Genomic DNA, 228396 nt, shown 5'->3' on the forward strand with positions numbered 1-228396 from the left:
CGGCCACCGAGACCGCCAAGGCCTTCGGTGACGGCTTCTGGAGCCTGATTCCCTTCACCATGCAGATGGCCTTCGTGGTCATTGGTGGCTATGTAGTTGCCAGTTCTGGCCCAGCCTCCCGTCTCATCGACCTATTCGCCCGCGTGCCGAAGAATGGCCGTTCGGCAGTTGCCTGGGTCGCGGTCATTTCCATGGTCGCCTCGCTGCTCAACTGGGGCCTGTCCCTGGTGTTCGGCGGCCTGCTGGTACGCGCCCTGGCGCGCCGCGAAGACCTGAAGATGGACTACCGCGCCGCCGGAGCCGCCGCTTACCTGGGCCTGGGCGCCGTGTGGGCGCTGGGCCTGTCGTCGTCGGCCGCGCAGTTGCAGGCCAACCCCGCCAGCCTGCCGCCGTCGATCCTGGCGATCACCGGCGTCATCCCGTTCACCGAGACCATTTTCCTCTGGCAGTCCGGCGTCATGTTGCTGGCTCTGGTGCTGGTGTCGCTGGTCATTGCCTACATGACTGCCCCCGGCGCGGCCAGTGCCCGTGACGCCAAGGCTTGCGGCGTGGACGTCAGCTTCACTCCGCCCAGCGCACCGAAGGCGACCCGCCCCGGCGAATGGCTGGAACACAGCCCGCTGCTTATCCTGATGCTGGTGGCGCTGGCCGCTGGCTGGCTGTTCCACGAGTTCAGCACCAAGCCGGCGATCACCGCGATCTCCGGGCTGAACACCTACAACCTGCTGTTCATCATGGTGGGCGCGCTGCTGCACTGGCGTCCGCGCAACTTCCTCGATGCCGTGGCCCGTGCCGTGCCGACCACCACCGGGGTACTGATCCAGTTCCCGCTGTACGGCTCCATCGCAGCGATCCTGACCACCGTGAAGGGCGGTGACGGTTCCACCATCGCTCACCACATCTCCACTTTCTTCGTGCAGATCGCCTCCCACGATACCTATGCGCTGCTGATGGGCGTGTACTCGGCGGTGCTGGGCTTCTTCATTCCTTCCGGTGGCGGCAAGTGGATCATCGAGGCGCCCTACGTGATGCAGGTGGCCAACGAGCTGCAATACCACCTGGGTTGGGCGGTGCAGATTTACAACGCCGCCGAGGCGCTGCCGAACCTGATCAACCCGTTCTACATGCTGCCGCTGCTGGGTGTGCTGGGCCTGAAGGCGCGCGACCTGATCGGCTTCAGCTTCGTCCAGCTGCTCGTCCACGTACCCCTGGTGCTGTTCCTGCTCTGGGCGCTGGGCACCACCCTGCAGTACCTGCCGCCAGTCCAGCCGTAACCACGCATTCGGCACCGATGGCAGCGAGCCCGGATATCGCAGGATATCCGGGCTTTTTCAGGCTCAGCCCCGGCTGATCTCCACCGGCCCCAGCACCCGTGCATCCAGATGCTCGCCGCTGAGCTGGGCGGCATCCTGGTCAAAGACCTCGCGCAACCAGTCGCTGACTGCCTGGAAGCGTCCGATACGGCCGGCATCGCGATGGCTGAGCAGCCAGATTTCACGAGCGACCACCGGCCCGGAGAGCCGCACCAGCCCCTCGCGATCGCCGAGGATGCAGGGCAGCAGCGCCATGCCCAGGCCGCTCTGGCAGGCGTGGATCAGCGTCGTCACGCTGCTCGCGCGCAGGGCCAGGTTTGCCTTGGGAGCGAAGCCACGCACCCAGGCCATCTCCGGGGTATCGTCGAGCTCCTCGCCATAGCCGAGCCAGGCCTGCTGTGGCCAGAGTTCCACCGGCACGCGGGAGAAGGAGGTCGCGGCGTACACCGCAAAACCGATGTCGGCCACCTTGCGCATGACCAGTGCGGCGTCCTCCGCCGGGCGCGCCAGGCGCAGGGCGAAGTCGGCCTCGCGGCGGGTGAAGGACAGCGAACGGTTCGCCGGAATCAGTTGCAGCTGCAGGGCCGGGTACGTTCGCGCCAGGTGGGGCATGTGCTGCACCAGCCAGTGGCTGAAGAGGAAATCCACCGCCGTGATGCGCACGCTGCCGCTGATGGCGCTGGCTTCGTCGCGGGTCTCCAGCAACATGCTCTGCACATCGCCGAGAATGCGCTCGGCATGGCTGAGGAAGGCCTCGCCGGCATCGGTGGCCTTGTAGCCGGCGTTGTCGCGGATGAACAGGCGCGTCTGCAGCGCGGTCTCAGCTGCCACCAGACGCCGGCTCATGGTCGAGGGATCGACGCCCAGCGCGCGGCCGGCGGCGCTCATGCTGCCGTGGCGGGCGAGGGCGAGCAGGATCGGGATATCGTTCCAGTCGAAGTTCATGGTGCCTCTCAGAAGCGCACGTCGGCAGCCGCGACAACCTTGGCGCGCGGACCGAAGCTGCTGATGCTGCCCAGCACGGCGTTGTGGTGCGCGCTGATCTGCGCGGCGCTGAGCACGACGTTATCGACGGTGGAGTGGGCATCGCCCACCAGTGTCACGCCGTAACCCTGGGCCAGGGCGCGGCGGGTGGTGGTGTCGACGCAGTAATCGCTCTGCAGGCCGCAGATCACCAGGTGATCGATGCCGCGCGATTGCAGCAGGTCGGTAAGCTCGGTGCGCAGGAAGGAATCTGGGGTGGTCTTGCGCACCTTGAGGTCCGTGCTGTCGGTGAGCAGGCGCGGTTCCAGCTGCCAGCCGGCGCTGCCATACTGCAGGTCGTCGTCCTCGTGCTGCACCAGCACCACCGGCACGCCGGCCTCTCGCGCCGCGCGACTCATGCCGTTGATGCGCTGCAGCACGTTGTCGATGTCGAAACAGGCGTAGTCGCCGGTACACAGGTCGGACTGGACGTCGATGATCAGCAGGGCGGTGCTCATGACCAGCGTGCTCCTTTCAAGGGAAAACCGTGGGTGGAGTGGAGGCGGAAATGGTAGCGGGCATGCCGCCATAGGCCAATGCCGGGCTGCGCTTGCTGCCAAAGCCGTATTTCCCTTTGCCGCGCCTTCGACGATGGTGACAGCCTTGAACCGGACCGGATGCCGATGAACAGCCTTCCCGCCAAGTCCCTGACCTTCGCCAACGGCCTGCGCGCCACCGTCATCCATGCCCCCGGTGCCAGCCGCGCCGCCGCGCTATTGCGGATCGCCCGTGGCAGCCACGATGAGCCGGAAGCCTTCCCCGGCCTTGCCCACTTCATCGAGCACCTGCTGTTCCTTTGCGGCGAGCGCTTCGTCGAAGGTGAACGCCTCATGCCCTGGGTGCAGGCACGAGGCGGACGGGTGAATGCCAGCACCCGCGCGCGACAGACCGATTACTTCTTCGAAGTGCCGGCCGACGCCCTGAGTGACGGGCTGGCACGGTTGGTGGACATGCTGGCGCGGCCGGTGCTGGACGAGGCCGTACAGGTCGCCGAACGCGAAGTGCTGGAGGCCGAGTTCCTCGCCCGCGGCCGCGACCCTGACACCCTGATCGATGCCGCCCTGGCGCTGGCTGTGGCGCCGGGGCACCCGCTGGGGCGCTTCGTGGCCGGCCGCCGCGACAGCCTCAAGGTGGAAAGCGCCGAGTTCCAGAAGGCGCTGCGTGACTTCATCCGCTCCTGCCAGGTTGGCGGGGCGCTGGAGCTCTGGCTGCAGGGGCCGCAGTCGCTGGAAGAACTGGCGGCATTGGCCGAGCGCGAAGCCGCGGTGTTCTCGTCTGGCGCGTTGGCCGACTCCGCCAGCGACGAGTCCCTCCTGCCGTTGGCCGGTCACGAACTGAAGCTGCGCCTGACCGGCGCGCCGCGACTGGTCCTGGCCTTCGCACTGGAGGGTGTGGTGGGCGAGGGGTGCGCGTTGCTGGAGCAGTTGCAGGGCTGGTTGGCCGACGAGGCGCCCGGATCGTTGCTGGCCTGCCTGGGACAGAACGGACTGGCCGACACTGCTCGTATGCGCCTGAGTCGCTTCGCCAACGGCCAGGCCATGCTGCGTTTCGATTTCGAACTGGCCGAAGCCTCCACCGCCGATCTGGTGGAGTCGGCCTTCCGCTCCTGGCTGGAGGCGCTGCGCAAGTTGCCGGCGGATGTTCTCGCCGCCGCACCTGTCGATAAGCCGACCGGCGTTCTGGAGCAGCTGCAGCGCCGCGCGGGAAGTGCTACTCCAGTGGTATGGCTCGACCAACTGGTGACGTCGCGGCTGATCCGCCTGCTTGCCTGTGAGTCGGTCATCGGCGAGTCGCTGACCTCGGCCGGTTTCGCCCTCGATGTCACGCGTAGCCCGCAGCGCAGTATCGAGCCGCTGCGTGGCGAGCCGTGGACCTTCACACCGACGCAAGCGGTCACGCAAGCCGAGCCCGCGGCCCTTTACCTGCGCTGGCGTTTTGCGCAGGCACCGGGCCGGATCGCATTCCTTTGCGCCCGCCAGGCGCTGCGCCCCTTGGCTGGCGCGGCGCGTCACGAGGGCGCTAGCCTGCGCCTGGAGGCCATGGAAAGGGACTGGACGCTGATGCTGTCGGGGGCGAAGAACCACCTTGCCGAGCTGGCCGAGGGTGCGATTCAGGCTCTTCAGCATCCCGCTGCCGCGGTGCTGGGGCAGGGGGAGCGTCTGTTCGCTGCCGAACGCCGCCGCCGCGAAGGGGAAATGCCGATCCGCCAGTTGCTCGATCTGCTGCCCCAGGTGCTGGCCGGAGACGGTGACGCTTCACCGGACTGGTCCGCCGCCCATTGGGACGACCTGGTCATGGGCCTCGAGCTGCCGGACACCCTGGCCGGCTACTCGACCACCAGCGCGTTGCCGCCGCGAGATGGCCCAGCCGGCCGGCATCGCCAGGTGCTGGAGCTGCCGGGCGAGGCGGCGCTGTTGCTGTTCTGCCCGCTGGGGTCCCGCTCGGCGTCGGACGAAGCCGCCTGGCGCTTGCTGGCCCGCGTGCTGGAACCGGCCTTCTTCCACTGGCTGCGCGGCGAGCGGCAGCTGGCCTATGCGCTGTACTGCGGTTTCCGTCAGGTGGGTATGCGCCGCGGCATCCTCTTCGCCGTGCAGTCGCCCTTGCTGTCGGCCGTAGAGCTGCAGGCCGAGGTCGACAGCTTCCTCTATCGCCAGGGAGAAGCCCTGCTGCGCATCGACCCGCAACGTGTCGACAGCCTGCGTGCTCCGCTGGCCACCGAACTGGCACGTGCGCCGAGCGATTTCGCCGAGCGCCTGCAGCAGGCCTGGAGCGACCAGGTGGTCGGTGTCGGGCCGTTGCACCGCGAGGCCATGGTCCAGGCGCTCGGCAATCTCTGCGCCACCGAGCTGCGCGCCGCACATTCGGCGCTGAGCTCCGCCCAGGGCGGTCACTGGCTGCTGCTCAGCCGCTCCTGACTCTCCTCCTTCCGGCTGAGGGTACTGTCCGCAAGGCGGTGCCCAGGGCGACTTTTGCCTTACGCCTGGCGGCTTGGCCCAAGGTAGCTGGCCGGCGGTCGCGAGTACCCGCGACCATCGCCGCGCACCCCAGGTAGCGGTAGTCGCAGAGCCTTGCGCCGTGCTCCCGCAAGACGCTCTCAAGACCTGTGCATCCAGCGCCAAAGCAGCGTATGGCGTGGCTTGCGGCGTTTCGATAATCGCCTCCGACACGACTGACTCGCAGTCGATCCATCCACCCGGAGAGCGCCATGAACAAGAACAAGATCGCCGTCCGCCGCCAGCTGCTGCCGCTGGCACTGGCCACCCTGGCCCTGTCTTCAGTGTCGAGCGGGGCTCGCGCCGACATCATGCTGTACGACAAGGACGACACCACCTTTTCCACCGACGGCTACTTCAACGCCTTCTATGTGAACAGCGACGTCGACCGTAACGGCGACACCTACGACCGCCGCCAGTCGCGGGTGAAAATGGGCTTCCTGCCCAACTACATCGGCTTCAACTTCGGCAAGAAGATCGACGACCTGACCCTCACCGGACGCTCCTCGTTCTGGGTGACCATCAACGACAGCGAGCAGGACGGCACCGACACCGCCATCGACGTCCGCCAGTTCTACGGCAACGTCGCTGGCGACTGGGGCGAGGTGCTGATCGGCAAGGACTTCGGGCTGTTCTCGCGTTCGAACATCTTCCTCGACGAACTGCTCGCCGGCTTCGGCAACGCCAGCGATACCCTCGGCCTGGTGGACGGCAAGGGCGTGTCCTTCGGCAACATCGGCACCGGCTACCCGTACCCGTTCCCGACCTCGCAGATCACCTACCGCAACAACAACCTGGTGGACGGCCTGCGCGTCGCCGTCGGCATCATGGATCCGATCGACACCAACCAGATCGACAAGGACGCCAGCGACGGCCTCGACGACAAGGCCTACCAGGACAACCCGCGCTACGAGAGCGAGATCAGCTACCAGTTCGACCTCGGCGGCGCGCAGATCTACAGCTGGGTCAACGGCGCCTACCAGACCTCGAAGAACACCAACGACGAAGTCGACAGCGTGACCTCCAAGGGCCTCGGGTACGGCATCCAGGCGAAGATGGGCGGCTTCTCGCTGACCGGTTCCGGTTTCACCGCCAAGGGCATTAACCCGTTCTTCACCAACAATGCCGGCGAAGCCGCGCTGCGTGAAGTAGACAGCCATGGCGTACTGCTGCAGGGCTCTTACAGCTGGGGCAAGAACCGCGTGGCGCTGTCCACTGGCGAGACCCGCGACGACGGCAACGGCCTGGGCAGCGCGGCGGACTATTCCACCCAGGGCATCGCCTATTTCCGCACCATCAACGACAACCTGAAGCTGGTGGCCGAGTACAACGTCTACGAGATCGACGGCCGCAAAGGCTCCACTGTCAGCGAGGACACCGACACCTTCGCGGTAGGTGCCGTCCTCAACTGGTAAGTCCCCAACTCCTTTGGCTCCATTTCGGCGGGTCGGCACTGCGTGTCGCCCGCCTTTTTCTTCATCTCAAGGAAGGTTTGTCATGATCGGATTGTGGAGCGCGCACGCGCAGAGTTACCTGCTGGTTCTGTCCCTCGCCACCACCCTGGTGTTCGCCTTGCCCATCTTCCTGGCGCCGCTGCTGTGGGCGCGGGTCATGCAGTGGACGCTGCCGGAGCACACCGATCTGGCGGTGTATTTCGGGCGCTGCCTGGGGGCGTTCATACTCATCGTCGAAGCACTCATGCTGCGCGCGGCGCTGACCGGCGAGGCGCTGGTGACCACTTTCGAAGTACTGGCGGCGGTGGCGGGGTTCATGGTGGTGGTGCACATCTACGGCGCGCTGCGGCGCATCCAGCCGTGGACGGAGACGCTGGAGACCGGGTTCTACGCCGGGATGCTGGTGCTGACGTTGCTGTTCTGGCCGGTTGCCTGATGCGGACCTGATGGCGTATCAGCGCCGTAGGAGCGGACCTTGTCCGCGAAACCCATCGCGGCGGAAGCTGCGCGGACAGGTTGATTCCGGTGTGTGGCCAGCCTGTTGGAGCGAGCTTGCTCGCGAACCCGCTTGCCGACGGATCGCGGAGAAGCTCCGCTCCTACAAGGTATCCCGCTACTTTCGGATAGACCCGCCGCGACCCAAGTAGCATGGGGCGCGCCCTGGCTGCTTCGTAGAATGCCCACGTCGATATCCTGACTGGGCGTACGCCATGCACGAAACACAAGGAGTCGTTCGCGGCATGTCCAACGCCCGCGACGTCGAGGCGGTCGCCCAGGACCTGGCGCGCCAGCTCATCCACCCCAACCTCGGCTTTGTGCTGTTCTTCTGTTCGGCCGAGTACGACCTGCCGGCACTGGCCGCCGCGCTGGAGCAGTACTTCGGCGGCATCGACCTGGCCGGCTGCACCACCGCCGGCGAGATCACCCCGCAGGGCTACGGCCGTGGCTGCGTCACCGCCGTGGGCTTCGACCTGCGCAACTTCGCCATCTCCTGCGCGCTGGTGGACGAGATGGAGCGCTTCAGCCTGATCGACGCGCAGCAGATGGTCGAGTCGCTGGTGGCGGACTGCCGCAGCGCCGGCCTGGCGCCGATCAAGGACCACAGTTTCGCCCTGACTCTGCTCGACGGCCTTTCCAGCCGCGAAGAGGTGGTGCTCGCCGCGCTCAGCGCCGCGCTGGGCGCCATTCCGCATTTCGGCGGCTCGGCCGGCGACGACAACCACCTGACCCATACCCACGTCTACTACCAGGGGCAGTTCCACACGGGCGCGGCGGTAGTGGTGCTGTTCAACACCTGGCTGGACTTCGAGGTGTTCACCACCCACCACGTGTTGCCCAGCGAGGAGAAGCTGGTGGTCACCCGCGCCGACAGCGACAGCCGCCGCGTGCTGGAGCTCAACGCCGAGCCGGCCGCGCTGGAGTTTGCCCGGCTGGTCGGGGTGCCGCTGGAACAGCTGGACTTCTCGCTGTTCCCGGCACATCCGCTGGCGGTTCGGGTGCGCGACCAGTACTACGTACGCTCGATCCAGCAGATCAACGACGACCTCAGCCTGACCTTCTACTGCGCGGTGGAGAACGGCATCGTCCTCACCGCCATGAGCACCGGACCGCTGTTGCCGGGGCTCCAGGCGCAGTTCCAGCGCCTGCACGAACGCCTCGGCCCGCCATTGCTGACCATCGGCTGCGACTGCTTCCTGCGGCGTCTGGAGCTGGAGGTGGCCGGCGATACCGAGCCCACCGCCGAGTTTCTCCGCAGCCAGCAGGTGATCGGCTTCAACACCTACGGGGAACAATTCAATGGCATGCATATCAACCAGACCTTCACCGGTGTCGCCATTGGCCGTCCTCGGGGCAACGCCGGATGCTGAGCTGCGCGCGCGCATCGATGAGCTGGAGCGCGACAACCGCAAGCTGCAGCGGATCAATGCGGCGCTGATCGAGCGGGTCGAGTCGGCTACCTCGCGGGGCGACAACGCCTACGGTGCCTTCCAGCATTCGGTGGTGCTGGCCGAGCAGGTGCGCGAACGCACCGATGCGCTAAGCGAGGCAATGGTCGAGCTGAAATCCAGCAACCAGCTGCTCAGCGATGCCCGCCTGCGCGCCGAGACCGCGCACCAGCACCTGCTGGACGCCATCGAGAGCATCTCCGATGCCTTCGTGCTGTTCGACCCGCAGCAGCGCATCGTCCTGTACAACGAGCGCTTCCGTGCGTTCTGGGCGCAGACCCGCGCCCGTGTCGGTGCAGGAACGCGGCTCGCCGAAGTGCGCCGGCTGGCGCAGAGCAGCGGGCTGATCGTCGAGGAGCAGCGCAGCAGCGACGACGAACACACCCTCTATCGCTTGCGCAACGACCGCTGGGTGCGCGTCACCGAGCGACCGACCCGCGACGGTGGACTGGTCGTGCTCTACAGCGACATCACCGAGATCAAGCAGAATGAAATGGCCCGCCGCGAACAGGCGGTGGCGCAGAAGTCGCACTTGCTGCAGCGCGCCGTGGACAACCTGTCCCAGGGCGTCGCCATGGTCGGCGCCGATGGCTCGCTGGAGCTGTGGAACCGGCGCTTCCTGGAACTTTGCGGGCTGGCGCCTATTGGCGCGCACCGGCCCTTCGCCGAGGTCATGGCCGACAGCGAACTGCCGCTGCTGACCCCGCGTAGCCGCCCGCGCAAGGGGGAGGCGGAGGGCGTGATCGAGCAACGGCTGTTCGACGGGCGCATGCTGGAAATCCGCACCCACGCGCTGCCCACCGGCGGCTTCGTCAACACCTTCACCGATATCACCGAGCGCTATCGCCATGCCGAGGCGCTGCGCGAGAGCGAACGCTGGATTCGCCTGATCACCGACCAGGTGCCGGCACTGATCGCCTACCTGACTGCCGACCTCGACTACGACTTCACCAACAAGGTCTACGAGGAGTGGTACCGCTGGCCCAGTGGTTCGATGCTCGGACGCAACCTGCGCGAGGTGCACAGCGCCGAACACTGCCAGCGCCTGGAACCGTACTTCGAACGCGCGCTGTCGGGCGAGAGTGTGACCTTCGAGATCGCCGAGACCAATCTGGCCGGGCAGGAGCGCTACATGCAGCGCTCCTACGTGCCCAACCGCCAGGCCGACGGCACTGTGAGCGGGCTGTTCGTGCTGATCCGCGATATCACCGAGCGCCGCCGCACCGCCGAGGCGCTGCACCAGGCCTACCAGAACCTCGAGCAGCGGGTGCGTGAGCGCACCGCCGAGCTGACCAGCCTGAACGACCAGCTCAAGCGCGAGATCGACGAGCGCAGCCAGGTCGAGGGCCGCCTGCGCGAAGCCAAGCGCGAGGCCGAGCAGGCCAACCTGTCGAAGACCAAGTTCCTCGCCGCCGTCAGCCACGACCTGCTGCAGCCGCTGAACGCCGCGCGCCTGTTTACCAGCGCGCTCCAGGAGCGCAGTGACGAGGCGCTGGTACGCAACATCAGCCAGTCGCTGGAGGACGTGGAGACCCTGCTCGGCACCCTGGTGGACATCTCCAAGCTGGATGCCGGGGTGATAAAGCCGGACATTGCCTCGTTCGATGTCAGCGAGCTGCTCGGCAACCTCGCCGCCGAGTACCGCCAGGTAGCGGCCAGCGAGGGACTGGCGCTGGACTTCGTGCCTTGCGGCGCACAGGTGCGCAGCGATATCCAGCTGCTGGCGCGGATCCTGCGCAACCTGCTGACCAATGCCATTCGCTATACGCCTTCCGGCCGTGTGCTGCTGGGTTGCCGGCGACGTCGGCACAGCCTGTGGGTCGAGGTCTGGGATACTGGCGTGGGCATTGCCGCCGACAAGCTGGGCGAGATATTCCAGGAGTTCAAGCGCGGCGATGTGCAGCGTTTCCACCAGGATCGCGGTCTGGGCCTGGGCCTGGCCATCGTCGAGAAGATCGCGCGCATGCTCGGCCATCGCATCCAGGTGGAGTCGGTACCGGGCAAGGGCTCGTGCTTCGCCATCGAAGTCCCGCTGGCGCGCCGCGTGGCGCGCACTGCACCGGAACCGGAGCGGACCACCGACGGCCTGCTGGAGCGCCTGCGTGGCTCCCGCGTGTGGGTGTTGGACAACGACGCCTCGATCTGCGCCGGCATGCGCACGCTGCTGGAAGCCTGGGGCTGCCAGGTGGTGACGGCGTTGTCGGAAGAGGACCTGGCGCGCCAGGTGGACAATTTCCACGCCGAGTCAGACCTGCTGATCGTCGACTACCACCTCGACGACGGGTTGAACGGCGTCGATGCGGTGGCCTCGATCAACGCGCGCCGTGGCACGCCGCTACCAGCGTTGATGATCACCGCCAACTACAGCAACGAGCTCAAGCAACAGGTTCGCGAGCTGGGGCACACCCTGATGCACAAGCCGGTGCGGCCGATGAAGCTGAAGACGGCGCTGTGCCATCTGATCGATAACGCTCGCTAGCGGCTCCGGCCCCGGGTTAATCGAGGCAGACTGCAGCGTCTCTCCTGCAGGAGCGCGCCATGCCCGCGATCGCGCGCGTGGCGCGCTCCTACAGGGATACTCCGTCGCCAGATGGACCTGTAGGAGCGAGCTTGCTCGCGAACGATGTTTCCGCGTTGGGCGGTTCGCGAGCAAGCTCGCTCCTACGAAAAGCTCTCGTTCAGGCACGCTGGGCGGCGGGCGCACGCACCTTGGCCAGCAGGATCAGCGCGATTCCACCCAGCACTGCCAGTGACACCAGCGCCAGGCGCAGGCTGATCGCTTCGCCCAGCAGCGCGGCGCCGGAAAGGGCCGCCAGGACCGGGACGCTCAGTTGCACCGAGGCGCCCTGGATGGCCGACAGGCCCGGTAGCGCGCTGTACCAGATCGCATAGCCGATCCCCGAGGCGACTGCGCCGGAGAGCACGGCATAGACGATGCCCAGCGTGTCGATGCGCAGGTCGGCGTGGAAGAACACCGCCAGCAACGCCGCAAAGGCAATGGCGCGCACGAAATTGCCCGTCGTGATCGCCAGCGGATCGCTGCCCTTGCGCCCGAGCAGCGAGTACAGCCCCCAGGCCACGCCGGACAGCAGCATCAGCAGCGCACCCGCGAGCGGTGGAGCGCTGGCGCTGGGCAGCAGCTGGACCAGCAGCCCACCCAGGGCCAGCAGGAAGCCCACCAGCGCCTGCCCGCGCAGGCTTTCTCCGCGCAGCAGGCCGACGAGGATCATGGTCACCTGCACCGCGCCGAACAGCAGCAGGGCGCCGGTACCGGCATCCAGTTGTACGTAAGCGTAAGAGAAGGCTGCGGCGTAGACGAACAGCGCCGCCGCCGCGCGCCAGTTGCCGCCTTCGCTGGCGACCCGGTGGCGCAGTTGCAGCAGCAGGGCGAGCACCAGGGCGCCCGAGAAGATACGGATGCCGGTGAAGCTCACCGCGTCGATGCTGGTGGCCTTCAGGGCCAGGCGGCAGAGGATGGAGTTGCCGGCGAAGGCGATCATCGCCAGGCCGGTGAGGCTCAGGGTGCGGGTGGAGGGCATCGAGTGGTTCCCGGTAGCGGTCGCAACGGCACTTTATGAATCGGCGGGCCTCGCTTCAACGACGAAGGTAGGCGGCGAAGTCGATATCGCCCGCACAGAGGATGGCCTGCACGCGGTTATGCACCTTCAGCTTGCGCAGGATCGCGGAGACGTGGGCCTTCACGGTAGTTTCTGCGATCTCCAGGTTGTAGGCGATCTGCTTGTTCGACTCGCCCTTGGTCATCCGCTCCAGCACCAGCAACTGCTTGCGGGTCAGCGCCTGCAGCAGTTCCGGCGGAATGCTGTGATCCTCCTGGCCACTGCGGCGTGGCGAGGATTTCTGCGTGCGGATGATGTCCGACGGCAGGTAGACGTTGCCGTTGAGGATCTGCTCGATGGCCTCGGTCATCTGCACGCGCGGCGACGACTTGGTGATAAAGCCCACCGCGCCGTAGGTGATAGCTTGCAGCACCACCTGCTTGTCCTGCTCGGCGGAGACGATCACCACCGGTATGGTCGGTGCCTCGTTGCGCAGACTCATCAGGCCGTTCAGGCCATGCATGCCGGGCATGTTCAGGTCGAGCAGGATGAGGTCGAGATCGTCGTGTTCCTGGGTCAGGTCCAGGGCGCTGTCGAGGTCGGCGGTCTCCATCACTTCGCTGCCGGGGAAGCCGTCGGCGATGACGTTGTGGATGGCCTCGCGGAACAGCGGGTGATCGTCGGCGATCAGGATCTTGTACATGGCCTACACCTCGTTGTTGTCGTTATGGGTGGCGAGCGGCTTGCGGTCGCAGGCTACTACAGGTGTCACAGAAGCAAGTGTCACGGAAACGGTTGCGGTTGGGCGTCCTGCAGGGGCAGTCCTGCCTGTTCCCAGGCATCGATACCATCACGGTACCAGTAGAGGCTGGCATAGCCCAGCGCATGCGCGCGGCGGATGGCATTCCAGCTCATCCAGCAGTCGGAACGGCAGTAGAACACCAGCGGGCGTTTGGCATCGCCCTCCGTGAGGCGGGAGAGATTCTGCTCCAGGTAGGCCTGCCACTGCGGCTCCAGGGTGCCGGTGCCGACGTTGGCCAGCCACAGGCTGCCGGGCAGGTTGCGGTGCTTTTCGTCCTCGACGAATTGGCCGTTGAGAAAGGTGCGACGGTAGACGTCTACCAGCCGAGTCTGCGGCTCGCGCTTGAGCAGCGCCTGCAGGGCGCGGGTGTCGAGCGTGGTGGCGTGGTCGGCGGAAGGCGGCGTGGGGCTGCGGTACTGGGCCTGGCGGTAGCCGTCGGCGGAAAACAGTGGCGCGTCCTCGGCCTGCGCGGTCGGCAGCGCGAGGGCAAGGCTGAGCAGGCACGCGGCGAGGCAGCCGCTCACATGGCCGTAGGGGGCAGGAGCAAGGCGAGGCATGGCGGTATCTCTGGTCGTTCTTCTTGTAGTGGCCATTAGATGCCGCTTGTGAGGCTTTGGAAATTCGACGTCAGGAGGGGCGAACCGGTACCAAAGTAGTAGGTTTCACCCCTTGCGCAGGGCGGCGTGCTGCGGGTTGAAGGTCAGCACGGCGAGGCCGGCGAAGAGCAGCGTCAGGCCCAGGCAGACGCCCGTGGCGAGCAGGTTGAAGCGCTCGTACAGCGCGAAGCGCACCAGCTCCACCGCATGGCTGAACGGGTTCAGCGCGCACAGCCAGTAGAGCCACTGGCTGGCTTCGCGCATCTTCCACAACGGGTAGAGCGCGGAGGAGAGGAAGAACAGCGGGAAGATGACGAAATTCATCACCCCGGCGAAGTTCTCCAGCTGGCGAATACCGTTGGATAGCAGCAGCCCTAGCGTCCCCAGCAACAGGGCGGCCAGCAGCAACGCCGGCAGCGCCGCCACCAGCCCCATAGCCGGTGGTTGCACCCCATACAGCCAGGCAATCAGCAGGAAGGCGTAGACCTGCAGCAGCGACACCAGCGCAGTCGCCAGCAGCTTGCTGGCCAGCAGGAAAGCGCGTGGCAGCGGGCTGGTCAGCAGCACGCGCATGCTGCCCATCTCGCGGTCGTAGACCATCGACAGCGAACCCTGCATGCCGTTGAACAGCAGGATCATGCAGCACAGCCCCGGCACGATGTAGGTCTCGTAGGTGACGTAGGTGTCGTACGGCTCGATGATCGAGATGCCCAGCGCGGCGCGGAAACCGGCAGCGAACACCAGCAGCCAGAGCAGAGGACGTACCAGCGCGCTGAGGAAGCGCGAGCGTTGCAGGACGAAGCGCAACCATTCGCGCACGACGATGCCGCGCAGGCATTGCCAATAGGCGGCAGGGCCGAAGCGGAGGCTTTCCACGGCACTCATGCGCAGGCCTCCAGACGGGTCAGACGCTCGAAGGTGCGCTCCAGGTTGCCGGCATCGGGTGCGCAGATGTCCCGCGCTTCGCCTCGGGCGACCAGGCGGCCTCGATCCAGCACCAGCAACGCGTCTTCGCTGCGCACCTCGTCCAGCAGATGGGTAGTCCAGAGCACCGCCAGGCCGTCCTCGCGGCACAGCCGGCGTGCGTGTTCGTTGAGCGCCTGGCGCGCCGCCGGGTCGAGGCCGACGCTGGCTTCGTCGAGCAGCAGGAGGCGAGGGCGATGCAGCAGCGCACGGGCTATCTCCACCCGGCGTCGGTGACCACCGTTGAGCGCGCGGACCTTGTCGTGGCGGCGTTCCAGTAACTGCTGGCGGGCCAGCTCGGCATCAATCCGTTCGTTCGCCACGCTGCGCGGCAGGCCGTGCAGGGCTGCGTGGTAGCGCAGGTTCTGCTCCACGCTCAGGTCCAGGTCCAGGGTGCTCTGCTGGAACACCACGCCCAGTTCGCGCAGTGCCAGGCGCGGCTGGCGGCGCAGGCTGCAGCCGAGCACGTCGATCTCGCCCTGCTGCAGGTCGTAGAGGCGGGTGAGCAGGGCGACCAGGGTTGACTTGCCGGCGCCGTTGGGCCCCAGCAAGGCGGTGAAGCGCCCGACAGGCAGCTCGAACGCGAGGCCGTCGAGGGCACGGCGCGGGCCGTAGGAGAAACCGAGGTCGCGGACCGCCAGCGCATTCATGCTGAGTGCGTTCATGGTGGGCGCGTTCATGGCGTCACCACCACACCCCACGGATAACGGCCCACCTTGATCGACTTGGTGACCTTTCGCGAGTCGACGTCGATCACCGAGACGTCGCCACTGACACCGTTGGTGGCCAGCAGGGTCTTCTCGTCCGGGGTAAAGGCCAGGTGCCAGACGCGGCGGCCCACCAGCAGGTAGTCGAGCACCTCGAACGTCTTCGCATCCACCACCGCGACATGGTTGGCCGGGCCGAGGGCGACGAAGGCCAGCTTGCCGTCGGCGGTCAGCTGCACGCCAACCGGCTGCACCTTGTCCGGGTGTACGCCCTGGATGGTGAAACGCAGGGTCTTGAGAATCTTGCGGCTGGAGGTATCGACCACGCTGACGGTGCCGCCGATCTCCGCCGAGACCCAGACTTGCGAGCCGTCATGGGTGAACTCGGCATGGCGCGGGCGCTGGTCCACCAGGGTGCTGTCCACCAGTTTCTGGGTCGATGTGTCGATCCAGTGCAGCATGTTGGTGGTCTCGCTGGTGTTCACCGCCCATTTGCCGTCCGGGCTCACCGCCATGCCCTCGGGTTCGACGCCGACGTCGATCTGCCCGAGCACCTGGGCGGTGTGGGTGTCGACCACGGTGACCAGCGCATCGTCCTCGTTGGAGACGTAAAGCCAGCGGTCATTGGGGTGCAGGGCGAACTGCTCGGGGTCGGCGCCCGAAGGCAGTTGCTTGACGATCTTGCGGGTGGCGAGGTCGATCACCTGCACGGTGTCCGAGTCACTGGCGCAGACGTACAGCAGCTTGTTGTCGTGGGACAGCGCCAGGCCGCGCGGGCGCTTGCCGGTGTCGATGCTGCCGGTGACGGTCAGCGTGTCCAGGTCGATGACGCTGAGGTTGTTGTCCTTCTCGTTGGAGACGTAAGCGGTGGCGGCGAAGGCCGTGGGTACGAGGCCGAGCGCGAGGCTCAGGCAGGAGAGGGCAAGCAGGCGGGGCATGGCGGATTCCTCAAGGTGATTCTTGTTATGGCTTTGCGTCGGCGAGGTGGCACTGGCTTTCCGGAGCGTCGAGGCCGAGGCTGTCGAGTTCGCTGGTGGGGTGCAGGAAACCTTCCTGCGGCGAGGTGCTGACCAGTGCGCGCGGCTGTACCAGCGGGATCGGCTGGCGCAGTTGGCCGTCCCAGGGGCGGAAGCCGAGCTTGTAGCCCTTGAATCCGTCCAGCGGCAGGTCGGGGGACAGCGACAGCGTGCGGATCGTCATGGGGTCGGTGTTGCGCAAGCGGGTGACGGCGCTGGCGATGCTGCGCACGGCGATCCAGGCGGCGAAGTCGCGGTCGTTCATCCAGCGTCCGGCGTGTTCTTCGAAGCGCTTCTGCAATTGCGCGGCGCCGTAGGTTTCCACGGTCTTGTGCCAACCGGTGGCAACCAGCCCCTGGGTGCCGGCCACGGGGCGTGGCAGCCAGGTGTTGTAGGGCACGTACTCGCCGAAATCGCCGTGTTCGTCGGCCACCAGCACGGCGTCGTAGTCCTCGCTGGACTGGGTGAACAGTGCCATGTCGGCCTGGGCGCTGCGGCGCTGGTCGTTGTCGAAGGTGAAGGGTTTTTCTTCGACTATCTTCGCGCCGAAGCGCTTGGCCGAGCGCCGCAAGGCGGCAGCGTAGGCGGCGTCCTCGGGACGCTGGCCAACGATCAGTAGCCAGCGCGTCCACTTGCGCAGCACCAGGAACTGAGTGAGGGCGTCGCTGAGCATGAGTCGGCTGGGCAGGGTGTGCAGCACGTTTACCGGGCACTGGCTGGCGCGCAGCTCGTCATCGGCGGCACCGGCGTTGAACAGCAGGCTGTCCGGCAAAGCGGCAGCCAGTTGGCGCAGGGAGTCGGCCGGGGCGTTGACCACGAACAGGCGCAGGCCGGCATCGTGCAGGCGCCTGGCTTCGGCCAGCAGCTTTTCAGGGGTGTCGGTGCTGGCGACCTCCAGGCTGTAGTGGTGCTTTAGGAAGCGCCCGGTACTGTTGCTGTCGGTGATCGCCAGCTCTGCGCCGCGCAGGCCGGCGTCGGTGGGCTCGGGGATGACGTTGGACAGCAGCGGGCCGGGATCGGGCGTGTAGCCCAGGTAGCCGATGCGGATGTCCAGCTCGGGGGCATCCTCCGCACGCGCGTCGATGCTGAAGACAGCGGCGCAGGCAACCGCGAGCAGATAGGCCACGCCGTGCAGGACGAACTGGCGCATGGAGCGACTCCTTTTCCGGGTCGACAAGTTCTTGTGCGGCCAGCATAGGAAGCGCCAGGGGTGCGGCAAATATGCAGAAAGTACCGGTTGGGGCAGTACCAAGGTAGTAGGTTGCGCGTCGCCCCCACGGCCTAGGATGGCGCTACAAGAACCAGAAGAGGAGCGTCGCCATGCGTATCGCCGTCACTCTCGTCCTGCCGATCCTGCTGATGCTCAGCCTGTTCGGCTTCGATTTTCTCTATACCCGTAACGGCTATCTGCCGGCAGCGGAACTGCGGGCACCCGTGGCGCCGGTCGGGTGTATCACGACCTGTCGCAGCGTTCCGTAGATGTCGGCGCTGTGGCGAATCAACCTGCTGGTCGGGCTGTTCTTCGGCCTGCTAGCTGCCGTGTGCCTGGTCGTTCTGCTGCACCAGGGCAACGACGACGTACGCCGCGAGATGGACGCCGCCCGGGGCGTGCTCGACTACCTGCGCGAAGCGGCGCAACGCGACCCCGCCAGCCTTGATCCGGACCTCACCTCCGGACTGCGCCATGTACGCGTGCACTGGCTGGACACTGCTGCGCCCGCGCCGCACTCGGGGCTGGACGATTGGCTGGTGACGCGCCTGTACCCGGACCTGCCGGCGCCAACCCTGCTGACCCTGGCGGATGGCCGGCGCGTGCAGTTGAGCCTCGATCCGCTCGATGAAATCGACGAGGTGCGCGATTCGCTGGTGCAGCTGTTGGTGCTGTTCGGCGTTGCGCTGCTGGCCAGCCTGCTGGCGATCCGCTGGGCGGTGCGCGGTGGCTTGCGGGTAGTGGAGCAACTGCATGGCGCGCTGGGGGATGTCTCCCGCGGTCAGTTCCAGGTGCGTCTGCCGGATCACTCGCTACCCGAGGCGCAACGCCTGGCCAGCGGTTTCAACGGTATGGCGGCGGCGCTGGAGCATGCCTGCGTGGAGAACGCCGAGCTGACCCGTGCGCTGCTCGCGGTGCAGGAGCGCGAACGCCTGCAACTCGCCCAGGCGCTGCACGACGACATCGGTCAATACCTTGCCGGAATTCGTGCGCAGGTGTTCCTGCTGCGTAGCCTGGAGCGCCAGGACGGTATCGGCGTCGTCACGCTCGACCGCCTGGAGCAGCATTGCCAGGGACTCAACGAAAGCTTCCGCGCGCTGGTGCGCGATCTCTATCCGGTGGTGCTGGAGCGGGTCAGCCTGGAAGAGGCGCTGCGCCTGCACATCGAACAATGGCAAGCCAGCCAGGGCGTGGCCTGCCGGCTTCGTCTGGACGAGCTGCCCGCCCTGCCTGCCATTGCCAAGGCCCACCTGTATCGCCTGTTGCAGGAGGCACTGACCAACGTGGCCCGTCACGCGGGCGCTCGCCATGTGCGTGTGGTTCTGCGGAGACGCGAGGGGCGGTTGTTCCTCTGGGTGCGTGACGACGGCCGGGGCTGTCAGGGGCTGCCGCGCGCGGGAATCGGCATGCGCTCCATGCGCGAACGCGCACGTTGCCTGGGAGGCGAGCTGCACCTGCGCCGCCGTCCGGGCGGCGGTCTGGCGTTGCGCTTGTGGATGCCGCTGACGGAAAGCGTGATGGAAGGAGAGAGGATGTGAAGATTCTGCTGGTGGACGACCATTTCGTCGTCCGCGATGGCATTGCCACGCTGTTGCGTGGCCTGTTCCCCGAGGTCGAGGTGATCGAGGCCGCCGATGGCGAAGCCGCACTGGAGGCAGTGCAGCGCAGCGTCCCCAGTCTGGTGATCCTGGATATCGGCCTGCCCGGTATCAGTGGCCTGGAAGTCACCCGCCGGCTGCGCCAGCGCTTGCCGCAACTGCGGGTGTTGTTCTTCAGCATGCACGACGAACTGCCCCTGGTACGCCAGGCGCTGGACGCCGGTGCGTCGGGCTACATCACCAAGGGGGCGTCACCGGCGGTGCTGGTGGAGGCGGTCAGGCGCATCCTGGCCGGCCATGCCTACATCGAGCAGCCGCTGGCCACTCAGCTGGCGCGGCAGCCCCAGGGTGCCGATGGCCAGGACCCACGGCTGCAGGGCATGACCCAGCGCGAATTCGAGATCTTCGTGATGCTCGCCCGTGGCCTGCCGGTGCGCCAGGTGGCGGAGCACCTGTGCATCAGCGCAAAGACCGTGTCGAACCACGTCACTCTGCTCAAGCAGAAGCTGCAGGTGGTGTCCCACGCCGAGCTGGTGCACCTGGCCATCGACACTGGCGTGCTGAGGCTCGGTGGCGAGGCGCTGGCCGGCTAGCGTCAGCGCTTGTAGAGGATCACCGCCGCGCGCAGCTTGCTGCGGCCGAAGCGGCTCATCTGCTCGAACTCCCCATGGCTCACCGGGATGTGCTGGCAGTCCAGCGGCTCGCGGTGCTGGCTGTGGTCGACATCGGGATCGTGCAGGTAGACGAAGTCCTCGTCGCAATCGGTGACGGTCACCCAGTGCGGCGCCTTGGAGCGGGTCAGGCGGTAGCTGCTGATCAGCACCATTGGCTGACCGCCAGCCTCCAGTGCGCTGTCAATGTCCAACTGGCTGAGCAGCAGTTGTTCCACGTCGCTGCGAGCCAGTTCGGCGGCGAAGTCCTCGTGGACCAGGCGCATGACTTCGCGCTTTTCCTCGCTGCGCACGCCATCGAGGAACAACGGGCCATCCTCCGACAACTGCAATTGCACGCGGAATCCCCGGCGGTGTGCCGCCAGCGCCAGCCCCTGGGGGCTGCACCCTCCGTGGCCGGCGGTCATGTAGATGGTGGTCGCCTCGCGCCACAGGCGCAGTTCCTCGCGACGCTCCAGGTGGCGCTCGGGTTCCAGTGCGCCCATGGCCATCAGTAGCGCCGAGGGGCCGCAGGTGAACTCGGTGGTCTGCCGGTAGTAGGGCACATGGCGGTGGGTGCGCTCGTTGATGTGACGGATTCGCTTCTCGAAGCGCAGGGCCTCGCTATGGTCTTCGTAGTAGTCGCGCACCGTGGCGAACGGGCGGTAGCCATTACGTTCGTAGAGGGCGATAGCTCCGCGATTGTCCGGGCGCACTTCCAGGCGCAGGTAGGCGCAGTCGTTCTGCAGCGCTTCGGCCTCGGCCCGATCCAGCAGCTTCTGGCCCAGGCCGATGCCGCGGGCGCGTTCGTCCACGGCGATGGAGTACAGGCGTGCCAGCGATGTTCCCTGGTGGAACAGCACCAACGCGTAGCCCAGCAACTGACCGTCGGATTCGGCGACAGTCAGGCTGGCGTGGGCGCGGGTGATCATCCACTGGAAGTTGCGGCGGGACAGGCGGTCGTGTTCGAAACAGCGGTTTTCCATGTCGACCAGGGCTTGCAGGTCGTCGGCGGTGGCAGCGCGGAACTGGAGTTTCATAGAGTAAGCATTCGTTAATCTGCGGGGCGCACCTTGTCCGGTGCTGGCTGCGAACGGGCATTGCGTCTTGCGGTCGAAGCTCAACCAGTATTGTCCCAGGGGCAGGGCGCGGCAAGCGCGCCAGCCAGCTTCGGAGGTGTCGTGAGCAAGCTGTTCATCATCGTGGAACGCAAGGAAGACTGGGCTTCGTACTACCCCAGCGAAGACGTGGTCACCGCCCAGGAGTACCTGGAGATGCCCATCGACGACGACAATGGCAAGCGCGTGCAGGTGATCAACCTGTGCCGCAACTACAAGTACCTGGGCCACGGCTATTACTGCTCGCTGCTGGCCGAAGCGCGCGGGCACAAGGTGATCCCGTCGGTGCGCAGCATCAGCGAACTGGCGAAGAAGTCGCTCTACAGCCTGGCGCTGGAGGACCTGGAGAAGACCCTCGACAAGGCGCTGGCCGATCATCCCTATGGCAGCACCGATGGTTTCACCCTGACGCTGTACTTCGGCCGCACCGATATCGAACCGTTGCAGGACCTGGCGCGCCAGCTGTTCGAAGCCTTGCCGTGCCCGATGCTGCTGGTGGAGTTCCGCAAGAACCGGGGCTGGCACATCGAAGGGGTGAAACCGGGCAACATCCACAAGCTGCGCGAGGACCAGGAGGACCAGTTCGCCGCCGCGCTGGAGGGCTTCAGCCGGCAGATCTGGCGCAAGCCGCGTTCACGCAAGCAGTACCGCTATGACCTGGCGATCCTGCACGACCCGGAAGAAGCCTTCCCGCCGTCTGACCGCAAGGCGCTGAAGAACTTCATCCGCATCGGCCGCAGCCTCGGCATAGACGTCGAGCTGATCGAAAAGAAGGACTACTCGCGCCTGGCCGAGTACGACGCACTGCTGATCCGCGAGACCACCAGCGTCAGTGACCACACCTACCGCTTCGCCAAGAAGGCCGAGAGCGAGGGCATGGTGGTGATGGACGACCCGGTGTCGATCCTGCGCTGCACCAACAAGGTCTACCTCGCCGACCTGCTGCGCAGCCACAAGCTGGGCATGCCGGCCACCGAGATCCTCTACAAGGACAACCCGGCGGAGCTGGAGAAGGTCGGCGAGCGCCTGGGTTTCCCGCTGGTGCTGAAGATTCCCGACGGCAGTTTCTCCCGCGGGGTGATCAAGGTGGGCAACCAGGAGGAGTTGCTCAAGGCCAGCGCGGAGCTGTTCGAGCGCTCGGTGCTGCTGCTCGCCCAGGAGTTCTTCTATACCGAATACGACTGGCGGATCGGCGTCTTGAACCAGAAACCCATATTCGCTTGCCAGTACTTCATGTCCAAGGGGCACTGGCAGATCTACGACCACAGCCCGGACGCCCAGGAAGTGAGCGGCGATTTCCGCACGATGGCCGTCCACGAGGCGCCGCGCAAGGTCGTGGAACTGGCGGTGAAAACCGCCAACCTGATCGGCGACGGGCTCTACGGCGTGGATTTGAAGCAGGCGGGGGACCGGGTGGTGGTCATCGAGGTGAACGACAACCCGAACATCGATTGTGGGGTGGAGGACGTCTACCTGGGAGACGACCTTTACAAGCTGGTGCTCGAGGAGTTCGTTCGGCGTCTGGAAGTCAAGCGGCGCGGTCGCGGGTGGTGAGATCGATTCGGTATTGACCTTATAGGAAAACGGTCGATGTGCGGCGTCAAGATATTGCTAGCGTTACAAATTGGAGCGCCAACCAACTGTTTTTTAAAGTTTTTCAAAATAATGGCGCCAAGGAAGGGAGCATGCTCGAGGCAGCCGCGAATACTCGTCGCCTGCTGGTTGTCGATCCGTGCGACGACTGCCGCAGGTTATTACCCGGATTACGGGCAGCAGGGTGGGAGGTAGACAGTTGCGAGCTGGACGGTGCCAGCAATCGCGGCTGTGACGTCGGCCTGCTGCGCTTGCAACCCCGGCATCTCGAACGCCGGGAGTCCGTCAAGGAACTCATCAGCCGCAGCGGCACGGAGTGGATAGCCGTGCTCAGCCCGGACGTATTGCCTCTCAATGAGGTGGGCGATTTCGTCAGCGAGTGGTTCTTCGATTTCCATACCTTGCCCTTCGATGTAGCGCGCGTGCAGGTCACCCTCGGTCGGGCGTTCGGCATGGCGCGTCTGCGCGGGCGTGGCAGTGTGCACAGTGACGATCACCAGCACGAGTTGCTGGGCGAGAGCCGCGATGTGCGTGAACTACGCAAGTTGTTGGCGAAGTTCGCGCCGACCGAGTCGCCCGTGCTGATCCGCGGCGAGAGCGGCACCGGCAAGGAACTGGTGGCGCGTACCCTGCACCGCCAGTCGAGGCGGGCGGTCCGGCCGTTCGTGGCGATCAACTGTGGGGCAATGCCCGAGGCGCTCATCCAGTCCGAGCTGTTCGGCCACGAGAAGGGCGCGTTCACCGGGGCGCACCAGCGCAAGATCGGCCGCTTCGAACAGGCCAACGGCGGCACGCTGTTCCTCGACGAGGTGGGTGACCTGCCGTTGGAGTTGCAGGCCAACCTGCTGCGCGTCTTGCAGGAGAAGCAGATCGAACGCGTCGGCGGCAGCCAGCCGATCGATGTCGATGTGCGGGTGCTGGCGGCGACCCACGTCGACCTGGAGCAGGCAATGCGCGCGGGGCTGTTCCGTGAGGACCTTTACTACCGGCTCAACGTCCTGCAGGTATCCACTTCGCCGTTGCGTGAGCGCAATGGCGACCTGGCGCTGCTGGCCAATCACTTCGCGCACCTTTATAGCGTCGAGACCGGCCGCCGCCCGCGGCGCTTCTCGGACGATGCGTTGGCGGCCATGGCCGAGCACAGCTGGCCGGGCAACGTGCGCGAACTGGCCAACCGGGTGCGGCGTGGCCTGGTGTTGGCCGAGGGACGGCAGATCGAGTCCCGCGACCTGGGTCTGGAGCGGGAGAAGGGCCGCTCGGCGCACCTGCCGCTGGTGACCCTGGAAGAATACAAGCTCGGTGCCGAGCGCCAGGCCATGTGCGATGCGCTGGCCCGGCACGGCGATAACCTCAGTGTGGCGGCGCGGATGCTGGGTATCTCGCGGCCGACCTTCTATCGCTTGTTGCACAAGCATCAGTTGCGCTAGGGCGGGGAAACCGGTCGGGGCGGGAACGGACGTGGAGCCGTTACCCGCCGCGATGCGGTGCAACCGCAGGCGATCACGTGGTTTCACCCTGCCACCAGGCGGTGCCCGCAATCGTGCGTCGGGTGCGCTCCTGCGGGTGCAATCCGCTGCCGGGTTGTAGGGCGAATAACCCGGAACGGGTTATCCGCCAGCCCCCTGCGGCGGATAACGCTGGCGCGTTATGCGCCCTACGGATGCCGCGCCGGGGCGAGTCGTAGGATGGGTGGAGCCTAGGCGATACCCATCCTACGAGAGCGGCTCAGGCATGAAGGTGGTTTTCCATCAACCCTACGGCGTCGCGCCAGCGCAGCCACAGGTTGCCTTGCCAATCCATGACCGGAAGTAATTCGCCCAGCAGCTCTTGCATGCGCCGGCGTGGCAGGCGCGTGTCGAGGTTGCAGCGGTCGCGCAGGGCGGGCACCACTTCGTTGCTCAGCCACTGGCGCAGGCTGCGGTTTTCCGGGTGGTAGCAGTAGACCAGCAGCAGGGCGTACAGACCGCTTTCGCTGACCAGCAGCTCGGGCTCAGGCTTGCCGGCGAGTCGCTCGTGACGAAGCTGGTCGCTGTCCAGGCGGGTCAGGAAGGGCGCGCCGATCTTGTAGCTGAGCAGCTTGCCCAAATCGCTGGCGACAAACCACGCCTGCTGCTCGATCAGCAGGGCGCGCAATGGGCGGTTGTAACGAATGAAAGGGGTCGGGATCAGGCCGTCGTCGGCCGGGGCGATCGAAAGGTTCATGCTGGAGCTCCTTGTACGTTCAAGAAGCCGCCGCCCGAAACTGCCGAAATGGGGAGGCGGACCGTGCAAGGGTGGAAAACCGGTTGAGCCTAACCAAACCCGGCCGGACCGAAGTCCGCCTCACACGGTCCGCCATAGGCAGCAAAGCGACCCGGCATCGAGGTGATGCCGGATTGCTCCCGCTATTGCATTGGTTAGGTCAATACAGGTTTCCACACCTGGCCACGATGACGCTGTGGCAGGGCGAAACGCTAAGCAGGAGGCTCGTAGGACCGCAACGCCGGCGCAGTGTAGGGGCGTTCCCAAGCGTGCAGCAGCCGAAGCGCGTACCTGGCGCGGTGGCTTGCGGGAACTGAGAGCTTGTCGGGAGATTCCGCGCGAAAACCCTTGCGCCGGTGTCCGACTGTAGGATGGTGTGGAGCGCAGCGACACCCATCGCTCTCCTGCACAGGCAGCATGGGTATCGCTGCGCTCCACCCATCCTACGGCGATCCGGCTAATCCGCCCCCACGAGCTGACACCGGGCTCGACCTGCAGGTGCACGCCACACGCGATCCTCGGTCATGACCCGAGCCGGCAGGGACGCGGCGATGGAGAATGCCAAAGGCCCCCGGAAGGGGGCCTTTGTGTTTGGACTGCCGTACCGTCAGAAGTAATACGGGAATTTCACGCTGAAGCTGAAATCCGGCGCATCCGGCGAGATGCCGATGGACAGGTTCGGCACGATGGTCAGGTTGGGGCTCCACGCGTAGGTCAGACCCCAGTTGAAGTACGCCGCGTTGGCGTCGCTGCCGGTGACGGTGGTCCAGTCGCCGCCGTCGGCCTTGATCTTGCTCTTCTTGGCGATCAGGTCGGAGAAGGAGAACGACATGCTGGTCTTCTCGTTGAGGGCGAAGGCCACGCCCGCACCGATCTGGAACCAGTCGCCGAGATCGACCTTGCCTTTCTGCTTCACGCCCTGGGTGGGGCTGATGTCGTCGAAGGATTCCTCGAAGTTGTAGGTGTAGGAGAGGCTGCCGAACAGCACAGCCGGGTCGACGGTCTTGACCAGCGAGATGCCGGGGGTGACCGACCATACGCCGTTGCCGGTAGGCAGGGACTCGGGCACGTTGAGGTTGTCGTTGTCCGAGGCGCGCTTGAGCTTGATGCCGTAGGGTTCCTTGCCGGTGGGCGCCTTGACCCGCAGGCTGACCACCGCGTCGGGGCGCGACTCGGTTTCGTCCATGAACTTGTAGGCGATGCCGACGTTGACATCGCCCAGTGTCGGGTCGCGGGTGACCTTCTCGTCGGTGGACTGCGCCGTGGAGTTGCCGGCGCCGGCCGATTCGAAGGTGCTTTCGCGGTAGACCACGGGGGCGTTTATGTCGAACTGCCAGCGGTTGTTCCAGTTGTAGCGGCCGGTGAGGTCCAGGGTCCAGTTGTCGGCGTTGATGTTGTCCACGCCGATGTTGCCCAGGAAGATCGTGTCCAACGCCAGGAAGCCATTGAGGATCAGCTGCTTGGTGTCGTAGTGGGTGTAGGTAATGCCCGTCTCGAAACTGAACGCGCCATTGCCGAAGAAGCCGCTGGCCTCGTCGTAGAGGTTCTCAACGCTCTTGGGTGGGCTGGCGTCATCCTTGAGCGACTCGCCGTAGGAGCTGCCGCTGGAGGCAACGGTGTTGCCGGTTCCGGGCGGTGTCGGCTTGCCGGTGGAGGTGACCAGGCGCTTGGGCTGGGCGGGCGTGGCCGGAGCTTCCTCGACCTGCCTGACCCGTTGCTCGAGCACCATCAGGGCCTTCTGCTGGGCCTCGTAGCGCTGCTTCAGCTCAAGCAGCTCCTGCTTCAACGTCTCCACCTCGGCTTCCGTCGCCGCAGCGGCGAAGGTCGAGGGGAGTAATGCGGATACACAGATTGCAGTTCCTAGCGATAGCGATCGGTGCATGGCGCGCTGTCCTTCTTATAGGTTGGACCTCACAGTCGCACTGGAGCGTAGATCACATACCCATAGTGCGAAGCCCTTTGAGTTGGTCGAGATTGCAGTCGAGCGCTCCAGACGACGGAAGGTTGTTTTTCAGCACCACGCTGAGCTGTGCCAGGTTATTGACGGCATTATTCCCACCCACCATCTGCGCGGCCTGGAGCAGCCCGCCGGCAGCCAGTTGCTGCATGGCGGCACCCTGGCCGTTGGCATTGATGGCGAGCTGGATGCTGCCATTGCCCGGCGTGACGCTGACGTCACCGGCGCCGTTGCTGGCGGTAATCGGAGTGCTGTTCAGCGGTGTGCCCTGCTGGGCCACGGCGGGCGGCGGCTGGTCGGCCTCCTTCACGTCGATGCTGACGGTGTTGGCGGCCGTGTTGTAGTCGCCTGCTGCGCGAACGCTCTGAGTGACACCCTGGGACTGGCTGAGGCCCGCTCCGCCGGTGACCGTGCCGGTACCCGCCGCGGGCGGAGCCGGGTTGCCGGTGGCCGGTTCATCGATAGTGGTCACGTAGAACTGCGGTTTGATGGTCGACTCCTGGACCTGCATGCTGACCCTGGCGCCGATGTTGTCGCCCACGGCGTTCTTCCAGGTGCTGCTCATGACGATGCCGAAGCTGATGACCCGGCCAGGCATCACGTACTTGCCGCGAAGTTGGGCCAGCTCCTGATCCTTCAGCTCGATCGGCTTGAAGACGCTTTCTGCCTGGACCGGCAGGCAGGCCACTATGCAGGTGGCGGCAAGCAATGGGATCACTTTCATTGGGGTTCTCCCCGGAAGGATTCCTGCCTTCCGTTCTTGTGCGGTCTTAGAGGAAGTCGCTCTGGATAAAACCGAATTCCATGAGCTCCGCATCCTTGACCGGGCTGAACGCATTGATTCGGTCCCTGGCCGTCAGTGGGTCGGGCGGGTTCATCAGGGCATTGGCCTGTTCGTAGCCCGGACCGATGACGGCGAAGATGATGCCGTTCCAGCCTTTGAGAAAATCTTCCTGGGTAAAGCGCTTGTGGCCCAGCACCGGGTCGCCGATATAGACGTAGCCCTTGTAGGCACGCTGCATCACGACGAAGTGTTTGTAGCCACGGATATCCATCAGCACTATCACCGGGATCGTCAGCTTCTCCAGAGACGCCGGCGGGATTCGGTACCCGCGTGCGCGCATGCCGATGCCTTCGAGGTACGTCTTCATGTCGAGCATCGAAAAGCCCTGCGTGCGCACCAGGTCCGGGTCGGCCCGGACCAGCATCCCCTTGATCACGAATTCCTCGTCCACGTCCAGCGCGTAGGCCTGGCGGAGGATCGTTGCCAGCGCGGCGGCGCCGCAGCTGAAATCGGTCTTCTGCTGGACCAGATTGCTGAACTTGCGCTCACGGATGCTCTCGACTGGCTTGTAGGCCACCGCCCCACCGGGAAGAACGGCGAAGGGGAGCTGCGCGGCCTGTGCCGTGAGCGAGAGAAGGGCGAGCAAAAGCAGGGCGGACGTACGCATGATCGTGACGCCTTGGGGTGGCTCAGGAGAAGGAGGCTCCGTTGCCGGAGCCTCCAGGTGCTACGCCGTTTCGCTTACAGGCAGGATTTGCAGCCTGCGGCGATGGACAGCGAGTTGCTCTGCTGGTTGCCTACACCAGCCGCAACGTTCGCGCCGAGGTTGCCCGACACATTGTTGAGCGAGTTGTTGATGGAGGCATCGTTGCGCACCGGGTCTTTCCAGCCGGTGGGGATCAGCACCTGATAGGTGGCCTGGCCTCTGAGATCAACAGTGCCAGCTTCGACGAAGAACAGCGGATCCTTGTCGGTTTTGCTGCCACCGCTGTTGCGGCTATCGTCATGACCGCCACGGCCCGACTCGTCGACCACGTAGCCTGCACCTGCTCCCTTGTAGGTGCCATGGGCGCTGAAGGTGGACCGCAAGGTTTCCTTCTCGTAAGTCAGGAAGGCTACGTTGCCCACGGTGTTGCCACTGGAGGTCTGGGTGGCGCCACTGTAGGAGTCAGCACTACGACCACCGGACACGGCGGCTGCCATGTCGTTTTTCTGCTGGTTGTAGTTGCCCGACGCGATGTTGATGCCGATGTTCCCGGAGGAGTTGCTGCCGGAGTTGTTCAGCGAAGCCTTGTTGGTGGTGGAGAAGTTCCAGGCCTGGTTGTCCGTGTTGTTCTGGGTCACTTCAGTCGACGCATAGGCGGTACCGAAGATGAACTTCTCATCGGCAGTCGCCAGGGCGGCGGCGTTGGCCTGTTGGTTCATATCGCCGGCGGCGACGTTGACGCCTACGTTCCCGGATGCGTTCCCCAACGATCCGTCGACTGTCGCGGTGTTCTTGGTGCCCATGTTCACCACGGTGTTGTCGCTGCTTTCCTGGGTGTCTTCCACCGTTGCACTGGCGCCTGCCTCGATCCGTGGGTCCTTGTAGGGATCGTACGGGGTCTTGGGTTGATGTTGTTCATGACCGTGGCCATTGTCGTGGCCGTGACCATGCCCGTTGTTGTTACGGTTATCCGCGTGCACTGCTACAGCCATGACCGCTGCAACAGCGAAAACCAGAGGCTTCAGAGCCATTCTTGGTTTCATGGTGTATCTCCTTTGCTTTGTTTGGCGTGTTTAGTGTTATTGGAGTTGGCTTGGGTCAATCCGCGACCCGGATGCTCAGGGTGTTGGCAATGCGATTGCCGACCCCGGCGCTCTGGCTCATCTGCACGACACCCCGGCTGCCGGCAAAGGCCTGGTCGCTGGTAACGACCTGCCGGCTACCCGTGGTGGCGTCCATCGAGCCTGAGTTCACTGGCAGCGCGACGTTCTGCTGGGAAAGCACGCTGTCATCGACGCTCTGCGGAATCGCGCTGACGCTGATCCGCATGGCGTTCACTTGCTGGTTGGCGGCCCCGGCTGCCTGGTTCACGCCCAGGGCTCCGTTACCGTTGGTGAAAGCGTTGCCGGTGATGCTGGCGGACGCGGCCTGGCTGGGGTCGACGAAGGCGTTGACCGTTTGCCGGAACTGGGTGGTGGCCTGGGCGTTGCTGCCGATGGCAATGGCTCGGCCGTTAGCCTGTTGCTGTGCATCCCCGGCGGCCTGGTTCACGCTGGCGACGCCGCGGTAATTGCGTACGGCGCTGTCGATGCTGGCGTTGTTGACCGTCGAAGGATCAGCAGCCAGGGCCGTGACGCTGCAGAGCAGGAGAGGGAGAGCGAGCAGGCGGGTGTTCATCTCAGCGGTCCCCCGTCAGCATGCGCAGGGGCGAAAGCCCTTGCTGGACGGTGCGGTTCACCGAGTTGGAGATGCCGGCGCCGCCACCGGCCGCACCCGCGCCCATGCTGTTGCCGTTGAGGGTCTGGTTGGCGCCGTTGTCCATGCCGACCAGCTGGCCTCCGGGCAGGATGTGCCGTTGCAGGCTGGAGCCACTGGTGACACCGGCGAAGTCGCTGTCGCTCAGCTCCGCGTTTCCGGTCTGGCGCACGATCTGCTCGGAAATGTTCGGGTTGACGGTGATCGGGTTTGGGTCGGGAATGTCGGTCGGCCGGGTGGCGACGCGTGGCTGCACCTGGCGTTGCAGGACGATGGTGCCGTCGCCGGCTTGTGCAACCGGGCACAGCGGGACGCTGGCCGCGCCGCAAGCGAGCGTGACGAGAATGCCGACTATCCGTGAGTCGATGTTCCCCATGATGGCGGTTCCTTCTTGGTGCGCTGAGCCCTAACCAGCGGTACCAAGGAGGAGCAGTTGCTGTGCCGCTTTTAAACTGTCATTGAGAATCAATGACATGGCGCGAGGCCATGTGAGCCATTGGGGGGCGAGTGTTTCCACGCTGATACAGAACTGCCGTGCCAAAGCGCTTCGCAGGCCCTAGAACGGGGCCTTTATCACGGGTGAAGCGGATTCTGTTTCGTCGGTGATACACAACTTTGGGTGGGGAAGGGCGAGGCCCGATCCGCAGGCCTTTGCGGGGATTCGAGTGTTTCGTGGTGCTAACAGAAACGAAGAATTTGTAGGTTTTTTGGTACTTGAGTACTGCAGTCTTTTCAATGAATTAGGCATTTTGCATGATGGCGCGAACCCGCCCGGATCGCGGTTGTCTGCATCTTCCTGGCGACGGAGGCAGAGTCAATTTTGCCGAAGTGCCAACGCATGCTCTGCTTGCGCTGCGCAGGAGAAATTTTTGTGAATTTCGTAGCGATCTGCAGGCAATGCATTAGCATGCCGACGCCGCTGTGGCGCTTGGGCGCCAGGAGCAGACAGCGGGGAATAACCATTAGAAATGAGCGAGCCAGCGTGCCTCGCGGGGGACAGTAGTATGGATTTGTGGAGCGCCTTTCAGGCCTTCATCCTGGGCGTGGTCGAGGGGCTTACCGAGTTCCTGCCGATCTCCAGCACCGGCCACCAGATCATCGTGGCGGACCTCATCGGCTTTGGCGGCGAGCGGGCCGAAGCCTTCAACATCATCATCCAGCTGGCCGCCATCCTGGCGGTAGTCTGGGAGTTTCGCCGCAAGATTCTCGACATTGTCTGTGGCCTGCCCACCCAGCCCAAGGCACAGCGTTTCACCGTCAACCTGTTGATCGCCTTCTTCCCGGCGGTGGTGCTGGGCGTGGCGTTCGCCGACTACATTCACCACTACCTGTTCAACCCGATCACCGTGGCCGTGGCCCTGGTGGTGGGCGGCGTGATCATGCTCTGGGCGGAGAAGCGCCAGCACGTGATCCACGCCGAAACCGTGGACGACATGACCTGGAAGGAAGCCCTGAAGGTCGGCTGTTGCCAGTGCCTGGCCCTGATCCCGGGCACCTCGCGCTCCGGTGCGACCATCATCGGCGGCCTGCTGTTCGGCCTGTCGCGCAAGGCAGCCACCGAGTTCTCCTTCTTCCTGGCGATGCCCACCATGGTCGGTGCTGCGGTCTACTCCGGCTACAAGTATCGCGATGTCTTTCAGCCTGCGGACTTGCCGGTGTTTGCCGTCGGCTTCATCACCTCTTTCATCTTCGCGATGATTGCCGTACGCGGCCTGCTCAAGTTCATCGCCAACCACAGCTATGCGGCCTTTGCCTGGTACCGTATCGTGTTCGGCCTGCTGATCCTGGCGACCTGGCAGTTCGCCTTGATCGACTGGAGCAGCGCCAAACCCTGATCCGATTGCGAGTGAACGTGGAAAAGAACGGCACCATCAGCCGCTGGGACGATGACAAGGGCTTCGGCTTCATCCGTCCCCAGGCCGGCGGCAAGGAAGTCTTCCTGCATATCTCCGACTTTCGTGGCGACCGCCGCCCGGCAGCGGGCGACCAGGTCTGTTACGTCGAAGGCGCCGGCAAGGACGGCCGCCCCCGCGCCGATCATGCCCGTCTGGCGGGACTGGCCATCGATACTCCGGCCATTCGCCGCAGACCCGCCGCGACAGCCACCCGCGAGCGCGTTCGCAGTGGCCGCGAAGTAGCCTTCCCCAGTGCACCGAAACGCTCGCTCGGGCGCGCCTTGGTCGCCCTCGCAGTGCTGCTGGCGCTGCCCGTCATCGGCTCGGTGCTCTGGCTGAAGGAGGCTTACTTCGTCTGGTTCCTGCTGCTCTATCCGGTCTTCAGCATCCTGGCTTTCTTCGCTTACTGGCGTGACAAGCGCAGTGCCGAGCGCAACGACTGGCGTACTCCGGAACAGAGCCTGCATCTGCTGGAGTTGCTCGGCGGTTGGCCGGGCGCTTTCCTCGCGCAGCAGGTGTTCCGTCACAAGACCCGCAAGTTGTCCTTCCAGCTGGTGTTCTGGGCCATCGTCGTGCTGCACCAGCTGTTCTGGATCGACTGGCTCAGCGGTGGCCGGTTGCTGGGCTGGATTGGCGCACTGCTTGGGCTGGGCGCCGCCCCGACCTGATCGATCCAGTCAGACGGGCCAGTCGTCCTTCGAGAAGCCTTCCTCCAGGTAGTCGAGCAACGCCCGCACCGCCGGCAGGATGCCGCGCCGGTGCGGGTAGACTGCCTGCAGGTAGGCCTCAGGCTCGCTCCAGGCGGGCAGTACACGCACCAGGCGACCGTCCTCCAGTTCCCCTGTGCAGTAATGCAGCGGCAGAATGGTCACGCCCAGTCCCGCCAGTGCCACGTTCTTGCGCAGGTTGAAGTCCTCCACCGCCAGTCGCGCCTCCAGCGCCACTTCCTTCACCTCACCTTGCGGGCCGGTCAGCTTCATGTGCACGCGGCGATCATTGTCGATGGCACCGAGGACGGGCAGGGTGGCCAGGTCTTCCGGCGTGCGCAACTTGACGCCCTTGAGCAGCGAGGGCGCGGCCACCAGGGCGGTCTTCGCCCGGCGCAGACGCCGCGAGATCAGCGACAGGTCCTCATCCCCCGGCGAGCGCACGCGCAGGGCGACATCGATACTCTCGTTGAGCAGGTCGACGCGGCGGTTGGTCAGCATCAGCTCCAGGTTCACCTGCGGATAGGCCGCGAGGAATCCGGGCAGCATCTCGTTCAACGAGGTTTCCGCCAGCGCCACCGGACACGACAAGCGCACCCGTCCGCGCGGTTCGGCGCTCAGTTGCGCGGCGACTTCGTCCGCCATCTCGGCTTCCACGAGCATTGCCTGGCAATGCCGGTAATAGCGCTCGCCCAGGTCCGTGAGGGCCAGTTTGCGGGTGGTGCGCTGCAGCAGGCGCACATTCAGGCGCGCTTCCAGTTCCGCTACGCGCCGCGACAGGCGGGACTTCGGCAGGCCCAGCAGGCGTCCGGCGGCGGCGAAGCCTCCAGCTTCCACCACCTTGGCGAAATAGAAGAGATCATTGAGGTCCTGCATGGGATTGTCCTGCTGGTGAGACGAATCATTGCATTTTTGCCGACTTATCGAAGATTGGCTACATGCGTAGTCTTGCCTCCAACGACGAATTCCTCCGCCAACTCACTTGGCGTCATCGACTGGAGAAGACTCATGAAACTGCTGCACATTGATTCGAGCATCCTTGGCGACAACTCCACTTCCCGCCAGCTGAGCGCTGAACTGGTCGCTGCCTGGGCCGCCGCCGAGCCCGGCGTCGAAGTGACCTACCGTGACCTGGCCGCCGACGCCATCAGCCACCTGTCTTCTGCCAGTCTGGTTGCTGCCGGGACCCCGGCCGAACTGCGCGACGCAGCGCAGAAGCACGAAGCCGATCTGGGCGAGAAGAGCATTGAGGAATTCCTCAGCGCCGACGCCATCGTCATTGGCGCGCCGATGTACAACTTCTCCATCCCCAGTCAGTTGAAGGCCTGGATCGACCGTATCGCCGTCGCCGGCAAGACCTTCCGCTACACCGAGAGCGGTCCGGAAGGCCTGGCCGGTGGCAAGAAAGTGATCATTGTGTCCACTGCCGGTGGTATCCATGCCGGCCAGCCCAGCGGTGTCGCCCACGAGAACTACCTGGAGCTGGTGCTTAACTTCCTCGGGATCACCGATATCGAGGTGGTGCGTGCCGAAGGTCTGGCCTACGGTGACGAGCCGCGCCGCAACGCCATCGCCGGCGCCCAGGCGAGCATCGCCAGCCAGTTCGCCGCCGCCTGATCGCTGCCGTGAGCAGAAAAAGCCCCGCCCATGCGGGGCTTTTTGCGCCTGGGCACTGCCGTCTGTCTGCGGGCACGGAGCCAGTCCCGCTGGCGCGTACTATGCAGAGGTTCTCTCCAGGCGGCGCCCGGCGGTCTCTGCATTCACCAACAAGCCTCGTGGCGCCTGATCTGGAGACAAATCGGAGCGAACTGCACCATGGCGAGGCGCCTGTTCTGGTTCCTGTTGCTCGTTACCTTCAGTACCGCGAGTTGGGCGGCGCAGGGCTGGAATGTGGGTTTTCACCGCCTGCAGGTGAGCGACCCGCTGGACCAGCAACCGATGAAGGCCATCGCCTTCTATCCCACGCGCGCATCCGAACAGCCCCTGCACCTGGGTAATTTCATCCTCGATGTCGCCTATGAAGGGCAGACTGCCAACGGTCGCTTCCCGCTGCTGGTGATGTCCCATGGCAACTACGGCACACCGCTGGCCCATCGTGACCTGATCGAGGCGCTGGTGCGCAAAGGCTTCGTGGTGGTGACCCTGCTGCATCCCGGCGATAACCTGCATGACCACAGCCGCCTGGGCGCGATGAGCAACCTTTACGGGCGGCCGCTGCAGGTGTCGGAAACCATCAGCGCCGCCTTGCTCGATCCCAAGGTTGCGGCCATTGCCGATCCGCGCAAGGTCGGGGTGATCGGCTATTCCGCCGGTGGTGAGACTGCGCTGATCCTGGCCGGCGCCCAGCCACGCCTGGAACGGTTGATCAAATATTGCCAGGAGCGCCCGGACGACCGCGATGCCTGCAGCGAGAAGGGCCAGGTGCGCGCCGATCGCAATGATCTGGTGCCGATGGCCGATCCGCGCATCGGCGCGTTGCTGTTGCTGGCGCCGCTGAGCCTGATGTATGGCGTCCATGAGCTGGAAGACGTGCAGGTACCGGTGCTGCTCTATACCGGCAACGATGACAAGATTCTCGACTGGAAGAAAAATGCCGGCGCGCTGGCGCGCAAGCTGCCGCAGCAGGCGGACCTGCGAGTGCTGGATGGGGCAGGGCACTTTGTCTTCATGTCGCCCTGTTCGGAGGAGGAGAAGGAAGCTACGCCGGATCTCTGCACTGACACCCAGGGATTGGACCGGCAGGCCATCCACCGTGACCTGGCGGCCTCGGCGGCGGAATTCTTCGATGTCAGTCTCGGTAGCGCGACGATGCAGACGTCGGGGCGTTGATCCGGGGCTGAGCAAAAAGGTGCCCCTTGTAGGAGCGAGCTTGCTCGCGAATAGGTTTCCCGGCTGCACTGGTGTCAGACAGGTTCGCGAGCAAGCTCGCTCCTACGAAGATCAAGGAGCAAGAAAAAGCCCCGCACTGGGCGGGGCTTTTTCATTGCAGCTTGGCGTTGATCAGACGATCACGCCCTGGCTGCGCAGGTAGTCATCGTAGCTGCCGCTGAAGTCGGTCACGCCGTTTTCCGACAGTTCGATGATGCGGGTGGCCAGGGAGGACACGAACTCGCGGTCATGGCTGACGAAGATCAGGGTGCCCGGATAGTTCTCCAGCGCGAGGTTGAGCGACTCGATGGATTCCATGTCCAGGTGGTTGGTCGGCTCGTCCATCACCAGCACGTTGGGGCGCTTGAGGATCAGCTTGCCGAACAGCATGCGGCCCTGTTCACCACCGGAGATCACCTTCACCGACTTCTTGATGTCGTCGTTGGAGAACAGCATGCGGCCGAGGGTGCCGCGCACCAGTTGCTCGCCGCCCTGGGTCCACTGGGCCATCCAGTCGAACAGGTTGTAGTCGTCCTCGAAGTCCTCGGCGTGGTCCTGGGCGAAGTAGCCCACGTCCGCGCTGTCGGTCCACTTCACTTCGCCGGCGGTGGGCGACATGTCGCCCACCAGGGTGCGCAGCAGGGTGGTCTTGCCGATGCCGTTCGGACCGATGATCGCGATGCGCTCGCCGGCTTCCACCTGCATGCTCAGGTTCTTGAACAGCGAGGTGCCGTCGAAGCCCTGGCTGACCTTCTCCAGGGTCACTGCCTGGCGGTGCAGCTTCTTGTGCTGCTCGAAGCGGATGAACGGGCTGACGCGGCTGGACGGCTTGACCTCTTCCAGCTGGATCTTGTCGATCTGGCGTGCACGGCTGGTGGCCTGCTTGGCCTTGGAGGCGTTGGCCGAGAAGCGGCTGACGAAGGTCTGCAGCTCGGCGATCTGGGCTTTCTTCTTGGCGTTGTCCGACAGCAGGCGCTCGCGGGCCTGTTCGGCTGCGGTCATGTACTCGTCGTAGTTGCCCGGGAACAGGCGCAGCTCGCCGTAGTCCAGGTCCGCCATGTGGGTGCAGACGCTGTTCAGGAAGTGACGATCGTGGGAAATGATGATCATGGTGCTGTTACGCGCCGTGATGACGTTTTCCAGCCAGCGGATGGTGTTGATGTCCAGGTGGTTGGTCGGTTCATCGAGCAGCAGCAGGTCCGGGTCGGAGAACAGCGCCTGGGCCAGCAGCACGCGCAGCTTCCAGCCCGGAGCGACGGCGCTCATCGGGCCGAAGTGCTGGTCCAGTGGAATGCCCAGGCCCAGCAGCAGTTCACCGGCGCGGGATTCGGCGGTATAGCCGTCGAACTCGGCGAACTGGACCTCCAGCTCGGCCACGGCCATGCCATCTTCCTCGCTCATCTCCGGCAGGGAGTAGATGCGGTCGCGCTCGGCCTTGACCTTCCACAATTCCTCGTGGCCCATGATCACGGTGTCGATCACGCTGAAGTCTTCGTAGGCGAACTGGTCCTGGCGCAGTTTGCCCAGGCGCACGCCGTTTTCCAGCATCACCTGGCCGCCGGAAGGCTCCAGCTCACCGCCGAGGATCTTCATGAAGGTGGATTTGCCGCAACCGTTGGCGCCGATCAGGCCGTAGCGGTTGCCGTTGCCGAACTTGACGGAAACGTTTTCGAACAGCGGCTTGGCGCCAAACTGCATGGTGATATTGGCGGTGGAAATCAACTGACTGACCCTTGGCTGGACATGGTGCGCGCCGGGCGCGGACGGCGCGGGCGGGCAGGGAAGGCATGCGCTGTCGAACGAGGCTGACAGGCGCCTGGCAAAGCCGCTCATTATGCCACAGCCAGGCCTGCGCTGCATGCTTTGCCGCTACAGCTCCCGTTCTGCGGGCGTGTGGCAGTATCAGACAGTTGAAACCCCCCATAGTCCTGCATCAGAATTCGGTGTTCAGAATTCCGGTGGGGGCTGTATGAAAATCCTAAACGCTCAACATTCGCTCAGGCACTACCTGGAGCAGGTCAGCGACAAGCTGATCACCGTGGTCTCGGCCTCCGCCAGTGAAACCGAGTCACTGATCGAAACCCTGGTGGAAAAGGGCAATCGCCTGGACCTGCTGGTGGGCACCATCAACTCGTTCAGCTCGCCGGACTTCATCGATTTCTGCGTCCGCGATGCCGGCGCCAACGTCACCCTCCACGTCGACTTCCGCGCGCAGAACAGCGTGCATTGGAAGCTGCTCCTGATCGAGCCGGATGTGGTCGTGCTGGGCAGCGCCAACTTCACCGAAATCGGCCTGAGCCTCACTCGTGACACCTGCACCGTGATCCAGGACGCAGCGCTGTATGCCGAGTACCTGGCGCGCGTGAGCGAGATCAAGGGCATGGAAGGCGTGGTGCTGGGCCAGGACTCGCCGGCCTTCGACGAGCAGCTGGAGGAGTACCGCCAGAGCCATCGCCGCGTTCAGGCCAGCCTGGCACGCAGCGCGCAGTACCTGGACGGCGAGAGCTGGCTGGGTGACGAGACCAACCAGAGCATCCCGCTGTTCATCTGGTACAGCGACCACTCCGACGAGTCCGAAGAGCAGGCCGAAGCCTTTTTGCACGCCAGCAGCGATGGCGTGGACTGGGACGACGTGCGCGAGTTCTTCACCTACGAGTGCGCCGAGGGCGTGCTGCCCTACGAAGAGGGCGACATGGTGCTGACCGCGCGCTGCAATGGCACGCACATCGGCTTCTACACCTTCGACCGAATCCTCTACCGTAACGGCACCTACTTCATCTACTCCTACCGCAAGAAGCGCTACACCCAGCCGTTCAAGCTGGAAGATGCCAAGGAGCGCCTGAAGGACGTGATCCCGGAGTGGTACGAAGAAATGCGTACTTCGCTCAATCGCCACGACATCAATAGCGTGGTGCGCTGAGCAGCAGCCATTCATCGGCGCACAGCCTGCGACCCGACGGTTGCGCGCTGTGCGACTTGGCATTCTGCACGATGATGGCTAGCATCCTGCCAATATCTCGACGTCGCATGCCGCAGTTGCGTGAGCCCGTCAGAAACCTGTCAGGAGGCAATGGATCATGCCGCAACTTCCCCCCGATGAAGTCCCCGTCCGCCGCCGCATGCGCTGGCATTGGCGGTTGTTGACGCTGAAGATCTACATTCTCTCGGTGTTCCTGCTGGCCTGCATGCTGGGCGGCAGCGCGATGCTGTTCCTCAATGTGCTCAATGACACGCTCGAACCGGCCCAGCGCCTCGGCTCCTTCCTGGCTGGCGCGCTCATCCTGCTGCTGTGCTTCTACATCCTGCGCATGGCGCTGCCGCCGATGCCCTGGTTGCCCAGGCGACGCAGCCTGGAGTAGGCGGCCTGGAAGAAGCAAGTCAGAACGAAAAACGCCCCGTGGCATCGCTGCCACGGGGCGTTTTCCTTCGAGCCTGATCAGGTCATCAGAAGATGTTGACCGGGTACTCGACGAAGACACGCACTTCGTTGCCGTCATCGTTGTAGGAGCGGGCGTCGTTGGACACGCGCAGCCAGGAACCACGCAGCTTGACCGACAGGTCCTTGGCCGGGCCGCTCGGTACGACGTACTTCAGCTGGTTGAAGATTTCGCGCTCTTTGCCGTTGCTGGTCTCGGCGGTCTTGATGTTGTCGCCATAGACGTAGGCCACGGTGTAGCTCAGGCCCGGCACGCCGTACTCGGAGAAGTCCAGGCTGTAGCTGCCCTGCCAGGAACGCTCGTCTTCACCGTTGAAGTCCGACCAGTAGGAGTTGGCCAGCCAGATGGTGGTGCCGCCGTCGCCCAGGCCACCCTGATTCTGGTACCACCCGTAGTTATAGCCGGAATCACCGTTGTTGCGCTGGTGCGCGATCATGAAGGTGTGGACGCCGATGTTGTAGGCGGCCGACAGGCTCCAGATGGTGTTCTTGGTGCCGTCGATGCCGTTGTCGGAAGCGAAGTCTTCGTTCACGCGGGTGCGGTAGCCGTTGAAGTCCAGGGTCAGGGACTGCTTGTCGGCCACCGGGATGACGTAGTTCAGGTTCATGTACTGCTTGCGGGCGACGTCTTCGCTCTCGTAGCCGTACAGCGAGCCACTGAAGTTGTCGGTGAACTTGTAGCTGCCACCGAACACATCGATGCGCTTCAGGCCACCGCTGTCACGCCCTTCGGCGCTCTTGCGGGTTTCCGAAGTGAAGCGGCCGACGTTCAGCTCCAGGCCTTCGATCTCCTTGGAGGTGATCAGGGTGCCGGTGAAGCTTTCCGGCAGCAGGCGGGAGTTGTCGTAGCTGAGGATCGGCAGGGCCGGCATCTGGTCACCGTACTTGATCACGGTGTTGGAGAAGCGAGCCTTCACTGCGCCACCGGCGCGGGCCAGGTCATTGGCGGCTTCGCCGCTGTCGCCCTGCTTGAAGAAGTCGATGCCGGCGGCGCCGCTCTTGCCCTGGCCACCGTCCAGGCGCAGGGCGTACATGCCGAACGCGTCAACGCCGAAGCCCACGGTGCCCTGGGTGAAACCGGAGGTGAAGGTGGCGGTGGCGGCCTGGCCCCACTCTGCCTTGTCGTCGCGGCCGTGCTTGTAGTCACGGTTCATGTAGGCGTTGCGGAAGAACAGGTCCAGGTGGCTGTCTTCGGTGAAGCCTTTGGCGGTGGACTGGTCATCGGCCATTGCAGCGGTCGACGCGAGGATCCCCAGTGCGAGCAGACTGATCCGGTGGTTCAGCATCTTGATTTCCTTAATGGTGCAGCGCCAGCGAACAGAAAGAAAAAGCTCTCCGCCCCGAAGTGCGTGATCGGGGTAGGTGGAGTCCTGTGCTGGCATATTCTTTTGGTTGTATTCGGGGCGTGGTCGCCCCGGCGCCGCGGGATAATAGCAGAGGTTCGAACTTTTTCGTCCAGCCTCTGTCACGCGCCCGTCATGATTACCTGATCAGCGGTTTTGGCTACCGGATCACGCCGGCTCGCGGGGGATGGGCGAAGTCGCGGCAGGTTGCCGCGACGCCACGGTCAGCGGGAGAACGAGTGCTGGAACAGCCAGAGGCTGAGAATCAGCCCGCTGAATGCCGCAAGTGCGGCGCAGAGGAAGATCGAGCCGAAGCCGAAGCCGTTGGCGACGGCGCCCATCAGCGGCCCGGTGATGCCGAGGGACACATCGATGAACAGCGAATAGGCGCCCAGGGCGGCGCCACGATTGGAGGCAGGCACCAGGCCCACCGCTTCCACGCCCAGTGCAGGGAAAACCAGGGAGAAGCCGAAGCCGGTCAGCGCCGCGCCAGCCAGGGCAATCCAGGGCGTCGGGGCACTCCACAGCAGGAGGAGGCCGAGGCTTTCTACCGACAGGCAGGCAATCGCGACGCGGAAGCCTCCGTGGCGGTTGATCGCATTGGCGAACAGCAGGCGTGCACCGATGAAGCAGCCGCCAAAGGCGGTCAGGCAGTAGACCGCGTCCTTCCAGCCAAGGCTGGCGTAATAGAGCGTGATGAAGGTCGCGATGGTGCCGAAGCCGATGCCACCCAGCGCCAGGCCCATGCCATGGGGGAATACCCGCCCGAGCACGTGGTGGAAGGGCATCCGCTCGCCATGCACCAGGGCTGCCGCGCGTTTGGGCCAGGCCAGGGCGAAACCCAGCATGGCTAGCAGGACCACGCTGCCGCCCAGACTGGACAGCCCAAGCTGTCCGACCATCAGGACGCCCAGCGGCGCGCCGATGGCCAGAGCGCCATAGCTGGCGATGCCGTTCCAGGAGATGACTTTTGCGGTGTTCGCCGCGCCGACACGGTCAATGCCCCAGGCAATGGACGCACTACCGACCAGGCTTTCCGAAGTGCCCAGCACCAGGCGCGCGACCATCAGCAGGCCGAGGCTGATCCACGGCAGGCCTTGCATCGCCCAGGAACCGAGCATCAGTGCACCGCTAGCGGCGCAGCCGACCATGCCGTAGAGCACGGCGCGCTTGGGCCCGAGGGTGTCGATCACTTTGCCGGCGTAGGGGCGGGTCAGCAGAGTGGCCAGGTACTGGATGCTGATGACCAGGCCAGCCATTACCGAGCCGAAGCCCAGGTCGCTGTGCACGTAGCCGGGCAGCACGGCCAGCGGGATGCCAATGGTCAGGTAGGCGATGAAGGTGAAAAGGACGACGGACACCACTTGCAGGGTGGTGGACGAGGACGAGCGGGAATCGGCGGACATGTGCTGCGGTTCGGTACGGCGAGTGGTCCTACATGATGGACCGCGTCTGGCGTGTAGGAAAGCTAGCTAACGAACTACCTGCAAGTCAGTGCCGAGTTGCAGGAGCGAGCTTGCTCGCGAACCGTTTGACACGGAGCCGGCCGGACGAATCGTTCGCGAGCAAGCTCGCTCCTACGAAAAGCGGCTCAGGCGCGGCGAAAGAGGGTGGGGTAATCGATGACCAGGCCGTCGTCATCCACGCTCAGCAGCGCCTGGAATTGCGTGCCTTCGAGGTTCTCGTAGCGATAGTGGTGGGCGTCGATCCGCGTGTAGCCCTGGCGCATCCGCACGGGCTTGAGGGCCGGCGCTTCCAGATAGACGACGGCCAGCTCCCGGCGCTCACCATGGGCCAGGTGCAGGCGGCGAATGGGGAAGGTGTTGGTGAAAGGCGACGGCCAGATGTCGATGTCCAGGCAGCCGCCCAGGTCCTCCAGCGAGTCGCCTTCGGCGTTCTGCCAGTGGCCATCGCCATCGGTCAGCAGGTGCAGCTGATGCGTGCCGCGGGCGCTTTCCACACTGAAATGCGCTTCCCGCAGACGCCATTGATCATCCCATTCCAACTGGTAGTCGAGCTGGTACGAGGGCCCGCCTGCTTCATCGATGGCGCGGAGCTGGCTCTCGGCGCGACGCTCGTCCAGCTGCAGCGACTCCCAGCTGGCCGTCGGCGCGTGCCAGATGCCTTCCCAGTCCAGCGTACGCATCAGGGCGTCTCCAGCACCAGGCCCAGGCGTTGGCGCTTCGGCAAGCGGGCGACCACCAATTGGTGCGAGCGGGTCAGCGCTTCGCGCAATTCGGCGTCGCCCATGGGGTAGGGGCGCTGCATGGCAATCCAGAAGGCCCGTGCCAGATAGGGCGCGGGGCGGATGCCGGGGCGGTCGACGTAGCCCAGGAACAGCTCCGGGCCGACCTTGAAGGCCAGGCCGCCGTTGCCGCTGTCAAGAAAATCGAGGATGGCGAACATCTTGTTGCCGGCCACCGAGAACACCCGGTTGCTACCCCACTTGATGTCTTCACGGGCGCCGGGGAGTTCCAGGCAGAAGCGGGCGATCTGTTGCGGTGTCATGTGTCGCGGTTCCCTCAGTCCCGGAAATAGACCTCGACCAGATGGTAGCCGAACTGGCTTTTAACCGGCCCCTGAACCACGCCGACCGGTTTCTTGAAGATCACCTGGTCGATGCTACGGACCATCTGGCCCGGGCGCACCTCGCCCAGGTCGCCACCGCGCTTGCCGGAAGCGCAGGTGGAATGCTTGCGCGCCAGGGCGGCAAAGTCCTCACCCTTGGCTAGGCGCTGCTTGATCTGCTCGGCTTCGGCGGCGGTCTTGACCAGGATGTGGCGGGCCATGGCGACGGGCATTGGTTTGTGTCCTTGAATGAAAGCGTTTGCGGGGCATTGTACGGCAGCAGTGATGCAGGTCGCATTTCGCGATGGGTTGCATTGTCTGGCACTGGAGTGCTCCATAGAGTCAATCAGCCAATTCTTATTCTTAGGACGCTGCTGATAGACAGCGTCTGCCGCCACCTTGCGTACGGATGCAGTTCAATGGATATCCAAGCGATGCTCAAGATCCTGGCCACCCAGGATGGTTCGGATCTTTACCTCTCCACCGGTGCTCCGCCTTGTGCCAAGTTCAACGGGGTACTCAAACCCCTGACCAACGAACCGATGAAGGCCGGCGACGTCGCCCGCATTGGCTACGGGCTGATGGATGAGGAGCAGCGCGCGGAGTTTGACCGTGAACTGGAAATGAACCTGGCGATTTCCGTCGCGGGCGTCGGCCGCTTCCGTATCAACCTGTTCAAGCAGCGTAACGAAGTGTCCATCGTGGCGCGGAACATCAAGCTGGATATCCCGCTGTTCGCCGATCTGAATCTGCCCGAAGTGCTGCTCAAGGTGGTGATGGAGAAGCGTGGCCTGGTGCTCTTCGTCGGCGGCACCGGATCGGGCAAGTCCACCTCCCTGGCGGCGCTGATCGACCACCGCAATCGCAACAGCGGCGGCCACATCATCACCATCGAAGACCCCATCGAATACGTGCACCGGCACCGCAAGTCGATCATCAACCAGCGCGAAGTGGGGGTGGACACCCGCAGCTTCCATGCCGCGCTGAAGAACACCCTGCGCCAGGCGCCGGACGTGATCCTGATTGGCGAGATCCGCGACCGCGAGACCATGGAGCACGCCTTGGCCTTCGCCGACACCGGCCACCTGGCGATCTCCACGCTTCACGCGAACAACGCCAACCAGGCGCTGGACCGCATCATCAACTTCTTCCCCGAGGAGCGCCGGCCGCAGTTGCTCAATGACCTGGGCAACAACCTCAAGGCCTTCGTCTCCCAGCGCCTGGTGCGTACCCAGGACGGCAAGCGCCGCGCAGCGGTAGAAGTTCTGCTGGGCACCGCGACCATCAGCGATATCATCAAGCGCGGCGACTTCAGCTCGATCAAGGAAATCATGGACAAGTCCCGCGCCCTCGGCATGCAGACCTTCGACCAGGCGCTGTTCGACCTGGCAGTGGAGGGCGCAATCACCGAGGAAGAAGCGGTGAAGAACGCCGACTCGGCGAACAACCTGCGTCTGAAGCTCAAGCTGTACAAGGACAACCCGGGTAGCGTCGGCAGCGCTGCCACGCCCGCAGCGGCCAAGCCTGCCGCGCCGGCTCCGGCGCCCGTCGCTCCCCCGGCCGCCGCCCAGCCGGTGGAAGCTTCCAGCTGGGGGCTGGAACTCGCGCTGGAAGAGATCGAGGCGGAAGACGCGGAGAAGCCGGTCGGCCAGTAAGCCGCCCGCTGCACACAAAAAGCCCCGGCATGCCGGGGCTTTTTCATGGATTGCAGGAGCTGCATCAAAGCAGCGAGAGGGGATAGCTGATGATCAGCCGGTTCTCGTCGAAGCTGTTGGTGCTGCCCCAGTCGCGCCGCATGCTGGAGTTGCGCCACTTGAGGTTCAGCGTCCTGAAGGTGCCGCTTTGCACCGTGTACGCCAGTTCGCTTTCGCGGCCCCATTCGCGGCCGTCGTCGGTGCTGGTGTTGTGCACGTTGCGGCCCTGGATGTAGCGATTCATCAGGGTCAGGCCGGGCACGCCGAAAGCGGCGAAATCGTAGTCATGACGCAACTGCCAGGAGCGCTCCTTGGCACTCTCATAGCTGGCGTTGTAGCTGTCGTTGGCCAGGATACCGCCGCTGGTGCCATTGACGCGGAACCACTCGTCCTCGCCCATGACCTTCTGCAGGCCGAGATAGAAGGTGCTCGCGCCGTACTTTGCCGAGAAAAGTCCAGAGAAGGTGCGGTTGTCCAGGTCACCGGCACGGGCGCTGCCGTCCTCCTTACCCCAGAAGTAGCCGATATTCGCACCGAGCACCCAGTTGCCCAGCGGTTGGCTGTGCTGCAGTTGCAGGTACTGCTGCTGGTAGATGTCCTTCAGCTGCGCATTCCACAGGCCGACCAGGGTACGGTCGCCGTTGAAGCGGTACTCGCCGCCGGCGAAGTTGAAGCGGTCGGAGGTGTAGGCCGGGCGATTGAACAGCGACATGTCTTCCATGCTGGCGTCATTGCGCGGGCTGTTCTGGCGGAACTGGCCGCCGTAGAGGGTCAGGCCGTCGATTTCCTTCGAGGTGACCTGTGCGCCCTGGAAGGTCTGCGGCAGCGAGCGGCCGTCATCCGAGCGCAGGATCGGCAGTACCACCATCCATTCACCGGCCTTGAATTCGGTTTTCGACACCTTGGCCTTGCCGGCCACCGCCAGGCGGCCGAAGTCGTCGGCGGGGCGGCCGTCGTCGTGGGTCGGCAACAACTGGGTGCCGGCCGTGCCTTTGCCGCCGTCTAGCTTCAGGCTGTACAGCCCGAGCACGTCCAGGCCTAGCCCGATGGTGCCCTGGGTGTAGCCGGAGCGGGCGTCGAGGATGAAGCTCTGTGTCCATTCTTCCGCCTTGCCCTGGCGGGCTTCGCCGACATAGTTGCGGTTCATGTAGAAGTTGCGCAGCAGCACGCTGGCCTTGGCTTCCTCAAGGAAACCGGCTTCCTCGGCGCTGGCCAGGACGGGCAGGGCGGGTAGCAGGCAGGCGCTGATGGTGAGGTGGGGCAGGTGGCGGAGCATGGGGGTTCCCTCGGCATTCTTGTCGTTGTTCGGGGCGAACGAGGCCCTCCGCGCGGCTCTGTCAGGAGCGGCGGATGGAGGTTGAAAACGGTCAGCGACTGCGGATCAGGCGATCAGCCGGGCGCGAGGGGCGTGCAAGCAAGCGTGCGAAGACAGACGGCGGGGGCGATGCACGCGCGCGGGCGTGCCAGGGAGAGCGTGAGCATGTGAACGGGCCTTTCTTATTAGTAGTTGTTGGCGGCGCATCGAGGCGGCGACTGGGGCCATAGTGGTGCTCCGCGAAGCGCCTTCGCAATTCGCCCGAGGCGTAAGCGTTCGCTGTTCGAACGGCAATTAACCAAATGGAACATTCATCCGCCGGCACTACGCGTAGGATGGCCGACACAATGCTGCGCGGGACTTGTATCGTGCGGCCTTTCAGCGGACCCGCGAGGTGCTCCCGGCTTGGCGTGACGGATTCTTTCTCCGGCGCGCCCTGCTAGGCTGTCCTGCTCTTCCTGTTGGCCTCGCGCCCGCCGCATCTGCCTAGTGAATCCGTGAGTCGATGAGTACCAGTCAATCGCCGTTGTCCGGCGTCCACCAACCCTTCAAGGGCATCCTGCTCATCGTCCTGGCGACCTTCCTGTTCTCCAGCCACGACGCGCTGTCCAAGTACCTGGCGAGCATCTATCCCATCGTCATGGTGGTGTGGGCGCGCTATGTGGTGCACACGCTGTTGATGGCGGGCATCTTCCTGCCGCGCGCCGGCCTTGCCGTGCTGCGCACCCGTCATCCCTTCCTGCAGACGATCCGCGCGCTGTGCCTGCTGGGCACCAGCTTCCTGTTCACCACCGGCCTGCAGTACATCCCGCTGGCCGAGGCGACCTCGGTGAACTTCCTCGCACCGCTGCTGGTGACGGCGCTGTCGGTACCGTTGCTGGGCGAGCGGGTCAGTGCCGGGCAGTGGGCGGCGGTGCTGGTGGGATTTGCTGGTGTGCTGATCATCGTCCACCCCGGTGGCGACCTGTTCACCCCGGCGGTGCTGTTGCCGTTTGGCTCGGCGCTGTGCTTCAGTTTTTACCAGTTGCTGACGCGCAAGCTCAGCCAGGTGGACAGCCCGACCACCAGCAACTTCTTCGCCGGGCTGTGCAACACCCTGATCGTCAGCGCACTGGTGCCGTTCTTCTGGCAATGGCCGGGGTTGGTGCATGGCCTGATGATGCTGGCCCTGGGTACCTGCGGGATGACCGCACACCTGTTCCTGACCCAGGCTTTCAAGCATGCGGCGCCAGCGCTGCTGGCACCGTTCAGCTATTGCCAGATCGTCTTCGCCGGGCTGCTGGGCTTCGTGATCTTCGGCCATACGCCGGAACCGTCGGCGCTGCTGGGTATCGCGGTGATCTGTGGCAGCGGCGTGGTTGCAGAGCCGCAAGCGGTAGACACGTTGCTCTTCCTGTAGGAGCGAGGGGGACGCCCAGTCCTTGCTCGCGAACGGATTTGCCGGCGGCTCGGGAGCTGGGCGGGTTCGCGAGCATGCTCGCTCCTATAATGTTCTGCCCGTCATTCGATCTCGAACAGGCCATGGCGGATCGGCCCGACCTGCAGGCGCTGACGCACGTCGTCGTCGATGCGCGGGTCGTCCGGCTGGTACAGCTTCACCTGGCGATAGGCGCTGATGCGGTTGATCTCCGGGCCCAGGTATTCCCAGACCACGCGAGTGCACGCCGGGGTGCGCCGGTCGCCGCTGGAAACGCCGGTCTTCAGGCCGTTGAGGCGGGTGATGCGGCTCTTGAAGCTGGGGATGAGGATCGTCTGGCTCATCTCGTTGACGGTGAGCGACTCGTAGTCCATCAGGAACACCCGGTCCTGCAGCTGGAAGGCTGCACCCAGGTAGCGGCAGCGCACCCAGTCCTCGGCCTGCACATCGGTACTGCTGGATCGCTCCTGGCGCTCCTGGCGCTCGAAGAGGAAGTTGCCGTCCTCTTCATACAGGTGCACCAGCGACAAGAGGATCGAGCCCGGCACTGACATGCAGTTGGAATACTCGAAGTAGTAGCCGCAATAGCGCGACAGGTTGCCCGCGTGCTCGCGCAAGGGACGGAGCATTTCGAGCAGCGGATCATGACGCTGACTATTCGCCGGCGAGGCACCCCGTGCGCCAATCAGTCGGGCGAACTGTTCAGGGGGCAATTGCAGCTCGTAATCCTCGACACCGAAGAAATCTCCAATCCGTTTGAGGTTGTAGGCCGTGGGTTGGCTCTGCCCACCCAGGTACTTGTTGAACTGCGCGCGGTTGATCGCAAGCTTCCGGCAAACCTCCGAAATAGAGCGGTAGTGGGCGCACAGCAGCTTGAGATTGGGGCCGAGGTTTTCGGACATTCGTGCCAGGTCCAGGTGATGCGACTGGCGCAATAATAGCGCCAAGTGGCGTCAATTCGTAGCAAGCCGCGAAATTGTTTCGCAAGGCTTCGGGCGCAACCATGCGCCCCCAGTGAGCGGGCCAGCCCCAGGTCCGTGCTCCCACAATAACAATCGAGGCCCCAGCACATGCTCGACGCGATCAACGATTTCCTCTCCGGGAAAGTCCTCATCGTCCTCATCGTAGGACTCGGTGCGTACTTCACCATCCGTTCCCGTTTCGTCCAGTTCCGCCACTTCGGCCACATGTTTGGTGTGTTCAAGGAGTCGATCCGCGGCCAGTCCGGCCAGCTGAGTTCGTTCCAGGCCCTGATGCTGAGCCTCGCCGGCCGCGTGGGCGCCGGTAACATCGCCGGTGTCGGTATTGCTGTGACCCTGGGTGGCCCCGGCGCCGTGTTCTGGATGTGGGTGACCGCGCTGGTGGGCATGTCCAGCAGCTTCTTCGAATGCACCCTGGCCCAGGTCTACAAGCGCAGCGACGGCGACGGCCTGTATCGCGGCGGCCCGGCCTACTACATCCAGCACGGCCTGAAGCTGCGCTGGATGGCGCTGACCTTCGCGGTCCTGCTGCTGGTCACCTATGGCTTTGCCTTCAACGGCCTGCAAGCCTTCACTGTGACCCACTCGCTGCAGAACGCCTTCGACATCCCGGTGCTGTACTCGGGCATCGCCCTGGCCGTGCTGCTGGCGATCGTGTTCTTCGGCGGCATCCAGCGCATTGCGGCGGTCTCCGACCTGCTGGTGCCGGTCAAGACCCTGGCCTACATCGCCGTGACCCTCTACGTGATCGTCACCCAGATCGAACTGGTGCCGGGCATGCTGACCACCATCGTGAAGAGCGCCTTCGGCCTGGAACCGGCCTTCGCCGGCCTGCTGGGTAGCGCCATCGTGATGGGCGTGAAGCGCGGCGTGTTCGCCAACGAAGCGGGCCTGGGCAGTGCGCCGAACGTCGCCGCTGTCGCCGCTGTGCGTCACCCGGCCTCCCAAGGCGTGGTCCAGGCGTTCAGCGTGTTCCTCGACACCTTCGTCATCTGCACCTGCACCGCGCTGCTGATCCTGCTCTCGGGCTTCTACACCCCCGGCTTCGAAGGCGACGGCATCACCCTGACGCAGAACTCGCTGGCCGCCGTGGTCGGTGACTGGGGTCGCATCTTCGTCAGCGTCGCGCTGTCGCTGTTCGTGTTCACCTGCATCACCTACAACTACTACCTCGGTGAGAACGCCCTGCAGTTCATCGTCGGTCGCAGCCGCTCCGCGCTGATCGCCTTCCGCGTGCTGGTGCTGGGCCTGATCCTCTGGGGCTCGATGCAGAACCTGGGCACCGTGTTCGCCTTCGCCGACATCACCATGACCTGCCTGGCCTTCGTCAACCTGGTGGCCCTGGCGATGCTGATCAAGACCGGGCTGCGCGTGATGCGTGACTACGACGAACAACGCCGCGCCGGCATCGAGCGCCCGGTGTTCGACGCCAGCAAGTTCGCCGACCTGGACATCGACCACGATGCCTGGCGCGATGCGCACAAGATCAATTCGACTGCTCCGGCCCACGGCAGCCTGCCCGCCCAGGGCTGATCCGCTGACTTTGGTCTGATACGCGAGGCCGGGACTTCTCCCGGCCTCGCGGTTTATCCTGTGAACTTTCCTACAAGAGCACTGGCATGCGTCGAGTGAAGAATCTCTTCGTCCTCTATACCGGCGGCACTATCGGCATGCTGCAAACCGCCGAAGGCCTCGCCCCGGCTGGCGGTTTCGAAGCTCGCATGCGCGAACAACTGCAAGGCCAGGGCGAGACTCGCCTCAACTGGACCTTTGCCGAACTGCAACCGCTGCTCGACAGCGCCAACATGACCCAGGCCAACTGGCTGGCCATGCGCGACGCCATTGTCCATGCGGTGGAGCAGGGCGGTCATGACGGCGTGCTGGTGCTGCACGGCACCGACACCCTGGCCTACAGCGCCGCCGCGCTGTCGTTCCTGCTGCTGGGCCTGAAGGTGCCGGTGCTGCTGACCGGCTCCATGCAGCCCATGGGCGCGCCGGGTAGCGATGCCCCGTCGAACCTGCTGGGTTCGCTGACAGCGCTGGAGCGCGGCGTCGAGCCGGGCGTCTGGTTGTTCTTCAACGGCGAGCTGATGCACGGCGCCCGTGTCACCAAGCTGCGCAGCGACGCCTTCGATGCTTTCGCCGTACTGCCCCGCGAGCGCCAGGGGGAGCGTGCCGAGTCGCTGCCTGCCGAGTTGAGTTACCGCCAGCCGCGCCAACCGGCGAACCTTGTGGTGCTGCCGCTGTTTCCCGGTTTGCGCACCGAGCACCTGCGCGCTTTGTTGGGAACCGGCGTGCAGGCGTTGCTGCTGGAGTGTTTCGGTAGCGGCACCGGCCCGTCGGACAACGAAGACCTGCTGGCCGCTCTGCGCGAAGCCCACGCTCGCGGCGTGGTGTTGGCGGCGATCAGCCAGTGCCCGCAGGGCCATGTGGCCTTCGATGTCTACGCGGCCGGCAGTCGTCTGCGCGATGCCGGATTGGTGTCTGGCGGTGGGATGACTCGTGAAGCAGCGCTGGGCAAGTTGTTCAGCCTGATCGGCAGTGGCCTGCCGCCTTCCGAGGTCGAGCGGCTGTTCGCGCTCGACCTGTGCGGCGAGCGCGTCGACGCCCGGTAAAGGAAAGTGCCCCGCTCAGGGGCGCGACTCTTCCAGCGGCACGTTGAGCACTTCGCGCACCAGCATGGCGATGCTGCTCACGCCCATCTTTTCCTTGATCTTGGTACGGTGCACATCGACCGTCTTGACGCTGATGTTCAGCTCGCGGGCGATGACTTTGCTGGCCTTGCCATCCACCACCATCATCAGGATTTCCCGCTCCCGCCCGGTGAGCAGGTCGAGCTTGTGTTGCAGGACCTGCTTCTGTTCCTGACCTGCGTGTACCTGCACCGCGCTTTTCAGCGCCGCCTGGATGCGGTCCAGCATCTGCTGTGGGTTGTAGGGCTTTTCGACGAAATCCAGCGCGCCGTTCTTCATCGCCTTCACCGACATCGGGATATCGCCGTGGGCGGTCACGAAGATGGTCGGCAGGTTGATGCCCTTGTCGTTGAGCATTTCCTGCAACTGGAAGCCGCTGGTCTCGGGCATGCGCACGTCGAGCACCAGGCAGGCGGGGAGTCGGGGGTCATATTCGCGCAGGAACTCTTCGGCACCGCCGAAACACAGCGACTCGATGCTGACCGACTCGAGCAGCCAGGCGAGGGAGGTGCGCAGGTCCTTGTCGTCGTCGACGATGTAGACCACGGGTTTTCTAGCTTCCATCAGGCGTTGCCACTTTCTTTTTTATCGTTGTAGAGCTGCACGTAGGCCGCGTCCGCCGGGTGTAGGCCCCGGTCGTCGCAATGGCATGGCTCGGAGCATACCCATAGTCGCCGAGGCTGACGATAAAGAAACCACCTACATGACTAGCGGCCACTACCTTCTGGCGTGGTAATCGTCTGAATGTTTCGTTCCGCGGCGCTGCCCTACGCTGGCCCCCTACAAGAAAGGCCGGGCGTGCCGGCCACTCCAGCACAAGGGGCGAAGAAATGGCCAACACCCTCAGCCAGACCCAGATCGACTTCCGCAACGCCATGGCCCAGCTGCCGGCGGCGGTGAACATCATCACCACCAACGGCCCGGAAGGCCGCTGTGGCATTACCGCCAGCGCGGTGTGCTCGGTCACCGATTCGCCGCCCACGGTACTGGTCTGCGTCAACCGCGGCAGCGCGACACACGATGTGTTCCGCAGCAACGGCCACCTATGCGTCAACGTGCTGTGCGGCGAGCAGGAAGAGCTGGCCAAGCACTTTGCCGGGATGACCAAGGTCTCCATGGAAGAGCGCTTCACCTGGGACCTCTGGGACGACGGCTACGCCGGCCTGCCGGTGCTGCGCCAGGCGCTGGTGAGCCTGGAAGGGCGCATCAGCGACTGCAAGGAAGTCGGTTCGCACACGGTGATGTTCGTCGAGCTGGAAAAGGTCGCTGTGCGCGAGCGCCAGGACAGCCTGGTGTACTTCAATCGCGTGTTCCACCGCGTCGAGCGCGAAGCCGTGCTGCGCGCGAGCTGATGGCTGACTCCCAGACAACAAGAACGAGGTAATCGCCGTGACCGTGAAGATTTCCCAGACTGCCGACATCCAGAAGTTCTTCGAAGAAGCCAGCGGCGCCCTGAACGACCAAGGCGATCTGCGGGTGAAGAACCTCATCCTGCGCATCCTGCAGGACACCGCCAGGCTCATCGAAGACATGAACGTCACCCCTGATGAGTTCTGGAAGGCGGTGGACTACCTCAACCGCCTCGGCGCGCGCCAGGAAGCCGGCCTGGTCGTCGCCGGCCTGGGCATCGAGCACTACCTCGACCTGCTACTGGACGCCCAGGACGCGGCGGTCGGCATCGAAGGTGGCACTCCGCGCACCATCGAAGGTCCGCTGTATGTGGCCGGTGCACCGCTGTCCGAAGGCGAAACCCGCATGGACGACGGGAAGGACGCCGGCACCGTGATGTTCCTCTCCGGCCGCGTGTTCGACCTCGACGGCAAGCCCCTGGCCGGCGCCGTGGTCGATCTCTGGCACGCCAACACCAACGGCACCTACTCGTACTTCGACAGCAGCCAGTCCGAGTACAACCTGCGCCGGCGCATCGTCACCGACGGCGAAGGCCGCTACAAGGCGCGCAGCATCGTGCCCAGTGGTTATGGCTGCCCGCCGGATGGCCCGACCCAGGAGCTGCTCAACCAGCTCGGCCGCCACGGCCAGCGCCCGGCGCACATCCACTTCTTCATTTCCGCGCCGGGCCATCGCCACCTGACCACGCAGATCAACCTGGCCGGTGACCAGTACCTGTGGGACGACTTCGCCTATGCCACCCGCGACGGCCTGATCGGCGAGGTGCGCTTCGTCGAGGACGCGGCCGCCGCCCAGGCGCGCGGTGTGGAAGGGCGCTTCGCCGAGATCGAGTTCGACTTCCAGCTGCAGCAGGCCGTTTCCGCCGACGCCGAAGACCGCAGCAACCGCCCCCGCGCCTTGCAGCAAGCCTGATTCTGCGACCGCTCCAATCCTGCGCCGTAGGATGGCGTGGAGCGAAGCGATACCCATCAATCCGTGCACCGACCGCATGGGTATCGCTGCGCTCCACCTATCCTACGAAAGGCCGCTTAACTCAGCCTTTGCGCTCGCGATGCATCAACCATAGGAAGTACGGGCAACCGATGAACGCCGCCAGCAATCCCGCCGACACAGGCCACGGATAGGCGATATTCCGCCCCAGCCAGTCCGCCACCACCATGATCAGCGCCCCGGCTACCGCGCTCAGCAGCACTTGCGGCGCGGCACGGCGCACGCCGAGGTGGCGGGCGATGTGCGGGCCGATCAGGCCGACGAAGCTCAGCGGGCCGACGATGATGGTCGCGGTGGCGGTGAGCACCGCGGCCGTCAGCAGGATGGTCAGGTGGCTCAGCCGCAACCTCAGTCCCAGCGCGGTCGCTGTACCATTGCCCAGCGTCAGCAGGTCCAGCGGGCGAGCCAGCAGCAGGCTGACACCAATCATTACGGCGCCGACCAGCAGCCCGGTGGTCGCCGACAGCACATCCACCTGATAGGTCGAGCCGGTCATCCAGCTCATCATCGCCGTCATGCGCGGATCGCCGCTGGCCAGCAGCAGGGTGCTCAGCGAGTGCAGCAGGGTGGTCAGGCATACGCCGGTCAGCAGCAGGCGCTCGGCATTGAAGGTCTTGCGCCAGGCGAACCACAGCAGCAGGCCGAGGGTCAGCAATGCGCCGATGCTGGCGGCCGGAACCATGTAGGCCTGCGGCTGCGGCATCACCAGGAACAGCACCAGCACCGCGATCGCCGAGCCGGAGGTGGCGCCCAGCACTTCCGGGCTGGCCATGGGGTTACCGGTCAGGCGCTGCACCAGCAGGCCGGCCACGGCGAGCATGGCACCGGCAGCCAATGAGCCGAGCACACGCGGCAAGCGCCATTGCAGGATGGCGTCGCTCAGGCCGGCGTCGCCCCAGTGCCAGCCATTGGCGTCCACCGCGAAGTAGATGGCCGGCAAGGTCAGCATGCCGAGCAATATCGCTGCACCGATGATCAGCCGCCAAGGATGCTCGCGCTGCGGCTTGGCCGGCGCCAGGCGAGGGACGATGCCGCCGCTGCGCTGGCGACTGAGCAGCCACAGCAGCAACGGCACGCTGAAGACGCCGGTGAGGATGCCGGCGGGAATTTCCCCGGCGAAGCGCGACAGCTCGCGGGCGATCTGGTCCACCACGCAGAGCAGCGCAGCGCCTAGTAGCGGCGCCCAGATCAGACGCTGCCTGAGCGTACGCGCACCGCACAACCGGGCAATCGCTGGCGCGGCAAGGCCGACGAAAGCCAACATGCCCACGGCGCTGGTGACGAACGCGCTCAACGACACGGCCACGGCCAGGCCCATGACACGGGTGCGCAGCAGGTTCACGCCCACCGCGGCGGCACCTTCATCTTCCAGCCCCAATGCGGCCAGCGGGCGCACCATCAGCAGCGCGATGACCATGGCCACCGCCAGGCGCGGGGCGAGGTACAGCACGCCGTCCCAGCCGCTCTGGTTCAGCGAGCCGGCTTGCCAAAGCAGCAGGTCGATCAGGTAGTCGTGGTTGAACAGCACCAGCAGCGCGTTGAGGGACACGCAATAAAGGCTGATGACCATGCCGGCAAGGATGAAACGCAGCGGTGACAGGGTACGGCCCCAGGCGAAGGCGAACAGCAGGCAGGCCGCCAGCGCAGCGCCAGTGAGGGTGACGGCTTCCAGGCCATGCACCAGCAAGGTGGGGGCGAAGATGGTGGCGGCCGACAGGGCGAGGTTGGCGCCGGCGGACACTCCCAGGGTCACCGGCTCCGCCAGCGGGTTGCGCAGGATCTGCTGGAACAGCGTGCCGGCCAGGGCCAGCGCGGCGCCAGCCATCAAGCTCACCGCCAGGCGCGGGAAGAAGCTGAAGTGCAGCAGTACCTGGCGCACGTCGTCCAGGTTCGGCGACCACAACGCCTGCCACCAGAGGTCGCGGGGCAGGGCGCCTTGCAGGCCATGGAACACCAGCAGGCCAGCAAGGATCGTCAGCAGCAGCGTGCAGATCGCCGGGCCCAGCGGCAGGCCACTGCGCGGGGCGGAGAGGTCGAGGGTCGATTCAGACATGGGCGACCTCCGTGGCGCTGTCCAGGTAGGCCGCGATGCGTTCGGCGAGGTCCAGCACCGAGGCGGCGCCGGCATAGGGGTAGAAGCGCTGCAGGGTCAGGGTGTGGCCCTGGCGGACGGCGGGCAGGTTGGCCCAGAGGTCGTTGGGTTGCCGCAGGCTCTGCAGGCGTGCCGAAGTGGTGGGAATATCGACATACACGAGATGCGCGTCCGGCCGTTCGGCCAGCCGCTCGATGCTGACCATGGCCAGTCCCACGGGGCCGACCGGTCCCTGCCAGGCATTCTCGACGCCCAGTCGGTCGAGCACGTCCTGCACCATGCTGTTCTTGCCGTAGACGGCAGCGTGGCGGCCGTCCTGGTTGAGTACGGCGACGCACACGGGGGGCAGGCTGCGGTTTGCCAGCTTCGCCCGCAGCTCTGCCAGGCGCAGTTCGCCTGCGGCGATGTAGTCGGCGGAGGCTTGTTCGACGCCCAGCCGCCGCGCCAGGTCGTTCATGAAGTCGGTAGTGGCTTTCCAGGCGCCCTCGGGAGCGGGGTAGATCGCGACTTTCTCGGTGGGTGCAATGCCGTTGAGTCGTCGCTGCAAGGTCGGTGTCATCGGGTCGCTGAGGATCAGTTGCGGCTGCAGCTGCTGGATCAGCTCGAGGTTGGGTTCCCAGTACGGCCCCACGTCACGCACGCTTTCCGGTAGCGCCATGGTGGGCATGCGCACCCGGTAATAGCGGTCGTCGGAGATCGCCAGGGGTGGCACGCCCAGCGTCAGCAGTGTCTCGGCGGCCACCCAGTTGAGCGCGACGATCCGCGTCAGGCGCTCGCCGGCGAACACCGGCAGGCCGGACGCGCAGGCCAGCCCGCCGATGGCGAGCCCCTGCAACAGATGGCGACGGGTGAGGGACATGCACTACTCCTCGCTTGAAGCAACAGGCTTCTGAAACAACAGTCTTCTGAAACAAGAAAGGCCCCCTGCGTACAGGGAGCCCGGAAAGAGCGCGTGGAGGCGACGCGAGCCGCCTCCACGAGTGCCTTACCAGCTGTACTTCACGCTGGTCATGACGGTCCGGCGCAGGCCCGGGTAGCAGGAGATCGGGCTGTCGCAGGTCGCGGCATATTCCTCGTCCAGCAGGTTCTGGGCGTTCACCGAGAGGGTCACGTTCTTGTTCAGCGGGTAGCTCACACCGGCGTCGAACAGGGTGTAGTTGTCGACGTGGTAGGTATTGGCGTTGTTACCGTAGAGCGAGCCGGTGTAGCGCACGCCGCCGCCGATGGAGAGGCCGTCGACCGCACCTTCGTGGAAGGTGTAGTTCAGCCAGCCGTTGGCCATGTGCTCGGGCACGTTGGCCGGGCGGTTGCCTTCGTTGGCATCGTTACTCTTGGTGATCTTGGCCTTGGTGTAGGTATACGAGGCCAGCAGGTCCCAGTTCTGGTCCAGCTTGGCTTTCAGCTCGGCCTCGATGCCGCGCGAGCGCTGCTCGCCGGTGGCCTCGCTGAAGCCGGTCGGTACGCCGTTGGCATTCAGCTGGTTGGTGAGGATGTTTTCCTTGGTCAGCTCGTAGGCGGCCAGGGTGATCAACAGCGTTTCGTCTGGCTGGAACTTCACGCCCGCTTCGTACTGGTGAGCTTCGCTGGCCTTGAAGGCGCTGCCGTCGGAGCTGATGCCGGTGTTGGGCACGAAGGACTCGGAGTAGCTGACGTAGGGCGCCAGGCCGAAGTCGGTCAGGTAAGTCAGGCCGACCCGGCCGGTGAAGGCGTTGTCCTTCTGCATGCTGTGGGCGCCGACGTGGTTGTCCAGGTCGTTGCGCACGTAGTCGTAGCGGCCACCGGCAGTGAGGATCCAGTGGTCGTCGAACTTGACCTGGTCCTGCAGGTAGGCGCCGATCTGCTCGATGTTCTGGTCGTAGTCGATCGCCTGGCCGGCGAGGGTGGTGTCCTTGGTCGGACGCGGCACGCTCTGGCCGTACACCGGGTTATCCAGGTTCAGCGACGGGCCGAGGGTGCGCCAGCGGGCGATATTGGCGTCCTGCCAGCTGTAGTCCGCGCCCATCAGCAGGGTGTGCTTGATGGCGCCGGTGTCGAAGTTGGCCTGCAACTGGTTGTCGAGGTTGAAGGTGTCCATGTGCTGGTCGAAGCGATCCGCGGTGCGGATGATGTTCCGACCGACCTGCAGTTGCGGCAGCAGGTTGTTGAAGATCAGGTCGACCTGGCCGTAACGAGCGTTCTGGCGGAACTCCCAGGTGTCGTTCAGACGGTGGCGAAACTCGTAGCCCAGGGTGTACTGGTCCTGGTCGAAGTGGTTGTAGTTGTGGTCGCCCAGCAGCGTGCCGGTAGGGTGGCCATTGACGCTGTAGTCGAAGATCGAGCCGGAGTTACGGTCCCGCAGAAAGTCGGTGAGGATCGTCAGGCTGGTGTCTTCGTCCGGCGCCCAGGTGAAGGACGGGGCGATGTAGTAGCGGTTGTCCTCGACCTCGTGGCCGTCGTCGTACTCGGCCTGGGTGTTCGAGTCGCGGGCCAGGCCCACCACGCGGTAGAGGAACTGGTTCTGGTCGTCCAGCGCGCCGCCGAGGTCGAACTGGCCCTGCTTGCGGTCATGGTTGCCGCCCGTCAGTTCGACTTCGTTGATGTGGTTGGCGGTGGGCTTCTTGCTCACACGGTTGACGATGCCGCCGGCGTCGCCCAGGCCGAACAGGCTGGAGGACGGGCCACGGACCACGTCGATGCGCTCGAAGGCATAGGGCTCGCTGCGAAAGAAGGCGTAGCTGTTGTTCTGCTGACGCAGGCCGTTGAGGTAGTCGCTGGTGGCCTGAGCGTTGAAGCCGCGGATATACAGCCAGTCGAAGCCTTTCGGGTCGAGGCCATAGGCTTCCACCTTGACGCCGGGCACGTAGCGCAGCGCTTCGGTCACGGTCTGGGCCCCCTGGGCGTCCATCTGCTTGCGGGTGATCACCGAGATCGACTGGGGGATTTCCAGCAGCGGGGTATCGGTCTTGCTGCCGCTGTTGGAGGTGCGCGGCACGTAGCTGTCTTCACCCTCAACAGTGCCGGTGATGACCTGGGCGGACATGTTCAGGGTGTCGCCGCTGGCGGAGTCGGCACCCAGCAGAGTCACGCGGCTGCCTTCGACCTGGTACTTGATGCCGGTGCCCTGCAACAGGCGCTCCAGCGCCTGGGTGGGCTCCATCTCGCCGCGCACGCCGGGGGCGCGCAGGTTCTGCACCTGGGTCTGGTTGAAGACGATCTGCAGGTTCGACTGCGCGCCCAGGCTGGTCAGGGCGGACGCCAGGGACTGGGCCGGGATGTCGATGCGGACCGGGGCGGCCTCCACGGCGGAAGCCGCCAGGACCATGCCCAGGGCGGTGGCGCGAACCAGGCGTGCCAGAGGCTTCACCTTGTGCTGGGATTGCAGCGCAGTGCGGGTGCGACTCACTTGTTTAGCTCCTATGATCTTAATGCAGTTTCTAATAAGAATGATTCAGCTTTATGTGACGCGCCGGCTGGAAAAAACCGGAAAAATCCGTTCGATCTTTTTTGTTGCTGAGTGACGGCGTTATGAAGAGGGCGGCCATCCGGACCGCCGGCCGTCAATGCATCGCCATGCCGGAACCGCCCCGTGGCGCCTTGGCGCGGGGCTCCGCGATTTCCACGATCTGCCCGGCGCTCATGCGAAGCAGGCGATCGGCGACGTCGAAATAACGGTCGTCGTGGGAGATCACGATCAGCGTCTTGCCCTGGGCGCGCAGCTCGGGCAGCAGCTCGGTGTAGAAAATCCGGCGGAACTCCGGGTCCTGGTCCGCCGCCCACTCGTCGAACACCAGTACCGGGCGTTTCTCCAGCCAGGCCTGTACCAGGGCCAGGCGCTTGCGCTGGCCGGTCGAGAGGTCGGTGGTGGAGAATTCCTGGCCCTGCAGGCTGACCTTGTGGGCGATTTCCAGGCGTTCCAGGTAGCGGCTGGCTTCAGCCGGGATGTCCTGGCTGCCCTTGAGCAGGTCTTCGAAGAGGAAGTAGTCGGCGAAGATGGTGGTGAACAGTTGGCGGTAGTCATCGCGGTTGGCGTCTCCCACCGGCTGGCCGTTGAGCAGCAACTCGCCACCGCGCGGGGCGTAGAGGCCGAGCAGCAGCTTGATCATCGTCGTCTTGCCGCAACCGTTCTCACCGGCGATGAAGAGGATCTCGCCTCGGCTGACCTTGAGGTTCAGCGGGCCGACGCCAAAGCCACGGGAACCGTCGTCGGTGGGGTAGTGGTAGGCCAGGTCGCGCAGTTCGATGGACTGGAAGTCCAGCGGCTTGCGACCGTCGTCGGCCAGCAGCAGGTTCGGCTCTGGCGAGGAGAAACGCACCGACAGTTCGGCAATCCTGCGGAACGCAACCTGGGCGCGGGTCACCACCGGCAGCTGGCCGATCAGCCCCTCCAGCGGGCCCTTCATGTACAGCAGCACCAGGATGAAGCCGGACAGCGTCGCCTGGTCGGTGCTCGGCCACAGCGACTGATAGGCCAGCGCCACACCGATGACGATGAAGAACAGCGTCGAACCGAAACCCTTGGCGACGTTGAACAGGTTGATCGAGCGCAGCTGGATGTCGCAGATTTCGTCGGCGGTGCCCTGCAGGCGTTCGCTGTAGTGCTGGAAGCGGCGCGGGCGGCTGATGCGCAGCTCCTTGGCACCCTCGGCAATGGCGCGGTAGTGCTTTTGCAGCTCGTCTTCCTTGTCCCGTGCTTCGAAGAAGCCCTTGATGCCTTTCGCCCGTGCGACGTACTGCACGGCGCTGCCGACAACGATGGCCACAGCGGTGGCGAGGAACATCGGTGGTGACAGCCAGGCCAGGTAGCCCAGGCAGCCCAGCGTGGTGGTCAGCGCGACGGCCAGCGGCGCGAAGGCGAAGGCGAAGTCGCTGATGGTGTCGATGTCATGGGTCAGCACCGGGATCAACCGGTGGCTGCGGTAGCGCTCGATCTGCTCGATGGGTGCGGCGATGATCTTGCTGCCCAGATCCTTGCGCAGGCTGGCGATGACGTGCTGGCCGACATAGTTGGTGCCGCGGTCGGAGATGATCGAGCCGATCAAGGCTACGGCGCATAAGCCGGCGAAACCCAGCAGCAACGCGGCGGACATGCCTCCTTCGGAATGCAGGCCGTAGTTGATGGTGGCAAGCAGCGCGGTAATCGCGGCGCCGCCAAGAATTCCCAGCAGGGTAGCGAGGGCCAGCGGCAGCCAATAAGGCCGCAGCAACTTGAGCATTTCGCGGAAAGCGCTTGGAGCGGGAGTCTGCATCGTCTTTTCCTGGACCCGACCCGCCGGAAGGCGGGCCGCACAACGGGACGAGACGGTGCGCGAATCAGGAAATCATCGGCAAATCCGAATCGTTCCTATCAAGACGAATGAGCGGAGCGAAAGCTGAAGAGAATTTGCGAATTTGTCGCAAATGAGTCGGCGCAGCTGCCGAGGTCTCTGTAGGGGTTAGAGCTGTACGTATCGACTGGCGAGGACGGTGCGGCCCTGATTGTCCTTGCGCAGTTCCAGCGGCAGAACCTTGGGCAGGGAATCCACCAGCGCCTGGAGGTCGTCGGTGCGGTAGATGCCGCCAATGCGCATGGCGGCGACGGTGGCGTCGTCGAGGAATACCGGCTGCTTGAGGTAGCGGTTGATCAGCGGGATGGCCGACTGCAGGGTCAGGTCATCGATCACCAGCTTGCCCTCGATCCAGGCGATGGCGCCGGCGGGGGCGACCTGGGCCAGTTCGATGCGCTGGCTGCCCTGGCTGTAGCGCGCCTGCATGCCCGGCGTGAGCTGGGCGCTGTTGCCGTCGACACTGTCCGGCGGGCTGACCACCACCGAGCCTTCGAGCAGGGTGACCAGCATCTGGTGCGAGTCAGTCCAGACGTTGAAACGCGTACCGGTGACCCGCACGCTGCCGTTGTCGGTGTAGACCGAGAACGGCTGCAGGGTGTCGTGGGTGACGCGGAAGTAGGCTTCGCCGCCGCTTTTCAGCCAGGCACTGCGACGGTCGCGGAAGTCGGCGAAGAAGAGTTGCGAATTGCTGTTGAGCTCGACTTTCGAGCCGTCGGCCAGTTCCACCTCGCGTGCACCCGGTTGCGCAGCGTAATAGCCAACCCTGGACGGCAGCAGACCGGCGGACCAGCCTGCCGACCACAAGGCTCCGACCGCGACCAGCACGCCAGCGGCCACGGCGGCAATGCGCTTGCCGCTACGTGGGCGGCGCGTACTGCTTCGGGGGCGGCGCTCGCTCAGTGGTGTCGGTGCTATCGCTGCGGATGCAGCGCGCGGTGTCGGTGGCAGCAGTTCCGAGAGCTGCCAGATGTCCAGCATCGCCGCGTACTCCACCTCATGCCGCGGGTCGAGCGCGAGCCACTGCGCGAACTCGGCGCGTTCGGCATCGCTGCACTCTTCGTCGTGCAGACGCGCGCACCAATGCGCAGCTTCGGCGCTGATGCGGTCATCGTCGAACGGGGCGGGGGAGCTGGTCATCAGGAATCTCGGTAAGGCCGTTTGCGGCCGATATCACACTTTCTTTTCGCGTTGATGCGAGTGATTATAAATAAGCCTGACTCGGACTGTCAGCAGGTGCCTACAGCCTTGGCTGTTTTTTCATTAGGATGCCGCCTGGGTGGAAAGCACGTTCATCCGTTACTACAAGGAACTGGCCCTCTACCTGAACCGCAGCCTTGGCGACCGCCAGGCGGCTGCCGATGTCACTCAGGAGGCCTTCCTGCGCCTGCTCGACCGCAAGGGCGACGAGCATATCGAACAACCCCGCGCATTTCTCTATCGCACGGCGGTCAACCTCAGTATCGACCTGCACCGGCGCGGCCGTGTACGCCGCACCGAAGAGCTGGAGACCCTGGATCGCGAAGGCTGCCTCGACGAGCGCTGCCCGCAGGAGGAGGCCAGCCGCCAGCAGCAATTGCAACTGCTCCAGCGCGCCCTTGGCGAACTGCCCGAGGCCTGTCGCCGTGCTTTCCTGCTGCGCAAGGTCGAGGGTTGCAGCCATGTCGAGATCGCCGAGACCATGGGCATCTCTCGCGACATGGTGGAGAAACACATCGTCAACGCGATGAAACATTGCCGGCTGCGCCTCAAGGCCTGGAGCGGGCAGGGGTAGCTACTCCAGGCTCCCTGCCATTGTCTGCTTCGCGAGCAAGGACTGGGCGTCCCCCTCGCTCCTACAAAGAACGCCCGAACCCCGCCTGCAGGAGCGAGCTTGCTCGCGAACCGCGCGGCGCCCATCGCAATTACATACACAGACGTATGGCCTGCGCCGGGAATTAATTTCTGCGTGCCCGCACGCAGACTGCTGGCGCCGCTCAACTCTCCGTCATTCTGAAATTTTCATGACTTAGTGAGAATCATTCTAAATTTCCCAAAGCCTGTCTCGTCTCTCCAGATAACGCGCTATCGACAGCGCAAATCATGGGCGACACGCAGGAGCGAGCGCTGACCGCCGGATGGCGGGGCGCTCCAGGCAGAGCAGTAAGCCGCCGACTCCCGCGTGGTCACGCCCCACGGCCATCGCGACACAGGACATTGGCACCATGACCCAGATGATCACCCCGACCTACGACGTGCTCGGCATCGGTTTCGGCCCCTCCAACCTGGCGCTGGCGATCGCCCTGCAGGAGCAGGCGCGACGCGAGGGCCGCCATTACCACGCACTGTTTCTCGACAAACAGGCCGACTACCGCTGGCACGGCAACACCCTGGTGGCGCAGAGCGAGCTGCAGATTTCCTTCCTCAAGGACCTGGTGACCTTGCGCAACCCCACCAGCCCGTACAGCTTCGTCAACTATCTGCACGCCATGGGGCGGCTGATCGACTTCACCAACCTGGGCACCTTCTACCCGTGCCGCATGGAGTACAACGACTACCTGCGCTGGGTCAGCGAGCAGTTCGCCGAGCAGCGTGTCTGCGGCGAAACCGTCAGCCGCGTCGAGCCGGTGCAAGGCCCTGACGGCATCGAGCTGGTCAAGGTGCTCTCCACTGACGCCCGTGGCCACGAGCGCTTCCGCCTGGCTCGCAGCGTGGTGGTGAGCACCGGCGGCACGCCGCGCTTCCCGTCGGCTTTCAGCCACCTGCGTGACGACCCGAGGGTGTTCCACCACGCCCGCTACCTGGAGTGCATGGCCAAACAGCGCTGCAACCAGAACGAGCCCATGCGCATCGCGGTGATCGGCGGCGGCCAGAGCGCGGCCGAAGCCTTCATCGACCTGAACGACAGCTTCCCTTCGGTGAAGGTCGACATGGTTCTGCGCGCCGCGGTACTCAAGCCGGCGGACGACAGCCCCTTCGTCAACGAGATCTTCGCCCCGCGCTACACCGACCTGGTGTTCAACGAGCCCAAGGCCGAGCGCGAGAAATTGATCCAGGAGTTCCACAACACCAACTATTCGGTGGTGGACCTGGACCTGATCGAGCGTATCTACGGCATCTTCTACCGCCAGAAGGTGGCCGGCGTGGACCGCCATGCCTTCCTTTGCCGCCGCAATGTGGAGGCCGCCAAGGCCGACGCCGACGGTATCGAACTGACCTTGCGCGACAGCGCCACCGGAGCGGTGGAAACCCATCGCTACGACGCGGTGATCCTCGCCACCGGCTACGAGCGCAAGTCGCACCGCGAACTGCTCGCACCGCTGCAGGACTACCTGGGCGACTTCGAAGTGGGCCGCGATTACCGCGTACTGGCCGACGAGCGCCTGCACGCCGGTATCTACCTGCAGGGCTTCACCCAGGACAGCCACGGCCTGAGCGACACGCTGCTGTCGGTGCTGCCGATGCGCGCGCAGGAAATCGCCGCCTCGATGTTCGAACACCTGCCGCCGCACGAGACCGCGCACAAGCCGACGCGCCCGCTGACCGCGGAAAGCGCGTGATCCACAGGCCCGGAATCGATTTCCGGGCCGACTAAATTTCTTCCGACCCTGCTCGTCATACGGGCGGGGTCGTTGCATTCATGAAAGGGAGCCCACCATGACGCCCAGTTTCTCGCTGCCGCTGCCTGACGGCCGCCAGCTCTCCGCCGACCACGGAACCCAAGGCCTGACCCTGCTGCTCGCCGGCCAGCCGCTGCTGAACGCGCAGCGCGAAGGCGAGTGCTGGCAACTGAGTGCCGCGCCGACCGTGGAGGCATTGTGGGCGCTGGCCTACTGGACCTTCGCGGGCGATGCGCAGAGCGAGCGGGTGCAGTTCGCCGCCGCCAACCTGCCCGCCGAGGCACTCGAAAAAGGCCTGGTGAGCCGCGATGAAGTCGGCGGACGCCTGCAGATCGAGCGCACTGCGTTCTGGCAACTGGGGGCTGCCTGGCACAAGGGCGCGGCCAGCGCCAACTACCCGCAGGTCTATCGCATGAGTGGCGGCCGCCGCCATCCGTTGCGCGCACCCAAGCCGCAGGGCGAGGTGTACCGCCGCTTCGACGCCAGGCTGGGCCAGTGGATTTCCCTGCGCACCCTGGATATCGAACTGGACCTCGAGCGCTTCAACCGCTGGCAGAACAGCCCGCGCGTGCTGGAGTTCTGGCAGGAAGGCGGCACCCTGGAGCAGCACCGTGCCTACCTGGAAAAAGCCGCCGCCGACCCGCACACCACCACCCTGATCGGCTGCATCGATGACCAGCCCTTCGCCTACTACGAAGCCTACTGGGCCAAGGAAGACCGCATCGCGCCGTTCTACGAAGTGGACGACTATGACCGTGGCATCCACATGCTGGTGGGCGAGGAATCCCACCGTGGCCCGCACAAGGTGGAAAGCTGGATGACCGCCCTGGTGCACTACCTGCTGCTGGACGACCCGCGTACCCAGCGCATCGTCGCCGAGCCGCGCGCCGACAATGCGAAGATGATCGGCCACATGCAGCGCCTGGGCTTCTGGCGCGAGAAGGAATTCAACTTCCCGCACAAGCGTGCCGCACTGATGGTGCAGAGCCGGGAAACCTTCTTCGAGCGTTGCGGCCTGTGCTGACGGCGCTTCTCTGCCTGACTGAGGGCTGTCGGTGATCGCGGCCCTCGCACCCTTGTATTTCGGCGAGTTCGCCAGCTACCGCGAGGTGCTGGTGACCCGCGATGATCCACGCCCCTCTGTCCCCGCGCGCACCTTGCTCGAGCGGGAAATGCTCGACAGCGTGCTGCGCCGCTTCGACCCGACCCACGCAGACGGCGACCGCCGCGCACTGGCTTCGCAGTGGTCCAAGTGGTACCTGGTCCGCCTCATTCCGCCGGTGGTTGCCGCTGCGCTGGTGCTGGGCCGCACGTTGCCGTTGGCGTTCGATGACATCGAAGTGGTGCTCGACGCCCAGGGCATTCCCGAAGCCTTCAAGCTGCCGGGGGAGGGTGGGTCATTCGCCGCGCCACCCGGCGATCCGTTCCAGCGCTTTGCCCATCTGCTGGAAGATCATCTGCAACCCTTCGTGCAAGCGCTGGCCGCTGAGGTGCGCCTGTCGCCCAAGGTGCTCTGGAGCAACGCTGGCAACTACTTCGAGTGGTTCATCACCGAGATGGCCAAGCTGCCGCCGCTGGCCCCGATGCTCGGCCACGGCCGCGAACTGCTGGAGGCTGAGCGCCGTCCGGACGGCACGCGCAATCCGCTGTACAAGCCGATCCAGTATATCGAGGTGTCCTGCGAGCAGCGCCCGGACGGGCTCTGGCGGCAGCGCCGGACGTGCTGCATACGCTACCGCCTGGGCAGCATCGGAAACTGCGACAATTGCCCGCTGATCGACGAGCCTCCGGCCCAGGCAAGCGACCTGTAACGGAACTCCCGTAGGGCGGATAACCTGTCCCAGGTTATGCACCCTACGGCTGACGACGAGGCTTCATCCTGTGCCGAACGGCCCCTCTCTCGCTGTGGGAGAGGGGCTCCCGGCCATGCCCGCGAGGGGCGTTTCCGTTCACACGGGGATTAGGGTGGCGCAAGGACGTAGGATGGTGTGGAGCGCAGCGATACCCATCGAGATCCGCGCACACGCAGCAGCATGGGTATCGCAAGCTCCACCCATCCTACAGATGCGCTCGCGGGGAAGGCTGGCAGGGGACGGTTCGTCCCAGCTGGGGCTTAGCGCAGGTAGCTGATCGGAGACCCATCCACCGGGTTGCTCAGCACGCCCATGGGAATCCCGTAGATATCTTCCAGCGTCTCGCCGCGCATCAGTTCGGCCGGCGTGCCCTGGGCCAGCAGGCGGCCGCCGTGCAGGGCGATGAGGTGGTCGCAGTAGCGCGCCGCCATGTTGATGTCGTGCAGCACCACCAGTACGCCCAGGCCCAGCTCGCGGCTGAGTTCGTGGACGCGGGAGAGCACTTCTACCTGGTGGGCGATATCCAGCGCCGAGGTCGGCTCGTCCAGCAGCAGGTAGCGGCTGTTCTGCGCCAGCAGCATGGCCAGCCAGACGCGCTGGCGTTCGCCGCCGGAGAGAAGGTCCACCGGGCGGTCGGCGAAGGCGAGGGTGTCGGTCAGGTCCAGCGCGCGGTCGATCTGCTGGCGGTCCTCGCCGGTGAAACGGCCGAGAGCGCCGTGCCAGGGATAACGGCCGAAGGCGACCAGCTCGCGTACGGTCAGGCCGTCGGTCTGCGGCAGTTGCTGCGGCAGGTACGCCACCTGGCGCGCGAAGTCGCGGTTGCCCCAATCCTGCAGCGGCTTGCCGTCCAGGCGGATGCTGCCGCCGCTGGCCTGTTGCTGGCGGGCCAGCAGCTTGAGCAGAGTGGATTTGCCCGAGCCGTTGTGGCCGATCAGGCCGATCATGTTGCCGTCGGCCAGCTGCAGGCTCAGCGGTTGCAGGAGGGTGCGGCCGGGGACGCTGAAACTGACATTTTCCAGTTCGAACATGAGGTCTTCCATCAGGGTGGCGAGGCCGGGAAAAGCGGGAGCCCGACTCTAATCCAATCGCTAATGGTTATCAATTTTCCGGAGCCTCGCGGAACCGCCGGATCGATTGCCTGTCCCTGACCGAAAGCGCTTATGATTCAACGCTGTAATTGATCGGATGGGCCCATGGAGTCTGCTGTCGAACGCTATAAACGCCTGCTCGCCGAGGCCCTGGCGCGTTATTTCCCCCGCACTACCGAATACCTGCGCGCCGAGCGTGAAGCGGAGCAGCCGCAGCCTGGCGGGCGTGGCAAGGGCAAAGCCAAGGTCAAGACGCCGACCAAGCGCGCCGCCAAGGTGAAAAAGGAGGGCGACGCGCCCACACCCAAGCGTCCCCGTGCCCCCGCGGCTGCCGGCATCTATGGCACTGCGAAGGCACCGGACGAGCAGCACGCCCTCGACATGCGCCAGCGGGTGGCCCAGGCCGCCGCCCATGGGATAGTCAGCCTGCCGTCGGACGAGCAGTGGGCGATGATTCTCGCTCCCGAGCCGCTGACCCGCATCTTCGCCGGCGCCGGTTCCGGCAAGTCGACGACGCTGGTTCTGCGCGTCGTCTACATGCTCTGTCATCTGGGCATCGATGCCGAGAAGGTAACGGTGATTTCCTTCACCAACGCCTCCTGCGCGCAGTTGCGCGAGCAACTGGTCAAAGTGCTTGGCTACTGGGGCCATCCGTTCGATGCGGCGCAGGCGCGGCAGTGCATACGGACCTTTCATTCGGCGATGGGCACCCTGGCGAAAGTCGCGCTGAAGAATCCGCGCTGGTTCGAGCAATTGGACGAACGCACTCCGGCCGACGAGCTGGACAACCCGCTGCTAGCCGGCCGCCTGCGCCCGGCTCAGCAGCGCCTGCTCAAGCAGGTTTACCAGCAATGCTACGCCGAGCAGCACGAGTTCCGTGGGCTGGTGCATCAACTGTTGGAGCTGCCGCCACCGCCCGAGGCGGGGGAAGACGGCAAACCGCCGCGCATCGGCAAGGCGCCCCTGGATGCCTTCAAGCTGGCCGGCGAATTCACCGCGCTGCCGCTGTTCGAAGCTTTCTATGCCCAGTCCGGCTTTATCGAAAGCATCGGCCTGCGCATCGCCCAATTGCAGCCGAAGCAGCTCGGCTGCCCGCCGCGCGAGCGCCAGTTCATCGAGGCGCTGCAGCTGTTCTGGGCGGCCTTCGACACGGCTTTGCAGGAGCAGGGCCTACTGACCTTCAACCTGGCGTTCCAGCGCCTGACCGACCAGCTCGGCGATGGCAAGCTGCCGGCCGAAGCCCTGGCACCGTTCCAGCACCTGCTGATCGACGAGTTCCAGGACGTCTCGCCACAGATCGTGCAATGGTTGCAGGCGCTGCACCGCGATCTTGCCAGGCGCGGCGAAGCCGTCAGCCTGATGGCCATCGGTGATGACTGGCAGTCCATCTACGCCTGGCGCGGCAGTTCGCCGGAGCTGTTCATGGACTTCGACCGGCACTTCCCCAGCAAGGGCCGGCGCAAGAGCCGCGTACTGCTGCTGGAGACCAACTACCGCAGCATCGACCCGGTGATTCGTGACGGTGAGCGCGTGCTGGTGGGAGTGGCCAATAAGCAGGCCAAGACCTGTCGCGCCTTCAAGTCAGCGGAGACAGGCGATCACGGGGTGAAACTGGTGCAACGCTTCGATGCGCGCAACAGCCTGCCGATCCTGCTGGAGGAGATCCGCAAGCAGTGCGAGCACGTCGCCGCGCGCGGGTCACGGGAGAAGACCGCCGTGCTGCTGCTCAGTCGGCGCAATGAAACCCTGCAGACGATCCTCGGCGAACTGGACCGCAAGCTGCCGGTGAAGGGCATGACCATTCACCGCGCCAAGGGCTTGCAGGCGGAAGTGGCGATCATCGTCGACGACTGCGCGCCGCCGGAAAAACACCCGCTGCGCAGCGCGCTGTACGCGGCGTGCGGCTTCTTCACCAGTAGCTACGACCAGGCCCAGCAGGACGAACAGCTGCGCCTGGCGTATGTGGCGATTACCCGTGGCGTGAGTCGGGTGTTCTGGTTCACCCGCAAGGCCCAGGGGCCGACGGCGATCCTGGCCATGCGGCGCAACGTGGAAACGGCTCCCGCCTGAGCCTGGATAAGCATCAGTCGTCGCGGGTGAGGACTTCCAGCAGTTCGATCTCGAACAGCAGGTTGGAATTGGGCTGGATGTGCGCGCCGACCTGGCGCTCGCCGTAGGCCAGGTGCGCCGGCACGAAGAGCTTGCGCTTGCCGCCGACCTTCATGCCCATCAGGCCCTGGTCCCAGCCCTTGATCACCCGGCCGGTGCCGATCACGCACTGGAACGGGCGGCCCTTGTCGTACGAGGAGTCGAAGACCGTGCCGTCCTCCAGGGTGCCCTTGTACTGGGTGGTGATCAGGGCGCCCTTGACCACGGCCTTGCCGTCACCGACGACGACATCTTCGATCTGCAGTTCGTTGCCCATGGGCATTCTCCTGATGTGCTGGCGGCCTGTTGCCGTGAGGGCGTGCGTTGTCGCAGGAAAGCACGGCGAAGGCAAGTCCTGGTGGCAGCCTGTACCCCGTCCGACCGTCCGTCGCAATCCCTGTGCGGGGCAGGCAATTCAGCGAATCCGGGCAATGCTCAGCAGGCTGGGTGGCATGCGCCGCCGGGGTCGGCAATCAACCCAACCAAGGAGATCGCCATGCATCGCATCAACCATGGATTCCTCATCGGCTTCATCGTGTTCGCCCTCAGCGCCTGTGCCGGGATGGATGGCGGGGGCAGCGGCGGTGCGAGTGCGCCGGGGGAAATGGAAATCCGCACCGGGGTGGTCGAGCAGGTTACCGACACCCAGGTACAAACCAACCACGACACCGGAGTGGGTGCCATTCTCGGGGGCTTGGGAGGCGTGGCGCTGGGCAGTCTGATCGGCCGGGGTACCGGCCGCGACGTGGCGATGATCGCCGGTGCGCTGGCGGGCGGAGTGGGCGGCAACTACGCCGAGCAGCGCCAGTACGACAAGCCTCAGGAAGCCCAGCAGATCATCGTGCGGATGAAGAGTGGCGTACTGGTCTCGGTCACGCAACCGGTCAATGCCGACCTGAAACCCGGCACGAAGGTCTACATCGAGGGGCAGGGTGCCGGTGCTCGCGTGGTGCCGCAGAACGACTGAGTCAGCCGGCCAGTTCCCGCAGGATCCAGTCACGGAAGCCCTTGACCCGCGGGTCGTCCGCGCTGGCCAGCGGGTACACCAGGTTGTAGGCGTAGTCCTCGGCGACCCGCACGCCCAGCTCGAACGGTTGCACCAACAGGCCCTGCTCCAGTTCACGAGCGACCATGGCGTGGTCGGCCAGCCCGACTGCGCCACCCTCCAGCACCGCCTGCACCACGTGGCTGGTGTCCTCGAAGGTCACGCAGCCGCTGGCGTCGAAATCTTCCACACCGGCCGCCGCCATCCAGCGCGACCAGTCCGGCCAGGCGGCACCTTCGGTTTCGCACACCACGTGGCACAGCGTGTGGGCCTGCAGGTCGCGCGGCTCGCGCAGGGGCGGGCCATCCTCCAGCAGGCTGGGGCAGCACACCGGAACGATCTGGGTATCGAACAGGCGCTCGGCCTGCAGGCCGGGGTAGCGCCCGCTGCCGAAACGAATGGCCAGGTCGATATCGTCGACGGCGAAGTCGCGCAGTTCGTCGCTGACGTCGAAGCTGAGCTTCAACCCTGGATGCAGCGCGCGGAACTTCGGCAGGCGTGGCAGTAGCCAGTGGGTGGCGAAGCGCGCCGTGAGCGATACGCGCAATTGCTCCGACGTGCGCGCCAGCCTTCGCGCCCGCACGGTGGCGCGGTGCAGCAGGCCGAGGGACTCCGCTGCCGCTTCCAGCAGCAAGGCGCCCGCCGGGGTCAGCTGGATGCTGCGACTGGTACGCACGAACAGGCCGAGGCCAAGCTGGTCTTCCAACTCCTTGATCTGGTGGCTGACCGCCGCCGGCGTGAGACCGACTTCTTCGGCGGCGCGGGTGAAGTTCAGGTGGCGGCCGGCGGCCTCGAAGGTGCGCAGCGAGCGGATGCCGGGAAACGAGCGGCTCATCGATCTTCAAATCCTGCTTGATGATCCGTCGAGAAATACTCGTTTCTCCAGGCTTCGTCAAAGGCCGATAGTGGGACCACCTTGAAGATTCCCTTGAAGGTTCTCCAGAAGAAAACCGAGCAGAGGAAGCCAGCGCCATGTCAGCCGCCATCCACCCCTACATCACCCAACGCAACGCCCAGCCCGCCAGTGCCGACGACCTCGCGCCGCTGGCTTTTGCCGGCTACGCCCACTTCACCGCCATGCAGGTGCGCGGCGGCGGCATCCGTGGCCTGGACCTGCACCTGGAGCGCCTGCGCAAGGCCTCGCAGCGCCTGTTCGGCCAGAGTCATGCCGACGAGGAAATCTGCGCCGCCTTGCGCGCTGCGCTGGAGCAGGCGCCGGACGATACTTCGCTGATGGCCACGGTGTACTCGCCCGCGGGGGAATTCACCGTAGCCGGCCCCGAGCACCGCCCCGAACTGCTGGTGCGTACCGCGCCGCCGTCTGACGGTCCGCAGGGCCCTCTGTCACTGGCCATCGCCGGCCACGAACGGGTGCTGCCGGAGATCAAGCACGTCGGCGAGATCGCCAAGACCTGGTACCTGCGCGAAGCGGTGGCCGCCGGATTCGACGATGCAGTGTTCACCGACCACCGTGGCCGTTTCAGCGAGGCAACCATCTGGAACCTGGCGTTCTGGGATGGGGAAACCGTGGTCTGGCCAAGGGCGAAGATGCTCACCGGGACGACCATGGGCATCCTCCAGCGGCAACTGGAACACCTGGGCGTGCGCCAGGTGACCCGTGCCATCGACCCGCAGGATCTGCCCGGCCTGAGCGGCGCGGTGGTGATGAACTCCTGGACGCCAGCAGTACCGGTGAAGCGTATCGGCGATGCAGAGATCCCGTCGGCGCCGGAGTTCGTCGAGTTACTGCGCAGCGCCTTCGAAGCGGAGCCTCGTGTGAGGCCCTGAGGCGTGGGCGGTTCGCGAGCAAGCTCGCTCCTACAAAAAGCCGCGTGCATGCCCCTGTAGGAGCGAGCTTGCTCGCGAACATAAGGTCAATCCAGATGCGCTGCGAAGCCAGTGGCGCCCTGGTTGATCTCTTCCCGCAAGGTCAGCGCGGGAATTTCGTAGTCGCCGCCGTTCTGCCGGCGGAAGGGGATGGGCGCGGTGGTCTGGAGGTTGTCCAGGCGCTCACCCAGCTCCCGCTCGATCTGCGCGTAGCGCTCGGCATCCACACGGCTGGTGCGATAGACCAGGTAGGGCGGCAGCACGTCGAAACCGGGGTAGTGCAGCACTCCGTGGTGGATCGGGAACAACAGATCGTCGATCGGCCCGTTGATGCCGCGCGCGCTGTAGTGGGATTCCCAACCACCGGTGGTGACCACCAGCATGGCACGCTTGCCGGCCAGGTTGCCTTCGCCGTAGCGGTCGCCCCAGCGAGCATCGGAGTGCTCGCCGACGCCATAGGCAAAACCATAGGCGTAGACCCGTTCGAACCAGCCCTTGAGGATTGCCGGCAGGGTGAACCACCACATCGGGAACTGCAGGATCACCGTGTCGGCCCAGCGCAGTTTTTCCTGTTCGGCGGCGATATCGCTGCTCTGCCGGCCTGCGGCGTAGGCGCGCTTGGAGTCCAGCGATGGATCGAAACGCGCATCGGGGTCGCGGTCGAGGCTGTCGGAGGCGTCCAGCGTGGCTTTCCAGTTCATCGCGTAAAGGTCGGAGACCTGCACTTCATGGCCGGCGGCCTGCAGGTGGCGTACGGCGAAATCCTTCAGCGAACCATTGAGGGAGCGCGGTTCGGGGTGTGCGTAGACAATCAGTACGTTCATGGAGGCGGTCATCCGTCAGGTGGGAATGGACGCAGGATGGGATGTTCAGCGGTATAGTTGAAATGAATATCCGAAATCCCAGGTATATGGATGACTAATCTACGGCGTCTCGACCTCAACCTGCTCGTCACCCTCGACGTGCTGTTGCGCGAGCACAACGTGACCCGTGCAGCCGAGCAGCTGAACTTTTCGCAGCCCTCGGTAAGCGTGCACCTGGCCAAGCTGCGCGACATGTTCGGCGATCCGCTGTTGTTGCCAGGACCGCGCGGCATGCGTCCGACGGCGCGGGCCGAGTCCTTGCGCGAACCCCTGCGCATCGCCCTGGAGGCGCTGGAGCAGGCGGTGGCGCCGTCAGCACCCTTCGACCCGGCCCAGGCGGACAATACCTGGCGCATCGCCGCGACGGACTACGGCGAATCCACCATCCTGCTGCCGGCGTTGAGCGCCATTCGCGGCAGCGCTCCAGGCACTCGTCTGGCGCTGCTGGAGCTATCCCCGCCGCGCATCGCCCGGCAGGCGGAGCAGGGTGATATCGACCTGGCCTTCCACACTACCGAGGGCAGCCCGCCGGGAATGCGCCGCCGAACACTGTTCAGCGAGCGCTATATGCTGGCCGGCCGCGCCGGGCACCCGAAGCTCAAGCGCAAGCCGACCCTGGCGCAGTTCTGCCAGCTGGAACATGTGATGGTGTCGCCCGATGGCGGCGGATTCAGCGGCGTGACCGACGAGACGCTGGCGGCGGTCGGCCTGAGCCGACGCGTGGCGCTGTCGGTGCCGCATTTTCTCTTCGTCATCTCGGCACTTGCCAGTAGCGACCTGGTGGCGATGGTGCCGGCGCGGCTGGTGCGGGAAAACCCGGCGCTGCGCGTGGTGGAAGCGCCGGTGGAGGTGCCGGGTTACGAGATGTCGATGCTCTGGGACGAGCGTTCGCACCGCGACCCGGCGCATCGCTGGTTGCGCGAGCAGATTGCCGGCGCAGTGTGAGCGCCGGCGGGCTCTTTGTAGGAGTTTCGTAGGAGGGGTGGAGCGCAGCGATACCCATGCTGAGGTGCCGTGAGTGATGGGTATCGCTGCGCTCCACACCATCCTGCAAACGTGCCTGGAGGTGGGCGCTAGTCAACGAAGCGCGTCTGCAACAGATAGCGCAACGAAGCTCCCAGCGTTTCCCCATGGCTCAGGCCGTCAAAGGCATGGAACTGCGCCTGCACGCCCGGCACCTTGCCCAGTTCCTCCACCAGGTCCTGCGCTGCGCGGGGCGGGCTGGGCTTGACGTTGTCACGCGGGCGGGAAGGTTCCCCGGTGCCACGCATCAGCAGCAACTCCACCGGGTGCCCGGCCAAGCGTTGGGCAAAACCGGCCTTTTCTTCGAGGATGGCGCCGTCGCCCCACCACAACGAAGGGCTGGCGGGTGCGTAGAAGCTGAACTGTTGCGGCCGGGTAAGCAGCGCGTGGAGCGTCAGCAGGCCTCCGTAGGAATGCCCCCAAAGCGTCTGTTGCGCACGGTCGAGGGGGGCTTGCGCGGCCACCGCCGGCAGCATCCGGTCACGCATCAGGTCGAGGAAGGCATCAGCGCCACCGCTGGGGTCGCCGGTAAGCGGGTCTTTCTGCTCGGCGACGGCAGCGCGCGGCGGCGTGTAATCGCGGGTGCGGCCGGCGCGGTCGATGCGCAACGGCGTCTGGTAGCCGACAGCAACCAGCAGCGGGGCCTTGCCCGCGTTAAGCTCGGCCAGCAGTTTCTCATCCAGCGCGCCGACGGCGGCATTGCCGTCGAGCATCCACACCACCGGGTAGCCGGCGGCGGGGGCAGGGTGGTTCGGGCGGGCAATCCACAACTGGTAATGACGCTGGCCGTCGGCGGAGTCCAGCTTCAACTCGCTGAAGCGGTAGGCCAGGTCGGTGCGTTGCAGCAGGTGGGTGTCCATTTTCTGGTCGGGGGCAGGCGCGGCATGCGCTGCCAGCCCCGGCACGGCGAATGCCAGTGCCAGGGCCAGGAGGCGAGGTCTCATCAGGTTTTTTCTCGTTCTACGAATCAGAAGGACGCGGTGAGGCTGGTGTACAGCGTGCGGCCCGGTTCGTTGTAGGTCGCGGCACCCGCACCTTCGATGTTCGCCACGCCTTGGGCGTTGCCCTCGCGGAACAGACGTTTGTCGAAGACGTTGTCGACGCCTGCGGTGAAGCTCAGGTTCTTGGTGAACACGTACGTGCCGCTCAACCCGGCGATGGCGTAGGGCGAGAGCTGGTTGTTGGCGGTGCCGGTGACTCGATCACCGTGGTAGTCGTATTTCTTCGGCTTCTGCTTGCCGTACCAGGCAACGCTGGCCTGCAGCGACAGGGCATCGGTGGCCTGCCAGTCGAGCATGGAGTTCAGGGTGTACTTCGGCGTCACCGAGAGCACATCACCGGTTTCCTTGTTCTTCGATTGCAGCATGTAAGTGAAGTTGTTGCTCCACTTCAGCTGCTCGTTCAGCGGGATGGTCAAGGTGCCTTCCAGACCTTCGACCAGCGCCTTGGGTACGTTCTCCCACTGGTAGATCGCCGCGTTGGCATAGCTGCCGGTGCCGCCGGTGGCCTGATCGATGGGCGAGAGGCCCGACTCGATCTTGTTCTTGTAGTCGTTGCGGAAGTAGGTCAGGCCGGCGATCAGCCCGTCCTGGTTGAACTCGATGCCCAGTTCCTTGTTGACGCTGGTTTCCGCCTTGAGGTCCTCGTTGCCCTGCAGGTAGCAACTGGTGCTCTGGCCGTAGCAGCCCTGGCCGCGGCTATACAGCAGGTAGTCGGAGTTGAGCTGGTACAGGTTGGGCGCTTTGTAGGCACGGGCGATACCGGCCTTCAGGGTGACGGCGTCGGTCAGCGCATGGGACAGGTTCAGCGACGGACTGAAGTTGTCGCCGACGATGCTGTGGTGGTCCCAGCGCAGGCCCGGAGTGAGCATGGTGCCGGGCAGCAGTTCGATGTTGTCTTCGGCGAACAGCGAGAAGATCTGCGCTTGCGAGGTGGTGTCGCGGTTGCTGCTGGTAAGCCCCGGCACCGAACCGCCTTCGCTGGTGGTCTGGGTGTTGGCGCTGGGGTCGTCGAGCTTCTGCTGCACCCATTCGCTGCCCAGGGTCAGGGTCTGGTCGCGCCAGGCGTGCAACGGCAGGTTCACTTCGCCGTGGGCGGTCAGGTCGCGCAGGGTGGCGGTGTAGAAATCGGTGTTGCTGAAGATGCCTTCAGTGCCGCCGGCCAGGCCTTCGTTGATGCGGCTGTTGCGGGTCTTCTCGTACTGCAGGTAGGCCATGGAGCTGCCGAAGTCCCACTCGCCACGATGGGTGATCGAGTAGTTCTCGCGGTACATGCGGTTGGTCTCGTGACCGAGCATGGACTTCACGTTGGCGTTGCTGTTGGTGTTCTGCGTATCGCCGGTGTAGATGTTGCCCTGGCGGCTGAAGCCGGCTTCGAAATCGAGGGTCTGTTCGGGCGTCAGGTGCCAGCTGAGCAGGCCGTTGACGTCCTTGTTGCGCACGCCTTCACGACCGGCGGGGAGGGTGCCGACCTGGTTGCCGGTGCGGTTGGATTCGTGGCCGGCGTTGATGTCCCAGTCGTCCGAGTCGGTCTTGGCGACGTTGCCGTACACGCGGTAGCTCAGGGTGTCGGTCAACGGGCCGTTGAGGCCGAAAGTCATGCGCTGGGTGGCACCTTCGTCGCTGTGCTGCGGGAAGTTGCTGTAGACGGTGACGTCACCGTGGGTTTCCTTGCCGGCCTGCTTGGTGATGATGTTCACCACGCCGCCCGCTGCGCCGTTGCCATAGCGAGCAGCCGCCGGGCCGCGCAGCACTTCGATGCGTTCCACCTGATCGGCCGGCACCCAGTTGGTATCGCCGCGCGAGTCGCGCTCGCCGCGCCAGCCGTAACGTACGGCGTTGCGGCTGGAAACCGGCTTGCCGTCCACCAGGATCAGGGTGTTCTCCGGGCCCATGCCGCGGATGTCGATCTGGCGGTTGTTGCCGCGCTGGCCACTGGTGGAGTTGCCGGTCAGGTTGACGCCCGGCATGGTACGGATGATCTGCGATAGGTCGCTGGCCGGCGGGCGCTTCTTGATGTCCTCGGCAGTGATGATCGACACGCCCGGCATCTGCTTGGCTTCCTCGGCGGCGGTGGCGACGATGGTCTCGCTGTCGAGTTCGACAGGCTCGGAATCGGCGCTGGCGGCCTGTACGGCGAAGGACAGCAGGCAGCTGGAAAGCAGCAGGAAGGGCGGAAGGAACTGCATCGGACGGGACGACATCGGTGATCTCCGAAGGAGGACGATTACTAAGAGATCACAAATGATAATGACTGCTATTTGCTAGTAAAGCGCATTAACTTTCTAAACACTTGCGATGGAATGCTTGTCCGCGGCGGCGGGTAACAGCAGGTGCAGACAGAGCCCACGTTTGCCGTTCTCCGCCCACAGGCGCCCATCGGCCAGCTCGATGCCACGCCGGGCGATGGCCAGTCCGAGCCCGAAGCCGCTGGATTCGGACGGTTGCAGCCGCTGGTAGGGCTGGAAAATACGTTCGAGGTCTTCCTCGGCGACACCGGGTCCGTCGTCGCTCACGCACAGGTGCCAGAAGTTGCCGTCGCGCCAGCCGTCCAGGCGCACGCTGCCGCCGCGCGGTGAGTGACGGATGCCATTGCGCAGCAGGTTCTCGATGGCCTGGGCGAAGCTGTCCAGGTGCACCTGCACCACGCATTCGGTGCCCAGCGAGCAGGGCAGGCGCTCGGTGTCCCAGCCGCTTTCGAAACAGGCGTCCTCGCGCAGCGCTTCCCACACCGAGAGCACCAGCACCGGCTCGCGCTCCAGCTGCGGGCGCTCGGTGTCCATCCAGGCAAGATCCAGGGTGTCTTCCAGCAGACGCTGCATGTCGTTGATCTCGCGATCCAGGCGTTCGCGCAGCTGTTCCGGGGGCAGGTCGCTGTCGTGTGCGATGCGCAGGCGGGCCAGCGGTGTACGCAGCTCGTGGGACAGGGTACGTAGCAACAGTCGTTGCTGGGCAAGGCTGTGGCGCAGACGCTCGGCCATGTGATCGAAGGCCAGCGCCAGTTCGCCCAGCTCGTCACGGCGGTGGGCCAGCGGTGTGCCGGGCCCTTCGCTGTCCAGATCGTCCGCCCGCAGGGCATCGGCACGGGCGCGCAGACGATTGAGTGGCAACACCAGGTGGCGATAGATCAACAGGCCGAGGAGGGCGGCCAGCAGGGTCGGCACCACGCCATGGCTGAACAGGTGCGTCCAGGGCGTCAGGCCGCCAGGCAGCAAGCGCTCGGGGAGTTGCATGACCAGCCGGCCGCGCTCAGGGTGCTCGGGAAACTCGATGCTGACATAGGGCAGCTCGTCCTGCAGGCGCCGGCTCATCGGCCAGTCCAGCTTGCGCATGAAGGTCAGGTGGCTGGATTCCTCCGCCGTCAGCGGCGTGGTGCCCAGGCTCTGCAGGTGTTCGCCGATCACCGCGACCCAGGTGTCCTCGGTGGCGGACAGCTCACGGAGGAAGCGCTCCACGCCTTCGGCGCCCTGTTGCTCCCAGACCAGTTCGGCCTGCTCGGCGTAGCGTGCGAGATAGTCGCGGTCAGACTCGCCGAGGAAGTAGGTACTGCGCTCCAGCGACAGGCCCCAGGTCCAGATCAGCCAGGTCAGCAGCAGGCAGAAACCGACCTGCAGCGCGGCGAGTTTCCACAGCAGAGGGTGGCGGCGCATCAATGACGTTCCGCATCCACCAGGATGTAGCCTTGGCCGCGCACGGCCTGGATCTGTACCTGCTGCGCACCGATGGCGGCCAGTTTGCGGCGCAGGTTGCAGACGTGTACATCCAGCCCGCGATCCAGGCGCGTATAGGCGCGGTGCAGCACGCTCTGGTAAAGGAAGCTCTTGCTCAGCGCTTCACCAGCATGGGCGTTCAGCGTGACCAGTAGGCGGTACTCGGAGTGAGTCAGGCCCGCGTGTTCGCCATGGCGGGAAACGTCCTGCAGCTCGTCGTCGAAGTGCAGCGAGCTTTGTGCCCGTGGTGCCGTGCGCGCCCGATCCAGATTGACCCGGCGCAACAGCGCGTCGATGCGCGCGTCCAGCTCCGCGAGGCTGAAGGGCTTGGGCAGGTAGTCGTCGGCACCACGGGTAAAGCCGGTGATGCGGTCCTGTTCCGCGCCCAGGGCGGACATCAGCATCACGGGCGTGGAGCGGGCGCTACGCAGCGTATCCAGCAGCGACAGGCCGTCGACGCCGGGGAGCATGATGTCCAGCAGGACCAGGTCGAAGTCATTCTGGTGGACGGCCACCAGCCCCTGGTCACCGTTGGCGCAGGTCGTGACGGCAAAGCCGCGCTGACAGAAATGACGTTCGAGGTCCAGGCGAAGACGGGAGTCGTCTTCCACCAGCAAGAGCGAAGGGGACACGATAAGCCTTGATGAGAATGTTTAGCATTTGCAAATATCTCATCTCTTTCTGTCAGAAGGCAATGGATATCTGTGAAATGCCTGTCAGACCCAGCGTCGCACCCGGCCGCAGAAGGCGTCGAACTCCGCACCAAACAGATCGCGCAGGGCACGCTCTTCCGGCCGGATCTGGAAGCGCCCGATGTAAAGCACGAAGACCGCAACGCCGAGCACCGCCAGTGCGGACCCCAGGAACACGCACCAGCCCAGCAGGACAATGGCGAAGCCCAGGTACATGGGGTTGCGCGTATGCCGGTAGATACCGACGACCACCAGCGAGGACGCGCTCTCCGGCTTCAGCGGGTTGACCGTGGTGCGGGCGCGTCGGAAGGACGCCACGCCCGCCAGACATACTGCAACTCCTGCCAATGCCACCAGCAGGGCCAGCCAGAGACGGCTGCCCGGCTCCGTGATCGGGCGAACCGCCAACCACATCAGCAGGCCGGTGATGATCGCCACCAGGGGCGGGGGAATACGGTGTTCCAGCCAATCCATGCTCGCGCTCCGGGCCAGTGCGGCGGTCTCCAGTGAGGTGCCAACACTAGCCCAGAATGCCGGGCTTAGCGCGGTCGACGAACTGCCCGCACCTTGCCGCTGTTGCCGCCACCGCAGTAGAAACGCTCTCCGCCGTCGGCCTCCAGGCCGGAGACATGCACGCCCTCGGGCAGGTCCAGCTGCTCCAGGACCGCGCCAGACTGTGGGTCGATGCGCCGCAGCTCGCTGTAGGTCGACTCCGGTTCCCAGGTGCCATGCCAGAGCTGACCCTCGACCCAGGTGACCCCGGTGACGAAACGATTTGAATCAATCGTGCGCAGGACTTCACCCGTTTCCGGGTCGATCTGATGAATCTTCCGCGCGCGGTACTCGCCAACCCAGAGCGAGCCTTCCGCCCAGGCCATGCCCGAATCACCACCATTGCCCGGTGCGGGGATGGTCGAGAGCACCTGGCCGCTGGCCGGGTCGATCTTCTGGATGCGGCTTTCGGCGATCTGGTAGAGGTACGTCCCATCGAAAGCCGTGCCGGCGTGGGCAGGGACCTCGATGGAGCGCTCCAGGCGACCGTCCTTCGGGTCGAGGCTCTGCAGGCGCTCGCCGACGGCGAACCAGACGCGCTGGCCGTCGAAGGTCAGGCCGTGGACGGCGCTGACACCGGGGAAGGGGCCATATTCCTGCAGCACCTGCGCCGGAGATTGCTTGTAGTGGGTAGTCATGGTGTAGCCCTTCACGTTGTGGGTGGGAGCCTTCAGCCTATTCAGACACCGAAGGGCGCGGGGAGTAACAAGGTCGTCGCGATTCCCGGAGCCGGTGGCAGGGTCCAGCGCCGCGCACGCCCTTGCCCCAGCGCCTGCACCCGACCGGCCAGGGCCAGCATTTCGAGGGCGCGCTGCACGCTGCGCTGGCTGGTATCCAGCGCCAGTGCCAGGGCCGAGCTGGCCCAGGCCTGACCATCGCTGAGCAGCGCCAGCACTTCAGCGTTGGCGTCCTCCAGGGGTGGCGCAAGGACCACCGGATTGGCGGCAACCAGCCCATAACCCTGAGGTGTCGATTCGATTCCCGCCCTGGGTTGCAGCAGGCGCCGCAAGCGGCCGATCTCCACCCGCAGGCGCGCCCGGTGGGTTTCGTCCGGATGACGGGTACGGAACACCCGGCCGATCAGTTCGACGCGCGATACATCGCCGGGCCAGGCTTCGGCCAGCGCGCGGGCAAGGGCGAAGAGCACCGGCCGGCTGCCCAGTGACAGATCGCCAATACGGTTGCGGCCGGCGTCCACCACCAGGGCGTCGGAGCGCAGCAGGCTCTCCACTTCATCCAGCGACAGCAGACACGCGTTGTGGCGGTCGATCCGCCGCGCGGCCGGTGCCTCGAGCAGGCGCTGTGCCTGCTCGACTTCGGCGCGCAGGGCGGGAATGGCGGCCGTCGCAGCCGCCTCGGCGGCCAGGCGCAGAGCGCTTCGTGCCTCGCCCGCTCGAAGTCGGCGGACGGCGATGCCGGCGGCGATCAGCCAATGCACTGCGCGCAAGGGCGCCGACAGCGATTCCGGAACCGACTCGGCGAGCGCGGTATCGGCTCGATCGAATTGACCGATCAGCAGCGCGCGGCGAATCAGCAGGTAGCGGGCATGGGCGGCATTGATCGTATCGCCATGGGCCTGCAACACCTGCGCTGCCTGTTCCAGTGGTCCGGTCGGCCAGTTCAGCTCGCGGCTGGCCAGCGCCACTTCCGCCTCTGCCACCCGGCAGCGGGCGCGCTCCATGGGTTCGTGGCCACCGAAGGCGCGGGCGGCGCGGCGCAGCAGGGTGCGGGCACGAGGGAAATCACCCAGTTGGGCCATGGCGATACCCCGAAGCGCGAGAGCAGGCGCGTCTTCCCGCAGGGCCACTCGATTCAGCGCGCCCAGCGGATCTCCGGCGGCCAGCGCGCAGGCCGCCGCCGTGATCAGCGAATCCATGGAAATCCCCCCCTTGCCACCCCCGCCATGAGCCTGAGGCCCAGTCTATGCCATGGCCTTCACCCAGGCCTGCCGGCGCCTTGCGCGTACTGGCTGGAACGCTGTCGGATCACATGAATTGGCGCGGTGGCGGATCAGCGTCCACGCTATTCCCGCCGCCATGCCCTGGAGAAAAGGAGAGCAGCATGCACGAGATATTCTGGCCCGAAGGCTACCTGCCGGGACTGACTGACAACTTCGCGTCCAATGAAGTCATCGTGGCGGGCCTGGGCGCCGCCGAGGTCTGGCCGCAATTGGCCGACACCCGAGCCTGGCCGACCTACTACAGCAACGTCGCCGCTATCGTCTTCCACGACGGCAGCGGTCCGCGCCTGAACCTGGGTGCGCGTTTCGCCTTCAAGACCTTCGGCTTTCCCATCGAGGCCGAGGTCACCGAGTACGTACCACCGCGTGATGACGAACCGGGTCGGGTGGCCTGGCACGGCTGGGCGGAAGGAGACAGCGATACGCGGCTGGACGTTCATCACGCCTGGCTGATCGAAAACCTGCCCGGTGGACGGGTACGCATCCTCACCCAGGAAACCCAGGTCGGCAAACCCGCCCAGGAGCTGGCGCGGACCCGGCCGAACCCGATGATCAACGGCCACCAGGAGTGGCTGGACGGCCTGGTCAGCGCGTCGCGCGGCTGATCCGTCGCACGCGAAGCAGCCGCGGGCCTCAGGTTCCGGCGGCTTCGTGGCGTCTGGCGCGGCTAGCGCCGACTATCACCGGCGTGCCGCTGAGCGGGTCGCTCATCAGGGTGCAGCACACACCGTACAGTGCCTCCACCAACCCGGCAGTCACCACTTGTGACGGCGCGCCCTCGGCCAGCAGGCGCCCGTCCTTCATCGCCACCAGGTGGTCGGCATAACGGCACGCGCTCGACAGGTCGTGGACCACCATGACGATGGTCTTGCCGGCCTCCGCCAACTGGCGGATCAGCTCGAACACCTCGATCTGGTGGCCCAGGTCCAGCGCCGAGGTGGGCTCGTCGAGCAACAGCAACGGCGTGTCCTGGGCGATGGCCATGGCGATCCAGGCGCGCTGGCGCTGGCCGCCGGACATCGACTCCAGCGGGCGCTCAGCCAACTCGACCAGATCCGCCGCGCGCAACGCCGATTCGATGATGCGCTGGTCATTCTCGCTCCATTGCTGGAACAACCCCTGGTGCGGCTGGCGACCGAAGCGAATCAACTCGGCGACTGTCAGGCCTTCCGGCGCGCTGGCATCCTGGGGCAACAGCGCCAGGCGCCTTGCTACTTCGCGAGTGGGCAGGCTGCCGATGGCCTTGCCATCGAGCAGCACGGCACCGCCGCTGGGTTTCTGTAGCCGTGCCAGGCCTGCGAGCAGCGTGGACTTGCCACAACCGTTAGGACCGACGATGGCCGTGACCTGGCCGGCCGGCAAACGCAGGTTCAGGCCCTCGATAATCGAGCGCTCGCCGTAGGCCATGCTCAGCGCGCGGGTTTCCAGCGGCGCGGTGGTGCTGGGGGAAATGGAGGTCATGGCTGTCTCCCGGCAGGCTGACGCAGGATGATCCAGAGCAGGTAGGGGGCACCGATCACCGCCATGACGATGCCCACGGGGATTTCCACCGGTGCCAGCAACGTGCGACCGAGCCAGTCGGCCAGTAGCGTCAGGAGGGCACCGGCCAGGGCGGCATTGAGCACTGGCACGCCATGACGGCCACCAAGGTAGCGCGCCACTTCCGGTGCGATCAGCGCCACCAGCCCCACGGGCCCGGCCACAGCCACGGCCAGACCGGTGAGGGCCACGCTCAGCGCCAGGGTCGCCGCACGCATGGCGGAAAGGCGCACGCCGAGGCCGATGGCGACGCTGTCGGAAAAACGCATCAGCATCAGCGCCCGCGCCAGCAGCTTCGCCAGCGGCAGGCCGAGCGCGAGGCCGCCGGCCAGCAGCCACACGGCCAGCGCCGGGCGGGCGTTGAGGCTGCCGACGGTCCAGGGATAGGCCGCGTTGGCGGCGTCGATGTCGGCGCGAGCCAGCATCAGGTTGGTGGCGGCACCGAACAGAGCGCCGATGCCCAGCCCGACAACGATGAAGCGATAGCCCCGCGCGCCGGCACCGGCGGCGAGAACGAAGGTCAGCGCAGCGGCGGTCGCCGCGCCACTCAGGGCCAGGGCGGACGGTGCCAAGGTGGTGGGCACGGCGACGATGGAGGCGACCGCGAAGGCGGTGGCACCGTTGTCGATGCCAACCATGCCCGGCGTGGCCAGGCGGTTGCGCGCCAGGGTCTGCATCAGGCAACCGGCGGCGCCCAGCGCGGCACCACTGAGCAAGCCGGCGAGCAGGCGCGGCAGGCGCAGTTCACGCACCAGCAGGGTCTGCATCTCGTCGCCCCGCCCCAGCAGCGCGGCCAAGGCCTCACCCATTCCGAGATCGCCCGAAGTCAGGCAGAACACCAGGCTCAGGAGCAGCATGGCCGCCAGGGCCATGCCCACGGTGGCGCTGCGCCGGTGCCAGAGCAACGAGTGTCGGCCGGTGCGCAGCACGCCATGGCCTGGAGGAGTGGTCGGGATGCTCATCGGCTTTGCAGGGTCGGCAGGCGCTGGGAGCGCACCACCGCAATCAGGATGGGCGCGCCGACAAAAGCCGTCACCACGCCCACCGGCAGTTCATAGGGTCGCACCAGCAGGCGCGCGATGATGTCCGCCAGCAGCAGGACACAAGGGCCGAGCAGCAGGCACAAAGCGAAGCAGCGGCGGATGTCGGTACCCACCAGGCGGCGGGCGATGAAGGGCACGATCAGGCCAAGGAAGGCAATCGGACCAGCGGCGGCGTTGGCGGCGCCCACCAGCAGCGCCACGGCCAGCAAGGTTGCGACGCGCACCAGCTGCGGATGATGGCCGAGCCCGGCGGCGACCCGTTCGCCCAGTGCCAGGGCGGCCAGCGGGCGAATCAGCGGCAGCGCCACGGCAAGCCCCAGGACCAATCCAGGCAGGCAGCCGCGCAGGGTTTCCAGCGGGCGTCCGGCGAGGCTGCCGACTACCCAGAAGCGGACTTCGTCGGCGGTACGCTGATCCCAAAGCAGCATCAGGCTGCTGAGCGCGGTGAGCAGCCCGGAGAAGGCCACGCCGGCCAGTACCAGGCGTACCGGGTCTTCCCCCACGCCACGCAACTGCGAGACCAGCAGCACCAGCAGGCAACCGCCGAGCGCGCCGAAGCTGGCCACGGCGAGGTTCATCCCGGCGGCAGTGGCGCCCAGGTTGATCGCCAGCACCACGGCGAACGAGGAACCGGCGCTCACACCGAGCAGGCCGGGCTCGGCCAGCGGGTTGCGCGTGACCGACTGCAGCAGCAGGCCGGCGGCGCCCAGTGCCACGCCGACCAGCAGAGCCAGTTCGGTGCGCGCCATGCGCAGCGTGTGAACGACAAAGCGAGTGTCGTCATCGGCACCGCCCAGCAGTGCGAGCAGGCTCTGCCAGGGGCCGGCATCGCCGGCACCCACCAGCAGGCTGGCGAGGATCAGCAGAACGAGCAACGCTGCCGCGAACGCCAGAGCCCGTGGCAGCGCGAGACGGTTGGCGAGCATCAGTGCAGCAGGGCCTTCTCCACGTCATCCAGCACTTGCTGGGCGGCGAGGTAGCCGGAGCTGCTGCTCCAGATCTGTCCGTCGACGCTGGCCAGGTGCCCGGCTTCGACCGCCTTCAGGCGGGTGAACGCCGGTTGCTGGCGCGCTTCGGCCAGGGCTTTCTCACCATCGGGGTTGAGGGTGGCGAGGAATATCCAGTCGGCGTCGGCCTTGGACAGGTTTTCCAGGCTGAGGATGTCGGTGTGCGGGCGCTTGTCGGTCTGCTTCGCCAGCTCATTGGCCTTGAGGCCGAGCTGATCGAGGAGCTGCCCGACGAACAGGTGGCCGGACATCATCATCGGCCCCTGCGGATTCCAGCGCACCACACTGACGCTGGTGTCTGCGGGCAGGCGTGGGCGCAATGCGGCGATGCGCTGGTCGATCTCGGTCAGTCGCTGCTCGCCTTCGGCTTGCTTGTCCAGCGCATCGGCATAGACACGGAAGGCCCCACGCCAGTCGTCCAGCGAGCCGCCCTTGGGCACCACGGTGGGGGCCAGCAGGCTGAGCTTGGCGTATTGCTCGCGGGTCAGGCCGGGAGCGGCGAGGATCAGGTCGGGGCGCAGCTTGAGCACGGCTTCGAGGTTGGTTTCGCGCACGGTGCCCACCAGCGGAAGCGGGCCGGATTTCGCCTTCAGGTAGGCGGGCAGGTCGGTGCCGCCGCGGCTGGCGAGGGAACCAACGGGTGTCACGCCCAGGGTCAGGCTGGCATCCAGGGCGTTCTCGCCCAGGGCGATGACGCGTTGCGGATTGTCCTTCACCTTCACCGGGCCGAAGGCAGTGTCCAGGCTGCGCTCGGCAGCCTGGACCGGGAGGCTCAGCACGAGGCCGGCGAGCAGCAGGGCAGTGCAGGACAGGAAGCGGCGGGGAAGCGAGGCGCTGACGTGCATGATGAGGGTCCGTTGGCGAGGAATTTCGTCAAGGTACGAAATTCACAATCACGAATCACTCGCATTTACGGATTGTTTACATTTGCCATGACATGCATCAAGCACGCAGAAACCTAGTTGGCGGCGCGGCGGAACGCTCCCGGTTGCTGTCCGGTGGCCTTGTGGAAAGCGCGGGTGAACGCAGCGATGGACTGGTAGCCGACCGACGCGGCCACTTCCGCCACGCTCTGGTCGGCCTTCAGCAACCGGCATGCCTGGCCCATGCGCAGGGCCAGCAATACCTGGCCGGGGGACTGCCCGCTGGTTTCGTTGAAGCGCTTGAAGAAAGCCGAGCGCGAAAGCCCGGCGCATCCCGCCATGTCTTCCAACGTCCAGGGCAGTTGCGGTTGCTGGATCATCCGCTCCAGCAAGCCGGCGAACTGCGGTTGGCGGGCGAGGGCGACCAGCCCGCCCAGGGTCGGATTGCCTACCACCTGCTGGCGCAGCACGTAGAGGAACAGCAGGTGGCTCAGGCGTTCGAGCATCTGCTGCGACGGTGTCGGCTGCCGCTGGCATTCCTCGAGGATCAGCTCGAACAGACTGCGCGCGGCCCGCTGGGACGGCTCCTCGGCACGCAGCACGAGGAAGGCGGGCAGGGCGTCGATGATCAGTGCCGACAGCCCCGAATCGAAATGGAAGAACCCGCAGACCAGCCCCACGCCATCCTCGGCCTGCAACTCCAGGGCGGTCATGCTCTGGCGCGGTTGGCAGGCTGCCTCCTCGGCGCTGGACTCGCTGGACAGCCGATACGGCACATCGCGCAGGATGAACACCGCGTCACCGCTTTCCAGCCGGTACGACGGCTCGCCGTCCAGGTGCAGCCAGCAGTGGCCCTGTACCACGAGGTGGAAACTGGCCCGCGCCAGACCCTGGGTCGAAGCGTGCCAGCCGCCGCAATAGCGCCCTACGTGAAACAGGCTCGCGCTCAGTTCAAGGCTGTCTAATAACCAATCAACCAGGGGGCTGGACGAAATCATCTAATGGAAAGACTCATGAGCAAGTGATAGCGACTTTAGAATATTGAATGGATTTCTTATTACCAACAGACTTTTTCGACACCCCATTTCAACGGAGTCGAACCATGTCCCGCCTGCCCATCCAGACCCTCGACAGCGCCCCGGAAGCCGCCAAGCCGTTCCTCGAGAATGCGCTCAAGGGCTCCGGCTTCATCCCCAACCTGCTGGGGGTGCTGGCCAACGCACCGGCCGCGCTGGAAACCTACGTCACCGTATCCGGCCTCAACGGCAAAGCCGACCTCGGCCTGCCGGAGCGCGAAGTGGTCCAGCTGATCGCCGCCACCACCCACGGCTGCGACTTCTGCGTGGCCGGGCACACAGCGGTAGCTTTCAACAAGGCCAAGCTGCCTGAGGAAGTGATAGCCGCCCTGCGCGAACAGCGCGAACTGCCCGATGCGCGCCTGGAAGCCCTGGCCGCGTTCGCTCGCGAATCCATCGCCACCCGCGGTGCGGTGAGCGATGCGGGCCTTGCTGCCTTCCGCGCTGCCGGTTTCACCGATGGCAACGCCCTGGAAGTACTGCTGGGTATCAGCCTGGCGACCTTGTGCAACTTCGCCAACGTGCTGGCCCAGACCCCTCTGAACCCCGAGCTGGGCAAGTACCGCTGGGAACAGGCGGCGAACTGATTTTCGTGTGACCGGGCGGCAAGTGCCGCCCAAGCAAGGAGAGCAACATGCTCGACCCGACCCTGAGCCGCTGGCTCGATGAGCACGCCGAGGGCCTCGACCTCGGCCACACCGACCCACAGAGCGTGCTGCCGCAACTGGCTGCGGCCGGGCTGTTCGCCATTGGCGTGCCCGAAGAGCGCGGCGGCAGCGGTGGCACCGTGCTCAATGCGATCGACGCCATCGCCGATGTAGCGGGCCATTCGCTGACGGCCGCCTTCGTCTTCTGGGGCCAGCGCGCCTTCATCGAATACCTGCTGCAGAGCCCCAATCGCGAGCTGGGCGACCTTCTGCTCGGCGAACTGCTGGACGGCAGCCTGGCCGGCGCCACCGGTCTGTCCAACGCCATGAAGTTCCTCTCGGGCATCGAAAGCCTGCAAGTGAACGCGACGCCGACCGGCGATGGCTGGAGCCTCGACGGCCGGCTGCACTGGGTGACCAACCTGCGCAAGGGCCGCTTCGTGGTCGCGGCGGCCATCGAGCGAGAGGGCGCGGCACCGCTGGTGGCGGCGATCCCTTCGGACCGCGCGGGCCTGACCCGCTCCGACGACCTGCAACTGCTCGGTCTGCAATCGAGCAACACCGCTGCGCTGGACTTCGCCGCGGTCGAACTGCCGCGCGCCTGGCTGCTGCACGAAGATGCCCGCCACTACCTGCCGCGCGTGCGCCCGGCCTTCCTCGGCCTGCAATGCGCCATGACCATCGGCCTGACGCGCAAGGCCCTGGAGTCGGTACGCGAGCACCTGAGCGACCGGCGTTCGGTGCTGCGCGAGGAAGAGCAGCGCCTGGCTGATGAGCTGGACGAGCAGGTGGCACGCTTGCGTGAAGGCCTGCTGGATGGCGCTTTCCTGACCGAGCCGGCGCGATTGTTCCGCATCCGAATCGGCCTGGCCGAAGGCGCGGCTGCCGCCGTCCAGCTGGAGCTGCAAGCCAGCGGCGGCAAGGCCTATCTCACCGAGCACGGCGCGGCTTTCGCCCGGCGCTGGCGTGAGTCGGCCTTCGTGCCCATCGTCACACCCAGCCTGGTGCAGCTGCGCGCCGAATTGCAGAAGCAGGCCAAGGCATGAGCCAAGCGATCCTGCAGGCCAGCGACGTTGCCCTGGGCTATCCCGGAGACAACGCTTGGCGCAGCGTGCTGGAAGGCTTCGCCCTGGAGCTGGCCGCCGGAGAGGTGGTCTCCATCCTGGGCCCCAGCGGTGTCGGCAAATCCAGCCTGCTGCGCGTGCTGGCCGGCTTGCAGAAGCCCGCGGCTGGCGTCGTGCAATTGCTCGGTCAGCCGATCGACGGCCCGCACCCTCGCGTCGCGGTGGCCTTCCAGGACCCGAGCCTACTGCCCTGGCTGAACCTGACGAAGAACGTCGCCTTCGGGCTCGATTTCGCACGCCAGCCAAAGCTGGACAAAGCCACCCTGCAATCCCGTGTGGACGAGGCAATAGCCTCGGTCGGGCTGGACCACGCCCGCGACTTCCTGCCGGCGCAACTCTCCGGCGGCATGGCCCAGCGTACGGCGCTGGCCCGCTGCCTGGCGCGGCAGCCGCAGGTACTGCTGCTCGACGAACCCTTCGGCGCGCTGGACGAGGTGACCCGCGCCGACATGCAGCAATTGCTGCTGACCGTCATCCACGAGCGGCGTACCGCCGCCGTGCTGATCACCCACGACATCGACGAAGCGCTGCTGCTTTCCGACCGCATCCTGCTACTGGGCGACACCCCGGCGCGGACGTTGGGCGAATGGCACATCGACCTGCCGCAACCCCGTGCGGAGCTGGTCGAGGAACTGGGCGCCCTGCGGGTCGACATCCTAAAAACCCTACGGCGGGCAAGCCGCACCCACGCAAACACTACTTCTGCGCAGGAGCCTGCCCATGTGCCTGGACGACCCCACACACTCCCGACGTGACATTCTCAAACTTGGTGCGCTGCTCACCGCCGCCGGTGCGTTGCCACTGCTGACCAGCCTGCAGGCGCGCGCCGCCAGCGAACCGGATGCCCCGGTACGCATCGGCTACCTGCCGATCACCGACGCCACACCGCTGCTGGTGGCCCACGCCAACGGCCTGTTCGATGCCGAGGGCATCAAGGCCGAACGCCCGGTGCTGCTGCGTAGCTGGGCGCAGGTGATCGAAGCGTTCATCTCCGGCCAGGTCAACGTCATCCATCTGCTGTCGCCGATGACCGTCTGGGCGCGCTACGGCAGCAAGGTGCCGGCCAAGGTGGTGGCCTGGAACCATGTGGGCGGCTCCGGCCTGACCGTGGCGCCGGACATCGGCGACGTGAAGCAGCTGGGCGGCAAGACCCTGGCGATTCCGTTCTGGTACTCGATCCACAACGTGGTACTGCAACAGCTGCTCCGCGACAACGGCCTGCAGGCAGTGAGTAAACCGGCCAATGCGGCGCTGGCCGCCAACGAGGTCAACCTGGTGGTGCTGCCGCCGTCGGACATGCCACCGGCCCTGGCCGCCAAGCGCATCGCCGGCTACATCGTCGCCGAGCCGTTCAACGCCCTGGCGGAGAACCTCAAGGTCGGGCGCATCCAGCGCTTTACCGGCGATGTCTGGCGCAACCATGCGTGCTGCGTGGTGTTCATGCACGAGCACGACCTGAACAACCGCCCGGAGTGGTCGCAGAAGGTGGTCAACGCCATCGTCAAGGCGCAGCTGTGGACCCGCGGCAACCGTGCCGAGGCGGCCAAGCTGCTGTCCAAGGACGGTGAGAACCGCTACACGCCCCATGCGCCGGAAGTGCTCGGCCGGGTGTTGGCGCCGGCCGCCAGCGAACGCCAGCAGTACCTGGCCGACGGCGCCATCCGCCATGCCGACTGGCACGAGGAGCGCATCGACTTCCAACCGTACCCGTTCCCCAGCTACACCGAGGAACTGGTGCGCCGTCTGAAGGACACGCTGATCCAGGGTGACAAGGGCTTCCTCGCGGCCCTGGAGCCGACACAGGTGGCCAAGGACCTGGTGGACGACCGTTTCGTGCGCAATGCCATCGCCGGCGTCGGCGGCCTGGGCGCCTTTGGCTTCCCCGATAGCTTCGAGCGCAGCGAGGAGATCACCCCGTGACACCCGTTGTACTTTCCACGCGCCGCCACTGGGCGCTGGGCCTCGCCGGGCTCATCATCCTGCTCGGCCTCTGGTGGCTCGGCGTGCGGCTGTTCGGTGGCGACGGCCTGGGGCAGCTGTTCTCGCCCCAGGCGACCTTCACCAGCCTGGGTGAGCTGCTGGCCCGCCCGGAGCTGTACGAGCATGTGCTGGTCAGCCTGAAACGGGTGCTGCTCGGCCTGCTGCTGGCCCTGGCGGTCGGCGTGCCGCTGGGCTTGCTGGTGGGCGCCTCGCGTCACCTGGAGGCGGCGACCACGCCGGCCTTCCAGTTCCTGCGGATGATCTCGCCGCTGTCGTGGATGCCCATCGCAGTCATGCTGATGGGCGTGGGCGACTCGCCGATCTACTTCCTCCTGGCGTTTGCCGCAGTCTGGCCGATCCTGCTCAATACCGCCGCCGGCGTGCGCCAGCTCGATCCGCGCTGGCTGCAGTTGTCGAGGAGCCTCAGCGCGACGCCGTTCGAAACGCTGTGCAAGGTCATCCTGCCCGGCGTGCTCGGTCACGTGTTGACCGGTGTACGCCTGGCCATCGGGATTCTCTGGATCGTGCTGGTGCCCTGCGAAATGCTCGGCGTCAGCGCAGGGCTGGGTTACTACATCCTCGACACCCGGGATCGCCTGGCCTACTCGGAGCTGATGGCCATGGTGTTGCTGATCGGCGTGCTGGGCTTCGCCCTGGATGCTCTGGCGCGCAGCCTGTACCGCCATCGAGGCTGAAGTCGCTGGAACGGAAGAGCCGGATCACGAGATCCGGCTTTTTCAGGTCAGGCCGTCTTGCGGTAAGCCGGCCGTAGCTTCGTGAGCAGCGCCGCCACCAGATCCAGCGCCGAACACAGCAGGAAGTAGAGCAGCGCGACGAACAGGAAGACCTCGGTGGGATGCACCATCACCCGGTTGCTCACCTGCGTTGCGACGAAGGACAGCTCGCCGACGCCGATCACGTAGGCCAGCGAAGTGTCCTTGATCAGCGAGACCCATTGGTTGAGGAAGGACGGTAGCATGATCGGCAGCGCCTGCGGCAGGATCACCAGCGTGAGCACCTGCCACGGCCGCAGCCCCAGCGCACGGGCGGCGTCCCACTGGCCTTTGGGCAGGCTTTCGATGCCGGCATGCACCGAGTGTGCGAGGTAGGCCCCGCCGATCAGCGACAGCGCGCAGACCACGGTGCCCAGCGCTGGCACGTCGACATGGAAGACGATGGGCAGCAGGAAGTAGGTCCAGAAGATCAGCATCAGCACCGGAATGGCGCGGAAGAAGCCGAGGAATGCCACCAGCAGCAGGCGTGGTCTGCCGCGCAGCACCGACAGGGAAATGCCCAGCGCCAGGCCGATGATGGCCGAGGCGATGCCGGAGGCTAGCGCGAGGACGACGGTCAGCGCCGCGCCACCCAGCGGGCCGTCCGGGTAAGCGCCGATGAGGAAGTAGGACAGGTTGTCCGAGATCACCGAGAACTCCATGTCAGGCTCCCTGGCGATAGCGGCGGGTCTGCTGGATCGCCTGGCCCAGCGCTTCGATCAGCGCGATGGCGCCGATGTACAGCAGGGTGGCGATGCCGAACGCCTGAAAGGTCTTGAAGGTCTGCGTCTCCACCTGGCGCGAGGCGTAGGACAGCTCGGCGAGCCCGATGGCCATGGCCAGTGAAGAGTTCTTCAACGCGTTCATGTATTGCCCCATCAACGGCGGCAGCGCCGTACGAAGCGCCTGGGGCAGGATCACCCAGCGCCACACCTGTAGCGGGCGAAGGCCCAGCGCCATGCCGGCCTCGCGCTGCTGCGGGCGCACCGAGGCGATGCCGGCGCGGAACTCTTCGGCGATGAAGGCCGTGGTGTAGAGGGTCAGGCCCCAGGCGGCGGCGAGGAATTCGAACGACGGCCAGGTCAGCCCGGCCAACTCATGGGGTGAGTTGAGCCAGAACACCAGTTCCTCTGGCATCAGCGCCGGCAAACCGAAGTACCAGAAGAACAGTTGCACCAGCAGCGGTGTGTTGCGAAACAGAGCGAGATAGGCCCGAGCGGGCCACGACAGCCAGCGTGACTTTGCCTGCCGGGCGATGGCCAGCGGCGCGCCGAGCAGGGTAGCGATGACACAGCAGAACAGGGAAATACCCAGCGTAAGCAGGAAGCCGTCGAGCAGCCAGCTCAGGTAGGTCGGGGCGAGCAGTTCGCCGAACATGTGGCGCATCCATCAGCGGGAGAAACGGACACGCCCCGGCGGGCCGGGGCGTGGGGGAGTGCAGGGTCAGAGGTGATCAGCTCTTGTCGCCGATCCTGTACAGGCGGGCCAGCGGGGTCTTGGTGCTGGGGCCGAACCAGGTGTCGTAGATGGTCTGCGCCTGCCCGTTGGCCTCCAGCTCCGTGAGGCTCTGGTTGACGAACTCGGTCAGGGCCTTCTCGCCCTTGGGAATGCCGACGCCGATCAGGTCGTTGGAGATGGTGAAGGGCGGCACTTCGTACTTGTCCTTGTCCGGCACGTTGGCCAGCAGGCCGATCAGTTTCGGGCCGTCCTGGGTGATGGCCTGGACTTGGCCGTTGCGCAGGGCGGTGAAGGCGAAGGGCGTGTCGTCGTAGGCGATGACCTTGGCACCGGGGAATTTCTCGCGCAGCACGCCCTCGTTGACCGTGCCCTTGTCGACGCCGACGCGCCATTTGTTCAGTTCGTCCGGCGACTTCAGGCTGCCCTTGCGCACGATGAACTGCTGCCCGGAGGAGAAGTAGGGGATGCTGAAGTCCACCTGCTCGGCGCGCTCGGGGGTGATGGTGAAGTTGGCCAGCACCAGGTCGACCTTGTTGGCGGTCAGCAGCGGGATGCGGTTGGCCGGGTTGGTCGGCAGGACCTGCAGCTTGACGCCGAGCTTGTCGGCCAGGGCCTTGGCGTAATCCACATCGAGGCCTTCGATCTGCTTGCTCTTGCCGTCGACGAAGCCGAATGGCGGGTTGCTGTCGAAGGCGGCGACGCGCAGCACGCCGGCCTTCCTGATGTCGTCCAGGCGGTCGGCATGGGCCAGTCCGGAGAGGACGGCCAGGGCGAGGGCGGTAACGGCAGTGAGTTTCTTCATGAACATCCAGCTCCTTGTCGGGCCGCGCTCGTTTGACGGGGTCCCGGAATGATCGAGAGCGGGCGCTCGAGGGTGGGAGAAGCCCGCTTTAGAGCGGCGGGGGTCGCCCGCCGGCGAGGCCGAGTGTGGCAGCGTGATGGTGGCGCGGAGAAGGAATGAATTGGTCTATCTAATAACCAGAAGAAATATAAAATAACAACATGGATAACCATTTTGGTGGATCAATATCCAGGGCAGGAGCCTCGCTCCTACGAAGAACGCCGCCCCAGCGCGTAGGATGGGTGGAGCTTGCGATACCCATCATCGAAGTGGACAGGTATCGATGGGTATCGCTTCGCTCCACCCATCCTAGGAAAACAGTCAGGGCCTCCAGCGGGCAGCGTTGATATCCACGGCGCGCGGCAGGATGCGCTCGGCTAGGAACAGGTCGGCGGTGCGTTGCTGCGCGGCGATGTCGGCATCGCCCAGTGGGCGGATAGGCGAAGGAGGGCGGTGCTTGAAGGTTTCCGCAATGACTTCCGGGGAGAGCCCGGTGACGCGCGCCATGATCGCCACGCTGCCGGCTTCGTCGCTGCGGGTCAGGGCTTCGGCCTGATTGAGGCTATCCAGCACCTGATGGATGAAGTCGGGATGGGCTCCGGCGTACTCACGGCTGGACAGGTAGAACGGCCCGCTCAGGCCAACCTCGGTTCCGTCCGCCAGTAAGCGCGCGCTGCCGCCCAGCAGCAGCGCCGAGTACCACGGGTCCCAGATCGCCCAGGCGTCCACCTTGCCGCTTTCGAAGGCGGCGCGGGCATCGGCCGGCGTCAGGTACAGCGGTTGGATATCGCGCAGGGTCAGGCCGGCTTGCTGCAACAGGCGCAGCAGCAGGTTGTGCGAGCTGGAGCCCTTCTGGAGAGCCACACGCTTGCCTTTGAGGTCGGCCACGCTGCGGATCGGACTGTCCTTGGGCACCACCACGGTCTCCGCCTGCGGTTTGGGCGGCTCGACGCCGACGTAGAGCAGGTCGGCGCCGGCGGCCTGGGCGAAGATCGGCGGGATGTCGCCAGTGGAGCCCAGGTCCAGGCTGCCGACGTTCAGGGCTTCGAGCATCTGCGGCCCGGCGGGGAATTCGATCCATTGGATCTGTGTCTGCGGGAAGCGTTTCTCCAGCAAGCCATGCTCCTTGGCCAGCACCAGGCTGACCGAGGCCTTCTGATAGCCAATGCGCAGTTGCGCCGGGTCTTGCGCCTGCGCTGTACCTGCCACGAGCAGCAGTCCGGCGAGCAATCGATGAAACAGCGTCACAGGCTCATTCCTTCCAGTCGTGGGAGGGTTTTTCCCAGAGATTGATCCCGCCTTCCACGGCGAAGCGGTCGATCTCCGCCAGTTCCTCCACGCTGAAGGTCAGGTTATCCAGCGCGGCAACGTTCTCGATGATCTGCTCCGGCCGGCTGGCGCCGATCAAGGCAGAGGTCACCCGGGCGTCGCGCAGCACCCAGGCCAGTGCCAGTTGCGCCAGGCTCTGGCCACGGCGTTGCGCGATGTCATTCAGCGCGCGAGCGCGCCGCAGGTTGTCTTCGGACAGGTGCTCCGGTCGCAGCGAGGCGCCACCGGGTTGGTTCACTCGCGCATCCGCCGGCACGCCATTCAGGTAGCGATCGGTCAGCAGGCCCTGGGCCAGTGGCGTGAAGGCAATGACGCCCGTGCCCAGTTCATCGGCGGTGGCCAGCAGGTCCTTTTCCACCCAGCGGTTGAACAGGTTGTAGGCCGGCTGGTGGATCAGCAGCGGTACTTTCCAGTCCTTCAGCAAGGCAGCCAGCTCGGCGGTCTTGCCGGCGGAATAGGACGAGATGCCCACGTACAGCGCCTTGCCCTGCTGCACGGCGCTGGCCAGTGCGCCGGCGGTTTCTTCCAACGGCGTGTCCGGATCGAAACGGTGTGAATAGAAGATGTCCACATAGTCCAGGCCCAGACGTTTCAAGCTCTGGTCGAGGCTGGAGAGCAGGTACTTGCGCGAGCTGCCGCCCTGTCCGTAGGGACCGGGCCACATGTCCCAGCCAGCCTTGGTCGAGATGACCAGCTCATCGCGGTAGGCGGCGAAGTCCTCGCGTAGCAGGCGGCCGAAGTTGATCTCGGCGCTGCCGTAGGGCGGGCCGTAGTTGTTGGCCAGGTCGAAGTGGTTGACGCCCAGGTCGAAGGCGGTGCGCAGCAGGGCGCGCTGGCGGTCCAGGGGCACGCTGTCGCCGAAGTTGTGCCACAGGCCGAGGGAAAGGGCCGGCAGTACCAGCCCGCTACGGCCGACGCGGCGGTAGGGGACGCGTTGGTAGCGGTCGGGGTGGGCGAGGTAGGTCATGGAAGCTCCTGGGTAGACGGGCCGCAGTGGGGACGGCTCGTGGATCGTCAGATCGTGTAGCGGTTGGCCGGGCGCTTAAGCCCGAGGTGGTCGCGCAGGGTGCTGCCGCTGTAGTCGCGGCGGAACAGCCCGCGGCGCTGCAGTTCGGGGACGACGTGATTGGCCACATCTTCCAGGCCGCCGGGCAGGTGTGGCACCAGCACATTGAAGCCGTCGGCGGCGCCGCCTTCGAACCAGGCCTGGAGCTCGTCGGCGATCTGCGTCGGCGTGCCGATCAGGCTGTAGTGCCCACGCCCGCCAGCGATGCGCCGGCCCAGTTGGGCGAGGGTCAGGTTCTCGCGCCCGGCCAGTTCGGTGAGCAGCAATTGGCGGCTGCGCTGGCCGCTGTCGGTGAGCGGCAGTTCGGGCAGCGGGCCGTCCAGCGGGTAGGCGGAGAGGTCGAAGTTACCGAGCATCCGCGACAGCAGCGCAACGCCGACCTGCGGTTCCACCAGCTCCTGGAATGCCTCGAATTTTTCCTGCGCCTCGGCCTGGCTCTGGCCGACCACCACGAACACGCCGGGCATGATGCGCAGGTCATCCGCGCTGCGGCCGAAGCGTGGCAAGCGACCTTTCAGGTCGTTGTAGAAGTCGCACGCGGCGGCCAGTGAGGTCTGCGCGGTGAACACCACCTCGGCGGTCTGCGCGGCCAGCTCGCGGCCGGTTTCGGAGCTGCCGGCCTGGACGATCACCGGGCGTCCCTGGGGCGGGCGCGCCACGTTGAGTGGCCCCTGCACGCGGAAGTGCTCGCCCTCGTGGTTCAGCACATGCAGCTTGGCCGGGTCGTAGTACTGGCCGCTGGCCTTGTCACGGGTGAAGGCGTCGTCTTCCCAGCTGTCCCACAGGCCGGTGACCACCTCGTGGAACTCCCGTGCGCGGGCATAGCGCTCGGCGTGGCCGAAGTGTTCCTGACGGTTGAAGTTCAGCGCTTCGGCAGCGGCGTCGGAGGTCACCAGGTTCCAGCCGGCGCGCCCACCGGACAGGTGATCGAGCGAGGCGAACTTGCGCGCCACGTGGTACGGCTCGTTGTAGCTGGTGGTCACGGTGGCCACCAGGCCGATGCGTTCGGTCACCGCCGCCAGCGCCGAGAGCAGCGTCAGCGGTTCGAAGTGATCGGAACGCGCCATGCGGCTGGCGATCTCGGCTGTGGGCGCGGCCACGCTGTCGGCGACGAAAACGGCATCGAACTTCGCCGCTTCGGCCACCTGCGCCAGGCGCTTGTAGAGGCGGAAGTCGAGGCCGCCGTCAGCCGGCACATCCGGGTGGCGCCACGCCGAGACGTGGTGACCGGTGGCCATGATGAAGGCGCCAAGGGAAAGGGTGCGTGTCATTTCGGTTGTCCTGTGTGTCCGTTGGGGAGGACGCAAGGCTGCGGGTTCGATCTCATGGACGGCGCCGGGGCGAGCCGACGCCGCGTATTGCTCGCGATCAGAAGTCCTTGCGCAGCTCGACGCCGAAGTAGCGGCCGTCGTCGCGCGGCACCATGCGGTAGATGTAGCTGCCGCCGGTGGCCAACAGGGGCGAGTAGGACTTGTCGGTGAGGTTCTTGCCCAGCAGGGCGACACGCCAGCCGTCGTTGTAGTCGGCCAGGGCGATGCTGGCGTTCCACAGGCCGTAGGCGCCCTGGATGGTGTCGGGGTTCTGGCTGAGGTCGTACTGCACCTTGTCCTGCCAGCTGTAGTCGGTGCCCAGCTCCACATCCAGGCCGCTGTCCAGCGGGATGCTGTAGTCGGCGCGCACGTAGCTCTTCCAGTCCGGGGTAAAGGGCAGCGGCTTGCCGTCGACGTTGCAGCTGGACGCCGCGCCAGCCGGGCAGGCGAAGCTGTCCACGCGGGCCTTGGTGTAGGCGAGGGCGCCGGAGAACTTGAGCTGGTGCGTGGCCTGGTAGCTGAAGTCCAGCTCGGCGCCTTCGGTCTTCACCTTGCCGGCGTTGATCAGACGAGTCACCACCTGGCCTGCGACTGTGTCGTAGAAGTTCGCCTGATAGTTGTCGTAGACCGTGTGGAAGACCGCGAGGTTGGCGGTCAGGCGGTTATCCAGTGCGGTGGCTTTCAGCCCGGCTTCCCAGGAGTTGGAAGTCTCCGGCTTGAGTGCCTCAGTGTCGCGCGGCTGCATGTTGAAGAATACGTTGTACGCCGGGCCCTTGTATCCGCGCGAGTAGGTGACGTAGCTGGTGAGCTGCTCGCTGAGGTCGTACTGCAGGCCCAGACGGCCGGACCAGCCGTCCTCATCGGTGGAGCCGGAGCTGGAAGTGGAGGGCTGGATGCCGGTCACCGCCGTAGCCGAAGTGGAACGGCGGCGGTGGTCGTACTCCAGGTCGTCGTGGGTGTAGCGCAGGCCGGCGATACCACGGAAATCCTCGGTGAAGTTCAGCGTGCTCTCGCCGAACACCGCGTAGGTATCGCTGCGCGTGCTGTAGTCGGCCACGCCGGTGTTCTGCGCAGTCGTGGAGGTCACCACGCGGCGGTAGGTCTCGTCGTCCACGGCGTGCATGTAGTACAGGCCGCCGACGTATTCGAGGAATTCGCCCTTGGGCGAGGCGAGGCGCAGTTCCTGGGAGTACTGGTCGTAGTTCAGCTCGCCCTTGTCGTGGGAGCTGGGGATGCTCGCGGTGACCTGCGAAAGGCGGTCGCCATCCTGCCACTGGGTGTTGTCCCAGCCGCGCCAGGCGCTGATGGAGGTCAGGGTGTAGTCGCCCAGGTTCCAGTCCAGTTGCGCCGACAGCCCCTTGTTGGTGTCGTCGACGTGGGTGCGGTAGTCGCTGTTGATCTTGCGGTTGTCGCTGTCTGGCGTCACCGGGCGCAGGGCGTTGGCGAAAGCCGGGCTGGTGGTGCTGGTGATGACGCCGCTGGGGGCGTCGTCATTGCCCTTCATGTAGTCGGCGATCAGCGTGACCTTGAGGTCGTCGTTGGGCGTGATCTCGAACTTGGTGCGTGCGCCGGCGCGGTTGTAGCCGTTCACTTCGTGGCCGTTGTAGACGTTGTCGACATTGCCGTCGTAGCTGCCCAGCAACGTAGTGACGCTGGCCTTGAGCTTGCCGGGGATCAGCGTGCCGCCGATGCCGAAGCGGGTACGGTTCTCGTTGCCGCCACCGAAGTGCGAATAGTCGATATAGCCCGTGGTTTCGTCCGGCACTTCGCGGGTCACCACGTTGAGCACACCGGCCGAGGCATTCTTGCCGAACAGCGTGCCCTGCGGGCCGCGCAGCACTTCGATGCGTTCGACGTCGAGTAGGTCCAGGGTCGCCTGCCCGGGACGGCCGAGCACCACGCCGTCGATGACCGTCGACACGCTCGGCTCGACGCCGGGGGAAGTGGAGATAGTGCCTACGCCGCGAACGAACAGCGAGGTGTCCTTGTTCGAGGCACCGGTACGAAAGTTCAGGCTCGGCACCTGCTGGACGATGCTCGATACGCTGTTGCGGTTGTCGCGCTCCAGCTGCTCACCGTCGACCACGGAAACGGCCACCGGCACCTTCTGCAGCGATTCCTCACGGCGGGTGGCGGTGACGGTCACTGCCTTGAGCGTTGGTGCCGAGTCAGCGGACTGGGTGTCGCTGCTGGTGGTTTCGGCGGCCTGCACGCTGCAGGCCAGTGCCCCGATCACGCTGGCGATACCCAGGGCCAACGCACTGCGCCGGCCGGTGAATTGCGGACGGCCGAGCGTCCCCCGATGTTGCGATTGCATAGCCACTCCTTCGTACCCTGGTCCGCCCTCGGTGCTCTTTTGCCGGGGCGACTTTTTTCTGCGGGACTGTCACGAGCGCTCGCTCGTGCGAGTGGCTGGATCGTTGCGGACAGTTTGTGTTGTTAGCGCTAACATCGACGAGTATCCTGAATCGCCTGATAGATCGTCAAATAATTAAAAATTACGTTTATATTCCTAAGTTGACATTCCATCACTCAGCAGCAGGAGAGTCGTGTTGGCCAGCCAGACCCCTCGCAAGCGCCGTGGCGCAGGACGCGTGACGCTGACCGCAGTCGCCGAACGCGCTGGCGTTTCTGCCATCAGCGTGTCGCGCTACTTCAATCAACCGGCGCAGCTGTCGGACGACCTGCGCGAGCGCATTGGCGCGGCGGTGGAGGAGCTGGGCTACGTGCCCAACCAGGTAGCCGGTGGGCTGGCTTCGGCGCGGGGCAGGGTAGTGGGGATGGTGGTGCCGAACATTTCCGGGCCAATTTTCGCCGACACTATCCAGGCCTTCAGTGACACCTTGGCCGCCCACGGGTACCAACTGCTGCTGGCCTCCAGCTATTTCTCCGAAGACAAGGAAGAAAGCGCCGTGCGCGCCTTCCTTGGCTGGAACCCGGCGGCACTGGTGCTCACCAGCCACTTTCATACCTCGGCCACCGAGAAACTGATCGCTGGCGCGGATATGCCGGTGGTGGAGGTTTGGGATTACCAACCCGAACGCGCGCCGATTCAGGTCGGCTTCTCGCACTATCAGGTCGGCGTGGAGGCGGTGCGTCACCTGCACGCCAAGGGCTACCGGCGCATAGCGTTCGTGCAGAACAGCGCGCCCGGTGACTTCAGTGCGCTGGACCGCCGAGATGGCTACGCCGATACCCTGCGCGAGCTGGGTGGCGAGCCCTGGATGTTCGTGCCCACCGAGAGCGCGCCCTTCGAAGCCGGACGGCAGGCCATGGAAGCGCTGATGGCAAGAGGAGCGCAGCGGCCGGAGGCGATCATCTTCGCCAACGACAACCTTGCCGCTGGCGGCCTGCTGGCCGGCCAGCGCACCGGGCTGAAGATTCCCGAAGATTGCGCGGTGCTGGGCTTCGGCGACTATCCCTTCGCGCCGATGCTGTTGCCGAGCCTGTCGACCATCAAGCCACCGGCCCGCGAAATCGGCGAGATCGCCGCGCTGCGAGTGCTGCAGTCTATTGGCGTGGCGCCGCTGGAAGGCCCGATGGAGCGGCTGAATCTGCTCAGTTGCCGGGTGCTGGAGCGGGAGAGCGGCTGATAGCGGCTACTTGGCCAGCAGGTCAATCACTTCCTGGTCGCTGAGCGGGCGAAAGTCGCGGTAATGATCACCCACCGCACGGAACGGCGACGGGGTATCCAGGCAGACCAGCGCATCCACCTCATCGCGCAGCTTCTCCACGGTTTCCGCCGGGCCCACTGGCACAGCGAGCACCACCCTGTGCGGATGGTGCTCGCGCAGGCACTTGAGCGCGGCGCGCATGCTGCTGCCGGTAGCCAGGCCGTCGTCGACCACGATCAGGTCGCGGTCTTCCAGTTGCGCCGGCGCCTTCACGCCGCGATAGAGCACCCGGCGCCGCTCCAGTTCGCGGATCTGCTCCAGCACCTGCTGCTCGAACCACTCCGGCGCGGGGTCGAAGCGCTCGAGCATCTGCTCGTCCACCACCCAGTTCGGTTCTGGGCCGTCGACAATGGCGCCGACGGCGAATTCCTCATTGCCCGGCGCGCCGATCTTGCGCACCAGCAGCACATCCAGCGGGGCGCCGAGGGCGCGGGCAATTTCCTTGCCGACCGGCACGCCGCCACGGGGCAGGGCGAGAACCAGCGGATTCTCCAAAGGCATGTCACGCAGGACCATCGCCAGCGCCACGCCGGCATGCCGACGGTTGGTGTATTGCACTGAAGGCATCTGAGTCTCCTTTCGCGAGTCACAGCAGCGTGTCCAGGGTCAGTGGCCGCTCGCGGATGCGTTTTCGCTTGGAGGTTAGACGGACCTTGCAGCGCCCGCGACCTGCCGGAAAGCGATTGCACCCGCCTGGCCCGGATCAATCGGGCGCGCGCAGGCCTGCCGTGGGCTGTGAGTCGCAACCCTATCGAAGGTTCAGGTATTGCGTGTGAACGGTCGTCGGCACCAGGTTGAACATCGGTACGCACTGTCACTGGACTAGCTCAGTACAGAGCGCCAGAGCGAGGGCACGGAGAGTGTCTGGGCAGGGCAAAAAGAAGGCCCCGTCGGAGGGGCCAGGGGAAAATCCGGGAAGTGTCCTGACCCTAACAGGCTGGGCAGTCGCACTAAGCAACTTGTGGCGATAGGCCGTTCCGGTTGACGGCATATGGGGCCGGGTCCAGCCGCTGCGCGGCCACTGCATCGGGCATTGTGCATCGAACCCATCTCGTATTCGGGCATTCTGCTGCTGGCACTGTGCGATCTTCGGGATCGCCAATGGCTCTGCGACGAGACTCTGGCCGTCAGCAGAAAACAGGCGTGGAACTTGCTGCACGACCGTCTCGATAAGCCCACACTCGAAAAGGGAGAGGCGCAACATGCAAGCATTCGACAGCAAGATGGTCTTGGTCCTCGAGGAAACACCCGAACAACTGCAACGCCTGGAAGACCATCTGCTCGGCCAGGGGCATGCGGTGCTCAGCGCCCTCAGCGAGCAAGAGGCCATCGAACACCTGACTTCATCCTCGGTCATCGACCTGTTCCTCATCGATGAGCAACTCACCGGGCCATTGACTGGCGCAGCCCTGATCGAAGCCTGTTTGCCGCTACGCCCGCGCATGCGCGTGCTGGTGCTCTCACCCTGGGCGGAGAAAGGTGAGGAGGGCGCACCTTATCCCGTGCACCCCAAGTCGGCGGACTTCGCCGACCTGGAGGGCGCCATTCAGCGCACGCTGCTCAGTCCGCCCGTACAACCCTGGCTGCTGAACTAGACTCCTGCGCACAAAGGCCATCCGATCAACGGAACGGTCGCCTTCACGGGGAGGAAGCACCATGCACGCGTACCTGATCCGCTACAGCCGCAATGGCCAGCCCATGAGCACTGTGCTGCGACAGGAGAGTTTGAGTCGCGAGCAGGCGCAGCGGTTCGTCCGCGCGCTGCACGGCCCGGTCGGGCGCGATTCGCGCTCGGATATCCAGGTGAGCGAGGTGCTCTGCACCCAGTGATGGGGCGTCGCCGCCTTTGCTTCACGAAACAATGCCCATGAAAGTGGCCAAGGAAAAACGGCGCCGATCCTTCGGCGCCGTTTGCGGGGGAAATAACGGTTTGCGGTGAGCTGGCGAGCGCCGGAGCGCCTCTCCAGCTCGGGGTCAGTGGCCGCCGTGGCTGCGCTGACCTCCCTTGCGGCCCGCGTCGGATGCGCGCGCCGGATCATTCTTGAAGTTGCCGCCGCTGTGCTGGCCGCCTTTCCTGCCGGCTTCGGAAGCACGCTGGGGGTCTTCTGCAAAGTTGCCTTTACCGCCTCTATGTTCGGCCATGGGAACTACTCCTTGGGAAATGTCCGTGAGAAATGAATAACTGAATGCCGGGCATTCCCTTCATCCGAAACATATCGAGTAGCGGTGTTCGACTCTTTTTCAGAACGATCCGTCATCGCTTCGACGAAAAGTCGTTATATGTAAAGTCCTGCCGTCGGTCCGGGTTCTTTTATTGGCGAACCTGGAGAAACGCCGTTGCGCTGATTTCAAGCTGCTCAAATCGTTGACCTTTGCAGTGGCGGGGCGAAGTCGGCGAAGTCGGTAGTGGCCTATGGCCGCGGTTCCATTCGCAGCGCAGCGGCGCAGGATGGACGCAGCAACGCAGGAGAACCCGATGAATCCGCCAAGCTGCCATGACGTCGCAGAACTCCTTCACCGGAGCTACCCACTGTTCGACTTCACCTGCGACCGCCAGGAAGACGGCCGTTACCTGATCAGCCTGCAGAGCCGCTATACCTCCACGCCGCGAACCAACGTGATCGGCATTCACGGGAATGAACTGCGCACCGATCGCCAGGTGAGAGACCTTGGCATGGAACTGATCTGCGGTTTGATGTAGGGAGCTTGATTTGATGTAAGGAGCTTCAGACGACTCGTTTGCGCAGCCGGGCGATGAGCTTCTGACGCTGTTCGCTGTCCGCCTCCCAAACCTTGCCATCCAGGGCATGGCAGATCAGCCAGATTTCCTCGTTATTGAGCATCACCGCGCCGCCACCGGCCTCCGCCCGGCGCTTGCGGTACGCGGCCTGTTTCTCCGCGTTGGTCATGGCGCCTTCCTTGCGGGGGCGGCCTTTGCGCGGCGCTTCGAAGGCATCGAGCGTGGCTTTGTCCTTGGCGTCTTTCATCCTGGCTCCTGTCAAATTAGTAACGCGTTACTGCAATGCAGGCGTCTTTTTGGTAACGCGTTACCTATCATAGTGATTATTGCAGGCCCCGCCAATCGTCGGCTGGCGGGGTAGGGAAGAAAAAACCGGGCTATTCCTGCAATGCACACCCACAAGAAGCAATGGAGGCTGAAGTGGAACGACTGCGAAAGGTGCTGATGGTCTCGGCTTTCAACGAGACCTGCGTTGTCCAGGTGCTGCGTGAAGCTGCACTCAAGGCTTGCACGCCGGATACTGCAACGGCACTGATGGCGGCCGCGCAGTTGCTGGAGCACGACGCGGAAACCCTGCTTCATGCCGCCCACCGGATCGACGTCGTCCTGCACCATGCATCTGCTGGAGGCGGCACACTCTCCCTGGTCGTGATGGACTGAACCGCTTGCCGATGGCCTGGCCATCATTCTCTTTGAACCGCCGACGCCGACGTCCTGTCAGTGCTTGAAATACAGCCAGAAACCTGGAGGCGTCATGTGGGACGAATCCCTGACAAAGCGTTACCACGTCAGCTTTGTGAGAGATGGACGGGAATTCGAATTCGAAGCCGAAGACGAGTCCATGAGCGAGGCGCGGGCGTGGAGCCATGTAGCGCGCCATCTGCATATCCCGACCCACGATCTGCGCGGCTACCAGAAGCGCTACCACACCATTCGGCGCAACGTGGAGGCGCACAACGTGCAGGACGTTTCCTTTCGCGCAGTAGGCGCTGGCGATTAGGAAGCTGCCTCAGGCCTGTGTGGAGGCGAGGCGTACGTCACTGATGGTGATGCCGCAGGTGCTCAGCCACGACTCGACCTTGGTAGAACCGACCGGCAGAACTGGCTGAGAGAAGGATTGCCCCTGATCACTCAGGGGCAAATGCCGGCCATCGGCCGAGCGTTCTGGATTGCGCCTCAGGCAGCAGCGCCCGGGGCTTTTTCACGCCCGGCGCGCACGTCGAAGGCACCGCCCGTGAGCACACCGTCCACCGTCACGCGCCCCTTGCCGGGCAGCAGCGGGAACACCAGTTCAGCAAAGCGATAGGCCTCCTCCAGATGTGGATAGCCTGAAAGCACAAAGCTGTCGACACCCAGTGCGGCATACTCCAGCAGCCGCGCGGCAACGGTTTCCGGATCCCCCACCAGCGCAGTGCCGGCACCGCCGCGCACCAGGCCGACACCGGCCCAGAGATTGGGCGCCACTTCCAGCTTGTTGCGATCGCCGCCGTGCAGCGCGGCCATGCGCTGCTGGCCGACCGAATCCATCTTCGCGTAGTTGGACTGCGCGGCGGCGATGGTGGCGTCGTCCAGGTGGCTGATCAGCTCATCCGCAGCCGCCCAGGCTTTCTCGTTGGTCTCGCGGACTATCACGTGCAGGCGCACGCCGAAACGCACCGTGCGCCCGAGGCGCGCAGCGCGTTCGCGTACGTCGGCGATCTTTGCGGCCACGGCAGCGGGCGGCTCGCCCCAGGTCAGGTAGGCATCCACATGCTTGGCGGCCAGATCGTGGGCGGCGGCGGAAGAGCCGCCGAAGTACAGCGGCGGGTAAGGCTTCTGCACTGGCGGGAAGAAGTTCTGTGCGCCGTTGACCTTCAGATGTTTGCCGACGAAGTCCACGGTTTCACCTGACAGCAGGCGACGCCAGATGGTCAGGAACTCGTCGGATGCGGCGTAACGCTCGTCATGACTGAGGAAAACACCGTCAGCCTCCAGCTCAGTGCTGTCGCCGCCGGGTACGACATTGAGCAGCAGGCGGCCACCGCTGGCCTGATCAAGGGTCGCGGCTTGGCGCGCCGAAGCGGTAGGGTTGCCCAGCGAGGTGCGCAGAGCGACGAGCAATTTGATGCGCTGAGTGACCGGCACCAGGCTGGCAGCAGTCACCCACGGATCGAGGCAACTGCTGCCGGTGGGAATCAGCAGGCCGTCATAGCCGAGTTGGTCGGCGGCCACGGCGATCTGCCGCATGTATTCGTTGGTGGCCGGGCGTCCGCTACTGGAATGACCCAGGTAGCGGGTGTCGCCGGAAGTCGGCAGGAACCAGAAAATATCGAGACTCATGGGATGTCCTCGTTGCCATCGTCGAAATGGGGCGTCGCCCCGTCGGTGCACGCGTGGCAAGTCTTCATTGGAATTCAGGCCCGGCAGCCGTCGTTGTCGGTTCGCTTGATCAGGCAGAGAAGAGGAGGGCGGCTGCATGGCGGGCACTGCATGGCAGCAAGGCCTGTGCCAGGGCGAGAGGGCACAGTTCTCGCGCCTCTGAAAGCAAGGCAGTGTTGCTGTAGCAACATCACTGTTGATTGACTGTTGCCGGGGAGACACTGCGTACTACGAAAAAGGCATTAGGTTATGCCTTCCGGCGATTTGTCCTGCGCGGCCCGACCGATCAGGATAGGCAAACGTGATTGAAAGCCCCCGTGGACCAAGGAACACAGAAAGCGATGAACGACGCCAACCGACTGCACGAGAATGGCCCGGTGAACTGGCAACTGGCACAGATCGTCGAGGACCTGCGTGGCGCACGCAACGAATGGCGCAGCCGCACGGGCCGCCACCCGGAGCAGGGCGGCCGTGAGCTGCCTTCGCGCCAGTCCATCGAAGAAGTGGTGGAGCGCCTGGCAAGCGCATTGTTCCCCATGCGTCTGGGCCCGAATGATCTGCGCGAAGAAAGCGAGGATTTCTTCGTCGGCCACACCCTCGACGCCGCACTGAATGCGCTGCTGGTACAGGCCCGCCTGGAGCTGCGCTATAGCGCGCGGCAGCGGGGAGATGTGGTGGATAGTCGGATCGATGAGCATGCCGTGGTGCTGGTGCGCGATTTCGCCCGGGCGCTGCCGGAGATGCGCAAACTGCTCGACGCCGATGTGCTCGCCGCCTACCAGGGCGACCCGGCCGCGCGCAGCGTGGACGAGGTGCTGCTGTGCTACCCGGGTGTGGTGGCGATCATTCACCATCGCCTGGCGCACCACCTGTACAACGCAGGCCTGCCGCTGCTGGCACGGATCATCTCGGAGCTGGCGCACTCGGCGACCGGCATCGACATCCACCCGGGCGCGCAGATCGGCAGCAGCTTCTTCATCGACCACGGCACCGGTGTGGTGATCGGAGAAACCGCGATCATCGGCAGGCAGGTGCGCATCTATCAGGCCGTGACCCTGGGCGCCAAGCGATTCACCTCCGATGAAACCGGCCAGTTGCACAAGGGCGAACCACGCCACCCGATCGTCGAGGACGAGGTGGTGATCTATGCCGGCGCCACCATTCTCGGTCGCGTGACCATCGGCAAGGGCTCGACCATTGGCGGCAACGTCTGGCTCACTCGCAGCGTGCCGCCGGGCAGCCAGGTGAGCCAGGCCAGCCTGCAGCACGATGAGAGTCGCTGCGGAAAGGACTGAGCCAGTCGCGCAAAGTAGGGCGAGTGAGTTGACAGCTCCCTCGCTCGTTCAGCAGTATCCGTCAGACATTTCGCGCAACGGCACTTTCATGTTTTCCATCTTCAACCACTCGCTCTCCGCTTCGGGCTTCCTTGCCCAGGCTGGCGCGTGCGTTGTCGTTGCCAAGAAATCGAAGAAACAGTCGCTCATTTGACCGGGGCGCTGTCCCGTCAGATGGGCTGACAGGACACAAGGCGCAAGGTCGAACCTCCCTCCCGCTTGATTCCCGCATCCCTTCCTGACGGCGACCCGACGGTCAGCCAACAGGAGTTTTTGCATGTCGAATTTTCGTGGGATCTGGGTGGCGCTGGTCACTCCCTTTCGTGATGGCGCGGTGGACTACCCGGCGCTGCAGGGCCTGGTAGCGCAGCTACTGGAGCAGGGCGTGGCTGGTTTCGTGGTCTGTGGCACCACAGGCGAGGCTGCCGCATTGAGCCATGAAGAGCAGCTCGCAGTCCTCGATGCCGTGTTGCAGTGGGTGCCCGCGCAGCAGGTGATCATGGGGTTGGCGGGCAACAACCAGCGCGAGCTGCTGGCCTTCCTCCGCGATATCCAGCGCCGCCCGCTAGCTGGCGTGCTGGTACCGGCGCCGTACTACATCCGCCCATCCCAGGCAGGGCTGGAAGCCTTCTTCCGTACCGTGGCCGACGCCGCCCGCGTCCCGGTCGTGCTCTACGACATTCCTTACCGAACCGGCGTGCGCATCGAGCGCGAAACTTTGCGGCGGATCGTGCGCCATCCAAACATCGTAGCGATCAAGGATTGTGCAGGCGATGTAGAAACCACCATGGCGCTGATCGCTGATGGCCAAGTCTCGGTGCTCACCGGGGAAGACCTGCAGATATTCGCCAACCTCTGCCTGGGTGGTGCCGGGGCAATCTCGGCGTCATCCCACATTCGCGCCGATCTCTACGTGCAGCTGTTCCGGGAGATGGAAGAAGGCACCGTGAATGCCGCCCGCCGGACTTTCTATCGCCTGTTGCCCTGGATGCAGGCCGCTTTCGCCGAGCCGAATCCGGCGGCGGTGAAAGGCGCGCTGGCCTTGCAGGGCTGGATGACCAACGAGGTACGCGAGCCGATGCAGGCTTGCACACCGGCGACCCTGGAGCGACTGAAGAGCGTATTGGCGGATTTGGCCCACTAGGCGCCGCTGGCATTCGCTGGAGAACCGACTGGTGTTTCCACGATTCCACAGCGAATGCCAGGTCCTCGGCCGATCGGACACAGTCAGATGCAGAGATCGCCGCGCACGCACTGAAGTTCGCGTACATCGGCGGCTTGCTCGCAGCAGCAAGTCACTGAGCGGCGGTTGATGAAGAACGCCAGGAAGAATTCGTGCATCAGGTGGGTCCCAGGAGCCGCTGAAGAAAATGTGCTATCGAGTCCGAATCAGATTTCTTGTAGCGGCGAGATAAGAGCCCGTGGCGACGTGAAGAGCGCCGGGGCGACAGAAAGACAGTTGTCGCTCTTTTTAAAAAAATGGACTGCGGTATGTCTATGATAAATATAGAAAATTTTTTTGAAAACCGGAATTTAAAATGAAAACTTCCCGAAGTTCCATCTTTTGAAAAACAAATCGGTGCTCCTTAGATTCTTGGGCTGAAATTTTTAACCGGAGTATGCTTACTTGGCGGCAGATGAATATGACCTGCGCCCTGGCGAGTGCTTTAAATTCTGAATCGCTCCGTCTTGAGTAATCAGTTCGGAGCGGAAGGGAACGACTATGGCGCGTCAGGTACATTCAGGGAGCGAAAGGAAACTTTCCATCGCCACATTTTCCTAATAGCTTCCCGTCGCGAGCGGCTGGGGACGATGCGATGTCCAAGCAGCACGATTTGGTAGTCGTACGCGCAGTATTGAGTGCCGCGATCCAAATGCAGCAGTGACTGTCAGCGAGCAACAGCCATCTCCAGCCCGGCATGCACCAAGGCCCTGAAGCCGGTGCTCGCCTGACCCGCGATTAGCGAATTCATTTCGCGCGTGCCTTCATAGGATTTCGAGCGCTGTCGTTGGCGTTCAGGACCTCACGCGCCTAACCCTAAGTCGCTCGCATGGGGACTGTACATACACCCTCCATCATGGAAGCGCGCTCGTCCAACATGATTCCTTCGTCCTGCATCTGGGGCTGGCGATAGCACAGCATCTCTGTGGGCGCGAGACTCCCCGACATGCGAAAGAGCTGGTTCTGCATCAACTGGAAGCTTTCGATCGGAAGCCCGAACTGTTCATGTTGCTGGGCGTAGCGCGTACTCGTAGGCGCAGGTCGCACGCCTTATGGATTCCCTCGCGACGGCCGCGAGTGTTCCTCAGGACCTTCGCCGTATCCAAAAACTATTGGCTTTTTGTAACTGGCTAGCTTCGCCCACGCGACAGGCGGTTTGGCTGAGCGGTTGCACATTCGATTTCCGACTCGGAGAGGGTATCACTCCTTGGTCACGACTTGATTCGGGAGTACAGGAAATGCAGATCGCTCGGCTGAAACCATTAGTATGCCCCCCAAAAAACAACTTCTCAGTATAGCCCTGGATAACTGCTTAGTGAATAGCGAAATATATTTCGCCAATTCTACCAATCTTGACCAAACGAATATTATGGTATTTAAAGTATATGCGGTGTGTTGGATTTTTTCGAAATTGACCTGTATATGGCGCGCTACCATTTTGGTTTGGCGGTGAATATGACGGAATTTTCTTGCATGGACTTAATTTAATGAATGGCGTGGAGATAAAAAAGGGGCTTGTGGTGGTGGCCAATGGGGCTGTCTGCAAGGTTGCGAACATTATTTCTAGCGAGAAAGTTTCAGTTGTAAGTCAGAAAGAAAATAAGAGATTTATCGTTTCTCTTGATGAGATAGAGTTTTTGCCGGCCATCACTGATGATGGCGTCGCGCTGATACCTCCGGAGCTTGATGATCTGGCTCGCAGTGTCTCCGAGGATGAAATCCTTTTAGCAGAGAAACGTCTCAATGTCATTAGGCGCTACTCTTCCGGAGAGATGAAGCTCGAAGAGGCGGTCGCTAGTCTGGGGATGTCTAAGTCTAACTTCTACAAATTGAAGGGGCGTTACAGTGAGGCGGTCGGAGTCTATTCGCTATTAAGGTACCGCAGAGGGGCTGCCAAGAACTCATTAAGGCTGAGTGATTTAGTTGAGAAGCACATTCAGGAGAGTATTGACGAAGTATATGTAGGGAAATCTGCTTCCATTTCTGGTGTTTGGCGAGATGTTGAGGCGAAGTGCGTTGCCGGCAATCTTCCCATACCCTCGATAACTGCGGTAAGAAAAAGACTTAAGATGCGCAATGAGAGGGAGTTGTACAAGAAAAAGCATGGTGCTGATGCGGCAAGCCAAAAGCATGATGCGAGACCAGGGAAGAAGCTTGTTTCTCGTCCGTTGGAATGGGTTCAAATGGATCATACGCTGATAGATATTATCCTGGTGGATAACAATCTAAGGCAACCACTGGGTAGGCCATGGCTGACTGTTATCATCGATAAGTATACCCGAGTAATTCTTGGGTACTATCTTGCTCTGCATGCACCATCCGCAGTTTCTGTCGCGTGCGCAATTTCTCACGCCGCACTCCCAAAATTTTCATTCCTGAATCAACTTGGCGTTGATTCTGAAAGATATCCATACTATGGAGTGCCTGATGTAATCCATATGGATAATGCAAAGGAATTTAGAAGCGTAAAGTTTGAAAGTGCATGCTGTCGGAATAATATACGGCCGGCATGGAGGCCGCTTGGCAAGAAGCATTATGGTGGGCATGTGGAGAGACTTATTGGGACTTTCATGACTGACAAAGTACATTTCCTGCCTGGAACAACATACTCAAATGTTGTACAGCGTCGAGGCCAGGATAGTGACAAGACGTCGGCATTGACTTTTAAGGAGTTCACAAAATGGTTTGTCAGAGAGGTCTGTATATATCATGGTCGAAAGCATTCAGCGCTTGGCTGTTCACCCGCCTCCAAATGGAGCGAATATTTTGAGGCTGAGAGCGGCGCTCCAGTTCACCCTCCTTTAGTTATAAATCCATTTAAATTCAAGCTTGATTTTATGCCTGAGGTGAGCAGGAGTATTGGTCGTGAAGGGATTGAGTTCAATAGATGTTTTTACTGGGATGCAGCCTTGAACTCGTACGTGGGGAAGGCTGGAGTCATGATTAAGTATGACCCCTTCTCCCTGAAGACCATCTGGGCATACCTTGATGGTGAGTATCTCCCTGTCAATTTTTCTGATGCAACAAAGCCAGATTTTAGCCTTGAAGAATATCGTGCAAGAAAAAAACAGAGTCGACGTACGGAAAATACGCCGCCTGGAGGGTTGGAGGATCATTCCTTGGCCGATTTTGTGCTTGACAATAAGGAACTTGTGAAGAGTAGTCGGCGCGAGACAAGACGGGCTCGAAAGGCTGAGGCGGCGCGCTCTGAATATCTCTCCTCTCAACACGGAGAGTCGAGCGAGGCTGGCGTGCCAGATGAGGAAAAGGGTAGGAAGGATCGACCTAATTATTCGCAAAGGGCGATACCATTTAAGGGTAAAAGCTATGATTGATGGCCAGCATTTAAGTTCTTGTCGCAGGAAGCTATTGGGTTTAAGTGATGATCGTCGTATTGGTGAAATCCAGAATGATCAAGCTTGGATAGATTACCCACGGTCCGAAGACGTATTTAGGATGGTTGATAATATGTTGGCTGTGCCCGACAGGAATCAGGCGCCTTGTCTGTTGGTGTACGGCGAGGGAGGGACTGGAAAGTCAAGCATTGTCAGAAAGCTACACTCCTTTAAGCGGTTTAGCGATAAACTGGTTTTTGTTGATTTGACGGTAAAACCAGATGGAATTAGGTTCCCAGACATTCTTGATCGCGCCTTGGGCGTACCAAAGGGGCTTGCGAAGCATTCTAGTTCGCACCCAAATTTCTTGCCTGTTGAGTTGCTGCACATAATAAAGCTTAGAAAGATTAAAGGTATTGTGCTGGATGAGCTCCACGATGCATTTTTAGTTCCCCGAAATGAACAGCAGAGAAATCTTTCGCTGATTAAAGGACTGTCGAATGCGCCGTACGGTATTTCTGTGCTCGGCTTTGGGACAAAGTCGGCTCATGCTTCACTGAAGAGCGATGACCAATTTTATCGGCGATTTAATATGGTTGAACTTGGTGATTGGACGGATAGTGATGACTTTCGATCTTTCCTCCTTGGTATCGAGGGACATATTCCGTTGAAAAGACCTTCCCTCTTGGACTCAGAGGAAATTACAGGCTTTTTGCTGGAGCGTACTGGCGGCAGAATGGACTCTGTAGTTCGCGTGATTCGTTCTGCAGCATGTTATGCAATAAGGAGCGGTGAGGAAAAAATAACCGTAGACTTGATGCGAAAGGCTTATTCAAGCCCCTGGGGATATTGAGTGTGGCGAGGGGCGAATGAAGATATTCAGCTTGCCTGCAGTAAAGTATGACGAGTGCTTAATGTCATGGCTGGCTAGGTATTGTAGCGCTATTGGCCAAAGCGGCGTGCTGCAACATATAAGCTCTCTTGCAGATCCTGACTTTGATCTTGCGAATGTAGAGATTCTTGACATTCTTTCAAGTCTTGGGGTGGGGGAGAAAGTTGCCAGAGACTGCTTTAGTGCGCGGACAACTTGGTTGCTCCCTTGGGCGGAGCGCACTGCATATTGCTATCCATGTCTACAGGAGGATGTTTCTTCTGGTGAATCCCCTTATTGGAGAAAATCATGGTGCTATCTCCATAGTCCAATATGTGTAAAACATAGGCTATTCTTGAGTGTTGCGGACCCGCTCAGGATTAATTTGCATAAATCTTGGGGCGTTTTCATTCAAGAGTGCAATGAAAAATATAATTCGATTCCAAATGGGAAAATATCGCGGGTGCGTCGTATTTCCCTCGATCGAGATATAATGCTGGCCTTGCGAGTGCAGGACTTCCTGACCAGAGCCCATAAAGCAGACTATATCCGATTGCGCGGCTGCGTGGTGAGTGGTGCGGATGTCTTGGCAGTGACTCGATTACTTTTTGAAAGTTTTTTATTTCCGCGTCTGCGTCCTCCTTGCGGTGATGGTATAGCTAGGGAACAGCAAGCCGGATTTCAACGCATTGCTGGGGTAACATCTATAGAGCAGGCTAGGAAGCTAGGACTTTCTGACAGCCATGTGTATTCGCGAGTGACGGCGCTTATTCTGATAGGTTGTGTATTTAAACTTTTCCCACTCACACGATTCAATGATGTACGAAGACCACTTCTTCAGCTGCCTGCCTTTGTCGATAGTGGCGAGGCTTACGCCATAGGTCGTCACGGCATGAGGTTTTCATCGAGTAAGGAGCATAAATTGACAATAAAATTTCTAAATGGGCTTCCGAAGGAGTTGAAGGGATGTTTGGGCGAGTTTATTAATGGCCTAAAGGATATCCATCCTGATGCAATTCTGGGTTGAGCAGTTTGATGCTGGTTGGTCATCGTTGCGATCAATAAGGACGAAGAGGCGCCGAGCTTCCAAGTTGCCGATTACGGCTTGGTCGCTGATCGGTGTGAAGCCGTACTGGAGATAGAAAAGGCTATATAGTCACTTGGGTGGTGTCTGGTCATAGGGCGAAGCCTTCGGCGATTTGAATCAACATCTCTTCGACCTGACTCGTGCCTTGCTGGGTTGTGAGTAAATGTAATGGTGCCATACCGGAGAATCGCTTCTTGGGCCTGGACAGCCATCGCGAGGCCTTGTCGGTGTTACCAAAGATTGCTTCAGCCATTGATTTTATGTGAACTAATCGAAAGAGCCTGTCGCTTTCTTCGATGGTTAGTGGCCGACCGTTCTTGACCCGCTTCCTCAGAGTTTGCAGCGAGATGATCTGACTCAGTTCTAGCGATGTAATAACCTCATCGTCAACGAGCCCCTTCAGATGCGCAGCAGGAAAACCAAGACTGACCATGGTATGGATCTCGAGACCGCTGGCAGATTCAGGGATCTCCAGCAGCGCCTTCAATCGAGCACGATATTCATCATAGTCATGATGTCTCAGGCCCTCAGCAAACACTATATTCCTCCTTGCCGTCGTTTACCGGCGAGGTTGGGGCAGTTTTTATTTTAGCTCTCACTGAGTGCACTTTCAGTTCGTCAAGAGAGTTGTAGTGGATATTCTAGATAGTGCTGAGGCTATTGTGGTGAAGGCCCGCCTGCCGGTCCTTCATGCCCCGGCATGGTGCATTGAGTGTTGCGGATGTAGCCGCAGCCAGTGCAGCGAGGCCGAGGGCATTTGGTCCTTTTTGTTATCATTGCAGCCTTCTCGCGATGTGCGTGCCAGAGGCCTCTGAACGGATGACGGCGACTAGCCTGGCTCTTGAGCGCGCTCTATTCATTGCCGTCACTCTTATCTCTGGTAATCAATAGATTTGTAGCACGACTATTGAGTAGCGCTCCAGCTTGGAAGTAGCCCATCACCGTCGGGATCGAACGGTGCTCGGTCATGGCCATGATTTCACCCAGTGGTACGCTCTGGCGCCCGGCTTCGCTGACAAAGCCCGATCTCAGGCTATGCGCGGCCCAGTCCCCCGGCAAGCCGGCGAGCTCAGCGCGACGCTTCACAATGCGCGCCACCTGGTCGCCGGACAGCCCCTCGTGGCTGACGCGCCCACCTTTATAAACACGGCGGAAGAGTGGCCCTGTGTCGGCAGGTGCCGCTGCCAACCACTCCGTCAACGCTTGCGCTGCCGGTCCGCGCAACGGCAGCTCACGGCTTACGCCCTCCGTCTCGGTCTTGGTCGCGCCCAAGGCATACAGCCAGGTCTCCGCATCCAGTTGTCGAACATCGCCAATCTGCAGTCCCACCACTTCCGAGCGCCGCCGACCGCCACCGCTCCAGGCCAGCAGGAGGAGGGCACGATCGCGCAGACCACGATTGCCGTCGGTGCAGGTGGTAAGCATCGCTTCCAGTGGTTCGCGCACGGCGGCGGTCTTCTTGCGCACGCTGATGCCTTGGCGGGACTGAGCCTTGCGTGCCTCGCGCAGCAAGGTCTTCACTCCGGCACTTTCCGTGGGACTTGCCCAATCTTTGAGCGCGTGCCACTTGGCTAACACGGCGAGCCGATGGCGCACGGTGTTGTAGCTCAGCGGGCCGGGTTTGGCCTTGATACCGCTCTCCACCAGAACGGCATCCAGTGCCCGCGGCAGCAGATGCTGCCAGCCACCGCCGTCCGGCCTTGCTAAGTGATCGACGATGAACTGCACCACCACCGCCTCCGACAGGGCGTCATCCTCCAGGTGTCGGCGATAGCGCAGCTGCAGCCAGCCGGCCCAGTAGGCGAGGGCGCTGCGGTAGCTGCGCACGGTATTGGCGGCGGTGCCGGCAGCCACGAAGGCGGCCGCAGCGGCGCGCGCCTCGGTATCGAGGCGATCGACGGCGAGCAGGGCGCTGTCGCTGGGGGGCAGGAGTGGCCTATCTTTCATTACGTTCAACGTATTAAAAATTGAATTTCCATCGATTAAGGTCGGATAACATTCGTTTATCAGACCTAATGTAGCGGAGAGCAGGGCATGGCGGTAGGCGTACCGGAAACCGACGTATTCGCCGCGGCGGACGCGGTCTTGGCGCGCGGCGAACGGCCGACGGTGGAGCGGGTGCGTCTGGAATTGGGGCGCGGCAGCCCGGCGCGGGTCGGTGCCCTGCTGGATCAGTGGTGGGACCAGCTGGCCCAGCGCCTGCGCGGCGAAATCCGGCTGCCCGGGCTGCCGGCCGAGGTGGCGCACGCCTTTGTCGCGGTGTGGCAGCAGGCCATGCAGCTCGCCGATGGCGTCGCCGAGCAGGCGCTGGCACAACGCCGCGCCGTGCTGGAGACCGAGCGCCTCCGCGTCGCCGCGGTGGAGGAGGAAGCGCGCCAGGCCGCCGCCCAGGCGCGGCAGCAGGCGGCGGCGGCCCAGGCCGCGCAGCGGGCCGCGGAAACCCGCCTGGCCGATCTGGAGCGCTTGCTCGAGCAACGGCAGGCCCAGCTGGACGACCTGCAGAACCGTTGCGCAGCCCTCACCGAGGAGCGCCAGGTAGCGCTGCACGAGACCAGCACGCTGCGCCAGGAGATGCAGGTGGCGCAGCAGCAGTTGACGCAGGAGCGCGAGTCTTCGGCTAGCTATGTGCGCGGCGTGGAGGAACGCGCGCATCGCGAAGTGGATCGCGCCCGGGAGGAGAGCCGGGGGCTGGCTGCGCAGCTCAAGGCCGTGGGCAAGCAGCACGACCAACTGCGTCAGCGGCTGGATACGGCACTGGCGCAACTCAGTGCGGCGCAGCAACTCGCCGCCGCCGAATCGGCGCGAGCGAGTACCCTCGCGCAGCAACTCACCCCAGCGGTGCGTACCCGGCGCGACAGTGCCAAGTCAGCCAAACCGGCGAAACGCCCACGAAAACCGGCAGCTTCGAGTTCGTGACCGGGGCGTTGTTCACCGTCCGTTGGCGGGCATACGGCCAGCGAAGCGCTGCTGGAGGCCCGACTACCCGGCTGGAGTCCCCGCCCCGCCTCGCCTAGGCCTGCTGGCGGCATGCAGGGTAAGCTTGTGCCAGTGGTGACGGCGATGCTCGCGCGCCAGGGGAATCAGCGCAGTGCATAGGCAGTGGGCCGTTATTTCGCAGGTCCATGGTTATTTCAAGTGGTAGCCTACTAGGGGGCTCGGCGCATCGTTTCCTGAATGGTTAATCGTGCGATGTGACAGCGTTCTGGTCGCCTTAGCGCCCCGTATCGGCGCAAGTGCGGGTTCATAAAGTTTGGCGGCAACGAAGACACACGGATTAGGTGACTGCATGGCAAGACGGCGGGAGCAGCGGATTTTTACTGCGGAGGACGCTGCGAGGTGTGCTCACGAAGTCGTTCACCATGACCCGGCAGTGCCCCGCACTTTTTCGCTTGTTCCTCAAGACGGGCCAGCCGCGGACGCTGGTGTCAAAGCGCTTTCGGCGGAACGCAAGAAGGTGCCTGCGAGCATTCGGAACGCGCTGGCCAATGCGGAGTCGAGTGCGGGTCACATCAGCGATGATCGGCTGCAGGGCCTGGCCGAGCTCATCCAAAACGCCGACGATCTCGGCGCAACGTCTGCTGAGTTTGCGATTGATGCGACCGGGTCGCGCCTCATGTTCCGGCACAACGGGGCCGGACTTACTCTTCACGACGTGTGGGCGCTCGCGATCCCCTGGCTAAGCCTCAAAGTCGGCGACCCGGATCAGTTGGGTCGGTTCGGAATCGGTCTGAAAACGCTCCATGCGCTGTCCGATGTCCTTGAGGTCCATCAGGGCCACTTCCGGGTGCGCTACGCAGCTAACGATCTGTCGGTTGCAACGAACAGCCTGACATGGCCGGGTGAGGAGCCAGCGGATGCCCTGACGACGTTCGTGATCCCATTGGCGCCCGACGCGTCAATCGCGACGGCCGTGGCCGATTGGTTGAGGCGTTGGAGCGACGCCGGGTTGGTCTTCTTGTCCGCGCTCAACACCGTGGTGTTGCGGGGGCCTGCCGGCGAGGAGCTAGCCAAGCTTCACCTGGACCGCGGCGCCCCCGAACTTGTTAAGAGCACCAGCGGTGAGATGACTCGGCGCATTGCTAAGGCCTCCGACTCCCGGGAATGGGTCGTCTACTCACGGTCGGTCCCAGTGCCCACGGGCCGTACTCGAGCGCGCAAGGCCCAGGCGCGGCGCACGCCAATCGCTGTTGCGTATTCGCTCGTCGGCCCGGACCTCGGACATCTGCATGTCGGCCTTCCGATACGGCCAATCGGTCTGCCCTTTCGCCTGATGGCCCAGTTCGATCCGTTGACCAGCCGGCGAGATATCTCCGATGACCCGTGGAATCACTCATTAATCGAACCACTCAGTGCCCTGTGGCTTGAGTCCGTGCTTGACCACTTTGAGCGAAACCCGGTCGCCGCATGGGCGGCAGTTCCTCTCAAAGACGAGTTGGATGACGACGGGCAAACCACCGGGCAACTGCGGGCCGAGCTCGATCGGCATTTAATGCACACCGCGCGGACAGCATTCGCCCAGGGAATTACGCTACCGGACGGGGAGCAGCGGTATCACCTCCATGAGCTCGCGTACGAGGTTTTGGAACTCGAGCGTGTGTTGACTCCTAACGACGTCAAGACCGTCGCGGGCAGCGCAGGGACCGTTATCGCGGCCGTGAGGCCAGACGACGCTCGTTGGCGAGATACGCTAGAAGAGCTTCGCAGCATCGGAGCGGAAGCGCCGAAACTCGTTGAGGTGGTCGACGCACTCATGCTGCTTGACGACGTCTGTTGCGCTCCTGAGTTCGCAGCGGACCTCGTCGCCATCGCCGTAGAGACCGGCTTCACGAGCGAGCTCGAAGATCGTCCGTGCCTCATTCTGGACGACGCCTCCCGCGTCACTCCCGCGGACGTTGTCGGGCTTGGCGTGCTGTTGCCCGAGGAGGCGGGTACCCTGTGGGACATTCTCGACATCGGTCAGCGGCTTCACCCGGCATACGGGGAGCGGCCGGGTTGCCACAGCGTGCGGGGCTGGCTCCGGAGAACCGATCTCCTTCTTATGGAGGCAACCGATACCGTTGCGTTGCATGTGCTCGCGACAGCAGGCAACGACGGCGTAGAGCTCAACGCGCCGCTTACCGACGAGCAGGCCGACGCGCTTCGCGTGGCGTTTGAACAACTGCCAGTAGGTGACCGCCCGACGTTGGGGGCCGGCATTGGTCAAGCGGTCCGGTTCGCTGCGGTCACCTACGACGCTGCCGGAAAGACAATACCCACGACGGCGAGGCCGAGTGAGGCCTACATCATCGAGCGTGAGGCGAACGCATGGCGAGTCGCCGCAGGCAAGACGCCAGGCCTGATTTGGCTGCACAGTCGGTATGCGGAGAAGTTGCGCGCCGAGTCCGGCCGCGAAGGGGTCGGGGCGCAGCGCCTGTTTCGCTACTTGGGGGCTGAGACTGCCCCACGACTGGTCGAGCATCCAGGGCATTCTCAGCGCTTCGTGAATACCGAGCTGGGCGTCAGTCGCAACGAGACCGGCTCGCCGCTACGGCGTAAAAGCCAGATGGACGAGGTCGGGGCAACCTATACGTTGAAGGATCTAGTGTCGCCCGACTTGGATGCGGTGCTTTCGAACATTGCACGCGAAAAGAAGGCCACCGACAGAATCCGCCGCGCGAGCGCGGTCCTGAACAGTCTTAATCGGGCCTGGGACCGTCTGGCCCCTTACACAAAGGTACGTGCGGTCAGCGATTACCGCTCTTGGCAGAATCGGGACCACGTCGATGCGTGGTGGGTGGCGAAGGCCGCTTCGATTCACTGGCTCACCTCTGCCAGTGGGGCCGCCACTGAACCTGACAATCTCCGAATTCGGACGGCAGTTACGGAGGCCTTCTTCGGGAATAACCCTTCCGAATACCTCAATGACCGGCTCGATAATGCTGCGTACCAGGAGGTACTTGCAATCCTGGGCGTTGCGGGCGACCCACGTCCTGACCAGCTTCTCGACAGGCTACGCGCGATTAGAGACATGTTTCCTGCCGATGCGGCCGCAGCTGCGGACCATGCAGCGCCCCTGTACCGAGCGCTCGCAGCCCAGATCCCCGGTCGCGGAGCGTCTCGCCGCCCTGGTCAATTGACCCTCGGCGCGCTGCGCTCGGAGTTCGGGAAGGGTGAGGGGCTGATTGCCACCAACGTCGGGTGGCGGCGACCGTCAGTTGTTCGAAACGGGCGCGCCATATTCGGCCCCATGCAGTCGTTCGTTCCGGCCGTCGAGGGTACGGATCCACTGTGGAAAGCACTGGAGATTCGTCCTCCGGACGTAGCGGACGCGAAAGGGATTATCCGAAAGATATCCAAGCGGAGTAGCCTGACCAACGAGCAACTGCTTGTGATGCTCGAAGCGTTGCGCATTCTAGCGGGGACGTCGGCCGATCAACGGGGAAAGCTAGCTAGAGGCCCCGTGTGGGTGGGTGATCACTGGATGTCATCGCGCCCCGTCTTCGCGGTCGAAAACCCGCTCATTGCTGGCGGATTGTCAGGCCAGATTCCGATCTGGGCTCCGGGCGGGGCGCTTACGCAGCTCGACGCACTGGTCGAACCGTACGGACTCACGCGCGTCGACGCCTCCCTTGCGCGGGTCAAGGGAGCCGAACACGCGGAGTATGACCCCGAGCTCACCTGCATGTTCTCTAGCGCGGTTTCAAATCTGCGCAAGGATCTGGCACTGAGCGATGCGTACAGCGAAGCCAGCATCCGGGTGTCATGGGACGTGCTATCGCAGTTCAACGTCTGCGTCCTGCGAGACCTCACTGTCACCTTGGAGGATCTCATCCCAGGCAAAGTCTTGTCCTTCGCGCCGCAAGCTTGGATCGACCTGGACGCCGCCACGTTTTACATCGCCCACCCGGACGATCTCGGTGATCCGGATTCCGGCGCGTACGCGATCGCGACGGTCTTTGCCAGCGATACGCGGCGGATGGCCCACGATTGGCTGGCAGCTTGGGCGGCGGCAAAGGCGGGGCATCGAGCTGAGGTGATCAAGACAGCCGCGAGTCTGGAGGCTGAGCAGAAGCGGGCCCGGGCCGAGCGCGAGGCCGCTGGCGGCGTCAAGCTCCAACAGCTGTCGGAGGAGTCGGAGCGACGCCGTCAGAGGAAGGTGAGCGCCAAACCGGGGGGCAGGCAGACCGGGAGCGCGGAAGACGGCATCGTGCGGAGGCTGCCGCCAAAGACCCTGGTAGACCTCTCGACACTGAGACTGAACAACCCCACCGGGGAGATTCGGGTGGGAACCCACACGAAAGATTCTGCGACACCAAAGGACCCGACAAAGAACGGTAAGCTGCTACGGGATGCCGATAAGAGCAGGCCCAAGGCAAAGCGGTCGCCAGGAGCAGGGTCGGCCCCGCGCAACTACACGCAAGAGGAACAGGAGAGCCTTGGCGCAGAGATTTGCCGGTGGGTTTTGGGGCTCGACGAAAGTGAGATCGTCGACATTCGCAATCAGCACAACGTCGGGGCAGATGCGGTCGACCAACTCGACAACTTCTACGAGTACAAGGTGCATGCCAGCGCCATCCCTGACGTGATTCGACTCGAACCCAGCCAGATCGAGCGGGCGCGGACTACTCCCAACTTCTTTCTAGTCGTAATTGGCAACCTTCAAGCCGGGGCAGGCGATCCCGAGGTGCGAATAATCACAAATCCGTTAGACCAGCTCGCATTGCAGCCAACCACATCCGTTCAGTTCGCCGGCGTGCTCGCGGCGAAGGCGCTCACCTACCGGTTCACCGCCCAAGACAATGGCGAAGAATGAGGAATGTCATGGAGCGTTGCCCGCGACATCCTCAAGACCGAGCGCCTGCGGGTCGTCACGGTGGAGGAAGAAGCTCGTCGGCCTCGGAAATGCGGCTAGCCGACCTGGAGGTCTCGCTGAGTGAGCGCCAGGCGCAGTTGGATACCTGTCTGCGCTCGGCACTTTTCGGCATGGTTGGCGGCACCGGCATTTCGCGGGTCCGGATGGCCAAGTGAAAGCAGGCGGTAACGAACGACACTGACCCGCCATTAGCGCATCCGTGCTTGACGACGGCGTTTCGCCATTTGGGCGGGTAGGGCCAGCAGATCCTGATGGCCTATTCGGGTTGACGCGATCCTAAAGCTACTCGGCTCGACGGGGATCGCAGCGGCCGGTTTCCTTGGGGGATTGCTCGTCTGGCGCCAGAATGGCTGCTAGGGCGGGCTAGCGGCGGGTCCTGGAGGAACACGGAGCGCGCCCGCGTTGGCTCCAGGCAATGGCCATTTCGTTTGGGATCCCCCCGTCAGGATGGTACGTGCCCCTGACTCCGACTTATCCTGCGAGGGAACATCAAGTTGCTGAAGCATGCCCCTGTCCCCGGCCCCCGTGCCTCACTGCCCGGAACGGAACGGCGGTGCCGATGCGCTAGGACTCACAGGCGTCGGGGTACGTTATCGCCCAGGGCAACGCGGTTGGGCACAGGGGCAATGCAGTCGAGAAACGGGACAGTGCAGCACGTGCTGCGGTGCGCGCCGTGAGCGTGGTCGGTGGGAGCGATCACCGAGACTGTTGCCAGCCATATGCCCAGGCGGTAGTCGTGTCGCTAGAATTCATGGAGCAGATGCGAGGTCACGGCCGTCGCATCAGGAAAAGTCGGCCCGTTCGTGCGCCGTCGAGGCAGAGAAACTATGCAGTCCGAACTCATTAAGAAACGCATCATCGGCAACCTGATCGACGAGGTCGTCGAGCTCGATGCTTCGACGCTGGAGGTGGTGGGGCATAGCCTCATTGAACTGCTTGAGGCTAAGCGCCTCATCCACCACGGGCTCAATCGAGACTATCGGCCCGTCGGCTACACCATCGACACCTTTTCGCAAGATTTCCTGGTCGCCGGCGAATACAGCGCCGAGAAAGAGTACTTCCAGGGCAAGGTAAGCAAAACTCCAGCAGGGCAGGGGGCCGGTGAGCAGGATGCGGGAGGCGCGGACGCCGAGGCGCCTGTCGCGACCTATAGCAAGATCGAGAAGGACGTACAGCATGTCCTTGACCATGCCGCCGGCACGCTGCCCCACAAGATCTACCTGATCTGCAGCCAGGAAGAGCCAGAATCGTTTCGCGCGAAGTTCAATCGTACCGCGATCGCGCGGGAGCACGGCGAGCGTCTGAACATTCTCGATGCGCGCGAGGTGGCCAGGTTGATCTTCGAATTCTCCACGCAGAACCAGACCGCTGCGGCGTTCTATGCCACGATTTTCCCGGGTTTTGCCCAGGACCTCGATAACCACGCCTACTACGGCAAGGCCCCAGCATCGTGTGAGTACCACGTCTCCGATCCTGTCGTAGTGGCGGCAATCCGCGATCACTTTGATCAGGGCAGCCGTGTTTGCCTGCTGACCGGGCTAAGTGGCTCCGGCAAGACACAGGCGGCAATTGACTACCTGCAACAGGAAGGTCAGCACTACGAGAACTACCTGTGGGTTTCTGGCGCCGATTGGAAGCAGGACACTTCGCTTAGCTCGGTGCAACGGGCAAGGGGGGGCGTTGCCGTCAATGTGGCGGGTATCTTCAACAGCTACCGGACGCTGCTGGTCATTGACAGTTTGGAGCGCGAACTGGGGGAGCGCGCGCTCGATGGCCTCGCCAAGGGGTTCGCGCGAGGCGGCCGGGTACTGGTGACGTCGCAGCTCAACCCCCCAAGCAAATCTGCGCTTCGCATGCCGACCATTTCGACGGAGGCGGCGGCCATGATTCTGGGAGAGAGCGGCCAGCGCAGCGCAATTGCCACAAAATTCATCGAGACGTGTCGGTTCTCGCCGCTCATCCTCGCGACAGTGCGCAAGCTGGTGGAGGCCGAAGGCGTACCGCGGGAAGAACTCTATGAGGAAATCCTTGCTGACCCGCAGGTCATTGCCGATGGCAATGGCGCGGCCATCATGGAGCGAATCCTGCGGCGATTGGACCCGGTCTACCTCCGCGGCTTGCAGCAGATCGCCAACTCTGGCTCGTTCGCCAACGATGCCAGATTTCTCGGGCATTTTTTGGGGCACTCGGTAAAGTCCCGCCTGCAGGGGCTGTCGATACTCAGGCCGGCAGTCGCGCCAGAGCTTCTGTCCGTGCATGACCTCATCTGCCAGGCCGTACGCGACAAGCCAGATGCCGAACCTATCGTCACTGCGCTAACGCGGTATGTCGAAAAGCATTCGGGGGAGATGATCCCCAGTGTCATCCGACAAATTCACTTGTGCGCGCCGCAGTTGACGGAGGTCTATCAGCGGCGCCTCACGCAGCAACCGGACTGGCTGACTTATGCGCTGCTGCAACTGGACAGTGGCCAAAGTCTGGTCCAAGCGCAGGCGCTCCACCTCCAGGCAGTTCACGGCGGGGCGGCTTTGCCAGAGCTGCTGTGCGTCATTGACGCGCAGGAGGCATTTGCCTATTCATTGGATCACGACGATCGGCGTCAGCACTTCAGTGCTTGGGCGGAGGAATATGGCCAGGCTCAGCAAGGGGACCCAACGTCTGACGTGAACCTCGAGCTGTTGCACCATCAAGGGAAGGCTTTGCGTCGCTGCGGCAGATTGCCTGAGGCCCTGAGCTGCTTTCAACGGCTGCTGGAAATTCGTCCCGAGTGGCATGCAACCTACTTGCAGATTGCGCATATGGGCACGCAGAACGATGCCGATCACCCCATCAAGGCAGCGGGCATGGACGCCATGCGGATCCTCATCGAACGTGTGCTGGCAGCACCACTGAATGTGCCGCTGCGGGTCTCGTTGGCGGCCGTCGCACGACTCCGTTCCTACAGGAAAGTCGCCGACGAGATGGTAAGCCACGCCGAGCAGGTGCAGGTGCTGGCAGACGTGATTGCGCTGTCGGCGCTCGAGGGACTGGACCAGTTCTATGAGGCTTATCTGTCCTTCACCTCAATTTTTGCCTATCTGCACCCAGAGATTTGCGTGGCGCTGGCCGAGGGATGTCCGGAGATCCTCTCGATGCCGCCCGCGCTGGTCGATAAGGGCCAATGGAGCAGCGCCTGCGAGTCGCTTGGTAACACCGCAGCAGCGGTTGGGCGAGCAGGCAAGACTGACTTGCGGGACCGCATCACAGCGGCAGGCATTGCATTCGCCACGGCTCTGGGAAGCCAGACGAGGATCAAGAGCTTTGACGCTCGCGCGGTTGCCAAGATGTTCCTGTTCGCGGGGATGCCGGAAGACGCCCTGGCTGTCATCACGAAGATTTCTCCAGAGATCCTCAACCAGGACCATTGGCTTCTGTATCGCAAGGCTGAAGCAGAACTGGGTGTTGGCAAGCCGGAGGATGGCCTGATGACGGCGGAACTGGCGCTCGCGCTTGCCCAGCACGACAAGAAAGGGCTTGAACGAGTCGCTAGCTATCATGAGTTGCTGAGTAAATGTCACGAAGCATTGGGTGCAATAGACGCGGCGATCGCGCAGATGGAGGCCGCCGTCTCGGCCTCTGCGGCGGGGAAATATAGACAGGCGTTGTCGGTAAGATTGGGCGTGCTGAAGGAGGGCGCAAATCCCCCGACTTAACCACCAAGGCTGACCATTGACCTGGAAGCCTGGCGGATCGACGCCGTCGGGCTCCCTGGGATAGGCAACACCGCTGCACGAGGAATCGATCAACACCAGGGCGGAGGTAGGGCGGCCACGGCTCAGCTGAAGGCAGCAGGGAAGCAGCGGGAACAGTTGCGCCAACGCTTGGATACGGCGCTGGCCCAGATCAGCGCGGCGCAGCAAGTCGCCGCCGCCGAGATGGCCAGGGCGTCCACCCTTGAGCAGCAGCTCGCTCAGCCGACGCGCGCCCGCGCCACGCCGGCGAAACGGCAGCGAAAACCGGCAGCCTCGGGCTAGGGAACGGGCTTTTGCCCGAGTTGGATGCGTGATTTGGAGATAGACGAAAGTGGGGGCGAGAAGACCTTGATGACGGAGCATAATCGCGGGCATCTGAGGGGGACGTTAGGCGTCATGCCCGTGGAGCAAATGCTGGTCTTGCGCTTCCCAGTGGTAAACAGGCAAGCCACGTATCGTTGTCTTTTGCTACATCGCCGAGTTCGCGGCGCGGTCCAATAGTGTCCTGTGAGTTCACCCATGTCTGAAGGAATCAAGAACACCGCGATCACCGCCGCCGGTTACATCTACCAGAACCGACAAGGCCTCAGAATTCTCTGCGACTGGCTTGACGCGCCGGCTCGTTACACCCGGGTGAAATTTGAGTGCGATGACGAGGTCGTCGCGCCGACGGGACTAGATGACATCGTTGTCGAACATGCAGATGGCCTGGTTGACCTCCAGCGGGTCAAGTTTACCCCGGCGCCACACGCGCATCCGCTCTGCTGGGATTGGATGCTGGAGAATACCGGCAAGACGACGCGATCGAGGTCGATGCTGCGCAAGTGGTTCGATGCCTTCAAGGCGCTGGACCCGTCGCGTACTTCCAGTAAGAGATCCGTGGCAATCTCTCGTAGCTTCGGCTTAAAAACCTTCCCTACGGCGGTGACCGGTAGAGCGTCGAGAATGATGATCTTCTTCGGGCATGCGGGCCTCTCTGCGATGTGCTCCATCGCGTAAGCCTGTAGGTCGTCCCTGCTAACACTCATACCCTCTCGCAGCTGCACAAAAACTACCGGCAGCTCGCCTGCATATTCGTCAGGCATGCCAACTGCGGCTGCCATGCTTACAGCCGGGTGCTCCTCCAGGCATCCCTCAATTAGGGCCGGATCGATGTTATGCCCGCTACGGATAATGAGGTCTTTGGCGCGCCCGGTGATGAAGAGATTTCCCGCCTCATCCAAGTGCCCAAGGTCTCCTGTTTTGAGCCAGCCATCTGGCGTGACAGGCGAGTCAAGACCAAGGTAACCGGGGAAAACCATCGGGCTGCGCACGCAGATTTGGCCCGACTCGATGGAGACCTCAACAGGTGAGGACACATGCCCAACACTGCCCCAAACCGCTGGTATGGCCAGGTTTGGCAAAGCGATCACGCCGCTCGACTCAGTCATGCCGTACGCCTGATAAAGCTGACGATCCAGCTTCTCCAAGGCCAATTCATGGAGCTTGAGCGGCACTGGTGCTCCACCTGTCAGGAGGAATCGAAGGCTGCTGATATCTGCCCCCTCAAGCGGGGCATCAAGCATTGAGGCCATTGACGTAGGAATCCCGCTGCTGATCGTGACGCGCAGAGTCTGGATAAGGCGCCAGTGTTGGCGAATTACCTCAGGGTTGCGGAAGCCGGACACGGTGGGAAGAACGAGTTGTCCCCCGGCACCGAGAACCGCCAGGCTATTAACGATGGCCCCTGCGACATGAAAGATTGGCAGACCATTGATGGCGATATCGGCGCCCGTGAGTTGCATGCTGCGTATCACTGCCATAGCAGCAGTGGTCTGATTTTCATGCGTGTGACACGCCAGCTTCGGAGTTCCCGTTGTACCTCCGGTGTGGAAGTAAGCGGCGATATCCTTTGGCGTAGGAGCGTCCTCCCCTACGAGGGGAACGTCTTTGTAGCGATTTACCTCGGAGTCGTAGTGCATCGCTCCAGCAGGGCTGAAGACGGATACACAAAGGGGCCTGTTGGGTAGCCGACTAGCAACGCTCACAGCCTTATCCCAAAGCTCACTGCCGTGCAGAGGGCCTAGAGCGAAAACAATATCCGTCTGGGCCTTCGACATCAGCTGGAGCAATGCTTCCTCATTCAAGAGAGGATTGAGTGGGTTAGCTACGCCAGCAGTTTCGGCGGCCCAGAGAAGCGTTTGGGCTTGAGGAATGTTTGGCAACAAAAGCGAAACCACGGGGCGCGATTTGCCCGTGAGTTTCCTCATCATTTGCACCGTCTTATGTATCTTGCTAAGCAGTTGCTCATGACTCAGGCGATACGAAAGAGCGACCTCATCTAGATCATCGATGAAGGCCAGAGCAAGTGCCTGGGGAGCTTGTTGCGTCGCAGCAACAAGGAGTTCGTAGACAGTTTGAGGAGATGGATTTGTCATTGTTATGAGCTTCGTTACGGCAGAAAGCGCGGATGATGCTCCGCTGGTTTCTATGGCTCATTAACATTTGTTAATCATGGGTGATTGCTTGCCGCAACGGTAAGCTGAGCGTCGGCTTCTGGCCGGTTGCAGACTGCCGCGACCGGTTGAATCCACAGCCGATAGCAGCCTATTGGAAGCGACCGTTCGCCGCGTCGATCTCGCTGCCGCGAGGTGTGTGTTGCGTTCGTCGATTGACTCCATAACCATCAAGCGGATGGCTGCTGTTTAGCCTTGTGGCCAGAGACACGCGAGCCAATATACTCTGAGGGGGGAACGCCCTCCCAATCTCGAAAAGCTCGTCTGAAATTCGCCACATCGCTGTAGCCAAGCGCCCGGGCGATCTCCTCCACGGAGAGCCTTCCAGATTTGAGGTGCTCTATGGCTAGCGAATGGCGCACTTCCCTAAGTAGTTGCTTGAAGCTGGTGCCCTCAACCAGCAGGTGTCGATGCAATGTACGCGGTGTCATGTAGAGCAGGCGTGCCGTGGCAATCAGAGTGGGGAAACTGCTTTGTCGTTCCAGCATGAGTCGCCGGACACGGTTAGCAAGTGAGCTCTTTTCACCGAGCTTCTTGAGTTCGCGCTGGCAGATTAATTCTGCCTCACGGAAAGCCTCGGGATCGGCCGTGCGAAGTGGTGTGTCCAATATCGACGAGCTGAATGTGTACGCCGCCCAAGGCTGCTCGTAAACGACAGGACAGCCGAACATGTCGGTGGCCAGATCGACGTATGACGGCGTGGGGAATGGGAAGCTGATTCGGCTGATTGGGGGGCTACCGGGGGTGAGGGCATCGAAAATATTCTTCACAGCCAGCATCACGGCTTCCACTACCGTTTGCTCAATCGTGTCGAGAGGATGCGCCGCCACGAAGCGGAGGTGTTCCAGTTCCGCAGCTTCGTCCTGTTCGAGCTGCACCCGAACCAGGGTGATGCGCACAGCGAGGTAGCGCTCCAGCAACTGGATGACTTGCCGCAACGACCCTCCTTGCAGTGCGGCGAAACCCAATGCGCCGTGCGTTCCAACCACCAGCCGCTCACCAATCAGCAGGCCGAATGCCGGCTCATGGCTCAGCGTCAGCGCCTGCTCGATGAGCTGGGTGAATAGCTTGATGCCGGGCTGGTACTCCGGGTCATCGAGTTGCTGTGGGCCGACTCCGCAATGGGCGAGCCATTCGCCGGGGGAGGCCCCCATGACCCGGAGCTGCTCGGCGATCTGACGCAAGTACTGAACGGGAAGCAGGAAATCAGGCATGCGCGTTCGGTTCCGTGATGGACGGCGGCCCACAGAATGTCAATTAATGACCCCCGTATTGTCAACTCAGGCCCTCTCATCCGTCTGTGATGCGTCCATAGGATTCAGTTGTCCCGATCCTAATAACCAGAACAGGAGGACAGATGTTTCCATTCCTTGCCAGATCTCGCCCAACCCGCGCGCAGATCAATGAAATCGACATCTCGGTGAATCCGAAAGAAACGCTGCTGCAAGCAGCCTTGCGCGAGGGCATCGACTTCCCACACAGCTGCCGGGTGGGAGGCTGCGCCACCTGCAAGTGCCGATTGCTCGCGGGGCAGGTGCGTGAACTGACCGAGACCAGCTACATCCTCACGGATGACGAGCTCCATCAAGGGTACATATTGGCCTGCCAGAGCGTTCCGCGAGGCGAGGTGAAAATCGCGGTTGACTTCGAGCGCCAGAAGACCCTACGCCGAGTGCGCGGAAAGATCGTCGGGCAGGACAAGCTGACGCCTGACATCACCCGGCTGGTTGTCCAGCTCGAGGACAGGATTTCTTACAGGACAGGTCAATACGCAGAGCTTGCACTTGACGCTTTGTCGAACTGTTCCCGCGCGTTTTCCTTTGCCACGCCAGCTCAGCCGGATGCCAAGGTCAGCTTCTTCATCCGCAGAGTGCCAGGTGGCGCTTTTACGAGCCTAGTCAATGATCAACTTCTCCTGGGGGAGGGACTAACGCTAGCCGGGCCGCTGGGCGAATTCCATCTTCGTCCATCGCCTGCGCCCCTGTTGCTGATCGCAGGTGGCAGTGGCCTTGCCCCGTTGCTGGCGATTCTCCGGGACGCCGCTGACCGTGGCGTCGAACGCCCAACCACCTTGCTGTTTGGCGCCCGCCGCGAGCACGACCTGTATGCGCTGGATGAAATCGCCGCCATCGCCGCGCGATGGAACGGTGACTTTCGCTTCCTCCCGGTGCTTTCCGAAATCGCGGGCGACTCCTCTTGGGATGGCGCACGTGGGCTGGTCACCGCGCACATACCGGCGCTGCTCGGGCTGGGCACGCAGGCTTACCTATGCGGCCCTCCCGCCATGATCGACAGCGCCACGGCCTTGCTGCGCAGCCTTGGTGTGGACCGAAGCAACATTCACGCGGATCGCTTCACCACCGTTCGGGACTCGGCGGCAACCGCCGCTATCTGCCAATAACAAGAGACAACATCATGAACGTGCTGCATTACCTGAAGTACTTCCTGTTTCATGTCATCGGCCTATTGGCTGCAGCTTCCTTGCTTGCCGGCGGCGCCTGGGTCACCTACGGGCTGCTTGCCGTGCTGGCGTTCTACCTGATCGGCGACGCGGTGGCGGGGGACGATACCAGCACGCCTCGATTCAAGTACCCGGGCATACTCACCGTCCAGCTCTGGTTGGCCCTTCCGCTGCTTGGCTTCATTGTGTTCTCGGCGGTCTGGAGCGTCAGTGATGGCGACGTGCTGGGCTTCGGGGGCGCCCTGACTCACCTCACTGGCCATGACCTAATTGCCGCCCGTGACACCACTTTTGTTGGCCATCATGTTTCCGCATGGCTGCTGACCGGCTTGATGATTGGAATGATCGGCACCATCACCGCACATGAACTGACCCATCGAACCTGGGACCCGGTTTCCATGCTGATCGGGCGCTGGTTGCTGGCATTCAGCTTCGACACCGTCTTTTCCATCGAGCATGTCTATGGCCATCACCGGTATGTCTCGACCACCGAGGATCCGGCCACTGCGCCACGTGGGCGCAATGTCTACTTCCACGTGCTGGCTTCGACCGTAAAAGGCAATATCAGCGCCTGGAAAATCGAGAAGCGGCGACTCGCGCGTAAAGGGCAGAGCCTGTATGGCTGGTATAACGCGATGCTGCGCGGTCATGCAATGAGCCTCATGCTGGTCGCTGCCGCCTATGGCCTGGGCGGATCGCAAGCCGCGCTGTTCTTCGTCGCCTGTGCGCTGTGGGGTAAGGCGTTGCTGGAGATCGTCAACTACATGGAGCACTACGGCATGGTCCGTAATCCGGCTACGCCGGTGCAGCCGCGTCATTCCTGGAACACCAATCGACGCATCAGCTCGTGGACCATGTTCAACTTGACACGCCACTCCCATCACCATGCGCAAGGTGAGGTCCCCTATCAGGATCTCAAACCCTTCCAGAATGCCCCCATGATGATTGGCGGCTACCTGACCACCATCCTGGTGGCGATGATCCCGCCGCTTTGGCACCACCTGATGACCCCCAAGGTGCTGGCGTGGGATCGCGAATTCGCCAATGAGGAAGAGCGGAAGCTTGCTGCCGAAGCCAACAAGCGCAGTGGCATTCCAGCAATGAATTGACTTGGGTACAGACGCAGCTACGGATCGCGGGACTCAATCTTCAATATCTGCTTCTGGCTATGCGCATGCGCGCAGTCAGGAGCGGAAACCAAGTACGTACGAGAGGTAACACAATGCTCAAGGTGAAAAGGGTGCTGTCCTGAATTTGGCGAATGTTCGAATGAGGTGAGCCGCTCTCATGGTCCACACCACGGTCTACCTCCGCGTTCCAGAGCCGAAATGATCGTTAGTCCGGGATCGGAAAAACGGAGTTCCTGTTCGACTAGACTCACTGATTGCAGTTGAGATTGGCGTTGGCCTCACGTGCTCAGCGCAGTTCGTTGAGGGAAATCCCTCATTGCCTGGCGGCTTGACGCCTTCCTAGTATTGCCCCAGGTAATCGACCCGATCGACGGAGAAAAACCATGGCTACCGTACAGACTGACGACAAGCGCCCGACCCCTGACCCGGCCGAGGACAATGCCTTTTTCCCTTCGCCGTACTCTCTCAGCCAGTTCACGTCGCCCAAATCAGACCTCAGTGGCGCCGACTATCCGAATCCCTATCGCGGTGGGCGTTGGAAGGTTCTGATGATCGGGGCCGATGAGCGCTACCTGCTGACGGACAACGGCACCATGTTTTCCACGGGAAACCACCCCGTAGAAACACTGTTGCCGATGTACCACTTGGATAAGGCCGGTTTTGCCTTCAACATCGCAACCCTGTCCGGAAACCCCGTGAAATTCGAGTTCTGGGCCATGCCCTCCGAAGATGCCGAGGTGAAAGGGCAATACGCCAAGTATCGCGATCAGTTCAAGACTCCACTCAAGCTGGCCGATGTGATCGAGCAGAAGCTGGGCGAAGACTCCGACTATATCGGCGTGTTCATTCCGGGCGGGCACGGGGCCTTGATAGGCCTGCCCGAGAGCGAAGATGTGAAGAAGGTCCTTCAGTGGGCTGCTGCCAACGACAAGTTCGTGATCTCTCTTTGTCATGGCCCCGCAGCTCTGCTCGCAGCAGGCATCGGTGAAAACCGGGACACCTGCATCTACAACGGCTACAAGATCTGCGCGTTTCCCGATGACCTGGACGCGAAGACGCCTGACATCGGTTACATGCCTGGCCATCTGACCTGGAAATTCGGTGAAGAACTGAAGGCGCTGGGCCTTGAGATCATCAACAAGGACATCTCGGGTGCAACCCACCAGGACCGGAAGCTGCTGACGGGCGACAGCCCGCTCGCGGGCAACTCTCTGGGCAAGCTGGCGGCCGCCGCGTTGCTGAAAGAGGTGGCGGCGGGGTGACTCAGAACGTGGCCGAGGCGGCATTTCGAGCCGTCCTTGCGATCGAGAGTGCTCAAACGCTTTCGGTGATCCAGGAGTCGGTTCGCACCTTTGCCACGCCGTTTGGTTACGACCGCTTCGTCCTGTTTTCCGCCACATCGGCACGCGACGAAGTGATCGAACGCATCTACTGGGTAGAGGGCAACTGGTTCGGCGACGAGCATACGGTCGACGCCGATACCTATATCCGACGCTGTCCGGTCAAGCGCCATATTATCGAGGCTCGTGAGCCCTTTTACTGGAGCAAGGTGAAGGGCAACGGCGGAGAGCTTTACCGGGTGGTTCGCACCCCGGTGGGCCCCGGCGTTCATGGATTGCAATCGGTCCATTGGGGCTTGAAGGCGCCATGAGCCTTGGCGGGGAGCGGGTGGATGCAACTCCCCGGGTTCGCCTGGCGCTGAGCATCGTGGCCACGGCGGCGTTCTTCTCCGCTCGCCGGCTGCTGGAGGCGCCAGTGGGCGAGGTATACAGAAAACTTTCCGAGCGTGAGCGCGAAGTCCTGGCGTGGACTGCAGCGGGCCGGCGTCAAGCAGAAATCGCCGCAACGCTCGGTCTGTCGGAGCGTACGGTGGAAAACCATTTGCGGTCGGCGCGTCGCCGTCTTGGCGTTGCAACGACAGCCCAGGCCATCACCGTTGCCATGCGCAACGGCGATCTGGAGGGCTAGGAGGCAGGATGAGCAAGTGTGTGCTGATAACCGGAGCCGCCACAGGCTTCGGGCGAGGCGTGGCATGGGAGCTTTCGGCGCGGGGCTACCAGGTGATCGCCGGGTGCCAGATCTGGCCCCAGGTCTGGGAGCTGCGCAACGCCGCAAGGCAAGACGGACTCGAGATGCAGGTCATGAAGCTCGATGTCCTGAACGAGATTGACCGCCGCAATGCACTGGCACTAGAGATCGATGTCCTCTTCAACAATGCAGGCATCATGGAGTCTGGACCCATTGTCGAGATTCCCATGACGGTATTTCGCTCGGTCTTCGAAACCAACGTATTTGCAGCGCTCGAACTGGCGCAAGGCTTTGCCCGCAACATGGTGAAGCGGGGCGGAGGCCGGATTGTCTGGACCTCTTCCGTGGCCGGTCTGGTCAAGGTGCCGTTCGATGGAGCCTATGCCGCCTCCAAGCACGCGGTGGAAGGCATCTGCTCCGCCATGCACGAGGAGCTCAAACCCTATGGAGTTGAAGTCGTAACCATCAATCCAGGTGCCTATCGCACCGGCTTCAACGATACGGGAATGGAGAGCATGGATCAGTGGTGGCACCAGGGAGAACGGGTTGTCCAGCACTGGCCGGTGCGTGAGCTCAATCGTCAGCATGATCCAGCGGAGATGATCCAAGCCATAGTGGAAGTGATAGCAGCACAGAAACCTGCGTACCGCACCGTACGGCCGGCAAGCGCCATGGAGATGGTCAAGCAGGAGCAATTGGAGATCTGGACCCGGGAGGCCTGAACCAGTGCGCCTGAGTGGGAGGCTGAGTCGCCATTGCTTGGCAGGCCCAACCCCGCGCGAAGACCAGTCCCGGCGCGGTGATCTTCTGTGAGCCCTTTGCCCTCGCTGCAAATGTCTTTCTCACCACTGAGTCTTTCCAGCCCCGCGCGACTGCCATATGGTTGCGCGCAGAAAAACCGTCTGGAATTCCAATGTCGAATCTTTTCCCTGCCGTCCGGCCTCGTCGTCTGCGCCAGAATGAGTCTCTGCGCACTCTGTTCCAGGAAACCGAGTTTCGTCTGGATGATCTGATTCTGCCGATATTTGTAGAGGAGGGCATCGATGACTTCGTCCCCATCAGCAGCATGCCCGGAGTGAACCGTATCCCCGAGAAGATGCTCGCCCGCGAGATTGAGCGCTATGCCCGCGCCGGCATCAGATCGGTAATGACTTTTGGGGTATCACACCATCTGGACGATGTCGGCTCCGACACCTGGAGCGAAAACGGTTTGGTGGCACGTATGGCGCGGACCTGCAAGGACGCCGTGCCGGAAATGGTGGTCATGTCCGACACCTGTTTCTGCGAGTACACCAGTCATGGCCATTGTGGCGTTCTGCACGGCCGCGCCGTGGACAATGACGCCACGCTGATCAATCTGGGCAAGCAAGCCGTCATCGCTGCCGCCGCGGGAGCTGACTTTATTGCTCCCTCTGCGGCCATGGATGGTCAGGTACTGGCGATTCGCGGGGCACTGGACGCAGCGGGCTTCCACGATACCGCGATCATGGCCTACTCGACCAAATTCGCGTCGTCGCTTTATGGACCATTCCGAGAGGCCGGTGGCACTGCTCTGAAGGGGGATCGCAAGGCCTACCAGATGAATCCCATGAATCGTCGCGAGGCGGTTCGCGAATCATTGCTCGATGAGCAGGAAGGAGCGGACGCGCTGATGGTCAAGCCGGCGGGAGCTTATCTCGATGTGATCGCCGATATACGCGCCGCCTCGCGCCTGCCATTGGCGGCTTATCAGGTCAGTGGCGAGTACGCGATGATCAAGTTCGCCGGCCTAGCCGGTGCCATTGATGAAGGACGGGTGGCGCGGGAAAGCATCGGCGCCATCAAGCGCGCGGGTGCTGACCTGATTCTCACGTACTTTGCGATGGACCTGGCGCGTGACGGAATCTGATCTTTCCGGAAACAGGATGGGCCGCTATACGCCAGAGTCATACAGGAAGCAGGCGTCTTCATCACCTCGCGAGGCATAGCCTTGCGAAAGGTTTTCGAAGTCCAGCTCGCCAAAGCTTCCGGCCAGAAAATCCAGTAGTCTCCTCACGGCAGGCATGAGTCCCCGCCGTGAGGGAAAGACTGCGTGAACAACCCCTCCCAATGGTTTCCAACCGTCCAGAACGGGAGCCAGCACGCCGTTGCGCAGGTCCTTGAAGACCACCAACTTTGGCAACTGCACAATTCCCCCGTCCTCAAGCGCCACTCGCCGCAGGGTGATCATGTCGTCGGTCACCAGCCGGGGCGTATGTTGCACCGTCGCCTGCACCCCATCGGGCCCCTGCATGTTCCAGACATACTGGCGTGCATAGGGCCCCTTGTTGAGGCTGGGGTAGCGCTGCAGGTCGGCGAGAGTATTGGCTGGCCCCAGGCTTTCCAGAAGCCGAGGGCTTGCCACCAGCTCCTGGGGGCTTTGCGAAAGGACCTTCATTGTGAGGCCGCTGTCCTCGAAAGGCGGGAAGCCAACCCGCAGGGCAACGTCAACGCCTTCCCGCAATGGGTCGACTACGCGGTTGGTGCTGTCGATATGCACTTCCACTTCGGGATAGCGCTGCATGAAGCGCGCAATCATTCCGGCCACGAGGAAGTTCAGCAGCGCGGTGGGGCAGGAAATACGGACCACCCCGCGTGGAGTCATGGTGTTGTGTTCGATGACCGATTGCGCGGTTTCTGCCGCTGACAGCATCGCCAGGCATTGCTGGTAGTACTCCATGCCGAGATCGGACACCGCGAACTGGCGCGTTGATCTGTTGATCAAGCGGACTCCCAGACGCTCCTCCAGTGTGGAGAGATGCCTGCTCAGCTTCGACTTCGGAATGCCGAGCGCCTCACTGGCTGCGCCAATACCCTGATGCTCGACAATCTGGGCATACAGGTAAAGTTCGTTCAGGTCATACATCGAACAGGTGTTCCATAAATGAAATGATCATTTCCGGGCCGCGATCTTTCGACATCGGAGGCCTCCGGATTAAGGTAATTGCACATTCGGGGAGGTAAGAAAGTTGAAAACAGCTCTGGAGCTCGCGCAACAGTTTTTTTCACGCTATCGCGCCCATGATCTCGATGGGATGCTGGCGTGCTTTTCAGCGGACGGACAGATCGACTATCTGCCCATTGGGCTGGCGGGGCCGGCCAGCACTGCCGGCTCGAGTGTCTGGGGCGCGCTGATCGATGCGTTTCCGGATCTCGGCAACCAGGTGAGCGCCAGTTACTTCGATGCCACGGCACACGTAGCAGTCCTTGAAGTAACCATTAGCGGTACCCAGGCGAAGGACGCCTTCGGGATCAGGAATCTCGGTCGGCATTTCGACCTGCCCCACGTCTTCATCATCAAGGTGGGAGACGACGGCTTGATCCAGTCGATGAAGGCCTACTGGGATAACGCGCAGTGGTTCCAGTCCCTAGGCAGAAGCAGCCTGGACAGCAGCACCTAGCGCCGCTCTCGCGCTGCGAAGCAGTTCTACCTATCAGACAACCATCAGGCGGTTCTTTCCTATGACCGCCGGGATTCCTGCAACCTGAAAAAAGACGAGGTGTGATGTGAAAAAGAAAATGCTGGTGGTACTGACCAGCTTCCCGAAATATCCGAACCTGGCGCGCGCCACGGGCCTCTGGCTGGGCGAGGCGGTTCACTTCGTGAAGAAAGTGGAGGCCGCTGGCTACCAGGTGGATTATGTCAGTCCGCTGGGTGGCTATACCCCAATCGATCCCCATAGCCTTGCCATGGCCGATGAGACTGACTGGCAGTGGTATCAGGACCCTGCCTTCATGGCTCGCCTGGGCGCCACGCTCAAGCCCAGTGAGATCAACGCGGACGATTACTCGGTGATCTACTACGCAGGCGGACACGGTGTGGTTTGGGACTTCCCAGACAACGAAGAGCTGCAGGCGCTCAGCCGTCGCATCTACGAGAAGGGCGGCATCGTCTCCTCGGTTTGCCATGGTGCGGTCGGGCTGCTGAACATCAAGCTGTCCGATGGTTCCCTGCTGATCAAGGGCAAGGAAGTCACCGGCTTCTCGAACACCGAGGAGAAGCTGGCGGAGCTCGACAAGTACGTACCTTATCTGACCGAAGACGAGATGGTGAAACGAGGCGCCATCTACAAGAAGGCGGCTGAGCCCTGGCAGTCCTTCGCTGTAGTCGATCAGCGCGTCATCACGGGGCAGAACCCAGCCTCTGGGGCCGTGGTTGCTGAGCGAGTGCTGCAGGAACTGGCTGGCTAGTGCAGTCCCGGCTGCTTGTAACGCCTCCACGCAAGGGTTCGGGCAGCCGGATTTTACCGTTTCGGTGAAGCAAAAATGCAGGCCCACAAGGCCTGCTCATTCCGCCCGCACGCCAGGAGAAGCGGCTATGAGCTGCCCCATCGATCTATCGCGCAGAAAACTCCTCCTAACTGCCGGCATTGGCCTTGCGGCAGCCTCCACGCCATTGCTTGCTCGGACGCTGAGCGACACGCCATCAGCCAGCCGCAGCAGCGGCGGCCTTTACCTACCCAACTCATCCGCCAGTGTTCCACTGACCCCCGAAAGCGTTCTCCAGAAGGCTTACGCTATGCCACTTGTCTCCCCTGCGTATGCGCAGCCTCCGAGTTGGTTCCTGGATCGCCCGTCGCTCACCATCAGTTATCGAACGGACCTCGAAGCGGCGCGAGCTATCGTGCCTGAACCCCTCGTGGTGAAGGACCCCATTGTCAGCCTTTCCTTCCTCTGGATGGTGGCGCCGGGCATTGGTGATTACTACGAGTTCGCCCAGGGTATCTCATGCTTCCTGGGGGACGAGGCCGTCAGTTTCAGGCCATTGATGGTCGCCGAGAACGTCACGGCGATAATGCTTGGGCGAGAGGTCTGGGGCTTGCCGAAGAAGTTCGGACACCCTCGTGTTGGGCAGAACAACGAGTCCTACGTGGGAACACTTGAGTACGACGGCAGCCTGGTTGCCCGGGCCAGCATGGCGTACAAGTTCAAGGAAGTGGATCTGGCCGAAGCGACAAAATCGATGCAGGTGCCAGGGGTCGTCCTCAAGATCATTCCGGATGTCGATGGCAAGACCCCACGAATAGCAGAGTTGGTCAGATTCGAGTACTCGACTGTCGAACTCAAGGAAGCCTGGACGGGAGCAGCCAGTCTGGACCTCTTCGATCACGAAGCAGTGCCGATTTCCACGCTGCCGGTTCGCGAGATCGTTTCCGTGCGCCATACACTGGGAAACTTCCTGCTCGCGCCGGGCAAGGTCGTTCACGACTACCTCAAGCAATCCTAGACCTGTTCCATAAGAGGTCGGAATTGACCTGCCGGCACGGTGGCCCCTCTCATTTCGGAAGGAGCCGCCGTGCTTTTGCTCCATGTTTCGCCGCATTCATGAATTCTGATCCGGAGTAACCCCATTGATCCCTTCCACGTTGTACGTCACGGCCAGCTTCATGGTGAAAAGCGAAGGGCTGGCTGACATGCTGGATTTGCTCGCCGAGCTGACTCTGCGCACCCGCCAGGAGCCGGGCTGCCTAGACTACGGATATTTCCAATCGCTGGAGAACCCGCTGCAGCTCACGTCTTTTGAGGTATGGCAAAGCGCGGAGTCTGAAGCGCTGCATTGGCAAACCGGGCACCTGGCCGATGCCTTGTCCCGCGCCGCCGGGTTGCTGCAGGATACCCCGCGGATCAGCAAATACCGCCGCGTCTGCTGAGCCGTCTCGCGGCGCAGTTCGCTGGCGGAGATGGCCAGCCCCGGCTGGCCATCTCCCTGTGGCTACCAGATCGGCAAGGTGTAGCTGAGGATCAGCCGGTTGTCGTCAAGGTCGTTACCAAAGTGGCTGGCCCGGACCGTGGCGTTACGCCATTTCAAGGCCAGGTTCTTCAGCGGGCCGTTCTGAATCACGTAGGCGATATCGGTATCACGCTCCCACTCGCTCCCAGTGGGGCTGTTGGCACCCAGGTTAACGTCGGTACCTTTCACATAGCGTGTCATTACGCTGAGACCCGGGATGCCCAGACCAGCGAAATCAAAATCGTATCGCGCCTGCCATGAGCGCTCGTCGCGGTTGGCGAAATCACCGAATTGCACATAGTTGAAGAGGTAGGGGTCACTGCCGGCGATATAGGCGTAACCGCTGTCTCCCGTCATGCGCTGGTAGGCCAGGCCGAAGGTGTGGGCGGCAAGCCGATAGGAGAGCATCGCGCCATAGGCGCCGTTGTCGATACCGCTTTCTCCGGCGTCATCGGCTTTGGCGAAGCGCAATTCGCTCTTCAACGATTGTTGCTCGCCAATGGGCAACAGATGGACGAGATTGACGATGTGCTGGCGATACAGCTCATGCAGTTCGCCATAGTGATAACCCGAGCTCAATTCCTTGTTCCATTGATACGTCAGGTCCGCAAAGTCGAATGCATTGCTCCGTTTACTGGTTCTGGCACCAATAGCACCGGAGCTGCCATTGCTTACCGTCATGTTCTCGTAGTCGGAGGAGTTACGCTGGTTCACCTGGCTCAGGCGTCCCACATCCAGGGTAGCTCCGCTGAACTCCTTCGAATTCAGATGGACACCACGAAAGGTCTGGGGAAGCAGACGTGCATCGTTGTAGGACACGGTAGGCAGGCGTGGCTGTAGTGTGCCAAGTCGCAGTACGGACTGGGAAACCCTGACTTTCGCCGTCAGGCCCAGTTCGGCGTACTCGTCGTCGGCTCGGCGCGTTTCCTTGTCTTGCTTGAGAAGTTGCGTTCCACTTCGTCCTCCGCCTGAATCCAGCTTCAGGCCCAGCAGGGCGAGGCTGTCGAGGCCGAATCCCGCTGGGCCTTCGCTGAATCCGGACTCATATCTCAGCAGGAAACCTTGGGCCCATTCTTCCGCCTTGGCCTGTGTCGCACCGTTCTGGCGGTAGTCACGATTCATATAGAAGTTTCGAAGTTCCAGCGACGCTTTGGATTCACCGAGTATGTCGGCGGTGGCTGGAAGCCCTGCGATCAGGGCGCTCGCACCCAGTAATAGCTGGGTTGTGAGAGTGGTGCGGTACATGTCGACTTCCTCTTTGTTGTTATTGATGGAAAAGCCGGGTCCGCACCGGGCTCGGGGGCCCGATGGGGGAGGAGGGGGAGGGACTGAAACAGTGATACGCCCTTGGGGATCACCACTTCACGCAAGGCTCCTGGGCCATGCGTACAGAAGAAAAAGACGCGGCTCCAAGGAGCACGAGCCGCGCTGTTACGCTCAACCGGGAATCAGAAGTGCTCAGCTTCTAACGCATAAAGACTGACACTGCCGGCTCGCACTGCGCAGGCCAGAGATTCACAACGTGGAAGCAGACGGGCATAGAAGAAGCGCGCGGTGGCCAACTTGGCGCGATGGAAGTCGTCGTTCTCGGTAGTGGAGCAGCGCGCCATACGTGCCCACATATAGGCGTAGGCCGTGTAGCCGAAAACGTGCAGGTACTCTATTGCTGCCGCACCGGGCGCTCGCGGGTCCGCGCTGGTGCTAACGCGCAGTTGCTGGGTTAGCTCTTCCAGCCGGTGCAGTGCATCTAGCAGTGGGCGGCTGAACTCGTCATTTGGTGCGGTCTGGACAAAGGCACGTATCTCCTCGGCGAACAGCGTTAGCAGTTCACCACCGTTAGCGAGCACTTTGCGTCCTAAAAGGTCCAGGGCCTGTATACCATTGGTGCCTTCGTAGATTTGCGCGATGCGCACGTCACGCACCAGTTGTTCTTGTCCCCACTCACGGATGTAGCCGTGCCCACCGAAAACCTGTTGGCCATTCACGCAGCTTTCCAACCCGGTGTCAGTGAAAAATGCCTTGGCCACCGGGGTTAGTAACGCCACCAGTTGCTCTGCACGGGATTGTTCCGCAGCGTTGTCGGCGTATTTAGCAATGTCCAGTTGCTGCCCGAGATAGGTGGCAAATGCGCGGCCACCCTCGGTCAGCGCCTTCATAGTCAACAGCATACGTCGCACGTCGGGATGGACGATGATCGGATCAGCGGCCTTGTCCTGCTGCTGTGGGCCGGTAGGCGCGCGACTCTGCAAACGGTCCCGAGCGTAGCTCACCGCGTTCTGGTAGGACATATCGGCGCAGCCGATTCCCTGGACTCCGATGGACAGCCGCTCGTAATTCATCATGGTAAACATTGCCGCCAAGCCTTTGTTCGGCTCACCCACCAGCCAGCCGATGGCGCCGTCAAAGTTCATCACGCAGGTAGCTGAAGCCTTTATGCCCATCTTGTGCTCAATGGAGCCACAACTCACCTGGTTACGAGCACCAAGGGACCGGTCTTCATTAGCCAGGAACTTGGGCACGAGGAATAGCGATATGCCGCGGGAGCCGGCCGGTGCCTCAGGTAGTTTGGCCAACACCAGGTGGATGATGTTCTCCGTGAGGTCCTGTTCACCGCCGGTGATGAATATCTTGGTACCGCTGATTGCGTAACTGCCGTCGGCATTCGGTTCGGCCTTGGTGCGAATCAGCCCGAGGTCGGTGCCGGCGTGCGGCTCGGTCAAGCACATGGAACCTGCCCAGCGACCTTCATACATGGCTGGCAGATAGGTGGCCTTCAGCTCCTCGCTGGCATGAGCATCGATCGCGAGGCAGGCGCCCGCTGACAGTGTGGAGTAGAGGGCGAAGCTGGCGTTTGCGCCGTACATCATTTCCTCGAACTGCACTGAGAGCATTTTCGGCATACCCATGCCGCCATACTGCGGATTTCCCGCCAGCCCGATCCAGCCACCCGCGGCGTAATTCGAATAGGCTTCGCGGAAGCCATCAGGGGTACTAACGACGCCGTCGCTCCACTGTGCGCCTTGTTCGTCGCCAATACGATTGAGTGGTGCAAGCAGCCCGCTGGTGATCTTGGCTGCTTCTTCGAGGATCGCGTCAGCGGTATCTGCGTCGACCCGCTCGGCGAGAGCTGGGAGGCGCTGCCAGAGCGCCGGAGCGGCGAAAACGTCGTGGAGCAGGAAGCGCATGTCGCGCAACGGGGCTTTGTAGGCAAGCATCTACGGAACCTCTTGGTACGGTGGTGGGAACGGTGCTTGGTCGGCAGCCATCCTCGCTGAGTCAGTGGTCGCTGGCGCTGGAAATACCGACACCGGTCTGGGCTCGAACCATTTGGTCGTCAAAGCCCTCATGGTCCAATACCGCTCTGGCACTGCGATCAAGCTTGGAAACCAGGACGATGACCAGAAAAGCCAGGGGCATCGAGAACAGTGCCGGGTGGTCGAACGGGAATAGGGCTCGCTCGTGTCCCAGCACGGTGACCCAGACCGTCGGCGAGAGGATTACCAGGCCCAGTGCGGAGATGAGGCCGGTCAATCCGCCATAGATCGCACCGCGTGTGGTCAGGCCCTTCCAGTACATTGCCATGAAGAGCACCGGGAAGTTCGCCGAGGCGGCAATGCCGAAAGTGAGGCCGACCAGGAAGGCGATGTTGACCTGCTCGAAGAGGATGCCCAGCCCCATCGCCAGCACGCCGAGGCACGCCACTGCCAAGCGCGAAACCTGAATTTCCCTGGCTTCGCTGGCTGCACCGCGCTTGATGACCATGGCATAGAGATCATGGGAAATGGCCGACGCGCCGGCCAGGGTCAGCCCCGCGACCACAGCAAGGATGGTGGCAAAGGCAACGGCGGACAGAAAGCCGAGAAACAGGTTGCCTCCGACTGCCTTGGCGAGGTGCATGGCCACCATATTACTGCCGCCGAGCAACACGCCTCCCACCTTGCCGTCGACATAGTAGGCAGGGTCGGTGCCGACTATGACGATGGCGGCGAAGCCCAGCACGCACACCACCAGGAAGAAGTAGCCAATGAAGCCGGAGGCATAGAACACCGACTTACGGGCTTCGCGAGCATCGGGCACGGTGAAGAAGCGCATCAGGATATGTGGGAGCCCGGCTAGGCCAAACACCAGTCCTAATGCCATGGAGGCAACATTCAGAGGGTTCGCCAACATGCCGCCGGGCCCCATGATGGCCAATCCGGCGGGGTGGCTCTCTACAGCCCGGCGGGCCAGTTGCTCCAGACTGAAGTCAAAGGGCGCCAGGGCCAGCAACATCAGGAGGGTTCCACCGGCGAGCAGCAGGATCGCCTTGGTGATCTGCACCCAGGTCGTCGCCAGCATGCCGCCGAAGATGACGTAGACCAGCATGAGCAGCCCTACCACTACCACTGCAACGGAGTAGTCCAGGCCGAAGAGCAGCTTGATCAACTGACCTGCACCGACCATCTGCAGAAGCAGATAGCAGCACACCACTGTCAGCGAGCCGCAGGCCGCGAGTACGCGAATCCGGTACTGATCGAGACGGAACGAGACTATGTCGGCGAAGGTATAGCGCCCCAGGTTGCGCAGGCGCTCAGCCATCAGGAAGGTGAGGATGGGCCAGCCCACGAAGAAGCCAGTCATGTAGATGACGCCGTCGTAGCCCTTGGCAAAGACCATGCTGGAGAGCCCCAGCAAGGTTGATGCGGACATGTAGTCACCGGCAATAGCCAGGCCGTTCTGCAATCCGCTGATGCCACCACCGGCGGTGTAGAAGTCGCGAGCCGAATGGGTCCGGCGGGCAGCCCACCAGGTGATCAGCAGGGTAATGGAGACGAACAGCAGGAACATGCCGATGGCATGCAGGTTCACCCCGGGCTCCACAGCACCAGGCGCTGCAGCGAATGCAGGTTGGCAGAGGAGGGTGGTTGCGCCGAGCAGAGCGTAGAGGTGCTTCATTCCTGGCACTCCCCGACGATGCTTGCGCTGAGGCGGTCGAAGTACGTGTTCGCCCGGTACACATACCAACCGGTCAACAGCCAAGCGACAAGAATGAGCAGGATGGCAACCGGGATTCCCAGGGGCAGGTGGCTGTCCTGATGAAGCGGCAGACGCAGCAACTCCGGCAGGCACGCAGCGACTCCCATGAAGACGAAGTATGAACACAGCACCAGTGCGCTCAGTCGCCACGTCAGTCTTGAGCGGGCCCGGACTAATGCGTTGAATCTGGGGTTTTCCCGGATTCGTTGGTAGTGCTCCGCATGGGGTGTAATAGTTGCGTTCATGGTGCCTCCGCTTTTTTTGTTGTAGGGCTGCCCTTTGGCTCGCCGGAAAGGCGAGCCAATGCGGGAAATGCGTCAGAGGGTGTTGGGTCAGCGCCAGGCGTAGTTGCCGAATCGCTCGCGCAACGTCTTTTTGCTTACCTTGCCGGTGGCGGTATGGGGGAGTTCATCCAGGTGCTCACTGGCATCGGGCATCCACCATTTGGGAATTCGCCCTTCCAGGAAGGTCACAAGCTCCTGGTGGCTGGGGGGCGTTTCGGCATGTCTGGGCACTACGATCAGCAGGGGGCGTTCGCTCCAGCGCGGATGCGGTACGCCGATCACTGCGGCCTCGGCGACCTCGGGGTGAGCCATGACCGCGTTCTCGATTTCCACCGAACAGATCCATTCGCCGCCAGACTTGATTACGTCTTTGATGCGGTCGGTGATCAGCATGTAGCCACGAGGATCAATAGTCGCGACGTCACCGGTATCAAACCATCCCTCGGAGGGGGCCTGGCCGAAGTAGCCACTGCGTACCCAAGGTCCACGCACCTGCAGTGAGCCGGAGGACCGTCCGTCGTGGGGTAATGGGCGTTCTGCCTCATCCAGGATGCGCATCTCTACACCGAACAATGCCCGTCCGGACTTGAGCAGTTGTTGGCCACGAGGCGCCTTTTCCAGCTCCTCGTACCACGGCTGGTGCCTGTTGTAGCTGCCCATCGGGCTGAGTTCAGTCATTCCCCAGCCATTCTCTAATGCCACTCCATGTCGTCCCATGGCATCGATCAACGACAAGGGGCAAGCTGCACCGCCGCTGACAGCACGTTTCAGCGATGGAATCTCGCCACCTTGAGCATCGAGATGGTTCGAGATGTTGGACCACAAAGTGGGCACTGCCAGGGAGAAACTGACCTGTTCATCGTTGATCAGCCGGACCATGACTGCCGCATCGCTGACCCTGGGACCAGGTAGGACCAGTTTGGCGCCGACCATGGCTGCGTTGTAAGGCATGCCCCAGGCGTTGACATGGAACATTGGCACCATTGGCATGACGACGTCGAGCGCGCGTAAGCCAACATTGTCGGCCATGTTTTGTGCCATGCCGTGCAGGACGGTACTGCGGTGGCTCGTCAGCACGCCCTTGGGATTGCCGGTAGTCCCGGAGGTGTAGCAGAGCCCGCTGGCCCGATTTTCGTCGAGGTCCGGCCAGTGGTAGTCGTCATCGGCCTCGGCAAGCAAAGTCTCGTAGCTGAGCAGATTGGGTAGTGTACTGTCGGGCAACTCTTCTGCGGCGCAGAGGACAACGTACCGACGCACACAGCCAATCTCCGCTTGGAGGCTTTCCAGCAGTGGAAGGAACTGCGGATCGACGAACAAAACATCGTCTTGCGCATGGCGAATGATGTAGGCGATCTGTTCGGGAAACAGCTTGGGGTTGATGGTGTGGCAGACGCGACCTGAGCACGGCACCGCATAGTGCAGCTCGAAATGCCGGTAATCATTCCACGCCAGGGTGCCCACTCGGGCGTCCTCCGGGCATTCCATGGCGTCCAGCGCGTTGGCCAGGCGACGTGCGCGAGTGAACGCCTGGGCGTAGGTGTAGCGGTGCACATTGCCATCGGCGAAAAGCGAGACGATTTCGGTTTCGGCAGCAACCGTGAGGGCATGCCGCATGATGGCGGCAATACTCAGGTTGAAGTTCATCATCATGCCTTGCACAGGCACCTCCAGCCTTATTCTTGTTTGAGGTTCGAAGCTGTGCACATGGCAGCGACAGCCCTTGTCGAGTATTCAGCAAGGGCTATGCCAATCTATTTGAAGATTCTTTTTTTGAATTAAAATTATTTAAAATCAAATAGATATATGAGTTTTCGACTGAAGGGCGTCTCATCCTTCGCGTCTTTTTACGTGCGAACTCATTTCATGGCTGAAATAGATTTCAGAGTTGCAACTAGTGGTGGGCCTTCACTGGACCTGTACAGCCTTGAGGCGCCGCCAGAGCGTTGTGCGACTGATGCCAAGCCGCCTGGCCGCTTCGTCCATATCACCGTCGCAGAGCGCCAACATTTCCTGCACACGTTTGATCTCCTGGGCCCGGCTGAGACTGCGCAGGTCCTGGGCGTCACTTGTTTCGCCCGGGGAATGGGGGAGGGTGGATCGTGACTCAAACAGCTCATCAAACAAGACCTGCAATTGCAGTGGACTGTTCTTGTCATGCAGGGCATGGGCCGACAATGCGGCGCGCTCGACGATGTTCTCCAATTCGCGAATGTTCCCCGGCCAGCTGTGCTGTTTCAGGTGAGGCATGAGCCGGTCGAGCAGTGCCTGGGAGGAGTCAGTGGCGGCCCCCTGGGGTGCCTGCCTGTCCAGAATCGACCTGGCGAGCATTGGAATATCGCTGGAGCGCTCGCGCAGCGGAGGAATGGCCAGGCGGAGGATGTTCAGCCGATAGTAGAGATCCTCGCGAAACACACCTTCGTTGATGCGTTTACGCAAGTCACGGTGAGTAGCTGCAATGACCCGGATGTCCACTGGTGTCGGCTCGGCCGCACCCAGGCGCAGCACCTCGCGCTCCTGCAGCACGCGAAGCAGGCGCGTCTGCAGGGTCACGGGCATGTCGCCGATTTCGTCCAGGAACAAGGTTCCGGTATGGGCGTTTTCGATCAGGCCAGCCTTGCCGCCCTTGCGGGCACCTGTGAAGGCACCTTCTTCGTGGCCGAATAATTCGCTTTCCAGCAGCGATTCGGGAAAGGCAGCGCAATTGATGGCGACGAAGGGTCCCGCCTGGCGCTGGCTCGCGTTGTGAATACTCTGCGCCAGTAATTCCTTGCCGGTGCCGCTTTCGCCATGAATCAGCACAGTGGCATCGGCATTGGCATAACGCCGGGCAAGATCCAGCATGGCGCGAAATCCGGCGGTATCGCCAAGTATCTGCTCGAAGTGATAGCGGGCCGTGAATTGCTTGGGCTTCACCTGACTGCGGATGCGCCGGTCCGCTCGCTGGATGGCATTGGCTTCCTGACAGGTAATAACGATACCGTCAGGTTTTTCGTTCTCGATAATGGGCGTGATGTTCGCCGCCAGCGTCCGGCCGGCCACTTTAAGGATGCGGCTTTCCTCACCCTCGCCGCTGAACAGAACCGTCGTTACGTCGAAGCCTGGTATGACTTCGGAGAGCGGCCGTTCGCGGGCCCACTCGCCAGAAATGCCCAGAATTGCAGCCATCCGTGGATTGAGCGACTGGACGATGCCCGCCGCATCCACGGCGATTACCCCATCGGATAGGTTGCGCAGGACCGAGTTGAGGCGCCGTTGCTGGACCAGGCTCTGCTGTCGACTCCGGCAAATCGCCAACGCATCCTCCATGGCGCGACGCACGGTATCGGCATTGAGCGCCAGCACACCCTGCACGCCGGCGGACTCCGCAATCTCGACCGCAGTAGATGACCCCACAACGACGCGATAACCATCATCGACGAGGCGGTGGATCTGCTGGCGTGCCTCTTCATAACTGGTGTAAGTGGCCTGGCGGATATCAACGGTAAACAGCGAGGACATCGCTTCCAGCTCCGGGTGGGCGTGCTGAAAACTGAGGATGCCCACTTTCGTGGCCCGGGCTCGGGCGAGGTCAAGGGCACGGATAAGATCGTACTCCCCCATGCGAATAGACAGGACGGCTGTCGAGATATGCCGTCTCAGGTACTCGGAGGTCGCGCCCGAACAGATGATGACGTCGACATTCCCCCTGACGTCCAGATCGTGTCCTGTATCACGCAGTTCATTGACCGTGGTCTCAACGATTTCCACTCTGGCGCGGCCGACGTAGTCAGGGATCACCTGTTCGACGATCCGGGCCATCCGACTTGGCCCCTCAGGCATGCGTAGGTGGGTGATCAGGGCTACCACCCTGGGCAAATACTCTTCATTGCGCATGTTTGAGCTCTCGCGGTCTTTTTTCCATGCTGAAACTTGAATTTCAAGTGTGCAATAGGCTCCGGCTGCAGGCTGCCGCAAAAAGGATTGCGATGGATATTTAAGTTACTGTTTTATAAGTGATTATTTTTATTTAAGACAATTTGGCCCAGCTCTTGCTCAAGGACTCGTAGACCCTCCATCGAGTTCGAAATAGCGATGCAAAGCACTTTTCCCCCAGATTCCGCAACTCTGCGGATCAGCATCCCAGATGCCTTCCCCGCGATTGCAGAGTATCTACGGCAACAGCTGGGCGCTGATTATGTAAGCATTGAGCGTGGTCAGCGCCTGTCCGGTGGCGCAATCCAAGAGAACTGGCTGCTCAACGGCATGGTTCGAATGGGCTCCCGGCAATTTACCGAGAGCTGGGTATTGCGGACTGATGCCGCTTCCTCAGTGGCGGTCAGCATGAGCAGAGCCCAGGAGTTCGCCGTCCTGGCGGCGGTGCACGCGGTTGGCGTCCAGGTGCCGGAGCCTCTCTGGCTATGCCAAGACCTCTCAGTCATTGGCCGTGACTTCTTCATCATGCGCAAATTGAGCGGCATTTCGAGTGGTCATGGATTAACCACAGATCCGCTTCTTGAGCCCATGCGCGACGAACTGTGTAGAGCGCTCGGACGAAACCTCGCCCAGCTTCACCAAATCACCCCCGAGCATCCGGATCTGGCGTTTCTGGCCCCGCCGGTCACAGACCCTGTACAGGCTAGCATCGACCAATATCGCGGCTATCTGGACGAATTGCCGGACAATCACCCTGTCATCGAATGGGGGCTTCGTTGGTGCGAAATGAACAAGCCGGCTCCACGTCCTGCACGACTGATTCATCGCGATTATCGGACCGGCAACTACATGGTCGATCAGGGGATCCTCAGCGGCGTTCTCGACTGGGAATTCACCGGATGGGGGGATCCACGTGAGGACATTGGCTGGTTCACCGCGCGCTGCTGGCGCTTTGCCCGAGGAGACCGTGAGGCGGGTGGCATCGGTGATGTGAATTCGTTCTTGGTCGGCTACGCCTCCGTCTCTGGTTACTGGGTCACCAGGGACGATCTGCGCTTCTGGCAACTGATGGCGCATTTGCGCTGGGCGGTAGTGGCATTGCAGCAAGTGCAGCGTCACCTGTCGGGCCAGCAGCCTTCCTTGGAGCTGGCCCTTACCGGTCATCTACTGCCTGAACTCGAGCACGAAATTCTTTTGCTCAGCGGAGAACGCCTGTGAACGCCAGCAATGTCAGCGCGACCGACCTTTTGAACACTGCCAGAAACACGCTTATCGGTGGCCTGCTGCCGACCTTGAGCGAAGAGCTTCACTATGACTGCCGGATGATTGCTCGCGCGATGTCTGTAGCTGCTCGGGAGATCGAACTTGGGGCAGAGGTTGCTCGCATCGAGGCGAATGCTCTGTCAGCGGTACTGGCCCAGCACGGCTTGGTGAAGCTCACTGCGGAACACGCGCGCCACCTGCTTTCCGGTTTCATTCGAAATGGTGTTTTCGATACGCAAGATGCCGCGCAGGCCAAGATGCTTGAAGCGCTGATGCAGATCACCAGGGCGCACTTGGCGATCAGCAATCCGAAGGTTGTGCGCGATGATCGCTGACCGCAGCGAAAGGCAACGCCGGCGCTGCTATCTGGTGCGCCATGGGCATGTCGACTACTTCGACGAGCAGGGCAGGCCACTGGATCCACGCTCGGTAAGCCTGTCTAGGCGCGGCGCCCTGCAGGCCTGGGCGCTCGGTCAGGTGTTGCAGGACACGCATTTTGACCGTGTGTTGGTTTCCGACTACCCGCGTGCACAAGAAACGCTGGACATACTGCTACTGGGGCGGGAGGTGCCACGCGAACCCATGGCCGAGTTGCGCGAGATCAAAGCTGGCCGTTTGCGTGAGATCCCCGAGCAGTCCATGCAGGACGTGATTCTGGGAGCGTATCGCGATGCAGCCAGGCCCGAAGCGACCTTTCTGGGGGGCGAGCGCTGGAGTGACTTCAATCGACGAGTGCTGGGAACCTTCCACGCACTGCTGAGCGACGATGACTGGGAATCGGCGCTCATCGTCAGCCACGACGCCGTCAACCGTATTGTCCTGGCCTGGGCCGCAGGCATAGGCCTGCAGGGAATTGCTGCCTTCGAGCAGGACACCGCCTGCCTCAATATCATCGATATCGACAGCTTTGGCGGACAACTGCATGGCGCGATTATCCGCACACTCAACTTCACCCCCTATGCCCCCCAAAAGGCAGGCATCCACGACACCGTCCTGGAGAGCTTGTACCGCCACATCCAACCGAACAAACCAGCGGCCTGACCAGGGCTATCCGAGGAATCAACAATGAACTTCGCACTCTCCGACGAGCTGATTGCACTACAAGCGCGTGTACGAGAATTCATCGTCAACGACATCCTTCCGATGGAAAGTGACCCGCGCCAAACTGCCCACGGCCCGTCCGGCGAGCTTCGCCAGGAGCTCGTGGAGAAGGCCCGCGCCCGCGGTCTGCTAACCCCCCATGCTTCCCGTGAAATGGGGGGGCTCGGTCTGAGCCATGTGGAGAAGGCGGTGATCTTCGAGGAAGCCGCCTACTCGCCGCTCGGGCCAACGGCGATGAATATCCATGCGCCGGATGAAGGCAATATCCACCTGATGGAGGTTGTTGCTACCGAGGCGCAAAAGGACCGCTGGCTGAGACCCCTTGTGCAGGGACACATTCGCTCCTGTTTCGCCATGACCGAGCCCGCGCCTGGCGCCGGCTCGGACCCATCGATGCTGACGACCACGGCGGTCCGCGATGGTGATGACTACATCATCAATGGTCTAAAGTGGCTGATCACGGGCGCGGAGGGGGCGGGCTTCGCCATCATCATGGCCCGTACCGAGGACGGCAACGCCACCATGTTCCTCACCGACACCGATCAGCCTGGTTTTTTCCTTGAGCGGATGATGGACTCGCTGGATAGCTGCTTCACCGGTGGTCACGCCGTGCTGCGCTTCGAAAATCTCAGGGTTCCGTCAAGCCAGGTGCTCGGGGAGGTGGGCAAGGGCTTCCGCTATGCGCAAGTACGCCTGGCACCCGCTCGCCTGACTCACTGCATGCGTTGGCTAGGGCAAGCGCGTCGCGCCCACGACGTGGCGTGTGCCTACGCCAACCGGCGCGAATCCTTCGGCAAGCGGCTCGGTGACCATCAGGGTGTGGGCTTCATGCTCGCTGACAACGAAATGGACTTGCTCACCACTCGCCTGGCCATCTGGCACTGCGCCTGGGTCCTGGATCAGGGAGAGCGTGGGAACTTCGAGTCGAGCATGACCAAGGTCATCAGCTCGGAGGGCATCTGGCGAGTCATCGATCGCAGCGTGCAGGTATTGGGTGGGCAGGGTGTCACCAGTGAGGCAATTGTCGACCGGATTTTCCGGGACGCCCGTGGCTTTCGTATCTACGACGGCCCCAACGAAGTGCATCGCATGAGCCTTGCGCGGAAGATTTTGTCGCGTGTCGCCGGAGGTGAACTGTGAATGCCTTTGTGAACCAGCTTTTTGACCTCACCGGACAGCGTGTCCTGGTGACCGGCGCGTCGAGCGGCCTTGGACTGCATTTTGCCAAGACTCTGGTCGCGGCAGGTGCTCGCGTTGCGGTGGCGGCTCGTCGTGTCGATCGCTTGCGTGACCTGGTCAGCGACCTGTGCTTCGAAGGGCATGATGCGAGAGCCTATACATTGGATGTGACCTCGCGCCAATCGGTGATCGAATGTCTCGACGCCATCGAGTCGGATTTCGGTGGCCTGGATGTCGTGGTCAACAACGCAGGGGTCAGCGACACCAAGCGAGTCCTGGAGTATGACGATCAGGACTGGCAGGTCATCGTCGATACCAACCTGAAAGGGGCATGGATGGTGGCCCAGGAGTCGGCCAGGCGGATGGTCGATTCCGGTCGGGGAGGGAGCTTGATCAATGTCACATCGATTCTTTCCAGTCGAGTCGGTGGAGGCGTCGGCCCTTACTGCGCAGCGAAAGCGGGTCTCAGTCACCTGACCCGTTCGATGGCATTGGAGCTGGCGCGTCACGACATCCGCGTGAACTCCATCGCACCCGGCTACATTGTCACGGAGATCAACGATGCATTCCTTTCCAGCGAGGCTGGCGAACGATTGCGCGCACGGGTTCCTAGCCGGAGATTCTGTGCAAGCAGCGATCTGGATGGAGCTTTGCTGCTCCTGGCTTCTAAAGCCGGACGAGGGATGACAGGGTCGGAGATAGTCGTTGATGGCGGCCATGCCTGCGCAGGGCTTTAGATAGCTCAGGAGGTGATGTAAATGATCACTGCAATCGTCCAGATCCGTCTTCCCGCGAAAGTTGCGTTGGCTGATGCCAGGAAGATTTTCGAGACAACTGCCCCGCAATATCAGGTGGTTGCCGGGCTCATCCGCAAGTACTACCTCTTGTCCGAGGATGAAGGACATGTAGGCGGGGTGTATTTGTGGGAGTCACGTGAGCAGGCGCTTGCCCAGTACTCCGAGGACTGGGTGGAATTTGTCCGGCAGAAATACGGAACAAGGCCGAGCGTACAGCTCTTCGAGACGCCGGTGGTGGTGGACAACATCCTGGGCCAAATCATCGTTTCCGAGGATGGTATCGACTGACGGGAGGGGCGTGACGCTTCGCTGGGCGCAGCGTCACCCTCTGCATCAATCGTCCTGCAGTACGCGCAGAACTACCTTGCCGATATGCTGACCGGACTCCATCAGGGCATGCGCCTGTTCGGCGTCTGCGAGCGGAAAAGTCTTGAAGAGCAGGGGCTTGATCGCGCCACTGCGGATATACGGCCAAACCTGCGACTCCAGCTCTGCCATGATGCCGGCTTTGTCGTCATGGCTGCGAGAGCGCAGGGTAGAGCCGATATGGGTGAGCCGCTTGACCAGCATGGGGAACAGATCGACGTTCGTGGCCGGGCCCTTGATCACACCGATCTGTACGACCCTGCCGTTCATGGCCGCGGCCCGGAAATTCCGAGAGACGTAGTCGCCCGCGATGATGTCAACGATGACGTCCACACCTCGGTTGTCGGTGCCTTTCATGATTTCTTCGACGAAGTCCTGCTCGTTGTAATTGATGGCCATATCGGCGCCAAGCGCCTGGCTAGCGAGTTGCTGTTCTTGGTTGGCCACCGTGGTGAATATCTTCGTTGCGCCGAATGCTTTTGCCAGCATGGTTGCGGTAGTACCGATTCCAGAGGCGCCGCCATGAATCAGCACCGACTCGCCAGCCTTGAACTGACCTCTCTGGAAAAGGTTCACCCAGACGGTCATGAAGGTTTCGGGAAGCGCTGCTGCTTCGGCCATTGAGAGCCCTTGCGGCAGACGTGCCGTTGTTCGCTCGTCTGCGACGGCGTATTCGGCGTAACCACCACCAGGAACAAGTGCGATGACCGGCTCGCCGACAGTGAATCGGGTCACTTCGCTGCCAAGTTCCACAACCACTCCGGAGATCTCCAGTCCAGGGATGTCCGAGGCACCGGGGGGCGGGTCGTAAAGGCCTTTGCGCTGCAGAAGGTCAGGGCCGTTTACGCCAGCGGCGTGGACCTTGATGAGAACCTCCCGGGGACCTGGTGCGGGCGTCGCGCGTTTGGTCGCTTTCAAGACTTCCGGCCCGCCTGGCTGAGTGATTTCAACGACCGTCATGTCGGATGACGGCTTGCTGCTGGTGCTGCTCATGAAGTAATCCTGAGAAAGGTGAAAGCCAGCCTTTGTGGCTAGCGTGAATTAAAGGGTACGGAAGTATCGGAAATGCGGCGCGCTGCGTTTTTGCGGCGCTCCGTTGCAGTTGTTCTTCATGGAAAAAAGCTGATGAATTGGGATGATGCACGGGTCTTTCTCGCTCTGGGGCGAGAGCTGACATTGCGCCGGGCGGCACGAGTGCTTCGAGTGGACCAGGCCACGGTAGGGCGACGCATCGCCGCCATGGAAGTGGATCTGGGATCCACCCTGTTTCTGCGCACCCCGACGGGTTACCAGTTGACCGCAATCGGCGAGGTGGCATTCGAAATGGCGGAGAAAATGGAGCGTGCGGCTCTGGAGTTGGCTCGGCGCACGCGCGGGGCGGACAACGAACAGGCAGGAGAAGTGCGCCTATCGACGACCGACTCGTTGGCCTATGACTTTGTCATTCCTGCCTTGAAGGAATTGCATCTAAAACACCCTGATATCTGCGTCATTCTCAACAGCACATCAGAGATCGTAAATCTGTCGAAACGAGAAACGGATATCGCAATAAGAAATCAGCGTCCGGAGAACCCAGACCTCATTTTGAGAAAACTGGCCGCCTGGCCAATGGGGTTGTTCGCATCCGCAGAATACATAGAAAGAAATGGCGTGCCAGAGCCTGGCACGGGATTCAAGGGGCATGATCTGGTCATGTATGAGCCCTACTGGCGAGACCGTGCTGACCCGGCGCTCGTCGATGAATCAATTGAGCAAGCGCGCGTGGTCGTTGCCGTCAATTCCAGCATGATGGTGCGCCGCTCCATAAGCGAAGGCTTGGGCATTGGTGAAATACCGATAGAGATGGGGCTGTGCGATGGACTCCAGAGAATCTGGCCCTTGCGAGAGCGAGCCAAGTCGTATGAGGTCTGGATGGTCACCCATAAGGATCTGCGCCATACCGCCCGAGTGCGCTTTGTCATTGAGTATCTCGCACAATCGTTCAGTGCACGGGGCGTCAGTTGAGCGTGGTAGCGAGCTTCCCGCAATTATTTCATTTTTGAAACAGAGTTTTTCGTCCTTCGCCTTGGCGATCACTGGGGGCGTGGCACTAACGTCTGAGAGGGGGTTACTTCTTGGAGGTGCTACATGAAAATTCGTACGGTGATGTTCGTTGTGGTTAGCGCACTCATTTGTTCGAGTGCATTTGCCGGTGACGACCTATGCACCAATAATCTGGCGCAAATGGAGCAGTTAATGAACACGCGCGGCAAAGAGGGGATAAGCGGTGCGCGCGTGAATGAGTTCTATGCACTTCATGACAAGGCCAAGAAGGCTCAGGCTGCAGGAGATACCAAGAGCTGTATTGCACTCACAACGCAGGCGCTGCAAATCCCGAAGAGTATGGGTAAGAAATAGCTGAAGGATTCGGCGGCGAAGTGGGCTGTGCCGCCGAGTCTGATCTTTACTTTATAGGTAGGAGTGCGTGTTGGATATAGTGCAGTCTATGCAGATTTTTGTACGTGTCGCCGAATTTGGCAGTTTCACCGCTGCTGCAGATTCGCTGGGGTATTCTACCCCGCACGTCTCGCGAAGCGTTTCAGAGCTGGAAGTTCATTTGCGCGCGAAGCTGATAAATAGAACGACCAGAAAGCTGGCGTTGACCGAGGTTGGGGTGCGCTATCTTGAACGCTGCAAGGCGATCATTGAAGACCTAAAGCTCGCGGAACTCGAAGCCGCCGGCGCACACCTGGAAGCGTTTGGAAAATTGCGCATGCATTCTCCAAACGGAATTGGTCATTACCATATTATTTCATTAATTGCCCAGTACTCCGAGCTGCAGCCAAATGTTGACTTCGAACTCAATCTATCTCAAGTCACACCTGATTTGCTCGCAGAGGGCTACGATCTCATAATTTCTGCAGATAGCCGCGTGCCCGACTCAGGGTTTATCGCGCAGTCACTTGGGACGACGTATAGTGTGCTCTGTGCTGGCCCTGGCTATATCAGGGAGCATGGCCTTCCTGAGGAAGTCGGTGACTTAAAAGCGCACACTTGCCTTAGGCTCCACGATCCTGCCTTTCCGAAAGGCTGGGAAATAGATGGCTATGATATGGATGAAATAATTTCACCTAGACAAACTTTCACGGTGAATGTTGCCGACTCCATCGCTCAAGCTGCGAAGGAGAACATGGGCGTCTGCTTGATTCCAAGTTATGTCGCGGCCGCTTCGGTGGGGAAGGGGGAACTAGTCAGAGTGCTGCCGCAGGTGAGAGCTAATCAGAGAAGTATTTCTGTGATCTATCCTTCTCGACACTTTCTGGATGCAAAGGTCAGGACCTGGATTGAGTTTTTGAAGAAGCATCTACCGGAACGGTTGATGGAAGATGAACGAGTACTACGGAGCGGAGCGAGTGGCATTCTCACCCCGGCCCGGTAGATATCAGCCATTGTTACACTGACTTGAGTTGGAGTATTTTTGATACTTGACTGTATGAGTCTGACCTTGATGGTCGACATAGGTTATGGTCGCCGGAATGACTCCGCAAGAGCCAGAGTCCTCGCTCGACATTGAAATCACCTTTGCGACATCTAGTTTAAGCCCGTAGGTATAGGGCGTCACATCATGGGTGGCCTCGCTTTTCACGCTGCTGCCGGATTGATCGGCAAATGAAAAGCTGGCGAAAGTCATAGCAATTGCGGTAATTAACGCTTTCATTTAAAGCCTCCTGATATCCTATCCCACCGCTGACCAGCATCGAAACTCTTAAGTTCTGATGTTTTCTAGTGGGTTGATGGAAATTCTACAGCTGACCTCTCCTAAATAAATGCCCAGCCACCTAATACATTTTTTTGTCGCACTTAAGAATCTGCCGGGAGGGGAGGTGTGACTATCACGGAGAGGCGCGCCTGTGAATATGCTCGGGACGGTGTTAGCGTCCTCAGGTGGGCCTTGAGGGTTTGTTCGGGCATGACGAGTCCTTGCGCTGTAGTGGCACCACAAGAGGGGCTGGGATAGGGTGCGATGCACCACTTCACGGGGTTCAGGGATGAAAGCGATAACGGTTCTGTTTGGCTTGATGATCGTCACGCTGGGGCTCTTGGCGGACGAATGGCATATCAAGGGGCTGGTGGCGGTGTTCGGCTCGTTCTTCGTGATCTACGGCCTGCGCGATGTTCCTGCCGTCCGGCGCCGTTTCCCCGACCTGCTTGAGGAAATGGGCAAAAAGCGCAGCGGCCCTTAATGGCGCAATGGTTTTTGCTGATCTAGTTTCCCAAGACACCGGAATTCAGCCGAGCCAAGGAGTGGTGATGAACAAGATGCAGAAGCAGTTTCTTGAAGAGGAACAGCGCCTAATTTCCGACTTCATGGCGAAGGCCGACGCGCTAGAAGCGCTTCTGGAAACACACAGCAGCTCTGATCCTGACTTTGAGCAGAAGGCCGAACAGCTGCAGCAGGAGATGATGGAGGCCAGTGAGCGAGTCAAGAATCACAAGCCTCCGACTACCTGGCTCACGTCGTTACTGTTGAAGCTGCGGGTCGCCTGTGGGTTTGTTGTTGCCCAGCGGTGCGTTGTTCATTGGCGCGCTGCTGCTGGCGGCTTACCATAAGGGATAGGCAAACGACTGTGTTTATGACTACCAGCAAAGACAAAAGCATCGAAGTGCTCGGCCAGGAGCGGCGTCGCCGCCGGGGCGTCGAGGAGAAACTGGCCATGGTTCGGGAGAGCCTGGAGCCCGGGCAAAGCGTCTCGGTGGTGGCCCAGCGCAATGGCAGCAATCCCAACCAACTGTTCCACTGGCGCAAGCTCTACCAGGATGGCAGCCTCTCGGCGGTCAGTGCCGGTGACACGAGCAACACCCGCTGGTGTTCGGATGGCTTCGAGTTCCGCTGCGAGGACGGTGAAAAACTGCGCGTGACCTTCGCCCTGGACTGCTGCGACCGCGAGGCCATCAGTTGGGTGGCCAGCCCACACGGCTACAGTGGCGACGATGTCCGCGACGTGATGCTGGAAGCCATCGAGCAACGCTTCGGTAGCGAGCTACCAGCGTCGCCCGTACAATGGCTGAGCGATAACGGCTCGGCCTATACCGCCGAGCAGACCCGGACCTTTGCCCGGCAGATCGGCCTGCTGCCGCTGACAACTCCGGTGTGCAGCCCACAGAGTAACGGCATGGCGGAGAGCTTCGTGAAGACGATGAAGCGTGACTACATCCGTCACATGCCCAAGCCCGATCGAGCGACGGCCCTGCGCAACCTGGCCATCGCCTTCGAGCATTACAACGAGGAACATCCGCACAGCGCACTGAACTACCGCTCACCTAGGGAGTTCAGGCGCCTGGCTGAAGCATCAACTTAACGGGGTGCCGGTGTCCGGTTTGATAGGGGCAAGTCCACAGATAGAGCGTCGACTCATTAAGCTGTAAGGAGCGGCGGAGTGACAGAGACTACTGATGCCCCGAAAGATGGCGAATCTAATTTTTACAGCTGGGATGACGATTACGCCGAACGGATCGGGGCTCAGGGGCCAGGATGGCCAAGCTGAATCGGCAGAGGAGGAGGGTGACTACCAATCCCCGGATAACATACGCGTAGCCTCCTTCATCACTCTTTGTAGTGGGATTTGAACTCACAACCTGCTTCCGTTTGGTGCTCCAGACTGGTTTCACCTTAACGGCTCAGTGGCAGGGCTGGCTGCGGGGGTACTTACGGCTTACCAATTCGACTCGATGAGAGTCGAGGTCTGAGATCAAGCACCTTGACCGTAAGTCGTATGCAATCACTCACGTCATTGGCAACCCGAGAGGCTTCAGTCTCGAGCATCGTCTTTAGGCCCTTGATATCAATTCTCTCCGCCGTGTCCGGATGATCCCATTTGCGGTCACTGGCTACCGTTACGAGTAGACAGCCGGAGCGACTGCTTTCAGCTGCCATATATTTGGTAACTAGCTGACACTTAATCGTGTCGCGTAGCTCACGGCCTGACCAATTTTCACCAAGTTTGAGCTCAATTGTGCCTTGCTGGCCTGACAATGAACGCAGCCTGATATCCGTCTCCTTCTCATCGGCGGTGACCGCCTCTTGATCGACCTGATAGACATGATTGGACGCATGCTGCAAGGCACGAGAGATTTCCCGGCGCATCACTTTCTCGTCTTTGATTAAGGCCCACGCATCACGTGGCGAGACATCCTGAAGTAGCAAGTCTTCAAGATCATCGAGTCGGTCGACAAGCACCGCAAACATATCATCTCTAGTCGTCGGTGGCAGTTCACCGTAGCGGCTGAACTGATCTAGTTCGAGCTCAGTGAAAACAGCGTTGTCGGCCCCTTCAGCCTCCTTCTCCCGGGCAAGCATTGCTAAGCGGTCTCTGAAGTGGGCGAACAGGGGGTCCGCAGTCATTTCGAGTTTGACTGCCCAAGCTTCGCTCCCACTGGCACCGAGAAGCGCGCTCAATACTGCATTTCTTCCCTCCTGCGCCGCGTCGCGGGAGCCGGGTGAAAAGACTCCTTCGTGGACGATATCGTCGCAGGGGCGTACATACCGATAAGCTAGTCTGGCAAGGCGTAGGAGCAACTGAGGGGTAAAGCTGGGTCTCGTAAGATCAACGCGCAGACTGTTGTGGCGGTCGCCGAACAGTGTACCGAAGACGTCTATCGCAGTACCGGTCTCTGCGGGTTCAAACGGTGCCAACAAGCGCTCGAGGGCTTCGCTACCCTTTGCCGGATCGCATCGCATTAGCGTTGTCAGCCACGTCTGTGTAAACGCATTCGGCGTACTGATCTTCAGCCGGTCTTCAGCCATGAGGCATACGTGGTTCGTTGTTCCATCATCGACATGCTCAAGGAGGATTTTGAGTACTCGCTCAAGCCGCCCGGCTGCAGTCAACTCGTCCTCATTGTCGCGCAGACTGCAAGTATGGGCATCTAGCCAGGCGCGCAGACGAGGCAGGAACAGCTGTGCGACCGTGGCGGGCGCATGGCTAATATTCTGAAGCATGATGGCAAATGTACGCGGTGCTGCGATCTCTTCAAGTTCGGCAGTAAGATCAGGTCCGAGCGTCCGTTCGACCGAGACGGAATGCTCACGGGCGAGTGCTTCGAGCCACGTCGGAAAACCGCTCGACTCAATCGGCGCATAGCGCGCAGCAAGCTCGGCTTCTTCGACAGAAAGCTTGCATGCCCAATCGGGGTCTTCAGCTTCAGCAGCAATTGCGGCCAGACCGAGTTGCCAACGAATTAGGAATGTTCCTCTTTTATCCGCGGGCCTCTCGTAGCGAAGTGTTGGACGATCGTTGCGCCAGATCGAACGCATGCTGATGCGTAGCTGGTCGGCAATCTCTTTACCAAAATACTTTTCGATAAAGCGGCGATCCCAGCCCGACGAGCGGCTTTCGTTGCCGGAGAGTTGCATTACCTGCCAAAGGTTCCAGGTGGTGCTGCCTTCGTGGTCTGGGCCGAAGGCGGTCTTGGGATGGTCGGCAACCTCTTGCCAGAACTTCACCCAGTCTTTGTGGCGCTTTGCTTCGCGTTTTTCGCTGGCCTTGCGCTGCTGCTCGATCCTAGCGTTAAGCTTTGCCGCTTCGGGATCTACAGATGGGGGAGCGAGGTGGCGCTCGAGCAGGTTGACCAACTCTGGTTGGTCGGCCACAAATTGTTTGAGGCCTTCAATATGATTGCGTGGATCGCCGGTGTCATCCCTAATGCCATGCAGCGAGGCATAGAGCATCATAGTCCGTTCTGGGAGCGGACGATCTATATCGGCAAGAGTACGCTGTACCCAAATGCCGTCCTGTGCGCCATTGAGATTGAGCGGGCCATTGAACGATGCCTGGTGTAGCCGTCGCCAAGGATCGTCTTCTAAATGCAGGCCTTGACTGAATGCATCGTCGGCCCAGAAGATTTCCTCGCGCAGTTGCGACGATAGATTGGCTAGCGTAGAGCGTAGGCTCTGCACAGGGTCATCACGGCCGTGATTTTCGTGCTCGAGGCGCAGCGCGATTACTGTAGAGCGCAGGATAGCTGCTTCCATTTCGCGCCCATAAATCAGTCTGAGGCAGACTGCGGCCAATATCGGAATAAGGTGAGAGCAGCAACTCACGAGATGCGGCCATTCCTTCTTCCAGACGAGGCCATTGGTAATCAAGTCCGTCAAACCTGTGCGCAGCGCTTCCAGGTACCCCGGAGCGAACCTTGGTTCGGCGATAATGTTGCGAGGCAACATCCATCTCAGCTCGTCGATTGTGTTTTCCGTTTCCTGGATACGCTTCAGGATCCGGCAGAACTGTTCAGGTGCTATGTGGTGCGGGAATAGTCGGATGATGGCGCCACGCACAAGAGTATCTGGCCAGAGTGCTGGTGTGTCCGCCATCGCCATTGTCAGTGACTCGAGCCGCTGATCGTTGAGTTCGACCAGAGCCTCAATCGCATCAAGGCGCTCTCCGTGTGTTGCTGTTATATCGATCGCAACGCGATGAGCAATATCTGCACATGTGGACATCTGTCCTGCGCCGATTAGTTGGAGTAACAGCTCGCGAACTTCGTGATTCTCAATACCTGTCTGCCACAAGTTCTGTACGTGGTCTTCCAGATCCTGCGACGCGAAGCGGTGCACCTGTACTCGTGGGACATGTAGTCCACGCCATCCACCTTGGCCATAGCGCTGCACGTAGAACTGCAACGCGTCGACGCGAAGCGGGAGCGGAAGTGATTCTGGGTCTGCATGGTCAAGCAACACTTCGGGTTCATGGTCACGAATTTCGGAAAAGATGCTCGGCTGCGATGCGGCCAGCCAGGCCGCGACCGGACGCATCGTTGGTCGCATGACTCTGACACCCTGCGGAAGCTCGGCAAACAGTAACCGTTTCACCGCTTTGATCGGCATTCCTTGCCCCAATCGAACCTTCAGGCATTGCGCCGCGAGGAATTCGATGACTGAGCGATGATGGAACCGAATACGGCCATAACTCGCGAACCCAAATAAGGCACGCTCAAGTAAGGTTTCGCGCTCCTTAGGCGTCCAATCATGCAGTACTAACGCTGGATCGAGGACAGTTCCCGGCTCACCACTCCGGTCGGCTTCCACGCTGAGCCGAATAGTCAGTTTGCGGGTCAGCAGGGAGGCGAGTGCTAGACGACTTGCCCCCTCAAATGCCTTGTCGGGTGACAACTGTGCAGGCTCCTGCCTGTCGGTGCGCGGTTTAAGCTTGACACGAATATTGTTTGCCACCTGATCGAAGTGGGTACGAACTCGACGATGTTCACGCCAGTCTGTACAAAGCTCTATGAGATCCTGAGGACGGCGTGCGAAATCCTCCGCGTTGCGTGTACGAATATCAGAGAGCAGCGCGTCGGCATCGTCGATACCTTCGATTGTTGCCATCTCCCGGATTTGCTCGTCGGACAAGGGCATCAAGGCTACGTTGCGCCAAACAGGAGCTGCTTCCTTCTCTCGCTGTCCAGAGCTCTTTCTCTGACGGCCTATTGCGATGTCGGCAAAGGAGTCTCCGCTTGCGATTAGCTCAAGTGGTTCTGGTACTGGCAAATGCTGTTGAATGAGTTGCTGATCAACAGCGATCGGGCGCGTCGTTATGATAATTCGAACGCGGCTGAGCTGGCCGGCAATAGCTTTGCTCAAGCGCTTGAGGGCGGTCTCAAAAGAACCAAGGGTTAGCTTAAGCTCATCAATCGAGTCGAGAAAGAAGGTGGCAATATCGGACTGGGCTGCCAGCCATTCGTCTAGCCTTGCCTCCTCATCTGCTGAAAGTAAGTCCCGCAGGTTTTGTGTCGAAAGCTGAGCTAGTTCGAGGTAGAAAGCAGCGTCGCCTGCATCCCACAGAGCCTGTTGTTGGGCACGGCACTCATAGGTCTTTCCTGCACCGGCTTCCGAAATAATAAGAACGCGCCGTGATTCAAGTAGCTTGTCCCAACCGATAGCGCCTGCCCACCCCATCCGTGCCAGTATCAACGCCCGCTCATGATCGGCGACGTCCTCTTGGGAAAGATCGCGGAAGGTGCGCTGAATGCGGAATTCTAGCTTGCTTGATGATGTCACAGGCGCCATAGAGGGAAGGTCTTTTACAGGGAAGAAGCCATGCCGGTAATTTCTTGCACGATTATGCAAAAGAATCCTATAGATGGAGTGAGCTCTATAGCAGCTTTTCATGGCCAGTAAATACTGACTACAAGCTTCTACGGCGCAGCAGGCTTCGCGATGACCTGAGCTTGACGTGCGAAGCACATCTGATGGTGACACGGAAGAAGCCTACTTAGAGGATGACCTCAATGATGAAGAGGTCGAAGACGACGAACTGGATACGTTCCAGGAGATCTTCGGCACTGACGATGAGGAAGAAGCGTCCGAGGCAGGCCTACGATCACATTCTCAAAATGATGGAGAGGGTCGACTGAGCGCCGTCCCGAAAGGGGAGCGATTTATTGGCGGCTGCGCGGAGGGGGAGGTCTGTAGTTTCTCAAGACTGACGAAACCCAACCGGTGGGTGCTGGCCACCTCATGTCGCTATTGCGCTGCTACGCGACTAGCGCTGTACCTTTAATCCTTTGATGGAGTGCGCCCGCTGCTCATCCAGCGAGTTGTAGTAGGTGTTCTGTGTGGTGCTCAGGCTGTTGTGGCGCAGGTCGGCCTGCAGGTCCTTCATGTCGCGGTACGGCGCATCGAAGGTTGCCGCGGTGTGGCGTAGCCAGTGAAGTGACGCCGAGCGTAGCTGGTCGACTTCGTCGTCGCTCCAACCTTCCTCAGCCATGCGCCTGAGCGAACGATCGAAGACCTCCTGCAGCAGCAAGCGCACGTGGCGGTCGGAGAGGCCTGCACGGCCCTTGAGGGTGGTGATCAGCGGAGTCTTTTCAGCGGGTGAGGGCAGGGGAGGCAACTGTAGGTGACGGCGATAGCGCACCAAGTAGTGCTGAATATAGTCGTCACGCACGCTAATCTTGGCGGCCTTGTTGCCCTTGCCAACCACGTGAAACCACCAGTTGCCGGTGCTATCGCGGCGGAAATCGCCCATGCACGGTTCCCAGTTGTCGCGTCCTACCAGGTCGGAGATGCGTAGGTACATGGAGAACAGCGTGGCGATGAGGAACAGCGTGCGCTCGTGCAACGGATCTTCAGCGGCCATGAGCTCGGCCGTCTCGATGACGAAACTCCATTGCAGTTGAGTCAGCGAGCGCGAGGTGACATCGAGCGTATTGCGCTGTTTATAGATGGACTTCTGCTTGACCGCGCGAAACGGGTTCACCTCAGTCAAGCCTTCGTCCATGGCGTGCTGGAAGAAACTGCCGCACACCGCGAAAACCTGCGCTACCGACCCCTGGGCCATGCGATAGGGGCGTTCGGGCGGCTCACTCAGAGCCTCGGTGGCAAGCTTGCGCTCACGTTTGGCCAGGGTGCTGCTGAAGGGGCGCCATTCGGGGTTCACCGCGTAGCTGTCGGACTGGAGCTTCTTGCGCCCGCCAATGCGAACGAAGCGCGACCTGACCACCGGGCCAATCCAACTTGCCGGCGGACTCAGGCAGAATTCCATGAAGGCTTCTGCATCCTTACGCCGTAGCTCAAGCAACGGTTTTTCTGCTATCAGCACACTCCATAGAAGCAGACGTTCCACATGCGTACGATAGGAGTTGTAGGTGGCCTCGTTACCGCCATAAGACTTCAGAAAGCCACGTACTGCTTGATAGCTTTCGATGGCTGAGCAGCGACTATCCAGGCCGCTCAAGTAATCACGAACAACCGGCAGTTCATTGGTCAGCTGCTGGAAATTGAGCTCATGAAAGCGATCGAATGTATCGAACAGCGGTTGGATAGCTTGTGGCATTTCTTGGCGGCTAGGTGCTGAAGAAGCCTCTAGCTTGATGCTTCTAGCACCGAAAATGCAATATCCGGGTCTGATGATTATCGGATATTGCGCGCGAATATCTTGCTACTCTACTCTCGAAGTGACCATATTAGGTTTTGGAGTTATGTCTAAGAATCCTCATCCCCAAGTGCTTTTTCTCGACTTTGATGGCGTGCTTCATCCTGACGCAGTATTTCACACAAGCAAAGGCTTGCAGCTTAGAAGTGAAGGTCAACTATTCATGTGGGCACCATTGTTGGTGCAAGCACTAGCGGACCAGCCGCAGGTTAGCATTGTGCTAAGTACTAGTTGGGTTCGCCAATTTGGCTACCATCGTGCGCGAAAATACTTACCAGAGGCCATTCAACATCGCGTGATTGGTGCGACATGGCACAGCACGATGGCTCGCAACTGGGCAGATCAAAGCTGGTGGGACGGAGCTTCGCGTTACGAACAGATCAGTCGCCACGCAGCACGAGCAAGACTGAGCGACTGGCTTGCGATTGATGACGACACGGCAAGCTGGCCGGTTGACGCGGGACACCATTTATTGCCATGTGACGGAAGGCTAGGGCTCTCTCAGCCAGGATGCATCGATTCACTGAGGGCATGGCTCGGCGGGCAGTGATCGCCGCAATTTGAGCATTTCGCAATGCGAAATGCTGCTCCTGCTGCCTTTTTACTTCGCAGTGCGAAATTTTTCTAATGGATAGCTGCCTGCAAGTGCCTAGCGCATTGCCCCTTTGGACTGGGGATTCGGCCGCAGCTTCACTAGCAATCTCGAGCGCGCAATGGCAAGGGCGGCTTCGGCTCCAACGTTACGCAGGCTAATCGGTCTAAACTCCAATCTTCGACGGCCTGATTGCTCCCTTGCCCCCGGAAAGTCCTGACGAGGCGGGCTGCGAAATTACCACTCCGGATTTCCTCTTTTTCTCGGGTTATCGTTTTTTGTAGGCACAAAGAATGTTAGTAACTGCCAGTGACACCACTACAGCCTGATGGGACCGCCATCAGCCATTTCGCATTGCGAAATGGCTGCAGGGCCTTTTTATTTTTTAGATGACCATGCGCAGGGGCAAGCTTCTGCATTTAGAGACTCGGCGCGCAGGTTCCTAGGTCAGTGGCACTGATAAGGTTTCAGTCTCGTTTTTAGAAAACGAGACTGAAACAGACACGGCTCTGCAGCGAAGAGATCACGCATAAGTCACTGAAATCAAAGAGTCCACTTTTCAAAAAACGGAAGTCCATTTTTTAAAAAACGGCGACAACAGTCTGGCGGCGTTGATTCTGTGACACTCGATCCTGTGCTTCGTATAGATAACTTCGCATAATGTATATTATGTTAAATTACAGATCACCGTTGATCCGCCAGTGATCTCCAACCTCCTCTTTGGGTGGCCTGGCTCTCAGAGTTTCTGCGTCTCGATTTCTGCGCCTTTGCTCGTCTCCAGCGCAATGATCTGCAATGCAACCTTCACGAAGCGGCGCTGAGAACTTCGACCGATTTGTGTGCAGTCACCAGCTATCATCAGTGCATGCCGCCCGGTGCTGGATGGTCTGCCTGGAGACACTGCTTGAATCGGACTCGACTGCTCATCGCATCCTGCCTGTCGCTGACTTCCTTCCTAGCTCATGCCCAACCCCAGATGGATTTTCTCCAGGGCCGCCTCTACGAACTCCGCCGCGATACCTCGCCAGCCACTTGTACCGAATGGCCAAACGGCCTCCCGGATGGCGTCTGGGGCAATGGTGGCGATTACGTTCCCGATGGCGAACACCTGAGCTCCAATGGCGACGTACTGATCACTTCGGCGATCTACAAGCCCACGGGTGTTCGCGTTTCGCACACCTTCTACAGAAGCCGGCAGTCCTGCCTGGCGGACCTTTCCCCGCAACCGGTGACGGTTACCGTGAAGAGCGACGGCCAGGGAAGCTACATCGACAGGCTGCAGCGCGATTTCGGCAGCCGCCTGTATTTCAGCTCCGCCGAGGCCGAGGCCCTGGTGAAGAGGATCAATATCGACTGCAAGGCTCCGGATGGCCGTTATCTGCCGCTCTACAACGCTCTGCTGGCACGCCTGGATGAAGCCAGCACGCCCGACGCCTGGATGGAAACCCGCGTGGTCAACACCGGCAAGAAGCTGCGGGTGTTCGACAGCGTTCGGCTGAAAAACGGCAAGGAGCTCACCCCTCAGCTGACCCTGGAAATAAACGAGTTCGGCGGGTACGAAACCCACGGCGTTCGCCCACAGGCGCTGTCGAATGCCTGCTTTGGCAGCTACGGCCCGATCTGGAAGCTCTAACCCTCTCAGTGCTCTCGTAAGTATTTGAATCTGCTGAAGTTGCCTTTCTAGACAGGCAATAGCGACTTAAGCTCGCCGGCCGGCAAAAAGCTGCGGATCACCCATACTCATTTCACTTCGATCAGCACCTGTGCAGTCCTCCGCAATGAGAGGTCTGTGCGAGCGAGTGCCCGAACGGCGCAGTAGCAGAGACAAGCCCCCTGCTCTCTTTCCCTGGAGTAGCCCAGGGAGCGGGGCGACGTGGCGGCCGGGAAGCAGCCGGCGGGACAAACGCCCGCCGGGCAGTATCGACAGGGCCAGGCGGCCCGCAAGGAATCACAAGAGGGCTGATGTATGCCACATGACGGGAGCCTGCTGCAGGCGACGGTAATTTTCCTGCTGACGGTGGTCGTACTCGTCCCCCTGGCGCAACGCCTGAAGCTGGGCGCAGTGCCAGGCTACCTGCTGGCCGGCATCCTGATCGGCCCGTCCGTGCTGGGCCTGGTCAGCCATCCGGAGAACGTCGGCCGCCTTTCTGAGATGGGCGTGGTGATGTTGCTGTTCATCATCGGCCTGGAGCTCTCCCCGCGTCGTCTGTGGATGATGCGCCGCTCGCTGTTCGGCGTGGGATCGCTGCAAGTGGGCCTGACCGCTCTGGTGCTCGGGCTGATCGCCTTCCTGCTGTTCGGCCAGTCGCCTGCCGCTGCCGTCGTGCTGGGCGTGGGCCTAGCGCTCTCCTCCACTGCCTTCGGCCTGCAGGTGCTCGCCGAGCGCAAGGAGTTGGGCAAGCCCCATGGCCGGCTGGCCGTGGGCATTCTTCTGTTCCAGGACATCGCGGCCATTCCGCTGATTGCCGTGGTGCCGTTGCTGGCAGGCAGCGGCGATCCGTCCGACGAGGGCGTGCGCCCACTGCTGACGGTCGCCGTGGGTATCGGCATCGTGATCATCGGCGGCCGTTACCTGCTGCGCCCGGTGTTTACCTGGGCGGTCGGCTCGGGGTTGCGTGAACTCTCCACCGCCACCGCCCTGCTGGTCGTACTGGGCACCGCCTGGATCATGGAACACGTCGGTGTCTCCATGGCGCTGGGCGCCTTCCTCGCTGGCATGCTGATGGCCGAGTCGCAGTTCCGCCACGAGCTGGAATCCCAGATCGAGCCGCTCAAGGGCTTGTTGCTTGGCTTGTTCTTCGTTGGCGTGGGCATGACAGCCGACCTCAGCCTGCTGCTCGATACACCGTTGCTGGTAATGGGCCTGACGGTGCTGCTGGTGGGCATCAAGCTGCCGCTGCTGTTCGGCCTGGGACGCTTCACGGGTGGGTTGGCACGCTCCGAGGCAATCTGCCTGGGCGTGGTGCTGGCGTCCGGCGGCGAATTCGCCTTCGTGGTGTTCAAGCTCGCCCTGGATCACCAACTCCTGGAGCAGCGGGTACACGATGTACTGGTGCTGGTCATCACCCTGTCGATGGCGGTGGTCCCGTTGGTGATGATGGCGCTGGCCCGGCAGATACGCGGTGACGTGCCCGCCGCTGCAGTGCCGGATGGGCCGCCGGAAGTGAGCGATGAGCCGCGCGTGGTGATAGCTGGCATGGGACGCATGGGCCGGGTGGTTGCGAACCTGCTGCAGGCCCAGGGCGTGCCGGTGGTGGCACTGGATACCTCGATGGCCGCGATCGATCGCCAAGGCAAGGATGGCCGGGTGCCGGTTTACTACGGCGACCCGACGCGCCCGGAAATCCTCCACGCCGCCAAGGTCGGCGAGGCGGAGCTGGTGATCGTCGCCACCGACGATCCGCAGATCAACCTGAACACCGTGGACGCCCTCTCCCGCCTCTACCCCAGGACCCGAGTGATCGCCCGCGCGCTCAACCGCCAGCAGGTCCTGCAATTGCTCGACCGGGGCGCCAACCCGGTGCGCGAAACCTTCTATTCCAGCCTGGAAATGGGCCGGCGCGCCTTCATCGAACTGGGTGTAAGCGAGGAACAGGCCGCGACCTGGGTGCGCCGCTACCAAGCGCAGGAAGTGCAGTCACTGCTGGAACTGCACCGCCAGGGACGCGATGACGAACCGGGTGGCTGCTTCGACGACGATGGCAGCGGCCTTGCCGGCGCCACGCCGCCCGCCGCACAACATCCAGAGTACCCCCACCCCGGCGCTGAACAGCGCAATGACCGCCCCACCTGAGGAGAAAAGCCATGCAACCAGGATTCAAGCTCGATGGCGCCCTCTCCCAGGGCATGCTCGACATTCTCATCAAGGCCGGGCTGGTCGCCGCCCTGGTGATCTTCTCCTTCGAGGTATTTCAGCCGTTCCTCGAGCTGATGCTCTGGTCAGTGATCCTCGCGGTCACCCTCTATCCGGTACTGCGCTGGGTGAAGGCGCGCACCGGGCTGAAGGATGGTCACGCGGCGACGCTGATCGTGTTGTTCGTGCTGCTGGTCCTGATAGCGCCGATCTACCTGATGGCGACATCCATCGCCGACTCCGTCGACAGCCTCGGCGCCATCCTCAAGAGCGGCACCTTGAGCGTGCCAGCGCCTTCGCCATCGGTGGCCGAATGGCCGCTGATCGGCCCGCGCGTCTATGACTTCTGGCTGGCCGCCTCCAACAGCCTGAGCGATGTACTGCGCAGCCTCATGCCCAACATCAAGGACGCCGGGCGCATGTTGCTGGGCGCGGCCGCCAGCGCAGGCGGCGCTTTCCTGCTGTTCATCGGGGCGATCATCATCTCCGGCATCATCATGGCCTTCGGCGAGATGGGCACCATTGCCGCGCAGCGCATCGCCATGCGGATTTCCGGCGCGGAACGCGGTCTGCACATTTCCGCGCTGTGCACTGCCACCATCCGTGCGGTCGCCCTGGGCGTGATCGGCATCGCCTTCATCCAGATGCTGCTGATCGGCATAGGCTTCGTGATCAAGGGCGTGCCGGGGGCGGGCATCCTGGCGCTGATCGTGCTGGTGCTGGGCATCGCCCAGGCGCCGGCGAGCCTGATTACCCTGCCGGTGATCATCTACGTGCTGAGCACCGAAGGCTTCACGGGCACCACCATCATCTTCGCCATCTATATCTTCGTCGCCGGTCTCGCCGACAACGTGCTCAAGCCGCTGCTGCTCGGTCGCGGTGTCGACGTACCGATGCCTGTGGTGCTGATCGGCGCCCTCGGCGGCATGGTGGTCAAGGGCATCATCGGCCTGTTCATCGGCCCGGTGATCCTCGCCGTGACCTACAAGCTGTTCTGGCAATGGGTCGACCAGCAGGTGCCGAAACTGGACAAGCCCGCCACTCCGGCCGAATGATCGCGAGAACGCCATGCCAGCGCGCGCCAGACCCCGCACCCTGTTCCTCGTCGCCTTGCTGGGCGGCTGCACCCAGGTCGGTCCGGACTACCAGAAGCCGGTGCAGCCCTGGCTGAACGACTGGAGCACGCCACTGCTGGACCAGGCCGGCCACCGGGCGGCTGCGCCGGATTTCAGCCGCTGGTGGACGGTGTTCGCTGACCCGACCCTGGACACCCTGATCGCCGAGGCCGACGCGCATAACACCAGTCTGCGCGTGGCCGGCCTGCGCATTGCCGAGGCCCGCGCGCAACTGGCCATCGTCGAGACCGGGCGCTATCCGCAGTTGCAGCAGATCAGCGCCGACAGTCTCTACCTCAAGCAGAACCAGCACGGCGCGCCCAGCGCGCGGGACTCGGTATTCTGGCAATCCAGCGTCGGCTTCGATATCGGCTGGGAGATCGACTTCTGGGGCCGCTTCAGCCGCGCCATCGAGTCAGCCGACGCGGTGTATTTCGCTTCCCAGGCCAACTATGCCGACGCCATGGTGCTGCTGCGCGCGCAGGTAGCCGACACCTACTTCGGCCTGCGCACCGCCGAGGCGCGCCTGGACATCGCCCGCGAGAACGCCAGGCGCCAGGAGCGCAGCCTGGAAATCACCGAGCGTCTGTTCCGCCACGGCGAGAACGACGAACTGGACTGGCAGCAGGCGCGCACCCAGTACCTGGCGACCCAGGCAACGATCCCGGAATTCGACAACCAGGTGAACGCCCTGCGCAACATCCTCTGCGCCCTCCTCGGCCGCCCGCCGGGAGAGATGCCGGAGCTGCTCGCACGCCACGGCCAGTTGCCGATGCCCAACGGCGCGATCCTTCAGGACGTACCCGCCAGCCTGCTGCAGCGCCGCCCGGACATCCGCGCGGCGGAACAGGCTGTCGTGGCGCAGTCGGCGCTGGTAGGCGTCGCCGAGGCCGACCTGTACCCGTCGCTGAGCCTGATCGGCAGCCTCGGCTGGAGTTTCGTCTCGGCCAGTAACCTGCCCGACAGCTTCAACCTCGCCGCCGGCCCGAGCCTGGTCTGGAACCCTTTCGATTACGGCCGGCGCAAGAACGCCGTGCGCGTGGAAGATGCGCGCTTGCAACAACTGATCGAGTTGTATCAGCAGGATGTGCGCAACGCCGCGCGCGAAGCTGATGACGCCGCCAGCGGACTGGTGCGCTCGCTGCAGAGCGCCGGCATCCGTGAACAGGCCTCGCAGGCGGCGCAACGCTCGCTGAGCCTCGCCAGCTCGCAGTACCGCGAAGGTTTCGCCGACTTCCAGCGCGTGCTCGATGCCCAGCAACTGTTGTTGCAGCAACAGGACGGCTACCTGGTCAGCCGCGGCAATGCGGTCAGCAGCCTGGTGGCGCTGTACAAGGCGCTCGGCGGCGGCTGGGACAGCCAGCGCGCGCCCATCGATTCCGCCACCCGGCAACAGATGCAGCAACGCACCGACTGGGGTGACCTGCTCGATGAGCCCGCCCCAGCCGCCAAGGACCAAGGAAGCCCGAAATGAGCGACACCCCCGCTACACCACCGGCACCGCCCGCGCCCCCGATTCCCGGCAAGTCTGCGCCGGATCGCGGCATGCGTCTGGTGTTGCTGCTGATCGTCGTCAGCCTGGTCTGGTACCTGCTCGCCGACCGTTTCACGCCCTACACCCAGCAAGCGCGACTGCAGGCCTATGTGGTCCCGGTGAGCGCTGAGGTGGCCGGCCCGGTGAAGCGCGTGGCCGTGGGCAACAACCAGGAAGTGCGCAAGGGCGAAGTGCTCTTCGAGCTGGACCAGGAGCAGTACCGCATCGCCCTGCAGCGCGCCGAGGCGGATCTGGAGACGGTGCGCCGGCAGATCGGCGCGAGCACCGCAGGCATCGACTCCGCCCTGGCCTCGCTGGCCGCCGCCCAGGCCAACGAACGCAAGACCCGGCAGGATGCCGAGCGCCTGCAACGGCTCTATCAGGAGGACCCCGGCACGGTTTCCGTGCGGCGGCTGGAGTCCGCGCAGGCGACCCGCGAGCAGGCGACCAGTCAGGTAGCGGCGGCCCGAGCCGAAGTCGAGCGTGCCCGTGAGCAGCAAGGCGGTCATGACGAAGACAACGCCCAGCTGCGCAGCGCCACGGCCAACGTCGCCAAGACCCGCCTTGATCTCGCCCGCACCACGGTGCGCGCCGACTCGGACGGGCTGATCACCGACCTGCGCACTGACGTCGGCCATTACGTCGGCCCCGGCAGCCCGGTGATGACGCTGATCGCCATCCACGACCTGTGGATCAGCGCCGACATGACCGAGAACAATCTCGGCCACCTGCGCAACGGCACGCCAGTGCTGGTAGTGCTCGATGCGCTGCCCGGCGAGTTGCTCAAGGGACGAATCCGCAGCATCGGTTATGGGGTCAGCGTCGGCCAGGGCACACCGCCGGGCTCGTTGCCAACGGTGCAGAACAGCCGCGAATGGCTGCGCTCGGCGCAGCGCTTCCCGGTGATCGTCGAACTGGATCGCGACCAGCTGAAAAGCCCCGCCGGCCTGCGGGTGGGCGGCCAGGCCGAAGTCATGGCGCTGCCCAGCGAAGGCAACCCGCTGAACCTGCTCGGCCGCGCGTTCATGTGGCTGATGAGCTGGCTGAGCTATGCCTACTGAGCCGGGGCCTACTGAACTGAATCCTATGCAGCTGCGCCGCAGGCGCGCGTTGCGACTGGCCTGGGGTACGGCGTTGTGCCTGGCTGTCAGCTACGGCATAGGCATGCCGATTCCCTTTCTCGCCCCGGTGCTTGCCGTGCTTCTGCTGGCGATGCGCACCCAGGCCCTGCCGCTCAAGGCGGCTCCGGCCCTGGCACTACTGGTGATGCTCAGCTGCGGCATCGGCCTGCTGCTGATCCCGCTATTGCGCCACGCGCCCCTTAGCGGCGTGCTGCTGGTGGGAGTCGGTCTGTACTGCGTGTTCCGCTATGCGCTGCGTGGCGGCAATGGCCTGCTGGCGAACCTGTTGGTGATCGGCCTGACCATGATCGCCGCCGCCGGCACCAGTGATTTCACCCTGGCTTTGTCGGTGGTCGAAGCGCTGGCCAAGGGCATGTTGCTGGCTGTGTTGAGCACCGCGGTGGCCCATGCCCTGTTCCCGGAGCCGGCCAACGCGCCCTCACCCCCTGCACCACCCTTGCCGAGTGAACAGGATGTCGGCTGGATCGCTCTGCGCGCCACGCTGATCGTGATGCCGGCCTTCCTGCTGGCGGTCATCGCGCCGGACCGCTTCATGCCGCTGATCATGAAGTCGGTAAGCCTCGGCCAGCAGGCCGGGGAAACCCGCGCGCGCCACGCCAGCCGCGAACTGATCGGCTCCACCCTGCTGGCCGGCGTGCTGGCGATCCTGGTCTGGAGCGCCCTGAGCCTGTTCGTGCACTTGTGGATGTTCTTCCTCTGGGTGCTGCTCTTCACCCTCTGGCAAGGGCGTCGCCTGTATGCCGCAGTAGCCACGCGCAAGAGCCCGGCGTACTGGGTCAGCTGCCTGACCACCATGCTGATCCTGCTCGGCCAGTCGGTGGCGGATAGCGCCGGTGGCCAGGACGTCTACCGCGCCTTCGCCATCCGCATGGCACTGTTCCTCGCGGTATCGCTGTATGCCAGCGGCATGCTCATCTGGATCGATGGCCGCCGCGCGAAGGCCCAAACGACCTAGGGTTTCCAGTCCACCCCGGAGTCAGCCAGGTAGGCATCCACGGCGGCGCCCAGCGTCGGGTGGAAGGCCGACTCGCCCAAACCCTCGAACAGCTCGAACTGCTTCATCTTGTCCTTCACCGGGTCTTTCATCTCGGCGAACTGCAGTTCGACGCCGCGCTGCTCCAGCTGCTTGTCCAACTCGGCGAGCATGTCGGCGGAAGTCACGTCGATACTGGTCACCGGGCTCGCGGCGATCACCAGCCGCTGCACCGGCGTCGGCGACTCGTCCAGCGCAGCCAGTACCTGGTTCTGGAACTGCTCGGCGTTGGCGAAGAACAGCGGCGCGTCCCAGCGCAGCATGACCAGTCCGGGGATGCGCCGGGCATTCGGGTAACGCGTTACGTCGTGATAGCCGCGGACTCCATCGACCCGTCCGAGCACCGCGTGGTGCGGCCGCCAGCCGTCCCAGAGAAACTCGATCACCGAGATCACCACGGCAATACAGATGCCTGGAATGGCGCCGAACACCGCCACGCCAGCGAAACAGCCCATGGACAGCCAGAACTCCCACTGTTGCAGGCGGAAGATACGTTTCAGGCCGGTGATCTCGAACAAGCCCAGCGCCGCGGCGATTACCACGGCAGCCAGCGCACTATTGGGCAAGTGCTGCATCAGGTTGGGGGCCACCAGCAGCAGCAAGGTCACCACCAGCGCGCCGATGATGCCGGTCAGCTGGGTCTTCGAACCGGCCGCCTCGGCCACCGGGGTGCGCGAGGAACTGCTGCTGATGGGAATGCCCTGGAACAACCCGGATGCGACGTTCGCCACGCCCAGGCCGAACATTTCCTGGTTGGGGTTCACCGTGGTTTTCAGGCGTGCCGCGTAGGTCCGCGACAGCACGCTGGTATCGGCAAAAGACACCAGCGCAACCGCAACGCCGCCCAGAACAACGTCCACCAGATTGATATCGCTCACCCACGGGACGGTGAACGACGGCAGTCCCTGCGGCAGCTGGCCCAGCACCTTCACACCATGACTGCCGAGGTCCAACAGGCTGACCGCCAGCGTCGCCAGGACCACCGCAATGAGAATGCCCGGAATGCGCTTGTACGGCTTGAGCAGCAGAATCAGCGCCAGGCAACCCGCCCCCACCGCGAAGCTTGGCCAGTTGGCGTGCCCAGCCAGCAGCGACTGGCCCAGTGACCAGAGATCCTGCAAGGGCCCCCGGCTATCGACGGACAGGTCGAACAGCTTCGGTAACTGGCTGATCAAGACCGTGAACGCGATGCCGTTCATGTAGCCGTAACGGATCGGCTTGGACAGCAGCTCGGTGATGAAGCCCAGGCGCAGCAGGCCGGCGATCATGCACACCGCACCGGAGACCAGTGCCATCAGGCTGGCGATGGCGATGGCCCGTTGTGGATCGTTAGCCGCCTGCACCAGCACCACCGCGAGAATCGGCGCGGCCAGCGCCGAGTCCGGCCCGAGTACGAGAATGCGGCTCGGGCCGAACAGCGCATAGGCCAGCAGCGGAATGATGGTCGCATACAGGCCGTAGATACCCGGCACGCCGGATGCTTCGGCATAGGCGATACCCACCGGTACCAGCATGGTGGTGAGCACCAGGCCGGCGGCAAGGTCCTTCGGCAGCCATCTCGCCTGGTAACTGCGCAGGGTGACGAGACCCGGCAGCCAGCGCTGCCAGTCGAAACCGGAAAGCTTCCGTGGCGAAGTATCGGGCATGAGGGTGAACGGCTCCGGACGGTGGCTGCGCAAGCCCCGCACGAAGGGAGCCTTTCCGCTCCCTAGCGTAGATCAGCAATCCGCCGGTTGGCGGTGCTCCCGGTCAAGAACGCGGCTCTGCGCTGCCGCCCGGCTTCGCAAAAGCCTGGCCCGGACGGCACTTACCGATCAGTCGCCCGCGCTGGCCAGCAGGCGCCGGGCACGACCCAGCACCGGAGCGTCGACCATCTGCCCGTCCACCTGGAAGGCCGCCGCGCCACCTTCCGCCGCCGCTACCACACGGCGAGCCCAGTCCAGTTCATCCGCACTGGGGGCCAACGCCGCGTGAGCAACGCCCACCTGCTTGGGATGAATGCACAGCGCGCCAAGCAGACCGAGATCGCGACCATGGCGAATGGTTGCGGCGAAGCCTTCGGCGTCATCGAACGCCGGGAAGACGGTATCCAGCGGCGGTTGCAGATCGTTCACCCGCGAATGCAGCAACAGGCTTAGCCGTACCTGGTCGTAGACCACTGCGGCGGCCGGGGTGCCGCTGCTCATGCCGATGTCCAGCGCCAGGTCGAGGCCGCCGAAAGTCAGGCGTTCTACGCCTTCGCAAGCGGCGATTTCGCCCAGCGCGAGCAGGCCACGGGCGCTCTCGATCAGCGGCCAGACCGGCTTGCCGCAGGACGCGGCAATGCGCACCTGCATCGCGCGCTCGGCCTTGGGCAACAGGATGCCGATAACGCCCGGCAAACGCCGGCACAGCTCAAGATCGGCCGCCTGCTCCGGATCGCCAGCGGCGTTCACCCGTACCCGTACGCGGGCATCCGGGTTCGCGCCGAGAAAGGCCTCCAGGTTGTCGCGCGCCTGAGCCTTGAGCGCAGCCTCGACGGCGTCCTCGAAGTCGACGATCACCGAGTCGGCGCCGCTGGCCAGGGCCTTGGCAAAACGCTCCGGGCGGCTGCCGGGAACGAACAGCGCGGTTCGTGCGACTGCATCCATGGGAATTTCCTGACTCACGGGGTTCTCCTGGGTCATACCGCGCCCTGCTCGTGCAGGCGCTGGATATCACCGGGGGTATAACCCAGTTCCCGCAGCAGGTCATCCGTCTGCTGACCTAAAGCCGGCACAGCGTCCATGCGAGCTGTGTAGGCATTGCTGTTCACCGGCGGCAAAAGCGCCGGCAGGCGACCGGCCGGGCTGTCGATCTCACGCCAGCGGTCGCGAGCGGCCAGTTGCGGGTGTTGCCACAGGCCACGCATGTCGTTGACGTGGGCGTTGGCGATCTGAGCCTGTTCCAGGCGCTCGACCACCTGCTCGGCGCCGAGGCTGGCGAAGGCTTCGACGATCAGCATGCGCAAGGCATCACGGTTGGCCACGCGCAGGCTGGTCGCAGTAAAGCGCGGATCGGTCGCCAGCTCCGGACGCTGCAGGACGATCTCGCAGAACAGCTTCCATTCGCGCTCGTTCTGCACGCCGAGCATGACGCTGCCGCCATCGCCGGTGGGGAACGGCCCGTAGGGGTAGATGGTGGCGTGGGCGGCGCCGGCACGAGGCGGCTGCGACTGACCTTCGAACGCGTAGTACATGGGGAAGCCCATCCACTCGGCCATGCCTTCGAGCATCGACACCTCGACACGACTGCCCTCCCCCGTGCGCCCGCGCAGCAGCAGCGCAGAGAGGATGCCGCTGTAGGCGTACATCCCGGCGGAAATGTCGGCGATGGAGCAACCGGCCTTGGCCATCTCGTCCGCGCCCGGCCCGCCTGTCACTGAAAGGAAGCCGCTCTCGCTCTGGATCAGCAGGTCGTAGGCTTTCTTCTGCTCATAGGGGCCGCCTTCACCGTAGCCGGAGATGTCGCAGACGATCAGGCGCGGGAAGCGCTCGTGCAGCGCTTCGAACGACAGGCCCAGGCGTGCAGCGGCGCCCGGCGCGAGGTTCTGTACCAGTACGTCGGCGGTTTCCAGCAGTTGCTCCAGCACGGTCTGCGCCGGCTCCTGCTTGAGGTCCAGGGACAGGCTTTCCTTGGAACGGTTGGTCCAGACGAAGTGCGAGGCCAGGCCGCGCACGCGCTCGTCATAGCCACGGGCGAAATCGCCGACGCCGGGGCGCTCGATCTTGATCACGCGGGCGCCGAGGTCGGCCAGTTGGCGGGTGCAGAACGGCGCGGCGATAGCGTGTTCCAGGCTGATGACGGTGATGCCGTCGAGGGGACGCGAACTCATGGGCAACTCCAGACGCCGGTCGACTGGCCGACGCGAATTCTTCAGAAATACCGGGCGGTGGGATCGGGCGGCCAGGCCGCCCGCGAGTCTTTCAGTGGAAGTCGTCGAGGTTCGACAGTTGGTGCAGCCGCCAGCTGGCTTGCACCAGGCGGTCCGCTTCAGCCTCGCTGCGCTGGCCGGCGAAGGCCAGCAGGCGACGGAACTTGTCCTCCAGCTCTGCGCGGCTCAGGCCGTTGCCCGGATCGCCCTTGGGCTCGTCGATGGCACCGTGCAGCTGACGGCCGTCGGTGGTGAGCACGTCGACGCGGCCGAGCCAGCGCCGCGGGTAGGCGCCGTCCACTTCAGGGTCGAGCTGCATGCTGACCTTCTCGCGGAAAGCCGAGACATCGGTATCGCTCAGGGAGAACTCCTCGAACTCCACCAGCCCGGCCTTGCCGTGCACGGCGATCAGGCCCAGCACGGTGCCCATGGAGAACTTCGCCTGGTGCACCGTCTGTGGCACCACCACGCGGCCGAGCACATCGATGGCGCCCTGGTGAACGCGGGTAGTGACCTGGGCGATGTCGCCATGCCTGAGCCCTTCGCGCTGCATCAGGCCCAGCAGCGCATCAGCGGCGGGATGGGTATGGCGGCAGGAGGCGTGGAACTTGTAGGAGGTCTCGCACAACGCCCAGCGCGTGCCCAGGCCATCCACCAGTTTGCTCGGGTCGGCGTCGCTGGACATGCCGGCGGCCATGCCCTGCTCGCCTTCGAGGATGTTCTGCGCGCCGGTCAGACCATCGGCCGTCAGGTAGGCGGCAAGCAGGCCGTCAGCCGCGGCTTTGGCAGTGTGAAGTTGCTTGGAGTCGGCAGCGTCCCGCAGGAATTCCCAGAGCCCGGCGGCCTGTGTGCCGGCGCTGCCCAGGCAGTTGACGAACTGTCGACTGTCCAACTCCAGCAGCTTGCCCACGGCCACTGCGGCAGCCAGGGTGCCGACCGTGGCGGTGGTATGGAAGATGCGGTAATGCGAGCGGCCGAGGAATTCGCCGATGCGGATACCCGCCTCGTAGCCGGCGACGCTGGCGAGGATCAGCTCGCGGCCGGATTTGCCCAACTCCTGCGCAGCCGCCAGGGCCGCCGGGAACACCACGGTGGCCGGGTGCAGCACGGAGCTGTTGTGCAGGTCGTCCTGCTCCACCAGGTGCGAGCTGGCACCGTTGACCAGGGCGGCGAAGTAAGCGGAAGTCGAGGTGCCGTCCACCAGCACGCGGCTCTTACCGCTCGCCGGGCCCATGCGCTGGGCGTAGCGCTGGAACAACGGGATCGGGTGGCGGTTCTGGCTGGCCAGGGCCGAGCCGAGCCAGTCGAGGAACAGTTCTTCGGTGTACTCGACCACGGACGCGGGCAGGTCTTCGTAGCGCAAACCGGCAAGGAACTCGGCGAGGGCGTGGGTATTGTTCATCGCTTGTCGTCCCGGTCGATTAGAAAGAACGCGGCAGTTCGAGCAGGTGCTCGGCCACATAGGACAGGATCAGGTTGGTGGAGATCGGCGCCACCTGGTACAGACGCGTCTCGCGGAACTTGCGCTCGACGTCGTACTCGTTGGCGAAACCGAAGCCGCCGTGGGTCTGCAGGCAGGCGTTGGCCGCTTCCCAGCTGGCCTTGGCCGCCAGGTACTTGGCCATGTTGGCGGCGGCGCCGGCGTTCTTGCCGCTGTCGTATTCATCGCAGGCGCGCCAACGCATCAGGTCAGCGGCCTCGATTTCGATGTGGGCCTCGGCGATGGGGAACTGCACACCCTGGTTCTGCCCGATGGGCCGACCGAACACCACGCGGTCGCGGGCGTACTGTGCGGATTTCTCGGTGAACCAACGGCCATCGCCAATACACTCGGCGGCAATCAGCGTGCGCTCGGCATTGAGGCCGTCGAGGATGTACTTGAAGCCCTTGCCTTCCTCGCCGATCAGGTTGCCGGCGGGGATTTCCAGATTGTCGAAGAACAGCTCGTTGGTCTCGTGGTTGACCATGTTGGCGATGGGCTGAACGGTCAGGCCGTTGCCGACGGCTTCGCGCAGATCGACGAGGAAGATCGACATGCCCTCGGACTTCTTCTTCACCTCCGCCAGCGGCGTGGTGCGGGCCAGCAGGATCATCAGGTCGGAGTGCTGGATGCGCGAGATCCACACCTTCTGGCCGTTGACCACGTACTTGTCGCCCTTGCGCACGGCAGTGGTCTTGATCTTGGTGGTGTCGGTGCCGGTGGTCGGCTCGGTGACGCCCATGGACTGCAGGCGCAGTTCGCCGCTGGCGAGCTTGGGCAAGTAGTAGGCCTTCTGCTCGGCGCTGCCGTTCCGCAGCAGAGTGAACATGTTGTACATCTGCCCGTGGATGGTGCCGGAGTTGCCGCCGCAACGGTTCACTTCTTCGAGGATCACCGAGGCCTCGGCCAGGCCCAGGCCCGAGCCGCCGTATTCCTCCGGGATCATCGCCGACAGCCAGCCGGCTTCGGTCATGGCGCGGACGAAGGCTTCGGGGAAGCCCTTCTCTTCGTCGATCCTGCGCCAGTACTCGGCGGGGAACTCCGCACACAGGGCGCGCACGCCTTCACGGATGGCCTGGAGCTCTTCGGGGGTGGACGTCATCGAAACACCTCATGTCTTTCTTGTTGGAGGCACCTTCAAAAAGGTGCGGTCAGTCGAATTCCACTTCGCCACGCTGGGCGATGCCGGCGCCGTTGCCAGCCCAGACTTCAGCCTTGCCGGGTCCGCTCAGACGGCCACCGACCTCGAACGGTTCGGGGCTGATCAGCGGGCGCAGGCCGCGGTAGGCGTAGCGGCGCAGGCGCGCCTCGGGGTTGGCACGGCAGAAGGCGCGCAGGTTCAGAGTGCCGATCAGCGGGCCGTGCACCACCAGGCCGGGGTAGCCCTCGGCCTCAGTGACGTAGGGCCAGTCGTAATGGATGCGGTGACCGTTGAAGGTCAGCGCGGAGTAACGGAACAGCAGAATCGGCGAAGGCTCCACCGTTTCACTCCAATCTCCGGCGGGCAGCGCTTCACCACTGCCCAGCTTGGGCGGTGTCGGCTCGCGGTAGACGATGTCCTGCTCTTCGCTGAAGGCCAGGCGGCCGTCCTGGCGGAAGTCGTGACGCAAGGTGACGAACAGCAGCGAACCGGTGCGCCCGTGCTTTTCCTCGACGTTAAGGATGGTGGTGGTGCGCTTGGCCACGCCGCCGACACGCAGCGGTTCGTGGAACGTCAGACGACCGCCGGCCCACATGCGGTTGCGCCCATCGGCCGGAGGCAGGAAGCCGCCGCGTGCCGGATGACCGTCGGCGCCAAGGCCCGGCTCAGTCACCTCATCCTGAAAGAACATCCAGTGCCACAGCGGCGGCAGCGCATCGCCCTTGGCCGGCGCATCTTCCGCGAGGGTCACGGCCAGACGGCGGACCAGCACGGCACTCAGTTCTTCCTCGCGTTCCTGGGAACGGCCGATCCAGTCGGCGTACGGCGAATCGCTCATGGGTGACCTCTTGGCAGAGTGGATGACGCCGAGGATGCAGCAGGGCTTGCGTTCGGCGAATCCACATTTTCATAATCCAGCGTTAAGCCACACCGAACGCAACTCTCATCCCCAAGCCTAGCGGGAACCCGTTACATGCATTTCGATCTCGCCGACCTGCGTCTTTTCACCCACATCGCCGAGGCTCCCAGCCTCACCCAGGGTGCGCGCCGCGCCCATCTTTCCGCCGCTGCCGCCAGCGCACGGATCAAGGCGCTGGAGGGCCAGCTCGAGTGCCGCCTGCTGTACCGCGACAACCGTGGGGTCGAGTTGACTCCCGCCGGGGAACGTCTGCTGCAGCACGCGCGGCTGATCCTGCGCCAGGTGGATCATCTGAAAAGCGACTTCAGCGGCCAGGCCGGCGATCAGGTCGGTCACATTCGCATCTTCGCCAACACCACGGCGGTGACTGAGTTTCTTCCGGAGCTGCTTGCCGATTTTCTCGCCGAGCGTCCCGGCGTCAGCGTGGACCTCCAGGAGCGGCTGAACCGCGACATCGTTCGCGCCATCCTCGATGGCTCCGCGGACCTGGGTATCGTTGCCGGTCCAGTCCGCGCGGAAGGACTGCAGGTCGTCCACTTCAGTACTGATCGGCTGGTACTGGCCGTGGCCCCGGGTCACCCGCTGTGCACCCTGCCCCGCCTGACCCTGGCCGACACGCTGGATTACCCGCACATTGCCCTGCATGAAGGCAGCACCCTGCAGAGTTTCCTGCGCGAACGCGTGGAACGCATGGGCGGCGACCTCAACCTGCGCATCCAGGTGGCCAGCTTCGAGGCTATCTGCCGGATGGTCGAAGCCGGGGTCGGCATCGGCGTGATCCCGGAAACGGCCGCCGTGCGCCACAGCCGCACCATGAACCTGCAGATACTGGCGCTGGACGAGCCCTGGGTGGTTCGCGAGCGCAGCGTGCTGCTGCGCGATCGCGAAGCCCTGCCCGCTTGCGCCCGCGCACTGGTGGACCTGCTGCGCGGCCTGCAGGACGGTGCCACGGAACACCAGTCCGACTGAGCCCCTGCTGCGAGGCCGTTTTGCATTCCGCTCGCTGCAGCCATATGATGGATATATGTTTTGTTATGCTTCATATGGAGACTGGCGTTCATGGGCATCATCAACCTGGACGACGAACTGCACGACCAACTGCGTCGCGCCAGCTCTGTCGCCTGCCGCTCGATCAATGCGCAGGCGGCGTTCTGGATCAAGATCGGCATGCTCTGCGAGCTGGAGCCGACCCTGAGCTTCAACGAGATCGTGACCCGTGAGCTGCAGGAAGCTGGGGTGAAGTACCCGGCCACGGCGGGTGCGAAATGATCAAGACCCTGGCAGAACTGGCGCTGATGGCCGAGTCCGGCCGACTGCTGGCAAAGGTCTTCGGCTTCGTCGACAGCCTGCCGCTGGAAGGCATGAGCACCCTCGAAGTGAACGACCGGGTCGAGCGCTACATCGTCGATGAGCTGCAGGCACGCCCGGCCAGCAAGGGCCAGTACGGCTTCGCCTACGTGCTCAATTCCTCGCGCAACCAGGTGGTCTGCCATGGCGTGCCGTCCGAGGCGGACCGCCTGCAGGATGGCGACATCGTCAACTTCGATATCACCCTGGAAAAGAACGGCTTCATCGCCGACTCGAGCAAGACCTACCTGATCGGCAAGGTCTCACCGGCGGCAAAACGCCTGGTGGAGATCACCTACGAGGCGATGTGGAAAGGCATTCGCGCGGTGAAACCCGGCGCCCGCCTCGGCGACGTCGGCCACGCCATCGAGCGGCACGCCCGGCAGAACGGCTACACCGTGGTCGAGGAATATTGCGGCCACGGCATTGGCCGCGAGATGCATGAGCCGCCCCAGGTGCTCCACTTCGGTCGCCCGCGCACCGGCCAGGTGCTCAGGGAAGGCATGACCTTCACCATCGAGCCCATGCTCAACCAGGGGCATTCCGGGGTAAAAACCCTGGCGGACGAGTGGACCGTGGTCACCCTCGACGGCAAGCTCTCCGCGCAGTTCGAGCACACCGTGGCGGTGACCGCCACCGGCTTCGAGGTCCTCACGCTGCGCCCCGAGGAGCGTAACGCCGGGTATTGATACGCCGCTCAGCCGTCGGTGGAACGGGTGAGCGCTTCCCAGTGGTTGATCTCCGTTTCCAGCGCGGAGAGTTTCTGCCGTACCAGGCCCAGTGCATCGCTGCCCAGCAGCAGGTGCCGTGGCGGCACCGGCGCCTCGATGGCCGCCAGCATCGCCTGCGCGGCCTTCGCCGGGTCGCCCAACTGCTTGCCGCTCTTTTCCTGCCGCGCCTGGCGCACCGGGTCGAACAGCGCGTCGTAATCGGCGATGGAACGCGGGCTGCGAACCATGGAACGCCCGGCCCAATCGGTGCGGAAGGAGCCTGGAGCCACCGCCGTCACCGCAATACCGAAGCCTTCGACTTCCTTGCCGAGCGCGTCGCTGATGCCCTCCAGGGCGAACTTGCTGCCGCAGTAAAAGGCGATGCCCGGCAGGGTGATATAACCGCCCATCGAGGTGATGTTGAGGATGTGCCCACGGCGGCGACTGCGCATGGCAGGCAGCACGGCCTGAATCATCGCCACGGCGCCGAAGACGTTCACCTCGAACTGCCGGCGCATCGCTCCCAGCGGTGACTCCTCGAGGATGCCTTCGTGGCCGTAGCCGGCACTGTTCACCAGCACATCCAGCGGGCCGATGCTCGCTTCGATTTCAGCAACCACACCTGGGATGGCATCGAAGTCGGTCACATCGAGCAGGCGCCCGAAGACCTTCCCTGGCGCCAGCGCTTCAAGTCCGGCGCGGGCCTCTTCATTTCGCACCGTGCCGATCACAAGATGTCCGGCGGCGAGCGCCTCATGGGTCAGGGCCAAGCCGAAGCCACTGTTGGCGCCGGTGATCAGCAGGGATTTTCGATAGGACATGGGATGACTCCATTGCGGGGGAATTGAGTGCACAATACTCAGCACCGCCTCTCGCCAAGAGACCTCAACCTCTGATTGTATTGCCTGATTCTATGAACAAAGACGACGACGCTCCCTGGACCAACCAGGCGCGCATGGCCGCCCTGCTCGCCGCACTGGCTCCTCAGGAGGGCTACAACCTCACTGCGCTTCCGGGCGTGCGACTGCTCCGCTCGAACCGACCACTGGCGCGCACCCCGGTGCTCTACGATCCCGGCATCGTGATCGTCTGCCAGGGCTGCAAGCGCGGGTACTTCGGCGATGAAATCTACGTTTACGACGAACAGCACTACCTGGCCGTCGCGGTGCCGGTGCCCTTCACCATGGAAACCGATGCGACTGCCGAGCGGCCGCTGCTGGCCATCTACTTGCACCTGGACTTCCAGCTCGCTGCCGAGCTGATGTTGCAGATCGACGCGATAGGCAAGCCATGCACCGAGGACGCGCCACGCAGCCTGTTTTCCAGCCCGATGGACCCGGCACTGACGCAATCGGTGCTGCGTTTCCTCGAAGCGCTGGGCGACCCGCTGGAAGCGGCCGTCCTCGCACCGGCCCTGCTGCGCGAGCTGTACTTCCGCGTACTGACCGGCACCCAAGGCAACACCATGCGCGCGGCGCTGGCCATGCGTGGCCGCTTCGGCAACATCGCCAGGGCCCTGCAGCGCATCCACACGGGCTACGCGCAGTCCATCGACCTGCCGCAACTGGCCGGCGAGGCCGGCATGAGCGTTCCGTCCTTCCACAGCCACTTCAAGGCCATTACCCGTACCTCGCCCATGCAGTACCTCAAGTGCACACGGCTGCACCAGGCGCGGTTGCTGATCGTGCGCCAAGGCATGACGGCGCAGGCGGCGAGCCTGGCTGTCGGCTACGCCAGCGCCTCGCAGTTCAACCGGGAGTTCAAGCGTCTGTTCGGCCGCACGCCACTGGCGGAGGCGCAGCGCATGCGGGAGAGCTTCGCGATTCCGCCAGCGCAGGAAGCCTCGGTTTACGTCTCGTCTCACTGAACCCGGCAGGTAGCTTCTTGATAATTCCAAGAATCGTCTAATTCAAGATTATTTATTGCCATCAATAATGAATTACAGCAACTTAACGCCAGAAACTGGCTGGTGGTTTCACCTAGAATGCTGATTCCTCCAGGAGCCCCACATGCAACCGTTCGACTCGCCCACCCGCCCCGAAGGCCTCGCGCCATGACCTGCGCCCTGTCCCTGGAGGCGCTCGCCTATGACCACCAGGACGGCGAGGAAATCCTCCCGCACTGCCACGCCCAGGCGCAGCTGATCCATTCGATCTCAGGCGTGATGCTGGTAGGCGCGGCGCAGAAGAACTGGGTGGTTCCGGCCGGCCACGCGCTGTGGGTGCCGCCGGGCACCGAGCACCAGATCCGCATGTTCGGCAGCGTGCGCATGCGCACGCTGTTCATGCCTGCCTCCACCTGGCCCTGGGGTGGCCAGCACTGCCAGCTGATCGCAGTGACGCCCCTGATGCGGGAACTGCTGGTTGCCGCCAGCGCGATACAGCCGGGTGACGGCAATGAACAGCGCCGCCGTTGCCTGCACGAACTGCTGCTGGTGGAGATGGACGCGGCGCAAACAGTCGGCATTCACCTCGCCATGCCACGGGACGCGCGCCTGTTGCGGCTATGCAACGCGGTGATCAGCGCTCCGGGGGACGAAACCGGCATGGAGGACTGGGCGCAGCAGTTGAACATGAGCAGCCGCACCCTCGCCCGCCTGTTCCAGCGCGAACTGGGGATGAACTTCGGCGACTGGCGCACCCGTGTGCGCATGGTCCTCAGCCTGCAACGCCTGATCGCCGGCGCCTCGGTGCTGGAAGTGGCGCTGGAGCACGGTTACCAGAGCCCGAGCGCCTTCTCGCAAACCTTCAAGCGGGTTCTCGGGCAGTTGCCCAGCCACTACCAGGCGGTTCGCGGCTGAGCAGCTTGTCATTTTCGCGAGGCTGGTTGTCGGTCGTGCGAGAGAGGTGCACCGGCTGAGCCCCTAACCTGCGGGAGTCCGAACCCAAGTGACTCCCCGACATGCCCATACCCTCCTCCAACCCGCGACATTCGCTGCTCGCGCTGGCTTGTGCCGGCCTGCTGCTCGGCGGCTGTTCGGCGGTCAGCGAACATCAGACGCCTGCTACCCATCCGCCTGCTGGCGGTGACTGGCAGGCGCTCGCCAGCGGTACCGCCGCGCAGGACCCGCCCAGCGATTGGTGGCGTCTGTACCACGACCCGCAACTCGACCAGTTGGTAACCCTGGCCCTGCGGCATAACCACGACCTGCAAGCCTCCCTCGCCCACGTCGATGAACTGCTGGCCCTGCTCGGCCAGGCGCGAGCACAACGTTGGCCCAGCACCACAGCGAGCTGGCAGACCTTCTACGGCCGCACCAGTGATGACCAGACCGAAGCCAAGGCCACCGGCAGCCGCGCCGGCTCGCAGTGGAACCAGGTGCCGGGGTTCGCGCTGGATTACCAACTCGACCTCTGGGGCCAGGTGCGCCAGTCAATCCAGGCCGCCCAGGCCAACGCGGAGGCCGCTCAAGCCGCCCACGACCAGTTGCAGGTCAATGTCGCTGCCGGCACCGCCCGCGCCTACGCCAATGCCTGCGCCTACGCCGCGCGGTCGGCCATCCAGCAGCATTCGGTGTCAACGGTGGAGCGCAGTCTCGACCTCACGGTCCGCCAGCGCCGTGCCGGGCTGGTTACCGATCTGGAGGTGGATCGCGTACGCAGCCTGCTGGAGGAAACCCGCGCCCTGCTGCCGCGCCTCGAGGCCGAACACCAGGCCGCCCTGGAAGAGCTTGGCGTGCTCACCGGCAGCGAGCCGGGGCAACTGCCGGCCTCGGTCAGTGGCTGCCAGAACGTGCCTCGGCTGAGCCGGGCACTGCCAGTTGGTGATGGCTGGGCGCTGCTGCAACGCCGCCCGGACATCCGTGCCGCCGAACGCGCACTGGCGGCCGCCGGGCATGAAGTGGGTATGCGCCAGGCAGACTTCTACCCAAGCGTGTCCTTTGGCGCGTCGATCAGCTCCTCCGCCGAGCGCCTGCACGACCTCGGCGACCACGAAGCGATCACCTACGCCATCGGCCCGCTGATCAGCTGGAGCTTTCCCAACCTGCTGGTCACCCGCGCCCGCCTCAATGGCGCCCAGGCCCACGAGCGCCAGCAACTCGCCCGTTTCCAGCAACAGGCGCTGGTGGCGCTCAAGGAGGTTCGCCAGAGCCTGGCCCGCTACGGCGGCGAAGCCGGCCACCGCGACGCGCTGGCCGGAGCGCTCGACAGCAGCCGCAACGCCTACCGCCTGGCCCGGGTGAACTACCAGGCCGGCGCCCTGGACTTCCTCGACGTGCTCGACAGCGAGCGCGCCATGGTCCGCCTCGAAGCGGACAAGGCCGAGGCCGACCGGCAACTGGTCGAGCGCCAGATCGAACTTTTCCATGCCCTCGGCGGCGGTTGGCAGGACTCGCCAGCCAGCGTACCTGCCAGGAGCATCCTCTCTGCTACGGAACCCGCACGATGAACATTGCCGTCGATGACCCGCAAGCCAACGCCGCCGAACAGAAGGCACAGATCGACCGCAAGCGCCGCCTGATCTGGCTGGGCGGCGGCGTCCTCGCCGCCGTCGCGCTGGGCTATGGCCTTTACTGGGCCGACATTGGCCGCTACCTGGAGGAAACCGACGACGCCTATGTGCGCGCCGACTGGATCACCATCAGCCCGAAGGTGTCCGGTTACGTCGCCGAGGTGCTGGTGGAGGACAATCAGCGCGTCGCCGCCGGCACCCCACTGGTACGCCTCCAGGAGCGCGACTACCAGGCCCGCGTGCAGCAGGCACGGGCCCGGCAGACCGAGGCTCGCGCCGCCATCGCTACGCAGCAGGCCGCGCTGGTGACGCTGGATGCGCAGTTGAAGGAGCAAAAGGCGCTGATCGACCAGGCCGGCGCCGATATCGACAGTGCCCGTGCCGAACGCCAGCGCGCGCAACTGGACTTCCAGCGCTACCGTGACCTGGTGGCCCAGCATGCCGCGAGCGACCAACGCCTCGAGAGCGTCACCGCCGACTTCGCCCGCGCGCGTTCAGCCTTCAACCGTGCCGAAGCCGCGGCCAGCCGGCAACGCACCCGCCTGAGCGTGCTGCAGGCCAGCCGCGATCAGGCCGTCGCCCAGTTGCAACAGCAACAGGCTCGCGCCGTCGGGGCAGACGCCAGCCTGGCCCTGGCAGAAAGCGAACTGGAGGACACGCTGGTCCGCGCGCCCATAGCCGGCGTGGTCGGCCAGCGCCGTGTGCGCCAGCGCCAGTACGTGACGCCTGGCTTGCCGCTGCTGGCCCTGGTCCCGGTGGACCAGTCCTACGTGGTGGCCAACTACAAGGAAACCCAACTGCGCCGCATGCGCCCCGGCCAGCCGGTGGAGGTGCGCGTGGACAGTTTCCCCGACAGGGTGTTGCACGGCCGCGTCGAGAGTTTCTCGCCCGGTTCCGGGGCGATCTTCGCCCTGCTGCCACCGGACAACGCCACCGGCAACTTCACCAAGATCGTCCAGCGCTTCCCGGTGAAGATCACCCTGGATGCCGGCGCCCGCCAACAGGTGCCGATCCTGCCCGGCATGTCGGTGATCGCCGAAGTGGACACCCGTGACAGCGCGGAGGCGCAGCCCGATGGCCAGTGACAGCGAGAAGACCTCGCTCAAGGCCTGGGTGGCGGTGATCGGCGGGCTGTTCGGCTGCTTCATGGCGGGCATGAACGTCCACGTCACCAGTGCCGCCTTGCCGGAAATCCAGGGCTCGCTGAGCGCCAGCTTCGAGGAAGGCTCTTGGATCTCCACGGCCTACCTGGTCGCCGAGATTGTGATGATCCCCCTGACCGCCTGGCTGGTGGAGGTGTTCTCCCTGCGCCGGGTGATGCTGGTCGGCTCGGCGATCTTCCTCGCGGCCTCGGTGGCCTGTTCGTTTGCACCGAACCTCGCCACGCTGATCGCCATCCGCGTGATCCAGGGCGCGGCCGGCGCCGTGCTGATCCCGCTGTCGTTCCAGCTGATCATCACCGAGCTGCCGGCCTCGCGTGTCGCCATGGGCATGGCGCTGTTCAGCCTGTCCAACAGCGTCGCCCAGGCCGCCGGGCCGTCCATCGGCGGCTGGCTCACCGACGCCTACAGCTGGCGCTGGATTTTCTACCTGCAGCTGATCCCCGGTGTGTTGCTGCTCGCCGCCGTGGCCTGGTCGATCGAGCCGAAATCGATGCAACTGCAGAAACTGCGCAACGGCGACTGGCTGGGTATTGCCAGCATGGTCATCGGCCTGGGGGCGATCCAGATCGTGCTGGAGGAAGGCGGCCGCAAGGACTGGTTCGGCTCCGAGTTCATCACCGCGATGCTGGCCATCGGCGTGATCGCCCTGCTGCTGTTCATCTACACGCAACTGTTCGGCCGGCGCTCGTTCATCAACCTGCGCCTGCTGGCCGGCTACAACTTCGGCGTGGCCAGTGCGGCGATGTTCATCTTCGGCGCGGCGACCTTCGGCCTGGTATTTCTGGTCCCCAACTACCTGTCCCAGCTGCATGGCTATAACGCCCGGGAGATCGGCGTCAGCCTGATTGCGTATGGGCTCGTGCAGTTGCTTCTGGCACCGCTGATGCCGCGCCTGATGCGCTGGCTGAACCCCAAACTGATGGTCGCCAGCGGTTTCGCCATCATGGCGCTGGGTTGCTACCTCGGCGCGCACCTGAACGCCGACAGCGCGGCCAACGTGATCATTCCTTCGACGGTGGTACGTGGCATCGGCCAGCCCTTCATCATGGTGGCGCTGTCGGTACTGGCCGTCTCCGGGCTGTCCAGGCAGGAAGCCGGCTCGGCCTCGGCGCTGTTCTCCATGCTGCGCAACCTCGGTGGCGCGGTCGGCACGGCAGCGCTGACGCAGATCGTCTCGCAGCGCGAACGCTTCCACTCGGAACGCATCGGCGAGCAGGTAACGCTTTTCTCGCCCGCTTTGCAGGAGCGCCTGCCAGGTGATCCCGATAGCGCCTTCGGCCTTAACGAATGGCTGCCGGCACAGGCCGAAACCCTTGCCCGCCTGGGCGCACACATCCGCCACGAAGCGTTCCTCATGGCCTATGGTGATGCGTTCTATCTGTCCTTCATCGCCCTGCTGGCGTGCGCGATGGCCGCGCTTGCCCTGCGCGGCCACAAGAGTTCCTAGAGGAGTCTGCATGCCCATCGATATCTTCAAGCACAATCAGGACGCCTGGGACCGCCAGGCCCGCCAGCAGGGGCCATGGAGCCAGCCGGTCGGGCCGCAGATCACGGCGGCGGCGCGGCGTGGCGACTGGCAGGTGCATCTCACGCCGTCCCCACTGCCGCCGGCCTGGCTGGGCGATGTCAGCGGCCAGCGCATCCTCTGCCTGGCCTCCGGAGGCGGGCAGCAGGCGCCGGTTCTGGCGGCAGCCGGCGCGCTGGTAACGGTGCTCGACGCCAGCCCCGAGCAACTGGCGCGGGATCGAGAAGTGGCCGAGCGCGACGGTCTGCAACTGGAAACCCGACTGGGCGACATGCGCGACCTGTCGGCCTTTGTCGACGGCGCGTTCGACTGCATCTTCCACCCGATTTCCAACCTTTATGTGCCGGATATCCGACCGATCTGGCGCGAGTGCTTCCGCACCTTGCGCAACGGTGGCCGGCTGCTCAGCAGCTTCTACAACCCGGTGGTGTTCATCGGCGATCGTGACCCGGCGCTGGCCGAGCAAGGGCTGATCCGCCCGCGCTACAGACTGCCCTACTCCGATCTGCGCGACTTGCCGGCGCAAGCCCTGAACGACAGGCAGCAGCGCGGCGAAGCGCTGGTGTTTGGTCATAGCCTGGCCGAGCAGATCGGCGGGCAACTGGAAGCGGGGTTCGTCCTCCGGGGATTCCTCGAAGACGAACAGCCCAACCCGCGCTTCGTGGTCGACCGATTCCTGCCCACCTTCCTGGCGACCTGGGCGGAGAAACCCTGAGGCATCGCCAGGTAATGGCCCAGCCTCTGCGGCCAGCCAAGCAGGAGCGGCGTCCCGAGGATTTCCATGCCGCGTCCGGGGACTCAGTGGTCAGCCCCCCAATGGCAGAAAAAGGTGCTCGCTGTTCACCGTGTCGATCAACTGCACACCCTGTTGCTGCAGGACTGCCAGCACGCTGGCGCCGTGAGCCTCGACCGTCCACCTGTGTCCATCCAGCGGTGCCGCCCCGCGCCTGGAAACAGCGTCGAAGAGCCGCTCCCGTTCCGGTCTGTACAAGGCCAGGCCATTGCCCTTGTAGGCAGTCACCGTGTATCCCAGTTGCTGACAGATCGCCACTTTCTCCGCAGCGTCGCGCCGATCCGCTGCTCGGGACTCCTCGATCAGCTGCGCCAATACCGGGTCCACCCTGGCGTCGCTCGCAATCAACACTTCGGTTGCCGCACTGCTCCATGACTCCGGCGGGCACTCCTTGTTGGCCGGATCGATCGCGATGAAGGGATTGATCTCCATTGGATAGATGCGGCAGACCAGTGGCCGCTCCGTGTGGATCGTGCAGCGGTCGTCGGCATCCAGGTTCGGGCATTGCGGCTGGGCCACGCCGACGAAGATCGGAATCAGGTTCAGTCGGACAGTGCCGCAGGGGACTTCGCTGGCCCGCCGGCTGTAGTGGTCATAGTGGGCGTCGTGTGCCAAGACATCGTCCGTGAGGAAGGCCTCCAGAAGGATCGCGACTTCATCGCCACGACGCAGCCAGGCTTGGGACTCCGCCAGGGTCAGTGGAACGTAGCGCCCGCGACAGCACGCGCCACAGCCGACACAACCGAAACGAACCGGGTGCTGTCTATCCAAGGTCATGCTCCCGCAGGCGTGTCGGTGCTCCCCGGAACTTGTCGACGGGAACGAACAGGGCCGGCCCGGCGCCAGATAGATGCGGGCCTGTAATGGTGGGCAAAGGTTGCCGATGGGGCATGAGTCGAGGAGTCCTGGCGTAACGGCGTGGGCACGCGCCCTCGGACAGGGTCTGGCCTCACGCGCCTTGAGTCCGGCCATTCTCCAGGCGGTTGCTTCCAGGGCAGTAGTGCGATTCAGTGCGATTCTTGCCCGATCCTCTGGGCGAGCGAGCTGGCGATAGCAGGGATGGCACGAAAATCTCGTGAAACCCGTTCTGCACTCCGCATCCATAAGGGCGCAGCGCGCCACGGAGCCACGCCGATGCGGGCTCATACGATCGTACAGGCCTCTACGACGCGCTTCTTACCTTGGGTGAATTGTCCGCCCGCCAAGCCCCCTGCACCCTCTCCACCCGTCGCTGCCAGAGCGATCGACCCGGGCTCCTGCCTCCCACCAGACGGTCATCGCCGCCACGAAGCGCGCAAGCGCGCTGCCTGGCCACTTATAAATTCAACAAAGGTTGTACCCATGAGCGTGTTTGATGTCATTGAACATTCCCCGGTCTCGAAATTTCACCGGAAACTGCTGCTGGCCTGCTGCGGCGGCCCCTTCCTCGACGGCTACATCCTCAGCCTGATCGGTATCGCGCTGATCGGCTTCGGCCAGGACATCGCCGCCACCTCAGTGGAAACCGGGCTGATTGGCGCCGCCTCGCTGCTGGGCATCTTCTTCGGCGCCACGGTGTTCGGCGCCATTACCGACCGCATCGGCCGGGAAACCATGTACGCCCTGGACCTCACCGTGCTGGTGATCGCCTGCGGCCTCTCCGCCTTCGTCACCGAGGCCTGGCAACTGATCGTGCTGCGCTTCGTCATCGGCCTGGCGGTCGGTGCGGACTATCCCATCGCCACCTCGCTGCTGACCGAATTCACGCCGTCCAAACGTCGTGGTTTCATGATCGGCGTGTCGGGCCTGGCGTGGTCCTGCGGCGCCATGACCGCCTTCATCGTTGGCTACCTGATGGTCTCCTGGACCGGTGACCACTCGCTGTGGCGCTGGATGCTGTTCAGCGGTGCGGTGGTGGGCATCATCGTCGTGCTGATCCGCCGTGGCATCCCGGAATCGCCGCGCTGGCTGGCCAGCAAGGGGCGCATCGAGGAAGCGCAGAAAGTCATCAAGCTGGTCTACGACAAGGACGTGGTGATCACCCCAGCCGACGTCGCCGAGCTGAACGACGGTGGCCGTCATCGTTCGTGGAAAAGCGACCTGAAGATGATTTCCTCGGGCGGCTACCTCAAGCGCACCATCATGTGCGGCATGCTCTACTTCGCGCAGATCACCCCGCAATACGTGCTCTACACCTTCGGCAGCATGATCCTGCTCACCGCCGGCATCAAAGGCGAGAACTCTTCGACCCTGGGCGAGCTGATGATCGCCATTCTCTTCGCCATCGGCGTGATCCCGGCACTGAAACTGGTGGAAACCTGGGGCCGCCGCCCCATGGTGGTGGTGCCCTTTGCGCTGATGGCGCTGCCGCTGCTGGCCCTGGGCCTGTGGGCGGATGCTCCGGCCTGGTTCATCGTCGGTGCCTTCGCCTTCTATGCCTTCGTTTCGGGCGGCCCGAGCATCCTGGAGTGGATCTATCCCAACGAGCTGTTCCCCACCTCGGTGCGCGCCACCGCTGTCGGTGTAGCGGTCGGCTTCAGCCGCATCGGCGCGGCGACCGGCACCTACCTGATGCCCATCGGCATCGAATCCATCGGCCTGCAGGCGACCCTGCTGATCGGTGCGGCGATTACCCTACTGGCATTCTTCATCTGCCTGGCCTGGGCGCCGGAAACCAAGGGCCGCTCGCTGCAACAATCGGCGTCGCTGAGCCTGGCGACCTGATCCGTTCCCAAGCGTAACCCGAAGCCCATCGGTGACCCCGATGGGCTTTTTTGTGGGCGGGGCACCGACGTTTCCATTCGCCAATCCTCCCGCCGTGCCGGAGCACCGGTTCGCGAGCAAGCTCGCTCCTCAGAAGAGCCTGCTGATCCGCGCGTTGCATCCTGTAGGAGCGAGCTTGCTCGCGAACATCGATAGTCCCCTTCGAGACCCTGCCCATCCGCCCACAAAAAAGGCCGCCCGAAGGCGGCCTGAAAGTGCGGCGACGCCGCACACTGTGAAGGTTTACTGCTTGGCGGCCCAGGCGTTGAAGCGCTGCTCCAGTTGCTCGCCGTGGTCGGCCCAGAAGGCGGCGTTCATCGCCACCTGGCCGGCCAGGTTGGCCTCATCGGTGGGCATGTTGCTGCGGCGGGCCGCATCGACCAGCGGGACGGCGGCGCGGTTCACCGGGCCGTAGGCGATCTGCTGCGCGTAGTTCTTCTGCTGCTCGGTCTGCAGCACGTACTGGATGAAGCGCAGCCCTTCCTCGGTATTCTTAGCGCCCTTGGGAATGGCGAAGGCGTCCATGTCGTAGATGCCGCCATTCCACACCACGCGCAGTTGGCTTTCGTCCTGCACGGCAGCGATCCGGCCGTTGTAGGCGGAACTCATCACTACGTCGCCGGAAGCCAGGTACTGCGGCGGCTGCGCGCCGGCCTCCCACCACTGGATGCTCGGTTTGATCTGGTCAAGTTTCTTGAACGCACGGTCCTGGCCTTCCTTGGTCCCGAGCACGGAATAGACATCCTTCGGCGCCACGCCATCGGCCATCAGCGCGAACTCCAGCGTGTACATGGCGCCCTTGCGCAGGCCGCGCTTACCGGGGAGTTTCTGCGTGTCCCAGAAATCCGCCCAGCCGGTGGGCGCACTCTTGAGCTTGTCGGCGTTGTAGGCCAGCACCGTGGACCAGACGAAGAAACCCACGCCGCACGGCTGCACCGCGCCATCCAGCAACTCCGGGGCGAGCTTGGCGATGCCCGGCTGCTCGCCGATTTCCTGCAGCAGGCCTTCATCGCAGGCGCGCGCCAGTTCCGGCATCTCCATCTCCACCACGTCCCAGGAGACGCTGCCGGTGTCGACCTGCACCTTGACCTTGGCCATCTCGCCATTGAACTCGTCGGCGATCAGGCGGCTGCCGCTCTGCTGCATGTAGGGTTCGTAGAAGGCCTTGACCTGGGCGACCTTGTTTGCGCCACCGTGGGACACCACGGTGAGGTCGGCGAAAGCAGGGAAAGTCGCCGCGCAACCCAGGGCGCAAGCGATGGAATAACTCAGGATCTTGTTCATTGTTATGGTCTCCGGTGAGTAGTCGGCCTGCCTCGCAGCAGGCGGCGCCATCCGGGGCCTCCAAGGGCTCGCATGGCGCACTGCCAGCTAGTCTTGGGGCTCGCCGGCAGGGTCCACAATCAGACGGAACTACAATTCGGAAGGCCTCGCTCGTATCCCGGTACGAAGCCAGCAGGACCCGCACAGGCCAGGCGCGACAAGGCGTTGCGCTGATGGCATGCTTGCCCCCGTTCTACTTCGCTGCGGACCTGCCATGCCTTTCCATATCCAGGACATCCTCGACAACGCCTCCCTGCGCACCCGCCTGCTTGGCGGCAGCGAGGGCGTCGGCCGGCGCCTGCGCTGGGCGCACGTGTGCGAGCTGGCGGACCCGACCGAATGGCTGGGCGAAGGCGACCTCCTGATGACTACCGGCATCGGCATCCCCGTGCAGGCACAGGCGCAGCGCGACTACCTGCAACGCCTGGCCGGGGCACGCATCTCAGGTCTGATGATCGGCGAGAACATGCAGGCCCCGGCGGATATCCAGGCCTTGCAGGACGAAGCCTGCCAACTGGGTTTTCCGCTGCTGATGACCGACTACGCGGTGCCCTTCTCCGCTGTGACCCGCGCCATCGTCGACGCCAGCAAGCAGGAGGAACACGAGCGCCGCAGTGCCGTGACGCGTATCTATGAAAGTGCTCGCATCGGCTTGCGCGGGCTCGGCCTCGCCGGGCTTTTGCGACGGCTGTGCGGCGATGTACGCGCGCAGCTGTTCCTGTTCGACTCCGCAACCCTGCAACCCTGGCAGGAAGGCCTGTCGCCGCTGCCGGACAGCTGGCGGGCAACCCTCGCCCAGCGCCGTTCGGTACCGGACACCGTGACCCGCTGCAGCAATGGCGAGCAGGAAGCGCTGGTGATGCCGCTACCGTCGCTGACCACCTGCGAAATCCTCGCCACGGGCGGCGAACTGCTCGACTACGGCCTGCTGCATCACATCGTGGCGGTGCTGGGTATCGAGCTGGAGCGCGCCCAGGTCGAGCACGAGCGCATGCTGCGCCTGGGCTCGGAACTGCTCGATGACCTGCTGCAGCAGCGCCTCACCGAACGCGCCGCGCAGGAACGGCTGGCGCAGCTGAATTGCCCGGTGGATGCGGCCTGCCTGGTGCTGGCACGCGCCGCCGACGAGTTGCCGAAACACTGGCAGCAGCGCCTTCAGCGACTCGGAATGGGCCTGTTGGTGCGCCACCAGGGCAACGAACTGATCCTGCTGCTGAACGATCCGACACAGGCCGAAACCCTGCAGGCCGAGCTGGACTGCACCCTTGGCCACAGCAATCCACTGGGCCATGCACTGCGGGCGGTGGAAGCATTGCGCGAGGCGCGGCTGGCGCTGGCCCACGCCAACCGCCAGCGGCCTTTGGTGGCCTATGCCGATGCCCAGGGCGAGCAGTCCTGGTTGCCTTCAAGCCTGGAGGAGGCACGGCGCGTGCATCGTCGGGTGCTCGGCGCACTGGCCGACTACGACGCGCAACAGGGTGGCCAGTTGCAGCACACCCTGCGCGTCTTCCTCGAGCAGAACCGCTCCTGGCAGAAGGCCGCGCAACGGCTCAACGTGCACAAGCAGACGCTGGTCTATCGCATCCGCCGCATCGAGGAGATTACCGAGCGCTCGCTGGACTCCACCGAGGACGTGGCCGTCCTCTGGATCGCGCTGCGCTCGTCGGATATCGCGGGTCTCAGGGAATGATCACGAAGCTCTTGCGCACCGTCTCGCGGATGTCCCAGGTGCCCTGACAGTTGGCCGGGAACAGCACGGCGTCACCGGCGCGCAGTTCGATCGGCTCACCGTCGTCCGGGATGAACAGGCAGTGGCCGCTGATGAAGTGGCTGAACTCCCGTGATAGCACCTGGCGCCGCCAGCGGCCGGGCGTGCATTCCCAGACGCCAGTGAGCAGGCCGCCCTCACCTTCCTCGGCATGGGTCGCGGTGCTGGATACCGGCGAGCCCAGGGGCTCCTTCACAGGTTGAGGCGCCGGCAGTTCGAGTCCGGCGGTGCCGGTAAGCAGAATCGGTTGGGGCATGGGGCTTTTCTCCTAGAGGTCCTTGTCTTCGAGTCCCGCCGGGGCGAAGCCGGCCAGGGTACGGTCGAGCCAGCCGCCTTTGCGGTTCTGCGCCTCGGCCTGTTCCTTGCGCTGCACCGCGCCGCGTACCATCAGGCCGCCGACATAGCGCACCGGTTCGAGCGGGAAGCGCTTGGGCTGGCGGCCAACCAGGCCGCAGCGGCTCCATTCGTCATCGATCCCCAGCGCCAGGCTGGCGAGGATGCGCCCACCCAGGCGACTCGGGCCGACGCCGTTGCCGCTCCAGCCGATGCCGTAGACGATGTGCGGCGCGCCGTTCAGATGGCCGAACACCGGCAGGCTGTCGTAGGTACGGTCGATCGGGCCTGACCAGCTGTGGGTCACCGGCACGTCGTCCAGTTGCGGATAGGTTCGGCGCAGGTCCTGCTCGGTGTCGTCGCTGAGCTGCGGGTTGTGGTCGTAGCTCTCGTCGATTCGGCTGGCGAAGCTGATCATCCCGGTGCCCTTGCCGAAGGCAATGCGGCCGTCCTGGGTGGTGCGGTAGTAGTCGACCATCAACTGCGAGTCGGTGATGGCTTCGCCGCCGGTCCAGCCGATCTGTTCCAGGCGCTCGGGGATCGGCGCGGTGGCCACCACGGTGCTGGTCACCGGCAGGATGGTGCGGCGCAGCTCGGGAATCGCCGCCGCCCAGGCGTTGGTCGCCATCACCACCTTCGGTGCGCGCAGTTCTCCGCCAGGAGTACGGATCACCGCCGGCTGGCCGCGATCCAGACTGAGCATCGGGGTGTTCTCGAAGATGCGCACGCCCTTCTCCAGCGCCACACGGCGCAGACCACGCACCAGGCGGGCTGGCTGCACGGTGGCGTTGCTGGCTTCGAGCACGCCTTCGAGGTGTTGCGCGGAGCCGGCACGGTTCGCCACCTCGCGGTTGGAAAGAGACTGGAACACCGGTTCGCCAAGGCGCTCGCAAGTCTGCTGCACACCTTTCCAGGCGCCGCGTTGTGCCTCGGTGGTGGCAGTCCACAGCCAGCCGGCGCGGCGGAAGTGCGCGTCGATGTCGTGGGCCTTGCAGAATTCCTCGATCTCACCAATGGCCGCCGCCGAAGCGCGAGCCAGGCGCAGCGCCTCGTCCTTGCCGCACTGCGCGGCCAGTGAGCTGATCTTCGGCCACCAGGACATGACGAAGCCGCCATTGCGCCCCGAGGCACCGCCGCCGCAGATGTCGCGTTCGATGATGGCGATACGGCAGTCAGGCTTGAGCTCCAGCAGGCGCAACGCGGTCCATAGGCCGACGAAGCCGCCGCCGACGATGGCCACGTCGACGTCGAGCGGGCCTTCCAGCGCAGGCAGTGGAGTCAGCTCGGAGGCGATTTCCTCCAGCCACAGGGAACGTTTCATGTGCGGATTCCAGATTGAACGGTAGTGCGCCACTGTCCTGCGTCAGGCCAGCGGCGAACAATCGTCCATTCCATGCAATCCGGGGGAAGGCCTCATACGAAGATATGAAGCCTGGAGCTCTTGTAGGCCCCGTGTAGGGACGGTTACCGCTTCTACGGTCAGGCCTTGGGCTTCTTCGGCGCCAGGCCCGGCTTGGCGAACTTCACGATCAGCCAGTTCTCCGACTTGCCGTGCTTGACCGTGACCTCGGCCACGCGAATGCTCGCCGGCACCGTCGCCAGCACCTGGCGGGCGTCGAGGCCCGGCTTGATGTATTTGTCGAGCTGTTCGTAGAGGCGGTAGCTGATCATCCCGCTGCGCAGCGCGTGGGTCTCGAAGTCACCGATGGCCTTGGCATCGGCCTCGGTGCGATTCGGGTTCAGGGTGTGCGCCAGCACGTCGACCACGTTCTTGTCGTCGGCGATGGCCACCAGCATGAAGCGCTTGGCCACTTCCTGCAGCACGCGCCGGTAGGCGGCATCGTTGTATTCGCTGTAGAGCACGGCTTCGACCAGTTTCTGCTTGTCGAAGGTCAGCGCCAGGCGGAAGCGCGTGCCTGCGTAGTCCACGCCATCCTTGCAGCGCGCGGTGACGCCCATGGGCTGCAGGCATTCGACGAAGCCCTGCGGCTTGCCGAAGCCTTTCTGCGCCGCACCGTAGTTGTACTTGCCGAACAGCGGATCAGCCGCCGACGCCATGCCCGCCACGCACATCAACAGTGCGCCCATTGCCCATCTGCCCATCACAAACCCGTCTCACGAAATACAAAGGACGCGAGGATAGAGGATTCTGACGGGACATGGCTCGCCGCAGACGATGATCGGCCACGGAGGAATACAGGTTCGCGAGCAAGCTCGCTCCTACGAAGAGCAGCAGTCCAACCTGTAGGAGCGAGCTTGCTCGCGAACCGTACCCCACCGCTCGATCAGGACCGTAGGGCGCATAACCTGGAACAGGTTATCCGCCGACCGGCTTGCGGCGGATAACGCTGGCGCGTTATCCGCCCTACGCGAAACCTCGGTCAGGACTCTCAGTCGAAGCGATACTCCAGCCCCGCCCCCGCATACCACGAGCGCCCCGGCGCCGCTTCGTAGTAGCGCCCATTGCTGTCGCCGACGATCACCGAACCGACGTACTGGCGGTCCAGCAGGTTGTCCAGGCGCACCAGCTGGTGGAAGGTCCAGGGCCCGACGTGCTGCTCGAAGCGGGTACGCCAGTTGAACACCGCGTAGCTGGGAGCCGGCTTGTCCTCGTTGCTGTCCTCGACATAGACCTTGCTGCGGTACTGGCCTTCGAAGCCCATGCTGATGCCGTCCTGCGGCTTCCACACCAGCTCGCCGAACAGGCTGCTGCCGGGCACGCCGGGCAGGTGGTTGCCCTTCTCGATGGTGCTGCCACTCTCGACGAAGTCTTCGTCGTAGGTGGCGTCCAGGCGGGTATAGGCGAGGTTGGCCTGCCAGTGTTCGGAGAGGTCGCTCTGCATGCCCAATTCGAAGCCTCGGCGCAGGGTCTTGCCGGCGTTCTGGTAACTGGTGCGGCCGCCGCTGGAACTGGCGACGACGATCTCGTCATCGGTACGGATTTCGAAGATCGCCGCGTTGATTCGCGTATTGCCGGCGACCTTGGCCTTCAGGCCGATCTCGTACTGGGTGCTGGTTGCCGGGTCGAGGCCGAAGTTGAAGCTCTCGGCCAGGCCCGGCGCGTAGGCCATTTCGGCCTGGGTCGGGGTCTCGAAGCCCTTGCCGGCGCTGACGTAGCCGTGCAGTTCGGGGGTGAAGGCATACATCACCGAGAGCGACGGGTTGTTCTGCTGGTATTTCTTCGAGCCGCTGGAGTCGCCATTGCTCAGGTAGTGGTCGTCGACTTCCATCTTCATGCTGCTGTGCCGCAGACCGGCGTCGAAAGTCCAGTTACCCAGCTCCCAGCGCGCCTGCACATACGGGTCGAGGCTGGTGGCGATGTCGTTCTCGTTGCGCCGCATCTCGCCCTTCACGCCGAGCTGGTCGCCGCTGAAGTTCTGGAAGCCCTTGCGGTCATCCTCGCTGCGGTCGTAGTCCACCCCGGTGGTAACGGTCAGCTCGCCCGGTACGCCGTGCACCGGCTGGATCCAGCGCAAGGTGCCGCCGTGGAATTCACGGTCGAAGTCCACCACGCCACCGCCGCGCTGGGAGTTGGAGGCCGCCGTCCTGGGGATCGACAGGTACTGCACCACGCTGCGCTGGCCGGCATAGAGGTTGAACTGCAGGGTCGCCTCGCCGAAATAGCGCTCGTAGTTCATGCCCAGTTGCTGGTGGTCGATGCTTTTTCGCGTGTTGTAGGTCTCGGCGACGGAGGCCACGGAACGTGGATCGTGCTGGTACGCCTCCCAGGTCTGGCCCAGCGGATCCTGCGTGCCGTTCTGCTCCAGGCTGCTGTAGATCAGCGCCAGACTGCTGTCTTCGTCGGGTTTGAAGTTGACCTTGGCGAAGGTCTGGTCGCGGCGCGCAGCGCTGTGGTCGCGGTAGCCGTCGGTGTCCATGCGCGAGGCATCGAGCAGGAAGCCGGCCTGGTCGGTGCCGCCCTCGGCATAGAGGTGGTTCTTGTTGAAGCCGTCGCTGCCGAAAGTGGTTTCCGCACCAACTTTCGGCGGGCCGTAGCCGTCGCGGGAGAACATCTGGATCACCCCGCCGCTGTTGCTGCCGTAGAGCGTCGAGGCCGGGCCGCGCAGTACCTCGATGCGATCGGCGACATCCAGGTTCAGCGTCGCCGCCTGCCCCTGACCGTCCGGAGTGCTGGCCGGTATGCCATCGCTGAGCAGCTTCAACCCGCGAATGCCGAAGGCCGAGCGCGCGCCGTAGCCACGGGAGGAAATCTGCAGGTCCTGGGCGTAGTTCTGGCGGTTCTGCACCACCAGGCCAGGCACCCGCTGCAGCACTTCGGAAACATTGACACCGAGCTGGCCATCACTGAGCTGCGGTTGCTGCACGGTGTCGATGGAGAACGGCAGGTCGAAGCTCGACACCGGCGCATAGGCGCCCGTCACGACCATGGGCGCGAGCAGCGCTTCACTGTCCGCTTCCGATGTTTGTGCGCGGGCCAGTTGGCCGTGGGCGACGCCGCAGATCAGCAGCGGCAGCAGTTTGAGTCGGGCGGGTACGACAGAGCGGGTAGCAGGCACGGCGACTAGGATTCTTCTGTAGGACCGAGCAGCGATGCTGCCAGTCTCGGCAGCCGCTGCACAGGGCTTTCGTGGGTCGGGATGTTGCGAGTGATCGGGCATGCAGAAGGCTATTTCATTCGTCTGCTTTTGCCTCTTCGACGATTGTACTATCTAGTTAATTAGCATGCTAAGCGTATAATCGACGAATTCCACAGCGAGAACCTTCTGTATGAAACCGGTACAGCGTGCCTCCGGCGCGAGCACTTTCATCCTCCTCGGCCTGGGCGTGATCATCGCCCTCCTCGGCCTCGCCCTGGCAGCCGGCGGCATCCGCCTGGTCAGCCTTGGCGGCTCCTGGTACTTCCTCATCGGCGGCCTGGGCATGGCCGTTTCCGGCCTGCTCATCGCACTTCGCAAGCCGGCCGGCGCCTGGCTGTTCGCCGCCTTCCTGGTGGCCACGGCAGTCTGGGCGGTGGCCGACAGCGGCCTGGTGTTCTGGCCGTTGTTCTCGCGGCTATTCATGTTCAGTGCCATTGGCGTGGCGGTCGCACTGGTCTACCCGCTGCTGGCCCGCTCCGCAGGCCGCGAGGCTGGGCGCGGTGCCTACGGCATCGCTGGCGTGCTGGCGGTGCTGGTGGCGATTGCCGCCGGCAACATGTTCGTTGCCCATCCCAGCGTCGCCCCCACCGGCAAGGGTCCGGGCCTGACGCCGGTGGACCCGGCCCACGCGCAGAAAGACTGGGCGCACTACGGCAACACCGAGGGAGGCAGCCGCTTCGCCGCGCTGGACCAGATCAACCGCAGCAACGTCGACAAGCTGAAGGTGGCCTGGACCTATCACACCGGCGACGTGGCCCTCAGCGACGGCAACGGTGCGGAAGACCAGCTGACGCCGTTGCAGGTCGGTGACAAGGTGTTCATCTGCACCCCGCACAACAACCTGATCGCACTGGACGCGGACACAGGCAAGGAACTCTGGAAGAACGAGATCAACGCCCAGTCCAAGGTCTGGCAGCGTTGCCGGGGCATGGCCTACTTCGATGCCACCCGGCAGATCGCTCAGCCGACCCAGCCCAACAGCTCGCCGATCATCGCCGCCAGCGTGCCAGCAGGCGCCAACTGCCAGCGTCGCCTGCTGACCAACACCATCGACGCACGCCTGATTGCGGTGGACGCGGACACCGGCGAGTTCTGCCAGGGCTTTGGCAACAACGGCCAGGTCGACCTGAAGGCAGGATTGGGTAACGTGCCCGACTCCTACTACCAGCTCTCCTCCGCCCCACTGATGGCCGGCACCACCGTGGTGGTGGGCGGCCGCGTCGCGGACAACGTCCAGACCGACATGCCCGGCGGCGTGATCCGGGGCTTCGACGTGATCACCGGTGCCATGCGCTGGGCCTTCGATCCGGGTAACCCGGAAGACAAGCAGGCCCCGGCGAACGGCAAGACCTACGTGCGCAGCACCCCCAACAGCTGGGCGCCGATGTCCTACGACCCGGCGATGAACACGGTCTTCCTGCCCATGGGCAGTTCCTCCACCGACATCTATGGCGTGGAGCGCACGAAGCTCGACCACACCTACGGCGCCTCGATCCTGGCCGTGGACGCCACCACCGGCGCGGAAAAGTGGGTCTACCAGACCGTGCACAACGACCTCTGGGACTTCGACCTGCCCATGCAGCCGAGCCTGGTGGACTTCCCCGTAGCCGATGGCAAGAGCGTGCCCGCCGTGGTGATCGGCACCAAGGCCGGGCAGATCTACGTGCTCGACCGCGCCACCGGCAAGCCGCTCACCGAGGTGAAGGACGTACCGGTCAAGCCGGGCAATATCCCGAACGAGCCGTACTCACCGACCCAGCCGCGTTCGATCGGCATGCCGCAGATCGGCGCGCAAACCCTCACCGAATCGGACATGTGGGGCGCCACGCCCTATGACCAGTTGCTGTGCCGCATCGACTTCAAGAAGATGCGCTACGACGGCCTGTACACGGCGCCGGGCACCGACCTGTCGCTCAGCTTCCCCGGCTCCCTGGGCGGCATGAACTGGGGCAGCCTCTCCACCGACCCGGTGCACGGCTTCATCTTCGTCAACGACATGCGCCTGGGCCTGTGGATCCAGATGATCCCCTCGGCCAACAAGGGCGCGGCAGCCGGCGGTGGCGAGGCGCTGAACACCGGCATGGGCGCGGTGCCGCTCAAGGGCACGCCCTACGCGGTGAACAAGAACCGCTTCCTCTCGGTGGCCGGCATCCCGTGCCAGGCACCGCCGTTCGGCACCCTCACCGCCATCGACCTGAAGACCCGCCAGGTGGCCTGGCAGGTACCGGTGGGCACCGTGGAAGACACCGGCCCCCTGGGCATCCGCATGCACCTGCCGATCCCCATCGGCCTGCCGACCCTCGGCGGCACGCTGTCGACCCAGGGCGGCCTGGTGTTCATCGCCGGCACCCAGGACTTCTACCTGCGCGCCTATGACAGCAGCAACGGCGAGGAAATCTGGAAGGCCCGCCTGCCCGTCGGCAGCCAGGGCGGCCCGATGACCTACGTCTCACCGAAGACTGGCAAGCAGTTCATCGTCATCACCGCCGGCGGGGCGCGCCAGTCCACCGACCGCGGCGACTACGTGATGGCGTACGCCCTGCCCGACCAGCCGTAACTATCCCATCACGCCCGCCTCGTGCGGGCGTCTCCTTCCGGCGCGGCCCTACCACCGCGCCTTTTTTATCGGTTTTCCAAGGACACCCATGCGTACTTCCCTCCGCATGACGCCCAGCCTTTTGCTGTGCGTCGCCTCCCTGCCGGTGCTGGCCGATGTAGGCCTGCTCGAACGCCCCACCCTGACCGGTGACTGGGGCGGCCTGCGCCACCAGCTGGAAGAAGACGGCGTCAAGTTCACCGGTGACTACAGCGGCGAGACCGCCTACAACGCCCACGGCGGCCTGCACCGCTCGGCGCGCTACTCGCAGAACATCAAGTTGGGCGTGCAGTTCGACCTGTCGAAACTCTACGGCCTGGACAACGGCGGCAAGGTCCAGCTGACGATCAATGACCGCCGCGGCAACAGCGCCTCGGAAGACCTGGTGGGCAACCGCCTGCCGGTCCAGGAAAACTACGGCGGCCTCTACACCCGCCTGACCGAGCTGAGCTACGAACGCGACCTGGGCCAGGCGCTGAACCTCAAGCTCGGCTACATGGCCATGGGCAACGACGTCGGCGGGCTGGACAGCGGCATCCTCTGCAGCTTCATGAACGCCGGTTTCTGCGGGCACCCGCTGAACATGTCCGGTGGCAGTGGCTGGACCAACTACCCCAACGCGCACCTGGGCGCGCGGGTGAAGTACAGCTTCGCGCCCGACTGGCAGCTACGCATCGCCGCCTTCAACGTCGACCCGGACAGCAACGGCAACTCCAGCCGAGCCTGGCACCTCACGCCCAAGCACACCACCGGCACCGTGGTGCCCATCGAGCTGGTCTACAAGCCCCAGGGCGAGCTGCCCGGCGAATACAAGCTGGGCTGGTACTACGACAGTTCCAACGTGCAGCGCATCGGCAGCGACAAGGAAGTCTCCGGCCGCAGCGGCCACTACCTGCTGATCGACCAGGCCGTGTGGAACGACCCGACCTCCACGGGACGCAGCCTGCACCTGTTCGGTCAGGCCTCTGCCGCCAGCAGCGCCGCCTCGCCCTTCACCAAGTGGTATGGCGCAGGCGTAGTGCTCTACAAACCCCTCGAAGGCCGTCCGAAAGACAGCGTCGCGCTGGGTTACGGCCGCGCCGTGCCCAACCCTCGCAGCCGCGAAGTGCAAGAGAACAATGCCCTCGCCAATGGCCAGGACTACCCGAACCTGGACAGCGGCGAACAACTGATCGAGCTGAGCTACGGCTACCAGGCCACTCCCTGGCTGACCCTGCGCCCGGACCTGCAATACGTCATCGAACCCGGCGCCTTCTCCGGCCAGGAGATCGACAACGCGCTGTTACTCGGCCTGCAGGTGAAGGCAACGTTCTGAGGCAAGCGATCCCGAGACAAATTGATACAGTAACCTCATGATTAATAGGACTTTTCCTATACAAATAGAACGTCCGTACTCCTAAACTGGCCTGTCACCCTGCGGGAACACCCGCAGGACGTTGACACCGGATAGATGGAGCACCACATGCCCGGTTGGTATGAAATCAAGGAACTCAGCAGCGGCAACCGTCGCGTTCTGCTCAAGAACACGGCCCACGGTACTCTGCTGGAAACTCTGGCCTACCCGACACAGGAGGCAGCCGAGCAGGCCATCAACAGCCTCCGCAGCTCCTGTGCGGCCGTCGAGCGCTACAAGCGCCAGATGTCCCCCGGCGGCAAGAATTTCTTCGTGATCCGCGATAACACCGGTGCAGAACTGCTGACCAGCAAGCTGTACGACTCCGAGGCCGCACGCGACCAGGCGATCGCAACGATCGCCCAGGCCGGCCTCAGCACCGAGCTGCGTGCGCACGCTTGAGTGACGAGTGAATGAAAGAGCCCCGCGCAATGCGGGGCTTTTTTGTGGGCGTCATACACAACTTGTAGGAGCGAGCTTGCTCGCGAACCTGGCATCACAGCGCGGCTGTTCGCGAGCAAGCTCGCTCCTACACGCTCGGCCCCGCCACGGTGCTCATGCCCTTGCCGTCCACCCGCCGTGTCGGGATCGATTCGGGGTCGAGATTGTCGATGCAGCTGCCATTCACGCTGAGCAACGCCGGATTGCTGCGGCGCTGGTGGTAGACGTAGATGCCGCACGTCCCGCAGAAGTAATGCAACGCCACGCCGCTGTTCCAGCGGTACAGGCGCAGGGCCTGATCGCCGCGGGTCAGTCGGAAGTTGTCCTTCGGCACGGTGGCCATCAGGGCGTTGCGCTTGGCGCACAGCGAGCAGTCGCAACGCACCAGTTCGTCGAGCTCCGCGTCGAAGGCGAAAGCCACCGCGCCGCAGTGGCAACTACCGGTGTAATGCATGGCGGACTCCTCATCGTGACTGATGTCTATGAATAGGCCAGCGTAGACGCTCCCCCATTCGTGACTACGGCTCAACTATCCTTTGCCGTTTGCCACGTTTTTCTCAAGGGACGACTTCCGGACAATGCCTCCCATCGCATCCCATTCGTCCGGAGCCCCACCATGCCACTCGCCCTCCTGGCGCTGACGCTCAGTGCCTTCGCCATCGGCACGACGGAGTTCGTCATCGTCGGTCTGATTCCCACCATCGCCACCGACCTGGGCGTCACCCTGCCGTCCGCCGGCCTGCTGGTCAGCCTCTACGCCCTCAGCGTCGCCGTCGGTGCGCCGCTGCTGACCGCCATGACCGGGCGCATCCCACGCAAGGCACTGCTGGTTGGCCTGATGGCGCTGTTCACCGTTGGCAATCTGGTGGCCTGGCAGGCGCCCAGCTACGAATCGCTGATCGTCGCGCGCATCCTCACCGGCCTGGCCCACGGCGTGTTCTTCTCGGTCGGCTCGATCATCGCCACCAACCTGGTGAGCAAGGACAAGGCCGCCAGCGCCATCGCCACCATGTTCAGCGGCATGACCGTTGCCTTCGTCACCGGCATCCCGCTGGGCACCTTCATTGGCCAGCACCTGGGCTGGCGCGTGACCTTCCTGGTGGTCGCCGCCTTCGGCGTGGTCGCCCTGCTCGGCAGCCTGCTGTTCGTGCCGAAGACCATCCAGCACACCCCGCCGGCGCCTCTGCTGCGTCAGGCCCGCGTACTGCTGCAACCGCGTCTGTTGCTGGTCTATGCGATGACCGCCGTGGGCTATGGCGGTTCGCTGATCGCCTTCACCTTCCTCGCGCCGATCCTCCAGGACCTCGCTGGCTTCAGCCCGAACATGGTCGGCGCGGTGCTCCTGGCCTACGGTGTCTCGGTGGCCATCGGCAATATCTGGGGCGGCCGCCTGGCCGACAAGCGCGGCCCGGTCAGCGCCCTGAAGATCATCTTCGGCCTGTTGGCTTCGGTACTGCTGGTGCTGACTTTCACAGCCGGCAACCCGTGGCTGGTGGTGCTGACGGTGCTGGCCTGGGGCGCAGTCGCCTTCGGCAACGTGCCCGGTCTGCAGGTGTATGTCGTACAGCAGGCCGAGCGCGTGGCCCCGGATGCAGTGGACGTGGCTGCCGGCTTCAACATCGCCGCGTTCAATCTCGGCGTGGCCGGTGGTTCCTGGGCGGGCGGCCTGGTGGTCAGCCACCTGGGCCTGGGCCATACGCCCTGGATCGCCGCCGTCGTCACCCTCGCCGCCTTCGGCCTGACCGCCCTGAGTGGTCGTCTGGACCGCAACAAATCCATGGAACCGGCCGCCCCTGGCGCGGTTCCCACTCACTGATCGACCAAGGAGACTTCCCATGAGCGTTCCCGCCTTCGGCCTCGGCACTTTCCGCCTCAAGGGCCAGACCGTCATCGACTCCATCCGCACCGCGCTGGACCTGGGCTACCGGGCCATCGACACCGCGCAGATCTACGGCAACGAAGCCGACGTCGGCGAAGCCATTGCCGGCGCCAAGGTCAAGCGTGACGAGCTGTACCTGACCACCAAGATCTGGACCGAGAACTACGCCGCCGACAAGCTGATCCCCAGCCTCAAGGACAGCCTGCACAAGCTACGCACCGACCGCGTCGAGCTGACCCTGATCCACTGGCCGTCGCCCAACGGCGCAGTGCCGGTCGCCGAGTTCATGGGCGCCCTGGCCGAAGCCAAGGCCCAGGGCCTCACCGGCGAGATCGGCGTGTCCAACTTCACCATTGCGCTGATGCAGGAAGCCATCGCTGCCGTGGGCAGCGGCCAGATCGCCACCAACCAGGTGGAACTGCACCCCTACCTGCAGAACCGCAAGGTCGTCGATTTCGCCCAGAGCCAGGGCATCCACATCACGTCCTACATGACCCTGGGCTACGGCAAGGTACTCGGCGACGAAGTGATCATCGGCATCGCCAAGCGCCACGGCGTCACCCCGGCGCAGGTCACCCTGGCCTGGGCCATGCAGCTGGGCTACTCGGTGATCCCATCCTCCACCAAGCGCGAGAACCTCGAAGGCAACCTGCGTGCCGTCGACCTGCGCCTGACCGATGCCGACATGGCTGCCATCGCCGCGCTGGAGCGCAACGAGCGCATCACCAGCCCGGAAAGCCTGGCTCCGGCCTGGGATTGATCCGCAACTGCCTGACAGCCGCCCCTCGGGGCGGCTTTGCCGTTTCCAAGGAGTACCCATGAGCGCCCCCGACCCTATCTGCGCAAATGACTATGCAGCCTGGACCTGGACGCCCGGCGCCGGCATCGACGGCCTGAGCCTGACTCGCCTGCCGCTGCCCACGCCCGGCCCTGACGAGGTGCTGGTCGCCAACACCGCCATCGCCCTGAACCCGGTGGACTGGAAGATGATCGACTGGGGCCGCGACGATTGGCAGCCGGGCCAGGTGCCTGGCGTGGATGGCGTCGGCATCGTCATCGCGGTAGGCAGCGACGCAAACCTGCGCATTGGCACCCGCGTCGCCTACCACCAGTCCCTGACCCGCGGCGGCAGCTTCGCCCACTACACGCTGCTGCGTACTCGCGCCGTGTACCCGGTTCCGGACTCGCTGGACGACGCCACCGCCGCCAGCCTGCCTTGCCCCGGCCTCACCGCCTGGCAGGCGCTGACCAAGCTGCCGGCCTGCAACAACCGTGACGTACTGGTGACCGGCGCCGGCGGTGCGGTCGGCTATCTGCTGGCCCAACTTGCCCTGCAGCGCGGCCTGCGTGTGTGGGTAACGGCTTCGACGAAACACCGCGAGCACCTGCTGCAACTGGGTGTCGCCGGGGTCTTCGACTACCGCGACGGCCAATGGGCCCCGCAACTGCTCGAAGCCCTCGGTCCGCGCCGCCTGCACGGCATCTTCGATACCGTCAGCGGCAACCACGCCACCGGCCTGGCACCGCTGCTGGGCTACAACGGCCACCTGGTGTGCATTCAGGACCGCCAGGAAAACGCTCCGCTGCCGGCTTTCAGCACCGCCATTTCATTGCACGAAGTGGCGCTGAACAGCATCCATGCCCATGGCGAAACCCTCGACTGGCAAGAGCTGCACGACGGTGCAGAACACCTGATGCACGGTGTCGCCGACGGCCAACTGCAGGCGCCGGCGAAGCAGTTCTTCGACTTCGCCGAACTGCCCCAGGCGCTGCGCCGCTTGAAGTCTGGCGAAGGCAGCGGTAAATGGATCAGTCGCCTGCCGGCGCCAGCGGTCATCGCCTGACCGACGGCCCCCATTTCACAGGACGAACACGTCGTAGGATGGCGCGGAGCGCAGCGATACCCATCAATGCCGTGTACCCGCAGCATGGGTATCGCTGCGCTCCACCCATCCTACAAAGACACTCCCCGGGCAAATACACAGGAGAACAACATGGATCTGGGCATCAAGGGCCGCTGGGCCGTGGTCTGCGCCGCCAGCAAGGGCCTCGGCAAGGGTTGTGCCCTGGCGCTGGCCCGCGAAGGCGTGAACCTGGCGATCAACGCCCGCGACGTCGACACCCTGGCCGCCACCGCCGCCGAACTGCGCCAGCTGGGTGTGGAAGTACGCGAAGTGGCTGGCGACATCAGCCAGCCGGAGGTGCGCGCCGCACTGATCGCTGCCTGCCCGCAGGTGGACATCCTGGTCAACAATGCCGGCGGCCCGCCGCCCGGTGATTTTCGCGACTGGGAGCGCGAAGACTGGCTGCGCGCCCTGGAGCTGAACATGCTCACGCCCATCGAACTGATCAAGGCCACCATCGACGGCATGGCCGAGCGCGGCTTCGGACGCATCGTCAACATCACCTCCGGTTCGGTGAAAGCGCCCATCGCCACCCTCGGCCTGTCCAACGGCGCGCGCAGCGGCCTGACCGGTTTCGTCGCCGGCGTTGCCCGCCAGCCGCAGGTTGCCGGCAACAACGTGACGATCAATGGCCTGTTGCCGGGCTCCTTCGACACCGACCGCCTGCGCAGCGGCTACCACCGCGCAGCGACCCTCGGCGGCCGCGACGAAGGCGAACTGGTGGAGGCCGGCAAACAGGAAATCCCCGCCGGGCGCTTCGGCAGCGCCGAGGAATTCGGTGCTTTCTGCGCCTTCCTTTGCAGCGTCCACGCCGGCTACCTGACCGGGCAGAACCTGCTGCTGGATGGCGGCGCCTATCCGGGGACGTACTGACGGGCTCTTCGTAGGACCGAGGGGGACGCCTAGTCCTTGCTCGCGAACACCCTGCCACGACGCGGTTCGCGAGCAAGCTCGCTCCTACAAAAGCAACCCTCCGAGCTCGGCAACTCTCTACAATCCATCCCGCCGCTCCCGAACAGGCCCACCGATGAAAGCCCACTCCGACGAACTCAAGACCTTCGCCACGGTGATCGACTGCGGCTCCATCACCGCCGCCGCCGAACAGCTGGGGCTGACGCCCTCGGCCGTGAGCCGGGCGCTGTCGAAGCTGGAGGAAAAGCTCGGCACCACCCTGCTCAACCGCACCACGCGGCGCATGAAGCTGACCGAGGAAGGTGAATTCTTCCTCGAGAACGCCCGCCACATCCTCGAACAGATGGACGCCCTGGAAGAACGCCTGGCCCTGCGCCAGCAATCCCCGGCCGGGCGCCTGCGGATCAATGCCGCCTCGCCGTTCATGCTGCACGCCGTAGTGCCGCACATCGGCGCCTTCCGGGAGCGCTACCCGGACATCGAGCTGCAGCTCAACACCAATGACCTCAACATCGACCTGCTGGAGCAGAGCACCGATATCGCCATCCGCATCGGCCACCTCGCCGACTCCAGCCTGCATGCCCGCCCGCTGGGCAGCAGCCGCCTGAACCTGCTGGCCGCTCCCGACTACCTCGAGCGCCACGGCGCCCCAACCAACCTGGAAGAGCTGCTCGGCCATTCGCTGCTGGGCTTCACCCAGCCCGAGGCGCTGAACGTCTGGCCGATCCGCCACGCCGGCGGCGACACCCTCACGGTCGAGCCGTCGCTGTCCGCTTCCAGCGGCGAGACCCTGCGCCAGCTGGCCATCGGTGGCCAGGGCATCGCCTGCCTCGCCAGCTTCATGACCTGCGATGACATCCGTGCCGGTCGCCTGGTACACGTGCTACCGGAGATGACCAGCGAACGCCGCCAGCCGATCCATGCGGTGTACTACCGCAACTCGCAGCTGGCGCTGCGCATCCAGTGCTTCCTCGACTTCATCCAGGAGCGTCTGGCGCAATCGCTGCACGCCACCGGCTGAAGGAAAAATCCCGCAAAGCCGGCGATCCTCGACCACACTGATCAGGGTTCGCCGGCACCGCGCTGCAACGCCGTGCCGCCCCGCCGAGACCAGAGGGCCTGGCATGTCTCCCATGCTGTTGTACCTGCGCGCCATCATCCATCCTGGCCGCGATACCCTGCTGTTCGCCCTGCGCACCGTGCTCGCGGGGCTGTTGACGCTGTACCTGGCGTTCCTGCTCGACCTTGACCAGCCCAAGTGGGCGACCATGACGGTGGTGATCATCAGCACCCCGCTGGCGGGCATGACCCTGCAGAAAAGCTTCGCCCAGGTGATCGGCACCACCATCGGCGCCATGGTCGCCGTGGCCATCATGGCGCTGTTCCCCCAGGCGCCGCTGCCTTTCATCGTCACCCTGGCGCTGTGGCTGGCGATCTGCACGGCCGGCGGCACCCTGATGCGCTTCACCCACTCCCACGCCTTCGTGCTGAGCGGCTTCACGGCAGTGATTGTCGCGCTGCTGGCCCAGCCGGCGCCTGAATCGACCTATACCCTGGCCATCACCCGTGTCACCGAAACCCTGCTGGGCGTGGCCTGCGTGACCCTGGTCAGCCTGTTCTTCGCTCGCCCGCAGAGCGTGGCGCGGGGCTACTTCGCCAAGGTTGACCAATTGATCCGCCTGATCGCCGTGCACGCCGCCGCGGTGATCCGCGGGGATGAGCTGGAGGAGGATTTCCAGCAACGGCAGAAACAACTGCTGGGCGAGATCGCCGCCCTGGAGATGCTGCGTCGCCATCTGTATTTCGACGCCCCGCGGCTGCGCGGCGCCGATGAGCTGGTGCAGCAGCTGGCCAACCAGCTGGTGCTGATGACTTCGCGGTTGGCGATCCTGCGGCGCCAGCGCAAGCTGATCGAAGCGCGCCTGAGCGGCCCGCTTCCGGAATCCGTGCGACGCCTGCGCGAAGATGAATTGGCCTGCCTCGCCGAGCTGGCCGAGTTCGGCCGCGACCTGCCCGGCTCCACCCGCAAGCGCATCACCCAGCTGCGCCAGCGCTTCGACGCCGCCGCGCGGCAGGCCGAAGAACTCGCCGACGGTCTGCCCACGTCGCTGCGCTCCCTGGCCTGGGCGTTGCGTTTCGAGCAGGCACGGCTGATGCAGCAACTGGACGAGATGATCGAACTCAGCGAAGCGATTCAGGAAGGTCGCCCTGGCAGCAGCTCCTACCCGCAAAGCCAGGCCCACGCCCTGCACCTGGATTTCCATCTCGCCGCGATGAACGCCACCCGCGCCTTCGTCGCCCTTTGCTGCGCTGGCTGGGTCTGGATCGAAACCGCCTGGGACGGCGCCCGCGCCGGGATGATCCTGGTCGGCATCCTCTGCTCGCTACTGGCCACCTTCCCGCGCCCGCTGATGGCGAGCCTGGCCTACATGCGCGGGCTGGCGATGGCGCTGGTGGCGGCGGCGCTGCTGCAATTCCTGTTGCTGCCCAGCGTCGGCGACTTCGAGATGCTCGCGCTGTTCCTGGTTCCTCTGCTCTACGTGATCGCGGTGGGCCTGGCCAACCCGCAGACTGCCGGCATCGGCATCGGCCTGGGGCTGTCCACCTTCCTGCTGGTCGGCCCGCAGAACCAGGGCGCGTGGATCAATACCTCGCTGCAATGGTTCGAGTTCGCCGGTGGCTATGTCAGCGCCGGCGTGCTGGCCCTGCTGGTGTACGCCTGGGTATTCCCATTCGACGCCGATGCGCGCCTGCGCCGCCAATCGCGCCGCACCCGTGCCGAAGTGCGCTCGGTGCTGCTGTCCAAGCCCAGCGAGGCGCGCCGCTTCCTGTTCGAGAGCCGCATGGTGGATCGCCTGGCGATCATGCTCGGGTTGCTGCCGGCAGCGCGCGACAGCCAGTCCGGTGAGCGCTTCCAGTGCAGCCTGGCGAGCATGACCCTGGGCGTGGTGCTGCACCAGCTGCGCCGCGAGAGCCTGAACCCCAACGGCCTGCCGCAGGCCCTGCGCGAACGCCTGTCGCTACTGCTGGACGAACTCGCCGCCTGCCTCGATCAGCCTCCCGCCGCTCCGCTGCAGCGGGTACTGCCCGCCATGCGCGAGCTGGGCAACGAGCTGGATGAGCTGCAAGGCCATGGCAACTACCCCAGCGGCGATGCCATGCGCCCGGTGTTCGTCAGCGGCGTGGCGCTGCTGGTGGCCGCCGATCTGCTGGAACGCTTCCGCGACCTCTACGGCGAATCCGCCGTCCTCCACGACGACCACGGGGAAGCCGCGCTGCATGCCCGTTGATATCGAGCTGGGCGGGGTCTACCTGCCACCACTGGCCCAGGCGCTGCTGCTGGCCCTGCCAATCTTCCTGCTGCTGGACTGGAGCCTGCGTCGCCTCGGTGTATTGCGCCTGGTCTGGCACGAAGCGCTGTTCGAAGGCGCGCTCTATGCCTGCATCTGCGCAGGCCTGATCCTGCTCATGGGAGCGCTGCACTGAATGACCAGCCTGCGCAAAGCCCTGCCGCCGCTGATCACCCTGGCCGTGGTCACGCTAGCCCTGATCCTCGGCTACTTCGCCTGGACCTACTACACGCGCGCGCCCTGGACCCGCGACGCGCGGGTGCGCGCCGACGTGGTGACGCTCTCGGCGGACGTCACCGGACGCATCGTCGAACTCCGGGTGAAGGACAACCAGCACGTCCGCAAGGGCGAACTGTTGCTGACCATCGACCCGGCGCGCTACGAACTGGCGGTGCTGCACACCGACCGCGCGGTGGAGGTCGCCCGCGCCGCACTCGGCCAATCCCAGGCCGCCATCGCTGCCAATCAGGCGCTGTTGCAGCAGCGCCATAGCGAAGAAGTCCGCCGCCGGGCGCTGAAGGCACGCTCGGCCATCTCCAACGAGGAATGGGAAAAGGCCCAGACCGACGTCACCGTGGCCGAAGCGCAGCTGCTGCGCGAGCAGGCCAACCTGGGTCTGGCGCAAGCCAATGTGGCCCTCTCCGAAGCGGCACAGAAGCAGGCACGCCTGGACCTTGAGCGCACCCAGGTGGTGGCGCCGGTGAACGGCTACGTGACCAACCTGCTGACCCGTGCCGGCGATTACGCCACCGCTGGCCATTCGCTGGTGGCGCTGGTGGACAGCGACTCCTTCTATGTCGGCGGCTACTTCGAGGAAACCAAGCTGCCGCGCATCCGCGAGGGTGACCGGGTGGACGTGCAACTGATGAGCGGCGAGCGCTTCGACGGCCGCGTCGAGAGCATCGCCTTCGCCATCACCGACCGCGAGAACGCCCCCGGCGCGCGCCTGCTGGCCAACATCAACCCGAGCTACACCTGGGTGAAACTCGCCCAGCGCATCCCCGTGCGTATTGCCATCGACCCGGCCTACCAGGGCCGCGACCGCCTTCGCGCTGGCACCACAGCCACCGTCAGCGTGGTCGAAAGCGCCCGTTAGCCCCGGTCTTCCGATGGGCAGGGGAACTTTCATCACCGCCCCGTCATCAACCCATCGCGTGATTGTCACCCTCCCGGTGCAGCATGCCTCCAGCTTCCCGCATCCCGCGCGGACGCCTGCGCACGAGGATGACCCTTGCCCCGCCTTCGCCTTCTGGCCGTTTCCCTGCTGACCGGCACCACTCTCGCCCTGGTTGCCTGGCGCTCGCTGCCCACGCCACTGGAAGACGTGCCGAGCAGCAGCCTGTTCGCGCAGAACTGGGCCCGTGGCGGAGTCGTCCTGCTGGTGCGCCACATGGAGCGTTGCGACCGATCCACCGCCGAATGCCTCGGTGCCGCCGACGGCATCACCGCCCGCGCCGCCGCACTGGCCAAGAGCATGGGCGAGAGCATCGGCCGCCTGGGCCTGACCACTACCGACATCTACAGCAGCCCGGCCAACCGCACCGTGCAGACCGCCGACCTGATGTTCGACCGCAACGTGGCGCGCCAGGACTGGCTGCTGACCTGCAAGGACGGCGACCTCGCCGAGCAGATTCGCCAGCACAAGGACGCGCACCGCAACCTGGTGCTGGTCACCCACAGCGAATGCTTCGACCTGCTGCGCGAAAACCTCAAGGTGCGCGAGACCGATACCCCCGAGTACGGCAGCGCCCTGGTGCTGTTCGACGAGAGCGAGCCGAAGCTGCGCATCGCCGGCGAAGTCGAGACCGATGAGTGGCTGAAGCTGGTGAACTCGCACAACCCGAGCTGAGGCCGCTGCCAGAAAGCGCTTTCTGTGCCATCTTCTTGCGATCGCTCCAAGGAGAGGCTCGATGCCCGCCCTGCTCACTAGCCACCCACTGTTCGCCGCTCCCGTCCTGCTGCTGATCGACCTGCTGCTCTGGCGGCTGGTCGGCGCAGCCCATCCACACTGGCGGCTGGCAACGCGCGTCCTGTGCTTCCTGCTGTTCAGCCTGCTGCTGTTCAACGCCGGGATGAACCCGCTGCGTGCCGCGCCCTGGCCGGACGATCTGCCCAGCCACATGGTCGCCACGGCCGTGCAGATAGTCTGGTGGCTGTTCGCCGCGCGTTGCCTGACAGTGGTGCTGGGCTTCCTCCTGGTGCAACGCATCGGCCACGGCGGGCGGCTGCTGCAGGACGTCGTCGGCGCGCTGATCTTCCTGGTCGCCATCATCGCTTCCGCCGGCTACGTGCTGGAGCTGCCGGTGAAGGGCCTGCTGGCCACTTCCGGGGTGGTTGCCATCGTTCTCGGCCTGGCGCTGCAGAGCACGCTGAGCGACGTGTTCTCCGGCATCGTGCTGAACACCACCAAGCCCTACCAGCTGGACGACTGGATCTCCATCGACGGCATCGAGGGCAAGGTCACCGAGATCGACTGGCGCTCCACCTACCTGCAGACGTCCCAGGGCACACTGGCCGTGGTGCCCAACTCCCTGGCCGCCAAAGCCAAGGTGCTCAACCTGAGCCGCCCGGCGAACCTCTACGGCGTCAGCGTGAGCCTGACGGTCAGCCCGCACATCCGCCCGCGCAAGGTGGTCGAGGCGTTGGAGCACGCCCTCGGCGGCTGCCGCGCCCTGCTGGCCAATCCCGCACCGGCGGTCAGCGTGCGCAAGTCCGCGCCCGATGGGGTGGAGTACGAAATGAGCGGCTTCGTCGCCGCCATGGGCGAAAAGCGCGAGGTGCGCAACCAGCTGTTCGACCTCGCCTACCGTCACCTGCAGGCCGCCGGCATCAACCTGCTGGCCGAGGCCGACGCGCCGATGCGCGAGAGCGCATCGCGGGCGCGGGCGTTGCTGGTGCGCTCGGGCCTGTTCGACGCCCTGCGTGACGAAGAGCGCGACGAACTGGCGAAGCGCATGCAGCGCCGCCCGTTCAAGCGCGGCGAAGTACTGCTGGCGCCGGGAGACGTCAGCGACCGCCTGCTGATTATCGACTCCGGCGTGGTCAGCGTCACCCTGCCCCACGACAGCCAGACCATCGAGGCCGGCCGCATGGGACCAGGCGAAGTCTTCGGCGAGGCCGGCGTGCTCACGGGTTCCGGGTGGCAGGCGCAGTTCACCGCCATCAGCGACGGCGCCGCCTACTACATCGACAAGGAAACCCTCGCCCCCTGCATGGAGGCACGCCAGGAGATCGCAGAGGCCATGAGCCGTCTGCTCGATTTCCGCCAGAAGGCCAGCGCCGCGCTATTGGTGGAGCAACCCACGGTGGTGCAGCAACGCGGGCTGATGGCCTGGCTCAAACAGCACGCTGGACGCCGCTACAAGGCCTGACCCTATTGCAGATCAGGCGTTGCGGGATCAGGCGCTGACTTCCTGCAGGCAGTCCAGCGGCACCCAGCCGGCGTCGCCGCCCGAGCGTACGCACCAGAGCCAGCCGCCCAGCTCGCGGCCGCCTTCCAGCCGCTCGCCCACCTCCACGTCGAGCTCGCGTGCGGTGTAGTCCTCCATCGCCACCCCGGCGCCCGGCGCGGTCATGTTGAAGACCTGCGCCGGCACCCAACCCTCGCGCTGACCGGGCGTCGAGCAGAAGTACCAGTCTTCCCAGCCCTCGGCGCCTTCGTAGCGCTCACCGACGAACAACGGCGCGCCCTTGGCGAAAGTGATCGGCGCGGGGTATTCGCTGCGGTGGCGTTGAATCACTTCGTAGTGCATGTCGATCTCCCGGTTCCCTGGACCGATCCATGCTACTCCTCACAAAGCGTCATGGAAGATCACCCCGAGAGTGAAGCGCTCGCCGGTCTGCACGCGACTGACACCGTGGCGCAGGTTGACCCGGTGATAGCCGCGCACGCCCCGCACCGGGCGCTGGGCGACGGCGAACACCACCGCGTCGCCCTGCTGCAACGGCACAACGGTCGCCCGCGACTGCAGGCGCGGGCGCTGCTCGGTGAGGACGAATTCGCCACCCGCGAACTCTTCACCAGGCTGGGACAGCAGGATCGCCACCTGCAGTGGGAATGCCAGCTCCCCGTAGAGGTCCTGGTGCAGGCAGTTGTAGTCGCCGGCGCGGTAGCGCAGCAGCAAGGGAGTCGGCCGTCGCTGGCCGCCAGCGTGGCACTGGTCGAGGTAGCTGGCGTGGTCGGGCGGGTATTCAACGCCTGTGCCCATGCGCTCCTGCCAGGTGTTGGCGATGGCGCGCAACGGCGGATAGAAGCCTTCGCGAAGCTCCCGCAGCGGCGCCGGCAAGGGATAGGCGAAATAGCGGTACTCGCCCAGGCCGAAATTGTGCCGGGCCATCACCACGCGGCTGCGAAAGGGTCCGTCCTGGTCGTAGAGCGCGCGGAGCGTCTCGCACTGCGCCCTGTCCAGCAGGCCGGGGATCAGTGCGTGTCCGTCAGCGTCGAGTTGCCGGGCCAGCGCCGGCCAATCGAGGGCGGAGATCAGGTCGACGAGGCTTCGTGTGGAGGTCATGGCAGCGGTCCGTAAAGACTATGCCTCAGTCTAGGGTCGCCCCTTGATCCGCCGCACCCCGAGCCCGGCTTTCAAACTTGCCCTGCAGGAGCAGGCCGTGCTCGCGATCGCCCCCATGGGGCCCCTGTCGGTGAATGCCTCCGGTAAACCGGTTACTCCGGGCGCAACTGCAACGGATCGACCAGCCCGGCCGCGATCGCCATGCCCACCAGATCGGACAAGGTCCCGGCCTGCATGCGCTTCATCACCCGCGCACGGTAGAGGTCCACGGTCTTGACGCTGATGTCCAGCTGCTCGGCCACTTCGCGGCTGGTGTAACCGCGCACCAGCGGCAGGAACACGTCACGCTCGCGAGGCGTCAGGGCTGCCAGGCGCTCCTCCAGCTCGCCCAGCCCGGACCGCGAGGCACGCTGGTGCTCGCGGGAACTGAGCGCCTGCTGCACGCTGTCCAGCAGCAGTTGCTCGTTGTAGGGTTTCTCGATGAAATCCACCGCGCCGGCCTTGAAGGCACGGATGACGATGGGCACGTCGGCGTGGCCGCTGACGAAGATCACCGGCAGTTCCAGACCGCGCCGGCGCATTTCTTCCTGTACTGCCAGGCCGCCCAGACCGGGCATGCGTACGTCGAGCAACACACAGGCGTGGGCATCGTTCGGGCAGGCGTCAAGGAACTCGCGGCCGCTGGTGAATGGCCGCGCCTTCAGGCCGACCGACTCCAGCAGCCAGACGGTCGAGTCGAGCATCCGCTGGTCGTCATCCACCACATACACCACCGCCGTTTCCATCACTGTCTCCGTCATTGTTCGGTTTTCCCTGCGGGCAGCCGGCACTCCAGGCGCAGGCCGCCGGTTGGCGCCGCCACGGCCTCCAGCGTGCCGCCAAAGCCTTCGACGATGCCACGACTCATGGACAGCCCCAACCCCAGGCCTTCGGGCTTGCTGGTGAAGAACGGCGTGAACATCTGCTCCAACGCCGCCGGACTGGCCCCCGGCCCTTCGTCTTCCACCCAGACGCAGAGCTGCCCGTCACTGTCGCGGCGGCTGCCGATGCGCACCTTCGAGGGCTCGCCGGCATGGCGCTCGCGGTTGGCCTCGACGGCGTTGCGCAACAGGTTGAGGAACACCTGTTCCAGCAACACGCGGTCGGCGTAGACGGGCGCCAGATTGTCGGTGAACGCCTCGCCGATGGCCACCTTCACGCTGGCCGCTTCCCAGGCGCACAGGCCCAGCGCAGCGCGCGCCACCTGGTTCAGGTCCAGCGCCTGCATGCGCCGCTGCCCCTTGCGCAGGAAGGCCCGCAGGCGGCGGATCACTTCCGAGGCATGGGCGGTGTGCTCGACGATCTGCGCCAGTCCCTGGGCCACACGCTGTGCGGCTTCCGGCTGGCTGTCGAGGGATTTCAGGTAGCGCTGGCTGGCGCTGGCGTAGTTCATCACCGCGGCCAGCGGCTGGTTCATCTCGTGGGCAATACCCGAAGCCAGTTCGCCCAGGGTGACCAGGCGCGCGGTATGCGCCAGTTCGTCCTGATGCCGGCGTTGCTGGTTCTCGCGCAGTTCGCGTTCGGTCATGTCACGGGCCACCAGCGAGTAGTAGCACTCGCCGCCTGCTGCGTTGTGCGCCAGCAGGACCAGCGACAACGGCGCGCCATCGCGGCCGCGCAGGCGGCCTTCGGCGCTCCAGACGCCGCTGCGCCGTGCGCTCTCCCAGCCCTCTTGTTCCAACTGCTCCAGCAGACCATCGTCCAGCACCTGCGCAGCGGACGCAGGCAGAGCCTCGCCGTCCAGCCCCAGGGCACGACGCGCCGAGGGGTTGAGGTAGGTGACGCGTCCGCCCGGATCGACGAACAGCACCAGGTCGGTATTGGCCTCGACCACTTCGGCCAGGCGCCGCAAGCCTTCCTCGGCCTGCACCCGCGCGGTGATGTCGCGGGACACGCTGACCACTTCCATGACATGGCCGGTATAGGTCTCGCGAATGGCGCGGCTGGCGGTCTCGAACCACAGGTAATGGCCGTCGCGGTGGCGCAAGCGGTAGGTCAGGGTCACGTAGCCGTCCTGCACGAGCGCGTCACGCGTGCGCTCGGCCACCCGCTGGCGGTCCTGTTCGTGCAGCAGCGGCAGCAACTCCTTGCCGCGCAACTCCTCCGGCCAGTAGCCGAGCAGCGTCCAGGAGGCCGGCGAGACGTCGAGCAGCCGGCCGTCGAGGGTGCGACGGGAAATCAGGTCGGTGGTGTTCTCGATGATCTGCCGGTACAGCCGGCTGGCTCTCGCCGCCTCACGCTGTTCCCGCAGCGAAGCAGTGACCTCGCGGCCGTGGACCAGCACCTGCCGCTCGCCGGGCATCGGCACGAAGGTCCAGAGAAACTGCCGGCCTTCGCGCTCGCCGGTCACCTCGTGCACCGCCCGCCCCTGTTCCAGGCAGGTGCGCAGCAATTGCGCATGGTTGCTGGGCAGCAGGTCGCGCGGCTCGCTGCCGGGGAAGTCGGCGAGCAACTGGCGCAGGGACTGGTTGCAATCCACCAGCACGTCCGCCTCGTCCAGCACCAGCGCTGGCTGCGGATCAGCACTGAGCAGCGGCGCCGTACGCCGCGCCTGATGCGCCAGGGCAAGCACTTCCCCGAGCAGCTCGCCGACCCAGCCGAGCCAATCCTCGGCGTCCGCATCGGCACTTTCCACCAGCAGCAACCCCGGCGCTTCGGCCCGCAACGGCAGGACCAGCGCCAGCCCCTGGCTCCAGCCGGCGCGGCGCAGGCGGCCGCTGAGCCAGCACGGTACGTCGAGCAATTCGCCGAGCGACAAGCGTTCACGCTTGCCCAGCCCCCCGAGTAGCGCCAGGTCGTTGGCCTGCAAAGGGTCACCACTGCCCGGCGGCAGGCGCGAGGCACCGGCCAGGGCTTCGAAGCTCTGGCTGCGCGCTTGCCATTCGACATAGAGCACACGGGACACACCGTCTCGCTCGAGACAAAGCCGTTGCAGGGTGTCCGCCTGCACGGCGACGGGAGCTTGTTCGCGGACCAGGCGCACCAGGGTATTCAGCTCGGACATGGAGGAGGCTCGAAGGCACTTCAATTGAATATAGTAGTTATACCATACGCCTTAGGTTTAACTTCCATATCTAATTCGACATTGCTATAAAACGCCGCAATGACCGGGCGACAGACTGCCGCACCGGTCACGACCCGCCTGCTGCCAAGCGCTCCACGGGTCACAACAGAACAATGAGCTAACAATCAGCCACAGGGTGTCCACATGTCGATCTTCGAACAGGGCTTGCCGCGCGCGGCCGTCAACCACATAGCGCTGTCGCCGCTGAGCTTCATCGAACGTACCGCCCACGTTTACCCCGAGCGTACCGCCATCATCCACGGCAGCCTGCGCCGCACCTGGAAAGAAACCTACCAACGCTGCCGCCGCCTGGCCTCCGCCCTCGCCGCCCGCGGTATCGGCCGCGGCGACACGGTGGCGGTGATGCTGCCCAACACCCCGCAGATGATCGAGGCGCACTTCGGCGTACCGATGATCGGTGCGGTACTCAATACCCTCAACGTGCGCCTGGATGCCGAGGCCATCGCCTTCATGCTGCAGCACGGCGAAGCCAAGGTGCTGATCACCGACCGCGAGTTCTGCGACGTGATCCACGCCGCCCTGGGGATGCTCGATCACCCGCCGCTGGTGGTCGACGTGGACGACCCCGAGTACGGCGAAGGTTATGCGGTCAGCCCGCTGGACTATGAGGCGCTGCTCGCCGAGGGCGATCCGGAATTCGCCTGGCAGTGGCCACAGGACGAATGGGACGCCATCTCCCTCAACTACACCTCAGGCACCACCGGCAATCCCAAGGGCGTGGTTTACCACCACCGCGGCGCCTACCTGAACTCGCTGGGCAACCAGATGACCTGGTCCATGGGCCAGCATCCGGTCTACCTCTGGACCCTGCCGATGTTCCACTGCAACGGCTGGTGCTATCCCTGGACCGTTACCGCGCTGGCCGGCACCCACGTTTGCCTGCGCCGGGTCGACCCGCAGAAGATCCTCACGCTGATCCGCGAGCACCAGGTCACCCATCTGTGCGGCGCGCCCATCGTGCTCAACGCACTGATCAACATGCCCGAGTCGGCCAAGGCCGCCATCGACCACCCGGTGCACGCCATGGTCGCCGGCGCGGCTCCGCCGGCCAAGGTGATCGGCGCAGTGGAGGAAATGGGCATCAAGGTCACCCATGTCTACGGCCTGACCGAGGTCTACGGCCCGGTGACCGTCTGCGCCTGGCACGAGGAATGGGACGAGTTGCCGCTGGACGAACGCGCCCGCATCAAGTCGCGCCAGGGCGTGCGCTACCCGACCCTGGAAGGCGTGATGGTCGCCGACCCGAAGACCCTGGAGCCGGTGCCGCGCGACGGCCTGACCATCGGTGAGATCTTCATGCGCGGCAACACCGTGATGAAGGGCTACCTGAAGAACCCCACCGCCACCGAGGAATCCTTCGCCGGCGGCTGGTTCCACACCGGCGACCTGGCGGTCTGGCACCCGGACGGGTACGTGGAGATCCGCGATCGCCTCAAGGACATCATCATTTCCGGCGGCGAGAACATCTCCACCATCGAGGTCGAGGGCGTGCTCTACCGTCACCCGGCCGTGATGGAAGCCGCCGTGGTGGCCCGTGCCGACGAACGCTGGGGCGAGACGCCCTGCGCCTTCATCACCCTCAAGGCTGAGCACGCGGCGGTCGAGCCGCAGGACATCATGACCTTCTGCCGCGAGCATCTGGCCGGCTTCAAGGTGCCGCGTACCGTGGTATTCACCGACCTGCCCAAGACCTCCACCGGGAAGATCCAGAAGTTCGTCCTGCGCGACTGGGCCAACGCCCTCTGACCCCACCTTCCGCCAGCCATCGTGCGCTCCCCGCAGCGGGGAGCGCCGGAGTTCGCCATGCCTGACTACCACGCTCCCCTGCGCGACATGCGCTTCCTGCTCGACGACGTGTTCGACGCCCCCGCCCTCTGGGCGCGCCTGCCGGCGCTGGCCGAACGCATCGACGCCGACACCGCCGACGCCATCCTCGAAGAGGCGGCGAAGATCACCGGCGGCCTGCTCGCCCCGCTCAACCGCAGCGGCGACGAAGAAGGCGTGCACTTCGCCGACGGTGTGGTAAGCACGCCCGCCGGCTTCCGCGAGGCCTACGCGACCTATGCCGAGGGCGGTTGGGTCGGCCTGGCGGGCAACCCCGAATACGGCGGCATGGGAATGCCGAAGATGCTCTCGGTGCAGTTCGAGGAAATGATGTACGGCGCCAACGCCAGCTTCAGCCTCTACTCCACCCTCTCCGCCGGCGCCTGCCTGGCGCTGGATGCCCACGCCGAGGAAGCCCTCAAGAGCACCTATCTGCCGAAGATGTATGCCGGCGAATGGGCCGGCTCCATGTGCCTGACCGAGCCCCATGCCGGCACCGACCTGGGGCTGATCCGCACCCGCGCCGAGCCACAGGCCGACGGCAGCTACCGTGTCACCGGTACCAAGATCTTCATCACCGGCGGCGAGCAGGACCTCACCGACAACATCATCCACCTGGTGCTGGCCAAGCTGCCCGACGCACCGGCGGGCTCGCGGGGCATCTCGCTGTTCCTGGTACCCAAGTTCCTGGTGCAGGCCGATGGCTCACTGGGCGCGCGCAACGCGGTCTCCTGCGGCTCGGTCGAGCACAAGATGGGCATCAAGGCCTCGGCCACCTGTGTGATGAACTTCGATGGCGCCACCGGCTGGCTGGTCGGCGAGCTGAACAAGGGGTTGGCAGCGATGTTCACCATGATGAACTACGAGCGCCTGTCCATCGGCATCCAGGGGATTGGCTGCGCCGAGATGTCCTACCAGAGCGCCGTCACCTACGCCCGCGAGCGGCTGCAGAGCCGCGCCGCCAACGGCCCGGTGGCGAAGGACAAGGCCGCCGACCCGATCATCGTGCACCCCGACGTGCGTCGCATGCTGCTGACCATGAAAGCGCTGACCGAAGGCGGCCGCGCCTTCTCCACCTACGTCGGCCAGCAGCTGGACGTCGCCAAGTACGCCGAAGATGCCGCCGAACGCGAGTCGGCCCAGTCACTGGTGGCGCTGCTGACGCCGGTCGCCAAGGCCTTCTTCACCGACACCGGGCTGGAAAGCTGCATCCATGGCCAGCAGGTGTTCGGCGGCCATGGCTTCATCCGTGAATGGGGCCAGGAGCAGCTGGTGCGCGACGTGCGCATCGCGCAGATCTACGAGGGCACCAACGGCATCCAGGCGCTGGATCTGCTAGGCCGCAAGGTGATCGCCGACGGCGGCCAGGCGCTCGCCCTGTTCGCCGGAGAAATCCGCGCTTTCGCCGACGCAACCGACGGCACCGCCATGGGCGCCTTTACCGCGCCGTTGCTGGATGCGCTGGACCTGCTCGAATCCGTCACCCGCCAGGTACGTGAGCGCGCCGCCAGCCAGCCGCAGGAGATCGGCGCCGCCTCGGTGGAGTACCTGCACTTGTTCGGCTACACCGCCTACGCCTACCTCTGGGCACGCATGGCGCAGGCCAGTCTGGGCCGGGGTGACGACTTCCATAGCGGCAAGCTGGCCACTGCGCGTTTCTACTTCGCCCGCCTGCTGCCGCGCACCGAGTCCCTGGCCGGCTCGATCCGCGCCGGCAGCGACAGTCTGTTCGAGCTGCGCGCCGAGCAATTCTGACGACCTGCGTCGCCTCATTCTGTTGAGCGTGATTGCGCGGCCAGCCCTGACGGGTTGCGCCGCGCTTTTTTTTCGTCTCGGCGAATGCGGGTGGCCCACGTAGAATGAAGGCACCCACTCGCCACCGGCCTGCGTCATGAGTAACGAAAACCCGATTCTGCGTGACATTTCCCGTGTCACCCTGCAGCACTATCAGGACAGCGCCCAGTCCTTCCGAGAAGGCACCTGGGACCACGACGTCACCCAGAACATCGCCGCGCTGCTGCGGCACATTCAGGGCGAGGCGCCTTTCGTGCTGCTCGATTTCGGCTGTGGGCCGGGGCGCGACCTGTGCGCACTGAAGGGAATGGGGCATGAGCCGGTCGGCCTGGACGGCTGCGCCGACTTCGTCGCCATGGCCCGCGAGGCGAGCGGCTGCGAGGTCTGGCAGCAGGACTTCCTCGCCCTCGACCTGCCCGCCGGGCGCTTCGATGGCATCTATGCCAATGCCAGCCTGTTCCACGTACCGCGCAGCGAGCTGCCGCGCGTGCTGGGTCAGCTGCATGCGGCACTGAAACCCGGTGGCGTGCTGTTCAGCTCCAACCCGCGCGGGGAGAACCAGGAAGGCTGGAACGGCGGCCGCTATGGCTCCTACCACGACTTGGAGAACTGGACCCGTGTGCTGGAAGACGCGGGGTTCCGCGAACTGGAACACTACTACCGCCCGGAAGGCCTGCCGCGAGAGCAGCAGCCGTGGCTGGCGAGCGTGTGGCGCAAAGCTTGAACTGACGCCAGCTCTACCGGCGGATCGCAGGCAGGGCCCGCCCCTGCAGGGGAACACGACTCCTCTCAGGGGCGAGCCACACCAGCGACTTGATCACGCGGGTGTTGTCACCCGCGCTGAACCGCCGATCAGCCCTTCGCCGCCCAGGCGTTGAAGCGCTGCTCCAGGTCTTCGCCATGGTCGACCCAGAACTCGAAGTTCACCGGTACCGCCTGGTCCAGGTTTGCCGGCGCCGTGTTCAGGCGCTCGACCAGCTTGGGATCGATCAGCTGGGTGGTACCCAGATTCACCGAGCCGTAGCCCAGCTTCACGGTATGGATCTTCTGCTGCGCGGGTGAGAGTGAGAAGGCGATGAAGTCCTCGGCGGCCTTCTTGTTCGGGCTGCCCTTGGGGATCGCCCAGGAGTCGATGGCATACAGGCTGCCGTTCCACACCACCTTCATCGGCACGCCCTCTTCCTGTGCCGCGAAGGCGCGGCCGTTGTAGGCGGT

At 63.7% G+C, this 228396-nt stretch carries 203 protein-coding genes and 1 pseudogene (2 of these 204 cut by a window edge); 109 read left to right on the forward strand and 95 right to left on the reverse strand.

All coding sequences use genetic code 11. The features are described from left to right. Positions 1-1274, forward strand: the 3' portion of a protein-coding gene (locus tag ACKI1H_RS20030; protein WP_440466072.1) for a short-chain fatty acid transporter. The gene continues 166 nt to the left of window position 1, outside the view; the window shows 1274 of its 1440 coding nt (coding positions 167-1440); the start codon falls outside the window, past its left edge; it ends in the stop codon at positions 1272-1274. A gap of 63 nt (positions 1275-1337) precedes the next feature. On the opposite strand, the gene ACKI1H_RS20035 is transcribed toward ACKI1H_RS20030, so the two are convergent. Both ACKI1H_RS20035 and ACKI1H_RS20040 read right to left on the reverse strand, forming a co-directional pair. Then, a complete protein-coding gene (locus ACKI1H_RS20035; protein ID WP_138523902.1) occupies positions 1338-2258 on the reverse strand; it encodes a LysR family transcriptional regulator in 921 nt (306 codons plus the stop codon). 8 nt (positions 2259-2266) lie between these two features. Beyond that, positions 2267-2794 (reverse strand): cysteine hydrolase family protein, encoded by a 528-nt coding sequence (locus ACKI1H_RS20040; protein WP_138523904.1) that lies wholly within the window; start codon positions 2792-2794, stop codon positions 2267-2269. A gap of 165 nt (positions 2795-2959) precedes the next feature. Between ACKI1H_RS20040 and pqqF the strand changes: the two genes are divergently transcribed. The 5 genes from pqqF (at position 2960) to nahK (ending at position 11208) form a co-directional block, all read left to right on the forward strand. Beyond that, positions 2960-5251, forward strand: a complete 2292-nt coding sequence (pqqF, locus tag ACKI1H_RS20045; protein ID WP_440466073.1) for a pyrroloquinoline quinone biosynthesis protein PqqF — start codon at positions 2960-2962, stop codon at positions 5249-5251. Between the two features lie 290 nt (positions 5252-5541). After that, entirely contained in the window at positions 5542-6744 is a 1203-nt protein-coding gene (locus ACKI1H_RS20050) for a porin (RefSeq protein ID WP_440466074.1), read from the forward strand. A gap of 82 nt (positions 6745-6826) precedes the next feature. Next, positions 6827-7219 carry a hypothetical protein gene (locus tag ACKI1H_RS20055; protein ID WP_440466075.1) on the forward strand — a complete coding sequence of 131 codons (393 nt, stop codon included), beginning with the start codon at positions 6827-6829 and terminating at the stop codon, positions 7217-7219. Between the two features lie 274 nt (positions 7220-7493). Further along, positions 7494-8651, forward strand: a complete 1158-nt coding sequence (gene nosP / locus ACKI1H_RS20060) for a nitric oxide-sensing protein NosP (RefSeq protein WP_138523910.1) — start codon at positions 7494-7496, stop codon at positions 8649-8651. Then, on the forward strand, positions 8581-11208 hold the full coding sequence (gene nahK / locus ACKI1H_RS20065) for a hybrid sensor histidine kinase/response regulator NahK/ErcS' (protein WP_440466076.1): 2628 nt from the start codon (positions 8581-8583) through the stop codon (positions 11206-11208). The genes nosP and nahK overlap by 71 nt, the downstream gene beginning before the upstream one ends. A gap of 199 nt (positions 11209-11407) precedes the next feature. Here the strand turns inward: nahK and ACKI1H_RS20070 are convergent, their stop codons facing one another. From ACKI1H_RS20070 to ACKI1H_RS20100, 7 genes are all read right to left on the reverse strand, one after another. After that, positions 11408-12268 carry a DMT family transporter gene (locus ACKI1H_RS20070; protein ID WP_138523914.1) on the reverse strand — a complete coding sequence of 287 codons (861 nt, stop codon included), beginning with the start codon at positions 12266-12268 and terminating at the stop codon, positions 11408-11410. Positions 12269-12323: 55 nt separating this feature from the next. Then, positions 12324-12989 (reverse strand): response regulator AgmR, encoded by a 666-nt coding sequence (gene agmR, locus ACKI1H_RS20075; protein WP_045217517.1) that lies wholly within the window; start codon positions 12987-12989, stop codon positions 12324-12326. 80 nt (positions 12990-13069) lie between these two features. Continuing rightward, positions 13070-13645, reverse strand: coding sequence for a PQQ-dependent catabolism-associated CXXCW motif protein (locus tag ACKI1H_RS20080; RefSeq protein WP_440466077.1), 576 nt, complete (start codon positions 13643-13645; stop codon positions 13070-13072). Positions 13646-13750: 105 nt separating this feature from the next. Further along, positions 13751-14569, reverse strand: coding sequence for an ABC transporter permease (locus tag ACKI1H_RS20085; protein ID WP_440466078.1), 819 nt, complete (start codon positions 14567-14569; stop codon positions 13751-13753). Next, a complete protein-coding gene (locus tag ACKI1H_RS20090; RefSeq protein WP_440468893.1) occupies positions 14566-15297 on the reverse strand; it encodes an ABC transporter ATP-binding protein in 732 nt (243 codons plus the stop codon). Before ACKI1H_RS20090 ends, ACKI1H_RS20085 begins: the two co-directional genes overlap by 4 nt. 26 nt (positions 15298-15323) lie before the next feature. Then, positions 15324-16292: a YVTN family beta-propeller repeat protein gene (locus ACKI1H_RS20095; RefSeq protein ID WP_440466079.1), complete on the reverse strand. Its 969-nt coding sequence runs from the start codon at positions 16290-16292 to the stop codon at positions 15324-15326. A 25-nt stretch (positions 16293-16317) separates the two neighbouring features. Beyond that, positions 16318-17520, reverse strand: a complete 1203-nt coding sequence (locus tag ACKI1H_RS20100) for an ABC transporter substrate-binding protein (protein ID WP_440466080.1) — start codon at positions 17518-17520, stop codon at positions 16318-16320. Between the two features lie 170 nt (positions 17521-17690). On the opposite strand from ACKI1H_RS20100, the gene ACKI1H_RS20105 reads away from it, so the two are divergent. The 3 genes from ACKI1H_RS20105 to ACKI1H_RS20115 are packed head-to-tail and all read left to right on the forward strand — an operon-like array spanning position 17691 to position 19771. Then, complete coding sequence (locus ACKI1H_RS20105; protein WP_440466081.1) at positions 17691-17849, forward strand: hypothetical protein; 159 nt, start codon at positions 17691-17693, stop codon at positions 17847-17849. Beyond that, positions 17850-19118, forward strand: coding sequence for a HAMP domain-containing sensor histidine kinase (locus ACKI1H_RS20110; protein ID WP_440466082.1), 1269 nt, complete (start codon positions 17850-17852; stop codon positions 19116-19118). Continuing rightward, positions 19115-19771, forward strand: a complete 657-nt coding sequence (locus tag ACKI1H_RS20115; RefSeq protein WP_138523926.1) for a response regulator — start codon at positions 19115-19117, stop codon at positions 19769-19771. Before ACKI1H_RS20110 ends, ACKI1H_RS20115 begins: the two co-directional genes overlap by 4 nt. A gap of 2 nt (positions 19772-19773) precedes the next feature. Here the strand turns inward: ACKI1H_RS20115 and ACKI1H_RS20120 are convergent, their stop codons facing one another. Next, complete coding sequence (locus ACKI1H_RS20120; protein ID WP_440466083.1) at positions 19774-20868, reverse strand: GNAT family N-acetyltransferase/peptidase C39 family protein; 1095 nt, start codon at positions 20866-20868, stop codon at positions 19774-19776. A 141-nt stretch (positions 20869-21009) separates the two neighbouring features. Here ACKI1H_RS20120 and ACKI1H_RS20125 point away from each other — a divergent pair, with 141 nt between their 5' ends. Both ACKI1H_RS20125 and ACKI1H_RS20130 read left to right on the forward strand, forming a co-directional pair. Continuing rightward, positions 21010-22500: a RimK family protein gene (locus ACKI1H_RS20125; protein WP_138523930.1), complete on the forward strand. Its 1491-nt coding sequence runs from the start codon at positions 21010-21012 to the stop codon at positions 22498-22500. Between the two features lie 131 nt (positions 22501-22631). Next, positions 22632-23966 carry a sigma-54 dependent transcriptional regulator gene (locus ACKI1H_RS20130; protein ID WP_138523932.1) on the forward strand — a complete coding sequence of 445 codons (1335 nt, stop codon included), beginning with the start codon at positions 22632-22634 and terminating at the stop codon, positions 23964-23966. A gap of 298 nt (positions 23967-24264) precedes the next feature. On the opposite strand, the gene ACKI1H_RS20135 is transcribed toward ACKI1H_RS20130, so the two are convergent. The 7 genes from ACKI1H_RS20135 to ACKI1H_RS20165 all read right to left on the reverse strand — a co-directional run bounded on the left by ACKI1H_RS20135 (position 24265) and on the right by ACKI1H_RS20165 (position 30358). Then, complete coding sequence (locus ACKI1H_RS20135) at positions 24265-24741, reverse strand: BRO-N domain-containing protein (RefSeq protein ID WP_440466084.1); 477 nt, start codon at positions 24739-24741, stop codon at positions 24265-24267. Between the two features lie 646 nt (positions 24742-25387). Then, on the reverse strand, positions 25388-26662 hold the full coding sequence (locus ACKI1H_RS20140) for a transporter (protein WP_138523936.1): 1275 nt from the start codon (positions 26660-26662) through the stop codon (positions 25388-25390). A 52-nt stretch (positions 26663-26714) separates the two neighbouring features. Beyond that, positions 26715-27461 carry a hypothetical protein gene (locus tag ACKI1H_RS20145; protein ID WP_138523938.1) on the reverse strand — a complete coding sequence of 249 codons (747 nt, stop codon included), beginning with the start codon at positions 27459-27461 and terminating at the stop codon, positions 26715-26717. 46 nt (positions 27462-27507) lie between these two features. Continuing rightward, positions 27508-28188: a C39 family peptidase gene (locus ACKI1H_RS20150; protein WP_138523940.1), complete on the reverse strand. Its 681-nt coding sequence runs from the start codon at positions 28186-28188 to the stop codon at positions 27508-27510. Positions 28189-28262: 74 nt separating this feature from the next. After that, positions 28263-29270, reverse strand: a complete 1008-nt coding sequence (locus ACKI1H_RS20155) for a heme utilization protein (protein ID WP_138523942.1) — start codon at positions 29268-29270, stop codon at positions 28263-28265. Between the two features lie 55 nt (positions 29271-29325). Beyond that, positions 29326-29904, reverse strand: a complete 579-nt coding sequence (locus ACKI1H_RS20160) for an adhesin (RefSeq protein ID WP_138523944.1) — start codon at positions 29902-29904, stop codon at positions 29326-29328. A gap of 1 nt (position 29905) precedes the next feature. Further along, complete coding sequence (locus ACKI1H_RS20165) at positions 29906-30358, reverse strand: hypothetical protein (RefSeq protein WP_138523946.1); 453 nt, start codon at positions 30356-30358, stop codon at positions 29906-29908. A 628-nt stretch (positions 30359-30986) separates the two neighbouring features. On the opposite strand from ACKI1H_RS20165, the gene ACKI1H_RS20170 reads away from it, so the two are divergent. Both ACKI1H_RS20170 and ACKI1H_RS20175 read left to right on the forward strand, forming a co-directional pair. After that, entirely contained in the window at positions 30987-31817 is an 831-nt protein-coding gene (locus tag ACKI1H_RS20170; RefSeq protein WP_440466085.1) for an undecaprenyl-diphosphate phosphatase, read from the forward strand. 17 nt (positions 31818-31834) lie between these two features. Continuing rightward, the gene (locus tag ACKI1H_RS20175) at positions 31835-32545 is read left to right on the forward strand and encodes a DUF1294 domain-containing protein (protein ID WP_440466086.1); all 711 of its coding nucleotides are present in this window, start codon (positions 31835-31837) and stop codon (positions 32543-32545) included. Between the two features lie 9 nt (positions 32546-32554). Here ACKI1H_RS20175 and ACKI1H_RS20180 read toward each other — a convergent pair whose 3' ends face one another. Continuing rightward, positions 32555-33460 (reverse strand): LysR substrate-binding domain-containing protein, encoded by a 906-nt coding sequence (locus ACKI1H_RS20180; protein WP_138523952.1) that lies wholly within the window; start codon positions 33458-33460, stop codon positions 32555-32557. Between the two features lie 132 nt (positions 33461-33592). Between ACKI1H_RS20180 and ACKI1H_RS20185 the strand changes: the two genes are divergently transcribed. Together ACKI1H_RS20185 and ACKI1H_RS20190 are read left to right on the forward strand one after the other, a co-directional pair. Continuing rightward, positions 33593-34201, forward strand: coding sequence for an FMN-dependent NADH-azoreductase (locus ACKI1H_RS20185; protein ID WP_440466087.1), 609 nt, complete (start codon positions 33593-33595; stop codon positions 34199-34201). Between the two features lie 198 nt (positions 34202-34399). Continuing rightward, complete coding sequence (locus ACKI1H_RS20190) at positions 34400-35413, forward strand: alpha/beta hydrolase family protein (protein WP_440466088.1); 1014 nt, start codon at positions 34400-34402, stop codon at positions 35411-35413. Positions 35414-35584: 171 nt separating this feature from the next. Here the strand turns inward: ACKI1H_RS20190 and ACKI1H_RS20195 are convergent, their stop codons facing one another. After that, positions 35585-37174 (reverse strand): ABC-F family ATPase, encoded by a 1590-nt coding sequence (locus tag ACKI1H_RS20195; RefSeq protein WP_138523958.1) that lies wholly within the window; start codon positions 37172-37174, stop codon positions 35585-35587. Between the two features lie 247 nt (positions 37175-37421). Here ACKI1H_RS20195 and ACKI1H_RS20200 point away from each other — a divergent pair, with 247 nt between their 5' ends. Together ACKI1H_RS20200 and ACKI1H_RS20205 are read left to right on the forward strand one after the other, a co-directional pair. Next, positions 37422-38372 carry a phospholipase D family protein gene (locus tag ACKI1H_RS20200; RefSeq protein WP_440466089.1) on the forward strand — a complete coding sequence of 317 codons (951 nt, stop codon included), beginning with the start codon at positions 37422-37424 and terminating at the stop codon, positions 38370-38372. Between the two features lie 157 nt (positions 38373-38529). Next, positions 38530-38811 (forward strand): hypothetical protein, encoded by a 282-nt coding sequence (locus ACKI1H_RS20205; RefSeq protein WP_440466090.1) that lies wholly within the window; start codon positions 38530-38532, stop codon positions 38809-38811. An 85-nt stretch (positions 38812-38896) separates the two neighbouring features. Here the strand turns inward: ACKI1H_RS20205 and ACKI1H_RS20210 are convergent, their stop codons facing one another. From ACKI1H_RS20210 to ACKI1H_RS20230, 5 genes are all read right to left on the reverse strand, one after another. Beyond that, positions 38897-40174 carry an OprD family porin gene (locus ACKI1H_RS20210; protein ID WP_138523964.1) on the reverse strand — a complete coding sequence of 426 codons (1278 nt, stop codon included), beginning with the start codon at positions 40172-40174 and terminating at the stop codon, positions 38897-38899. A 281-nt stretch (positions 40175-40455) separates the two neighbouring features. Continuing rightward, a complete protein-coding gene (locus ACKI1H_RS20215; protein ID WP_138523966.1) occupies positions 40456-41637 on the reverse strand; it encodes an MFS transporter in 1182 nt (393 codons plus the stop codon). A gap of 185 nt (positions 41638-41822) precedes the next feature. Continuing rightward, positions 41823-42377 (reverse strand): putative glycolipid-binding domain-containing protein, encoded by a 555-nt coding sequence (locus tag ACKI1H_RS20220; protein ID WP_440466091.1) that lies wholly within the window; start codon positions 42375-42377, stop codon positions 41823-41825. Beyond that, positions 42377-42739: an MmcQ/YjbR family DNA-binding protein gene (locus ACKI1H_RS20225; RefSeq protein ID WP_138523970.1), complete on the reverse strand. Its 363-nt coding sequence runs from the start codon at positions 42737-42739 to the stop codon at positions 42377-42379. Before ACKI1H_RS20225 ends, ACKI1H_RS20220 begins: the two co-directional genes overlap by 1 nt. 14 nt (positions 42740-42753) lie before the next feature. Continuing rightward, positions 42754-43032 (reverse strand): peptidylprolyl isomerase, encoded by a 279-nt coding sequence (locus ACKI1H_RS20230; RefSeq protein WP_440466092.1) that lies wholly within the window; start codon positions 43030-43032, stop codon positions 42754-42756. 186 nt (positions 43033-43218) lie between these two features. Between ACKI1H_RS20230 and ACKI1H_RS20235 the strand changes: the two genes are divergently transcribed. Continuing rightward, entirely contained in the window at positions 43219-44454 is a 1236-nt protein-coding gene (locus ACKI1H_RS20235; protein ID WP_171049495.1) for a PilT/PilU family type 4a pilus ATPase, read from the forward strand. Positions 44455-44518: 64 nt separating this feature from the next. Here ACKI1H_RS20235 and ACKI1H_RS20240 read toward each other — a convergent pair whose 3' ends face one another. Then, the gene (locus tag ACKI1H_RS20240) at positions 44519-45769 is read right to left on the reverse strand and encodes an OprD family porin (protein WP_440466093.1); all 1251 of its coding nucleotides are present in this window, start codon (positions 45767-45769) and stop codon (positions 44519-44521) included. 544 nt (positions 45770-46313) lie between these two features. Here ACKI1H_RS20240 and ACKI1H_RS20245 point away from each other — a divergent pair. Next, positions 46314-47207 carry a DMT family transporter gene (locus ACKI1H_RS20245; protein ID WP_440466094.1) on the forward strand — a complete coding sequence of 298 codons (894 nt, stop codon included), beginning with the start codon at positions 46314-46316 and terminating at the stop codon, positions 47205-47207. Positions 47208-47308: 101 nt separating this feature from the next. Here the strand turns inward: ACKI1H_RS20245 and ACKI1H_RS20250 are convergent, their stop codons facing one another. Beyond that, the gene (locus tag ACKI1H_RS20250) at positions 47309-48127 is read right to left on the reverse strand and encodes a helix-turn-helix domain-containing protein (protein ID WP_138523978.1); all 819 of its coding nucleotides are present in this window, start codon (positions 48125-48127) and stop codon (positions 47309-47311) included. 168 nt (positions 48128-48295) lie between these two features. Here ACKI1H_RS20250 and ACKI1H_RS20255 point away from each other — a divergent pair, with 168 nt between their 5' ends. Continuing rightward, positions 48296-49738, forward strand: a complete 1443-nt coding sequence (locus ACKI1H_RS20255; protein ID WP_138523980.1) for an alanine/glycine:cation symporter family protein — start codon at positions 48296-48298, stop codon at positions 49736-49738. A gap of 86 nt (positions 49739-49824) precedes the next feature. Further along, positions 49825-50820, forward strand: coding sequence for an asparaginase (locus ACKI1H_RS20260; RefSeq protein WP_440466095.1), 996 nt, complete (start codon positions 49825-49827; stop codon positions 50818-50820). A 15-nt stretch (positions 50821-50835) separates the two neighbouring features. Here the strand turns inward: ACKI1H_RS20260 and ACKI1H_RS20265 are convergent, their stop codons facing one another. Next, the gene (locus tag ACKI1H_RS20265; RefSeq protein ID WP_138523984.1) at positions 50836-51462 is read right to left on the reverse strand and encodes a response regulator transcription factor; all 627 of its coding nucleotides are present in this window, start codon (positions 51460-51462) and stop codon (positions 50836-50838) included. A 266-nt stretch (positions 51463-51728) separates the two neighbouring features. Here ACKI1H_RS20265 and hpaC point away from each other — a divergent pair, with 266 nt between their 5' ends. Beyond that, positions 51729-52250, forward strand: coding sequence for a 4-hydroxyphenylacetate 3-monooxygenase, reductase component (hpaC, locus tag ACKI1H_RS20270; protein ID WP_138523986.1), 522 nt, complete (start codon positions 51729-51731; stop codon positions 52248-52250). Positions 52251-52287: 37 nt separating this feature from the next. After that, a complete protein-coding gene (gene catA / locus ACKI1H_RS20275; protein ID WP_440466096.1) occupies positions 52288-53220 on the forward strand; it encodes a catechol 1,2-dioxygenase in 933 nt (310 codons plus the stop codon). 121 nt (positions 53221-53341) lie between these two features. Here the strand turns inward: catA and fhuB are convergent, their stop codons facing one another. The 5 genes from fhuB to ACKI1H_RS20300 all read right to left on the reverse strand — a co-directional run bounded on the left by fhuB (position 53342) and on the right by ACKI1H_RS20300 (position 61830). After that, positions 53342-55351, reverse strand: coding sequence for a Fe(3+)-hydroxamate ABC transporter permease FhuB (gene fhuB / locus ACKI1H_RS20280; RefSeq protein ID WP_440466097.1), 2010 nt, complete (start codon positions 55349-55351; stop codon positions 53342-53344). Further along, the gene (locus tag ACKI1H_RS20285) at positions 55344-56249 is read right to left on the reverse strand and encodes an ABC transporter substrate-binding protein (RefSeq protein ID WP_440466098.1); all 906 of its coding nucleotides are present in this window, start codon (positions 56247-56249) and stop codon (positions 55344-55346) included. The genes fhuB and ACKI1H_RS20285 overlap by 8 nt, the downstream gene beginning before the upstream one ends. 126 nt (positions 56250-56375) lie before the next feature. After that, positions 56376-58772: a TonB-dependent siderophore receptor gene (locus tag ACKI1H_RS20290; RefSeq protein ID WP_440466099.1), complete on the reverse strand. Its 2397-nt coding sequence runs from the start codon at positions 58770-58772 to the stop codon at positions 56376-56378. Positions 58773-58926: 154 nt separating this feature from the next. Further along, positions 58927-60615 carry a cyclic peptide export ABC transporter gene (locus ACKI1H_RS20295; protein ID WP_440466100.1) on the reverse strand — a complete coding sequence of 563 codons (1689 nt, stop codon included), beginning with the start codon at positions 60613-60615 and terminating at the stop codon, positions 58927-58929. A gap of 186 nt (positions 60616-60801) precedes the next feature. Continuing rightward, entirely contained in the window at positions 60802-61830 is a 1029-nt protein-coding gene (locus ACKI1H_RS20300; RefSeq protein ID WP_138524693.1) for a FecR family protein, read from the reverse strand. A gap of 139 nt (positions 61831-61969) precedes the next feature. On the opposite strand from ACKI1H_RS20300, the gene ACKI1H_RS20305 reads away from it, so the two are divergent. From ACKI1H_RS20305 to fhuF, 4 genes are all read left to right on the forward strand, one after another. Then, positions 61970-62464 (forward strand): sigma-70 family RNA polymerase sigma factor, encoded by a 495-nt coding sequence (locus ACKI1H_RS20305; RefSeq protein ID WP_440466101.1) that lies wholly within the window; start codon positions 61970-61972, stop codon positions 62462-62464. 430 nt (positions 62465-62894) lie between these two features. After that, positions 62895-64229: a lysine N(6)-hydroxylase/L-ornithine N(5)-oxygenase family protein gene (locus ACKI1H_RS20310; protein WP_138524695.1), complete on the forward strand. Its 1335-nt coding sequence runs from the start codon at positions 62895-62897 to the stop codon at positions 64227-64229. A 97-nt stretch (positions 64230-64326) separates the two neighbouring features. Beyond that, entirely contained in the window at positions 64327-65313 is a 987-nt protein-coding gene (locus tag ACKI1H_RS20315; protein ID WP_440466102.1) for a GNAT family N-acetyltransferase, read from the forward strand. 31 nt (positions 65314-65344) lie between these two features. Then, on the forward strand, positions 65345-66100 hold the full coding sequence (gene fhuF, locus ACKI1H_RS20320; protein WP_440466103.1) for a siderophore-iron reductase FhuF: 756 nt from the start codon (positions 65345-65347) through the stop codon (positions 66098-66100). Between the two features lie 302 nt (positions 66101-66402). Here fhuF and ACKI1H_RS20325 read toward each other — a convergent pair whose 3' ends face one another. Continuing rightward, positions 66403-67170, reverse strand: coding sequence for an ATP-binding cassette domain-containing protein (locus ACKI1H_RS20325; RefSeq protein ID WP_253446615.1), 768 nt, complete (start codon positions 67168-67170; stop codon positions 66403-66405). 165 nt (positions 67171-67335) lie between these two features. On the opposite strand from ACKI1H_RS20325, the gene ACKI1H_RS20330 reads away from it, so the two are divergent. Then, complete coding sequence (locus tag ACKI1H_RS20330) at positions 67336-69300, forward strand: UvrD-helicase domain-containing protein (RefSeq protein ID WP_440466104.1); 1965 nt, start codon at positions 67336-67338, stop codon at positions 69298-69300. 13 nt (positions 69301-69313) lie between these two features. Here ACKI1H_RS20330 and ACKI1H_RS20335 read toward each other — a convergent pair whose 3' ends face one another. Continuing rightward, the gene (locus tag ACKI1H_RS20335; protein ID WP_138524705.1) at positions 69314-69655 is read right to left on the reverse strand and encodes an FKBP-type peptidyl-prolyl cis-trans isomerase; all 342 of its coding nucleotides are present in this window, start codon (positions 69653-69655) and stop codon (positions 69314-69316) included. A 219-nt stretch (positions 69656-69874) separates the two neighbouring features. Here ACKI1H_RS20335 and ACKI1H_RS20340 point away from each other — a divergent pair, with 219 nt between their 5' ends. Next, the gene (locus tag ACKI1H_RS20340) at positions 69875-70345 is read left to right on the forward strand and encodes a glycine zipper 2TM domain-containing protein (protein WP_138524707.1); all 471 of its coding nucleotides are present in this window, start codon (positions 69875-69877) and stop codon (positions 70343-70345) included. 1 nt (position 70346) lies between these two features. Here ACKI1H_RS20340 and ACKI1H_RS20345 read toward each other — a convergent pair whose 3' ends face one another. After that, positions 70347-71258, reverse strand: coding sequence for a LysR substrate-binding domain-containing protein (locus tag ACKI1H_RS20345; protein WP_440466105.1), 912 nt, complete (start codon positions 71256-71258; stop codon positions 70347-70349). Positions 71259-71395: 137 nt separating this feature from the next. Between ACKI1H_RS20345 and ACKI1H_RS20350 the strand changes: the two genes are divergently transcribed. Further along, on the forward strand, positions 71396-72211 hold the full coding sequence (locus ACKI1H_RS20350) for an aminotransferase class IV family protein (RefSeq protein WP_440466106.1): 816 nt from the start codon (positions 71396-71398) through the stop codon (positions 72209-72211). 86 nt (positions 72212-72297) lie between these two features. Here the strand turns inward: ACKI1H_RS20350 and ACKI1H_RS20355 are convergent, their stop codons facing one another. Next, positions 72298-73074, reverse strand: coding sequence for an NAD(P)H-dependent oxidoreductase (locus ACKI1H_RS20355; RefSeq protein ID WP_440466107.1), 777 nt, complete (start codon positions 73072-73074; stop codon positions 72298-72300). 90 nt (positions 73075-73164) lie between these two features. On the opposite strand from ACKI1H_RS20355, the gene ACKI1H_RS20360 reads away from it, so the two are divergent. Beyond that, a complete protein-coding gene (locus ACKI1H_RS20360) occupies positions 73165-74058 on the forward strand; it encodes a LysR family transcriptional regulator (protein ID WP_440466108.1) in 894 nt (297 codons plus the stop codon). Positions 74059-74186: 128 nt separating this feature from the next. On the opposite strand, the gene ACKI1H_RS20365 is transcribed toward ACKI1H_RS20360, so the two are convergent. The 7 genes from ACKI1H_RS20365 to ACKI1H_RS20395 form a co-directional block, all read right to left on the reverse strand. Continuing rightward, complete coding sequence (locus tag ACKI1H_RS20365; protein WP_440466109.1) at positions 74187-75080, reverse strand: alpha/beta hydrolase; 894 nt, start codon at positions 75078-75080, stop codon at positions 74187-74189. A 23-nt stretch (positions 75081-75103) separates the two neighbouring features. Then, positions 75104-77323 (reverse strand): TonB-dependent siderophore receptor, encoded by a 2220-nt coding sequence (locus tag ACKI1H_RS20370; RefSeq protein ID WP_425049034.1) that lies wholly within the window; start codon positions 77321-77323, stop codon positions 75104-75106. Positions 77324-77419: 96 nt separating this feature from the next. Beyond that, positions 77420-78784: a HAMP domain-containing sensor histidine kinase gene (locus ACKI1H_RS20375; protein WP_440466110.1), complete on the reverse strand. Its 1365-nt coding sequence runs from the start codon at positions 78782-78784 to the stop codon at positions 77420-77422. Beyond that, positions 78784-79476, reverse strand: a complete 693-nt coding sequence (locus ACKI1H_RS20380) for a response regulator transcription factor (RefSeq protein ID WP_138524727.1) — start codon at positions 79474-79476, stop codon at positions 78784-78786. The genes ACKI1H_RS20375 and ACKI1H_RS20380 overlap by 1 nt, the downstream gene beginning before the upstream one ends. A gap of 84 nt (positions 79477-79560) precedes the next feature. Then, complete coding sequence (locus ACKI1H_RS20385) at positions 79561-80010, reverse strand: methyltransferase family protein (protein ID WP_138524731.1); 450 nt, start codon at positions 80008-80010, stop codon at positions 79561-79563. Positions 80011-80075: 65 nt separating this feature from the next. After that, positions 80076-80726 (reverse strand): Vgb family protein, encoded by a 651-nt coding sequence (locus tag ACKI1H_RS20390; protein WP_138524734.1) that lies wholly within the window; start codon positions 80724-80726, stop codon positions 80076-80078. A 41-nt stretch (positions 80727-80767) separates the two neighbouring features. Then, positions 80768-81964, reverse strand: a complete 1197-nt coding sequence (locus tag ACKI1H_RS20395; RefSeq protein WP_138524737.1) for a helix-turn-helix domain-containing protein — start codon at positions 81962-81964, stop codon at positions 80768-80770. Positions 81965-82149: 185 nt separating this feature from the next. Here ACKI1H_RS20395 and ACKI1H_RS20400 point away from each other — a divergent pair, with 185 nt between their 5' ends. Then, positions 82150-82653: an SRPBCC domain-containing protein gene (locus ACKI1H_RS20400; RefSeq protein WP_138524741.1), complete on the forward strand. Its 504-nt coding sequence runs from the start codon at positions 82150-82152 to the stop codon at positions 82651-82653. Positions 82654-82681: 28 nt separating this feature from the next. On the opposite strand, the gene ACKI1H_RS20405 is transcribed toward ACKI1H_RS20400, so the two are convergent. The 5 genes from ACKI1H_RS20405 to ACKI1H_RS20425 form a co-directional block, all read right to left on the reverse strand. Further along, the gene (locus tag ACKI1H_RS20405; protein ID WP_440466111.1) at positions 82682-83509 is read right to left on the reverse strand and encodes an ABC transporter ATP-binding protein; all 828 of its coding nucleotides are present in this window, start codon (positions 83507-83509) and stop codon (positions 82682-82684) included. Further along, positions 83506-84444 carry a FecCD family ABC transporter permease gene (locus tag ACKI1H_RS20410; RefSeq protein WP_425049035.1) on the reverse strand — a complete coding sequence of 313 codons (939 nt, stop codon included), beginning with the start codon at positions 84442-84444 and terminating at the stop codon, positions 83506-83508. Before ACKI1H_RS20410 ends, ACKI1H_RS20405 begins: the two co-directional genes overlap by 4 nt. Before the next feature lie 101 nt (positions 84445-84545). Then, entirely contained in the window at positions 84546-85556 is a 1011-nt protein-coding gene (locus ACKI1H_RS20415) for a FecCD family ABC transporter permease (RefSeq protein WP_440466112.1), read from the reverse strand. Further along, positions 85556-86482 (reverse strand): ABC transporter substrate-binding protein, encoded by a 927-nt coding sequence (locus ACKI1H_RS20420; RefSeq protein ID WP_138524752.1) that lies wholly within the window; start codon positions 86480-86482, stop codon positions 85556-85558. The genes ACKI1H_RS20415 and ACKI1H_RS20420 overlap by 1 nt, the downstream gene beginning before the upstream one ends. A 113-nt stretch (positions 86483-86595) precedes the next feature. Further along, positions 86596-87498 (reverse strand): AraC family transcriptional regulator, encoded by a 903-nt coding sequence (locus ACKI1H_RS20425; RefSeq protein WP_440466113.1) that lies wholly within the window; start codon positions 87496-87498, stop codon positions 86596-86598. A gap of 104 nt (positions 87499-87602) precedes the next feature. Between ACKI1H_RS20425 and ACKI1H_RS20430 the strand changes: the two genes are divergently transcribed. From ACKI1H_RS20430 to ACKI1H_RS20450, 5 genes are read left to right on the forward strand one after another with little or no spacing between them, the layout of a single operon-like run. Beyond that, the gene (locus ACKI1H_RS20430) at positions 87603-88163 is read left to right on the forward strand and encodes a carboxymuconolactone decarboxylase family protein (protein WP_138524757.1); all 561 of its coding nucleotides are present in this window, start codon (positions 87603-87605) and stop codon (positions 88161-88163) included. Positions 88164-88210: 47 nt separating this feature from the next. After that, positions 88211-89269 carry an acyl-CoA dehydrogenase family protein gene (locus ACKI1H_RS20435; RefSeq protein WP_440466114.1) on the forward strand — a complete coding sequence of 353 codons (1059 nt, stop codon included), beginning with the start codon at positions 88211-88213 and terminating at the stop codon, positions 89267-89269. Beyond that, complete coding sequence (locus ACKI1H_RS20440) at positions 89266-90102, forward strand: ABC transporter ATP-binding protein (RefSeq protein ID WP_440466115.1); 837 nt, start codon at positions 89266-89268, stop codon at positions 90100-90102. Before ACKI1H_RS20435 ends, ACKI1H_RS20440 begins: the two co-directional genes overlap by 4 nt. Next, positions 90068-91267 (forward strand): ABC transporter substrate-binding protein, encoded by a 1200-nt coding sequence (locus tag ACKI1H_RS20445; protein WP_440466116.1) that lies wholly within the window; start codon positions 90068-90070, stop codon positions 91265-91267. Before ACKI1H_RS20440 ends, ACKI1H_RS20445 begins: the two co-directional genes overlap by 35 nt. Next, positions 91264-92022: an ABC transporter permease gene (locus tag ACKI1H_RS20450; RefSeq protein WP_440466117.1), complete on the forward strand. Its 759-nt coding sequence runs from the start codon at positions 91264-91266 to the stop codon at positions 92020-92022. The genes ACKI1H_RS20445 and ACKI1H_RS20450 overlap by 4 nt, the downstream gene beginning before the upstream one ends. 47 nt (positions 92023-92069) lie before the next feature. Here ACKI1H_RS20450 and ACKI1H_RS20455 read toward each other — a convergent pair whose 3' ends face one another. From ACKI1H_RS20455 to ACKI1H_RS20485, 7 genes are all read right to left on the reverse strand, one after another. Then, a complete protein-coding gene (locus tag ACKI1H_RS20455; protein WP_440466118.1) occupies positions 92070-92762 on the reverse strand; it encodes an amino acid ABC transporter permease in 693 nt (230 codons plus the stop codon). Position 92763: 1 nt separating this feature from the next. Then, the gene (locus tag ACKI1H_RS20460; protein ID WP_138524767.1) at positions 92764-93477 is read right to left on the reverse strand and encodes an amino acid ABC transporter permease; all 714 of its coding nucleotides are present in this window, start codon (positions 93475-93477) and stop codon (positions 92764-92766) included. A 76-nt stretch (positions 93478-93553) separates the two neighbouring features. Then, a complete protein-coding gene (locus tag ACKI1H_RS20465; RefSeq protein ID WP_440466119.1) occupies positions 93554-94360 on the reverse strand; it encodes an ABC transporter substrate-binding protein in 807 nt (268 codons plus the stop codon). A gap of 360 nt (positions 94361-94720) precedes the next feature. Further along, a complete protein-coding gene (locus ACKI1H_RS20470; protein ID WP_440466120.1) occupies positions 94721-95647 on the reverse strand; it encodes a sulfonate ABC transporter substrate-binding protein in 927 nt (308 codons plus the stop codon). A 4-nt stretch (positions 95648-95651) separates the two neighbouring features. Then, complete coding sequence (gene mgrA, locus ACKI1H_RS20475; protein WP_440466121.1) at positions 95652-96695, reverse strand: L-glyceraldehyde 3-phosphate reductase; 1044 nt, start codon at positions 96693-96695, stop codon at positions 95652-95654. 47 nt (positions 96696-96742) lie between these two features. Next, entirely contained in the window at positions 96743-98065 is a 1323-nt protein-coding gene (locus ACKI1H_RS20480) for an LLM class flavin-dependent oxidoreductase (protein WP_440466122.1), read from the reverse strand. Between the two features lie 97 nt (positions 98066-98162). Beyond that, complete coding sequence (locus ACKI1H_RS20485; RefSeq protein WP_440466123.1) at positions 98163-100421, reverse strand: TonB-dependent receptor; 2259 nt, start codon at positions 100419-100421, stop codon at positions 98163-98165. A 235-nt stretch (positions 100422-100656) separates the two neighbouring features. On the opposite strand from ACKI1H_RS20485, the gene ACKI1H_RS20490 reads away from it, so the two are divergent. Beyond that, positions 100657-101697, forward strand: a complete 1041-nt coding sequence (locus ACKI1H_RS20490; RefSeq protein WP_440466124.1) for a LacI family DNA-binding transcriptional regulator — start codon at positions 100657-100659, stop codon at positions 101695-101697. 6 nt (positions 101698-101703) lie between these two features. On the opposite strand, the gene ACKI1H_RS20495 is transcribed toward ACKI1H_RS20490, so the two are convergent. Continuing rightward, on the reverse strand, positions 101704-102345 hold the full coding sequence (locus ACKI1H_RS20495; protein ID WP_138524781.1) for a phosphoribosyltransferase: 642 nt from the start codon (positions 102343-102345) through the stop codon (positions 101704-101706). A gap of 635 nt (positions 102346-102980) precedes the next feature. Between ACKI1H_RS20495 and ACKI1H_RS20500 the strand changes: the two genes are divergently transcribed. Both ACKI1H_RS20500 and ACKI1H_RS20505 read left to right on the forward strand, forming a co-directional pair. After that, positions 102981-103373 carry a response regulator gene (locus tag ACKI1H_RS20500; RefSeq protein ID WP_138524783.1) on the forward strand — a complete coding sequence of 131 codons (393 nt, stop codon included), beginning with the start codon at positions 102981-102983 and terminating at the stop codon, positions 103371-103373. 61 nt (positions 103374-103434) lie between these two features. Then, positions 103435-103608 (forward strand): hypothetical protein, encoded by a 174-nt coding sequence (locus tag ACKI1H_RS20505; RefSeq protein WP_171049508.1) that lies wholly within the window; start codon positions 103435-103437, stop codon positions 103606-103608. A gap of 144 nt (positions 103609-103752) precedes the next feature. On the opposite strand, the gene ACKI1H_RS20510 is transcribed toward ACKI1H_RS20505, so the two are convergent. Further along, on the reverse strand, positions 103753-103920 hold the full coding sequence (locus tag ACKI1H_RS20510; RefSeq protein ID WP_138215663.1) for a general stress protein: 168 nt from the start codon (positions 103918-103920) through the stop codon (positions 103753-103755). 334 nt (positions 103921-104254) lie between these two features. On the opposite strand from ACKI1H_RS20510, the gene ACKI1H_RS20515 reads away from it, so the two are divergent. After that, a complete protein-coding gene (locus ACKI1H_RS20515; protein ID WP_138524785.1) occupies positions 104255-104479 on the forward strand; it encodes a hypothetical protein in 225 nt (74 codons plus the stop codon). Between the two features lie 25 nt (positions 104480-104504). Here ACKI1H_RS20515 and ACKI1H_RS20520 read toward each other — a convergent pair whose 3' ends face one another. Next, complete coding sequence (locus tag ACKI1H_RS20520) at positions 104505-104765, reverse strand: hypothetical protein (RefSeq protein ID WP_138524787.1); 261 nt, start codon at positions 104763-104765, stop codon at positions 104505-104507. Positions 104766-104938: 173 nt separating this feature from the next. On the opposite strand from ACKI1H_RS20520, the gene ACKI1H_RS20525 reads away from it, so the two are divergent. Together ACKI1H_RS20525 and ACKI1H_RS20530 are read left to right on the forward strand one after the other, a co-directional pair. Continuing rightward, a complete protein-coding gene (locus tag ACKI1H_RS20525; RefSeq protein WP_440466125.1) occupies positions 104939-105178 on the forward strand; it encodes a hypothetical protein in 240 nt (79 codons plus the stop codon). A 94-nt stretch (positions 105179-105272) separates the two neighbouring features. Further along, positions 105273-105518 (forward strand): hypothetical protein, encoded by a 246-nt coding sequence (locus ACKI1H_RS20530; protein ID WP_138524791.1) that lies wholly within the window; start codon positions 105273-105275, stop codon positions 105516-105518. Between the two features lie 176 nt (positions 105519-105694). Here the strand turns inward: ACKI1H_RS20530 and ssuD are convergent, their stop codons facing one another. Beyond that, positions 105695-106837, reverse strand: coding sequence for an FMNH2-dependent alkanesulfonate monooxygenase (gene ssuD / locus ACKI1H_RS20535; RefSeq protein ID WP_440466126.1), 1143 nt, complete (start codon positions 106835-106837; stop codon positions 105695-105697). Between the two features lie 380 nt (positions 106838-107217). Between ssuD and epsC the strand changes: the two genes are divergently transcribed. Continuing rightward, complete coding sequence (gene epsC / locus ACKI1H_RS20540; protein ID WP_280055990.1) at positions 107218-108171, forward strand: serine O-acetyltransferase EpsC; 954 nt, start codon at positions 107218-107220, stop codon at positions 108169-108171. A 48-nt stretch (positions 108172-108219) separates the two neighbouring features. On the opposite strand, the gene ACKI1H_RS20545 is transcribed toward epsC, so the two are convergent. Then, positions 108220-108489, reverse strand: coding sequence for a hypothetical protein (locus tag ACKI1H_RS20545; RefSeq protein ID WP_171049509.1), 270 nt, complete (start codon positions 108487-108489; stop codon positions 108220-108222). Here ACKI1H_RS20545 and dapA point away from each other — a divergent pair. Further along, positions 108488-109354, forward strand: coding sequence for a 4-hydroxy-tetrahydrodipicolinate synthase (dapA, locus tag ACKI1H_RS20550; protein WP_440466127.1), 867 nt, complete (start codon positions 108488-108490; stop codon positions 109352-109354). The two genes, ACKI1H_RS20545 and dapA, sit on opposite strands and share 2 nt — an antisense overlap. Positions 109355-110248: 894 nt before the next feature. Here the strand turns inward: dapA and ACKI1H_RS20555 are convergent. Next, positions 110249-110479: an acyl-CoA dehydrogenase family protein gene (locus tag ACKI1H_RS20555; RefSeq protein ID WP_440466128.1), complete on the reverse strand. Its 231-nt coding sequence runs from the start codon at positions 110477-110479 to the stop codon at positions 110249-110251. 422 nt (positions 110480-110901) lie between these two features. Between ACKI1H_RS20555 and ACKI1H_RS20560 the strand changes: the two genes are divergently transcribed. From ACKI1H_RS20560 to ACKI1H_RS20575, 4 genes and pseudogenes are all read left to right on the forward strand, one after another. Continuing rightward, entirely contained in the window at positions 110902-112767 is a 1866-nt protein-coding gene (locus tag ACKI1H_RS20560) for a transposase (protein WP_440466129.1), read from the forward strand. Further along, positions 112760-113620, forward strand: coding sequence for a TniB family NTP-binding protein (locus ACKI1H_RS20565; RefSeq protein ID WP_440466130.1), 861 nt, complete (start codon positions 112760-112762; stop codon positions 113618-113620). The genes ACKI1H_RS20560 and ACKI1H_RS20565 overlap by 8 nt, the downstream gene beginning before the upstream one ends. A gap of 16 nt (positions 113621-113636) precedes the next feature. After that, a complete protein-coding gene (locus ACKI1H_RS20570; protein ID WP_440466131.1) occupies positions 113637-114665 on the forward strand; it encodes a hypothetical protein in 1029 nt (342 codons plus the stop codon). A gap of 18 nt (positions 114666-114683) precedes the next feature. Further along, positions 114684-114794: pseudogene (locus ACKI1H_RS20575) on the forward strand (electron transfer flavoprotein subunit alpha/FixB family protein); the annotation flags it as partial. A 19-nt stretch (positions 114795-114813) separates the two neighbouring features. Here the strand turns inward: ACKI1H_RS20575 and ACKI1H_RS20580 are convergent. Together ACKI1H_RS20580 and ACKI1H_RS20585 are read right to left on the reverse strand one after the other, a co-directional pair. Then, complete coding sequence (locus ACKI1H_RS20580) at positions 114814-115263, reverse strand: antitoxin Xre/MbcA/ParS toxin-binding domain-containing protein (protein ID WP_440466132.1); 450 nt, start codon at positions 115261-115263, stop codon at positions 114814-114816. 314 nt (positions 115264-115577) lie between these two features. After that, a complete protein-coding gene (locus tag ACKI1H_RS20585) occupies positions 115578-116672 on the reverse strand; it encodes a site-specific integrase (protein WP_440466133.1) in 1095 nt (364 codons plus the stop codon). An 87-nt stretch (positions 116673-116759) separates the two neighbouring features. On the opposite strand from ACKI1H_RS20585, the gene ACKI1H_RS20590 reads away from it, so the two are divergent. The 3 genes from ACKI1H_RS20590 to ACKI1H_RS20600 all read left to right on the forward strand — a co-directional run bounded on the left by ACKI1H_RS20590 (position 116760) and on the right by ACKI1H_RS20600 (position 126269). Then, entirely contained in the window at positions 116760-117641 is an 882-nt protein-coding gene (locus tag ACKI1H_RS20590; RefSeq protein ID WP_440466134.1) for a DNA-binding protein, read from the forward strand. Positions 117642-118095: 454 nt separating this feature from the next. After that, on the forward strand, positions 118096-122517 hold the full coding sequence (locus tag ACKI1H_RS20595) for a sacsin N-terminal ATP-binding-like domain-containing protein (protein WP_440466135.1): 4422 nt from the start codon (positions 118096-118098) through the stop codon (positions 122515-122517). An 887-nt stretch (positions 122518-123404) separates the two neighbouring features. Next, positions 123405-126269 carry a tetratricopeptide repeat protein gene (locus tag ACKI1H_RS20600; protein ID WP_440466136.1) on the forward strand — a complete coding sequence of 955 codons (2865 nt, stop codon included), beginning with the start codon at positions 123405-123407 and terminating at the stop codon, positions 126267-126269. 662 nt (positions 126270-126931) lie between these two features. Here the strand turns inward: ACKI1H_RS20600 and ACKI1H_RS20605 are convergent. Continuing rightward, positions 126932-128725 (reverse strand): AMP-binding protein, encoded by a 1794-nt coding sequence (locus tag ACKI1H_RS20605; protein WP_440466137.1) that lies wholly within the window; start codon positions 128723-128725, stop codon positions 126932-126934. Between the two features lie 248 nt (positions 128726-128973). Beyond that, on the reverse strand, positions 128974-130017 hold the full coding sequence (locus tag ACKI1H_RS20610) for an AraC family transcriptional regulator (RefSeq protein WP_440466138.1): 1044 nt from the start codon (positions 130015-130017) through the stop codon (positions 128974-128976). A 143-nt stretch (positions 130018-130160) separates the two neighbouring features. On the opposite strand from ACKI1H_RS20610, the gene ACKI1H_RS20615 reads away from it, so the two are divergent. From ACKI1H_RS20615 to hemB, 7 genes are all read left to right on the forward strand, one after another. After that, positions 130161-131204 (forward strand): 2Fe-2S iron-sulfur cluster-binding protein, encoded by a 1044-nt coding sequence (locus tag ACKI1H_RS20615; RefSeq protein ID WP_440466139.1) that lies wholly within the window; start codon positions 130161-130163, stop codon positions 131202-131204. Between the two features lie 14 nt (positions 131205-131218). Then, the gene (locus ACKI1H_RS20620; RefSeq protein ID WP_440466140.1) at positions 131219-132373 is read left to right on the forward strand and encodes an alkane 1-monooxygenase; all 1155 of its coding nucleotides are present in this window, start codon (positions 131219-131221) and stop codon (positions 132371-132373) included. A 404-nt stretch (positions 132374-132777) separates the two neighbouring features. Then, complete coding sequence (gene hchA, locus ACKI1H_RS20625; protein WP_440466141.1) at positions 132778-133656, forward strand: glyoxalase III HchA; 879 nt, start codon at positions 132778-132780, stop codon at positions 133654-133656. Continuing rightward, complete coding sequence (locus ACKI1H_RS20630; protein WP_440466142.1) at positions 133653-134045, forward strand: hypothetical protein; 393 nt, start codon at positions 133653-133655, stop codon at positions 134043-134045. The genes hchA and ACKI1H_RS20630 overlap by 4 nt, the downstream gene beginning before the upstream one ends. After that, complete coding sequence (locus ACKI1H_RS20635) at positions 134042-134362, forward strand: LuxR C-terminal-related transcriptional regulator (RefSeq protein ID WP_440466143.1); 321 nt, start codon at positions 134042-134044, stop codon at positions 134360-134362. The genes ACKI1H_RS20630 and ACKI1H_RS20635 overlap by 4 nt, the downstream gene beginning before the upstream one ends. 8 nt (positions 134363-134370) lie before the next feature. Beyond that, positions 134371-135144: an SDR family oxidoreductase gene (locus ACKI1H_RS20640; RefSeq protein ID WP_440466144.1), complete on the forward strand. Its 774-nt coding sequence runs from the start codon at positions 134371-134373 to the stop codon at positions 135142-135144. Positions 135145-135335: 191 nt separating this feature from the next. Then, positions 135336-136310 (forward strand): porphobilinogen synthase, encoded by a 975-nt coding sequence (gene hemB, locus ACKI1H_RS20645; protein WP_440466145.1) that lies wholly within the window; start codon positions 135336-135338, stop codon positions 136308-136310. 24 nt (positions 136311-136334) lie between these two features. Here the strand turns inward: hemB and ACKI1H_RS20650 are convergent, their stop codons facing one another. After that, complete coding sequence (locus ACKI1H_RS20650; protein WP_440466146.1) at positions 136335-137306, reverse strand: LysR substrate-binding domain-containing protein; 972 nt, start codon at positions 137304-137306, stop codon at positions 136335-136337. A 103-nt stretch (positions 137307-137409) separates the two neighbouring features. Between ACKI1H_RS20650 and ACKI1H_RS20655 the strand changes: the two genes are divergently transcribed. From ACKI1H_RS20655 to ACKI1H_RS20670, 4 genes are all read left to right on the forward strand, one after another. After that, positions 137410-137841, forward strand: a complete 432-nt coding sequence (locus ACKI1H_RS20655) for a nuclear transport factor 2 family protein (protein WP_440466147.1) — start codon at positions 137410-137412, stop codon at positions 137839-137841. Positions 137842-137947: 106 nt separating this feature from the next. Beyond that, positions 137948-138631 carry a type 1 glutamine amidotransferase domain-containing protein gene (locus ACKI1H_RS20660; protein ID WP_440466148.1) on the forward strand — a complete coding sequence of 228 codons (684 nt, stop codon included), beginning with the start codon at positions 137948-137950 and terminating at the stop codon, positions 138629-138631. Positions 138632-138758: 127 nt separating this feature from the next. Continuing rightward, positions 138759-139667, forward strand: coding sequence for an acetoacetate decarboxylase (locus ACKI1H_RS20665; RefSeq protein ID WP_440466149.1), 909 nt, complete (start codon positions 138759-138761; stop codon positions 139665-139667). A gap of 124 nt (positions 139668-139791) precedes the next feature. Further along, a complete protein-coding gene (locus tag ACKI1H_RS20670) occupies positions 139792-140091 on the forward strand; it encodes a putative quinol monooxygenase (protein ID WP_440466150.1) in 300 nt (99 codons plus the stop codon). A 62-nt stretch (positions 140092-140153) separates the two neighbouring features. Here ACKI1H_RS20670 and ACKI1H_RS20675 read toward each other — a convergent pair whose 3' ends face one another. From ACKI1H_RS20675 to prpR, 6 genes are all read right to left on the reverse strand, one after another. Continuing rightward, positions 140154-141416, reverse strand: coding sequence for an OprD family porin (locus ACKI1H_RS20675; RefSeq protein WP_440466151.1), 1263 nt, complete (start codon positions 141414-141416; stop codon positions 140154-140156). A 203-nt stretch (positions 141417-141619) separates the two neighbouring features. After that, entirely contained in the window at positions 141620-143386 is a 1767-nt protein-coding gene (locus ACKI1H_RS20680; RefSeq protein ID WP_440466152.1) for an acyl-CoA dehydrogenase C-terminal domain-containing protein, read from the reverse strand. Between the two features lie 61 nt (positions 143387-143447). Next, positions 143448-145106 carry a cation acetate symporter gene (locus tag ACKI1H_RS20685; protein WP_440466153.1) on the reverse strand — a complete coding sequence of 553 codons (1659 nt, stop codon included), beginning with the start codon at positions 145104-145106 and terminating at the stop codon, positions 143448-143450. Continuing rightward, a complete protein-coding gene (locus ACKI1H_RS20690; RefSeq protein WP_440466154.1) occupies positions 145103-145432 on the reverse strand; it encodes a DUF485 domain-containing protein in 330 nt (109 codons plus the stop codon). The genes ACKI1H_RS20685 and ACKI1H_RS20690 overlap by 4 nt, the downstream gene beginning before the upstream one ends. Positions 145433-145519: 87 nt before the next feature. Beyond that, a complete protein-coding gene (locus ACKI1H_RS20695; protein WP_440468894.1) occupies positions 145520-147121 on the reverse strand; it encodes a long-chain fatty acid--CoA ligase in 1602 nt (533 codons plus the stop codon). A 255-nt stretch (positions 147122-147376) separates the two neighbouring features. Further along, positions 147377-149344, reverse strand: a complete 1968-nt coding sequence (prpR, locus tag ACKI1H_RS20700) for a propionate catabolism operon regulatory protein PrpR (RefSeq protein WP_440466155.1) — start codon at positions 149342-149344, stop codon at positions 147377-147379. 198 nt (positions 149345-149542) lie between these two features. Here prpR and ACKI1H_RS20705 point away from each other — a divergent pair, with 198 nt between their 5' ends. Genes ACKI1H_RS20705 through ACKI1H_RS20730 form a run of 6 tightly spaced genes read left to right on the forward strand, consistent with a single transcriptional unit; the run spans position 149543 to position 154011 of the window. Then, positions 149543-150601: a phosphotransferase family protein gene (locus tag ACKI1H_RS20705; RefSeq protein WP_440466156.1), complete on the forward strand. Its 1059-nt coding sequence runs from the start codon at positions 149543-149545 to the stop codon at positions 150599-150601. After that, entirely contained in the window at positions 150598-150981 is a 384-nt protein-coding gene (locus ACKI1H_RS20710; RefSeq protein ID WP_440466157.1) for a DUF6285 domain-containing protein, read from the forward strand. The genes ACKI1H_RS20705 and ACKI1H_RS20710 overlap by 4 nt, the downstream gene beginning before the upstream one ends. Further along, a complete protein-coding gene (locus tag ACKI1H_RS20715) occupies positions 150971-151687 on the forward strand; it encodes a histidine phosphatase family protein (protein ID WP_440466158.1) in 717 nt (238 codons plus the stop codon). The genes ACKI1H_RS20710 and ACKI1H_RS20715 overlap by 11 nt, the downstream gene beginning before the upstream one ends. 24 nt (positions 151688-151711) lie before the next feature. Continuing rightward, positions 151712-152887: an acyl-CoA dehydrogenase family protein gene (locus ACKI1H_RS20720; RefSeq protein ID WP_440466159.1), complete on the forward strand. Its 1176-nt coding sequence runs from the start codon at positions 151712-151714 to the stop codon at positions 152885-152887. Continuing rightward, positions 152884-153663: an SDR family NAD(P)-dependent oxidoreductase gene (locus tag ACKI1H_RS20725; protein WP_440466160.1), complete on the forward strand. Its 780-nt coding sequence runs from the start codon at positions 152884-152886 to the stop codon at positions 153661-153663. The genes ACKI1H_RS20720 and ACKI1H_RS20725 overlap by 4 nt, the downstream gene beginning before the upstream one ends. 21 nt (positions 153664-153684) lie before the next feature. After that, on the forward strand, positions 153685-154011 hold the full coding sequence (locus ACKI1H_RS20730) for a YdhR family protein (RefSeq protein WP_440466161.1): 327 nt from the start codon (positions 153685-153687) through the stop codon (positions 154009-154011). A 45-nt stretch (positions 154012-154056) separates the two neighbouring features. Here the strand turns inward: ACKI1H_RS20730 and ACKI1H_RS20735 are convergent, their stop codons facing one another. Then, the gene (locus ACKI1H_RS20735; protein ID WP_440468895.1) at positions 154057-155049 is read right to left on the reverse strand and encodes an NAD(P)H-quinone oxidoreductase; all 993 of its coding nucleotides are present in this window, start codon (positions 155047-155049) and stop codon (positions 154057-154059) included. A 165-nt stretch (positions 155050-155214) separates the two neighbouring features. Between ACKI1H_RS20735 and ACKI1H_RS20740 the strand changes: the two genes are divergently transcribed. From ACKI1H_RS20740 to ACKI1H_RS20750, 3 genes are all read left to right on the forward strand, one after another. Beyond that, positions 155215-156093, forward strand: a complete 879-nt coding sequence (locus ACKI1H_RS20740) for a LysR family transcriptional regulator (RefSeq protein WP_440466162.1) — start codon at positions 155215-155217, stop codon at positions 156091-156093. A 123-nt stretch (positions 156094-156216) separates the two neighbouring features. Then, positions 156217-156486 carry a hypothetical protein gene (locus ACKI1H_RS20745; protein WP_440466163.1) on the forward strand — a complete coding sequence of 90 codons (270 nt, stop codon included), beginning with the start codon at positions 156217-156219 and terminating at the stop codon, positions 156484-156486. Between the two features lie 70 nt (positions 156487-156556). Then, positions 156557-157507 (forward strand): LysR family transcriptional regulator, encoded by a 951-nt coding sequence (locus ACKI1H_RS20750; protein WP_440466164.1) that lies wholly within the window; start codon positions 156557-156559, stop codon positions 157505-157507. 3 nt (positions 157508-157510) lie between these two features. Here the strand turns inward: ACKI1H_RS20750 and ACKI1H_RS20755 are convergent, their stop codons facing one another. After that, a complete protein-coding gene (locus ACKI1H_RS20755) occupies positions 157511-157786 on the reverse strand; it encodes a DUF2790 domain-containing protein (protein ID WP_440466165.1) in 276 nt (91 codons plus the stop codon). A 331-nt stretch (positions 157787-158117) separates the two neighbouring features. Between ACKI1H_RS20755 and ACKI1H_RS20760 the strand changes: the two genes are divergently transcribed. The 3 genes from ACKI1H_RS20760 (at position 158118) to ACKI1H_RS20770 (ending at position 159428) form a co-directional block, all read left to right on the forward strand. Continuing rightward, on the forward strand, positions 158118-158312 hold the full coding sequence (locus ACKI1H_RS20760; protein WP_440466166.1) for a hypothetical protein: 195 nt from the start codon (positions 158118-158120) through the stop codon (positions 158310-158312). 67 nt (positions 158313-158379) lie between these two features. Further along, positions 158380-158679 carry a hypothetical protein gene (locus ACKI1H_RS20765; RefSeq protein WP_440466167.1) on the forward strand — a complete coding sequence of 100 codons (300 nt, stop codon included), beginning with the start codon at positions 158380-158382 and terminating at the stop codon, positions 158677-158679. A 23-nt stretch (positions 158680-158702) separates the two neighbouring features. Next, positions 158703-159428, forward strand: a complete 726-nt coding sequence (locus ACKI1H_RS20770; protein ID WP_440466168.1) for an IS3 family transposase — start codon at positions 158703-158705, stop codon at positions 159426-159428. 347 nt (positions 159429-159775) lie between these two features. Here the strand turns inward: ACKI1H_RS20770 and ACKI1H_RS20775 are convergent, their stop codons facing one another. Then, entirely contained in the window at positions 159776-164131 is a 4356-nt protein-coding gene (locus tag ACKI1H_RS20775) for a hypothetical protein (RefSeq protein ID WP_440466169.1), read from the reverse strand. Positions 164132-164606: 475 nt separating this feature from the next. Next, positions 164607-165899, reverse strand: a complete 1293-nt coding sequence (locus ACKI1H_RS20780; protein WP_440466170.1) for a tyrosine-type recombinase/integrase — start codon at positions 165897-165899, stop codon at positions 164607-164609. Positions 165900-166044: 145 nt separating this feature from the next. Here ACKI1H_RS20780 and ACKI1H_RS20785 point away from each other — a divergent pair, with 145 nt between their 5' ends. The 7 genes from ACKI1H_RS20785 (at position 166045) to ACKI1H_RS20815 (ending at position 175189) form a co-directional block, all read left to right on the forward strand. Further along, entirely contained in the window at positions 166045-166548 is a 504-nt protein-coding gene (locus tag ACKI1H_RS20785) for an HAD domain-containing protein (protein ID WP_440468896.1), read from the forward strand. A gap of 946 nt (positions 166549-167494) precedes the next feature. Further along, positions 167495-168223 carry a hypothetical protein gene (locus tag ACKI1H_RS20790; protein ID WP_440466171.1) on the forward strand — a complete coding sequence of 243 codons (729 nt, stop codon included), beginning with the start codon at positions 167495-167497 and terminating at the stop codon, positions 168221-168223. A 333-nt stretch (positions 168224-168556) separates the two neighbouring features. Then, positions 168557-170383, forward strand: coding sequence for a monovalent cation:proton antiporter-2 (CPA2) family protein (locus ACKI1H_RS20795; protein WP_440466172.1), 1827 nt, complete (start codon positions 168557-168559; stop codon positions 170381-170383). Between the two features lie 11 nt (positions 170384-170394). Then, positions 170395-171498, forward strand: a complete 1104-nt coding sequence (locus ACKI1H_RS20800; protein WP_440466173.1) for an AI-2E family transporter — start codon at positions 170395-170397, stop codon at positions 171496-171498. 13 nt (positions 171499-171511) lie between these two features. Next, on the forward strand, positions 171512-173032 hold the full coding sequence (locus ACKI1H_RS20805) for an efflux transporter outer membrane subunit (protein ID WP_440466174.1): 1521 nt from the start codon (positions 171512-171514) through the stop codon (positions 173030-173032). Then, complete coding sequence (locus ACKI1H_RS20810) at positions 173029-174153, forward strand: HlyD family secretion protein (RefSeq protein ID WP_440466175.1); 1125 nt, start codon at positions 173029-173031, stop codon at positions 174151-174153. Before ACKI1H_RS20805 ends, ACKI1H_RS20810 begins: the two co-directional genes overlap by 4 nt. Next, positions 174143-175189 carry a DUF2955 domain-containing protein gene (locus ACKI1H_RS20815; protein WP_440466176.1) on the forward strand — a complete coding sequence of 349 codons (1047 nt, stop codon included), beginning with the start codon at positions 174143-174145 and terminating at the stop codon, positions 175187-175189. Before ACKI1H_RS20810 ends, ACKI1H_RS20815 begins: the two co-directional genes overlap by 11 nt. On the opposite strand, the gene ACKI1H_RS20820 is transcribed toward ACKI1H_RS20815, so the two are convergent. From ACKI1H_RS20820 to ACKI1H_RS20845, 6 genes are all read right to left on the reverse strand, one after another. Continuing rightward, positions 175186-176913 carry a SulP family inorganic anion transporter gene (locus tag ACKI1H_RS20820; RefSeq protein WP_440466177.1) on the reverse strand — a complete coding sequence of 576 codons (1728 nt, stop codon included), beginning with the start codon at positions 176911-176913 and terminating at the stop codon, positions 175186-175188. The genes ACKI1H_RS20815 and ACKI1H_RS20820 overlap by 4 nt on opposite strands. Before the next feature lie 168 nt (positions 176914-177081). Then, positions 177082-177897, reverse strand: a complete 816-nt coding sequence (locus ACKI1H_RS20825) for an HpcH/HpaI aldolase/citrate lyase family protein (protein WP_440466178.1) — start codon at positions 177895-177897, stop codon at positions 177082-177084. Positions 177898-177929: 32 nt separating this feature from the next. After that, positions 177930-179120, reverse strand: coding sequence for a CaiB/BaiF CoA transferase family protein (locus ACKI1H_RS20830; protein WP_440466179.1), 1191 nt, complete (start codon positions 179118-179120; stop codon positions 177930-177932). Positions 179121-179211: 91 nt separating this feature from the next. Then, positions 179212-180561 carry an MmgE/PrpD family protein gene (locus tag ACKI1H_RS20835; RefSeq protein WP_440466180.1) on the reverse strand — a complete coding sequence of 450 codons (1350 nt, stop codon included), beginning with the start codon at positions 180559-180561 and terminating at the stop codon, positions 179212-179214. Positions 180562-180580: 19 nt separating this feature from the next. Next, the gene (locus ACKI1H_RS20840; RefSeq protein ID WP_440466181.1) at positions 180581-181741 is read right to left on the reverse strand and encodes an acyl-CoA dehydrogenase family protein; all 1161 of its coding nucleotides are present in this window, start codon (positions 181739-181741) and stop codon (positions 180581-180583) included. Between the two features lie 49 nt (positions 181742-181790). Then, complete coding sequence (locus ACKI1H_RS20845; RefSeq protein WP_138524821.1) at positions 181791-182618, reverse strand: FAS1-like dehydratase domain-containing protein; 828 nt, start codon at positions 182616-182618, stop codon at positions 181791-181793. Between the two features lie 135 nt (positions 182619-182753). Here ACKI1H_RS20845 and ACKI1H_RS20850 point away from each other — a divergent pair, with 135 nt between their 5' ends. The 3 genes from ACKI1H_RS20850 to map all read left to right on the forward strand — a co-directional run bounded on the left by ACKI1H_RS20850 (position 182754) and on the right by map (position 184735). Next, positions 182754-183668, forward strand: coding sequence for a LysR substrate-binding domain-containing protein (locus ACKI1H_RS20850; protein ID WP_138524823.1), 915 nt, complete (start codon positions 182754-182756; stop codon positions 183666-183668). 90 nt (positions 183669-183758) lie between these two features. After that, the gene (locus tag ACKI1H_RS20855) at positions 183759-183968 is read left to right on the forward strand and encodes a ParD-like family protein (protein ID WP_054910709.1); all 210 of its coding nucleotides are present in this window, start codon (positions 183759-183761) and stop codon (positions 183966-183968) included. Continuing rightward, a complete protein-coding gene (gene map / locus ACKI1H_RS20860; RefSeq protein ID WP_440466182.1) occupies positions 183965-184735 on the forward strand; it encodes a type I methionyl aminopeptidase in 771 nt (256 codons plus the stop codon). Before ACKI1H_RS20855 ends, map begins: the two co-directional genes overlap by 4 nt. Positions 184736-184743: 8 nt before the next feature. Here map and ACKI1H_RS20865 read toward each other — a convergent pair whose 3' ends face one another. Further along, positions 184744-185577 carry an oxidoreductase gene (locus ACKI1H_RS20865; RefSeq protein WP_440466183.1) on the reverse strand — a complete coding sequence of 278 codons (834 nt, stop codon included), beginning with the start codon at positions 185575-185577 and terminating at the stop codon, positions 184744-184746. Between the two features lie 92 nt (positions 185578-185669). Between ACKI1H_RS20865 and ACKI1H_RS20870 the strand changes: the two genes are divergently transcribed. From ACKI1H_RS20870 to ACKI1H_RS20895, 6 genes are all read left to right on the forward strand, one after another. Beyond that, positions 185670-186623, forward strand: coding sequence for an AraC family transcriptional regulator (locus ACKI1H_RS20870; RefSeq protein ID WP_440466184.1), 954 nt, complete (start codon positions 185670-185672; stop codon positions 186621-186623). Between the two features lie 186 nt (positions 186624-186809). After that, positions 186810-187556 (forward strand): AraC family transcriptional regulator, encoded by a 747-nt coding sequence (locus tag ACKI1H_RS20875; RefSeq protein WP_440466185.1) that lies wholly within the window; start codon positions 186810-186812, stop codon positions 187554-187556. Positions 187557-187657: 101 nt separating this feature from the next. After that, on the forward strand, positions 187658-189145 hold the full coding sequence (locus ACKI1H_RS20880) for an efflux transporter outer membrane subunit (RefSeq protein WP_440466186.1): 1488 nt from the start codon (positions 187658-187660) through the stop codon (positions 189143-189145). After that, positions 189142-190293: an HlyD family secretion protein gene (locus ACKI1H_RS20885; protein WP_440466187.1), complete on the forward strand. Its 1152-nt coding sequence runs from the start codon at positions 189142-189144 to the stop codon at positions 190291-190293. Before ACKI1H_RS20880 ends, ACKI1H_RS20885 begins: the two co-directional genes overlap by 4 nt. After that, positions 190283-191818 carry an MDR family MFS transporter gene (locus ACKI1H_RS20890; RefSeq protein WP_138524835.1) on the forward strand — a complete coding sequence of 512 codons (1536 nt, stop codon included), beginning with the start codon at positions 190283-190285 and terminating at the stop codon, positions 191816-191818. The genes ACKI1H_RS20885 and ACKI1H_RS20890 overlap by 11 nt, the downstream gene beginning before the upstream one ends. A gap of 10 nt (positions 191819-191828) precedes the next feature. Further along, complete coding sequence (locus ACKI1H_RS20895) at positions 191829-192611, forward strand: class I SAM-dependent methyltransferase (RefSeq protein WP_440466188.1); 783 nt, start codon at positions 191829-191831, stop codon at positions 192609-192611. 90 nt (positions 192612-192701) lie between these two features. Here ACKI1H_RS20895 and ACKI1H_RS20900 read toward each other — a convergent pair whose 3' ends face one another. Beyond that, a complete protein-coding gene (locus tag ACKI1H_RS20900; protein ID WP_440466189.1) occupies positions 192702-193460 on the reverse strand; it encodes a YkgJ family cysteine cluster protein in 759 nt (252 codons plus the stop codon). Between the two features lie 570 nt (positions 193461-194030). Between ACKI1H_RS20900 and ACKI1H_RS20905 the strand changes: the two genes are divergently transcribed. Continuing rightward, the gene (locus ACKI1H_RS20905; RefSeq protein ID WP_045217956.1) at positions 194031-195392 is read left to right on the forward strand and encodes an MFS transporter; all 1362 of its coding nucleotides are present in this window, start codon (positions 194031-194033) and stop codon (positions 195390-195392) included. Positions 195393-195674: 282 nt separating this feature from the next. Here the strand turns inward: ACKI1H_RS20905 and ACKI1H_RS20910 are convergent, their stop codons facing one another. Further along, the gene (locus tag ACKI1H_RS20910) at positions 195675-196715 is read right to left on the reverse strand and encodes an ABC transporter substrate-binding protein (RefSeq protein ID WP_440466190.1); all 1041 of its coding nucleotides are present in this window, start codon (positions 196713-196715) and stop codon (positions 195675-195677) included. 253 nt (positions 196716-196968) lie between these two features. Between ACKI1H_RS20910 and ACKI1H_RS20915 the strand changes: the two genes are divergently transcribed. Then, positions 196969-198444: a PucR family transcriptional regulator gene (locus tag ACKI1H_RS20915; protein WP_440466191.1), complete on the forward strand. Its 1476-nt coding sequence runs from the start codon at positions 196969-196971 to the stop codon at positions 198442-198444. On the opposite strand, the gene ACKI1H_RS20920 is transcribed toward ACKI1H_RS20915, so the two are convergent. From ACKI1H_RS20920 to ACKI1H_RS20935, 4 genes are all read right to left on the reverse strand, one after another. Continuing rightward, positions 198434-198778, reverse strand: coding sequence for a cupin domain-containing protein (locus ACKI1H_RS20920; protein ID WP_138524847.1), 345 nt, complete (start codon positions 198776-198778; stop codon positions 198434-198436). The genes ACKI1H_RS20915 and ACKI1H_RS20920 overlap by 11 nt on opposite strands. Positions 198779-198790: 12 nt before the next feature. Beyond that, positions 198791-200176, reverse strand: coding sequence for an NAD(P)/FAD-dependent oxidoreductase (locus ACKI1H_RS20925; protein ID WP_440466192.1), 1386 nt, complete (start codon positions 200174-200176; stop codon positions 198791-198793). A gap of 158 nt (positions 200177-200334) precedes the next feature. Continuing rightward, on the reverse strand, positions 200335-200943 hold the full coding sequence (locus ACKI1H_RS20930) for a hypothetical protein (RefSeq protein ID WP_280055997.1): 609 nt from the start codon (positions 200941-200943) through the stop codon (positions 200335-200337). 302 nt (positions 200944-201245) lie between these two features. Then, a complete protein-coding gene (locus ACKI1H_RS20935) occupies positions 201246-203243 on the reverse strand; it encodes a TonB-dependent receptor family protein (protein ID WP_440468897.1) in 1998 nt (665 codons plus the stop codon). A gap of 340 nt (positions 203244-203583) precedes the next feature. On the opposite strand from ACKI1H_RS20935, the gene ACKI1H_RS20940 reads away from it, so the two are divergent. The 3 genes from ACKI1H_RS20940 (at position 203584) to ACKI1H_RS20950 (ending at position 207844) form a co-directional block, all read left to right on the forward strand. After that, positions 203584-206010 carry a glucose/quinate/shikimate family membrane-bound PQQ-dependent dehydrogenase gene (locus ACKI1H_RS20940; protein WP_440466193.1) on the forward strand — a complete coding sequence of 809 codons (2427 nt, stop codon included), beginning with the start codon at positions 203584-203586 and terminating at the stop codon, positions 206008-206010. Positions 206011-206098: 88 nt separating this feature from the next. After that, on the forward strand, positions 206099-207364 hold the full coding sequence (locus ACKI1H_RS20945) for a carbohydrate porin (RefSeq protein WP_440466194.1): 1266 nt from the start codon (positions 206099-206101) through the stop codon (positions 207362-207364). Between the two features lie 147 nt (positions 207365-207511). Then, the gene (locus ACKI1H_RS20950; protein WP_440466195.1) at positions 207512-207844 is read left to right on the forward strand and encodes a DUF1508 domain-containing protein; all 333 of its coding nucleotides are present in this window, start codon (positions 207512-207514) and stop codon (positions 207842-207844) included. Between the two features lie 127 nt (positions 207845-207971). On the opposite strand, the gene ACKI1H_RS20955 is transcribed toward ACKI1H_RS20950, so the two are convergent. After that, positions 207972-208337 carry a GFA family protein gene (locus tag ACKI1H_RS20955; RefSeq protein ID WP_138524859.1) on the reverse strand — a complete coding sequence of 122 codons (366 nt, stop codon included), beginning with the start codon at positions 208335-208337 and terminating at the stop codon, positions 207972-207974. A 162-nt stretch (positions 208338-208499) separates the two neighbouring features. Here ACKI1H_RS20955 and ACKI1H_RS20960 point away from each other — a divergent pair, with 162 nt between their 5' ends. The 10 genes from ACKI1H_RS20960 (at position 208500) to ACKI1H_RS21005 (ending at position 219299) form a co-directional block, all read left to right on the forward strand. Next, complete coding sequence (locus tag ACKI1H_RS20960; RefSeq protein WP_440466196.1) at positions 208500-209699, forward strand: MFS transporter; 1200 nt, start codon at positions 208500-208502, stop codon at positions 209697-209699. 19 nt (positions 209700-209718) lie between these two features. Beyond that, entirely contained in the window at positions 209719-210522 is an 804-nt protein-coding gene (dkgB, locus tag ACKI1H_RS20965) for a 2,5-didehydrogluconate reductase DkgB (RefSeq protein ID WP_440466197.1), read from the forward strand. A 58-nt stretch (positions 210523-210580) separates the two neighbouring features. Further along, positions 210581-211606, forward strand: a complete 1026-nt coding sequence (locus ACKI1H_RS20970) for a zinc-binding dehydrogenase (RefSeq protein WP_440466198.1) — start codon at positions 210581-210583, stop codon at positions 211604-211606. A gap of 150 nt (positions 211607-211756) precedes the next feature. Further along, positions 211757-212539, forward strand: a complete 783-nt coding sequence (locus ACKI1H_RS20975; RefSeq protein WP_440466199.1) for an SDR family oxidoreductase — start codon at positions 211757-211759, stop codon at positions 212537-212539. 154 nt (positions 212540-212693) lie between these two features. After that, a complete protein-coding gene (locus ACKI1H_RS20980; protein WP_440466200.1) occupies positions 212694-213599 on the forward strand; it encodes a LysR substrate-binding domain-containing protein in 906 nt (301 codons plus the stop codon). A 103-nt stretch (positions 213600-213702) separates the two neighbouring features. Further along, positions 213703-215868 carry an FUSC family protein gene (locus tag ACKI1H_RS20985; RefSeq protein WP_138524871.1) on the forward strand — a complete coding sequence of 722 codons (2166 nt, stop codon included), beginning with the start codon at positions 213703-213705 and terminating at the stop codon, positions 215866-215868. After that, a complete protein-coding gene (locus tag ACKI1H_RS20990; protein WP_045207441.1) occupies positions 215858-216064 on the forward strand; it encodes a DUF1656 domain-containing protein in 207 nt (68 codons plus the stop codon). The genes ACKI1H_RS20985 and ACKI1H_RS20990 overlap by 11 nt, the downstream gene beginning before the upstream one ends. Beyond that, positions 216065-217024, forward strand: a complete 960-nt coding sequence (locus tag ACKI1H_RS20995; protein ID WP_440466201.1) for an HlyD family efflux transporter periplasmic adaptor subunit — start codon at positions 216065-216067, stop codon at positions 217022-217024. Positions 217025-217159: 135 nt separating this feature from the next. Then, positions 217160-217777 (forward strand): histidine phosphatase family protein, encoded by a 618-nt coding sequence (locus ACKI1H_RS21000; RefSeq protein ID WP_440466202.1) that lies wholly within the window; start codon positions 217160-217162, stop codon positions 217775-217777. 61 nt (positions 217778-217838) lie between these two features. After that, positions 217839-219299, forward strand: a complete 1461-nt coding sequence (locus ACKI1H_RS21005; RefSeq protein ID WP_440466203.1) for a mechanosensitive ion channel domain-containing protein — start codon at positions 217839-217841, stop codon at positions 219297-219299. Between the two features lie 27 nt (positions 219300-219326). Here ACKI1H_RS21005 and ACKI1H_RS21010 read toward each other — a convergent pair whose 3' ends face one another. From ACKI1H_RS21010 to ACKI1H_RS21025, 4 genes are all read right to left on the reverse strand, one after another. Further along, a complete protein-coding gene (locus ACKI1H_RS21010; protein ID WP_138524879.1) occupies positions 219327-219680 on the reverse strand; it encodes an SH3 domain-containing protein in 354 nt (117 codons plus the stop codon). Positions 219681-219719: 39 nt separating this feature from the next. Beyond that, complete coding sequence (locus ACKI1H_RS21015; RefSeq protein WP_440466204.1) at positions 219720-220439, reverse strand: 2OG-Fe(II) oxygenase; 720 nt, start codon at positions 220437-220439, stop codon at positions 219720-219722. 152 nt (positions 220440-220591) lie between these two features. Next, entirely contained in the window at positions 220592-221224 is a 633-nt protein-coding gene (locus tag ACKI1H_RS21020; RefSeq protein WP_425467726.1) for a response regulator transcription factor, read from the reverse strand. A gap of 11 nt (positions 221225-221235) precedes the next feature. Beyond that, positions 221236-223482 (reverse strand): PAS domain-containing sensor histidine kinase, encoded by a 2247-nt coding sequence (locus ACKI1H_RS21025; protein WP_440466205.1) that lies wholly within the window; start codon positions 223480-223482, stop codon positions 221236-221238. Positions 223483-223686: 204 nt separating this feature from the next. On the opposite strand from ACKI1H_RS21025, the gene ACKI1H_RS21030 reads away from it, so the two are divergent. The 3 genes from ACKI1H_RS21030 (at position 223687) to ACKI1H_RS21040 (ending at position 227905) form a co-directional block, all read left to right on the forward strand. Continuing rightward, entirely contained in the window at positions 223687-225309 is a 1623-nt protein-coding gene (locus tag ACKI1H_RS21030) for an acyl-CoA synthetase (protein WP_138524887.1), read from the forward strand. A gap of 57 nt (positions 225310-225366) precedes the next feature. Then, on the forward strand, positions 225367-227142 hold the full coding sequence (locus ACKI1H_RS21035) for an acyl-CoA dehydrogenase C-terminal domain-containing protein (RefSeq protein WP_440466206.1): 1776 nt from the start codon (positions 225367-225369) through the stop codon (positions 227140-227142). A gap of 136 nt (positions 227143-227278) precedes the next feature. Further along, positions 227279-227905, forward strand: coding sequence for a class I SAM-dependent methyltransferase (locus ACKI1H_RS21040; protein WP_440466207.1), 627 nt, complete (start codon positions 227279-227281; stop codon positions 227903-227905). Positions 227906-228033: 128 nt separating this feature from the next. Here ACKI1H_RS21040 and ACKI1H_RS21045 read toward each other — a convergent pair whose 3' ends face one another. After that, positions 228034-228396, reverse strand: the end of a protein-coding gene (locus ACKI1H_RS21045; RefSeq protein WP_440466208.1) for an ABC transporter substrate-binding protein. It continues 666 nt past the right edge of the window; only the last 363 of its 1029 coding nucleotides appear in the window; its start codon lies beyond the right edge, outside the window — the gene reads right to left on this strand; the stop codon is at positions 228034-228036.

Source organism: Pseudomonas sp. YH-1, from assembly GCF_051990045.1.
GTDB classification, from domain to species: Bacteria; Pseudomonadota; Gammaproteobacteria; order Pseudomonadales; family Pseudomonadaceae; genus Pseudomonas; species Pseudomonas nicosulfuronedens.

Coding starts and splice junctions, on each gene's coding strand:
- ACKI1H_RS20400 (WP_138524741.1), top strand. CDS start 82,150: ATGCACGAGATATTCTGGCCCGAAGGCTACCTGCCGGGACTGACTGAC.
- ACKI1H_RS20040 (WP_138523904.1), bottom strand. CDS start 2,794: ATGAGCACCGCCCTGCTGATCATCGACGTCCAGTCCGACCTGTGTACC.
- ACKI1H_RS20300 (WP_138524693.1), bottom strand. CDS start 61,830: ATGACCAGCTCCCCCGCCCCGTTCGACGATGACCGCATCAGCGCCGAA.
- ACKI1H_RS20730 (WP_440466161.1), top strand. CDS start 153,685: ATGATCACTGCAATCGTCCAGATCCGTCTTCCCGCGAAAGTTGCGTTG.
- ACKI1H_RS20500 (WP_138524783.1), top strand. CDS start 102,981: ATGCAAGCATTCGACAGCAAGATGGTCTTGGTCCTCGAGGAAACACCC.
- ACKI1H_RS20865 (WP_440466183.1), bottom strand. CDS start 185,577: ATGTCCTATCGAAAATCCCTGCTGATCACCGGCGCCAACAGTGGCTTC.
- ACKI1H_RS20355 (WP_440466107.1), bottom strand. CDS start 73,074: ATGAACGTACTGATTGTCTACGCACACCCCGAACCGCGCTCCCTCAAT.
- ACKI1H_RS20785 (WP_440468896.1), top strand. CDS start 166,045: ATGTCTAAGAATCCTCATCCCCAAGTGCTTTTTCTCGACTTTGATGGC.
- ACKI1H_RS20090 (WP_440468893.1), bottom strand. CDS start 15,297: ATGAATGCGCTGGCGGTCCGCGACCTCGGTTTCTCCTACGGCCCGCGC.
- ACKI1H_RS20095 (WP_440466079.1), bottom strand. CDS start 16,292: ATGCCCCGCCTGCTTGCCCTCTCCTGCCTGAGCCTCGCGCTCGGCCTC.
- ACKI1H_RS20100 (WP_440466080.1), bottom strand. CDS start 17,520: ATGCGCCAGTTCGTCCTGCACGGCGTGGCCTATCTGCTCGCGGTTGCC.
- prpR (WP_440466155.1), bottom strand. CDS start 149,344: ATGCGCAATGAAGAGTATTTGCCCAGGGTGGTAGCCCTGATCACCCAC.
- ACKI1H_RS20210 (WP_138523964.1), bottom strand. CDS start 40,174: ATGCTGAACCACCGGATCAGTCTGCTCGCACTGGGGATCCTCGCGTCG.
- ACKI1H_RS20565 (WP_440466130.1), top strand. CDS start 112,760: ATGATTGATGGCCAGCATTTAAGTTCTTGTCGCAGGAAGCTATTGGGT.
- ACKI1H_RS20445 (WP_440466116.1), top strand. CDS start 90,068: ATGTGCCTGGACGACCCCACACACTCCCGACGTGACATTCTCAAACTT.
- ACKI1H_RS20875 (WP_440466185.1), top strand. CDS start 186,810: ATGACCTGCGCCCTGTCCCTGGAGGCGCTCGCCTATGACCACCAGGAC.
- ACKI1H_RS20120 (WP_440466083.1), bottom strand. CDS start 20,868: ATGAAACTCCAGTTCCGCGCTGCCACCGCCGACGACCTGCAAGCCCTG.
- ACKI1H_RS20695 (WP_440468894.1), bottom strand. CDS start 147,121: ATGATGATGAACTTCAACCTGAGTATTGCCGCCATCATGCGGCATGCC.
- ACKI1H_RS20055 (WP_440466075.1), top strand. CDS start 6,827: ATGATCGGATTGTGGAGCGCGCACGCGCAGAGTTACCTGCTGGTTCTG.
- ACKI1H_RS20245 (WP_440466094.1), top strand. CDS start 46,314: ATGAGTACCAGTCAATCGCCGTTGTCCGGCGTCCACCAACCCTTCAAG.
- ACKI1H_RS20185 (WP_440466087.1), top strand. CDS start 33,593: ATGAAACTGCTGCACATTGATTCGAGCATCCTTGGCGACAACTCCACT.
- ACKI1H_RS21025 (WP_440466205.1), bottom strand. CDS start 223,482: ATGTCCGAGCTGAATACCCTGGTGCGCCTGGTCCGCGAACAAGCTCCC.
- ACKI1H_RS20200 (WP_440466089.1), top strand. CDS start 37,422: ATGAAAATCCTAAACGCTCAACATTCGCTCAGGCACTACCTGGAGCAG.
- ACKI1H_RS20835 (WP_440466180.1), bottom strand. CDS start 180,561: ATGAACAATACCCACGCCCTCGCCGAGTTCCTTGCCGGTTTGCGCTAC.
- ACKI1H_RS20825 (WP_440466178.1), bottom strand. CDS start 177,897: ATGGATGCAGTCGCACGAACCGCGCTGTTCGTTCCCGGCAGCCGCCCG.
- ACKI1H_RS20225 (WP_138523970.1), bottom strand. CDS start 42,739: ATGACACCGCAACAGATCGCCCGCTTCTGCCTGGAACTCCCCGGCGCC.
- ACKI1H_RS20795 (WP_440466172.1), top strand. CDS start 168,557: ATGCCACATGACGGGAGCCTGCTGCAGGCGACGGTAATTTTCCTGCTG.
- ACKI1H_RS20530 (WP_138524791.1), top strand. CDS start 105,273: ATGTGGGACGAATCCCTGACAAAGCGTTACCACGTCAGCTTTGTGAGA.
- ACKI1H_RS20170 (WP_440466085.1), top strand. CDS start 30,987: ATGGATTTGTGGAGCGCCTTTCAGGCCTTCATCCTGGGCGTGGTCGAG.
- ACKI1H_RS20250 (WP_138523978.1), bottom strand. CDS start 48,127: ATGTCCGAAAACCTCGGCCCCAATCTCAAGCTGCTGTGCGCCCACTAC.
- ACKI1H_RS20325 (WP_253446615.1), bottom strand. CDS start 67,170: ATGTTCGAACTGGAAAATGTCAGTTTCAGCGTCCCCGGCCGCACCCTC.
- ACKI1H_RS20215 (WP_138523966.1), bottom strand. CDS start 41,637: ATGTCCGCCGATTCCCGCTCGTCCTCGTCCACCACCCTGCAAGTGGTG.
- ACKI1H_RS20220 (WP_440466091.1), bottom strand. CDS start 42,377: ATGCGTACGCTGGACTGGGAAGGCATCTGGCACGCGCCGACGGCCAGC.
- ACKI1H_RS20375 (WP_440466110.1), bottom strand. CDS start 78,784: ATGCGCCGCCACCCTCTGCTGTGGAAACTCGCCGCGCTGCAGGTCGGT.
- ACKI1H_RS20505 (WP_171049508.1), top strand. CDS start 103,435: ATGCACGCGTACCTGATCCGCTACAGCCGCAATGGCCAGCCCATGAGC.
- ACKI1H_RS20815 (WP_440466176.1), top strand. CDS start 174,143: ATGCCTACTGAGCCGGGGCCTACTGAACTGAATCCTATGCAGCTGCGC.
- ACKI1H_RS20420 (WP_138524752.1), bottom strand. CDS start 86,482: ATGCACGTCAGCGCCTCGCTTCCCCGCCGCTTCCTGTCCTGCACTGCC.
- ACKI1H_RS20545 (WP_171049509.1), bottom strand. CDS start 108,489: ATGCAAAAACTCCTGTTGGCTGACCGTCGGGTCGCCGTCAGGAAGGGA.
- ACKI1H_RS20895 (WP_440466188.1), top strand. CDS start 191,829: ATGCCCATCGATATCTTCAAGCACAATCAGGACGCCTGGGACCGCCAG.
- ACKI1H_RS20480 (WP_440466122.1), bottom strand. CDS start 98,065: ATGACACGCACCCTTTCCCTTGGCGCCTTCATCATGGCCACCGGTCAC.
- ACKI1H_RS20465 (WP_440466119.1), bottom strand. CDS start 94,360: ATGAAGAAACTCACTGCCGTTACCGCCCTCGCCCTGGCCGTCCTCTCC.
- ACKI1H_RS20690 (WP_440466154.1), bottom strand. CDS start 145,432: ATGAACGCAACTATTACACCCCATGCGGAGCACTACCAACGAATCCGG.
- ACKI1H_RS20775 (WP_440466169.1), bottom strand. CDS start 164,131: ATGGCGCCTGTGACATCATCAAGCAAGCTAGAATTCCGCATTCAGCGC.
- ACKI1H_RS20455 (WP_440466118.1), bottom strand. CDS start 92,762: ATGGAGTTCTCGGTGATCTCGGACAACCTGTCCTACTTCCTCATCGGC.
- ACKI1H_RS20685 (WP_440466153.1), bottom strand. CDS start 145,106: ATGAAGCACCTCTACGCTCTGCTCGGCGCAACCACCCTCCTCTGCCAA.
- ACKI1H_RS20365 (WP_440466109.1), bottom strand. CDS start 75,080: ATGAGACCTCGCCTCCTGGCCCTGGCACTGGCATTCGCCGTGCCGGGG.
- ACKI1H_RS20260 (WP_440466095.1), top strand. CDS start 49,825: ATGCGTCGAGTGAAGAATCTCTTCGTCCTCTATACCGGCGGCACTATC.
- ACKI1H_RS20345 (WP_440466105.1), bottom strand. CDS start 71,258: ATGAGCCGCTCGTTTCCCGGCATCCGCTCGCTGCGCACCTTCGAGGCC.
- ACKI1H_RS20755 (WP_440466165.1), bottom strand. CDS start 157,786: ATGAAAGCGTTAATTACCGCAATTGCTATGACTTTCGCCAGCTTTTCA.
- ACKI1H_RS20940 (WP_440466193.1), top strand. CDS start 203,584: ATGAAACCGGTACAGCGTGCCTCCGGCGCGAGCACTTTCATCCTCCTC.
- ACKI1H_RS20395 (WP_138524737.1), bottom strand. CDS start 81,964: ATGGATTCGCTGATCACGGCGGCGGCCTGCGCGCTGGCCGCCGGAGAT.
- ACKI1H_RS20570 (WP_440466131.1), top strand. CDS start 113,637: ATGAAGATATTCAGCTTGCCTGCAGTAAAGTATGACGAGTGCTTAATG.
- ACKI1H_RS20610 (WP_440466138.1), bottom strand. CDS start 130,017: ATGCCTGATTTCCTGCTTCCCGTTCAGTACTTGCGTCAGATCGCCGAG.
- ACKI1H_RS20310 (WP_138524695.1), top strand. CDS start 62,895: ATGACCCAGATGATCACCCCGACCTACGACGTGCTCGGCATCGGTTTC.
- ssuD (WP_440466126.1), bottom strand. CDS start 106,837: ATGAGTCTCGATATTTTCTGGTTCCTGCCGACTTCCGGCGACACCCGC.
- ACKI1H_RS20495 (WP_138524781.1), bottom strand. CDS start 102,345: ATGCCTTCAGTGCAATACACCAACCGTCGGCATGCCGGCGTGGCGCTG.
- ACKI1H_RS20330 (WP_440466104.1), top strand. CDS start 67,336: ATGGAGTCTGCTGTCGAACGCTATAAACGCCTGCTCGCCGAGGCCCTG.
- dapA (WP_440466127.1), top strand. CDS start 108,488: ATGTCGAATTTTCGTGGGATCTGGGTGGCGCTGGTCACTCCCTTTCGT.
- ACKI1H_RS20350 (WP_440466106.1), top strand. CDS start 71,396: ATGTCAGCCGCCATCCACCCCTACATCACCCAACGCAACGCCCAGCCC.
- ACKI1H_RS21040 (WP_440466207.1), top strand. CDS start 227,279: ATGAGTAACGAAAACCCGATTCTGCGTGACATTTCCCGTGTCACCCTG.
- ACKI1H_RS20265 (WP_138523984.1), bottom strand. CDS start 51,462: ATGGAAGCTAGAAAACCCGTGGTCTACATCGTCGACGACGACAAGGAC.
- ACKI1H_RS20615 (WP_440466139.1), top strand. CDS start 130,161: ATGTTTCCATTCCTTGCCAGATCTCGCCCAACCCGCGCGCAGATCAAT.
- ACKI1H_RS21005 (WP_440466203.1), top strand. CDS start 217,839: ATGCCCGCCCTGCTCACTAGCCACCCACTGTTCGCCGCTCCCGTCCTG.
- ACKI1H_RS20745 (WP_440466163.1), top strand. CDS start 156,217: ATGAAAATTCGTACGGTGATGTTCGTTGTGGTTAGCGCACTCATTTGT.
- ACKI1H_RS20605 (WP_440466137.1), bottom strand. CDS start 128,725: ATGACAAATCCATCTCCTCAAACTGTCTACGAACTCCTTGTTGCTGCG.
- ACKI1H_RS20155 (WP_138523942.1), bottom strand. CDS start 29,270: ATGAAACCAAGAATGGCTCTGAAGCCTCTGGTTTTCGCTGTTGCAGCG.
- ACKI1H_RS20635 (WP_440466143.1), top strand. CDS start 134,042: ATGAGCCTTGGCGGGGAGCGGGTGGATGCAACTCCCCGGGTTCGCCTG.
- ACKI1H_RS20130 (WP_138523932.1), top strand. CDS start 22,632: ATGCTCGAGGCAGCCGCGAATACTCGTCGCCTGCTGGTTGTCGATCCG.
- ACKI1H_RS20425 (WP_440466113.1), bottom strand. CDS start 87,498: ATGATTTCGTCCAGCCCCCTGGTTGATTGGTTATTAGACAGCCTTGAA.
- ACKI1H_RS20230 (WP_440466092.1), bottom strand. CDS start 43,032: ATGCCCGTCGCCATGGCCCGCCACATCCTGGTCAAGACCGCCGCCGAA.
- ACKI1H_RS20295 (WP_440466100.1), bottom strand. CDS start 60,615: ATGCAGACTCCCGCTCCAAGCGCTTTCCGCGAAATGCTCAAGTTGCTG.
- pqqF (WP_440466073.1), top strand. CDS start 2,960: ATGAACAGCCTTCCCGCCAAGTCCCTGACCTTCGCCAACGGCCTGCGC.
- ACKI1H_RS20145 (WP_138523938.1), bottom strand. CDS start 27,461: ATGAAAGTGATCCCATTGCTTGCCGCCACCTGCATAGTGGCCTGCCTG.
- agmR (WP_045217517.1), bottom strand. CDS start 12,989: ATGTACAAGATCCTGATCGCCGACGATCACCCGCTGTTCCGCGAGGCC.
- ACKI1H_RS20335 (WP_138524705.1), bottom strand. CDS start 69,655: ATGGGCAACGAACTGCAGATCGAAGATGTCGTCGTCGGTGACGGCAAG.
- ACKI1H_RS20920 (WP_138524847.1), bottom strand. CDS start 198,778: ATGCCCCAACCGATTCTGCTTACCGGCACCGCCGGACTCGAACTGCCG.
- ACKI1H_RS20405 (WP_440466111.1), bottom strand. CDS start 83,509: ATGACCTCCATTTCCCCCAGCACCACCGCGCCGCTGGAAACCCGCGCG.
- ACKI1H_RS20705 (WP_440466156.1), top strand. CDS start 149,543: ATGCAAAGCACTTTTCCCCCAGATTCCGCAACTCTGCGGATCAGCATC.
- ACKI1H_RS20515 (WP_138524785.1), top strand. CDS start 104,255: ATGAATCCGCCAAGCTGCCATGACGTCGCAGAACTCCTTCACCGGAGC.
- ACKI1H_RS20975 (WP_440466199.1), top strand. CDS start 211,757: ATGGATCTGGGCATCAAGGGCCGCTGGGCCGTGGTCTGCGCCGCCAGC.
- ACKI1H_RS20800 (WP_440466173.1), top strand. CDS start 170,395: ATGCAACCAGGATTCAAGCTCGATGGCGCCCTCTCCCAGGGCATGCTC.
- ACKI1H_RS20910 (WP_440466190.1), bottom strand. CDS start 196,715: ATGAACAAGATCCTGAGTTATTCCATCGCTTGCGCCCTGGGTTGCGCG.
- ACKI1H_RS20960 (WP_440466196.1), top strand. CDS start 208,500: ATGCCACTCGCCCTCCTGGCGCTGACGCTCAGTGCCTTCGCCATCGGC.
- ACKI1H_RS20675 (WP_440466151.1), bottom strand. CDS start 141,416: ATGTACCGCACCACTCTCACAACCCAGCTATTACTGGGTGCGAGCGCC.
- ACKI1H_RS20135 (WP_440466084.1), bottom strand. CDS start 24,741: ATGAACCTTTCGATCGCCCCGGCCGACGACGGCCTGATCCCGACCCCT.
- map (WP_440466182.1), top strand. CDS start 183,965: ATGATCAAGACCCTGGCAGAACTGGCGCTGATGGCCGAGTCCGGCCGA.
- ACKI1H_RS20870 (WP_440466184.1), top strand. CDS start 185,670: ATGAACAAAGACGACGACGCTCCCTGGACCAACCAGGCGCGCATGGCC.
- ACKI1H_RS20990 (WP_045207441.1), top strand. CDS start 215,858: ATGCCCGTTGATATCGAGCTGGGCGGGGTCTACCTGCCACCACTGGCC.
- ACKI1H_RS20820 (WP_440466177.1), bottom strand. CDS start 176,913: ATGCCCGATACTTCGCCACGGAAGCTTTCCGGTTTCGACTGGCAGCGC.
- ACKI1H_RS20160 (WP_138523944.1), bottom strand. CDS start 29,904: ATGAACACCCGCCTGCTCGCTCTCCCTCTCCTGCTCTGCAGCGTCACG.
- ACKI1H_RS20140 (WP_138523936.1), bottom strand. CDS start 26,662: ATGCACCGATCGCTATCGCTAGGAACTGCAATCTGTGTATCCGCATTA.
- ACKI1H_RS20735 (WP_440468895.1), bottom strand. CDS start 155,049: ATGACGGTCGTTGAAATCACTCAGCCAGGCGGGCCGGAAGTCTTGAAA.
- ACKI1H_RS20850 (WP_138524823.1), top strand. CDS start 182,754: ATGCATTTCGATCTCGCCGACCTGCGTCTTTTCACCCACATCGCCGAG.
- ACKI1H_RS20880 (WP_440466186.1), top strand. CDS start 187,658: ATGCCCATACCCTCCTCCAACCCGCGACATTCGCTGCTCGCGCTGGCT.
- ACKI1H_RS20205 (WP_440466090.1), top strand. CDS start 38,530: ATGCCGCAACTTCCCCCCGATGAAGTCCCCGTCCGCCGCCGCATGCGC.
- ACKI1H_RS20240 (WP_440466093.1), bottom strand. CDS start 45,769: ATGCTCCGCCACCTGCCCCACCTCACCATCAGCGCCTGCCTGCTACCC.
- ACKI1H_RS20890 (WP_138524835.1), top strand. CDS start 190,283: ATGGCCAGTGACAGCGAGAAGACCTCGCTCAAGGCCTGGGTGGCGGTG.
- ACKI1H_RS20590 (WP_440466134.1), top strand. CDS start 116,760: ATGGCGGTAGGCGTACCGGAAACCGACGTATTCGCCGCGGCGGACGCG.
- hemB (WP_440466145.1), top strand. CDS start 135,336: ATGTCGAATCTTTTCCCTGCCGTCCGGCCTCGTCGTCTGCGCCAGAAT.
- ACKI1H_RS20715 (WP_440466158.1), top strand. CDS start 150,971: ATGATCGCTGACCGCAGCGAAAGGCAACGCCGGCGCTGCTATCTGGTG.
- ACKI1H_RS20415 (WP_440466112.1), bottom strand. CDS start 85,556: ATGCTCGCCAACCGTCTCGCGCTGCCACGGGCTCTGGCGTTCGCGGCA.
- ACKI1H_RS20050 (WP_440466074.1), top strand. CDS start 5,542: ATGAACAAGAACAAGATCGCCGTCCGCCGCCAGCTGCTGCCGCTGGCA.
- dkgB (WP_440466197.1), top strand. CDS start 209,719: ATGAGCGTTCCCGCCTTCGGCCTCGGCACTTTCCGCCTCAAGGGCCAG.
- ACKI1H_RS20600 (WP_440466136.1), top strand. CDS start 123,405: ATGCAGTCCGAACTCATTAAGAAACGCATCATCGGCAACCTGATCGAC.
- ACKI1H_RS20805 (WP_440466174.1), top strand. CDS start 171,512: ATGCCAGCGCGCGCCAGACCCCGCACCCTGTTCCTCGTCGCCTTGCTG.
- ACKI1H_RS20440 (WP_440466115.1), top strand. CDS start 89,266: ATGAGCCAAGCGATCCTGCAGGCCAGCGACGTTGCCCTGGGCTATCCC.
- nahK (WP_440466076.1), top strand. CDS start 8,581: ATGGCATGCATATCAACCAGACCTTCACCGGTGTCGCCATTGGCCGTC.
- ACKI1H_RS20285 (WP_440466098.1), bottom strand. CDS start 56,249: ATGTCCCTCACCCGTCGCCATCTGTTGCAGGGGCTCGCCATCGGCGGG.
- ACKI1H_RS20360 (WP_440466108.1), top strand. CDS start 73,165: ATGACTAATCTACGGCGTCTCGACCTCAACCTGCTCGTCACCCTCGAC.
- ACKI1H_RS20150 (WP_138523940.1), bottom strand. CDS start 28,188: ATGCGTACGTCCGCCCTGCTTTTGCTCGCCCTTCTCTCGCTCACGGCA.
- ACKI1H_RS20845 (WP_138524821.1), bottom strand. CDS start 182,618: ATGAGCGATTCGCCGTACGCCGACTGGATCGGCCGTTCCCAGGAACGC.
- epsC (WP_280055990.1), top strand. CDS start 107,218: ATGAACGACGCCAACCGACTGCACGAGAATGGCCCGGTGAACTGGCAA.
- ACKI1H_RS20765 (WP_440466167.1), top strand. CDS start 158,380: ATGAACAAGATGCAGAAGCAGTTTCTTGAAGAGGAACAGCGCCTAATT.
- ACKI1H_RS21030 (WP_138524887.1), top strand. CDS start 223,687: ATGTCGATCTTCGAACAGGGCTTGCCGCGCGCGGCCGTCAACCACATA.
- ACKI1H_RS20855 (WP_054910709.1), top strand. CDS start 183,759: ATGGGCATCATCAACCTGGACGACGAACTGCACGACCAACTGCGTCGC.
- ACKI1H_RS20970 (WP_440466198.1), top strand. CDS start 210,581: ATGAGCGCCCCCGACCCTATCTGCGCAAATGACTATGCAGCCTGGACC.
- ACKI1H_RS20830 (WP_440466179.1), bottom strand. CDS start 179,120: ATGAGTTCGCGTCCCCTCGACGGCATCACCGTCATCAGCCTGGAACAC.
- ACKI1H_RS20780 (WP_440466170.1), bottom strand. CDS start 165,899: ATGCCACAAGCTATCCAACCGCTGTTCGATACATTCGATCGCTTTCAT.
- ACKI1H_RS21020 (WP_425467726.1), bottom strand. CDS start 221,224: ATGGAAACGGCGGTGGTGTATGTGGTGGATGACGACCAGCGGATGCTC.
- ACKI1H_RS20840 (WP_440466181.1), bottom strand. CDS start 181,741: ATGACGTCCACCCCCGAAGAGCTCCAGGCCATCCGTGAAGGCGTGCGC.
- ACKI1H_RS20925 (WP_440466192.1), bottom strand. CDS start 200,176: ATGAAACGTTCCCTGTGGCTGGAGGAAATCGCCTCCGAGCTGACTCCA.
- ACKI1H_RS20485 (WP_440466123.1), bottom strand. CDS start 100,421: ATGCAATCGCAACATCGGGGGACGCTCGGCCGTCCGCAATTCACCGGC.
- ACKI1H_RS20665 (WP_440466149.1), top strand. CDS start 138,759: ATGAGCTGCCCCATCGATCTATCGCGCAGAAAACTCCTCCTAACTGCC.
- ACKI1H_RS20435 (WP_440466114.1), top strand. CDS start 88,211: ATGCTCGACCCGACCCTGAGCCGCTGGCTCGATGAGCACGCCGAGGGC.
- ACKI1H_RS20740 (WP_440466162.1), top strand. CDS start 155,215: ATGAATTGGGATGATGCACGGGTCTTTCTCGCTCTGGGGCGAGAGCTG.
- ACKI1H_RS20935 (WP_440468897.1), bottom strand. CDS start 203,243: ATGGTCGTGACGGGCGCCTATGCGCCGGTGTCGAGCTTCGACCTGCCG.
- ACKI1H_RS20930 (WP_280055997.1), bottom strand. CDS start 200,943: ATGGGCGCACTGTTGATGTGCGTGGCGGGCATGGCGTCGGCGGCTGAT.
- ACKI1H_RS20620 (WP_440466140.1), top strand. CDS start 131,219: ATGAACGTGCTGCATTACCTGAAGTACTTCCTGTTTCATGTCATCGGC.
- ACKI1H_RS20080 (WP_440466077.1), bottom strand. CDS start 13,645: ATGCCTCGCCTTGCTCCTGCCCCCTACGGCCATGTGAGCGGCTGCCTC.
- ACKI1H_RS20430 (WP_138524757.1), top strand. CDS start 87,603: ATGTCCCGCCTGCCCATCCAGACCCTCGACAGCGCCCCGGAAGCCGCC.
- hchA (WP_440466141.1), top strand. CDS start 132,778: ATGGCTACCGTACAGACTGACGACAAGCGCCCGACCCCTGACCCGGCC.
- ACKI1H_RS20520 (WP_138524787.1), bottom strand. CDS start 104,765: ATGAAAGACGCCAAGGACAAAGCCACGCTCGATGCCTTCGAAGCGCCG.
- ACKI1H_RS20235 (WP_171049495.1), top strand. CDS start 43,219: ATGGATATCCAAGCGATGCTCAAGATCCTGGCCACCCAGGATGGTTCG.
- ACKI1H_RS20985 (WP_138524871.1), top strand. CDS start 213,703: ATGTCTCCCATGCTGTTGTACCTGCGCGCCATCATCCATCCTGGCCGC.
- ACKI1H_RS20190 (WP_440466088.1), top strand. CDS start 34,400: ATGGCGAGGCGCCTGTTCTGGTTCCTGTTGCTCGTTACCTTCAGTACC.
- ACKI1H_RS20165 (WP_138523946.1), bottom strand. CDS start 30,358: ATGGGGAACATCGACTCACGGATAGTCGGCATTCTCGTCACGCTCGCT.
- ACKI1H_RS20460 (WP_138524767.1), bottom strand. CDS start 93,477: ATGTTCGGCGAACTGCTCGCCCCGACCTACCTGAGCTGGCTGCTCGAC.
- ACKI1H_RS21010 (WP_138524879.1), bottom strand. CDS start 219,680: ATGCACTACGAAGTGATTCAACGCCACCGCAGCGAATACCCCGCGCCG.
- ACKI1H_RS20255 (WP_138523980.1), top strand. CDS start 48,296: ATGCTCGACGCGATCAACGATTTCCTCTCCGGGAAAGTCCTCATCGTC.
- ACKI1H_RS20390 (WP_138524734.1), bottom strand. CDS start 80,726: ATGACTACCCACTACAAGCAATCTCCGGCGCAGGTGCTGCAGGAATAT.
- mgrA (WP_440466121.1), bottom strand. CDS start 96,695: ATGACCTACCTCGCCCACCCCGACCGCTACCAACGCGTCCCCTACCGC.
- ACKI1H_RS20585 (WP_440466133.1), bottom strand. CDS start 116,672: ATGAAAGATAGGCCACTCCTGCCCCCCAGCGACAGCGCCCTGCTCGCC.
- ACKI1H_RS20110 (WP_440466082.1), top strand. CDS start 17,850: ATGTCGGCGCTGTGGCGAATCAACCTGCTGGTCGGGCTGTTCTTCGGC.
- ACKI1H_RS20950 (WP_440466195.1), top strand. CDS start 207,512: ATGCCCGGTTGGTATGAAATCAAGGAACTCAGCAGCGGCAACCGTCGC.
- ACKI1H_RS20370 (WP_425049034.1), bottom strand. CDS start 77,323: ATGCAGTTCCTTCCGCCCTTCCTGCTGCTTTCCAGCTGCCTGCTGTCC.
- hpaC (WP_138523986.1), top strand. CDS start 51,729: ATGGCCAACACCCTCAGCCAGACCCAGATCGACTTCCGCAACGCCATG.
- ACKI1H_RS20650 (WP_440466146.1), bottom strand. CDS start 137,306: ATGTATGACCTGAACGAACTTTACCTGTATGCCCAGATTGTCGAGCAT.
- ACKI1H_RS20410 (WP_425049035.1), bottom strand. CDS start 84,444: ATGCTGCTCCTGAGCCTGGTGTTCTGCCTGACTTCGGGCGATCTCGGA.
- fhuB (WP_440466097.1), bottom strand. CDS start 55,351: ATGTCTGAATCGACCCTCGACCTCTCCGCCCCGCGCAGTGGCCTGCCG.
- nosP (WP_138523910.1), top strand. CDS start 7,494: ATGCACGAAACACAAGGAGTCGTTCGCGGCATGTCCAACGCCCGCGAC.
- ACKI1H_RS20385 (WP_138524731.1), bottom strand. CDS start 80,010: ATGGATTGGCTGGAACACCGTATTCCCCCGCCCCTGGTGGCGATCATC.
- ACKI1H_RS20760 (WP_440466166.1), top strand. CDS start 158,118: ATGAAAGCGATAACGGTTCTGTTTGGCTTGATGATCGTCACGCTGGGG.
- ACKI1H_RS21015 (WP_440466204.1), bottom strand. CDS start 220,439: ATGACCTCCACACGAAGCCTCGTCGACCTGATCTCCGCCCTCGATTGG.
- ACKI1H_RS20885 (WP_440466187.1), top strand. CDS start 189,142: ATGAACATTGCCGTCGATGACCCGCAAGCCAACGCCGCCGAACAGAAG.
- ACKI1H_RS20035 (WP_138523902.1), bottom strand. CDS start 2,258: ATGAACTTCGACTGGAACGATATCCCGATCCTGCTCGCCCTCGCCCGC.
- ACKI1H_RS20720 (WP_440466159.1), top strand. CDS start 151,712: ATGAACTTCGCACTCTCCGACGAGCTGATTGCACTACAAGCGCGTGTA.
- ACKI1H_RS20510 (WP_138215663.1), bottom strand. CDS start 103,920: ATGGCCGAACATAGAGGCGGTAAAGGCAACTTTGCAGAAGACCCCCAG.
- ACKI1H_RS20680 (WP_440466152.1), bottom strand. CDS start 143,386: ATGCTTGCCTACAAAGCCCCGTTGCGCGACATGCGCTTCCTGCTCCAC.
- ACKI1H_RS20340 (WP_138524707.1), top strand. CDS start 69,875: ATGCATCGCATCAACCATGGATTCCTCATCGGCTTCATCGTGTTCGCC.
- ACKI1H_RS20915 (WP_440466191.1), top strand. CDS start 196,969: ATGCCTTTCCATATCCAGGACATCCTCGACAACGCCTCCCTGCGCACC.
- ACKI1H_RS20180 (WP_138523952.1), bottom strand. CDS start 33,460: ATGCAGGACCTCAATGATCTCTTCTATTTCGCCAAGGTGGTGGAAGCT.
- ACKI1H_RS20315 (WP_440466102.1), top strand. CDS start 64,327: ATGACGCCCAGTTTCTCGCTGCCGCTGCCTGACGGCCGCCAGCTCTCC.
- ACKI1H_RS20770 (WP_440466168.1), top strand. CDS start 158,703: ATGACTACCAGCAAAGACAAAAGCATCGAAGTGCTCGGCCAGGAGCGG.
- ACKI1H_RS20070 (WP_138523914.1), bottom strand. CDS start 12,268: ATGCCCTCCACCCGCACCCTGAGCCTCACCGGCCTGGCGATGATCGCC.
- ACKI1H_RS20810 (WP_440466175.1), top strand. CDS start 173,029: ATGAGCGACACCCCCGCTACACCACCGGCACCGCCCGCGCCCCCGATT.
- ACKI1H_RS20105 (WP_440466081.1), top strand. CDS start 17,691: ATGCGTATCGCCGTCACTCTCGTCCTGCCGATCCTGCTGATGCTCAGC.
- ACKI1H_RS20995 (WP_440466201.1), top strand. CDS start 216,065: ATGACCAGCCTGCGCAAAGCCCTGCCGCCGCTGATCACCCTGGCCGTG.
- ACKI1H_RS21035 (WP_440466206.1), top strand. CDS start 225,367: ATGCCTGACTACCACGCTCCCCTGCGCGACATGCGCTTCCTGCTCGAC.
- ACKI1H_RS20945 (WP_440466194.1), top strand. CDS start 206,099: ATGCGTACTTCCCTCCGCATGACGCCCAGCCTTTTGCTGTGCGTCGCC.
- ACKI1H_RS20085 (WP_440466078.1), bottom strand. CDS start 14,569: ATGAGTGCCGTGGAAAGCCTCCGCTTCGGCCCTGCCGCCTATTGGCAA.
- ACKI1H_RS20980 (WP_440466200.1), top strand. CDS start 212,694: ATGAAAGCCCACTCCGACGAACTCAAGACCTTCGCCACGGTGATCGAC.
- ACKI1H_RS20640 (WP_440466144.1), top strand. CDS start 134,371: ATGAGCAAGTGTGTGCTGATAACCGGAGCCGCCACAGGCTTCGGGCGA.
- ACKI1H_RS20905 (WP_045217956.1), top strand. CDS start 194,031: ATGAGCGTGTTTGATGTCATTGAACATTCCCCGGTCTCGAAATTTCAC.
- ACKI1H_RS20955 (WP_138524859.1), bottom strand. CDS start 208,337: ATGCATTACACCGGTAGTTGCCACTGCGGCGCGGTGGCTTTCGCCTTC.